Below are 230686 nucleotides of genomic sequence, written 5' to 3'. Positions count from 1 at the left end.
TAATGAGGCTTACTTTGATTCTGGAAGTCGATTTGAAAAAAGATATAGTATTAACGCTCCATTGGCTAATAATATATACACTACCGAAAGAAGGTCAATTATTATAAACGATCTTTTGGAGAATATGAGTGATTATGTTAAGCCAGATGATTATCTGTTAGCTTATGATAAAATTCCAATGATACATTTTTTGTCTCAAACAAGGCCTTATATGAATACACCTTGGGTTTGGGTTTACAGTGGAGAAATGTTTGAGGAAAAGCTCAAAAAGGCTGAAAAGGAAATCGATGTACTACCAATAGTTGTTCAACAAAAATTTGAAACTATTGTAGCGTTTTCAGAACCACTTGATGATTATATGTCAAAAAGTGGGATTGATAATAACTTGCATAGCAATGCACGTTCTAAGGCAATGAACGATTTTTTGAGTAGAAATGATTATCAAATAGTGTGGAGTAATGATTATTTTGTAATCTATAAACCAAACTAGAAGGGATAAATTGTATTTGTAAGGAGTCTTTTATAATAGGTAGAAATAAATCATATATCTTAGCTAAATGCAACAATTTGATATTAAATTATATCAATCAAAATCGAAAAAAAACTGGAATACCTTTCTCTCGGATAGCAACCAGCAAACATTTCTATTCCTCAGAGATTTTATGGACTATCACAGCGATAGATTTCAGGATTTTTCATTGATGATTTATGAAGAAGATGAGTTAATGGCATTATTGCCAGCAAACAGGGTTGGTGATGCTGTGTATTCTCATCAAGGATTGACTTATGGTGGATTGATATATAAATCGAGATTAAAGAGTCAAGAGGTGATCAACATTTTAAAAACAGTTTTAGAATTTCTGGATGAAAATGGAATTAAAACACTCTTGATAAAAGAATTACCTTTCGTTTTCTTGGGTAACCAGACTAATAATCTACTAGCTTATTTGTGTTTTAAACTTAAGGCACAATTGCAGCGTATGGATATGCATTCTACATTAGAACTAAAATTCAAAAGTTATAATAGAAGTAGAAAAAACGGTTATAAAAGAGGCTTAAAAAACAATCTTACAGTCAGAGAAACAGACGATTTTGAAAGTTTTTGGAATGAAATTTTGATACCAAATCTAGATGATAGGCACGATGTAAAACCAGTTCATAGCTTAGAAGAAATTCAACTTTTAAAATCTAGATTTCCAAATAAAATCAGGCAGTTTAACGTTTATCTTAAAGATAAAATAGTAGCAGGTACAACAATTTTTGAAACAAAACATGTGGCACACAGCCAATATATTTCTGGTAATGCAGATAAGAACACATTGGGAAGTTTAGATTTTTTGCATCATTACCTTTTAGAAGATGTTTTTACGGATAAGATGTATTTTAATTTTGGGATTTCTAATGAAGATAACGGACAACATATTAATGAAGGTTTACAGTATTGGAAAGAAGGCTTTGGCGCACGTTCTATCACTCAAGGATTTTACATGATCAACACAGCAAACCATAAACTCCTAGAGAACCTATACGTATGATTCCTTTTTTAGACTTACATAAAATCAACAATAGATTTAGAGAAGAGCTAAAAGCTTCATTTGAGAAATCTTTAGATACTTCGTATTACATTCTTGGTCCTAACGTTAAGAAATTTGAAACTGAATTTGCTCACTATTGCGAAACAGATTATTGTATAGGAACAGCCAATGGTTTAGACGCTTTAACACTTATTTTAAAAGGATACATAGAAACGGGAAAACTTAAAAAAGGCGACAAGGTCATGGTGCCTGCTAATACATTTATTGCTACAATTTTGGCTGTGATTCATGCTGATTTAGAACCTGTGTTAGTAGAACCTAATCCTAAAACCTATAACATTTCAATAAACGAGGTTGAAAGTGCTTTTACAGAAGATATAAAAGCAATAATAATGGTTCATCTTTATGGGCAACTCGCAGATTATGAAAGTTTAAAAACTATTTCAAAGCAACATAATTTATTACTAATTGAGGATGCAGCACAAGCGCATGGTGCCATTTCTAATTCTGAAAATATTAAAGCTGGAAATTTAGCAAATGCAGCAGCGTTTAGTTTTTATCCAAGTAAAAATCTTGGTGCCTTAGGAGATGGTGGTGCTGTAACAACCAATGATGAGGAATTGTTTGAGGCAATTTCTTTATTAAGAAACTATGGAAGCAAAGTAAAATATAAAAATGAGGTTATTGGCTATAATAGCAGATTAGACGATTTACAAGCTGCCTTTTTAAGTGTGAAACTTAAAACTTTAGATTCTGATAATGCAAGAAGACAGTATATAGCGCAGCATTACCTCAAGGAAATTAAAAATCCTAAATTGAGTTTACCCTTATATGACGAGTCAAAAAATCATGTTTTTTATGCGTTCGTAGTTGAGGTAGAAAATAAAGATGATTTTATTAATCATTTAAATAAGAATGATGTAGAGTGGCTTATTCATTATCCAATTCCACCACACAAACAAATGGCATTACAAAGATTTTCACATTTAAAATTGCCTATAACTGAACAAATTCATAAAAGAATTATAAGTTTGCCAATAAGTCCGGTATTAACTGATCAAGAGGTAAATACTGTGATTAAGGTTATAAATACTTATTAATTGAAAAAGTTTTTTCACTACATAAATAATGAAGTTTTAGTAAAAGCTGCGAGTCTTAATACAGCCAATATTAGTCTTAAGATTCTTGCGGGTATTCTTATATCAAAGTTTATAGCTTTGTTTATTGGACCTGAAGGTATGGCGCTTATAGGAAATTTAAGAAATTTTTTAAGTACCATACAGTCTATATCCATTGCAGGTCTTTATAACGGTTTTGTTAAACTTATAGCAAAGTATAAAAACCATATAACTGAGTTAACACATACACTATCAACAGTATTTTATTTTGGTTTTTTCTTATCTCTGATATTAGCTTTTCTATGTTACTATAATGCAGAGTTTGTTAATGAGTTGATTTTCTTTAATAATAACTATGTCTATGTTATAGAGACTATGGCGATAGTGCTTCCGTTTTATGCACTAAATATGTTTGTATTTGCCATAATGAATGGCTTCTCTAAGTATAAGATTTTATTGGTTATAAATATAACAGGTCAAATTTTAGGATTACTTGTCACTTTACTTCTAATAAAGCAAGAAAATATCGATGGAGCATTAATTGCAGTTGTAATTACACCAGCACTTAACCTTCTTATAACAATTGTAGGAGTTGCATTCAGAAAAAATTTAATGTCCTTTATAAATATAACAGATATTCAATTTTCTGTACTTAGGAATTTGAGCCCTAACATGATTATGGCATTGGTGTCATCTATAGCATTGCCAATAGTTTACATAATAATTAGAAATTATATTATTTCAGAAATAGGAATTAAAGAAGCAGGATACTGGACAGCGGTAACAAGAGTTTCGGATTACTATCTCATGTTTATCAATTCTTTAATGGCATTATATATTTTACCTCGATTTGCAGAGTTGAAATCTCGAAGTGAATTTAGAAAAGAGGTTTTCAGTTTTTATAAAACTGTACTGCCAATTTTTGCTATTATATTAGGCATAATTTATCTCAGTAGAACTCTGTTGATAAATCTATTATTTACTGAGGAGTTTAGACCCGTAGAAGATTTAATGGGCTATCAAATTTTAGGAGATTTTATGCGTGTTATGTCTATGGTTATTGCATATAAATTCTTAGCAAAAAAGATGTTTACGCATTTTATAATCATAGAAATCTTTTTATTCGTCATTATGTATTTTTCAAGCATATATCTTATTGATGCTTTTGGTCTAAAGGGTGCTGTGATGGGTCATTTCTTGAGTTATTTAATGCATTTTGGTATTGTTCTGCTCATTTTTGGTAGTTCTTTATTTGGAGTTATAAACGATGAGGTGGTAGACGATTTTTAAAAGCATTAAGCATGAAACTTCCTAGATTTATTAGAGATAATATTGTGCTTAAGATTACGTCGCTTAATGCGGTTGTCATTACGGTTAGATTAATAGTTTCCGTTTTTGTACAGAGGTTTTTGGCTATTGTACTTGGGGAGTCTGGGATAGCTAGTATTGGTCAGATTCGTAATGTTATGGGTATGCTTACCAGTTTTTCTACATTGGGTACCTTTAATGGAGTTGTAAAATATGTAGCTGAGTTTAGGCAAAATAAACCAGAGCTTGTAAAGGTCTTTTCTACAGCTTCAATTTTTCTTCTTTTAGGATCATTAGTTTCTGCAGTTGTGTTGTTTTTTGGTGCACGTTATCTTTCAGAGTATTTGTTTGCTTCCGCTTCGTTTAGTTATGTTTTTAAGTTATTGGCATTTGTGGTGCCTTTTTTAGCTATTAATAGAATGATAGGTGGTGTTGTAAATGGAGTTTCAGACTATAAAAGTTATGCTAAAATAGAACTCATAAGTTATCTGTTAGCATCCCTCGCACTTTTAATGGGTTTATATACCTATAGTCTCAGAGGTGTAATTATTGCAATAGCAATAGCTCCAATTATTCAGTTGTCGGTATTGATACTTGTTTTTGGTAAAGTTCTAAAAACCATTATTCCATTTCAACTTCTAAAAATTAATTTTTCATACAAAAACAAGCTCTTAGCATTTACGCTAATGTCTTTTGTGTCTACATTATTACTAAACTATGTAGAGTTAGATATAAGAACATTTATTGCTGACGATTTGGGAGTCGATGAAGCAGGCTATTGGACTGCCGTAACCTTTATTTCCAAAAACTATATAGTTTTTGCCTCAGGGTTATTTACGCTTTATGTTTTGCCTAAGTTTGCTGGTATAACCAATAAGGTAGATTTTAAGAAAGAAGTTATAAAAATTTACAAAACAATTTTACCAATATTTGGTCTGGGAATGCTATTGGTCTATGTTCTTAGAAACTTTATTATACAAATTGTTTACCCAGATTTTACGGGAATGGAGCCGCTCTTTAAATGGCAACTTTTAGGAGATTTTATAAGATTAGGATCTTTAGTTTTGGCACATCAGTTTTTGGCAAAGCGAATGGTGAAAAGTTTTATAATTACAGAATTGATATCTATGGGATTATTTTTGTTTTTATCTAAGATATTTGTTCAGTATTATGGTATAGAAGGTGTAGTGTTGGCTCACTTCGTTAGGCATATAATATATTTTGTAATGGTTGTAATTGTTATTAAAATGTATTTTAATAAACAAAAAGAAAACACAATCAATGATTAAGACTTGCAGTTTATATATAGATGGAGAACCTTTTGAGTTTAATGTAGAAGGTGATTTTTTTTGGGGAAATAATGAGCTACTTTATAAGGAAAACGGTAGTGTTATATCCAAGATGCCATGGCAAAACAGAGGCTTTAATGTTGTTAGAGCTTTTGAAGGAGATGAGTTTGCAAATCTAAAAGAATCTATTAGAACGATTATTTTAGAAGCTTTAAAAACAAACGAGGTTGAGGTTAAGGAGACTGAGTTTGAGTTAAAGGATTATCACAAATATGTTTCTACCAATGAATTGCACAACAAGGTTATTTCCATTACCCGAAATTTAGAAACAAAAGATTTTGATTTTGATATAGATCTTTTAGCAAAAAGATTTGGAAATATATTGGGTTATAAATTAACGTCTTGGGTAGAAGAACTTCAAAAATCCCATATTCAGATTAGAATAAGCAGACCAAATACGTTGGATATAAATCCACCACATAGAGACGGTTACCTGAGTTACTGGGAAGACATTATAAATGTTTGGTTACCCATAGAAGGATGTAACGAAAAATCTTCATTACCAGTTTTGCCAGGCAGTCATTTGCTACCAGAAAATGAAATATTAAGAACTGAAAGTAAAGGAGCAAAAATAAATGGTAATGTGTATTATGTACCATGTATTCTTGAAACAAAGTCGGGATCATTAAAAATGATAAGACCTAACCCTAAAGATGGAGAAGCTTTGCTTTTTACGCCATTTTTAATACACGGTTCTGCGGTAAATCAAAACACAGATATCACAAGAATTTCATTAGAGCTTAGATTTCCTAAAGTAAAAGGTTAAGACCACTTTTCTATGTATGCTTTTGCGCAATCAACATAATTGTGATGTTCTTCTACAAATTGTCTGGCATTTTTAGAAATTTCAACAATCAGTTCAGGATTTTCTATGAGCCACTCTAGTTTGCTTGCAATATGTTTTGGGTCAGGAAGTGCATTAATAGCAATGGAGTCTTCCTTAACATCGTAATATTCTAGCCATTCTTGCTCTGCTCCAGTAAACACAACTTTCCCTTTTGCCATAGCTTCTAGAGCATTAAAACCTTGGTCGTATGCATAGACCTGATCTAATAATATATGAGCTCTATCAAAACTCTCTATGTACGCTTTATACGGAAGATTTTTTACTACAATAATGTCTACCTTATCCTTATGTTTTCTAGAAATAATTTCTAAAGCAGCCTCAAAAAGATCATTACCTTTTTTGTAGTAGTTGTTCATGTTAATGCCATGAAAAATAATGATTTTGTCTTCAATTATTGGCTTTTTGTATTGTAAGGAATCAATATCGATTGCATGAGGTATCATGCCTAAATATTTTGGGTGCCCTAGTAATGGTATGTGATAATCTAAATCTTTAGAAATTATACCAGAAATTTTAGAGATAATATACTCGTGTAATGGTTTATGCGATTGAGATAAATAATTAAGCGTAGGCCTAAAATCTTTATCAGATATTTTACCTTCAAAGTAAGGTGTTAGTATAGAATATCTGAATTTTTTGTCATAAGCATAAGAAACACTTATATAATCTGTGCCAGTAGAGAGTAAAAAAGTTTTTTTATTCCAAGAATTTAGTAGCTTAAAAATAGCTAGTTCACCTTTGCGATCTATTAAAAACGGGCTTTCGTTAATATACTGTACAATATCGTAGTTAGAAAGTAAGTGCTTTTTGGACTTTATTTTATGTTTTGTATAATGATAAAGTAGATCTGTTTTGAAGAATTTGTAAAAAAAGACTCTGGTTTTTTTGAGTAAAAAAGAATTAAAAGGGTTGTTGATTTCAATATCTACATCAACCTTTTTAAAACCGTCTCTTGTGCCAATTACAAGAGCTTCATGACCGAGTTCGTTTAAACCTTTTTTTAAATTGTAATGTGTTCTGTTGTATTCACCAACAAGCAAAATCTTCATTTATATCATTACATTTGTTCCTCAAATATAGTTGTAAATGAACAAAACGAGCACAAAAAAAGTATGTATTATAGTTTACGCACTTGGTGGTGGTGGAGCTGAGCGTTCATCTGCAACATTATCTCAAATACTTTACGACTTAGGTTACGATGTGCATATCGTTACTGTTCTAGATATAGTAGATTATCCCTATAAAGGACAACTATTAAACTTAGGAAAGTTAAAGGCTAATGACGACTCTTTTTTAGGAAGGATTAAACGCCTTTTTGTTTTTAAAAATTATCTAAAAGAAAAAGATATTGAAATTGTTATAGATAGTAGACCGAGAGTGCAAGCTTACAGAGAATTTATAATAACTAAGTTTGTGTATAAGATACCTGTTATTTATGTTTTGCATAATTTTAATTATAAAAAAGCATTTACCCCTTATAAAAGATTAAATAAGTTTTTGTACAAGAATGAAAAAATGGTAGCTGTTTCTAAAGCAGCAGAAAACCAGTATAAAAAGGCCTATGCACTTAATGATGTTGAAACAATATATAATGGCTTTGATTTTGAAGGTATTTGCAAAAGTGCTGAACAAGAGGTAAATAACGGTTTAACTACTTATATTACTTATTTTGGTAGGTTAGATGATGAGCACAAAAATTTAAAACTACTTTTTGATGCTTACAAATTATCAAAAATAGCAGACCGTAACATAAAACTTTTAGTATTAGGAAGTGGGCCAGATGAAGCGAGTTTAATAGAATATGTAAATGAGATAGGTGTTAGGGATTTTATTGTCTTTCATGGTTTCGAAAAGAATCCTTATCCATTAGTGAAAAATAGTTTGTTTACAGTATTAACAAGTAGATACGAAGGGTTTCCGATGGTGATACCAGAGGCATTGGCTCTTGGAGTTCCTGTGGTTTCTGTAGATTGTAAATCTGGACCCAATGAAGTAATTGTTAATGAGCAAAACGGATTATTGGTAGAAAATCATAATGTTGAAGCCTTTGCAAAAGCAATGAATAGAATGATAGAGGATAAAGATTTATATTTACGATGCAAAGCAAATGCAAAATCTAGTGTGGAGCATTTGTCTAAAGAAAATATAGGCAAACAATGGAAAGCCATTCTTCAATAAGAAAAGATAAACTAATGCAAAATATTTCATTAATAAATATTCCTAAGGTACACGATCATCGTGGTAGTCTTGCAGTGGTAGAGAATAATACCATTCCGTTTGGTATAAAAAGAATTTACTACCTGTACGATGTGCCAAGCGATAGTTACAGAGGTGGACATGCACACAAAGAACAAGAGTCTGTAATTATTGCCTTAAGCGGAAGTTTTGAAGTAATTACCAATGATGGCATTAATGAAAAGCGAACATTATTGAACAAACCAAACATGGGTTTATATATTTCTACTAACGTTTGGAGAGAAATTGAAAATTTTTCTTCTGGTGCTGTTTGCTTAGTTCTGGCTTCAACAGAGTTTAACGAAGCCGAATATATAAGAGATTACGAAGAATTTAAATTATTTGTTGGCAGATAGGTAAATCTTATGTCTAATCAAAAAAGCATGAAGATTTTTAAGGTAAAGAAGAAGCGTTCTGGGCAAATAAAGTGTTATTAGCTGCTTTAGATTGAGGTTTTCTTTTTTAATGTCTGCTTTTAGCTGTTTTACTTTAGAGTTATCGCTACCTAGCAATTTATAACGTATGGCAAGAGCATGTCTATTAATATCCATATAAAATTTTAGCGAAGGGTTTTTTTGCTCTTCGTTTTTATAACTATTGATAAACTCATAACGCGAATCATTATAATCTCTGTTGGATAGGCTAGAGGTATCAAAAAAATTATAGACCATAGTAACTTTAGGGTTAAAGGCTACTCTGCCAAACAATGCAAATTGCACCCAAAGATCTATATCCTGACCTGTTTTTAATTCTTCTTTATAGCCATCAATTTTAAAATAATCCTCTTTTTTGAAAGACGAAGACGAAGAGCTCGGAATATAATTAATAACGTTGGCTCTAAAAAAATCTTCGATAATTAAAGGTTCGCTTTTATACTTAAAATTAAAAACGGCTGGTGTTGTAAAGTCTTTACTTCTTTTAATATTATAATTGGTGCAATACAATACAGCATAAGGAAAGCAGTCTATAGTTTCTTTTAGCGCACTCAAATGATTGGGTTTCCATACATCATCAGCGTCTAATAGAGCTATATACTTACCATTGGCAGTTTTAATCCCATTAGCTCGTGCTACTGAAGCACCTTTGTTGGGCTGTTGTATGAGCTTAATTCTTGGGTCAGTAAAGGTTTCAACAACCTTTACACTTTCATCTTTAGATCCATCATCAACGATGATAACTTCATAATCGGTAAAAGTTTGGTCTAAAACACTTTTTAGTGTTGAGGCAATATAGTTTGCCTTATTGTAAAGCGGTATTACAACTGAAAAAAAAGCCATTATTCTTTAAGATTAATGTGGCAAAAATACGTTAATCTAAACAAGTCAAAAACTATGAGCGAAGGATGCTTAGATTTAAGATTTACTGCAAAAAAAGACTTGCTAAACCTGTAAGTAAAAGCTAAAGGATAGTTTAGTCCAAATTGTTTTAGTTTCAAAAATACATTTAAAAACGTTATAAAATCTGGTGCGATTAATTTAGACTTATATATGTAGTTAAGGTTGTTTAAGGCTTTTTTGGTCTTTTCTATATAGACTATATTTAAATCTACATCTCCATGCAAAATAGGATTGTCTATGTGCTTTACCTTAGCTTTTATGTTGCTTAGTTGGTAGGCAAACAAAGTGTCTTCATGGCCATATTTAATCAAGGATTTTTCAAAACCTATTTTTTTAAAGGTGTGTAATTTTATCAAGGTGTTGTTAAAAAGGACACTTTTATAAATGGATTTGTCTCGTTGTTTAACTGTACGGTCTTCTCTAAATTTTCCGTATTTCCACCGCAATTTTCTGTCGTTCTCAACACTTTCAGGATGTACTCTACCACCATAAACAACATCAAAATCTTCTGATATAGATTTTAAATAATCTGACAAAAAAGTTGGTTTTATAACCACGGAATCACCATCTATAAAAAGGAGATTTTCGTATTTAGATTTTTCAACCAAATCATTTCTATTGTTGCTTAAACCAGCATTATTTTCATTTTCAAAAAAAGAACAATGTTCAAGATCGTTTATTTTTTGGTTTTCTAGGTTTAATGCTGATTTTGAACCATCATCATTAGATAAGATTTCAAAAATAATATTGGCTTCTATAGCTTGCGCGTGCAAACTTTTAACTAAAGGATATACATTGTAATTGTATGTGGGAATAAGAATTGAGAGCATAAATTAACTCTTTCGTTGCACCACTTCAAAAACTTTGTTTTCATCACACTTTAAGGTTTTACTTGGGTATTTTAAAAGCAAAGCATAATCGTGTGTAGCCATAAGAATGGTATTGCCATTTTTATTAATGTCTTGGAGTACTTCCATAACTTCAATACTGGTCTGTGGATCTAGATTACCTGTTGGCTCATCGGCTAAAATTAATTCCGGATCGTTAAGCAAGGCTCTTGCAATTGCAATACGCTGTTGCTCACCACCAGAAAGCTCGTGTGGGAATTTAAAGCCTTTGGTTTTCATGGCTACTTTGTCCAAAACCTTCTCTATACGTTCTTTTATTTTGTCTTTGTCTTTCCAACCAGTAGCTTTTAAAACAAATTCAAGATTGCCGTTTATAGTTCTATCTGGTAACAACTTAAAATCCTGAAAAACAATTCCTAGTTTTCTGCGTAAATACGGAATGTCTTTTTCCTTCATGGTTCTTAAGTTAAAGTCTACAATGGTGCCTTCACCTTCTGTTAACTCTAAATCACCATAAAGGGTTTTCATAAAACTACTTTTTCCGCTTCCTGTTTTACCAATAAGGTACACAAAATCACCTTTTTGCATTTCAAAGTTAACATCGGCTAATACCATGTTGCCACCTTGATATATTGTTGCATCTTTAAGTTGTAAAACAGTTTCGGACATATTTTTTCTATAAATTTAGTATCTGTAAATGTATGGCGTAAAATTTCAATTCCCAAATGCTATTTATAGCTTGGCATAGTAATTGAAAACTCAAACTTATGAGAAAATCAGTTAGCTTCATATTTCTATTTTTTGTGGCATTTTGCTTTGCGCAAAAGGAGTTTCATGTTTTTCCAATAGATGATAGTCAAATTAAAGGTTCCCCAAATGGAGATGGAAGCCTCAATAACCCATGGGATTTGCAAACTGCATTATCTCAATCTTCAGAACGTGTTAATGGAGGCGATATTATTTGGCTGCATAAAGGAATTTACAACGGACGCTATAAGAGTAAATTAAAATCTACAAACAAAAAGTATATATCTGTTTCGGGATTTGGAAACGATTTGGTAATTCTCAATGGTAATATACAGAGTAGTGTTAAGCAAGTCCTTGAAATTAAGGGTGATAAGGTGATTTTTAAAAATTTTGAAGTTACTTTTTTAGGTGATTATTCTAGAAATGAAAGTGATCGTAATTTTAAATCTTGTACTGGGATTTATCATCTTTCTGGAGTTGCAAAATTTCAAAATTTGAGAATATATAACAATCCAGGTTCCGGAATTGGTTCTTGGAAGCTAACAGGCGAAAGTATAATTGAAGATTGTACTATTTATAATAATGGCTATCAAGGTAAGAGAGGTCATGGAGTTGGTATTTATGTACAGAATGAGGATGAAAAATTTCGAATAATTAGGAATAACATAATTTTTAACAATTATTACAAAGGTATTGAGGTATGGTCAGCCACTTCTGTAACAAATAAAGAGTTTGTGAAGAATGTGTCTTTTGTGAATAATATTGTTTTTAATAATGGCTCACCTTCTGGAAGGCCATGGGACAACTTAATAATAGCATCTGGTGATGCTAAAGGAATTAACGTTGCTAAAAATGTCAAGGTTAACAATAATGTGTTTTATCATAATACAGACTTTAATGATTTTAAAAATTTTGGACATGGTAGTTCAATTACGCTTGGATATATTTCAAAAGCACTTGTGGAAAATATTTCGATATTAGACAACATCATTATTGGAAGAAATAATGCATTAAATCTTTTACATATTAAATCAGCGGAGTTAAGGAACAATATTGTGTATTCTGGTTATGTTCATTTTAAAAAGTCTAGTTTTAAAGCTTTGGAAGCCAAAAAAATTAACTTAAACCATAATGTATATTATACAAGAAAAAATTCTGGATTCAGAATATTAAAACATAAAGATTATACTTTATCAGAATGGCAAAATACCTTTGATGTCGATAAAGAAAGTGAATGGAAACTTCTAAAAGATTTTGAAATTAAACCAGTTTTAAAGATTCAAAAACTAAGCTCAAAACCTAATGAATTCAATGTTGCTTTGTTAGAAAAAAATGGCAATGATGTAACTGTTGACTTTAGCAATCATGATATTGAAAAAGGTTCCTCTTTTAAAATCTATGATGTAGAGAATAGAAATAAAGTTGTTAAATCAGGAGCAATTTCTAAGGATAAAAAAATTACTTTTCCTATGGGTTTAAAAGCTTTTGAAAAGCCTTTGCATAATACAATTGCCATAAAATCGGTAGATAATTTTGGGGTTTATAGAATTGTATTTGAGGAAAAAAAACAGAAAAGAAATGTATTCAAACAGCTCTTCGGATGGTTATTTTAACATTTCATAAGCTGGTTTATAATTATACAGGTTTTCTATCGTTATAAATTTTGTATTCAATTATATTTGAATAGTGATAATTTATCATCAATAAATATTAATCAAAAAACGACTCTAATGCTACTTTTTAAAAGACAATTACTTATCGTTTTCCTTACATTTTCAATGCTGGGATTTGCTCAAAAATCTGCGGTTTATACAAGTGAGTTAAAAGATTACCAAAAGGCATTAACCTTATACAATAACAAACAATACAAAGCGGCACAATCCCTGTTTGACGATATTAAATACAACACAGACGATGCTGTTTTACAGTCAGACTGTTCGTATTACATTGCCAATTGTGCTGTACGATTAAATCAACGAAATGCAGATGATCTTATAACAGATTTTGTTGAAGAATACCCAACAAGCACAAAGCGAAACACAGCGTTTTTGGATGTAGCAGATTACTATTTTGAAAATGGTAAATACGCCTATGCTCGCAAATGGTATCAAAAAGTGGATGAGTCTAGCATAGCACGTACTGAGCGCGAGCGTTTCAATTTTAATTACGGTTACACCTTATATTCTACAAATAGCAAAAAAGAAGCAACAAAGTACCTTAACCGTGTTGCAGATTCTAAGGAATATGGCTCGCAAGCCAAGTATTACATTGGTTACATGGCTTATGAAGGCGATGATTACGATACGGCAAATGAGTATTTCGATCAGGTGAGTGATAATGAAAAGTACAAAGAAAAGCTGTCGTATTATCAAGCCGATTTAAACTTTAAATTAGGAAAGTTTGAAAAAGCCATAGAACTTGCTTTAGAACAATTACCAAGCAGTAGAGGTGAAGAAGAATCTGAGCTCAATAAAATTATAGGTGAAAGTTATTTTAATCTAGAAAAATACGAAGAAGCCATTCCTTATCTTCAAGCTTATAAAGGCAAAAAAGGAAAGTGGAGCAACACAGATTATTACCAAATAGGTTATGCTTACTACAAGCAAAATGATTTTGAAAAAGCCATTTCAGAATTCAATAAAATTATAGATGGTAACAACTCTGTTGCACAAAATGCTTATTATCATTTGGGTGAAAGTTACATTAACCTAGAGAAAAAACAAGAAGCATTAAACGCTTTTAGAAATGCATCTGAAATGGATTATGATTTAAAAATTCAGGAAGATGCTTGGTTAAACTATGCTAAGATTAGTTACGAAATTGGTAACCCTTACCAATCTGTACCGCAAGTATTAGCAGGTTATTTAGATAAATATCCAGATACAAGCTACAGAGAAGAAATAGAAACTTTACTGATTGATTCATACATCACATCAAAAAATTACAAGGAAGCCTTAGAGTTATTAAAAGGTAAAAACAGTTTTGAAAACAAAGTGGCTTATCAAAAAGTAGCTTTTTTAAGAGGAATTGAATTGTATAATGAAACCAAGTATAGCGAGGCTTTGGAGTTATTTAATAACTCTTTAAAAGAACCTAGAGATCCTGTTTTTGTGGCTAAAGCTACCTTTTGGAAAGCTGAAACTGAATATAATTTAACAAATTATAACGATGCTTTAATTGGATTTAAACAATTTGCAGGCATGTCTGAAGCTTCAGGACTATCTGAGAATGAAAACTTAGACTACAATTTGGCCTACACGTATTTCAAATTGAAAGACTATACAAGCGCATCAACCTATTTTCAAAAATTTATTGATAAAAATTCTAGCGATAGACCACGACGAAACGATGCTTATTTAAGATTGGCAGATGGCTATTTTGTGTCTAGTAAATACCAAAATGCTATCAATGCTTACGATAAAGCCATTCAGATTAATGAAATTGAAACCGACTATGCAGCGTTTCAAAAAGCGATGAGTAATGGCTATTTAGGCAAAGGATCTACAAAAATTTCTGAGCTAAATTCATTTATTGAAGCATATCCTAAATCAGCATTGCGAGACGATGCTATGTACGAGTTAGCAAATTCTTATGTGAAGTCTAACGAGACCGATAAAGCGATGCAGATGTACGACCGATTAAATTCGGAATACAAACGTGGTGCTTTCACTTCAAAAGCTTTATTACGTCAAGGTTTGGTGTATTACAATGCCAATGATAATGAGCGTGCATTAACTAAGTTTAAAAAAGTAGCATCCGATTTTCCAAATTCTGGTGAAGCTGTTCAAGCAGTATCTACAGCACGTTTAATCTATATAGATTTGGGTCGTGTAGATGAGTATGCAGCTTGGGTTAAATCTTTAGATTATGTTGAGGTGTCTGATGTAGAGTTGGATAATACTATGTATTTGGCAGCCGAAAAGCCATACTTAGAAAACGATACTGAGAATGCCATTCGTCAGTTTAATAAATATTTAAATCAGTTTCCTAATGGTATTCATGCGTTAAAATCGCATTTCTACATTGCACAATTATATTACAAAAAGGGTTTATTTGAAACCGCTCAACCACATTACAAGTATGTTGTTGATGCATCAAGAAGTGAATATACAGAGCAGGCAACAGTGAAACTTTGTGAAATTTACTTGAATGATTCTAACTGGTCTCAGGCGATTCCAGTTTTAAAAACTTTAGAAGCTGAAGCAGACTATCCTCAGAATGTGTTGTATGCGCAGTCTAACTTAATGAATGCGTACTACCAAACTGAAGATTATACATCTGCTGAAAATTATGCCGAAAAGGTATTGGCAAATTCTAACTTAGATACAAAAGTGAAGAGTGATGCTAAGATCATTATTGCACGTTCTGCTATAAAAACAGGAAACGAGGATAAGGCAAAAACAGCTTATGCAGATGTAGAAAAAATCGCAACAGGAAGCGTTGCAGCAGAAGCTCTATACTACAATGCGTATTTTAAAAATAAGGAAGGTAAGTATGAAGCATCAAACACAACCATTCAAAAATTAGCTAAGGATTATAGCAGTTACAAATATTATAGTGCTAAAGGTTTGGTAGTTATGGCGAAGAATTTCTATGCGTTGGGTGATGCGTTTCAGGCGAATTATATTTTAGAAAGTGTGATTTCTAATTTCCCAGAGTTTGATGATGTGGTACAAGAAGCACAACAAGAACTTAACAAGATTAAAACCGAAGAAGCTAAAACAAATTCATCAATCGAAACTGATGATAACTAAATTCCTGCGTAGGCAGGAATCTCAAAATCGGCTTTCCAAAACCAATATTTTAGCTATGAAAAGCTTTAAGAATTACATATCACTTTTAATGCTATTAACAGCAATGTTTTCTTTCATGTCTTGTGAAGACAATAATAATGAAGAAGAAGAGCAAGTATTTGATTGCTGTGGAAATACCTCACTAGATAATTTAGACGTTAATAACTTAGATGAATCTTTAGGTGAAATTGTACCTCATGAAGTAATTACAGTAAATGGTGATGCTATTAATGATAGGTTTTTTCCCACTAATATTCAATTCTACCCTAATAATCAGGTAACAATATTTAATTCGAATGATGAAATTGTATTTTCTGAAACAGGTTATGGGCAAAATGGTGTGATTTTTCCAGATAATCCAAATTCAACAAGTCTTCCAGAGGGAACATATCGTTATATTATTGTCGTTGAAAATGAACAAACCTACGTTAATAATGGTTTTTTCTGTTTAATAAAGCCTTATAATATTGATGACCTTCCAGAATATGAAGGACAGTTTACAACTTGTGTGGCAGCAAGTGAATTTGATCCTTTTTTATTATAATATTCAATCAAAACATTAAATATGAAAATCAAGTTTTTAATTTTTATAATCACCATATCAAGCAGTTTATCAATAGTAGCTCAAGAACGAGCAAAGGACACTATTGATGATCAGGTAGTAAATGTAGTAACACCTTACAAACCTACAATTTCAGATGCCTTTAAAATTAAGGATACTCCAAAATTACAAGACTCTAATTTGGTAAAGAAAAAAGAGGTGAAGTACAATATTTTTTCTATTCCTGTGGCTTCAACTTTCACGCCTGCAAAAGGTAAAGCAGCAACGGTTGATAAAGCAAAAGACGTTAAGTTATACGATAATTATGCATCGCTTGGAGTGGGTACTTATACTTCAATTTTAGGGGAAGTATATCTTAATCATGAGCTAAGTAATTCTGAAAATGTTGGAGGTTATTTCAGTCATCATTCTTCTCAAGGTGGAATTGAAGATTTATTGTTAGATGACGATTTTTCTACCACGCATTTAAATGCGCATTATTCTCAAAAGTTAAGAGATTTTTCGTGGAAAGTAGATGGAGGTTTCGACTTAATGACTTACAACTGGTATGGTTTGCCACAGAATTTCTTTGGACAAACGGAAGCTGATATGATAGATTCTAGTCACACGTTTAATAGTTTTTATTTAGGTGGAAAAATTAATTTTGAGGATGCTATTATCAACGATGGTAGTGTGCGTTTTAGACGATTTGGCGATAATCAAGATTCTGGTGAAAACCGATTTGTAGCCAAGGCAGGTTTTGATATTCCTGTGCAAGGTGAAACGATTAATACCGAGCTTTATATAGATTATATAGGTGGAAGTTTTGATATGGATTATTATGATTTAGGCAAAATAAACTATGGAAATGTAACTGTTGGTTTATCACCATCCTATCAGTTAACTCAAGATGATTTAACGGTAAATTTAGGAGTAAGGTTAGTCTACCTTAATGATACTGAGTTTAGCGATAACAAGTTTTTTATCTATCCAAATATTGATGCGTCGTATCGCTTGGTTGACGAAATTTTAATTGCCTATGGTGGAATTACAGGCCAATTACAACAAAACTCTTATTATGATTTTGCTACTGAGAATCCGTTTGTGTCTCCTACATTATTTGTGGCTCCAACTGATCAGCTTTATAAAGGCTTTTTAGGTTTAAAAGGAAAATTGTCTAATAATGTGAGTTATAATGTGAAAGGAAATTACTATGCTGAGAAAAACAAAGCACTTTTTAAAGCGAATGATGCCAGAGGAGATGCTTCAAAAGATTACCAATATGGTAATTCATTTGGTGTAGTGTATGATGATGTTACTACCTTTTCTGTTGCTGGTGAATTAAACATTGATGTAGATAGAAACTTTACGCTTGGCTTTAAAGGAGAGTATTTTAATTACAATATGGATAACGAAGCCGAACCATGGAATCTGCCAAATGTAACAGGTTCTATTTTTATGGATTTACAAATATCTGAACAATGGTACGCAGGTGCAAGTGCCATTTATGTTGGAGAACGAAAAGATCAACAAGATTTGGTAGCTACATTATTGCCACAAGATCCTAGTCCTGTTATAACTTTAGATAGTTATTTTGATGCTAATGCACATGTAGGTTATAAGATTAACGACCAGTTATCTGTATTTGCAAAAGCAAATAACATCCTTAATCAAGATTACCAGCGTTACTTAAACTTCCCTGTTCAAGGCATTCAGTTTTTAGCAGGAGCTACGTATCAATTTGATTTTTAATCTTAAACAATTAATATGAAAGTCAATAACCTAAGACTTGATAAATCCTGTAAAGAGAATTGGGATAAAATGTTGCCCAATAACAATGGAAGGTTTTGCAAAATATGTTCAAAAACAGTTATTGACTTTACTAAGCTCACACGGGATGAAATTCAGCAAAAGTTGAAAGAAGCTAATGGCAATTTGTGTGTAAAAGTTACTAAGACTCAGTTGTCATCACCTATTTTGTTAAATAGTGAAAAGTCGAAAGAGTTTAAACTACCATATTCAAAAGTTGCAGCAAGTGTCATGTTGGTTGCTTCTTTAAATAGTATACAAGCTTGCAAAGAATACTCTGAAGAACAAAAAATAGAATTAACAACCGTAAATCCATCTAACAGTTCTAATAATCTTCACAGTAAAGAGGATTCAAGACCAATAAAAAAAAATACAACAACTTTTCAAGGTAAGGTATTTTCTAAAGATAAATTGCCCTTGCAAAACACAAAAATCACTTTTTTTACATTAAATAAGATTTATATAGCATTCACTGATCATCACGGACTTTTTAAATTGGAAATCCCTAATGACATTTTAGATAATAAAAATGTTATTAGATTGTCGTTTGATGAAATTATTTTATCAAAAAGGGATGAAAACAAAAACATTGGACTAATTGAGTATTATGAAAATGATGATTTGATTTTGTCGAAACAAGAAATGTCAAAAGACTTTGTCTTTTATGCAGAACCAGACGATTTGTATTTAGGAGGGATAGGATTATATGCATATGAAGAAGAAAATAACCCTTTAGTTATTATGGATGGTGTTGAAGTACCCTTTAAAGAATTTCAAAATTCTCGATTTGGTAAAAAAAGCACTTGTAATTTAGAAGACAAGGAGTATTATCATTTTGATTCCGATGCTGCAAAAGCGCTATGTGGAGATAAAGCAAAATACGGATTATATTTATTTTACTCTAAGGATTTGTAATCCTCGCTAAATAATCAAAATGCTCGCCATCCAAAACTTTTTCGCATTTAAGACCCACGGTTTGGCAAGCTGTGTTTAGTGTTTCGAAATCAAGGTAGAGCCATTTCATTGGCGCTTCTTCTTCGCCTTTATAGCTAAAGAAATAATCAAGTTCTCCAATATAACCACTGTTTAAATCTAACCAAGTACCACCATCTTCATCTTCGTACATATATGAAATATCAGATGAATCGATTAAAATTTGTCCGTTTGGTTTCAATAAAGATTTTAGATGGCTTAAATATTTAGCAACCTGTATTATTTCTTGAAAAATACCAGTACCATTCATTAAAAGCAGAATGGTGTCAAACGTATCTGTTTCTTCTAATAACGCAATGTGTTCGGCATTTTTTAGACCTCGTAGGTTACAAACTTCAATAGCACCTTTAGAGCTGTCAATTGCTTTTATATTAAATCCTTTTTCTTGTAGCCATAGCGTGTGGTTACCAGCACCACACCCAACATCGAGGATTTTACCTTTGCTTAGCTGCAAAGCTTTTTGCTCTAGTTTAGGCATTTCAGAATAATTTCTAAATAAATACGGAAGAGGTAATTCATCCTTATCAGATATGTTGGTCCATGTGACAATATCTTCAGAATAATTGCCATTCTGATAGTCTAATAGTGCTTTTCCAAAGATGTCTTTCGTCATAGTTTTTTTGTTATGCTGAACTTGATTCAGCATCTCATTCTGTTTATATTTACAATATGCAAAACCAAATCAATAATCTGCCAAAGCTCGCCAAAGATAAGCATAAGGAAAACAAAACCTTCTTTGCAAAACTTAGAAAAAAGCCACCAAAACAATTAGACTACATTATGCAAGAGTTGCATGAAGAAGAGTTTGAGCGTACGGATTGCTTGCAATGTGCTAACTGTTGTAAAACCACTGGACCTTTATTTACGGATAAGGATATTCAGCGCATATCTAAATCTTTTAAAATGAAGGAACAGCAATTTATAGATCAATATTTACGTGTTGATGAGGATAATGATTATGTATTGCAGTCTGTACCTTGTACATTTCTAGATGCGGATAACTATTGTATGATTTATGACGTAAGACCAAAAGCCTGCAGAGAATTTCCGCATACAGACCGTAAAAAGTTTCAGCAAATTTCTAATTTAACTTTAAAGAATGTAGCTATTTGTCCTGCAGCTTATAATATTGTTGAAGAAATGAAAAAAAAGATTTCGTTTTAACCTATGGAAGATAAAGATTACAAAGTTTGGTTGTCAAATGCAAGAAAGAATGATAGAGTAATTATCGTAACGGATTCAGATATCTACAAAGGGAATCCGAGAGAAGATACAAGTATCTACAGGTCTAATATCAATGAAGAAAAATTAAGAAACTTATTTTCCATTCCATATACATATATCAAAAGTGTTGAAAATCAAGAAAATGTAAATTATATCAAAATTTATTATGGTAATGACTTAGAGGAAGAATTGAATATTACAGACAAAGATGTAAAGAACGAAGTTTTTGATTATATTAAAACAAAGTTGCCGCAATTCAAATATTCTAAAAAGCTTCCAGCTGAGTTTAAATATGTTAAAGGACCAGCTTTTGCAATGATATCCGTATTGGTTTTATTTGTTTGGACTATGTATTATACAGTACAATTGAGTAATGGAGTAGAGTATGAATTATCTGGAGGAAGACCTGGTTTGGCAAGCATTGTTTTTTCTATAGCTAATTTGGGTTATTTTAAGGTTATAATAATCTATCTTGTACTATTCTTTTTAGCATTTTTTTCTTTGATAAAGCGAATAAGTACAAGAACTGAAACAGAGTATTTGGTTAGATAAATTTTAAAATAAAAAAATCGGTTTTATTAGGAATGATTTTTGATACAATTTTTTGAAAAAACGTAACATGAAAAACGCTCTACTTAAATTATTGCTTGTTGTTTTGATGACAAACACAGCTTCTGCACAAGAATGGATGAAAAATCTTGAAGTAGCACAAGCGCTGGCGAAAGTTCAGAATAAAATGGTATTAATGGTATGGGAGGAAACCACAAGCTATCAATATCCTGTAATCGTAAAAGATGATAAAGGAAGAACCATAATAATAAATAATTTATTTGAAGATGAAGATGTAAGTCCGTTGATTTGGCAGCATTTTGTTCCGGTAATAGTATCAGAAGATAGGTATGCAGATTTGTACGAAAAAATAAAAGATAAGCGCAGTCAAAAATATATAGACAAGTTTAATGACGATAGTATAAAGATTATGGATATTAATGGTAATATTCTTAATGTAGATTACTTAACAGAAGACCTTCAGGATATCACCACTATAATTCAGCGTTATGCTTTAAACACAACATTTATTGCACAAGAGCTTCAGGATTATAAACAAGATAAAAATTTTTATTCGGCTTACTTTTTAGCTTCTAAGTATTTAGATTTAGGGATGTATGTAAATAAAGATGTTAGGGCAAATATTGTTGAGTTATCTAACATTTATCTAGAGGAAGCTAAGCGTTTGGTTGCACAGGAAGATCAAAGTGAACAGAAAGGATTGTTACAGCGCTGTGATTTGTTAGAGCTTCAAGAAGAATTGTTATTAAAGCGACCAAAAAAAGTCATTAGACAATTAAAAAAACTAAAAGAAGAAGAGCTTGTAGAAAGCAATAAGCCATTCATTGCTTTTTTGTATTACACGGCTTACATGAGTAATGATAAACCAGAAGATGCGGAGCAATGGAAATCTCAAATTTCTTCAGTAAATTTGAAAAAAGCGCAGCTGATTATAAATCTAAACAAATAACCCTTGGAAACCATTATTAACTACTTTGATACGATTCCATCTTCGCACCGAAGTATCATTCTTATAGGCGGATTAACACTTTTTTGGTTGCTGGAAAGTGGTTTGCCTTTATTCAAATTTAAATATAACAAATGGCAGCATGCCTTGCCTAATTTGTTTTTTACGCTTACAACGGTTATCATCAATTTTGCTTTGGCTTCTTTATTGTTTTGGTCTTCAAAATGGGTTGCTGAACATAATTTCGGAGTTATCAACTGGCTTTTACCAGATGAACAACCGTTATGGCTTTACGTTTTACTAGGTATCTTGTTATTAGACTTTTTTGGTGCGTATTTATCGCATTTTGTTGAGCATAAAGTAAAACCACTTTGGATGGTGCATTTAGTACATCATACAGACCATAAAGTAGATACAACAACTGCCAATAGGCATCATCCTATTGAGAGTGTTATTCGTTTTGCTTTTACATTGTTTGGTGTTTTTGCTGTAGGTACACCATTTGCTTTAGTAATGTTATATCAAGCTATGTCTTTAATTTTTACACAGTTTACACACGCTAATATCAAACTGCCTAAAGGTTTGGATAAAGCCTTGAGCTACTTTATCATCTCGCCAGATATGCACAAGATTCATCATCATTACAGATTACCTTATACAGATTCTAACTATGGAAATATTTTCAGTATTTGGGATCGTTTACTTGGTACTTACATGTATATGGATAGAGAAAATCTGGTTTACGGAGTAGATGTTTTTCCAGATGAGGTAAAAAATGGTCAGATAAAAGAACTATTGAAACAACCTTTTCAGAAATATGAAAAACCGACACTTTCTGCAGATGTTGAGGAGTAGCATTATACTTATCTTAGTTATATCTCTAATGAGCTGCAATTCCGAAAAACAATTAGATATACAAGGTCACAGAGGCTGTAGAGGATTGTATCCAGAGAACTCCATACCAGCTTTTGAAAAGGCCATTGTGTTAGGAGTTACTACCTTAGAGTTAGATATAGCCATTACAAAAGACAAGGAAGTTGTAGTGTCTCATGAGCCTTTTATGAGCAGAACAATTTGTTTTAATTCTGAAGGTGAAGAGATTTCTGAAGACATGGATATGAAGCATAATCTTTATGAGATGACCCACAATGAGATTAAGCAATTTGATTGTGGTACAAAACTTCATCCGACATATCCAGACCAAAAGAAACTAAAAACCTACAAACCACTTTTATCTGAAGTTTTTGAACTTGCAAAGACTAAAAATCCTGATATTAAGTTCAATATTGAAATTAAATCTAAGCCAGAATATTATGGTATTTATACACCACAGCCAGATGAGTATGTAAAGATTGTTTTAGATGAAATTGAAGAAAGTGGACTTTTCTCAAATGTAAATTTGCAGTCATTTGATTTGGTGATTTTAGAAGAAATAAAGAAACAATCTCCAAACATGCCAGTTGCGCTTTTGGTAGATGAAGATGAAACTATTCAAACAAAGCTTGAAAAACTATCTTACAAACCAGAAATAATAAGTCCATATTTTAGATTATTAACTTCAGAAATTATTAATGAATACCACTCTAAAGATTTCCTAATCATCCCTTGGACAGTCAATGAAGAACAGGATATGTTTAAGATGCTAAGATGGAATGTGGATGGCATTATCACAGACTATCCTGACAGACTTTTAGAAATTCGTTCCAATAAACGTTATTAACATATTGTCAACAAAAAATAGTAATTCCTCTAATTTCTGTGTAGTTGGTGGATATTTTATCCTTTCATTCAATTATCCGATTATGTTTGCGATGGATTAATTAATTAATTAAATACTGTTGAGCTAAATAAACGTAGTCTAACGTAAAGCTTTGCTGTAGTGAAAAATTTAATCCGAATTCTCCTCATTGTTGTCCTTGTTTTTTTATTGAGTTTTACGCTAAATGCTCAAGAACAATACGCTAAATTAGAACCCAACAGAAATATTCAAGCAAAGGGATTAATTCATAAGTTGAATGAAACCAAGGATACTTTAATTCTGCAAAGCGATAAAAAGATAAATTACCTTTATTCTATTAACAAAGACTACGGAAGAGATTTTGATGTCTATGTAGACACTACATTTTATAAATTTCCATTAAACAAATTGCCAAAAGGGAAACATGTGTTTGTGGCTGTACAGTCGCCAAAACGCATAGTATTTGTGGTTAAAATTCTTAAACAAATCCCTAAAGAAGATCCGTTAGAATTACCCTCTGAAGCAATAGTCGCTACCGAATCTAAAAAAGTGGTGTTAACTGAAAATAATTAATCGTAAATTAAATATTTCGCTCTAATTGCTTTAAAAGCCTCTAAATCATCTTTCCAAGTTGCCCTAATGGCTTCTTCGCTCATTCCAGACTCTATTTGTTCTTGTAGTTTTTCCGTGCCAGCATGTTTCGTAAAGTTAGCAGTATTAAACACTTTACTTTTGTCTGTAGCATTATTGTAAGCTTCAATGACATACTTTAATGTAAAACGTCTTTCAGCTTTTATCTTAGATAAATCTTCGCCATAACACAGTACATCTTTGTGTTTAGGATATTTTGAGCCAAAGTTAGGTTGTGGAGTATATGTAAAGGTATAATGTGACGCATCTAAAAAAGGTGCGCCATAAAGCTGAAACTGAAACTCAGTACCACGACCAGCATTGATGTTTGTGCCTTCAAACAAACCTAAACTAGGATATAAAGTTATCGATTGGTCATTAGGTAAATTTGGAGAAGGTCTTATTGGTAAACTATAGGTGTTTTTATGGTTATAGTTTTCCATATCCACTACAGTAATATCACATTTAGCATTGTTTTTTAACCAGCCTTCACCATTAATCATTTTTGCATATTCGCCAATCGTCATTCCATGAACCAAAGGAATGGTATGCATACCCAAAAAGCTACTATGCTCTTTTTCTAACGTCGGACCATCAACATAATTTCCATTAGGATTTGGACGATCTAATATGAGAAGTTTTACATTGTTTTCAGCACAAGCTTCCATCACATAATGCAACGTAGAGATATATGTGTAAAAACGTACGCCAACATCTTGAATATCAAAAATCATAATGTCTAAATTCTCAAGTTGCTCGGCTGTTGGTTTTTTGTGTTTCCCATGAAGTGAAAAAATTGGTAATTGTGTTTTTACATCTATGCCATCTTTTACACTTTCACCAGCATCAGCTGTACCTCTAAAACCATGTTCTGGAGAAAATACCTTTTTAATATTTATACCTCTTTCATGCAAAGAGTCAACAATGTGGACATAATTTAACACTGTAAACTTTCTTATTTTTTGTCTGAAGATAACACTTGTCTGATTGGCCACAATGCCAACACGTTTCCCTTTTAATAATGGTAAATAAATATCTGTTCGGTTAGCACCAACTATAAATTTTTTAACATCATTCTTTTCTGTCACACTGAGTGCAGTCGAAGTGTCTTCTGTCTTCTCACTTCCATCTTCCAATTTCTTACTTCCTCCTTTTCCTGCGCAAGAAATCGCTACCACAACAAATAATAAAACTGTATTTTTGAAAACCTTAAAACGCATAAAAAGAAAATTTGAATTTCGAACTGTTTATAGCTAAACGCATTATTGGCAATAAAGCGTATAAAAGTAGTGTTTCGGCACCAATAATTAAAATTGGCATTGCTGCAATTGCTATTGGTATTATAGTAATGCTTATTGCTATAGCAACAGGTTTGGGGCTCCAACAAAAAATAAGAGATAAGGTTGTGGCATTCAATGGTCACATAGAAATCACGAATTACGATACTAATGCGTCGGACGAATCTCAGGTGCCTATTTCTATAAATCAGGAATTTTATCCAAAGTTTAATGCTGTTGAAGGGATAACACATATACAAGGTGTTGCTACAAAATTTGCGGTTATAAGAACCGAAACTGATTTTGAAGGTGTTGTTGTAAAAGGAGTAGGGTCGGATTACAAATGGGACTACTTTAAAGAGTTTTTGGTAGAAGGTAGAGTGCCAGATTTTTCAGGAAAACGCAACGAAGAAATTATAATTTCATCATATCTGGCTAATCGTTTAGGTTTTAAAGTAGGTGATAAATTTCAAACTTTATTTGGAGAGGATCTTAATAAAATACCTCGCATTATCAATTATGAAATTGTAGGTATCTATAATTCGGGTTTTCAGGAATTGGATGAAAAATTCTGTATTGCTGATTTGCGACACATTCAACGTTTAAATAAATGGGAAGCAGATCAAATAGGGAGTTTTGAGGTGTTTATAGAAGATTTTTCGGAAATCGAAGAAAAGTACGAGGAAGTTTTCAAGGAAATCCCATCATTATTAAACGCAACTCCAGTCAACCAAAAATACTATACCGTTTTTGAGTGGATAAAAATATTTGAGTCCAATATCAACATTATCATTGCTATAATGATTATTGTAGCAGGTATTAATATGATTACAACATTGTTGGTGCTTATTTTAGAGCGTACCAACATGATTGGTATTCTCAAGGCCTTAGGAAGTTCTAACTGGTCAGTAAGAAAAATATTTCTCTATAATGCTTCTTATTTAATTGGTTTAGGATTACTATGGGGAAATCTTATAGGTTTAGGGTTGTTGTTTGCTCAAAAACATTTCAAGTTATTTCCGCTCAATCCAGACACTTACTATGTTAGTGAGGCACCAGTGTATTTAAATTGGGATTATATTTTGATTTTAAACGTTGGTACTTTTGTTGCGTGTCTGTTAATGCTTTTAATACCGTCGGTGATAATTTCTAAGATTTCGCCAGTAAAAGCTATTCGTTTCGATTAAAAAACATAACCAACTTTTAACGTTCTACTTATTACTTTATACTTAAATTTGCACCGCAAAATGAAACTATGGATTACGCAGAAAATATATTAGAAACCATTGGTAATACACCTTTGGTAAAGATGAACAAGTTGGTGGAAGAATTACCGTGTTTAGTACTTGCTAAATATGAAACCTTTAACCCAGGGAATTCGGTTAAAGACCGTATGGCTTTAAAAATGATTGAAGACGCAGAAGCTGACGGACGTTTAAAGCCAGGCGGAACTATTATTGAAGGGACGTCTGGGAATACTGGAATGGGACTAGCCCTTGCTGCAGCAATTAAGGGGTACAAATGTATTTTTGTGATGGCAGATAAACAGTCTAAAGAAAAAGTAGATATTCTAAAAGCTGTTGGTGCTGAGGTTATTGTTTGTCCTACAGTAGTTGAGCCAGAAGATCCACGTAGTTACTATTCGGTATCTAAACGATTGGGTGAAGAAATACCAAATTCTTGGTATGTAAATCAATATGATAATCCAAGTAATACCAAAGCGCATTATGAGTCTACAGGTCCTGAAATTTGGAAACAAACCGATGGTAAAGTAACGCATTTTGTAGTTGGTGTTGGTACAGGAGGAACGATTTCTGGTGTAGGTAAATATTTAAAAGAACAAAACCCAAACGTTAAAGTTTGGGGAGTAGATACTTATGGTTCGGTATTTAAAAAATATCATGAAACAGGTGAATTTGATGAAAACGAAATCTATCCTTACGTGACAGAAGGTATTGGAGAGGACATCTTACCTGCCAATGTAGATTTTAGCATTATAGATGGTTTTACAAAAGTAACAGACAAAGATTCTTGTGTCTACACACAACGATTAGCTAAAGAAGAAGGCATGTTTTTAGGTAATTCCGCAGGTGCTGCTATAAAAGGTGTACTTCAATTAAAAGAACATTTTAAACCAGAGGATGTTGTTGTCGTGTTGTTTCATGACCACGGAAGTCGTTATGTAGGTAAAATGTTTAATGACGATTGGATGAGAGAGAAAGGCTACATAGAATAAAATAATTCCTATAAAGGTAAGAACCTCAATCAATTTATAAGAAAATCCTGAGTTTTGCTCAGGATTTTTTATTTTCGGTAAATGCAAGAAGACTTTCTTCATTACGTCTGGAAACATAAAGCCTTTTCAACAGTATCTCTTATGACTACGAGAGGTGAATCTATTTCTGTCTTAAAATTAGGAGAGCACAATCATAATTCGGGGCCAGATTTCTTTAATGCACAATTGAGCATCGATGGTCAATTATGGGCTGGTAATGTTGAAATTCATATAAAGTCGTCAGATTGGTATGTGCATGGGCACGAAAAAGATAAAGCCTATGACAATGTTATTTTGCATGTGGTTTGGGAACACGATACAGATATTTTTAGAAATGATAATTCCGTTATTCCAACCTTAGAATTAAAGAATTTTGTAGATGCTCATCTAATTAATAACTACAAAGAATTGCTACAATCCAAATCTTGGATTAATTGTGAAACACATTATCCTGAGGTTGATGAGTTTGTTTTAAACAACTGGTTAGAGCGCTTGTATATTGAACGTTTAGAACGAAAATCTGATGAAATTTTGAAGTTTCTCAAAGACTCTCAAAACGATTGGGAAGCAGTTTTGTTCAAAATGCTTTTAAAAAACTTTGGGCTTAAAGTCAATGGAGAAGCGTTTTTAAGTCTTGCAAATTCTTTAGATTATTCGGTTGTTAGAAAACTTCAGCATAATATATTAGATTTAGAAGCCTTACTGTTTGGCCAGGCAGGATTGTTAGAAGATGATATTCAAGAGCGATACTTTATAGATTTAAAAAAGCGTTATCAATTTTTAAAACAAAAATTTAAGCTTAATAATCAAGGAGTGTTGCCTTTGCAGTTTTTTAGATTGCGACCACCAAATTTTCCAACCATTCGTTTATCACAATTTGTAAATCTTTATGTTTTAGAACAACAATTGTTTTCAAAAATAGTAAACGCCAATACAGTTGATGAGCTATACATATTGTTTGGTAAAGGTGTTACCGAATTTTGGAGGACACATTATACTTTTAAAACAGTTTCTAAAAAATCTAAAAAAAATATTTCAAAGTCATTTATAGACTTATTAATTATCAATACCATAATTCCTTTAAAATTTAGCTATGCAAAAGCCAAGGGAGAAAATATTGAGGAAGAATTGTTCGATTTAATAAAAAATTTAAAGATTGAAAAAAATAGTATAGTCGATAAATATTTACAATTAAGAACCATCGAAAAAAATGCATTAAGCTCGCAAGCATTACTTCAATTAAAAACCTTTTACTGCGATAAAAATAATTGTTTGCAATGTGCAATTGGTAATAGCCTAATCATTAAAAATTAAGTAAATTGCGTTTATGAATTTATTCTACAAATTACTACACTATTTTCAAAAACGAGGTTATTATGTTTGCCAGCGTATTGCAGACCGTTTGGGTATAAGAGCAAAGATTGTAAGAACATCGTTTATGTATCTTACGTTTGTAACGGTGGGTTTTGGTTTTGCGTTGTATTTGTTTTTAGCGTTTTGGATGCGAATTAAGGATATAGTTTATACAAAGCGTTCTTCAGTTTTCGATTTATAATATATGAATAATCCACTAATACGACTATTTAGATCTAAGATATACACGGCATTCGTTTTGCTTTTTGTATTGATTTGTATTGGTATTATTGGGTATAGAACCATTTCTGGATTAAGCTGGATTAATGCGGTTTACATGACCGTCATAACCATAACAACAGTTGGGTTTGGTGAAGTACAGCCATTGGGTGTTCCGGCAAAAATTTTTACTATATTTCTAATTCTTGCAAGTGTGGTTATTGTTGGTTATGCCATATCAATAATAACAGAATATATTTTAAGTAGAAATAATTTCGAAGACATAAAACAACGAAAAATGCAAAAGCAAATTGAAGCCATGTCTGGTCACATTATAATTTGTGGTTTTGGGCGTAACGGAAAGCAGGCAGCTAAGAAATTACAAGACTATGGAAAACCTTACGTAATTATAGAGCGCGATAAAGATATCATAGAAAAATTACAAGAAGATGGAGTGCCTTATGTCTTTGGCAATGCTAATGAAGATGAGACTTTAATTCAGGCAGGTATAGAGCGCGCAAGTACGTTAATAACGGCTTTACCTAGCGATGCAGATAATTTGTTTGTTGTGCTTTCTGCAAGACAAATAAATAAGGATTTATGTATCATAAGTAGAGCTTCTCAAGAAACATCATATAACAAATTAAAGTTAGCAGGTGCTAATAATGTTATATTACCTGATAAAATAGGAGGAGATCATATGGCATCATTGGTTGTGATTCCAGATTTGGTGGAGTTTATAGATAATTTAGGGATTGTTGGAGAGCGTAATATTAATATTGAAGAAATTAAAGTAGAATTACTTTATGATAGTACTTATATTAAAACTATAAAAGAGCTTGATTTGAGAAATAAAACCGGTTGTACGGTAATAGGTTTCAAAGATGATAAAGGTGAGTATATTGTTAACCCAGAAGCAGAAACAAAGCTTGTTTCTGGTTCTAAAATCATAGTTTTAGGTCGCCCAGAACAAATTGAACGACTAAATTCTAAGTACAACATAGAGCAAGAAGGATAACCATTTTAACGTCCCTAGCTTTAAAAACTCGATTTTTTTTAGCATATTGTCAGCCTTTAATAACAAAAACTAACTAATACTAAACTCATGAAGAAATATCTTCTGTCTCTTTTTGCACTAATTTTACCTTTATTAAACTTTGCTCAAGAAGCCACCACATCAGAAAAAATTGATGCTGTTTTTAAAAAATATACAGGATGGTTTGTAGAGGGTATTTTTTATGAAATCCCGTTTTCAGAAGATTATAAAATACCATGGGTACTTATTGTACTTATAGGAGGTGCCTTGTTCTTTACCTTTTATTTTAAATTTATAAATATCACCGGTTTTAAAACGGCTATAAAAGTTGTTCAAGGAAAATATGAAGATATTGAAAAACATGGTGCAGATACTCTTTATGGTGATAGTACACCAAACGAAGGAGGAGATATCATTGAGACTATTAGGGATGAAGGAGCAGATGGTGAAGTATCGCATTTCCAAGCATTAACAGCTGCATTATCAGCGACTGTTGGTTTAGGAAATATTGCAGGAGTAGCTGTAGCCTTATCAATAGGTGGTCCAGGGGCAACCTTCTGGATGATTATTGCTGGTCTTTTAGGAATGGCTTCAAAGTTTGCTGAATGTACTCTAGGTGTAAAATATAGAGATGTTGGTGATGACGGAACAGTTTATGGTGGGCCAATGTACTATCTATCAAAAGGCTTAAGGTCTAAAGGTATGGGAGGTTTTGGTAAAGTTTTAGCTGTCATCTTTGCAGTCTTCGTTATTGGTGGCTCATTTGGTGGTGGAAACATGTTTCAGGCTAACCAGGCAGCAGCTCAGTTTACAAAGCTTTTTAATTTTGAAAGTGATAATGCTGGGATGTATTTTGGCTTAGTCATGGCTGCTTTAGTAGCTGTTGTTATTATTGGTGGTATTAAACGTATTGCTTCGGTAACAGAAAAAATTGTACCGTTCATGGCAGGAATTTATGTGCTTGCTGCTTTAATAATATTAGGTGCTAACTTTACACTTATTGATGATGCTTTCGCTTTAATATTTGAAGGCGCATTTTCTGGCCTAGGTATAGCAGGTGGACTTGTTGGTGTAATGATTCAAGGTATTAGAAGAGGTGCGTTTTCTAATGAAGCAGGTGTGGGTTCTGCAGCCATTGCACATTCTGCAGTTAGAACTAAATATCCAGCTAGTGAAGGTATTGTAGCCTTGTTAGAACCTTTTGTAGATACAGTTGTGATTTGTACAATGACAGCTTTAGTTATTGTTATTACAAACTTTGACGGTTCTTTTATGGAGTATGGTGTTGAGATTAAAGAAGGTGTTGAGATTACTGCGACAGCTTTTGATAGTGTTATTCCACATTTCTCAATCGTACTTACAATTGCTGTTATCTTATTTGCGTTTAGTACAATGATTTCATGGTCTTACTATGGTATGCAAGGTTGGGTTTATTTATTTGGAAAAGGAAAAGCTTCAGATTTAGCGTATAAAGTATTGTTCTTAGTATTTGTGGTTATTGGTGCTTCAATTAGCTTAGGTGCAGTTATAGATTTCTCAGATGCTATGATTTTTGCCATGGTAGTTCCAAATATTATTGGTGTAGTGTTATTGTCACCAATCATTAGAAATGAATTAAAAAAATATTATAAAGCTATTAATGTCAAGGAGGAAGCTATAGAAGAAGGAGCAGATGACTTGAACGAGGTTTTGTAAAAAAGAACTTATAAATATATGAAATCCCATTTCCAGTTTACTAATCAACAACGGAATGGGATTTTTTTATTGCTCATAATTATCATTGCAATGCAGTGTATCTATGCTTTCGTAGATTTTTCTGATGATGCCTCTTCTGTAGAAACTAATGAAATAGATACATTTAGAAAGGAGTTAGATTCACTTCGCTTAATAGAAATTGAAAATAGCAAACCAAAGATTTATCCTTTCAATCCAAATTACATCACAGATTACAAAGGTTATACTCTAGGTATGACTAACGAAGAAATTGACAGACTTCATCAATTTAGAGAAACTAATCAATGGGTTAATTCTGCAAAGCAATTTCAAGAGGTTACAAAAGTGTCAGATTCATTGCTGAATAAAATTTCACCTTACTTTAAATTTCCAGAATGGGTCACTAATCCTAAACCTAAGACAAGTAATTATAATAATTCGTTTACCAATAATAATGAGCCAAAAACTTTTAATCAAAAAATAGATTTAAATATAGCTACAGCTAGTCAACTTCAAAAAGTATATGGTGTTGGTGAAAAACTTTCAGAACGCATCATAAAGTATAGAACTAAAAATGGTGGTTTTGTAGCAGATGTAGAACTAACAGAGGTTTATGGCCTTATGCCAGAAGTGGTTGATAGAATTAAAAACGGCTTTACCGTAAAAACTCCAAGGACAATTAAAACTTATAATCTCAATACAGCAACCAGAGATGAACTCGTGCTTATTAAGTACATAGATTATGAGGTTGCTAAAAATATAATTGAAGAACGAACGCTGCGCGAAGGATTTGAATCTTTTGAGGAATTAACAAAAATTGAAGATTTTCCTATCAAAAAATTAGAGATAATTAAATTATATTTGCGATTATAAAGAAAAATATAATTTATGTCAAACATATACTTCACTGAAGAGCACAATTTGTTTAGAGAGAGCCTAAGAGATTTTTTACAAAAAGAGGTTGTGCCTCATATTGAAAAATGGGAGGAAACAGGTACTATTGAACGCTTTATCTGGAAAAAGTTTGGAGATATGGGTTACTTTGGTTTAGCCTACCCAGAACAATATGGTGGATTGGATTTAGATTTGTTTTACACAGTAATCCTTTTAGAAGAACTACAACGAATCAACTCAGGTGGCTTTGCTGCAGCAATGTGGGCTCATGCATATTTGGCAATGACCCATCTTAACAAAGAAGGGGATGATGCTATAAAGTTAAAATACCTAGCAGATAGTATTTCTGGTGATAAAATAGGTTGCCTGTGTGTTACAGAGCCATTTGGTGGTAGCGATGTGGCAGGTATGAGAACTACAGCTGTTAAAGAAGGGGATTATTATATCTTAAATGGATCTAAAACTTTCATTACTAATGGTGTTTACAGTGATTACATGGTTGTTGCTGCTAAAACTAATCCAGAGTTAGGTAATAAGGGTATTAGTATGTTTGTTGTAGATAGTGATGCAAAAGGTGTTTCGGCAACTAAATTAGATAAGTTAGGTTGGAGAGCATCAGATACTGGTGAAATAGCCTTTGATAATGTAAAAGTGCTAGCCAGTCAATTAATGGGAGAAGAAGGTAAAGGGTTTGCATACATAATGCAACATTTTGCTTTAGAAAGACTCATTATGGGAATAAATGCTCATGCCAGAGCAGAGTATGCTTTAGAGTACACATTACAATATATGTCTGAAAGAACAACCTTCGGTAAGTCGCTAGATAAATATCAGGCTTTACGTCATAGATATGTAGATATGCATGCAGATATGCAATTATGTAAACACTACAATTATATGGTTGCAGATCGCTTAGATAAGGGAGAGTATGTTGTAGAAGAGGCAACAATCTCTAAGTTAAAATCTACCAAGATGGCAGATGAGGTGGCTTATAACTGTCTGCAATTTTTAGGAGGTTATGGTTATATGGAAGAATATCCATTAGCAAGAATTTATAGAGACAGCCGTTTGGGACCTATTGGAGGAGGTACATCAGAAATTCTAAAGGAAATTCTTTCTAAAATTATTATTGATAAAAAGTCATATAAACCAGCAACATAATGAGTTGTTTTGGTGTTTTAAATCCTGCCTTGAGCAGGATTTTTTATTTCTAGGTGGTTGTTTCAATCAAAAAAAGGTAATTTTAGTTATCTAAAAAGAGGTATGAGCTTAAAAGCATTTTCAGAATATTTAGCATTAGAGAAGAATTATTCTAAACATACGGTATTAGCATACGTTAGAGACTTGGAAATGTTTCAGGAGTTTTTAAATGAAAATCACGATTCAGAACCAATTGAAAATGTTGATTATTCAGAGATCAGGCAATGGATTGTTGAGTTGGTCAATAGTGGTGTCTCAAATAGGACTATAAACAGAAAAGTATCTTCACTTAATTCGTACTATAAGTTTTTGCAGAAAGCTCAACAAATAGAGACTAATCCGTTAAGAAAACACAAAGCCTTAAAAGTGGGAAAAAAGGTGCAGTTACCTTTTTCTGAAGATGAACTAAAACGGGTTTTGGAGGATTCTATAGAAGTAATAGATTTTGAAAGCGCAAGAGATAAACTGATTATAGAGTTGTTTTATGCTACAGGCATAAGAAGAATTGAGTTAGTGAATATGAAACTATCTGATGTAGATTTAAGTAAAAAGCAAATAAAGGTGCTTGGTAAAAGGAATAAAGAACGTTATATGCCATTGCTTAGTTCTATGGTAAAATCCTTAAACACCTATTTAGGCTTTAGAAATAGTTTACCCGAAATTACAGATAAAGAGTATTTATTTTTAACAAAAAAGGGTGTTAAGATTTACGAAATGCTTGTTTATAGAATAATAAATAAGTATTTTAGTGTAGCATCCTCAAAAGCTAAATGTAGTCCACACGTATTAAGGCACTCATTTGCAACACATTTATTAAATGAAGGAGCAGATTTAAATGCAGTAAAAGAACTTCTTGGACATACCAGTTTAGCAGCAACACAAGTATATACACACAATAGTATATCCGAATTAAAAAAAGTGTATGCTAAAACGCACCCAAGAAATAAACGTTAAGAAATAAACTTAATATTATAGTAAGTATTGAAAACTATAGAATTCAATACAAATGTTAAACTTAAAAAGTAGTGTATGAAAGTAAACACCCAATCCGTTAATTTCACAGCTGACAGAAAGTTGATTGATTTCATCCAGAAGAGAATGGATAAACTAGATTTATTTTATGACAAAATAATTCAGTCCGATGTTTATTTGAAGGTCGAGAATACTAGCGATAAAGAAAACAAAGTTTTTGAAGCCAAAGTGAGTGTTCCTGGAGATAGTTTTGTTGTTAAAAAACAATGCAAAACCTTTGAAGAAGGTGCGGATATAGCCATAGCATCATTAGAGAGACAAATTAAAAAACGAAAAGAAAAATTAAGAGCTCGAATAAAAGCATAAAATTTTTCAGAAAATGTTTTGAATAAAAAAATAAAATACTACATTTGCAGTCCGTTAGAAATAGCGGGCTTTTTTACAGCAAGAAATTGTTGGTAAAAAGTACTTAAAAAGCCGATGTAGCTCAGCTGGCTAGAGCAGCTGATTTGTAATCAGCAGGTCGTGGGTTCGAGTCCCTCCATCGGCTCTAAAAACACTAAATTAAGAGGTGTTTTTTAAATTGAAATATTGAAATGAATTAGGGGAGATTCCAGAGCGGCCAAATGGGACGGACTGTAACTCCGTTGTCTTTCGACTTCGCAGGTTCGAATCCTGCTCTCCCCACTTTTTCTAAACCAAAAAATAATTTGGTTGTTTTTGAAATATTGAAACCATTAATTAAGGAAGCTTAATTATAAAAGCGGGAGTAGCTCAGTTGGTAGAGCGTCAGCCTTCCAAGCTGAATGTCGCCGGTTCGAACCCGGTCTCCCGCTCAAAAAAAACCTGCGAAGGCAGGTGTCTCTTAGTTGAGATGTTAAACACTTTACGCCGGTGTAGCTCAGGGGTAGAGCGTTTCCTTGGTAAGGAAGAGGTCACGAGTTCAAATCTCGTCATTGGCTCTTTTTTCTAAGAGAAACTTAGAATAGCAATTGAACACTAATATTAAATAAGATTAAATAAATTAAACATGGCAAAGGCAACTTTCGATCGTTCAAAACCACACTTAAATATAGGTACTATTGGACACGTAGATCACGGTAAAACAACTTTAACTGCTGCTATTACTAAAGTATTAGCTGATGCAGGTTTATCTGAAGCAAGAGCATTCGATCAAATCGATAATGCACCAGAAGAAAAAGAAAGAGGTATTACAATTAATACATCTCACGTAGAATATCAAACAGCTAATCGTCACTATGCTCACGTTGACTGTCCAGGTCACGCGGATTACGTAAAGAACATGGTTACTGGTGCTGCTCAAATGGATGGTGCTATATTAGTTGTTGCTGCAACAGATGGTCCTATGCCACAAACTCGTGAGCATATCTTACTTGGTCGTCAGGTAGGTATTCCTCGTATCGTTGTATTCATGAACAAAGTGGATATGGTTGATGATGAAGAGTTATTAGAATTAGTAGAGATGGAAATCAGAGATTTATTATCTTTCTATGAGTACGATGGTGATAATGGTCCTGTAATCGCTGGTTCTGCATTAGGTGCGTTAAACGGTGAGCAAAAGTGGGTTGATACTGTAATGGAATTAATGGAAGCTTGTGATAACTGGATCGAAGAGCCAGTACGTGATATGGATAAGCCTTTCTTAATGCCAATCGAAGATGTATTCTCAATTACAGGTCGTGGTACTGTTGCAACTGGTCGTATTGAAACTGGTGTAGCTAACACAGGTGATCCTGTTGAGATTATCGGTATGGGTGCTGAGAAATTAACTTCTACTATTACTGGTATCGAAATGTTCCGTCAAATCTTAGATAGAGGTGAAGCTGGTGATAACGCTGGTATCTTATTAAGAGGTATTGAGAAAACTCAAATCTCTAGAGGTATGGTAATCGTTAAGCCTGGTTCTGTAACTCCTCACCAAAAATTCAAAGCTGAGGTTTATATCCTTAAGAAAGAAGAAGGTGGACGTCACACTCCATTCCACAATAACTACCGTCCTCAGTTCTACGTACGTACAACTGACGTAACTGGAAACATTTCTCTTCCAGATGGTGTTGAGATGGTAATGCCTGGTGATAACTTAACTATTACTGTTGAGTTAATCCAACCAATTGCAATGAACGTAGGTTTACGTTTCGCTATCCGTGAAGGTGGTAGAACAGTTGGTGCTGGTCAGGTAACTGAGATTTTAGACTAAATAAAATAGTTAAATAAATTAGTTAAGGTGTCCTGATATTTCAGGATGCCTTGATTATTGTTTACGGGTTTAGCTCAGTTGGTAGAGCACTGGTCTCCAAAACCAGGTGTCGGGAGTTCGAGTCTCTCAACCCGTGCGAAATTAGATAACAGGTTAAAATAACCTTTAAATAATAAACAAATGGCAGGATTAATAACATATATAAAGGAATCATTCGAAGAGTTAAAAAACAATGTGTCTTGGACACCTTGGCCAGAGGCTCAAAGATTGACTGTGATTGTAGCAGTATTTTCAATTATTTTTTCTTTAGCTATTTGGGGTGTGGATACTGTTTTTAGTAAAGCGGTAAGAGCATATTTCGATTTATTAAACTAACAAAATACAACAAGGGAGATGTCAGATAAAAAGTGGTATGTTGTTAGAGCTGTAAGTGGTCAGGAAAACAAAATTAAAGCCTACATAGAGAACGAAATCGCAAGATTAGGTTTAGAAGACTATGTAGACCAAGTTTTAGTTCCTACTGAAAAAGTTATTCAAATCCGTAATGGTAAGAAAATAAACAAAGAGAAAGTTTATTTCCCTGGATATATAATGATACAGGCCAACTTAAGTGGTGAGATTCCTCATATTATAAAATCAATTACTAATGTTATTGGTTTTTTAGGTGAAACAAAAGGAGGTGATCCTGTGCCATTGAGACAATCTGAAGTTAACAGAATGTTAGGTAAGGTAGATGAGTTGTCAATAGAAGCGGATGCTAATATTGCAATTCCATTTACAAAAGGTGAAACTGTAAAAGTTATCGATGGACCATTCAATGGTTTTGATGGTACTATCGAAAAAATATTTGAAGAAAAGCGTAAACTTGAAGTAATGGTGAAAATTTTCGGAAGAAAGACACCATTAGAGTTAAGTTATATGCAAGTTGAAAAGTTATAATAATTGTTACAATAAAGATAGCGTTAGTCTAAGCTTCCAACATAGACAAGCGCACTAAATTTTAAAAAATGGCAAAAGAACTAGACAAAGTAGTTAAGTTACAAGTTCGGGGAGGTGCTGCGAATCCATCGCCACCGGTTGGACCCGCTTTAGGTGCCGCTGGAGTTAATATCATGGAGTTCTGTAAGCAGTTTAATGCTAGAACCCAAGATAAACAAGGTAAGGTATTACCAGTAGTAATATCAGTTTACAAAGACAAATCTTTTGAATTTGTAATTAAAACACCACCAGCTGCAGTACAATTATTAGAAGCGGCCAAAGTAAAGAAAGGATCTGGAGAACCTAACCGACGTAAAGTAGCAAAAGTAACTTGGGATCAAGTTAAAGCAATTGCAGAAGATAAAATGCAAGATTTAAATGCATTCGAAATCGGATCAGCTATGAAAATGGTAGCTGGTACTGCAAGATCGATGGGTATCACTGTTAAAGGAGGTGAAGCTCCAAACTAAATTTTTACAAATGGCAAGATTAACAAGAAAGCAAAAAGAAGCAAGAGCTAAAGTTGATAAAAATAAACTTTACTCTTTAGAAGAAGCTTCAGCTTTACTAAAAGAAATCACATACACTAAGTTTGATGCTTCAGTAGATTTAGCAGTAAGATTAGGTGTAGATCCACGTAAAGCCAATCAAATGGTTCGTGGTGTAGTTTCTTTACCACATGGTACAGGTAAAGATATGAAGGTTCTTGCATTAGTTACTCCAGATAAAGAAGCAGAAGCTAAAGAAGCTGGTGCTGATTATGTTGGATTAGACGAATACTTACAAAAAATTAAAGACGGTTGGACAGACGTTGACGTTATCGTTACTATGCCAAGCGTTATGGGTAAGTTAGGACCATTAGGTAGAGTATTAGGACCAAGAGGTCTTATGCCAAACCCTAAGACAGGAACAGTAACTATGGATATAGGAAAAGCTGTTAGCGAAGTAAAAGCTGGTAAAATTGACTTTAAAGTAGATAAAACAGGTATTGTACATGCTCCAATAGGAAAAGCGTCTTTTAGCGCTGATAAATTAGTTGGTAACGCAAACGAATTGTTAACTACTTTAATGAAGTTAAAACCAACTGCAGCTAAAGGTACATACATGAAGAGTATATACATGTCAAGTACTATGAGTCCAAGTATCTCAATAGACACAAAAATAGGATAGTAGTTAAACTTAGAATATTATGACAAGAGAAGAAAAATCGGTAGTAATTGAAGAGTTGACTGCTCAATTAGCAGATAATACTAATATCTATTTAACAGATATCTCAGGATTAGACGCAGCAACAACTTCAAATTTAAGAAGAGCTTGTTTCAAATCTAACATTAAGTTAGCTGTTGTAAAGAATACACTTTTAGAGAAAGCTATGGAAGCATCGGAAAAAGATTTCGGTGATTTACCAACGACTTTAAAAGGAAACACTTCTGTAATGTATTCTGAAACAGGAAATGCTCCTGCAAAGGTTATAAAAGAATTTCGTAAGAAATCAGAGAAACCTTTATTAAAAGGTGCTTTCATTGAAGAAGCAATTTACATTGGCGATGATTTATTAGACACATTAGTTGAAATTAAGTCTAGAGAAGAATTACTTGGCGAGATTGTTACATTGTTACAATCGCCTGCTAAGAATGTTATCTCTGCACTTAAATCGAGTGGAGGTACAATCGCTGGTTTAGTTAAAACATTATCTGAAAGAGAAGGATAATTAACAAGAACACACTTAGAAATTAAAATAAAAAAACACACATTAAAACAATAGAAAAATGGCAGATTTAAAAGATTTCGCAGAACAATTAGTTAACTTAACAGTAAAAGAAGTTAACGAATTAGCTACTATATTAAAAGACGAGTACGGTATTGAGCCTGCTGCTGCTGCAGTTGCAGTTGCTGCTGGTGCTGGTGCTGCAGGTGGTGGAGACGCTGCTGAAGAAAAATCAGAATTTGATGTAGTATTAAAGTCAGCAGGTGCTTCTAAATTAGCAGTTGTAAAATTAGTTAAGGAATTAACTGGTTTAGGCTTAAAAGAAGCTAAAGGTTTAGTAGATGAGGCACCAAGTACAATTAAAGAAGGTGTTTCTAAAGATGAAGCTGAAGGCTTAAAATCTTCTTTAGAAGAAGCTGGAGCTGAGGTTGAGCTTAAGTAAGCTCAGCTTAACCTACAATATATGGTTTAGGTCTGGAGAGTCCCTCTAAGACCTAAACCCTTTTGTGTATATAAACGCTATATACATATTTTAGTTTTTATTTAATAAAAATCTCGTTCATCAATGTTAGCAAAAAAGGCTGAAAGAATTAATTTCTCTTCTATTGTAAATAGAACAGATTACCCAGACTTTTTGGATATTCAAATTAAATCCTTCCAGGATTTTTTCCAATTAGAAACAAAGTCAGAAGCAAGAGAAAATGAAGGGTTATACAACACCTTCATGGAAAACTTCCCTATTACAGATACTCGTAATCAATTTGTATTAGAATTTTTAGATTACTTTATCGATCCTCCTCGCTACACCATAGAAGAGTGTATAGAAAGAGGATTAACATACAGTGTTCCCTTAAAAGCTAGATTAAAGTTATACTGTACAGATCCTGAACACGAAGATTTTGAAACGATTGTTCAAGATGTTTATTTAGGTACAATTCCATACATGACGCCTAGTGGTACTTTTTGTATCAATGGTGCTGAGCGTGTAGTTGTATCTCAGTTACACCGTTCACCTGGTGTATTCTTTAGCCAGTCATTCCATGCTAATGGTACTAAGTTATATTCTGCAAGAGTAATTCCTTTTAAAGGGTCTTGGATAGAATTTGCTACAGATATCAATAGTGTGATGTACGCTTACATTGATAGAAAGAAAAAATTACCAGTTACAACGCTTTTCCGTGCTATCGGTTTTGAGCGTGATAAAGATATTTTAGAAATCTTTGATCTTGCAGAAGAAGTGAAAGTTTCTAAATCTGGTTTAAAGAAAGTTATCGGTCGTAAACTTGCTGCACGTGTACTTAACACTTGGCACGAAGATTTCGTAGACGAGGATACAGGTGAAGTTGTATCTATTGAGCGTAACGAAATTGTATTAGATCGTGACACAATCGTAGACAAAGACAATATTGAAGAAATCCTTGAAGCAGGTGTAAAAACAATTCTTTTACACAAAGAAAGTGCACAACAAGGAGATTACGCAATTATTCACAATACATTACAAAAAGATCCAACAAACTCTGAAAAAGAAGCTGTTGAACATATCTACCGTCAATTACGTAATGCAGAGCCGCCAGATGAGGAAACTGCACGTGGTATAATTGATAAATTATTCTTCTCAGACCAACGTTACTCTTTAGGTGAAGTAGGTCGTTATAGAATGAACAAGAAATTAGGTTTAGATATTGGAATGGATAAGCAAGTTCTTACCAAAGAAGATATCATAACCATCATAAAATATTTAATTGAGCTTATTAATTCTAAAGCAGAGATTGATGATATCGATCACTTATCTAACCGTCGTGTACGTACAGTAGGTGAGCAGTTATCTTCTCAGTTTGGTGTTGGTTTAGCTCGTATGGCACGTACTATTCGCGAGCGTATGAACGTTCGTGATAACGAAGTGTTTACTCCAATAGATTTGATTAATGCTAAGACATTATCGTCTGTAATTAATTCTTTCTTTGGTACAAACCAGTTATCTCAGTTTATGGATCAAACCAATCCATTAGCAGAGATTACTCACAAGCGTCGTTTATCAGCATTAGGACCAGGTGGTCTTTCAAGAGAAAGAGCTGGTTTCGAGGTACGTGACGTTCACTATACGCATTACGGACGTCTATGTCCTATTGAAACACCTGAAGGTCCAAACATTGGTTTGATATCTTCATTAGGTGTATATGCGAAGGTAAACTCAATGGGATTCATTGAAACTCCGTATAGAAAAGTAGAAAATGGTGTAGTTGATATTAAAAACGCACCAACATATTTAAGTGCAGAGGAAGAGGAAGAAATGATGATTGCTCAAGCAACGGTAGAAGTTGATGACAAAGGTAAAATTCAGCATGATAAAGTAATTGCACGTCAAGAGGGTGATTTCCCTGTGATTGAGCCAACAAGTGTAAATTACACGGATGTTGCACCAAACCAAATTGCTTCTATTTCGGCATCTTTAATTCCATTCTTAGAGCATGATGATGCAAACCGTGCATTAATGGGATCTAACATGATGCGTCAGGCAGTTCCATTATTAAGACCTGAAGCACCAATCGTTGGTACTGGTTTAGAGCGTCAAGTAGCATCAGATTCTAGAGTATTAATAAATGCTGAAGGAGAAGGTGTTGTTGAGTATGTAGATGCTCAAAAAATCGTAATCAAGTACGAGCGTACAGAAGAAGAAGCTATGGTAAGCTTTGATAGCGATGTTAAAGAATACCCATTAGTAAAATTCAGAAAAACAAACCAAGGTACTTCTATTAACTTAAAACCAATTGTTAGAAAAGGAGATAAAGTTTCTAAAGGTCAGGTTTTATGTGAAGGTTATGCAACTCAAAATGGTGAATTAGCACTTGGTAGAAATATGAAAGTAGCCTTTATGCCTTGGAAAGGGTATAACTTTGAGGATGCGATTGTAATTTCTGAAAAAGTTGTTCGTGATGATATCTTTACATCTATCCATATCGATGAGTACTCTCTAGAAGTTAGAGATACAAAATTAGGTAACGAAGAGTTAACTAATGATATACCAAATGTTTCAGAAGAGGCTACTAAAGACTTAGATGAAAACGGTATGATTCGTGTTGGTGCTGAGATTAAGCCAGGTGATATCTTAATTGGTAAGATTACACCAAAAGGTGAGTCTGATCCAACACCAGAAGAAAAATTACTTCGTGCGATTTTCGGTGATAAAGCAGGTGATGTAAAAGATGCATCTTTAAAAGCATCTCCATCATTAAATGGTGTAGTAATCGACAAGAAGTTATTTGCTAGAGCCGTAAAAGATAAGCGTAAGAGAGCTCAAGATAAAGAAGATATCGAGAAGTTAGAAGATGCTTATGATAACCGTTTTGATGACTTAAAAGCAATTTTAGTCGAAAAACTTTTTAATATCGTTAACGGTAAAACTGCACAAGGAATCTATAATGATTTAGGTGAAGAAATTATACCAAAAGGTAAAAAGTATACCTTAAAAATGTTAAATGCTGTAGATGATTATACGCACTTAACATCTGGTAAATGGACAACTGATGATCATACAAATGAACTTGTTGCAGATTTAATCCACAACTATAAGATTAAAGAAAATGATCTTCAAGGATCATTAAGACGTGAGAAGTTTACAATCTCTGTAGGTGATGAATTACCAGCAGGTATCATAAAGCTTGCTAAAGTTTACATCGCTAAGAAACGTAAACTAAAAGTAGGTGATAAGATGGCAGGTCGTCACGGTAACAAAGGTATTGTTGCGCGTATTGTTCGTCAAGAAGATATGCCATTCTTAGAAGATGGAACACCTGTAGATATCGTATTAAATCCACTTGGTGTACCTTCTCGTATGAACATTGGTCAGATTTATGAAACCGTATTAGGTTGGGCAGGTCAGAAGTTAAACAGAACTTATGCAACTCCAATTTTTGATGGTGCAACATTAGATCAGATTAATGGCTTTACAGATGAAGCTGGTGTACCAAGATTTGGTCATACCTATTTATATGATGGTGGTACAGGAGATCGTTTTGACCAACCTGCAACAGTAGGTGTAATCTATATGATTAAGTTAGGTCACATGATTGACGATAAGATGCACGCACGTTCTATAGGTCCTTACTCATTAATTACACAGCAACCATTAGGTGGTAAAGCACAATTTGGTGGTCAGCGTTTTGGTGAGATGGAGGTATGGGCACTTGAAGCTTATGGTGCATCAAGTACTTTACGTGAGATCTTAACTGTAAAATCAGATGACGTAATTGGTAGAGCTAAAACTTACGAAGCTATCGTTAAGGGTGAGCCAATGCCAGAACCTGGACTTCCAGAATCATTCAACGTACTTATGCACGAATTGAAAGGTTTAGGATTGGATATTAGATTAGAAGAATAAAAAAATAGTAGGCAGTCGTCAGTATACAGTTAAAGATGTATACTGAAGACTGAAGACTGAATACTATAAAATAACATGGCAAGAAAACAAGATAAGAATACAGTACAGAAATTTAATAAAATTTCTATTGGTTTAGCATCTCCAGAATCTGTTTTGGCAGCTTCTCGCGGTGAAGTATTAAAGCCAGAGACTATCAATTATCGAACTCACAAACCTGAACGTGATGGTTTGTTCTGTGAGCGTATTTTTGGTCCTGTAAAGGATTTTGAGTGTGCTTGTGGTAAATATAAAAGAATACGTTACAAGGGTATTGTTTGTGACCGTTGTGGTGTAGAAGTAACAGAAAAGAAAGTACGTAGAGACAGAGTAGGACATATTAACTTAGTTGTTCCTGTGGCTCATATCTGGTACTTCCGTTCATTACCAAACAAAATAGGTTACCTTCTTGGATTACCATCTAAGAAATTAGATATGATCATTTATTACGAACGTTACGTGGTTATTCAACCAGGTAATGCAATGAATGCAGAAGGTGAGCCAGTACAGAAAATGGATTTCTTAACAGAAGAAGAATATCTTAATATTTTAGAATCTCTTCCACAAGAAAACCAATATTTAGAAGACACAGACCCTAATAAGTTCATCGCTAAAATGGGTGCTGAGTGTCTTATCGATTTATTAGCTAGAATTGACTTAGATCAGTTGTCTTACGAATTAAGACACAAAGCTAATAACGAAACGTCTAAGCAACGTAAAACAGAAGCTTTAAAGCGTCTTCAAGTTGTTGAAGCTTTTAGAGAGTCTAACGAAAATAGAGAGAACAGACCAGAGTGGATGATTATGAAGGCTGTTCCTGTAATTCCACCAGAATTAAGACCGTTAGTGCCATTAGATGGTGGACGTTTTGCAACTTCAGATTTAAATGATCTTTACCGTCGTGTAATTATCCGTAACAATCGTCTTAAGAGATTAGTTGAGATAAAAGCACCAGAAGTGATTTTACGTAATGAAAAGCGTATGTTACAAGAATCAGTAGATTCATTATTTGATAACACACGTAAGTCATCTGCTGTAAAAACAGATTCTAACAGACCATTAAAATCTTTATCAGATTCATTAAAAGGTAAGCAAGGACGTTTCCGTCAAAACTTACTTGGTAAACGTGTTGATTACTCTGCACGTTCTGTAATTGTTGTAGGACCAGAATTAAAATTATTCGAGTGTGGATTGCCAAAAAATATGGCAGCAGAGCTTTACAAGCCTTTCATCATTAGAAAATTAATTGAAAGAGGTATTGTAAAAACTGTAAAATCTGCAAAGAAAATTATAGATAGAAAAGAGCCTGTTGTTTGGGATATCTTAGAGAATGTACTTAAAGGACATCCAGTATTACTAAACCGTGCTCCTACGCTTCACAGACTTGGTATCCAAGCATTCCAGCCAAAACTTATCGAAGGTAAAGCGATTCAGTTACACCCATTAGTGTGTACGGCATTTAACGCGGATTTCGATGGTGACCAAATGGCGGTGCATTTACCATTAGGACCAGAAGCAATCTTAGAAGCGCAACTTTTAATGTTGGCTTCTCACAACATATTAAACCCTGCAAACGGTTCTCCTGTAACAGTACCTTCTCAGGATATGGTACTTGGTCTTTATTATATGACTAAGTTACGTAAGACTGATGATACTTATACTGTTAAAGGTGAAGGGTTAACATTCTACTCTCCAGAAGAAGTAACAATTGCTTACAATGAGAAGAAAGTTGATCTTAACGCAGGTATTAAAGTAAGAACTAAGGACTTTAATGAAGAAGGAGAGTTAACTACTCAAATCATTGAGACGACTGTTGGTCGTGTGCTTTTCAACGAAAAAGTGCCAGAAGCAGCAGGTTATATTAATGAGGTATTAACTAAGAAATCTTTAAGAGATATTATTGGTAATATCTTAAAAGTAACTTCTGTACCTGAGACGGCTGAGTTCTTAGATGAAATCAAGACTTTAGGATATAAGTTTGCATTCCAAGGTGGATTATCTTTCAGTTTAGGTGATATTATTATACCTAAAGAAAAGCACGCTATGATTGATGCAGCCAACAAGCAAGTTGATGGTATTATGGGTAACTATAACATGGGACTTATTACCAACAACGAACGTTATAACCAAGTTATCGATATCTGGACATCGACAAACGCTGAATTAACTGAATTGTCTATGAAGCGTATCCGTGAAGATCAACAAGGATTTAACTCAGTATTTATGATGTTAGATTCTGGAGCTCGTGGATCTAAAGAACAGATTCGTCAGTTAACTGGTATGCGTGGTTTGATGGCTAAGCCTAAGAAATCTAATGCAGGTGGAGGTGAAATTATTGAAAACCCTATTCTTTCTAACTTTAAAGAAGGTCTTTCAATTTTAGAATACTTTATCTCTACTCACGGTGCTCGTAAAGGTCTTGCGGATACGGCTCTTAAAACTGCCGATGCAGGTTACTTAACACGTCGTTTGGTTGATGTTTCACAAGATGTTATCGTTTACGAAGAAGATTGTGGTACATTAAGAGGTATCGAAGTTTCTGCATTGAAGAAGAATGAAGAAGTTGTAGAAAAATTAGAAGCTAGAATTGTTGGTAGAACATCATTAAATGATGTTTACGATCCATTAACAGAGGAGTTAATTGTTGAAGCAGGAGGTCACATAAATGATGCAATCGCTAAGCAAATAGGTGATTCTGCAATCGAATCTATAGAAGTACGCTCACCATTATCTTGTGAGGCTAAAAAAGGTATTTGTGTTAAATGTTATGGTCGTAACCTTGCTACTGGTAAAATGGTACAACGAGGTGAGGCAGTTGGTGTAGTTGCTGCTCAATCTATTGGCGAGCCTGGTACACAGCTTACATTACGTACATTCCACGTAGGTGGTATTGCTGGTAACATTTCTGAAGAGAATAAATTAACTGTGAAGTTTGATGGTATCGCTGAAATCGATGACCTTAAAACTGTTAAGACAAAAGATAATGAAGGAAACGAAGTAGATGTTGTTATCTCTAGAACTTCAGAATTAAAATTAACTGATGCTAAAACAGGTATTGTTTTAAGTACAAATAATATTCCTTACGGTTCTCATATCTTCGTTAAGCCAGGTGCTAAAGTGAAGAAAGGTGATGTAATATGTCAATGGGATCCATATAACGGTGTAATTATTTCAGAATTTGCTGGTAAAGTGAAGTATGAAAACATCGAGCAAGGTGTAACATACCAAGTAGAAATTGATGAACAAACAGGTTTCCAAGAGAAAGTAATTTCAGAATCTAGAAACAAGAAGTTGATTCCAACATTATTGATTGAAGATTCTAAAGGTGAAACTATCCGTTCTTACAACTTACCAGTAGGTGCACACATAATGATTGATGATGGTGATAAAATTGAAGTAGGTAAGATTTTAGTTAAGATACCTCGTAAATCTGCTAAAGCTGGTGACATTACAGGTGGTCTTCCTCGTGTAACTGAGTTATTCGAAGCACGTAACCCATCTAACCCAGCTGTTGTAAGTGAGATTGATGGTGTGGTATCATTTGGTAAAATTAAGCGTGGTAACCGTGAAATCATCATTGAGTCTAAGTTAGGTGAGGTTAAAAAATACTTAGTGAAATTATCTAATCAGATTCTTGTACAAGAAAATGATTACGTAAAAGCAGGTATGCCATTATCTGATGGTTCTGTAACACCAAATGACATTCTTAACATTAAAGGCCCATCGGCTGTACAGCAATACTTAGTAAACGAGGTACAAGAAGTATACCGTTTACAAGGTGTAAAGATTAACGATAAGCACTTCGAAGTTGTTGTAAGACAAATGATGCGTAAAGTTAGAATTATGGATTCTGGTGATACTATTTTCTTAGAGAACCAATTAGTTCATAAATCAGATTTCATTGAAGAAAATGATAAGATTTTTGGAATGAAAGTAGTTGAAGATGCTGGTGATTCTGAGAACTTAAAATCAGGTCAAATCGTAACTGTACGTCAGTTAAGAGATGAAAATTCTAGCTTAAGAAGAGAAGACAAAAACCTAGTATCGGCTAGAGATGCACAACCTGCAACTGCAACGCCAATATTACAAGGTATTACAAGAGCTTCGCTTCAAACTAAGTCATTTATTTCTGCGGCATCGTTCCAGGAAACTACAAAAGTTCTTAACGAAGCGGCTGTAAATGGTAAGATTGATACTTTAGAAGGGCTTAAAGAAAATGTTATTGTTGGACACAGAATACCAGCTGGTACAGGTGTTAGAGAATACGATAACATTATTGTAGGTTCTAAAGAAGAGTTTGATCAGATGATGAAAGCTAAAGAAGAAATGAACTTCAACTAGGAGTTTGTTATTCCTGCGAAGGTAGGAACGTAAATAATAAAAGCCTTCATTCTATTATAGTTTGAAGGCTTTTTAATTTTAAATTAAATAATATGTCAGAAGAAAAAAAGAATCCAAAAAAAGGACAAATAAATATAGAGTTAGACGAAAAGGTTGCCGAAGGTACATATTCTAACTTAGCAATTATTAATCATTCTGTTTCAGAATTTGTTGTGGACTTTGTTAGTATTATGCCAGGTACTCCAAAAAGTAAAGTTAAGTCTAGGATAATTTTAACACCACAACATGCTAAACGTTTACTTAAAGCTTTAGGTGATAATGTAGCTCGATTTGAAAAAGCACATGGTGAAATCAAAGATTACGAGCAACCACCAATTCCATTAAATTTTGGACCAACAGGTCAGGCTTAAATATAGAATTTGTGGTTAGAGAAATGTTTCCATTTGTCAACCACCAATTCCATTAAATTTTGGGCCAACTGGTCAAGTATAATTACGTATTAAAATTATCTATTTAAGATATTTTTTATATTGATAAAATTAATTGAAAACTAATGAATTTTATGCTCTTAAATGTCCTTTAAAATAATTTTTATAGTGTCTGTAAGTAATATTGTTTTAGAAGGCTTAAATCGCTTAAAATTCGTTATTTGCTGTTTTATGCGTAATAATCGTGGAAAAATAAAAAATCCTTGCAGTGTTTTACTACAAGGATTTTTTATTACTTAAAAGTAAGCTTTCTAGGCTACATCTTTTTGATTAAGATGATACTTTAATGCACCAGATGGACATTTTTTAATCTGATTTACAATCACATCTGTTTGCGCACCATCTAAATCAATCCATGGAATTACCGAATTTCTAAATACTTCAGAAAGTTGTTTAGCGCAAATGCCAGCATTTACGCAACAACGTGGTTCGTAGGTTACAGTAATTTCTTTATTACTGAAAACGTTTGCATTTACATCCATAATAGATAGATTAGTTTGGGGTTAATCTTATTATCAGATAAAATTATTGACACTCAATAGTAATTAAATCATCGATAAAAATCAAATAATATCGACAAAAAGCAATTTAATTTAACTAAAAAGAAAAACTTTCTTACATTTTTATTCAAACTCAGAAGTCATGTGAAAAGTAATACTTGGGTATTTTTGTTGTGTCATTTGTAGCGTAAACATTGAGTCTGCTAAAAATACTAATTGATTTTGTTTGTCTCTGGCCAAATAGCGCTGTTTTACTCTTAAAAAGTCTTTAAACTCATCACTCTTTTCATTATCTGTTTGTACCCAACAGGCCTTGTGCACATTAAGATTTTCATAAGTACATTTAGCACCATACTCATGTTCTAACCTATATTGAATAACTTCATATTGTAATGCACCAACAGTACCTATGACTTTACGTCCATTATAATCTAATGTAAATAACTGAGCAACACCTTCATCCATTAATTGGTCAATACCTTTATAAAGCTGCTTAGCTTTCATTGGGTCCGCATTATTAATGTATCTAAAATGCTCTGGTGAAAAACTTGGAATACCTTTATAATTAAGTACTTCACCTTCTGTTAAAGTATCACCAATTTTAAAGTTACCTGAGTCTTGTAGCCCAACAATGTCACCAGGATAAGAGATATCTACAATCTCTTTTTTTTCTGCAAAAAAAGCATTTGGGCTAGAGAATTTTAGCTTTTTATCGTGTCTTACATGTAGGTAAGGTGTGTTTCGTTTAAACTCTCCAGATACAATTTTAACAAAGGCCAATCGGTTTCTATGATTAGGATCCATATTAGCATGGATCTTAAATACAAAACCAGAGAACTGTTTTTCGTCAGGTTGTACAAGGCGTTCTTCACTTTGTTTAGCCCTTGGCTTTGGTGCAATTTCTATGAAACAATCAAGCAGTTCGCGTACACCAAAATTATTTAAAGCAGAACCAAAAAATACAGGTTGCAAATTACCGCTTAGATAAGCTTCTTTATCAAACTCAGGATAGATACCTTCAACTAGTTCTATTTCATCTCTTAGTGTTTGAGCAGCTTTATTACCAACGAGTTTATCCAATTCTTCAGAGTTTAAATCTGAAATTTCAACTGTGTCATTAATATGTTGTTTGCTATCTCCTTTAAAAAGATTAACGTTCTTTTCCCATATGTTATAAATACCTTTAAACTCGTAACCCATACCTATTGGGAAACTTAAGGGAGTAACTTTTAGTCCAAGTTTTTGCTCAACTTCATCCAGTAAATCAAAAGCGTCCTTACCCTCACGATCTAACTTGTTGATGAATACAATCATTGGAATATTGCGCATTCTACAAACTTCAACCAATTTTTCAGTTTGCTCCTCAACACCCTTGGCAACATCAATAACTACTATAACACTATCTACAGCCGTTAATGTTCTAAAAGTATCTTCAGCGAAATCCTTATGACCAGGTGTATCTAGAATATTAATTTTAATACCATCATATTCAAAAGCTAAGACAGAGGTAGCAACAGAGATACCACGTTGACGCTCTATTTCCATAAAGTCACTAGTAGCTCCCTTCTTTATTTTGTTGCTTTTTACAGCCCCAGCTTCTTGTATTGCACCACCAAAAAGAAGTAGTTTTTCTGTTAGTGTAGTTTTACCTGCATCTGGATGAGATATAATACCAAATGTTCTTCTTCTGTTTATTTCTTCTTTAAAACTCATATATTAAATAAAGTTGCAAAATTAAAATAAACAATAACATTATATTTTATAAATGTAAATAATCTTGATTTTATGCAGTTCTATTGTTATAAAAGGGAAAATTTGTCAATTCATCGATTTTTTAATTCCAATAATTTTTCTCTAACTAACTTTCAGACAATTATGAATTAGTAATCTTTAATTAGTATTACTATAGAATGTGTCCCAAATCAATAGTTTACTTGTAACAAATGAAGTCGGTTAATAGCAATTCCTTCTTTTTTTATATAGTTAAGTACTAACATTAAGTTTGTTGGGTTACTTTTTATAGTTTGATATGACGTGCCTTTGTATAGATTAAAATACGGAGGTATAAAGGTTCTAAATTATAAAATTTGATTTTTAGGTGTCCAAATATGAACACCTAAAAATCAAATGTTAAAATTGAATTGTACACAAACTATAATAATGATATGAAAATCTCTACTCGATTCTCGTTTTGTTTCAAAATTGAAAAAAGCATTTTTATACTTGCTTTTTTATCATTTTTCTCAGTATCTACCTTAAATGCTCAGTGTCCTGATACTTCACCGACGGGTGATTGCGACGGTGATTTAGTTCTCAATGGTATTGACGTTGATAACGACAATGACGGTGTGTTGGATGTTTTAGAAGATGCAAATTTAGATCTAGATAATGATCCTTCAACTAATCCTACAGACACAGATGGTGATGGTATTCAAGACTATTTAGATTTAGATTCTGATAATGATGGGATTTACGATGTAATTGAAGCAGGAAATGGAGCATTAGATACAAATGGAGATGGTACGATTGATTCTAATGATACTGGATTTAATGATGGAGACGGAAATGGCGCAGATGATATAGCAGAAGCAACTACTCCTATAGATACATTAAGTGACGGAAGCTACGATTTTCAAAACACAGATAGTGATGGTGATGGATGTCCAGATGCCAATGAAGCTTACGGTAGTAATACAGCAGCAGGATCAGATAATGGACAATTTGGTGAACCAGATCCAGCCTCTGTAGATGGTGATGGACTTGTTACAGAAATAGGTGTAGATTATTCATTAGGAACAAATACAGCGGTTACAGACAATTCAATTATTGCAGGCTGTTTTACAATTACTGCCAATGATGACGATTTTTCTGCAACTCCAATTAATAGCTCAATACCTGGTTCAACAACACCTAGTGTTTTTGCTGATAATGGAAGTGGTACAGATTTAGCAAACGGTGTTGCAGCTACAAACGGAAATATCTCAAACAATATTAGTATAAGTAATGATGGTGGTATGACAGGTGTTGCCATTAATAATAATGGTACTATAGTTGTACCTCCTAGTACACCTGATAATACCTATTTTGTAGAATATACAATATGTTTACAAGCAGATGACACAATATGTGATACAGCAATTGCCACAATTGTTGTAACGAATATAGATCCTTGTGATGCATTAGTTTCGGGTAATTTAGATACCGATGGTGATGGTATTAGCGACTATTGTGATCAAGATGATGATAATGATGGAATTTTAGATACTTATGATGTTAATTGTTCTTCTGGACCGTTAACATTGGGTCAGACTTTTTCTGATAATACTGGATCCAATTTTAACGCTGAATTTATTCCAAATATTTATGCTTATGGAGGTGCAAGTGTAACATTTGGTTATGAACCTTATGGTGGATCCGCTTGGAACCTAAGTGGTGTTTCAAATCAAAATAATCCTGCCATATTACCTGATGGTGAGTACATCAATACGATAGCAGACGGTACAACCTATCCAGAAAATGAAGTTGTTAGATATTATTTTACATTTACAGAACCTGCATATAATGTCAATTTTAAATTAGGTGGTCTCGATGATTTTGATAGAGCTGATTTTTTTGCAACCAATGGTTCTGATAATGTTCCTGTTAATCTTTCTGATATAAATATAGGAGCAAACCTTATAATAAATGGACAAAGTGCTGTTACTGGTGCATCATCAAATGCAAATGCGCCTGCTAATAGCATAGCTATTCAAGTGGCTGGGCCTGTTACAGAAATAGTAATTACCGTTGGTAAACAAAATGGAGATGAAGCAGCTAATGTAGAATTACAATTCTATGAAATGCAATATTGTTTGGCTATAGATACTGATGGAGATGGTATTAATGATATTGTAGATTTAGATTCAGATAATGATGGTATTTATGATGTAGATGAAGTAGGTGGTGTAGATGCAAATAATGATGGTATGGCAGACGGAGTTGTTGATTCTACAACAGGTATACCGTCAACTGCAGGAACTGGAATAACACCAATAGATACTTTAAACGATGGTAGCTTTGATTATCAAAATACAGACAGTGATGGTGATGGTTGTCCAGATGCTAATGAAGCCTATGGTAATGTTACAGCTGCAGGTATCGATGGTGGGCAATTTGGATTTCCAGATCCCGCAAATGTAGATGCCTCTGGACTGGTAGATTTAGGTAGAATAGTAAATTATGATATAGGTACCAACCCATCGGTAACTGATCCAACTATAAATACTGTTTGCGACCCTTGTAATGCAATTTCTTCAGGAAATACAGATACTGATGGTGATGGAATTTCTGATATATGTGATGAAGATAATGACAATGATGGTATACTAAATATTTATGAGCAAGATTGTTCTCCTGGTCCAATTGCTTTAGGTCAAACTTTTGCAGATAATACAGGATCAAATTTTAATCCAGAGTATATCCCGAACGTTTATGCCTATGGAGGTGCAAGTGTAACTTTCGGATATGAACCATTTGGAGGTTCCGCCTGGAACCTTACCGGAGTTTCAAATCAAAATAACCCAAGTATTTTGCCAGACGGAGAATATATCAATATAGTTGCAGATGGAACAAACTATCCAGTAGGTGAAACAGTTAGATTTTATTTCACATTCAGTCAACCCGTATACAATGTTAATTTTAAATTAGGCGGATTAGGGGATTTTGAAAGAGCTGATTTTACAGCAACAAATGGATCGGATAATGTACCTGTTAATTTGTCTGATATAAATATTGGTGGAGGTTTAACAATTGCCAATCAAAGTGCTTTTACAGGTGCTTCTGCAGATACCGCTGCTCCATCGAACAGTATAAATATATCAGTTCTTGGGCCTGTTACGGAAATCATCGTGACAGTTGGTCAACAAGATGGAGACGAATTAGAAAATGTAGATTTGCAATTCTATGAAATGCAATATTGTCTCATGCTAGATACAGATGGTGATGGTGTTAATGATGTTGTCGATTTAGATTCTGACAACGATGGTATTTACGATGTAGATGAATCAGGAAATGGAGCTTTAGATACAAATGGTGATGGAATTTTAGATTCAAATGATACAGGTTTTAATGATGGAGATGGAAATGGCGCAGATGATACAGCTGAAGCAACAACACCAGTAGACACACTAACAGACGGAAGTTTCGATTTTCAAAACACGGATAGTGATGGCGATGGATGTCCAGATGCAAATGAAGCTTATGATAATCCATTTGTTTCAGGTTCTGATGGTGGACAATTTGGTGAACCAGATCCTGCCTCAGTAGATACAAATAACGGTTTAGTTACAGAAGCAGGTGTAGACTATTCTTTAGGAATTAATGCAGCTGTCACTGATCCTGGTATAGCAACAAGTTGTGTTATTAATCCTAGCATTACAACTGTTAAAACATTTGCAGATATAGACGGAAATGCTTTAACAACAGAATATAGTACTGTTGGTGAAGTAATTAATTATACAATAACATTAACTAATAGTGGAAACGTTGATGTTTACAGTCCAACAATGGTTGATGCCACAGCAGATGCTGCACCTGTTAGAGGAGCAGATGCTCCAGGTAACGATGATGGAGTTTTAGATGTAGGCGAAACATGGACATATACAGTTTCTCATACAGTAACACAAGCAGATTTAGATAATGGTTCTTACACCAATACAGCTGAAGCTGATGGTTCTGCTGATACAACAAATGATGGTTCAGGAGATACTCCTGTTGATAATGATGAGAGTGAAACTGTAAACGGAATAGAATCCCCAAGTATAGAAGCCGTTAAGGTTGTAGCGATCAGCAATGATGTGTTACCAGCCGGGGCAAGCTTAGGAGACGAGCTGACCTATACAATCACTATAGCGAACACGGGTAACGTCACCTTAACGAACGTAGCCTTAACAGATACCTTCGTGGATGGCAACGGCAACCCACTCACGCTAACGGGTCCAACGTTTGTAAGTTCAGATTTAGGCAGTTTAGAAGGGACCTTACAGGTGGGTGAAACGGCAACGTATACGGCGACCTACGAGATCACACAGAGTGATGTAGATGCCGGAGGTGTAAGCAACAGTGTAGTAGCGGACGGAGACAGTCCAGCCGGCACCACAGTTAGCGATACGAGTGATGATGGAGATGATCTGGACGGCAACACGAGTGACGATCCAACAGAAACGACGATAGCAGAATCCCCAAGTATAGAAGCCGTTAAGGTTGTAGCGATCAGCAATGATGTGCTACCAGCCGGGGCAAGCTTAGGAGACGAGCTGACCTATACAATCACTATAGCGAACACGGGTAACGTCACCTTAACGAACGTAGCCTTAACAGATACCTTCGTGGATGGCAACGGCAACCCACTCACGCTAACGGGTCCAACATTTGTAAGTTCAGATTTAGGCAGTTTAGAAGGGACCTTACAGGTGGGTGAAACGGCAACGTATACGGCGACCTACGAGATCACACAGAGTGATGTAGATGCCGGAGGTGTAAGCAACAGTGTAGTAGCGGACGGAGACAGTCCAGCCGGCACCACAGTTAGCGATACGAGTGATGATGGAGATGATCTGGACGGCAACACGAGTGACGATCCAACAGAAACGACGATAGCAGAATCCCCAAGTATAGAAGCCGTTAAGGTTGTAGCGATCAGCAATGATGTGTTACCAGCCGGAGCAAGCTTAGGTGACGAGTTGACCTATACAATCACTATAGCGAACACGGGTAACGTCACCTTAACGAACGTAGCCTTAACAGATACCTTCGTGGATGGCAACGGCAACCCACTCACGCTAACGGGTCCAACGTTTGTAAGTTCAGATTTAGGCAGTTTAGAAGGGACCTTACAAGTCGGAGAAACGGCGACGTATACGGCGACCTACGAGATCACACAGAGTGATGTAGATGCCGGAGGTGTAAGCAACAGTGTAGTAGCGGACGGAGACAGTCCAGCCGGCACCACAGTTAGCGATACGAGTGATGATGGAGATGATCTGGACGGCAACACGAGTGACGATCCAACAGAAACGACGATAGCAGAATCCCCAAGTATAGAAGCCGTTAAGGTTGTAGCGATCAGCAATGATGTGTTACCAGCCGGAGCAAGCTTAGGTGACGAGTTGACCTATACAATCACTATAGCGAACACGGGTAACGTCACCTTAACGAACGTAGCCTTAACAGATACCTTCGTGGATGGCAACGGCAACCCACTCACGCTAACGGGTCCAACGTTTGTAAGTTCAGATTTAGGCAGTTTAGAAGGGACCTTACAGGTGGGTGAAACGGCAACGTATACGGCGACCTACGAGATCACACAGAGTGATGTAGATGCCGGAGGTGTAAGCAACAGTGTAGTAGCGGACGGAGACAGTCCAGCCGGCACCACAGTTAGCGATACGAGTGATGATGGAGATGATCTGGACGGCAACACGAGTGACGATCCAACAGAAACGACGATAGCAGAATCCCCAAGTATAGAAGCCGTTAAGGTTGTAGCGATCAGCAATGATGTGCTACCAGCCGGGGCAAGCTTAGGAGACGAGCTGACCTATACAATCACTATAGCGAACACGGGTAACGTCACCTTAACGAACGTAGCCTTAACAGATACCTTCGTGGATGGCAACGGCAACCCACTCACGCTAACGGGTCCAACATTTGTAAGTTCAGATTTAGGCAGTTTAGAAGGGACCTTACAAGTCGGAGAAACGGCGACGTATACGGCGACCTACGAGATCACGCAGAGTGATGTAGATGCCGGAGGTGTAAGCAACAGTGTAGTAGCGGACGGAGACAGTCCAGCAGGCACCACAGTTAGCGATACGAGTGATGATGGAGATGATCTGGACGGCAACACGAGTGACGATCCAACAGAAACGACGATAGCAGAATCCCCAAGTATAGAAGCCGTTAAGGTTGTAGCGATCAGCAATGATGTGCTACCAGCCGGGGCAAGCTTAGGAGACGAGCTGACCTATACAATCACTATAGCGAACACGGGTAACGTCACCTTAACGAACGTAGCCTTAACAGATACCTTCGTGGATGGCAACGGCAACCCACTCACGCTAACGGGTCCAACGTTTGTAAGTTCAGATTTAGGCAGTTTAGAAGGGACCTTACAGGTGGGTGAAACGGCAACGTATACGGCGACCTACGAGATCACACAGAGTGATGTAGATGCCGGAGGTGTAAGCAACAGTGTAGTAGCGGACGGAGACAGTCCAGCCGGCACCACAGTTAGCGATACGAGTGATGATGGAGATGATCTGGACGGCAACACGAGTGACGATCCAACAGAAACGACGATAGCAGAATCCCCAAGTATAGAAGCCGTTAAGGTTGTAGCGATCAGCAATGATGTGCTACCAGCCGGGGCAAGCTTAGGAGACGAGCTGACCTATACAATCACTATAGCGAACACGGGTAACGTCACCTTAACGAACGTAGCCTTAACAGATACCTTCGTGGATGGCAACGGCAACCCACTCACGCTAACGGGTCCAACATTTGTAAGTTCAGATTTAGGCAGTTTAGAAGGGACCTTACAAGTCGGAGAAACGGCGACGTATACGGCGACCTACGAGATCACACAGAGTGATGTAGATGCCGGAGGTGTAAGCAACAGTGTAGTAGCGGACGGAGACAGTCCAGCCGGCACCACAGTTAGCGATACGAGTGATGATGGAGATGATCTGGACGGCAACACGAGTGACGATCCAACAGAAACGACGATAGCAGAATCCCCAAGTATAGAAGCCGTTAAGGTTGTAGCGATCAGCAATGATGTGCTACCAGCCGGGGCAAGCTTAGGTGACGAGCTGACCTATACAATCACTATAGCGAACACGGGTAACGTCACCTTAACGAACGTAGCCTTAACAGATACCTTCGTGGATGGCAACGGCAACCCACTCACGCTAACGGGTCCAACGTTTGTAAGTTCAGATTTAGGCAGTTTAGAAGGGACCTTACAGGTGGGTGAAACGGCAACGTATACGGCGACCTACGAGATCACACAGAGTGATGTAGATGCCGGAGGTGTAAGCAACAGTGTAGTAGCGGACGGAGACAGTCCAGCCGGCACCACAGTTAGCGATACGAGTGATGATGGAGATGATCTGGACGGCAACACGAGTGACGATCCAACAGAAACGACGATAGCAGAATCCCCAAGTATAGAAGCCGTTAAGGTTGTAGCGATCAGCAATGATGTGCTACCAGCCGGGGCAAGCTTAGGAGACGAGCTGACCTATACAATCACTATAGCGAACACGGGTAACGTCACCTTAACGAACGTAGCCTTAACAGATACCTTCGTGGATGGCAACGGCAACCCACTCACGCTAACGGGTCCAACATTTGTAAGTTCAGATTTAGGCAGTTTAGAAGGGACCTTACAGGTGGGTGAAACGGCAACGTATACGGCGACCTACGAGATCACACAGAGTGATGTAGATGCCGGAGGTGTAAGCAACAGTGTAGTAGCGGACGGAGACAGTCCAGCCGGCACCACAGTTAGCGATACGAGTGATGATGGAGATGATCTGGACGGCAACACGAGTGACGATCCAACAGAAACGACGATAGCAGAATCCCCAAGTATAGAAGCCGTTAAGGTTGTAGCGATCAGCAATGATGTGTTACCAGCTGGGGCAAGCTTAGGAGACGAGTTGACCTATACAATCACTATAGCGAACACGGGTAACGTCACCTTAACGAACGTAGCCTTAACAGATACCTTCGTGGATGGCAACGGCAACCCACTCACGCTAACGGGTCCAACGTTTGTAAGTTCAGATTTAGGCAGTTTAGAAGGGACCTTACAGGTGGGTGAAACGGCAACGTATACGGCGACCTACGAGATCACACAGAGTGATGTAGATGCCGGAGGTGTAAGCAACAGTGTAGTAGCGGACGGAGACAGTCCAGCAGGCACCACAGTTAGCGATACGAGTGATGATGGAGATGATCTGGACGGCAACACGAGTGACGATCCAACAGAAACGACGATAGCAGAATCCCCAAGTATAGAAGCCGTTAAGGTTGTAGCGATCAGCAATGATGTGCTACCAGCCGGGGCAAGCTTAGGAGACGAGCTGACCTATACAATCACTATAGCGAACACGGGTAACGTCACCTTAACGAACGTAGCCTTAACAGATACCTTCGTGGATGGCAACGGCAACCCACTCACGCTAACGGGTCCAACGTTTGTAAGTTCAGATTTAGGCAGTTTAGAAGGGACCTTACAGGTGGGTGAAACGGCAACGTATACGGCGACCTACGAGATCACGCAGAGTGATGTAGATGCCGGAGGTGTAAGCAACAGTGTAGTAGCGGACGGAGACAGTCCAGCAGGCACCACAGTTAGCGATACGAGTGATGATGGAGATGATCTGGACGGCAACACGAGTGACGATCCAACAGAAACGACGATAGCAGAATCCCCAAGTATAGAAGCCGTTAAGGTTGTAGCGATCAGCAATGATGTGCTACCAGCCGGGGCAAGCTTAGGAGACGAGCTGACCTATACAATCACTATAGCGAACACGGGTAACGTCACCTTAACGAACGTAGCCTTAACAGATACCTTCGTGGATGGCAACGGCAACCCACTCACGCTAACGGGTCCAACATTTGTAAGTTCAGATTTAGGCAGTTTAGAAGGGACCTTACAAGTCGGAGAAACGGCGACGTATACGGCGACCTACGAGATCACACAGAGTGATGTAGATGCCGGAGGTGTAAGCAACAGTGTAGTAGCGGACGGAGACAGTCCAGCCGGCACCACAGTTAGCGATACGAGTGATGATGGAGATGATCTGGACGGCAACACGAGTGACGATCCAACAGAAACGACGATAGCAGAATCCCCAAGTATAGAAGCCGTTAAGGTTGTAGCGATCAGCAATGATGTGCTACCAGCCGGGGCAAGCTTAGGAGACGAGCTGACCTATACAATCACTATAGCGAACACGGGTAACGTCACCTTAACGAACGTAGCCTTAACAGATACCTTCGTGGATGGCAACGGCAACCCACTCACGCTAACGGGTCCAACATTTGTAAGTTCAGATTTAGGCAGTTTAGAAGGGACCTTACAGGTGGGTGAAACGGCAACGTATACGGCGACCTACGAGATCACACAGAGTGATGTAGATGCCGGAGGTGTAAGCAACAGTGTAGTAGCGGACGGAGACAGTCCAGCCGGCACCACAGTTAGCGATACGAGTGATGATGGAGATGATCTGGACGGCAACACGAGTGACGATCCAACAGAAACGACGATAGCAGAATCCCCAAGTATAGAAGCCGTTAAGGTTGTAGCGATCAGCAATGATGTGCTACCAGCCGGGGCAAGCTTAGGAGACGAGCTGACCTATACAATCACTATAGCGAACACGGGTAACGTCACCTTAACGAACGTAGCCTTAACAGATACCTTCGTGGATGGCAACGGCAACCCACTCACGCTAACGGGTCCAACATTTGTAAGTTCAGATTTAGGCAGTTTAGAAGGGACCTTACAAGTCGGAGAAACGGCGACGTATACGGCGACCTACGAGATCACACAGAGTGATGTAGATGCCGGAGGTGTAAGCAACAGTGTAGTAGCGGACGGAGACAGTCCAGCCGGCACCACAGTTAGCGATACGAGTGATGATGGAGATGATCTGGACGGCAACACGAGTGACGATCCAACAGAAACGACGATAGCAGAATCCCCAAGTATAGAAGCCGTTAAGGTTGTAGCGATCAGCAATGATGTGCTACCAGCCGGGGCAAGCTTAGGTGACGAGCTGACCTATACAATCACTATAGCGAACACGGGTAACGTCACCTTAACGAACGTAGCCTTAACAGATACCTTCGTGGATGGCAACGGCAACCCACTCACGCTAACGGGTCCAACGTTTGTAAGTTCAGATTTAGGCAGTTTAGAAGGGACCTTACAGGTGGGTGAAACGGCAACGTATACGGCGACCTACGAGATCACACAGAGTGATGTAGATGCCGGAGGTGTAAGCAACAGTGTAGTAGCGGACGGAGACAGTCCAGCCGGCACCACAGTTAGCGATACGAGTGATGATGGAGATGATCTGGACGGCAACACGAGTGACGATCCAACAGAAACGACGATAGCAGAATCCCCAAGTATAGAAGCCGTTAAGGTTGTAGCGATCAGCAATGATGTGCTACCAGCCGGGGCAAGCTTAGGAGACGAGCTGACCTATACAATCACTATAGCGAACACGGGTAACGTCACCTTAACGAACGTAGCCTTAACAGATACCTTCGTGGATGGCAACGGCAACCCACTCACGCTAACGGGTCCAACATTTGTAAGTTCAGATTTAGGCAGTTTAGAAGGGACCTTACAGGTGGGTGAAACGGCAACGTATACGGCGACCTACGAGATCACACAGAGTGATGTAGATGCCGGAGGTGTAAGCAACAGTGTAGTAGCGGACGGAGACAGTCCAGCCGGCACCACAGTTAGCGATACGAGTGATGATGGAGATGATCTGGACGGCAACACGAGTGACGATCCAACAGAAACGACGATAGCAGAATCCCCAAGTATAGAAGCCGTTAAGGTTGTAGCGATCAGCAATGATGTGCTACCAGCCGGGGCAAGCTTAGGTGACGAGCTGACCTATACAATCACTATAGCGAACACGGGTAACGTCACCTTAACGAACGTAGCCTTAACAGATACCTTCGTGGATGGCAACGGCAACCCACTCACGCTAACGGGTCCAACATTTGTAAGTTCAGATTTAGGCAGTTTAGAAGGGACCTTACAGGTGGGTGAAACGGCAACGTATACGGCGACCTACGAGATCACACAGAGTGATGTAGATGCCGGAGGTGTAAGCAACAGTGTAGTAGCGGACGGAGACAGTCCAGCAGGCACCACAGTTAGCGATACGAGTGATGATGGAGATGATCTGGACGGCAACACGAGTGACGATCCAACAGAAACGACGATAGCAGAATCCCCAAGTATAGAAGCCGTTAAGGTTGTAGCGATCAGCAATGATGTGCTACCAGCCGGGGCAAGCTTAGGAGACGAGCTGACCTATACAATCACTATAGCGAACACGGGTAACGTCACCTTAACGAACGTAGCCTTAACAGATACCTTCGTGGATGGCAACGGCAACCCACTCACGCTAACGGGTCCAACATTTGTAAGTTCAGATTTAGGCAGTTTAGAAGGGACCTTACAGGTGGGTGAAACGGCAACGTATACGGCGACCTACGAGATCACACAGAGTGATGTAGATGCCGGAGGTGTAAGCAACAGTGTAGTAGCGGACGGAGACAGTCCAGCCGGCACCACAGTTAGCGATACGAGTGATGATGGAGATGATCTGGACGGCAACACGAGTGACGATCCAACAGAAACGACGATAGCAGAATCCCCAAGTATAGAAGCCGTTAAGGTTGTAGCGATCAGCAATGATGTGCTACCAGCCGGGGCAAGCTTAGGAGACGAGCTGACCTATACAATCACTATAGCGAACACGGGTAACGTCACCTTAACGAACGTAGCCTTAACAGATACCTTCGTGGATGGCAACGGCAACCCACTCACGCTAACGGGTCCAACATTTGTAAGTTCAGATTTAGGCAGTTTAGAAGGGACCTTACAGGTGGGTGAAACGGCAACGTATACGGCGACCTACGAGATCACACAGAGTGATGTAGATGCCGGAGGTGTAAGCAACAGTGTAGTAGCGGACGGAGACAGTCCAGCCGGCACCACAGTTAGCGATACGAGTGATGATGGAGATGATCTGGACGGCAACACGAGTGACGATCCAACAGAAACGACGATAGCAGAATCCCCAAGTATAGAAGCCGTTAAGGTTGTAGCGATCAGCAATGATGTGCTACCAGCCGGGGCAAGCTTAGGAGACGAGCTGACCTATACAATCACTATAGCGAACACGGGTAACGTCACCTTAACGAACGTAGCCTTAACAGATACCTTCGTGGATGGCAACGGCAACCCACTCACGCTAACGGGTCCAACGTTTGTAAGTTCAGATTTAGGCAGTTTAGAAGGGACCTTACAGGTGGGTGAAACGGCAACGTATACGGCGACCTACGAGATCACACAGAGTGATGTAGATGCCGGAGGTGTAAGCAACAGTGTAGTAGCGGACGGAGACAGTCCAGCCGGCACCACAGTTAGCGATACGAGTGATGATGGAGATGATCTGGACGGCAACACGAGTGACGATCCAACAGAAACGACGATAGCAGAATCCCCAAGTATAGAAGCCGTTAAGGTTGTAGCGATCAGCAATGATGTGCTACCAGCCGGGGCAAGCTTAGGAGACGAGCTGACCTATACAATCACTATAGCGAACACGGGTAACGTCACCTTAACGAACGTAGCCTTAACAGATACCTTCGTGGATGGCAACGGCAACCCACTCACGCTAACGGGTCCAACGTTTGTAAGTTCAGATTTAGGCAGTTTAGAAGGGACCTTACAGGTGGGTGAAACGGCGACGTATACGGCGACCTACGAGATCACACAGAGTGATGTAGATGCCGGAGGTGTAAGCAACAGTGTAGTAGCGGACGGAGACAGTCCAGCCGGCACCACAGTCAATGACACGAGTGATGATGGAGATGATCTGGACGGCAACACGAGTGACGATCCAACAGAAACGACGATTTCACAGGATCCAATGTTAGCAATTGAAAAAACGAGTAGCTTGGACTTAGGTGCTGATGGTATAGCAACAGTTGGTGATATTATAACATATACATACATAGTTACTAACACCGGTAATGTAACATTATTTGATATAAATGTTACAGAGGACACTGCAGACTTCACAGGAACAGGAGTATTGCCAACACCAACTTATGTAAGTGGTGGTAGTGATGAAGATGGTGAAGCCGATTTAGAAGATATGATTGTAGGTTCAGGGACGATAGTTTACACAGCAACTTATGCATTAACTCAAGCAGATATTGATGCAGGTATAGTTACAAATCAAGCTATTGCTAGTGGAACAGGTCCTTTAGGAGATGGAGTTACTGATGATAGCGATGATCCAACGGATCCAACAAGTAATGATGACCCAACAGATACTGTAATTCCACAATTACCAATATTATCTATCGATAAAACGAGTAGTTTGGACTTAGGTGCTGATGGTATAGCAACTGTTGGTGATATCATAACATATACATACACAGTTACTAACACGGGTAATGTTACAATTTTTGATGTTAGTGTTACAGAGGATGCTGCAAACTTCACAGGAACAGGAATATTACCAACACCAACTTATGTAAGTGGTGGTAGTGATGAAGATGGTGAGGCTGATTTAGAAGATATGATTGTAGGTTCAGGAACAATAGTTTATACAGCAACATATGCATTAACTCAAGCTGATATTGATGCAGGTATAGTTACTAACCAAGCTATAGCTGTAGGTACTGACCCATTAGATGGAGGTGTTAGTGATGATAGTGATGATCCAACGGATCCAACAAGTAATGATGACCCAACAGATACTGCAGTACCACAATTACCAAGTATGGATATTGAGAAGATAAGCAGTTTAGATACTGGAGCAGATGGTGTTGCTGATGTAGGTGATATTATCACATATACATATACAGTTACTAACACGGGTAATGTAACATTATTTGATATAAATGTTACAGAAGACGCTGCAGATTTCACAGGAACAGGATTATTGCCAACACCAACGTATGTAAGTGGTGGTAGTGATGAAGATGGTGAAGCAGATCTAGAAGATATGATTGTAGGTTCAGGAACAATAGTTTACACAGCAACATATGCATTAACTCAAGCTGATATTGATGCTGGTATAGTTACAAATCAAGCTGTTGCTAGTGGAACAGATCCTTTAGGAGGTAGTGTGTCTGATGATAGTGATGATGGAGATGATACAGATGGTAATACAGAAGATGATGTAACTAATACTGAAATTATTCAAGTACCAATGATAAGTCTTATTAAGACAACATTACCTCTTGAAGATACAAACGGTGATGGTATTGAAGGTAGTTTAGACGATATTATTTCATATGTATTTATTGTTGAAAACACTGGTAATGTAACATTAACTAATATTGAAGTAGAGGATTTATTACCAGGACTAAACTTAGTTGGTGGACCAATTGCGCAGTTACTCCCAGGTGAAGTTGATAGTACAACATTTACAGCTACATATCAAATTACACAAATTGATTTAGATACAGGTTTTGTAACAAATTCTGCAACTGTAAGTGCAGAAGGTCCTAGTGGTGATTTAGGAGATCCAACAGATGATGTTACAGATACGAGTGATGATCCTAATGACACTAATGACACCGATAACAATGGTGATGGTGATCCAGATGATCCAACTGTAACACCAGTAAACTCTCTGTTTGATTTAGAAGTAACCAAATCTGTTGGAACATTAGTTAATGGTCAATTTGTACCACTTAGTGTACAACCTACTGTAGGAGATGAAGTGGTATTCTTGATAGAGGTAGCTAATATTGGAAATGTCACTGCAACTAATATTGTTATTAGTGAAGAAATTCCAAGCGGATATATTATTGCGTTAGATCCAGTGACACAGCAGCCTTTAATAGATGAAACAGAAGGAACTTATTCAGAATTTGATGGAGAATGGACCATAGCACAACTTGATCCTGACCAGGTAGAAATGCTTCAGATTACGGTGGAAGTTCTAGGTATTGGTGATTATTTGAATTCAGCATTTGTATCAAGTGCCGATGGAGGTGATGATGTTAACCCTAGTAATGACGAAGATTCGGCAGCTGTAGATCCAATATGTTTAACAATTTACAACGAATTCTCACCGAATGGTGATGGTGTCAATGAGACCTTTATTATTGATTGTTTAGAGCGATTCCCTAATAATAAGTTAGAGGTATACAATAGATGGGGTAATGTAGTTTATTCTAAGAGAGGATATCTTAACGATTGGAGTGGTACTACTAATGGAAGAGCAGTGATGGGACAATCTGATGAGTTACCTGTAGGAACATACTATTATGTACTTGACTTAGGTGATGGATCAGAACCAAGAGTAGGATGGTTATATATAAATAGATAAGTAAACAACTATAGAAAAAAGACAGAAAGATGATACGTATATTATCAAAAGCAAGTTTAATTTTAATGGTGTTTACTACACTATTAGCAACTGATTTAAATGCGCAGCAAGACCCGCAGTACACGCATTACATGTATAATACATTGAGTGTAAATCCAGCTTATGCTGGTCAGAGGGAAACGCTGAGTGTTGTAGGTTTGCACAGATCGCAATGGGTTGGTATTGATGGCGCACCACAAACACAATCTTTAGGTATTCATTCGCCATTACGTAATGAGCGGATAGGTTTAGGACTAAATATTGTAAGTGATGCTCTAGGTCCAGTGAGAGAAACTTATTTAGATGCAAATTTTTCTTACACTATACCATTAAATGCAAATGATTTAAAATTATCATTTGGAGTAAAAGGAGGTTTTCATAACCTGCAATCTGATTGGTCTTTAGGTGTTATTCGGGAAGTTGGTGATCCTACATTTGCAAATAATTTAAGCACATGGTCTCCAACTATAGGAGCAGGTTTATACATGCATACTAGAAAATGGTATTTAGGACTTTCAGTTCCTAACTTTTTAGAGACAGACCATTATGATGATGTTCAAGTGTCATTAGCTAATGAGCAGATGCATTTTTATGCTATAGGTGGTTATGTATTCAACCTAAGTGAAACGTTAGAATTGAAACCTGCTTTCTTGGTAAAAGCGGTCTCAGGGGCACCTATTATTGCAGATGTTTCAGCAAACTTTTGGTACAAAAAGAATTTAACAGCTGGTCTAGCTTATAGATGGGATAATTCTGTTAGTGCACTTGTAGGTTTTCAAGCCACACCAGGAATGTTCATTGGTTACGGCTATGATTTAACTACAACAGGATTAAATAACTATAACAGCGGAACTCACGAAATAACTTTAAGATTTGAAGTTAAGCGATTAGGTAGAATTTTATCACCACGTTTCTTCTAAAAATAAGACTATGAGAACAATTTCAAGATATATAAGTTTAGTTTGTGCAGGTATGTTTGCTTTATCTGCCTTTGCTCAAAACGGTAAAATAAAAAGTGTAGAGGATGACTATAAAGATTTTGCCTATGTGAAAACTAGTGAAGTCCTTCTCGAAGTAGCGAATAAAGGCTATAAGTCTGCAGAGCTTTTTCAGAAGTTAGCAAATTCATATTACTTTAGAAATGATATGGAAAACGCTGCTAAATGGTATGGTGAATTATTTACTATGAACGATGTGATTGACCCAGAATATTATTTTAGATATGCTATGGCTCTTAAGGGAATAGAAGACTACAAAGAATCAGATAAGTGGATGAAAAAATTCAATGAGCTCAAACCAGATGATATGAGAGGAAGGGCTTTTCTTTCTAAAGTGGATTATAAATCTAACATTGAAGAGTTGAGTAGAGATGATATTGAGCCTCATAATTTGGAGATTAATACAGAGCTTTCAGATTTTGGTACTACAGAATATGAAAACGGAATCGTGTTTGCTTCAGCTAGAGGTGGTGGTCGTAAATATCGTTGGAACGAAGAGCCATATTTAGATTTGTATTCGGCTGAGAAAACAGAAAGTGGTTTTGGAGAAGTTAAAGAAATCGAAGGAAAAGTAAATACAAAATATCACGAGTCTAGTGCAGTATTTTCACCAAACGGAAAATATATGTTCTTTACAAGAAATAACTTCTATAGATTAAAGTATAAAGAAGATGGCACAGGAGTTAACAGACTACAATTGTATAGAGCTACTTTGAGTGAAGATGGTACTTGGGACGAAATTCATAAAGTACATTTTAACAGTGAAGATTACAGTGTTGCTCACCCAACATTAAATTTAACAGGAACACGTTTATATTTTGCTTCAGACATGCCAGGTACATTTGGACAGTCTGATATTTTTGTAGTAGATGTAAATGATGATGGTACACTAGGTAAACCAGAAAACTTAGGTCCGTCAATAAATACTGAAGGACAAGAATCATTTCCATTTATGGATACAAGTGGTAATTTGTTCTTTTCTTCAACAGGTTTTCCGGGATTAGGTGGCTTAGATGTCTTTAAATCTGAAGAATTAGACCAAAAAGTTGAAGGTGGTTCTAATAGAAATTTTCCAATTGAAAATGTAGGAAAACCAGTAAATAGTTCTGCAGATGATTTTGGTTATTATGAGAATTTAGTTACTAAGCGCGTTTATTTTAGTTCAAACAGAGAAGGGGGTAAAGGTAGCGATGATATCTATACGTTTGAAGTACCAGAATGTGAGCAACTAGTATTTGGTACTGTTCAAGATAGTAAGACAGACGAACTTATTCCTGATGCTACAGTTATTTTATTTGATAGTGAAGGAAAAGAAATAGAGCGTAAAACTGTTGACGAAGATGCAGCTTTTGAGTTTGAGTTAGATTGTGAAATGGAATATCTTATTAGAGGTGAAAAAGAGACTTACATCTCTGATGAAAAACGTTTCACTACACCTAAGAAAAAACAAGAATTACAATTGCAATTACTCTTAGAAAAAGATGTTCAAGAAATCAATCCTTGCGATGATTTAGCTAAGATTTTAGATATTCCAATTATTTACTTTGATTTCGATAAGTCTAATATTAGATATGATGCCGAAATAGAGTTGCAAAAAGTATTAACTGTACTGAACAAATATCCAACAATGAATATAGATATTCGTTCACACACAGATTGTAGAGGACCTGCAGACTATAACGAAAAATTATCTGATAGAAGGGCAAAATCTACGCGTCAGTACCTAATTGATAACGGTATTGCTGCAGAGCGTTTAACAGCTAAGGGTTATGGAGAATCGCAACTTGTTAATGATTGTGGTTGCGAGCCTACAAACGAATCTAGCTGTTCTGAAGAAGAACACCAACTTAACAGACGTAGTGAGTTTATTATTACAAGTATAAATGGTAAATCTTGTGACGATAAAGAATAAGACTTTAAGGAGATAGAAAATAAGAAAATAGCCGTTTAAGTAATTAAACGGCTATTTTTTATGAAATCCTTTACCTTTTTTAGACCTTTAGGAGTTAATTTTGCTTTATGATAGAAGAACAAGTCATCCTTGTAGATGAAAACGATAATCAAATTGGCTTAATGCCAAAAATAGAAGCACATGAAAAAGCATTACTTCATAGAGCTTTTTCAGTATTTGTTTTTAATGATAATAACGAATTAATGCTTCAGCAACGCGCATTACATAAGTACCATTCACCAGGTTTATGGACCAACACTTGCTGTAGTCATCAACGAGAAGGAGAATCTAATTTAGAAGCAGGAAAAAGACGATTACAAGAGGAAATGGGCTTTGTAACAGAATTGGAAGAAACAACTTCATTTATATACAAAGCACCTTTTGATAATGGATTAACAGAGCACGAGTATGATCATATTATGATTGGATATTATAATGACGAGCCAAATATTAACGAAGATGAAGTTGCAGCTTGGAAATGGATGAATTTAGAAGACGTTAAGGTTGATATGTCACTACACCCTGAGAAATATACGGCTTGGTTTAAAATTATTTTCGATAAGTTTTATGAATTTATAAACGTAAAAAAATCATGAAAGTAACAGTACACAGAAAAGCACATTTTAATGCCGCTCACAGACTTTATAGAAAAGATTGGAGTTTTGAGAAAAACGATGCTGTTTTTGGTCTGTGTAACAATCCTAACTTTCATGGTCATAATTACGAGCTTATAGCGAGTGTAACAGGCGAAATAGATACTGAAACAGGTTATGTTATAGATGTAAAGTTTTTAAAAGACATCATTAAATCTGAAGTAGAAGATGCTTTTGATCATAAGAATCTTAATGTTGAAGTACCAGAATTTCAAGACTTAAATCCAACTGCCGAAAATATTGCTGTAGTTATTTATAATAAAGTAAAAGCCAAATTAGACCCTAAATTTCACTTAGAAATTACACTGTACGAAACACCACGTAATTTCGTAACCTATTCAGGAGAATAATTAATGAAGAAGCTTTATCCTTTAAAATTTAAACCCATATTAAAAGATAAAATATGGGGAGGTACCAAACTCACAGAACAGTTTAATAAACCATCTAATTCGAATCAATTAGGAGAAAGTTGGGAAATTAGTACTGTGCCAGGAGATGTTTCTGAAGTTGTAAATGGCGAGTTTAAATCTCAAAATCTTCAGGATTTACTAGAATTATACAAAGGCGATTTAATAGGAGATAAGAATTACGAGAGATTTGGAAACAACTTTCCTTTACTCATTAAGTTTATTGATGCCAAACAAGATTTAAGCATTCAATTACATCCAGATGATAATCTTGCAAAGGCGCGTCATAATTCTTTTGGTAAAACCGAAATGTGGTATGTTATGCAAGCTGATGAGAATGCGAACCTCATTGTAGGATTTAACCAAGAGATAGATGGTAAAACCTACTTAAGGCATCTTGAAGAAAAAACGCTAACCGAAATTTTAAATTTTGATAAAGTAAAAGCAGGCGACACTTATTTTATAGAAGCTGGTCGTGTACATGCTATTGGAGCAGGTGTCTTGTTAGCAGAAATACAACAGACAAGTGATGTGACTTATCGTGTTTATGACTGGGATCGTGTAGATGAAGAAGGTAACGAGCGCGAATTACATAATGATATAGCAATAGATGCTTTTAAATTTGACTTAAAAGACGATTTTAGGGTTGATTACAGTAAAGAAAAGAACGCGTCAAACAAAATGGTAAACTGTCCTTTTTTTACAACAAACTTTATCGAGTTAGATTCTAGTATTGAAAAAGAAAATATCCACGACTCATTTCTAATATACATGTGTGTAGATGGAGAAGTGGAAGTTGCTACTGAAGATACAAAAGAAATAATTTCAAAAGGAGAAACAGTTCTTTTACCAGCTACAGTAAAAGATTTTAAATTAAAGTCTAAAAACGCAAAACTGCTCGAAGTTTACGTTTAAAAAAATTAATAAAGTAAAGTAAGGATTCCGTACATTTGTACCCAAATTAACATAAATTATTATGGCAAATAAGAGAGATTTAAAAAAAGACATCAATTACGTTTTTGGTGATATTATTGAAGCGGTTTATTACTGGGAATTAGAAAATTCAGAAAAGCCGACTAAGGAGAGTGAGGCTATTATTGATGATGCAATTGCGTCTTTTGACGAATTAATTGCTCGTGTAAATGATAGAAGCGTAGAAGGTAAAAAAGCTCATTTTAAGGCAATTAATAGCGACCTAGAATCTAAAGGTAGAGCGTTAATTGAAAGAATTAATAAATTAAAATAAAAGTACTTGCAAAATTGAATTTTAGGTTTAATTTTGCGACCGCTTTGCCGATGTAGCTCAGCTGGCTAGAGCAGCTGATTTGTAATCAGCAGGTCGTGGGTTCGAGTCCCTCCATCGGCTCTTAAGTTTAAATTCCAATTGTATTTTATAATTGGAATTTTTTTGTGCCATTAAAAAAACAAGCTCTAATTACTATTTATAATTAGAGCTTGTTTTTTTTTGAATATATTGCTTGTTTACTTAGTCGTTTGAATTTCTATTGGATATAACTTCGCCAAGCTTTTTACCGTAAAAAGAATTTTTAATATTTTCAGTTAAATTATTATAGACAGAATCTACATAAACTGGGTTTGCAGACGGGATTTCATACAAAGCTAAATATGGTGCTATAATATTATCCTTATTATTTAAAGCAAACTGAATAGTATATAAATACTTGCGCTTAAACAAGGTTTGAGAAGCTCTGCTCAATGAATCAGAAGCTATGCTGTCTTGATCTCTTTGCGCTAACAAATTAGCCTCTATAAGATCTAAATTCTGATCATTGAATTTAGACATTACTTTGGTATATTCATTCAATAAATCTTGTTGCTTAGAGCCTTTAATTACCGCATCATAATTAAAATTATTTAATGTGGTTTTTATTTCGGTTATACCTTTATCTGCAAAGAACGGAATGTAATGCTCTTCTCCATCATTCTTAAACAATTTAAGATAAAGTAGTATAGGCTCTTCTAAATTTGTTTTCAATGTAAATTCTGGTTGGCCCGAAATAGACATAGAATCAAGGTTTACAATGGTTGAGTCACCTTCTTTTTGGAGATAAACAACACCTTTTTTTAATCCTTTAATAGTTCCTTTTAAAGTAAAGTTAGTGTCATTATCACTTCCACAAGAAACAATAAGTAATAGTAATGCAAAAAGGCTTAACGTTTTATATAAATTAGTCATGTTTAGATTTAATTTTTAGGTGCGCAAATATCATATTTTGAAATTAAATATACTAGCCACCAGCTGCAATTTTCATAAGTTCAGCACAGAGAATAGCACCATAAGTTCCCACAACATATCCAAATACAGCTAATAAAGCACCAACAGTTGCTAGTGAAGGGTGAAATGCTGCGGCAACAACCGGAGCAGAAGCAGCTCCACCTACATTTGCTTGGCTTCCGACAGCTAAAAAGAAGTATGGCGCTTTTATTAGTTTTGCTACTAAAATTAAAAGTCCGGCATGAATAGCCATCCAAACCAAACCTATTAATATTAAGCCAGGATTTTCCAGTATTTTACCTAAATCCATTTTCATACCAATAGTAGCTACAAGAATGTATATAAAAACACTGCCAACCTTACTCGCACCAGCACCTTCATAATTTTTTGCTTTTGTAAAAGATAAAAGAACACCAATTAATGTAGCTATAGAAATTAACCAAAAGAATCCACTTCCAAATGATGATAAAGCACTTTTTGGATCACTAACAGCTTTGAAATTATCTTTAAGAAATACAGAAATATGATCTGCTCCAAAGTGCGCAATACCAACAGCACCAAAAGCTATGGCTAAAATGATAATTAAATCTGTAGTTGTGGGTACACGAGTAATTTTATCACTGAATGCTTGTACTTTATTTTGTAACTCGTCTATGGCTGTATTATCAGCTTTTAGCCAATTATCAATCTTTTTACGTTTACCAATGCCTAATAATATCACAGCCATCCATAGGTTTGCCACAACTATATCTACGAGTACCATTCCTCCATAAAGCTCTTGATTAAACTCGTATATTTCTAACATTGCAGCTTGGTTTGCGCCACCACCAATCCAGCTTCCGGCTAATGTAGCTAATCCTCTCCAAGTGGCATCAAATCCAACGCCTCCAACAGTTTCTGGTGAGAAGGTTGATATTAGTAATATAGCAATAGGTCCGCCAATAACAATACCTGCAGTTCCTGTGAAAAACATTACGAGTGCTTTCCATCCTAGATTAAAAATGGCTTTTAAATCAATACTTAATGTAAGTAACACCAATGAGGCAGGTAATAAATATCTACTAGCTATAAAATAAGTCTCGGATAATTTGTCTGAAATTAAACCTAAAGAGTTAAATATAGCAGGAATAAGATAGCACATTAGTAATGCAGGAACAATACGATAAAACTTATGCCAAAACCCTGTTTTTTTAGATTCGGTAAAAAACACAAAACCTAATGCTATCAATAGTAACCCAAAGACTATTGCGTCGTTTTTAAATAGTACCCATTGATTAGCAGTTGCTTTCTCAATTTTCTTTTTTTTGAGCTGAATAGGACTTTTATCTAAAAGAAATTCGGTTTTTGTTACCTTAAAAAGTTCTTTGTTTTTAAAACGGTTAGAAGTTTTCATTTTTAGATCAAATAATGATCCCTTCTTTTCAAATTTTATTTCAGAAACACCAATGTAATCTATGGTATGTACTTCATTATTTTTGTTATATGAAAAAGTACCCTCAGTAAGTTTTTTATTTGGAATGAATTGAACTACTTCAGATAAACCATCAGTAATAGTAAATTCAATTTTAAAAGATTTGAAACTTAAAGAATCAATCTTCACTGGAATTGTAAACTCTTCCGAGTGACTACTATTTGGTTTTTCAAAAGTTAAGGTTTGGGAAAATGAAGATTTAATACTTAACAAAAAGAAAGAAAGTATTAAAAATAATCTTATCGAGAATTTCATAGGTGCAGTATTTAGTCGCAAAATACCAAAATAAAGGGCAATAAAAAAGTGACTGTTTCCAATCACTTTTCTTCATCTGGTTTATCTTTCTTTTTGGGTTGTCTGTTATGTTCTTTTAGATGCTGCATTAGCATCCATTCTATTTGTCCGTTGGTACTACGAAACTCATCTGCTGCCCATTTTTCAATGGCTTTTAGCATATCTTCATTTATTCGTAATGCAAAGGCTTTTTTCTTAGACATCAGTATTTAATTTTGTTTTGTAAGCTTCTAATACTCGTATGGCTTCTTCTTTTTTCTGAGTGCCAATTAATAACTTTTTACCGTTTTTTAGTTGGAGTTGTATGCCAATATCTCCAGATACATTGATGGCTCTTCCCTTAGATTTATTCCATAGTGCACCACCTTTTAGTCCCCAACCACCAAACTCTGTAATAGCATCGTAAGTTCTAACATTGGCAGTTTTTATTTCATTCCATGGTAATAATTTAAATTTTAATTGAAACGGAAAAAATTTATAACGAATACCATCTTCATCAATCCGAGTATGCAATTTAAAAACGAAAATAAAACAAGAAGCAACAAGAATAATAGCTAGACTACCTATAAATTCTAAAGTTGAAAAAGACTCTGGATTGTCTAGATATTCTTTTGTAATAACAAACAAAGGAACTATTGCACTCACAGCAATGAGTACAATAATCCATGTTTGGTTAAATCGTTGTTCTTCTTTAAAAATTCGCATTATCTATTCTTGTCACGTTCAAAAACTATAAACGATATCATATGTTGGTTTGGTGTGATCTCTGCCAATCGCCAACCTTCTTTTGCATACTTGTTTAGAATTTCTTCTAAACGATCCGTATGGTTTTTCCAACCAAGTTTTGGTTTTATAACTTTATATTCTTTCATTCTTAATGACTTAAAGTTCCGGTATTAACTACAGGAGCAGCCTCTTTGTCTCCACAAAGTACGACCATAAGATTACTTACCATTGCAGCTTTACGTTCTTCATCTAGCTCAACAATTTCATTTTTGTTTAGTTCTTCAATTGCCATTTCTACCATACTTACAGCACCTTGTACAATCTTATGTCTGGCAGCCACAATTGCGGTTGCTTGCTGACGCTTTAGCATGGCATTTGCAATTTCTTGCGCATAAGCCAGGTAGCCAATTCGTGCTTCTAAAACTTCAATTCCGGCAATAGATAAGCGCTCATCAATTTCTTTTTCTAAGGCTTCACTAACTTCGTTTACACTAGAGCGAAGGGTAATGTCTTCATCATGTCCTTCGTCGGCAAAGTTATCGTAAGGGTACATACTTGCTAACTTACGTACTGCAGCATCCGTTTGTACTCGCACAAAGTTTTCGTAGTTGTCTACATCAAAAGCCGCTTTGTAAGTGTCTTGTACGCGCCATACCAGAATAGTACTAATCATTACAGGATTTCCAAGTTTGTCATTTACTTTAAGACGTTCACTATCAAAGTTGCTTGCTCTTAGAGAGATTTTCTTTTTGGTATAAAAAGGGTTTACCCAATAGAAACCATTCTTTTTAATAGTACCAACGTACTTACCAAATAATAGTAATACTCTAGATCCATTTGGCTGTACCATGACAAAACCAAATGCCATAACCAACGATAATACAATAGTAATAATTGGCCAAGGTGTTTTTAAAGTAATCATAGTAGCTATGCTTCCAAAAAATACTAATAAAAACAGAAATAGCATAAAGTAGCCATTTGCAGGGACGATGATTTTTTCTTCTTTCATGTTAAAAAATTTAATTGGTTAATCATTAAAATCAATATGATATTAAAATGATATCATAAAGATATATAAGATTAGTGTCTGCTTCCAAATAATTGTTACAATATTTATGAAAAAAAATAAAAAATAGAGTTTGGCACGCGGTTTGTTATATACTAGGTGTAATGGTTACAGCGATAGTTACAATCGTAACAACACTACAAAATCGTGACATTACATTTTGGTTGGTTAGTTAGTAAAAAAGCATCTCATTTTTGAGATGCTTTTTTTGATTTTACAGTATTTAGAGTAGATTTTAAGCGTTTATAAAAGCAACAATAGCATCAACAAGTTCTGTAGAAATTGGTCTAAAAGCTTCATTGTAAGATTTAGAATTTTCTAAATCGTCTCCTTTAATTTCGAAGAAGACATGATTCATGTTTTCAATAATTTTTAATTCGGCACCTTCATTAGCATCTTTTAATAATTGTGCTTCTTCCTCTGATACTTGAAGATCTTTTGTGCCATTGACGATTAGTACCGGAATTTTTAATTCGCTAATAATTTCGGTAGGGTTGTACTGCATCCAGTTAATCATAAATGGTTGAATGTCTATACTAAAAACCGAAGCTAGTGCTTGTGGATACTCTGTGGTGGTTTCTCCTTTTTTTAGTTTGTCCACAACTTTTTGGGCTTCTTCACCAAGTTTAGGAGCCATGTTGGTAACCTGATCTACAATAACATCCCCAATGTTTTGACCTGCACCAGCCAATGAAATAAAGCCATCTACATTTTCTTTTGCTGCAAGCATACCAACCAAACTTCCTTGGCTATGGCCTATAACATATATTTTTGAGTAGGCTTTTTTCTCTTTAAAGTACTTGATAACATCTTCGGCATCACTTACAAAATCATCGAACATTAAGTCCTTATCTACATTGCCTTTTCTTATTTGTTTTACTATGCGTTTGTCGTATCTAAAGCTTGAAATACCTTTATTAGATATGCTTTCGGCGAGTTTCTTTAAAGAATTATTTTTAAGAAAATTTTGGTTTCCATTACGGTCTGTAGGACCAGAGCCAGCAATAATTATTGCTAAACTAGGTTTATCCACGTCTATTGGAGTTAATAAAGTACCATCAATCCATTTTGTTATAGTTAGTTCTTCTATTTTAAATCTAGGTTCTTGACTAAAAGATAACGAAGCCCATAAAAAGCTAAGGACTAATAAATAATATTTCATATCTGTTTATTTATTCAGTAAAGTTAATTGATAATACTTTCTATGTATAGTTTTCCAACTTTTTTAGAATGATTTTATTGTGTGATCAAGTACAATTTTACTTTTTAATAGCGTGCATTTTATCGACGAAATGCATATTTTTATCTTTAAATGTTAAAATTATATGTATTTCATCGATTAATAGTGTTTTTAAGCGATGAAATTAAAACCTAATTATATATTTGAAGTGTACTAAAATTTAGTTTTTAGTTCAATGGATTAATTAATTAATATTTGCATTATGTTATGTTGACTTAGAGACCCTAAATCTACTATCATAATAAAAAAGCAAATTAGAAAAACCGGGTTTGAGGGAACCCGGTTTTTTGTTTTTATACATTTACAAGTCTTCTAAAAGTTAAGTTTATTCTTGGCTCAACTTTCTTTTTTGTCTTAGCAATTTGATGTAGCCAATAATGCTGCATTTCGCCTTTCATTAGGAGTAAACTTCCGTGCTCTAGATTAAGTTTGTGTCGCTCGTTTTTTAATCTTCGGTGTTTAAAGTGAAAGGGTCGTACCTCTCCAAAACTTACTGAGGCAATCACTGGATTTTTTCCTAGTTCTTTTTCATTATCTGCATGCCAACCATTGCTGTCATTGCCATCTCTGTAGAGATTAATTAACAGTGTGTTGAATTTTTCATCTGAGAATTTTTCAACTTTAGATTTAATATCCAAAAGGTTTGAAGTAAAAGCTTCAGGATGCATTGTTATGTTAGAGTAACTGTAAGTTTGTTTTGTATCACCGTATAAAGCAGTTAATCTTGGCTGCTTGTATGTTTTACCAAACACTGTAATATCATCTTGTTGCCAGTTGGTTTGGTCTTTTATAATTTTAAAATAGTTATCAGATTCAGGATAATTGAAAAAATTAGGCACATAGATGAGTTCAGCATTAGGTAAAATAAAATGTTGTTTCTCTGCAGAAAACAAGTCCATAGGATAATTTTTCTCTAAATTAGTGCATCGTCATGAAAAATAAAATTCTCATATCAATAATTGCTTTGGGTCTTTTGTGCTTTGGTTTTTACCAGAAACAAAATTTGCCAGAAGGATTTGTGTACGTTAAGTCTGTAATACCAGATTTAGATGTAGAACTTAGGTATTTTACAACTCATAATTTTGTTGGTGATACGATTGATGGTTATAAGTCTAACCATTTAATCTTAACCAGAGCTGCTGCTGAAAAGCTAAAGTTAGTACAAGATGAGTTGCAAGAACAGAATTTGTGCTTATTAGTTCATGATGGTTACAGACCGCAGCGTGCTGTTAATCATTTTGTGCGTTGGGCAAGAGTATTAAATGACACAGTGAATAAATCTGTTTTTTATCCCAATGTAAAAAAGCGGAATTTATTTAAAGCTGGTTACATAGCTTCTAAATCTGGCCATAGCAGAGGAAGCACAGTTGATCTTACGGTTATAGATGGCAATACTGGTAAACCACTGGATATGGGTAGTCCATTTGATTTTTTTGGTAAACAGTCTTGGGTAGATTATGATAGTATAACTGAAAGCCAAAAAAAGAATCGTCAATTGCTGCAACGTGTAATGCTAAAACATAATTTTAGAAATTACCCAAAAGAGTGGTGGCATTTTACATTGCGTTGGGAACCTTTTCCAAAAACTTATTTTGATTTTGAGGTGGATTAGTTACTTTTTTACCTTAAGATCTACATAAACATCTTGAGTACCATGATATTTTTTTCCAAAAGAAATATTTATGTCATATTTAATTCCGTAAAGTTTTAAAACTTCATCAACATCATCTTTTCTTTCTTTTGCAAGCTTAAGATCATTTTTGTAGGTATTGAGAGGACCAGTAGCTAAAGGTATAACAAATAACAATCCTACTAGAGAAATTATAAAAGGAGCAGCTCCAATTACTCTAAACTTTAATAAATATTGGGCTAAAAAATAGCCTGTTAAAATCACTGCTATACCAATTATTAAAAACACAATGAAATTGGTATAAACTAGCCACTTAGATTGCAATACACGTTGATACTCTACATTTGTGGTTTCGATTTTATTTTCAAGTTTAGAATCTAATTTAGCATTAACACATTTATTTACAAACTCTGGCTTTCTGTCTGTTATACCACAAATTGTTCCTGTTTTAAAATCTACTTTTTGATGATTGCAAAGTTGGCAGTGTTTTGTTATTTCCATAATTATCTCAAATAAACCCAAGCCCAATACATCAAGAAAAATTGAAACGGAATTCTTAAAATTAATATCCATTTTGGGATGCCGGCAGAAGCTTTTTCACCAGACAGCATGTAAAAATGCACTAGGAGAAAAATAACTAGCATTGCTATAATACCATAAATGGCAAAGGCTTTGGTTTCTGAGAATAACAAAGCTGATCCCAAAACAATTTCGGTAACACCACTAAGTAGCACAAGAAATTTGTGATTTGGTAAATACCTTGGCATAATACGCATATACATTTTGGGTTTAACAAAGTGCATAAGGCCTGCCAAAATATACATGCCAGCCATAATGTATAGTCCAATAGGGTTATTCATCTTTAAATGTTTTATAGGTTATGCCAATGCCGTAATTAAAAAGATTTTTGTCGAGTAAGCTAGATTTAAAACCATTGCCTTTATCAAACTTTACCCAATTGTTACCACTTATAAATATGCGTTTTATGTAGGTGTTTTTACTCTCAATTTCATCAGTAAATGGTAAAAGTGGTCTAAAATTAGTTGGAATTTTTACAACACCGTTTTTAGTTTTTATTTCCTTATATTTTTTGTTAGGTAGAAGCTTACCTTCCTTATTGGTGTAGCCCATTACTTGAATAGATACAAAAAATCCATTTTTAGGAATGTAAATATCGTAGTCTTCAACACTCAGTTCATAGGCATCTCCATTTTTTTCTGTAGCTCTAAAAACAATGGTTTCATACGTAAGTACCTTACCAGGTTTACCATTGTCATTGGCATAAAATTGTACCTTAAATAAAGTTGAAAACTTCTTTTTATCGCTATTGGCTCGTTTTCGTTTGTTCCAATCTTTAGATTCTAATGCGATAGGAAACGTAACACTGGTTAGCTTTTGATCTTGTTCTGAAAATTTAGAGAAATATACAGCAATCTCAGACTCTATAGTAGGTAACCAGCAGTTGTAATAATCATCATCGAGATATGGTTTTAAAGTTTCTTCTTTAAATTTTCGATTGAGATTAGTGCTAAGAACCACTTCATCTAAAGCATCTGCTTGAGGCTGTAATAATAATTGGTTGGGTAAATTTTCTGCAGCAATGTTGAGGTTTTTAAAACCAATGGCCGAAATATGTAGCGAGTCTACATCTGGATATAGTTTTTTTGTAAAATAAAACACACCATCATCATCTGCAAAAATACCTTGGCCATTACCAAACGATATGGTGGCATAACTTACAGGTGATTTTGAAATGCTATCTAAAACTTTGATTTGAGAAAAGCCTAAATGCCATCCTAAAACGATAGAAAATACAGTTATATATAATTTGGAACTCATAGATTATAAAGATGCTGAAATAAATTCAGCATGACAAATAATAAAATGAATTGTATAAAAAAACGCTTCTTCCATATAATTAGGAAGAAGCGTTGATTGTCTGATTGATTGATGAGTGTTATTCTGAGTCTAAAGCTTTTTTGGTTTGGGTGTAGCCAACATAAAGTCCTAGTCCTGCCATTAAGAAAATCATTGCAGGATAAACAGTACCATCGTTTAAGCTTGTGTAAGTTTCTAAGATATGCGCAATAAATACGCCTAATCCTATGCCCATTAGTAAAAACGCTAAGTTTAAAACGATAACCTTCCAAGATGAGCCTGCGCGTTTACCAATATTAAAGATACTGGCATCTGCTCCTTTTTCTATAAGCGCAAGACGCTCTTTGTTTCTAGTAGAAAAGTATAAGTATACCATTCCAAAAATTGCTGCAAAAAGACTGATTGGTATTAATATTTCTGCGTCCATAATGTTTGTTTTTTTAATTGATTAATTTTAATTGATTCTTAGCTTATGACGACAAGCTAAACTTTTAGGTTACACTTTTTGTAAAAAATATTTTTTTCAATCTAAATTGTAACCTAAAGGAACAAACTGTCGTCTTAACTATAAAAATGACCACCAACGACGAAAACATATTAATTGCAGCTATTAAAAATGGCGATACTAGGGCTTATGCGCAATTAGTAGATCGTTATAAGGACTTGGTGTATACATTAGCATTGCGCATGTTAAAGCATAGAGAAGAGGCGGAGGAAGTGGCGCAAGATACGTTCATAAAGGTGTTTAAATCTTTAGATAAGTTTAAAGGAGATTCAAAATTCTCTACATGGATTTACAGAGTAGCTTATAATACATGTTTAGATACTATTAAAAAGAATAAAAAACACTTAAACAATGTTGCTATAGATGAGTTTACATTTAATAAATTAGATACTATCGATAATGCTTTGGATAATATTATTAAAGAGGAAAAAAGTGATTTGATAAAGAAATGTATCAACAAATTACCCGAAGATAGCAGTGCCTTATTAACGTTATTTTATTTTGAAGAATTATCTTTAGAGGAAATAGCAAAAATTATAAATATTGAAGCCAATACGGTTAAAGTGAAGCTTTTTAGAGCCCGAAAAAAATTAGCCGTAATTTTAGAACAGTATTTTCAACCTAAAACAGCTTGAAAGATGGAAAATGAAGATAAAAGAATAGAAGAATTAGTCGATAAGTTAATGGCTAATGATAGTTTAGAAAAAGCACCAGTAAATTTTACCAATGATGTAATGTCTAAAATTGAAGCACTTTCAGAAACTAAAACTATTATATATAAGCCATTAATTCCTAAATACGTTTGGTGGTTGTTAGGTTTGGGTTTTGTGGCTCTAATTGTAAACGTTATTTTAAATAAGCCTAGCGATTCCTCAAGCCTTTCGGAGCGTTATAATTTACCAGAAGTATCGTTTGATGTATTCAATAACTTATCCGTAGATTTTTCAAGCACCTTAATGTATGCTACGGTGTTGTTAGCTATAATGGTTGCTATTCAGGTACCTTTGTTAAAGCAGTATTTTAATCAAAAACTATCGTATTAATCTGGGTAGTACCAAAACGGAATATTTGCATCTAATACAGATGTCGTATCCGATTTTCTTATTCGTTTTCTAATAACTTTCAGCTGATGTTTGCCTTCAGATAGGTTTTTAATACCTATATAGGTTTCAAATCCTTTTTGGTTTTTAATGGTTTTTCCGAGAACAAATTCAGATTTAAATACTGTAGAATCAACCTTTACTGAATAAATAGAATTGAAAGTTTTTAAATACTCCTGTTGCAAAGTTTTATTATCAGAGAGCTTATTGCCATTAATGATGATAAATTTCGACTTTATGCCTCTATCATCAGACTCTGGTTTTAGTTTTGGGTTAAACTTGTAAAGTTCATCTTCTATATAATCATCAAAAACAATAAAGACTTTTACGAAGGGCTCAGAAATTACTTTACTATTTATAGCGATATCTTCAATAAAGTCTGATTCGTCAACAAGTTCATTTTCGTAATTGTAAGAATTAGCGACAAAGCTGTTGGAGTTCTCATCAAACTCAAAATAGTTAGAATGATTATAATTCAAAGTTGTAATCATCAACAAGGCAAAATAGACAGGAACTAAAAGAAAACTCAATCTTTTACCGAATTTGTTATCCAAGAAGTTATAGACTAAAGGTCTGTACAAAAAGGCAAGCGTTATAAAGCTAAACACCCAGTAAAATGGGAAATACAGTTTACTAATCCAATTTTTCTTTTTTAACAAACCGAGCGATAAAAAATCAAAAAAGGTCAGGAACATCCCTATGACCATAAATACTAGAAGCGGAATTCCAATCCAAAGAAGTACAGAACTTGAATCATTTCCATCAATCATAAAGCTTATTATTAAGCCTATAATTGTAAACGTCAAAGCAAATGCAAGAACGTAAAAGATTAACATAAATGATATCGCAAAAATAACACTACAGTAGTTTTCTAATCGGGCAATGTAACGGTCAAACGAACCGACTTTCTTTTCTAAGTATCCTGAAAACTTTTTACCGTAATTTAATTTCTCATAATCAATATCTCCAGAAACATATCGTAAGCCCAAGGCACCAATCCACAAACCACGTAAAAGCACATGGAGCAAAAGATTAAAAATTAAGATAGAACAGGCTGCTAATGCTACAAACAAGAAAACAGTGAGCTGAACATTGTTATCATTTTGAGCAGCTTTTGAAGCCACTTGCAGCGTTGGATATGCCGAAAACAATCCAAATATGGCAAAACCAGAAATAAGCAACTCTAGTTGCCAGCTTTCTTCCTGTAATTTTTGAAGCAATTTTTTAAACGCAGGATTGTTATAATCTTGACTCATGGCTCTTTAGTTGGTGTTATTTAAGTCTAAAGTTAATTATATTCAATTAAATTTTACTTTTTTGTTCAAAATTTGAAACCCTTATCACTTTTCTTCGTTTTTATATACAAAGACGCTGACCAAACTAAATGCAAAAGCAAACAGAATCCTTAATTAAAGCCAGTAAAAGAGGCAATCAAGTGGCACAGATGCAACTATACGATAAGTATTGCAATGCCATGTTTACAGTAGCTTGCAGGTATTTAAATAATAAAGAAGATGCGAAAGATGTAATGCAAGAGGGATTTTTAAAGGCATTTGTAAACCTTGATAAATACAAACCAGAAGCAACATTTGGAGCGTGGTTAAAACGAATTGTAATCAATCAATGCTTAGATGTTCTAAAGAAAAGACAAATAGAGTTTTTTGAAGTTGAAGTTTCAGAGTTACAAACAATAAATGAAGACGAGTGGAATTTTGATAGTTCTCTAACCAAAAAAGACATTCTAGGAGCCATTGATCAACTCAATGATAAACATAAAATAGTCATAAAACTTTATCTCATTGAAGGATATGACCATACCGAAATTTCTGAGATATTAAATATACCAGCAAAAACCTCTAGAACACACTTAAGACGAGGTAAACTAAAACTGCAAGAACTCTTAAAACAGAAGTATAATGAAGCAAGATATTAGAGATTTATTTAAGGAAGACGAGGACTTAAAAACACCACCAAAAAATCATAGAAGTGAGTTTTTAGATAAGTTGAAAACACAAAACAAGTCTAAAAAAAGAGGGTACACATGGTTGAAAATAGTGGCTGTGGTAATTGTAGCATTAACAGTCGGATTCTCGATATTCTATGAAAAACCAATAGAGAATGTCTCGCCAATGTTAGCACAGGTAGAAGCAGTTGAGGCAGAATATTTAAAAGAGATTAATGCAGAGTGGAAAAACTTTATTGCTATAGCAGATGATGAGATGTTGGTAGATCGTTTCAAGAAAAAATTAGATGAGTTAGACAATGATTATAAAATAATATCAAAGCAATTCAAGAGTGATGCTAATAACATACAGGTTGTAGAAGCATTGGTAGAAAACTTGCAAACAAGACTTCAGATTTTAAAAGATATACAAGAACACATCAATATATTAAATCAAAAAAACGAACAGAATGAAAAATCAATTTAAACTTTTATTGCTGATACTAATCACATCAGCTATAGGAAACACACAGGTTAAGGAAGTTTTTAATAAGAGTTACGATACTAAAGACTTAAAATCTCTTAATCTTCAATTTAACGGAACCTATGTTGAATTGTCACTATCTGAAGATGATAAAGTACATTTCGATTACACATTAGAGTTTGAAAACTATTCAAAAAAAGAGATAGAAAGTAAGTTGAATGAAATTGAAACAGAAGCCCAAATTGTAAATGGAATTTTAGAATTTAAAACCAGTGGAAGTGAGGCTAAAAATGATGTGTCTTATAGTCTTGAAACACTATATGGTATTGAGTTTGAAGGTGATTTTATAAATTTCAAAGAAAAATCGAATCGCGAGTTTAGAAAGTCTAAGCAGTATTTTTTAGCTATAAATAATAGCTCTCGAGGAAAAAGTCTTAAGGAGTACTTAAAGAATTTAAGAGAAGTAGACAAGAATGGAAACAAGAAAAAAATCAATACTAAAAACGTAAAGATTTTAAGAACAAAGTTTTCTATAAAACTACCTCCTGAAATTATGATTCGTGTAATGGCTGAAAATTCTAATTTGGTCTTTAAAAATGATATAAATAACCAATTGGTTGTTAATGCTAGAACCACACAGTTAAAATTTCAAAGTATTCAAAATCCATTCAATGTTTTAGATGTTGTAAGCGGCAATTTTAGAGCTAATTTTTTAGAAGGAGGAACTTATAAGTTTACCCATGTTGATGAGGTACAAGTGGCACAGTTAAAAAAAGTAGATGTTGATACCGAGTTTAGCAATGTTAAAGTTGGTGAAATAGCAGAAAAGGTTAGGATTGTAGATTTTAATAGTAAGTTTTGGTTTCATAATTTCTCTCAAGATTTTAAGGAATTTAAGATGGAGTCCGACTATTCAGAGATTAATTTATTTTTCCCAGAAAAGTCAGAATATTTTATTGAGACGTTTGGTTATAATACCGTGCATTATTGGGGAGATATTATAACAGAAATCCCTCCTAGTAGAAAAAAGGAACGTTCTAAAATGATGTTAATAGGAGAGGAGTTAAATCCTAATAAAATAAAGATTAACATCACTAACGGTATTATTAGGTTTGGTGAGGATTTTATTGATGTTAAAAAGTAGATCTTAAAGTATCTGTCAATCTGAATTTATTTCAGAATCTGAAACAAGTTCAGATTGACAGTTCTTTTTTATTTAATAATCAATACCAGCGTTTCTTTTTTTTCTTAGAAGCTTCACTTTTACGACCTTTTTTGTACTTACTGCCTTTCTTTTTGTGGACAATAGGTTTTGCATTTGGGTCTAAAGGATAAGGATGTTCTTTTTCTACAGGAATCTGAACATTGATATAGTTTTCAATAGTCTTTACATAACTTTTTTCATCTGCGGAACACAATGAATATGCGGAACCTATATTACCAGCACGACCAGTTCTGCCTATTCTATGAACATAAGTTTCGGCAACGTTTGGCATGTCAAAATTAAGCACGTTATCTAGATCATTAATGTCTATACCACGAGCAGCCACATCTGTAGCAATTAAAATTTTAGCATAGCCATTTTTGAATTTGTTTAAGGCTGTTTGACGGTCATTCTGATTTTTGTCACCATGAATACTATCGACGCGATAGCCTTTTTCTGCCAAACGTTCTTCTAACTTTTTTACACCAAATTTGGTACGTCTAAAGATGATGACGTTACCTTTTACCGTATTTCGAAGCAAATGCAAACACAATTCTATTTTTCGACGTTTTGGCACGTAGTACAATACCTGACTTACATCTTGGGCTACAGATTGCGTTGGAGTAACATCAATTCTTTCAGGATCTTTTAAAATTGAATTAGCAAGCTCTTCTATTTTGTATGGTATTGTTGCAGAAAATAATAAGGTCTGTTTTTCCTCAGGACAAAGGCGTTCTATTTTTTTTACGTCATCAATAAAGCCCATAGCTAACATTAAATCAGCTTCGTCTAAGACAAAAGTTTCAACCTTATCTAAATTGATGAAATCTTGTTTATGTAAGTCTAAAAGACGACCAGGAGTTGCAATAAGAATATCAATACCTTTTTTAAGAACATCAACCTGAGGTTCAATAGCAACACCACCAAAAATAACTAGAGACCTAAGATTAGAAAACTGTGCATAGTTTTTAAAATTCTGCTGAATCTGTAGGGCCAGTTCTCGTGTAGGACTAATAATTAAAGCCTTTATTTTTTTACCACGTTTAGGCGCGTCTTGTTTATCAAACAACTGCTGTAAAATTGGTAGTGCAAAAGCTGCTGTTTTCCCTGTTCCGGTTTGGGCAGAAACAATAACATCTTTACCTTCTAAAATTGCAGGAATAGTACGTTCTTGCACTAAAGTAGGTTCCGTGTAACCTGAAGCGTCAATAGCTTTTAGAAGCGGTTTAATGAGTTTTAGATCCTTAAATGACATTTGTTTGAATTAGGTTTAAAGTGGTTTTGTCACTCTGCATTTGATGCAGCATGACAATGATAAAACAAAGGTAGAATAAAATTTTACCAACGGTTTTTTGCCCACTGTTTTTGTTCTTGTTCCGTCAAAAATGACCAAGCTATAAAACGGCTTCTTTTTTGACCTTGTCCCATTTCTATAGTTTTTATACTAGTTGCCTCAACATTTTCAAGGATTTTATGAGTGGGCTTTAAAGTAGCTTCTTTAGACACTAATGTTGTAAACCAAAGACATTGTTTACTAAAGTTTCTACTTTCAAAAATCATATCTTTTATAAAACGAGCTTCACCACCTTTGGTCCACAATTCGTTATGTTGTCCACCAAAATTCAATTTGGTTTTACCTTTAGTTTTTCCTTTAAGGTTTTTAAGCTTTCTTAAGTTAGCTTTTTCAGCCTCTTCTTTTGAGGCATGAAAAGGAGGATTACAAATACTAAAGTCTATTTTTTCATCTTCAGAAAGTATACCATTAAAAAACGCTTTACGTTGTTTCTGAAGTCTAAGTTCTATGTGAGAAGAAAGATTTGAATTTTGATCAACAATTTGTTCAGCAGACTTTATAGCATTTTCACTAACGTCAGAAGCAATAAAGGACCAGCCATATTCTTGATGTCCTATGATTGGGTAAATGCAATTAGCACCAACACCAATATCTAAACCTTTTATTTTAGAGCCTTCTGGGATTTTTGCATATGTCTCTCCAAGTAAATCGGCAATGTAGTGTAAATAATCAGCTCTTCCGGGAATAGGTGGACATAGATAATGTTTCGGAATTTCCCAGAAATCAATCTCATAATGGTGTTTTAACAACGCTTTGTTCAGTGTTAAAACAGCATCAGGATTAAAAAAATCAACAGAGTCATCACCATATTTATTTTTAGAAACGTATTGAGATAGCTCAGGTAAACTCTTAATGAGTTTAGAAAAATCATAACGTGCGTTATGCTTGTTTCTGGGATGCAGTTGTGTTTTTATATTTGAAAGTTTGTTCTCTGGTTTCAATTTTATATCTATTGTAAAGCAAAGATAGATGAAACAATGTATAATCTTTAGGTTATGGATTCTATAAAAAAAGCGCAAGTCTATTAAACTTGCGCTTTTTGGCTATTAATCCTTAGGATCACTTAAAAATGTGTGTTAGGGACGGTAAAAGTATGGTTAATAAAGCAATAAAAAATTGATGTATGTTAAGAAATGGATAATTGTCATATTTCTTTCCTAATTCTACTAAGACTTTCTGTGGTAATGCCAAGAAATGAAGCAATATGGTAGTTTTTTAGGTGTTTTTCTATGTCTGGATAAGTGGCTAAAAAGTCGATATAACGTTCTTTGGCAGATTTTGAAATACCTCCCAATATTCGCTTTTGAAAAGCAGCAAAAGCACGTTCTAATTTTTTTCTAATAAAGCGATCTATTTTTGGTATTTGATGGTATAAATACTCTTTGTCTTTTCTGTTTATGCCATAAATAATAGAATCTTCAATGGCTTCTACTGTTAATATCGCTTTTTCGCCAGAAAAGAATGCTGTAAAGTCACTCATCCACCAATCTTTTATCCCAAACTGAATAGTGTATTCTTTGCCTTGTTTGTCGGTATGAAAAGCCCTTAAGCAACCATCTAGAATGTAGTACTGCGAATCAACATTATCACCTGGATGAATAAGAATCTCACCTTTTTTAATAATAACTTTATGAAAAACAGATTCTATGAGCTTTATTTCTTTGTCATTGAAAACAAGCCCTTTAAAAATAGTTTTAATAATATAATTATCAGATTTCACCCTAAGTTTGGTTAATAGCTGGCTGAAAATAAATAAAACTAAAGCTAAAAGACGTAAAATTCGATATTGGTAGATAAAAGAGGTTAAAGCGTGTCTTTCTATAAGAAAAAAACCACTTAGAATTTTCTAAGTGGTTTTAAGTTTATATGAGATTCTGAAACAAGTTCAGCATCACAATAGGTAAAGTTTACTTAATCATTTCGTAGCTACGTTTAATGAAGTTTGTTAACTCTTCACCTTTAAGCAAACCTTGCGATAAACGAGCCAAGTCTAAACTTTGATTAATTAAGCGCTCTTGTTTCTTCTTGGTTTTAGTATTCAGTATTTCTCCAACCAATTCATGGTTTGTGTTCACCACTAAATTGTACATTTCTGGCATATTTCCCATACCAAACATGCCACCTCCAGTTTGTTGCATCTCTTTCATACGACGCATAAACTCTGGTTGTGTAATCATAAATGGTGATGCATTGCTATCCATAGCCTCTAATTGTACCATAAATTTTTCTGAAGGCACAACTTCTTTTAGTAATTCGTCTAATTGTGTTTTTTCTTCGTCAGACAATTTAGAAATTACCGTATCATCTTTCTTAATTAAGTTATCAATATGATCGGCATCAACTCTAGCAAACGAAATGTTTTCTTTTGTTGTTTCTAACTTCTGCATTAAATGACTTACAATCGGTGAGTCTAATAATAACACTTCATAATCCTTAGCTTTTGCAGATTCAATATAAGCATGTTGCTCATCTTTATTAGACGCATAAAGAATCACCATTTTACCATCCTTATCGGTTTGCTTCGCTTTAATAGCGTTGGTTAATTCTTCAAACGTGTAGTATTTGCCATCTACAGTTGGGTATAATGCGAAAGCATCTGCTTTTTCAAAGAATTTTTCTTCAGAAAGCATTCCGTATTCAATAACAATTTTAATGTCGTCCCATTTCTTTTCGAAATCTTCACGGTTATTGTTGAACAAAGATTTTAATTTATCTGCAACCTTACGTGTGATGTAAGATGAAATCTTTTTCACTGCACCATCAGCTTGTAAGTAACTACGAGAAACGTTTAACGGAATGTCTGGTGAATCGATAACACCTCTTAACATGGTTAAGAATTCAGGTACAATACCTTCAACATTATCAGTTACAAAAACTTGGTTTTGGTACAATTGAATCTTATCCTTTTGCATGTTAAGATCATTTGTCATCTTAGGGAAATACAAGATTCCTGTTAAGTTAAAAGGATAATCTACATTAAGGTGAATGTGGAAAAGCGGCTCTTCAAACTGCATTGGGTACAGTTCTCTGTAGAAGTTTTTGTAATCTTGGTCCTCTAAGTCTGCAGGTTGTTTTGTCCACGCAGGATTTGGGTTGTTGATAATGTCGTCTACAGTAATTTGTTTGTGAGGCTCAGTAGTTTCTTTACCGTCTTCGTCTTTAGTTGTTTTTGGTGTAAAATCTGGATCGTTTACTTCCTTAGTTCCAAATTTAATAGGAATAGGCATAAACTTGTTGTACTTGGTCAACAGCTCACGGATTCTTCCTTCTTCTAAGAATTCCTCTTCACCTTCAGAAATATGTAAAATAATTTCTGTTCCTCTGTCGGTTTTATCAGATGCTTCTAGTGTAAATTCAGGTGAACCATCACAAGTCCAGTGAGCAGCTGGTGCATCAGTGTGAGATTTGGTAATGATTTCTACCTTATCTGCCACCATAAAAGCAGAATAGAAGCCTAAACCAAAATGACCAATAATACCAGAATCTTTAGCAGAATCCTTGTACTTATCTAAAAATTCTTCAGCACCAGAAAAAGCCACTTGGTTAATGTACTTCTCAACCTCTTCGGCTGTCATACCCAAACCTTGATCTATAATATGAAGTTTTTTACCTTCTTTGTCTATCTTAACTTCAATTTTTGGCTCACCATATTCAGATTTAGATTCGCCAATACTTGCTAAATGCTTAAGCTTTAAAGTTGCATCAGTTGCATTACTAATCAGCTCACGTAAAAAGATTTCGTGATCAGAGTATAAGAACTTTTTAATTAACGGAAAGATATTTTCTACCGATACATTAATACTTCCTTTTGCCATTTTATTATGTTGTTTTTGTCATTCCTGAGCATACAGGAATTTTATTAATTATTTGTTTTTATCTGTAACGGTTTATTTCAAATAAAATACCAATTAAAAATATGTGACAAGATGACATAGTTTTAAGTATTATGCATGCATAACGAATCTGAAAAATATTGCAAACGAAATTGTATCTTAAAGGTTAAATTGCGATACTTAAAAATTTACTATGTATAATTCAAAAATAATAGGTTTAGGAACATATGTTCCAGATAATGTAGTTACTAATAATGATTTGTCTAAAATGATGGACACCAGTGACGAGTGGATACAAGAGCGTACCGGAATTAAAGAACGTCGTTGGGTAAAGGATGGTGATGGAGACACTACAGCAACAATGGGTGTAAAAGCTGCTAAAGTGGCTATAGAACGTGCAGGAATAGACAAAGACGATATCGATTTTATCATCTTTGCCACCTTGAGTCCAGATATGTATTTTCCTGGTCCTGGTGTGCAAGTGCAACATGCTTTAGATATAAAAACGGTTGGAGCTTTAGATGTGCGTAACCAATGCTCTGGTTTTGTATATGCCATTTCTGTTGCCGATAATTTTATAAAAACTGGCATGTATAAGAATGTGCTTGTTATTGGTAGCGAATTGCATTCTCATGGATTAGACAAAACCACTCGTGGTAGAGGTGTGTCTGTTATTTTTGGCGATGGAGCAGGAGCAGCAGTTTTAACGCGAGAGGAAGATACGAGAAAAGGCATTTTATCTACGCATTTGCATAGCCAAGGTGAGCATGCTGAAGAATTGGTGGTAAAAGCACCAGGAATGGGAACACGTTGGGTTACCGATATTATTGAAGATAATAATAAGGATGACGAAAGTTATTTTCCATATATGAATGGGCAGTTTGTATTTAAAAATGCAGTAGTACGTTTTAGCGAAGTGATTATGGAAGGCTTAATGAAAAACGGTTTAAAGCCTGAAGATATTGATATGCTTATTCCACACCAAGCGAATTTGAGAATAGCACAGTTTATTCAGAAGAAATTTAAGTTGAGTGACGACCAGGTTTTTAATAACATACAAAAGTATGGCAATACAACAGCAGCTTCAATTCCAATAGCTTTAACAGAAGCTTGGGAAGAAGGCAAAATAAAAGAAGGCGATACCGTTGTTTTAGCTGCCTTTGGTAGTGGCTTTACTTGGGGAAGTGTTATAATGAAATGGTAAAACAAATTAATCCTGCGAAAGTAGGATTTTTTTTTGGAATTCTATGGACAAACTAAAAATACTACTAATCATACTTCCATTTGTATTATTCTCTTGTAAAAAAGAATATGATTATGGGAATTCAGAATTGTTTGAAAAGATTGACTTAACTGACATTAATATCCTAAAGGGATATAGAACAAAGTTTGACAATGATACTTTAAGGGTAAAAGGTAAGGTTACAATATCGTTTGAGAACATTTCGATTGGAAATGGGGATTCTTGGATTTGGGTTGACTCATTTGAACCAGCTGTTGAATTTGATACTGTGTATAATAATCTAAACTATCGTGAAGTCGAATTAATAGGATTATTTGACTCCAAAAATACTGGACATTTAGGACAATATAATGGTGGATTTGAAAAAATTTATGCAATAAAAACAGAATAAATCCTATGTGCAATAGTGGCTATAATTCCGTGTAGTTCATATTCTGTTTTTGAAAATATGTAAATTTATCTACACCAAAATCATAGTCAAATGTTGTAATGTATTTTGAAAAAACCAATGAGAAGAATATTATTTTTAATAGCAATAGTTCTGATTTCAAGTTGTAAAACAGAAAACAAAAATGAAGAAAATCAGACAACTAAACCTCAAGAGCCTGTTTCAGAGATTCCAAAAGTTAAAGGCCAATTTCAGATGTTTCTTGACCAATTTCCAACTAAAAGACTTCCAGTTAAAATTTATGGTTGCTCAGATGAAATACTTGGCTTACCAAAATTGGATATTAAATTAAGTGCTAAATATTCTAAAGAGGCCGAATATGAACACATTTACGGAATAATCCCTTCTAACGGAAATTATATTTCAACAATCACGCTTGGAGAAGCTGAATGTTTTGTCCCAACTCTAAATACGTATAAATTAAACGGTGAAAAAATTGATTCTAAACCAATATTTATTGGATATTGTGGGTCTGACCCTTGCTACGAATGTGTTGAAAGTATGACAATTAATTCAGATTATCGATTTTATGTTGCGGATACAATAAAAACATCTGACTGTGATGGTAATTTTAAAGCAATCGCTGGAACTGAAAAAATCAAAGTTGTTTATAAAGAAGGGAAACTGACTGAAAAAGGAATTATAGAATTGACAGAAGAAATTGAGAAAGAAGTAGAAAATGTTATTACTGAAAATAAGCAAAATTGCGATTTAAGAACACTTGTTGAGATTAATTCTTTTCTCGAAAACGGAATTGAATTGAATGACCAAAACTTCGCTGTATTCTTTGCAAATATGAAACCCAGCTGTTTGAATAATGTTGAATATTCCGAATTTAATAATGATCTTATTTTTAAAACTTTGAAATCAAATCCAAAAAAGTTTGTTGCATTTTTGAGTAGAGTATCAAAGAAAAAAGAAATTTTGGATTTTGTACTTACTCAACTGAGGAATCCAATCCATGATGGAATTAAATTAGACTCAATTTCTTTGCAATTAGACCAAACAGAAACAGAAGACTCTCAAATGAAAGAATTGGTTTCTGAATCGATAAAACAAGCGATTGAAAAAAGTAAATTACACATGCCAACACCTTAAATAACTCATCGTGCCATAATCTCTTATTAGAATTCATTACAATTTGTAAACGGTTCGTTTTTGGTGTATATTTACATCAAATGTAAGATTATGTCAAGACAAAGTATATCATTTACAAAACCAAACGATGAGTGGTTAAAAGCCCAAGTAGACAGCAAAGAATATTCAAGCAAAAGTGAATTAGTTAATGACTTGATTAGACAAGCAAGGAAGCAGCAAGTTCAAATTGATTGGATTAGGGCTAAACTAGAAAAAGCTGAAAATAGCGGATTTACAAACGACAGTAAAGAAAGTATCTTAGCGCAATCTAAGTCTTTGCTAAATGGCTAAATACAAGTTAACGAACGAAGCAAAAAATGATATTATTCGGATTCATCACTTCGGAGTTGAAAAGTATGGAATGACCCAAGCAGACCAATATTTTAAGTCGTTTTTTGAATATTTCGACATCATTGCTGAGCGTCCTTTTTCATTTGAGTCGGTAGATTACATAAAAAAAGGATATAGACGCTGTGTATGCGGAGTTGATAGTATATATTACAAAATCAATGAAAACATTGTTGAAATAATAGCAATTGTAGGAAGACAGGATTTGAACGAAAAATTGTAATTTGGGTAATGACAAAAAAAAGTGAACTATATCAAATTAAGGAAAAGGAAATTCGAGATTCTCGAATAAAAGAAACTCAAAATTTTATACGCTCAAAATCCTATAGTAGTTTGATGAATAATCATAAATGGTTTCGAATTTTTGAACTGATTGAAGAACATCAAGCTGAGTTTGAATTAAAAACTCTTCTGTCTGCTAAAATTAGAAAAGTGAAGTCTATTATTGAGCTTGAAAAAAGTTCGATTTTGATAGACAATTCTGGAGAATTCATCGAATTTTTGGAGCTAGAACAAATTACTCTTAAAAACACATCGGAATTAAAATATAGACTAGACGAACTGAACGTGGACTTTTATGAGGAATTAGATACTATAAGAATTCAAGGTTACCGGAAATAAAACTACTTACCACAAAGGCGATAACTCATAATGCTAGAATCATTATAGAAACCACTAAAAAAAAGCCCAAACAACCTAAAGTTGTCTGGGCTTTTCAGCTATTAACCAATTTAACTAACACTATTATAAAATTTAAAAAATCTTATAAAAACTATTACTTAAAACTTATCTCACTTACTTAGACGTAAAACGTTTCATTTTATTTCAACGATTAACATATTTAACGTGCATTTAACAAAAACCCTGACCAGTTTTGCAACCGTCAGGGTTTTCTATCTAATAGTTAAACATTAACACTAACCATCAACTATTTATGTAAACTATTAAATTTGTTTTTAAGTCTTTCTATTATAAAGACTATTTTATTTGTGCATTGTGACACTTTTGGGTGTTAAAAAATACCACCACCTTGTTTAACATCGTTATCTCTTTGTTTACGAGATTTTGCTCTGTACTTGCCACCACCAAAACGGTAAGATAATCTACCAGAAATCTGTTGGCTTTCCCAGTTAAATTGTCCTTTTTGAAGGAATGGTCGTTGACCATCAAACTGAGCGTACATAGTGTCAAAAATATCATTGTAGCTTAAGCTAAAGTTAGCTCTGCCTTCCATAAAAGTATAGCGCATACCTAAGTTTACCATAAGCATATCGCTCATTTCAAATTGAATGTTTTTATTCTTAGCTCTATACATTCCGAAAGCCGAGAAACTTAAGCTGTTACTTACTTTAAAGTTGTTGAACGCTCTTAAATTCCAAGCCACGTTATCTACTTTAACAGTGTTTAATACAATGTTTTGGTTGTCATCAAAAGACTCAGCTATACTTTTTTGGGTTTGAGAAAACAAATCAAAACTAGCATTAAAGCTCCACCATTTTGTAGGTCTGTAATTAGATGATACTTCGATACCATAAGATGATGAATTGTCAAAATTAAGGTTGGTTAAGATCAATCTATTGGTGTCTGTTCTGTCTATTAAAATGGCTTGTTGTATTTCGTCTTCTATAATTCTGTAGAACACTCCAGCTGTAATGCTTCCTTTTTCGAGCTGTCTAGTGTAGTTTGTTTCAATAGAATTGGTAAACTGTGGACGTAATTCCTGATTTCCAAATTGAGAAATCAAAGGTGTATTCCACTCAGGTAAAGGGTTTACTTGCCCTATTCCTGGTCTATCAATTCTTCGGCTATAACTTAATTGATACGAGTTTTTATCTGAAGGAGAATAAGTGAAAAACGCAGAAGGATACAGTTCAAAATAGTCGTTTTCAAAAGGAATAGTTAATTCGTCATTGCTAGATAAATCGATTTTATAAGCTTCTGAATCTACAATTACAGATTCCGCTCTCAGTCCAATTTGGTAGCTCCATTTTTCTAACTTTTTACCGTAAGTAGCATAAGCTGAATAAATGTCTCTTGAATAGTCAAAATTTGTTGTAGTCGGAATATAGTCGCCAAACTCGTTTTGCTCGCGAGCATTAGATTCGTAAAAAATACCAGTGTCAAATAAACGTGCTTGTAGCCCTAGTTCTAACTTTGTGGTTTCAGATAACGGATTTACATAATCTAAGTTAATAGTCGTGTTATCGCGTTCTGTGTCTGTAGCTTCAATAAAGTTAGGACGTTGCGTACTGTAAAATAAATTGTTAGTATCTCCAGAGCCTTCATAAGTATTGTAATCTACTTCAAGCTCAATATTGTGACCTTCGTCATTAAAATTGTGCTTATAGTTAAAATTGTATTGTTGGTTATCATTCTCATTATCCGTTCTTGTGTATTGCGATTGGTTTAAAGAGGTGTCGAATAAGTATGCAATTCTAGAATCTACATCTCCGCGACCATCGTAAATGTTCTGGTTAGTAAAAACAGAAAATGTATTCTTATCATCGAGATAAAAGTCTAAACCAACTTTGAATAAGTTAGATTTGTTATTGTTAAGAACATTGAAGTTTTGTTGAATGTCTTGCTCAATTCTGTTTATTTGACCATAATGATAGTTTTTAACAACACCATTACTGTATGAGCCAAACAGGTTAAACTTTCCGTTACGGTAATTGGCATCTATAGAGCTGTTGAATTTTGGTTCTTTATCATGAGCCAAGCTAACGTTAATGTTACCATTAAAACCAATTTGAGTGTTTTTGTGCAATATGATGTTTATAATACCACTCATGCCTTCAGGATTGTATTTAGCTGATGGATTTGTAATAAGCTCAATACTTTTTATAGACGTAGACGGAATTTGTTTTAATAACTGGTCTGCTGGAATGTTAGATAATTTGCCATCTACCATTACACGCACATTTTGATTACCACGTAAACTTATGGCTCCACTTTGCTGGTCTACACTTACTGAAGGTAAATTGTTCATAATCTCACTAGCAGTTGCACCAGCTGTTTGTAAATCTTTACCAATGGTAATAACTTTTCTGTCTACCTTTTGCTGTATTGTTGAGGTCTCAGCAACAACGGTAACTTCATCTAGACTTTCAGAATCTTCTGCTAAGAGAATGTCTCCCATCTTAATGTTATAGTTGCCTTTTCCGATAGTCTCTTTTTTTGAGATGGTCTTGTAACCAATAAATGTTATTTCTACCTGAATATTACCTTCTGGGATTTTTTCTAAAGTGAAATTTCCGTCATTGTCGGTAATACCACCTGTAATTACTTTACTGGTTGCATCTTTTACAACGATATTTACATAAGGTAAAGGTTCATTGAGGCTTGCATCTAACACTCTACCAGAGATAGAACCATTTTTAATGTCTTTGTTTGAATTGGGTTGGGCGCTTAAAATGGTTGATGAAACCATGATAAGCACTAATAAGAACTGCTTCATTTTTTGATTGAAATTTGATTGATTGATAGTTTCTTTATCTCTAGACGACTATTTTTACATCATGTTACTTTAATTAACACTACTTAACATTCTTTTAACATATGAGTAAAAAAACATTGGTTCTTGGGGTATCTTTAAAAACAGATCGTTATTCTAATATTGCTGTTAATAGGTTAAAACAAAACAATCATGAGGTTGTTGCTTTTGGATTAAAGCAAGGCGAAGTAAATAATGTCTTGATAGATACGGAGTTGTTAGATTATGAAGATGTAGACACAGTAACATTATATCTTAATCCAAAACATCAAGAAGCGTATTACGATTATATTTTAGATTTAAAACCTAAGCGTGTTATTTTTAATCCAGGTACAGAGAACCCTGAGTTGTACAAAATTCTTAAAGACAACAACATTGATTTTGAAGTGGCATGTACACTAGTTTTATTAGCTACAGATCAGTATTAAATTTTCTTTTAAGAACTAATAACCCAAAGAACATTAAAAGACCATTTATGATTAAGATTTCAAAACCAATTTCATAGCCATTGAATAGGTCTTTAGAATAAAGGTTTAATATGTAAGACAATACAGGAGCTACGATAGCAACAATCCAAACAAACTTATCTTTTATTTGATGCTTGGTAAACAGCCCAAAAGCAAAAAGTCCTAAAAGAGGTCCGTAAGTGTAACCAGCGGCTTTAAAAAGTTCCCATATTACAGAGACATCTTTAAAGATTAAATCAAAAAGGATGATTACAATAACCAGCACAATACTAAAGCCAATGTGAGTTCTTTTGCGTATGCCTTTTTTTGAGGCTTCTGGTTTGTTTTCAATATCCAAAATATCAAAACAAAAAGATGTGGTTAACGATGTTAATGCAGAATCTGCACTAGAATAAGCAGCTGCAATTAATCCCAATAAAAAGAAAGCAGAAGTAACGACACCTATTTCTGGTAGCATGGCAATAGTTGGGAATAAATCATCTTTGGTTGCAGTAATTCCGTTTTGGGTGGCATAATCTGTAAGCATTAAGCCTAAAACGAGAAATAAAATATTCACAAATATGAGTACCACACTAAAAGAAAGCATGTTTTTTTGAGCATCTTTCAAATTTCTACAGGTTAGGTTTTTTTGCATCATGTCCTGATCCAGACCTGTCATGGTAATGGTAATGAAAATACCAGATAGAAAGCTTTTCCAAAAGAATTGAGGATTGTTACTGTCGTTAAAAAAGAAAACCTTACTTAGGCTACTTTCTTTGGTATAATCAACAATTTCTCCAATACTATTTAAATCTAAAGCAGAAGCTAAAAATATGATGGTAACAACTACAGAAACCAGCATAAATAAAGTTTGTAAAGTATCTGTAAAGATGATGGTTTTAATACCTCCTCTAAATGTATAGAGCCAGATTAAAGCTATGGTAATAATGACGGTAACAACAAACGGAATATCAAAAAGATCAAAAACCAAAAGTTGAAGAACTTTAGCAACTAAAAACAATCTAAAAGCAGCTCCAACAGTTCTAGAAATAAGAAAAGCTACAGAACCAGTTTTATAGCTTGTTTTACCAAAACGATCTCTGAGATAAGTGTAAATTGAAGTTAAATTCAATCTGTAATAAAGCGGAAGCAAAATATATGCTATCACCAAATACCCGAAAAAATAGCCAAAAACCACCTGAAGATACCCAAACTGCTTAGTTTCTACAGCACCAGGAACAGAGATAAAAGTAACGCCAGATAATGAAGCACCAATCATACCAAAAGCTACAAGATACCATGGAGCAGATTTGTTAGCCTTAAAAAATGCAGCGTTAGAATCTTCTTTTCCTGTGAAATAAGATATCAATACTAAAATCGCAAAATAACTGGCTATTAAAATTAAAATTGAAGTAGGACTCATAAATGAATTTCTGTGCTAAAAATTTATGAAAAATAGTACATTTGAAAAAAATAGCTATTTAAATTCAATTTTTTATGAAAAATACATTTCTACTTGTAGCATTAAGCTTGTTTGGTTTAAGTGCTTATGGTCAGGATTATCGAGAATTAATTAGAGAGGGAAATCACACCATTCAGCATATTTCTGAAGTTGCAGAGCAACATTTTGATTCTGTAGGACGAGGACGAGGAACGGGTTTTAAGAATTTTAAGAGATGGCAATATTTCGCTGAACGTGCTATGGATGAAACAGGGAAATTAAAATCACCTGAGTTTTACTATGAAGAATTAGAAAATTATAATGCAAGTATTAACAGTGAAGGCCTCGCAGCCAGAACTACTGTAGGTACTTGGGAAGAAATGGGACCAACCTATTGGGACGCTACTTCTGGGTGGAATCCTGGTGTTGGTAGAATCACTTCTTTGGCTGTAGACGAATCTAATCTAAATCATATTCTCGCAGGAAGCGAAACTGGTGGAGTATGGAAAAGTACAGATGGTGGAATGTCATGGACCGTGCTTTCAGATAATCTTGCCAACATAGATGTATATGCTCTTGCTATAGATCCTTCAGATAGTAATACCTATTATTGGGGCTCAACAAGTGGTGCAATTTTTAAGTCTACTGATGGAGGTTCAACATGGTCGTCTCTGGGAGGATTAGCTTATGGTGTCGTCAATAAAATATTGGTAGACCCAACAAATGCTATGAAGGTATATGCTAGTGTACAAGGTAATGGCTTGTATAAATCAACAGATGGTGGTGCTACTTGGAGCTCCATTTATTTCGTTGCAACAGGCACTGGTTATGATTTTGAGTTCAAACCAAATGATCCTAGTGTAGTATATGCTTCAGGAAATGCATTTTATGTTTCAACTAATGGAGGTGCCAGTTTTACGCAGATATCAGGTTCTGGAGTTGATCAGTTTTCTAATGGTCCAAAAATGATAGGGGTTTCTGCTGATAATCCTAATATAGTTTATGTTTTAGAAGCTGACGGTGGTTTGTTTGGAGCGCTGTATACTTCTAGTGATAGTGGTAGTAGTTTTACTAAGCTAACTCATACCCAAAACTTTTTTGGATATGACTCTAACGGAAACGATGCACTTGGTCAAGCACCAAGAGATATGGATATTACAGTTAATCCAAATGATGTTGATGATGTTCATATAGCTGGTATTAATACATGGCGTTCTATAGATGGTGGAGCTAGTTTTAGTATTACCTCACAATGGGTGCCAAGTGTTGCTAGCGGTTCTGGGATTGGGTATTGTCATGCAGATGTAGATATTATGCATTTTGCAGGTACAGGAACAGATGCCAAATTATATGTTGGTACCGATGGTGGTATATATAGAGCTGATAATCCTACGATTGTAAGTTCTGGTTATTATACCGATTTAACTCCAGGTTTAGGTATTAGACAATTTTATAAGATTGGTGTCAGTCAAACAGATCCTGTTGTTGTTACTGGTGGTTCGCAAGATAATGGTACATCTACTTTGAGGGAAGATGGACTTTGGTCAGATTGGTTAGGTGCAGATGGTATGGAAGGATTTGTTGATAAAGACAATGCGGCTATAATGTACGGAACTACACAGTTTGGATCTCTGTACAGAACAGAATATAATGTGTTTGGTAGCAACGTAGCTAGTCTTTCTCAGCCAGATGGTAAAGGTGGAGATTATAACTGGAATTGGGTAGTGCCTTTTGAGCAAGATCCAATAGTTCAAAATACCATATACGTAACTTTTGATGAAGTCTATAAATCGGTAGATAGTGGTACGAACTGGGTTTCTATTTCTCCGAATTTCGGAGATAGCATAGATCATTTTAAAATTGCACCAAGTAATAACCAGATTATGTATTGTGCAATTAATGGTGTGCTAAGATTTTCAGTTGATGGAGGCGCATCTTGGACAGTTTCTCCTTTAAGTATAGGTAGTGCAATTATTAATGAAATTGCAGTACATCCTTCAAACCCTAATAAAGTTGCTATAGCTACTACCAATAGTCAAAAAGTTTATGTAAGCTCAGATGGTGGTTTAACATGGACGTCTAAACTAATGAATTTGCCAGGTTTCGTGGCTCAGGCTTTAGCGTGGCAAGATAACGGAGATGATGGCTTGTATGTTGGGATGAATTATGGTGTGTTTTATACCGATAATACGTTAACAGAATGGGAGCCGTTTAACAATGGCTTGCCAAATGTTAGAATTAATGAGTTGGAGATTAATACAGCTGATAATAAAATCTATGCCGCAACCTATGGTAGAGGTCTTTGGAGGTCTAGTCTTTATGATTCATCTTTAAGTGTGAATGACTTTGTGTTTAGTGATCTATCATTATATCCTAATCCTGCTAAAAGTGAGGTAAATCTAAAGTGGAACAAGCCAGAAGATGTAAGCATAAGAATTTTTGATGCTCAAGGTAAAATTATGTTCTTTGGCAAGAAAGTCAATTTATTTAACGGATTTAAAGTTGATGTTTCCTCTTTCAATAGCGGAATTTACTTTGTTAAGCTAAATAGCAATAATGGTGAAATTACTAAAAAGCTGATTCTTAACTAACAATCAGATAACTTATAATTGCCCAATTGTTATACCAATCAATTGGGCTTTTTTTAGCTCTAAAATCTGTACCTTAGCACCCATGGAATTCTCTTCTAAACTTTTGGAAAATGCAGTAAACGAAATGTCGCAATTACCAGGTGTTGGTAAACGCACAGCGTTACGTTTGGTTTTGCATTTACTGAGACAACCAGAACATCAGACTTTTCAATTGGCAGAAGCACTTTCAAAAGTCAGGGCTGAAATCAATTTTTGTAAATCGTGTCATAATATCAGTGATAAAGCGCTTTGTGAAATATGCGAAAATCCTAACCGTAACGAAGAATTAATTTGCGTTGTTGAAGACATTAGAGATGTTATGGCTATCGAAAATACAAGTTCTTTTAAAGGATTGTATCATGTTTTAGGAGGAAAAATATCACCAATGGATGGTATTGGGCCTCAAGATTTAAATATCACCTCGCTTGTTGAAAAGGTGAAATTGGGTAAAGTAAAAGAACTCATCTTTGCTATGAGCCCAACAATGGAAGGAGATACCACCAATTTTTATATCTTCAAGCAAATACAAGATTACAATGTTAAGACTTCGACTATCGCAAGAGGTGTTGCGGCAGGTAATGAATTAGAATATACAGACGAAATTACTTTGGGTAGAAGCATTGTAGATCGTATTCCGTTTGAAGCTTCCTTAAAATCATAGTCTCATTTTGAAGCTTTCCGTAGTCATACTCAACTATAACGTGCGTTACTTTTTAGAGCTTTGCCTAAGAAGTGTAGAGCAGGCTGTAAAAACTATTGATGCAGAGATTATCGTGGTAGACAACAATTCGCCAGATGATAGCTGTGCTATGGTAAAACAATTGTTTCCTAATGTAAAACTGATAGAAAACAAGGAAAATCACGGCTTTTCTAAAGGAAACAATATAGGTGTTGCTCAAGCAAAAGGTGAATATTTGTGTATTCTTAATCCAGATACAGTTGTTGCTGAAGATACGTTTTCAAAAGTTTTAGATTTTGCTAAATCTCATGCTAACCTCGGAATTGTAGGATGCCAACTTGTGGATGGAAGAGGAAAGTTTCTTCCTGAAAGTAAAAGGCATATTCCAACACCAAAAGTGGCACTTCAAAAATTAATAGGAAACTCAAAAAACTATTATACCACTAGTTTAAAGCCAGATGATATTGGTAAAACAGAGATATTAGTAGGAGCTTTTATGTTACTAAAACGAGACATTTATAATGAAGTGAATGGCCTAGATGAAGACTATTTTATGTATGGTGAAGATGTAGATTTATCTTATAAAGTTTTGAAAGCAGGTTACGATAATTATTATTTTGGTGAAACCTCTGTAATACATTATAAAGGAGAGAGCACGTTACGAGACAAAGTTTATGCGCAGCGATTTTATGGTGCCATGGAAATCTTTTACAAAAAACATTTTAAGAAAAATGTGCTGATCTCTGCTCTGGTAAAAATTGTATTGAGTTTGGCATCAAAGCGGAATCCTGTGAATGAGTCAGGTGTATTAATTAAGAAAGAAACTATAGTAATTTCAGATTCTAATGATGAGGAATTAAAAAATAGAATTAATAGTCCAGTGGCTTTTACTTCAAATATAAAGGATGTGCAAACTCAAGCACAAGTTATTTTAGATACTGAATTCTTAAGCTATAAGGCTATCATAGCGTTTATAAAAACTAATAACACTACAAAACAAAACACCTATAGAATATGGGTAAAAAGTAGTAATTTTATGCTCGGAAGTGACAGTAGTGTTGGTAGAGGTGAAGTAGTAAACTTCTAATTTTTATTGAATAAAAATCAGTAAAACAGACCGTTTTTTATTAATTTTGCATTCGATTTTAAAATAAAGACCTTCAAATTATAGATATGGCAAAGTTTGAACTTAAGTTACCTAAAATGGGAGAGAGTGTTGCAGAAGCAACTATAACGTCTTGGTTAAAAGACGTTGGCGACACTATTGAAGCTGATGAAGCTGTTTTAGAAATAGCAACAGATAAGGTAGATAGTGAAGTACCAAGTGAGGTTGATGGTGTGTTGGTAGAAAAGCTTTTTGATGTTGATGATGTCGTACAAGTAGGTCAAACCATTGCAGTAATAGAAACCGAAGGAGGTGATACGGTTGAGGTAAAAGCACCAGCAACTGAATCTAAAAAAGAGGAAGCTCCTAAAGCTGTAGCAGAAGTAGCGCAAACCGTTGTGGCAGCAAAAGCAGCAGCTGAGCCTGTAGTTTCTTCTGGTGATCGTTTTTATTCTCCTTTAGTTAAAAACATTGCTAAACAAGAAGGAATTTCTCAAGCAGAATTAGATGCTATAGCAGGAACAGGAAAAGATGGTCGTGTTACTAAAAACGATATTAAATCTTACTTGCAGTCACGCAGTTCAGCACCAGTTGAGGAAGTAAAATCTCAGCCAGTTGTGGAGCAAAAAGTAGAAACTAAGGCAGTTGCATCAAATCAACCAAAAGAAAAACCAGCTTCTACACCAGTAGTTGCTTCAGGTGAAGATGAGATTATAGAAATGACCAGAATGGGTAAACTCATTTCTAAGCACATGGTTGAGTCTGTGCAGACTTCTGCTCATGTACAGTCATTTATTGAGGCAGATGTAACCGAAATCTGGAACTGGAGAAACAAGCATAAAAACAGTTTCAAAAATCGTGAAGGAGAAAATCTAACCTTTACTCCTATATTTATGGAGGCGGTTGCAAAAGCTTTGCGCGATTTTCCAATGATGAATATCTCAGTACAGGGAGATAGTATTATAAAGAAGAAACACATCAACTTAGGTATGGCAGCAGCTTTACCAGATGGTAACTTAATTGTACCTGTTATAAAAGATGCAGACCAGCTTAATTTATTAGGTATGGCTAAAAAGGTTAATGATTTAGCCAATAGAGCAAGAGAAAATAAATTGAGTCCAGACGACATACAAGGTGGTACTTATACTGTAACTAATGTTGGTACATTTGGTAGCATTATGGGTACGCCAATCATCAATCAACCACAAGTGGGTATTTTAGCATTGGGTGCTATAAGAAAAGTGCCAGCAGTTATAGAAACTCCTCAAGGTGACTTTATAGGTATTAGATACAAAATGTTTATGTCTCACTCATATGACCATAGAGTGGTCAATGGAGCTTTAGGTGGACAGTTTGTAAAAGCTGTAAAAGATTATCTTGAAGCTTGGGATTCTAATAGGGAAATTTAATTAATGCCTTGTCATGCTGAACTGTCACACTGAGCGTGTCGAAGTGTTGATTCAGCATCTCACATATATAAAAAAAGCACAGTTTTAGGACTGTGCTTTTTTGTTTTTTTGAAGTTCGTTTAACGGTCTAGTGTATGAAACGTAGCGTGTAAAAAGACACTAACTTTTCGGATTAACACAGAGCCGAATTTTTATATTTTGTTTTTAATTTTTCTCTTTTTAAAAGCCAAATTAAAAATTTGGCGGTCTTCGTAAACAAGCACAAACCTTTCGGTTAAACACTTATTAGCTATGTTTTATACACCGTGTTATGTGCTTTATTAATTCAAGTCAAAATTCTGAAAATTTAATTCTTCACTTATATCAGAATGATTATCAGTCCATTGCTGACATTCTTTAAAGATGTTTTCAAATTTTACCAAAAATTCTCTTAAAGTACAGTCGTTATTTGAAGAAACCACCCAAGTATTCCCATTATTTGCAATTAATTCTTTTTTTGCTTTTGAGGTGAAGTATACGAAAACAATTATTTTTCTTGCTCTTAATTCTTTATTGTTATGACCTCCAGATAATTTTAAAAAACTACTTTTTTGAACTATGCTTTTAGGCATTATTGGGTTATTTAAAAGCTTTCGAACTTTTTTAAACGCTTCATCAAAATCTTGGCTATTGATATTTATTGGTGCATCTAAATATGATTGATTTCTTTCGTTCTGCATATGCTTAAACATCTTAGACGCTTTTTCTAACATATTAATTCCAAAGTAAAAAGGAGGATTTGTGATAAAATTTCCACTTTCAAAAATATTCGTTCCAAAACCTTCCTGAGCTTTTAATTCAGCTATTAATTCTAAAACTAGTTCGGTTCTTTTCTCTGTCAGTTTTTTATTAATACCAAATTTATCAAATAGACTAATTGCAATAATTAATGAAATAGTTGAAAACTCAAAAATGGCTAGTTCTTTTGTGTATTTAATAATTTTCTCAAAATCACATTCATTATGAAAAACAATCCACGGGATGAGAATTAGGTTTATGATGATAAATCCAAATATCAAATACTTTTTTTTCTTTTTCATTTTAAAATTTGGTCGTTTTATACCTATTGCACATAACAATTGAATATAGATATTATCTATATCTTTACTATAACGACTAAGATAACAAATCTTTTCAATGTTTTTTTAAGTGTTAAACGAGGTTAGCTTTTTCAATACAAACAATGCTATTCAGCTAATTCTATTTATCTTTGGTTTTCAAAATTTTAATATGCAACTCAACCTAAACAAGCCTATCTGTTTTTTCGATTTAGAAACTACAGGAATCAATATCTCAAATGACAGAATTGTAGAAATTTCAATATTAAAAGTTCATCCTAACGGAAAGGAGGAAACCTATACAAAATTGGTAAATCCAACAATTCCTATTCCGGCAGAAGTGACTAAAGTTCATGGAATTTCAGATGCAGATGTTGCAGACGCACCAACCTTTAAAGAAATTTCTAAAGAAGTACATAACTTTATAAAAGATTCAGATTTAGGTGGATTTAATTCTAACCGATTTGATATTCCGCTTTTAGCAGAAGAAATGTTACGTGCTGAGGTAGACTTTGATATGAAAAACCGTTTGGCAGTAGATGTTCAGACTATTTTTCATAAAATGGAGCAACGTACGCTAAGCGCAGCTTATAAGTTTTATTGCGATAAAAGTTTAGACGATGCACATAGTGCTGAAGCTGATACTAAAGCAACTTACGAGGTTTTAAAAGCTCAATTAGAGCGCTACGAGGAGCTAGAAAATGACACTAAATTTTTAGCGGAATTTAGTTCGCGCAAAAAGTTTGCAGATTTTGCAGGGTTTTTAATTTTCAACAAAGAAGGGAAAGAATGTTTTTCTTTTGGTAAGCACAAAGGTAAGCGTGTTGTTGATGTTATGGAGCAAGAGCCAGGTTATTTTGGTTGGTTGTTAAATGCAGATTTTCCTTTGTATACTAAAAAAGTGTTAACCGCAATTAAGTTACGTCAGTTTAATAATAAATTGGGATAAATTCCTGCGAAGGCAGGAGTCTTTTTCCTAGTTCATATGAAAGTATTCTTTTTATTATTGCCATTTCTGGTATTCGCGCAACAACAAGTTGCAAAAGGCATGGTCCTAGATAAAGTAACTAACGAGCCAATTCCTTATGTCAATATTTCTATTCTAGAGTCTACAGTTGGCACATCTAGTGATGATGATGGGAGCTTTCGTTTGGAAATTAACGAAGATGATACAAATAAGGTGGTCAGTTTATCATCATTAGGTTATGAAAGTAGCAAAATACCAGTTTCTTTATTCCTTAAGTCTGAAAAGATTTTTTTGAAACCCAGAACAGAGGTTTTAGAAGAAGTAGTCATTAAGGATAAGTTTGAAGAGAAAACCAATGTTGTAAACAAAATTGAAGATTTAGATTTATGTTACGGATACGGTTCGTTAGCAGAAAACCCATGGATAATGGCTTTGTACTTTCCATATAACGAAGATTACAAAGAAACTGAATTTCTTAAGTCGGTTAAATTTCACTTTGGAAATTTTAAAAATAAAAAGGCGAAGTTTAGATTGCGTTTATTTACAATCGGGAAAGATAGCCTGCCAGATAAAGATCTCTTAAAAGAAAATGTTATTGTAGAACTTAAGAAGAAACAAAAGGAAGCTGTTGTTGATATTTCAGACTATGATATTCTCTTTCCAAGAGAAGGTTTTTACGTTGCTTTTGAATGGTTGTACATTCCTTATAATGCCGAAGAAGTAACTTTTTATTTTACTGATAAAAAAAAGAAGAAAGAAAAGCGTATCAAATATCAACCTACATTTTCAGCAACTTGTGAAGATGAAGGAAAATATATGGTAGCATCTTATATTTCTGGTGAATGGTGTTTTTATGCAGCTAAAGCTTATAAAAGTGAAAAGAAGGCAGTACCAGCAATATCCTTAACTTTGTCAAATTAATTAAAAAGATTCCTGCCGAAGCAGGAAAAATATATGAAACTCATTTGCATCGGTCGTAACTACACAGACCACATCAAAGAATTAGAAAACGAAAAACCTACAGATCCTGTTGTGTTTTTAAAACCAGATACTTCAATATTGCTTAAAAAACAACCGTTTTTTATTCCAGATTTTTCTGATGAAGTTCATCACGAAGTCGAAATTTTGGTAAAGATTAAAAAAGTAGGGAAGTACATCGATAAAAAATTTGCACATAAATATTATGATGAAATAGGGCTTGGTATAGACTTTACAGCGAGAGATCTACAAGCGCAATTAAAAGCTAAAGGTCTACCATGGGAAAAGGCAAAAGCCTTTGATGGTGCTGCTGTGATAGGGAAGTGGTTGCCAAAATCTAATTTCGAAAATGTAGATAATATCAATTTTAGTTTGAAAAAAAATGATGAACTCGTACAGTCTGGAAATACAGAACTTATGCTTTGGAAGATTGACGAGCTTATAGAATATGTGTCAAAATATTTTACTTTAAAAATTGGAGATATTATCTTTACTGGAACACCGTCTGGTGTTGGTAAGGTTTTTGCAAACGATGAATTAAAAGGGTATATTGAAAACCAAGAAATGTTTTCAATCAAAATAAAATAAATGGCAAAACATTATAAATTAGATCGCGTACGCGAAATGGCCGATAACGACGAAGACTTCGTTATGGCTTTGGCAGCAGCCTTTATAGAAGAAGTTCCTGAAGATGCTGAACGCTTAAGAAAAGCAGTGCCAGAAGGTGATTTTTACGAAACTTATCAGGCTGCACACAAAATGAAACCAACTGTGGATTTGTTTGAGCTAGGTATTTTAGATAAGCTTATAGAGGTACAAGATTGGGGAAAGTTTGAAAAATCTGATGAAAATATAGAAGCTCAACTTCAAATTGTATTGACTGCTGTAGAAAATGCAACTAACGAAATAAAAGCAGATTTCGGATTATAAATGCAAGCAGAAATTATAACAATTGGCGATGAAATTCTCATTGGTCAAATTGTAGATACAAATTCAGCATTTCTAGGTAAGGAATTCAATAAGATAGGTGTTTCTGTCTATCAGATTACTTCTGTTCAAGATGATAAAGCACATATTCTAAAAGCTCTAAAAGAAGCTGAAGAAAATGCTGATATCATTATTATTACGGGTGGTTTAGGTCCAACTAAAGACGATATTACAAAGCATACCATTTGCGAGTATTTTAATGATACTCTAATCGAAGATAAAGCTGTTCTTAATAATGTAGAGCAGATTTTTTCAAAATATAATGCACCACTTTTAGCGGTCAATAGGCATCAGGCTTTAGTGCCTTCTGGAGCTAAAGTACTTATGAATAAGTATGGTACAGCACCAGGCATGTGGTTAGAAAAAAATGGAAAAGTTTTTGTTTCACTTCCAGGTGTGCCATACGAAATGAAGGCCTTGATTAAAGATGAGGTTATTCCTTCATTACGATCTAAATTTCAGTTTCCTTACATAAAGCACAAAACATTATTAACTTATGGTATAGGTGAAAGTGCACTTGCAGACAGAATAGAAGCTTGGGAAGATAATTTGCCAAGTTTTATAAAATTAGCTTATCTGCCAAACTTAGGAAAAGTCCGTTTGCGCTTGTCTGCTAAAGCTATGGATAAGAATATTGTTGAAACCGAAATGGAACAGCAAATTCAATTGCTATTGCCTCAAATTGAAGATGTTTTTGTTGGTTTTGAAGACGATTTATCTCTAGAAGCTATTATTGGTAAGCAATTAACTGATTTAGGAAAAACAATTTCAATTGCTGAAAGTTGTACAGGTGGTCAAATTGCAAAAGCCATTACAGCAAATGCAGGAGCTTCTAAATATTTTAAAGGAAGTGTGGTGAGTTATGCCACAGAATCTAAGGTTGATATTTTAAAAATATCTGAAAAGGAAATTGAAAACCATTCAGTGGTGAGCAAGGAAGTTGCTGAAGCTATGGCCAAACAAGTAAGAGTACTGTTTAAAAGTGACTATGGGATTAGTACAACAGGAAATGCAGGGCCTTCAAAAGGAGACTCTGATGCAGAGGTTGGTACAGTATGGATTGCAATTACTTCTGATGAAGGAGTTAGAGCCGAAGTTTTTAACTTTGGAAACCATAGAGAAAAGGTAATTATGAGGGCTACAAACAAGGCCTTTGAAATGCTTCAAAAAGAAATTTTAAAAAAGTAGAGTTTTATGTTTGTTGAAACGTAAAGTTTTATTAAATTTGCACCCTGTTTTAAAATAACATACCTAAAGAAAGAAAACAATGTCAAGAGTTTGTGAACTTACTGGGAAAAAAGCGATGGTTGGAAACAATGTTTCTCACGCGATGAATAAAACAAAACGCAAGTTTAATGCAAACTTGATTAAAAAGCGTTTTTATATCCCTGAAGAAGATAAGTGGGTAACATTAAAAGTTTCTACATCTGCATTAAAGACTATCAATAAAATTGGTATTACTGCTGCATTAAAAGAAGCTAGAGCAAAAGGATTTTACAAATAAAAGCATACGCTAAAGTCAAGATAAAATGGCAAAGAAAGGAAATAGAATACAAGTTATCTTAGAGTGCACAGAGCACAAAGCTTCTGGTATGCCAGGAACTTCTAGATACATTACAACAAAGAATAAGAAAAATACGCCAGACCGTATGGAGATTAAAAAATTTAATCCTATCCTTAAGCGTATGACAGTTCATAAAGAGATAAAATAATAAATCATGGCAAAGAAATCAGTAGCGTCTTTACAGACAGGATCAAAAAGATTGACAAAAGCTATTAAGATGGTGAAATCACCTAAAACTGGAGCATACATGTTTGTAGAATCAGTAATGGCACCAGAATTTGTCAATGAATTTTTAGATAAGAAATAATCTTTATTTATATAGAGATTTATAGAACTGCTTTCATATTTGAAAGCAGTTTTTTTATGTCTATATTTGACCGATTATGACAACTTAGCAGAAACGTATTAAAGGCAAGGTTGTTGCTATTAGCTAAGCAAATAGAAATTAAATGAGTTTTTTTAAAAAAATATTTTCTTCAGAAAAGAAGGAAACGTTAGATAAAGGTTTAGAAAAATCTAAATCCTCTTTTTTTACCAAACTAAATAAAGCTGTTGCAGGAAAGTCTAAAGTAGATGATGACGTTCTGGATAATCTTGAAGAAGTACTTGTAACCAGTGATGTTGGTGTTAATACAACCCTTAAAGTCATTGAGCGTATAGAAGAGCGTGTGGCTAAGGATAAATATTTAGGAACATCTGAACTTAATAAAATCCTAAGAGAAGAAATTGCAGGCCTACTATCAGAAACCAACTCTGGAGAAGAAACCGATTATACAATTCCTAACCTACCAGCTCAAGACAATGGTAAAAAAACGCCTTATGTTTTAATGGTAGTCGGTGTTAATGGTGTTGGTAAAACAACAACTATTGGTAAGTTGGCCTATCAGTTTAAGAAGAAAGGCTTAAAAGTGGTTCTTGGTGCTGCCGATACATTTAGAGCTGCGGCAATAGACCAATTACAGGTTTGGGCAGATCGTGTAGATGTACCAATGATAAGACAAGAAATGGGAAGTGATCCTGCTTCTGTAGCTTTTGATGCTTTACAATCTGGTGTTAATCAAGATGCGGATGTTATTATTATTGATACAGCTGGACGTTTACATAACAAAGTAAACTTAATGAACGAGCTCTCTAAAGTAAAGCGTGTGATGCAAAAAGTAGTTGGTGAAGCGCCACACGATGTCTTATTAGTTTTAGATGGCTCTACAGGACAAAATGCTTTTGAACAAGCCAAACAGTTTACTGCAGCAACAGAGGTAACGTCTTTAGCAGTTACTAAACTAGATGGAACTGCAAAAGGTGGTGTGGTTATTGGTATCAGTGATCAATTTAAAATTCCTGTAAAGTATATTGGTGTTGGTGAAGGTATTGAGGACTTGCAAGTCTTTAATAAATATGAGTTTGTGGATTCGTTTTTTAAATAATAAATGAAGTTTGTCATGCTGAACTGGTTTCAGCATCTCATTAATAAAGATATTAAAACCTCACAGGTATAAAAACCTGTGAGGTTTTTTTATGATCTGTTTTCGTATTTTTATAAAAAATACCAACCATGCGTTATATCCTCTTTCTTTTCGTTTTTCTCGTTGTTTTTTCATGTAAAGATCCAAAATCTAGAGAAGCACGTGAACCGATTTCAAAATCAGAAACCGTAGAAACTACCGCAGAAGAACGATCGGAGTTAGATGCAATTTCAACTAAGGACTTCACCGAATTTAAAGTTCTGGATTCTAAAAACTTAAGTAAAGCAGACATCTGGGCAGAAATCAATCCGCAAATGGAAGACTTCACTGAAGCTGATTACAATCGCCTAAAAAAATGGATTTTAGAGCGTGATATAACTGAACTACAAGTCCGAAGAACTGCCAGCAAATTTACATATGAAGAGTTAGTAAAGTTTTACTTATACCGAATAAGAAAATTTGATAGAGAAAACACATTGTCTTTAAATTCTGTAATAGCAATTAATCCCACTGTTATAGAGGCGGCTAAAGAGCTGGATATTGATTTTGAAAATGGCACTAGGCTGCATCCAATTATGGGCATGCCAATTTTATTAAAAGACAACATTAACGCTTCTGGAATGGCAACAACAGCAGGAGCAGTTGCTCTAAGAGATAATGTTACTGATGATGCATTTATTGTAAAGCAATTAAAATCTAAAGGTGCTTTAATTTTGGGTAAAGCTAATCTTAGCGAATGGGCTTATTTCTTTTGCGGTGAGTGTCCAAGTGGATATTCAGCCATAGGAGGTCAAACCCTTAATCCTTATGGAAGACGCATTATAGATACAGGTGGCTCAAGTTCAGGTAGTGGTGTATCGGCTTCTGCGAATTTTGCAGCAGCTACGATTGGTAGTGAAACTGCGGGTTCTATATTGTCGCCAGCAAGCCAAAATTCGGTAGTTGGCTTAAAACCTACCATTGGTTTGGTAAGTCGTAGTGGAATTGTGCCAATTTCTTCAACTTTAGATACTGCAGGTCCAATCACCAGAACAGTTACAGACAACGCCATAGTTTTAGATGCAATATATGGTGAAGACAAGTCTGATTCTAAATCAATCTATGCCTTATGGGAGTCTGGTTTTTATACTAAAGACTTAAAAAATGCGAGTCTAAAAGGCAAACGTTTCGGTGCTCCAAAACGTTTGTTAGAGGATACTCTGTATGTGAAGGCTCTGGATGTTTTAAAGCTACAAGGAGCTGAAATTGTTGAGATAGATGAAGAGCAATTAGGTTTGCCAAACTTTATTAATCTTCTTAATCTTGATATGAAAAAGGATTTACCAGCGTATATGGATGCTCATGCTAATAAAAATATTCCAATAAGAACAGTTGCAGATGTCATAGAATTCAATCTAAAAGATTCTATTAAAACCATGCCTTATGGACAAAGTTTATTTAAGGGTATTGTTGCTGATAAAGGTAATGCTGAATACTTAGAGCGAATAAAAGATACTTTAAGTCGAAATGGTAAACACTATTTTGATGTACCAATGCGTGAACATCATTTAGATGGATTTTTATCCATAAATAATTACCATGCTGCTTTTGCTGCTGTAGCAGAATATCCAGCTGTCACTGTGCCAATGGGTTATACTGATAAAGGTGTGCCGAAGGGTTTAACGTTTATAGCAAAACGACTTCAAGAAAAGCAATTGTTAGAATGGGCTTACGTTTATGAGCAAGCTTCTAAAGCACGAGTTTCGCCAAAAGATTATGACTAATTTATTAGTGCATTTATCTTTTCCCATAGTTCATTATCAAAGTTAGAGAGGGCAAAATTTTCAGCATCTGCAGCATCTCCCATTCTAATGATAACAAGCTTCTTACTTGGGACAACATAAATTTTTTGGTCATTTTTTCCAAGAGCAGCATACATGTCATTAGGTGCATTGGGTATGAGTTCACCTGGAAATTGAACTTGGGATTGTGGTAATCTAAAAGACGATTTTCCGTTTAACCACCACATATAGCCATAAGATTCATTAAGGTTTTGAGAAGTATTTATAGCGTCATTTAAGTAATTTTCTGGAATAATTTGTTGACTTTCCCATTTTCCACCAGCATATACTAACAATCCAAATCTTGCCATACTACGTGTTGTACTCCAATACACACTAAAATCTCCAGTTTGTATCCATGCGCCTGACATGCCGATTCTATCTTTCAATTTAGTGTTAAAATAGGTTGACCAATCTTGGTTACTAGCTGTTGCAATGACATCTTGAAGCTTTACATAAACATTGTGATAAGCCCAACGCGTACCAGCATCAGCTATATATTGAAGATTTGAAGGAGAAACATCATCTCCTAAGCTGTCATCCAAACCAGAAGACATTGATAGCAAATGCTTACAAGTAATCAGGTTTTCTTTTTCTACAGGAGTACTTGTCCATCCAGTACCCAAATAATCAGAGACCTTATCGTCGATATTCAATAAGCCTTCACTTTCAGCAATACCTGTCATGGCTGTCGTTAATGTTTTTCCTGCACTAGCCCAATACCATGGAGAGGTGTTGGTGTGACCATCAAAGTAAGTTTCAACGACTATTTTGCCTTCATGTAATATCATAAAACTTTTGCTGTTCTTGACTTCCAAATAGTCTAAAAGAGGTTGTAGTTCATTCTCATTCCAACCTAATTCTGAAATAGACTTTGTTTCCCAAGTATCAGAATTTAAAGGAGGAAAATAAATATCTTCATTTTGTGGGTCAGAATTGTTAGGTGAGTCATTGTCACTAGAACATGACAAAATCACTAAAAAACCAAATAATACGAGCGCTATTTTTGGTAATCTCATGGTTAAGTTTTTATATAAGACACATAAATATACAAAAGGTTTAAATTCCGTTGTATCTTTGCAAACTGATTTTTACGTAAACAGATGAGAACTAAAACACTGAAGAAGAATAGAATTAATGTTGTAACGCTTGGTTGTAGCAAAAATGTGTACGATAGTGAAGTGTTAATGGGACAACTAAAAGCCAGTGGTAAGGACGTTGTACATGAGCAAGAAGGAAATGTTGTTGTTATAAATACTTGTGGTTTTATAAATAATGCCAAGGAAGAAAGTGTGAATACGATTCTGGAATTCATGCAAAAAAAAGAGGCTGGTGAAGTTGATAAAGTGTTTGTAACAGGTTGTTTGAGTGAGCGCTACAAGCCAGATTTGCAAAAGGAAATTCCAAACGTAGATCAGTATTTTGGTACTACAGAATTACCAGGTTTGCTTAAAGCTTTAGGCGCAGATTATAAACATGAATTGATAGGCGAGCGTATAACGACGACACCAAAAAACTATGCCTATTTAAAAATTGCGGAAGGATGTGACAGACCTTGTAGTTTTTGTGCCATTCCTTTAATGCGAGGAAAACATAAAAGTACACCAATTGAAGATCTGGTGATTGAAGCTGAAAAACTAGCTGCTTCTGGTGTTAAGGAGTTGATTCTTATAGCTCAAGACTTAACCTATTATGGTCTTGATTTATATAAAAAGCGAAACCTTGCTGAATTACTTGAAAACCTAGTAAAAGTTGAAGGTATAGAATGGATTCGTTTGCATTATGCGTTCCCAACGGGATTCCCTATGGATGTGTTAGATATTATGAAACGTGAGCCTAAGATTTGTAATTATTTAGACATTCCTTTGCAACATATTTCCGATACTATTTTAAAAAGTATGCGTCGTGGTACTACACAGGCAAAAACCACAAAACTTTTGGAAGACTTTAGAGCTAAAGTTCCTGAAATGACTATTAGGACTACCTTAATTGTGGGTTATCCAGGTGAAACAGAAGAAGATTTTCAAACCTTGAAACAATGGGTAAAAGATATGCGTTTTGAGCGTTTGGGCTGTTTTACCTATTCTCATGAAGAAAACACACATGCCTACAATCTTGAAGATGATGTGCCAGAAGAAGTAAAAATGCAACGTGCTAATGAGATTATGGAAATTCAATCCCAAATTTCATGGGAACTTAACCAAGCTAAAATAGGACAGGATTTTAAAGTCGTTATTGACAGAAAAGAAGGTAATTACTTTGTTGGTCGTACAGAATTTGATTCGCCAGATGTTGATAATGAAGTGTTGATTGATGCTTCAAAAGTGTATTTAAAAACAGGAGAATTCACCACAATAAAAGTCACAGAAGCAGAAGATTTTGATCTTTATGGTGAGGTAATTAGCTAAATTGGCTTTCCATTTCAATTTTATAAAACGATAAATCACTTCTATATTTTATAAACGAATATGGATTGATACTTCACGAATATAGCTTAAAGTATATCGAAAATTTATTCTTACAGCTAAGTTTTATGTAATACCATTAATTTGATTATTTATGCGTACTATTAAATAATAAATTAGCATAAAACTACAAGCTACCACCTTTATGAAAAGGAAATTCGTTGTTATTTTAACCTTCTTTTTGTTGTTGCCATGTATTGGTTTATCTCAAAATACTGTAATAGATAGCTTAAAGAATGAGTTAAAAAGCTATCAAAAAAGGGATACTATTCGATTACAGATTCTCAACGATTTGGCCTTTTATAACTATTCAAATAATCCTAATGAGGCTTTAGATTATGCAGACAAAGCTGCTAGATTGGCGGATGAAATAAATTCAATCAAAGGTAAAGGCCAAAGCCATTATATGAAAGGAATTACATATTTGGACCTTGGGAATTACGAAGTTGCTATTGACAACTTTCAAGCAGCAATAGACCTATTTATATCTATAGATTATCTGAAAGGATTAGCAGGTTGTAATAATGCTTTAGGCGTACTTTTTCATTACCAAGGTGATTTGCAAAAAGCTATTGCGAATTTTAAAAAAGCAATGGCTATAGATAAAGAACTAGGATTAGAAGAGAACATTCCCCATTATCTTCATAATATAGCAAGCATATACTCAGATTTAGGAAACTATGAAGAAGCATTTATCAATTATGAAAAGGCACTTTCTATTTATAATGAAAAAAATAACCAATATGGTAAACTACATTGTTGGAATGCCATGGCGAGTGCTTATGTAGAACAAGGTAATTATCCACAGGCTATGTTATATTATAATAAGTCCTTAGAAACTGCGGAAATTACTAAAGACTCTTCAAGTATTTTTATGGCTCTACATAATATTGGCAACCTATATAAACAGCAACAAAATTATGACAAGGCTTTAGGTTTTTATAAAAAGGCTTTAGTTATGGAGGAAGCTAAACAAAGTCTAAGAAATGTAATGGCCATAAAAAGTAGTATGGGAGGACTTTACATACAAAAGCAAGACTATATTAACGCAACTAAACTTATTAAAGAATCTCTAGCACTTAGTAGAGAAGTTGGTGATAAAGATCAAACAGCTGTTTGCCTAATTAATCTAGGTCATATTTATTTAGCTAATGAAGACTATCCAAAAGCTTTAAATTCTTACAAGGCGGCTAATGATATAACGACTGTTAATCAAAAAATGCACGAGCTAATTCATTCGTATTTAGGATTGGCAAACGTCTATTTATTAACAAATAAGAAAGAACTTGCTTTAAGTAACGTAAATAAAGCAATTAAACTTGCTAACAAGCATCAGCATTTAGTACATAAAAAAAATGCATACCAAATACTTTCTGAAATTTATAAGAAGGATGGTAATTTTAAAAAAGCACTTGAGAGTTATGAAATGTATAAAACACTGAATGATAGTGTTTTTAATGAAGAAAATATTGAAAAAATCACTCAATTAGAGTACGAGTATAAGTATAAACAACAAATAGATTCTCTAAGTATTAATGAGTTAAAGCTCACTAAGACAATAAAAGCAACGTCTCAAGATCTAGAAAAATCGCAACGCAATTTGTTTTTGGGAGTTATTACATTTTTAGTTAGTATAATTGTTTTGGGTGGAATCATTTTCTCTTTAAAGTTAAGGCACCAAAAAGCCAAAACTCAAAATATTGCTATAGAACAAAAATTGTTACGTTCGCAAATGACACCGCATTTTATCTTTAATTCGCTTTCTGTATTGCAAGGCATGATATTAAATAAGGAAGAGAAAAAATCTATATTTTACTTGTCTAAGTTTTCAAAACTTTTGCGTATCACACTAGAAAATTCAAGAGATAAACTAGTACCACTTAACCAAGAAATGGAAGCTGTAAATAACTACTTAGAACTTCAAAATTTAGAAGCCAGTCAATCATATGACTATACAATTTTGGTAGATAAGAATATTGATGAAACTTTGTTTAAGATTCCGCCAATGCTCATTCAGCCCTTCATCGAAAATGCTATTGAGCATGCTTTTGAAGATCGAAAAGACAATAGAAAAATAGATATTCAGTTAAAATATATTAGTGAGGAATTAATATTTACAATAAAGGATAACGGAATTGGAATTGATGCCCAAAACGGACATAAACGAAAAGATAAAAAATCCTTAGCAACCACTATAACTTCAGAGCGACTAAAGATGCTATCTAAAGATTTTAATATTGAGGGATCTGTACATATTGAAGATAGAAAACAGTATAATGAACAAGGTACTATAGTTACTTTAGTCATTCCTTATAAAAAAGATGTAGCCTAATGCAAGCAATTATAGTAGAAGATAAAACCTATATAAGAAAAGGTCTGCTCAACCTTTTAGAACTTATTGATACAGATGTAAAAGTAGTAGGCGAATGCGAATCTGTTAAAGAGGCTGTTATTGTAGCTAAGGCTTGTAAACCAGAGCTTGTTTTTTTAGATATTAATTTAACCGATGGTAATGCTTTCGATTTTTTAGAACAAACAAAGCACCTTAATTTCAAAGTAATTTTTATTACGGCTTATGAAGAATTTGCTTTAAAAGCTCTGAAGATGGGAGCTATAGATTATCTGCTTAAGCCCGTTGATGTTGAAGAATTAAAGATAGCCTTAGATAAGGTAAAACAACTATCGGTAACAGAACAAAAAGAGCAAATCAATGTTGCCAAACAGGTATGGAATAATCAAGAAGATAAATTAATACTTTCGCTACAAGATAGTTTTCAGGTTGTTGACTTAAATGAACTTACGTATTGCGAATCTGATAAAGGTTATACCACGTTTTATTGCAATGATGGTAAAAAGCACTTGGTTTCAAAAACGTTGAAAGAATTTGAAGAACGGCTTACTAAGGCCAATTTTACCAGACCACATCAATCCTTTATGGTCAATTTAAAATTCATAGATAAATATGATAAGTCAGGTGTTATTCATTTAAAGAACGGAAAAAAGATTCCTGTCTCTTCCCGCAAAAAAGAACAGTTTGTAACAGCTTTTTTAAATAGAATATCTGATTAAAAGATTCATCTATAATTTAAATTGCTTCTTTGCTTTACGAATATTCTCTAAAGCATAACGCTTATTGATTAATAAGTATTAGAAATAGTTTCGGTATTTCTTTCTTCATAATTGGGGCATACATTTATTCTATTAAACCTAAAATAGAATGAAAAATTTTACCCCAAAATTAAAGCGCTTAAACCTACTCTTGGTTTTATTGTTACATGTAGCCTCTTGTAGCAATTCTATCGAAAACCAACCAGCAACGGCAGATGGTTTCCAGAATATTGAAAACGCACTAAAAGACCAATTTGGTAAAGATGCTTATTATACAGATCTCACAGTTACCTACAACAAATCCATTGGTAACATTGTAGGTGTTACTGTTACAGAAATCCCAGAGTCATTAAAAATGGGCCAATGGAATTTAACTCAAGGGAACTGGCAACAAAACTCAGACATTATCATTGAAGTACCAGTAGGTACAAAAGCATCGGACTATATGTTTCAGCTAGGTGATACCATAAGTTTGTCAAAATTAGGCGCGTTGGTAGAGCAATCTATACAAAAGCTAAAGGATGAAAAAGATATTAAAAACCCGATTCTAAGTATTGCTGGTTTAAACTTTCCTGATAACGGAGATATCTCAAAAGCACAGTATATGATTAATCTTCAGCCAGAAAGAGGTGGGACAACTTTTAGTTTCTACTATACACTTGAAGGGGACTTAACCAAGATGGACTTCTAAAACTATAAATCAAATTTACCATAACCTTAAACCAATTTTATTATGAAAAAACAAGTACTTTTTTTAATCGCTCTGAGTATATCTATATTAGTGTATTCACAATCTATTGGAGACCAGTTTATAGACAATTTTATAACCTATGAAATTACCTCTCTTTCACCTAACAATGTTGAAACTGTAGATTATGATACAAATGGAGGTACAGTAGTTACTGTTCCTGATACTGTCACTTATAATACCATTGTATTTGATGTAACAAGTGTAGGTTCGGCATGTTTTTTTGATAAGCAGTTAACTAGTATTACCATTGGGAATAATATTATTAGCTGTGGTCAATCAGCTTTTAGACAAAATCAATTAGTCAATGTTGTGATTCCCGATAATGTCTTAAATATTGGGAACTATTCATTTTTAAGTAATCAGTTAACTAATATAGACTTTGGAAGTGGTTTAACAAGTATTCCCGAACAATCTTTTCAAAATAATCAATTTACAAGTCTTACCATTCCAGATAATATTACAGCGATTGGTTGGAGAGCATTTGAAAGTAATAATCAGCTAACCTGTATAACAGTAGAAGCTACAGTGCCACCAACAATAATTACAGGTACAGGCGATTCTTTTAACACTCGTAGTAATATAGACTTAACCATACCAACAGGAACAGCAAATGATTATGCAGCTGCAACATGGACAGGTTTTAATAGTGTAGCGGAAGGAGTAACAGGAAATTTTACTGTAAACCATATTACATATGCAATAACTTCTTCAACAAATAATACTGTAAAAACTACCGATTATAATACTACAGGAGGTACTGTGGTTAATATACCTGCTACGGTTACTAGAGGTTGTGAAACCTATACCGTTACAGAAATAGGAAATTATGCTTTTGCTTCCAATAATATAAATGATCCCAATAATTTAACGAGTGTAACTTTACCAAATACAATTACTTATATCGGAGTAGGTGCATTCTCTATCAATAATATAACAACGCTTACAATTCCCGATAGTGTTATTAACATTGACGATGGTGCCTTTGCTAATAGCCAAAACTTGACGAATCTTGTGTTAGGAAATAATCTTACTACTATTGGAGACTTTTCTTTTCGTTTTTGTCCTCTAAATGACATAACTATACCTGCGAGTGTTACCAATATTGGTGTTGTTGCATTTGGTGGTTTTGGAGGGACTGATGCTATTACAAATATTTATTGTCAAGGCATGGTACCTCCAACAATTTCTACAAGTAGTGCGCCCAACTCAGATACTTTTAATCAGGCTCGTAGTACTATTCACTTACACATTCCAGCAGGCACAATGGGAGCGTATGTTACCGATCCTGGTGCTTTATGGACAGGTTTTAATCCAGTAACCGAAGACGCTTTGAGCATAGATGAATTTGATTTGGCAAATACTGTTAAAGTTGTTACCGCTACTGATGCTTTAAAAATTATTTCAAACCAAAGTTTGCAACTTCAAGATTATACAATGTATTCAATTTCAGGAATAGAAATAATGAGGGGAAAAGAAAGTACTATATCTACAAGCAGTTTTGCAAGTGGTATTTATATTCTAAGAATCAATTTTGATAGAGGAACCGTGGTTAAAAAATTTATTCTCAAATAATTGAAATTTATATTAAAACATAAGCTAGAATTGTTTCTAATAGTATTTTATTCGATTCTAGCTTTTTTAATTTTTGTTATTACTTAAAAATAAAAGGGTTTAGAATAAAAAATCTATCTTAAATTAGTAAAATGCTGAAATTCAATTCTAAATTAAGAAAGTGTCTTGTAACATTTAATAGATAGACTGCACTTATATTTTATGGTAAAAGACATTTTGTATCAAATTAAATTTTCGTTTTCAAAACTAAAATTTAATAGTAAAAAAGAAACAACTAATAAATTGAAAGCATCATTCGGAAAGCTAAAGGATGATGCTTTTGACTTTGATTACATTCAAAAATATTTCAGGAATAAGGACCATTCAGAAGCTTTTCAAGTTTTATCAGATAAAACCTGTAATGATTTAGACTTTGAGGACTTATTCATTTTACTAGATCGCACGCATTCCAAAGTAGGTCAGCAATATCTTTATAATCAACTTCGTACAATAGTAGTAAATGAAAATAAAACAAATTTAAATGAAGCGCTGATTAAAAAAATTACTGAGGATTCTGATTTTAGATTATCAGTTCAAAAAAAACTTGATAAATTAAATCGGAAAGAAGCTTATTATATAAGTACACTTTTTCAAGAAGAACATCTACATCCTCCAAAATGGTTTTTCATTATAAAATTATTGTCATTTACAAGTTTGATATCGTTGGTGTTAGCCTTTTTTAATCCCATGTTTTTCATGGTGTTATTGGCTGTGTTTTGCATTAATTTTATACTTCATTATTGGAATAAAAAGAATATTGTGGAGTATGTGGGTTCTATTCCAGAACTTTTAAAACTCAATAGTGTAGCTTCTCATTTATATGTTTATGACCAGTTTAAAAAGCTAAGTACAGATTTGCCAAAGTCTATGGCAATTATCAATGAGGTTAAAAGTAGGATGCGCTTTTTTCAGTTAGAAGCCAAACTACAAGGTGAAATGGAAATCATTCTATGGTTTGTGTTTGAGATTATTAAAACTATGTTTTTGTTAGAACCACTTTTGTTATTTGGTGTTCTCAAAAGATTAAACACTAAAAGAAATCACATAGATAATGTCTTTCAATTTGTAGGTCATATAGATATGTTGATTTCTATAGCTTCGTTAAGAGAAGGATTGAATACTTATTGTTTACCTAACATCAATACAGAAAACCAAATAGTAGCAAAAGAAATGAGTCATCCTCTGGTTTTTAATTGTGAAACTAATGATGTTAACTTGTCTGAAAAATCTGTTTTGCTAACAGGCTCTAATATGTCTGGTAAAACAACGTTTATAAGGGCATTGGGACTTAATATTATTACAGGATTAACGATTAACACCTGCTTTGCAAAATCAATGACATTTCCATTGCTTAAAATATTTTCGGCAATTAGAATTAGTGATGATTTGCTTAATGATAAGAGCTATTATTTTGAGGAAGTTTTGACCATTAAAGAGCTATTGAGCATAAGTCAAGATGGAAACAACTTATTTTTATTAGACGAAATTTTTAAGGGAACGAATACTGTAGAGCGTATTGCAGCAGGTAAGTCTGTACTGTCAGCTTTAGCAAGAAACGGTAATAAGGTATTGGTTTCAACTCACGATATTGAATTGACAGATATGCTTTTAAATCAATATGATTTATATCATTTTAGCGAAACTGTTAATGAAAATACGGTTGGATTTGATTACAAGTTAAAAGAAGGTAAACTAAAAAATAGAAATGCTATTAAAATTCTAGAGATAAATGATTACCCGAAAGAAGTTATAGAGGAAGCTATGGAAATTTCTAAGGAAATGGATAAGATCTACACTACAAATTAACGATCCCTAAATAAGGCCTAATAACTATTTTGAATAAAGTTTAATGATTTAAAGACAATTTAATGAGACAATTAATTATTGTTCTAGTAGTAAGTTTAATAATGTTATCAGCTTGCAAAAATTCCGAAAAGACAAATCAGAAAAACGGTAATGTCATCACAACAGATATTACTAACTTTTGGAATGCTTATGACCAAATCATCACAACCCAAGATTCTGTGTTGCAGTACAAGTACCTAGATAGTTTGTATTTAGATAAAGGAACAGCTGGTTTAGAAGGTATAATTAAGGCTAGAAGTTATACAGCAGAAGAATATATCAATGCTATTAACAATTATCCTGAATTTTGGAATTCAATAAGAGAAAATACATTACAAGCAAATAATGTCAGCTCGCAATTACAAGATGGCATTAAAAAACTCAAATCAATATACCCTGAACTAAAACCAGCAAAAATCTATTTCTCTATTGGAGCTTTTCGTACACCAGGTACAACTATGGATAGCTTGGTGCTTATTGGTTCTGAATTAGCCATGGCAGATGCTAATACCGTAACAAGCGAATTTCCTGAAAATCTAGCACATTTGAAAACCTATTTTTCTACAAATCCCAATGAAAACCTAGTGTTTTTAAAAATCCACGAGTTTGTGCATACACAACAAAAGCCTAGGGTTTATAATTTATTATCTTCAGTTATTTACGAAGGCGTTGCCGAATTTGTGTCTGCAAAAACATTACATCAGTTGTCACCTAATCCACAAATTGAATTCGGAAAGAATAATGCAAAACGAATTAGAGAAGTCTTTGAAAACGAAATGTTTTACGTCGCAAATTTTGGCAAATGGTTAAATAGTAATGATACTAATGAGTTTGGCATGCGAGATTTAGGCTACTATGTTGGCTATCAAATTTGTGAAAATTATTATAACCAGGCAGAAGATAAAAAAGTAGCTATCAAAACTATGATTGAATTGGATTATGAAAACGAATCAGAAATTGAGGAGTTTATCAAAAAATCTAATTATTTCTCAACGTCTTTAGAAGAGCTAGAACAAAATTTTGAAAGCAACCGTCCAAAAGTTACAGGCATTGAACAATTTGAGAATATGAGTGACAATGTATCACCTAATCTTAAGGAGATTACTATATTTTTTTCTGAAGCTCTGGACGGTTATCGTACAAGTGTAGATTTGGGTGAATTAGGACGCGATGCATTTCCAAAAGGAACATTAGATGGTAGAAAATGGGGTGAAGACAACAAATCTTGGACAATTCCCGTTAAATTAGAGCCTAACAAAACGTATCAAATATTTATTACTAATAATTTTAGAACAAGAGACAATAGACCTTTAAAGCCTTATTTAATAGAATTTAAGACAAAAAAACTATGAAACAATATTTGCTTTTAATGTTATTCGTATTGGTAACAAAGCTAAGTCTTGCGCAATGCCATACAGAATTAGAAAATTATACTACAGCATTTGATACCATACAGGCCAAATCATTTTCCTTTTTAGATGATGCAGTCAATGATATAAGAATTGTTGGCTATGGAGAAGATACTCATGGTACAGCTGAATTTACCATACTTGCCAAAGAGCTAATGCAATACCTTAAGGAAAAGCACGATTTTAAGATTCTAATTATAGAAACAGGTTTTGGTGAAGGACTTTATCTCAACGATTATATACAAGGAAAAAGAGATGATTTAAAGTTTGTTTTGAAAAACATCAATTCAACTTGGCGCTATAAAACAAAAGAGTTTGAAAGCTTAATGAATTGGTTAAGAGATTACAACCAAAATAATGAAGATAAAATTTATCTATACGGATGCGAGATGCAGTATGTGCGTTCTGAAATCGACCGAATCAAGGACTATTTAAAATCAGTTGAGTCCAGTTATAAAATCGAAGGGTTTGAAAAGTATGAGTTATGGAATAATTTTGATGAAAATGAAAAAACGGATCACTTCATTGCTTATGCGAAATTGAAAAAATACTTTATTGATAATTCTGAAGTGTTTAAAAGTAAAACTTCCGAAGAAGAATTTAATATAGCTTATCATTTAGTTGAAATTTTAGGGCAGTTTGTTACTACCATAAATCAAAATAATGGGCAGCGAAAAGCAGATTTTCGGGATATTTATATGGGAGAAAATATCCTTTGGATTATGAATTTTTATGAACACAACAAAAAAGCAATGTATTGGGCTCATAATGCGCACGTAGGTGATTGGGTAGATAATGGTATAGTGGATGTAACAGGGCATCAGTTAAGAAAGCTTTATGGCGAGTACTACTTTAATATTGCTACAGATTTTGGAACAGGAAATTTTATAGCATACCCTAATGATGCTAATAAAACAGGTAATTGGCGTTTTAAAACCTTTACAGTTGATAAAGTAGTTGAGAATACATTTACAGAATGTTTAAAAAACTATGGTAAACCAAATACATTTCTAAATTTTAGAGCAACAAGGACTAATGAAAAACTGGCTTACTATATCAATTCAGAACTAACATCAATGAGTGGCGCAGGAGCACGAGCAAGAAGCAGCGAGACAGAAACTAAAGTATTCGGAAGAGCTTTTGATGCGATAATTTATATTGATAAAACAAGTGAAATTACTTGGGCTGATTAATAATTAAATTTAAAGTCGTGAAAAATATAGTTGTAATTCTATGTCTTATAATAGTCGGTTGTAGCAATGTAGATAAAACTTCTAAGATAGAAAGTAATATAGACAAAACGGGTTGGAATAATCTAAAGAGAGAACAACATCTAAATAACCGAAATGATTCTACAACTTGGGATAACGAAATGCTTGATAACGATAAGCAATTAATTGGATTTGGTGAACTCGGTCCTTTTGAGCTTGGAGTTTTTCCAGTACCTAAATATGAGCTTTTAGGAAAAGAAAGTTTTAAAGGTTTAGGTAATAAAAATGAAGACTTTAAAGTAGGAGATAAAACTGTTGTAATGAATAGCTTCTTTGTTGAGAAAAACGAAATAAACAAAGAAAGACTAGGTGATAAAGATAATGAAGTATTTTTTCAACTTTTGGTGCTAACAGACACTTTAGACACGGAAAATTATAACTTAAATAAAAGTATAGCCATATCTAGAAACCACCCAGATTATGTTGGGCAAGGCTTTGTTAAGACGAAAAGCAATACTATAGATTACGTTGCTTTTGATACTGTCGAAGGTGAATCCTATGCTATTATAAATACAAGATTATTCAACCTCAATTTTGGGAAAACAATACTCATCGCACCTCAAAAAGATGGAACATTTAGATCTTTACAAGTTAAAAGCCCAGAATTAACTTCTAAAACTATAGAGGCTTATACAAAGGAACTTGTGAATGAAAATAAAGTGAAAATATTTTTTACTGATAAAAATAATATTTAATCTGCCAAATTATAAGCTTCTTGCATCCAACCGATCAACTCGTTGTCAACATCATCTACCGAAGTCAGTTGAACACGATGCGTACACATTGAACCAAAAGGTCCAGAGTCGCCAAGTCTGTCAGTTGTTGGTTTATTAGGAAGTTTTAAACCCAGATCAATGCGTGTTTTGGTAGCAGGTTTTATTAAAACAAATTGACGTTTTCTAATAATACTAACACTACCTTTCTTAGGTGTTACAGTAACGTCATTTCCAAAGCCTTTTACTATAGGTAGTAACTTTTCATAAATAGGAAACAAACTTTCTTTGCCTTTATATTGATTGGTTACTAGGTCTTCATCAGAAGAATTATTTTCTTCCTTAGAAAGTGTTACAATAGTATTGGCAAAACCGTGGGTAACACCGTGTTCTTTCTTCAAAAAGTTAACACCTTCCGAGTGTTTTGTAAATGCTTTTCCTTTTAGGATTTTTTTCCATTCTTCTAATGACTTACCAGTTTTCTCTGGCATGTTGTTAATCATTGTTTGTAATGCGTCGCTCATAATAGTGATAATTAAATATGTTGGTCTACCAAAATAGCATTACCATCAGGATCTAAAACTACAAAACTTGCAGGTCCTGTTGTAGATTCATCTGCTTCACTGGTAAAAGAAATTCTTTTAGATTTTAAATGTTTTTGAATAGCTCTAACATCATCATAATTTTCTAACGTATTGGCATCTTGATCCCATCCAGGATTAAAGGTTAAAATATTGTTTTCAAACATACCTTGAAACAAACCAATTAAAGTGGATTCGTTTTTCATGATGAGGTAGTTTCTATCTAAATCACCAGCAAACACTTTAAATCCTAAAGTCTCATAAAATGCTTTTGAGGCTTTAATATCTTTTACAGCTAGGCTAACTGAAAATGCTCCGAGTTTCATAGTTCTTTGATTTTTATTCTAAATTTTCATTTTGGTTTAATAACACAGGCTTTCCAAAACCTAAAGCTTCCAATTTATCTAATTGTGTTTCGGCATCTCCAACAATTAAATAAATCATTTGGTTAGGTTTAATGTAATGCGTTATCAAAGTTTTTACATCATCTACAGTTAACTCTTTTACAAGAGTTTCACGTTGTTTAGCGTAGTCATCAGATAATTCATAATTGCTAATATTGCTAAGCATATCTAACTTGGCTCCCAAAGTTTCAAAAGCTCTGGCAGTACTTTTAATGGTGTAGCCTTTGGTAACTTCTAGGTCTTCCTCATTATAGTTTTTTCCATAATCTTCTAAGATTTGTTTTATCAAGCTAGAAGCTTCATACGTTACATTGGTACGTATACCACTGCTTATGGTATATTCGCCAACATACTGAGAGCCAGAAAAACGAGATCTTATACCATAAGTATAGCCTTTGCCTTCTCTTAACTCTTGTGTTAATTGTGAAGCAAAACCACCTCCGCCTAAACGATAGTTCATTACATTGGCAAGATAAAAGTCCTTATGTGTTGCTTTTACAGATGGATATCCAAAGCGAATTACCGATTGCTTTGCACCAGGCACATCATAGAAATAAACTGTAGATTTTTCAGGATATAGTGGCATTGGTAATTCAGTAATAGCAACGTCTTTTGATTCCCAAGTTGTATCAATTTTGTCTAAAGCTTTTACAACATCTTGTTCTGATATAGCACCAACAACATGAAAATTGGTAAGCTGTGGTGATAAGTTTTTGTTGTAATAATTTTTTAGATCTATTAAGTCAATACTATTTACAGAGGCTTCGGTACCTCTATTGTTGTAAGCTAAAATATTATTTTCTCCATAAAGTAATTTCGAAAATTCATCAGAAGCAATACTATTAGGATTAGCCTTGCTACGTTGAATATTGCTGATGGTACTTTGTTTTAAAAGTTCAAATTCAGCTTCATCCCAACGTGGTTCTAATAAAACTTCGTTAACTAAATCCATTGTTTTATCAAAATGCTTTGAAAGTGTCGTGCCAGAGATAATAATACTTTCTTCTGTGGCATAACTATAAATACTTGCTCCAATACTTTCTATGGCATTTTCAAGTTCTTCTGTGGTTTTGTTTTTTGTGCCTTTTGTCATGAGATTTGCTAAAAGGTTAGACACACCAACTTGGTCCTTGTTTTCTAATAGTAAGCCTCCTGCAATTTGTATTTCAAACTGTACTAAAGGCACTTCGTTATTTTCTATACCATAAACTTTAACACCAGACTCTAATTCTTTTTTCCAAACGGTAGGGATATTTAGTTCAGGACTTGATCCATATGGCGGTTCTACGCTTCTGTCGAAACTACTTGGTGTTTTTTCATAAGTAGCAGCTATACTTGCATCAAAGGTTTCCTCAGCTCCTTCAACAATTTTTTCTTCTTTAATATCAGCTAATTGCGAATTATCCAATACCAAGCTCTTTTGTCCTTTTGGAACAAAGCTTGTTGCTATAAAGTTTTTGTCCTTTATGTAGGTGTTGTAAACTCGCATTACATCCTCTGGTGTTACAGCAAGAATGTTTTTTACATCTTGATTAATGAAGCCAGGATCTCCAGCAAATATTTCGTATTGTGCTAATTGAAATCCTTTGCCCAAAACACTAGATAAACCTCGGTAAAAATCGGTTTCTTGTCCGGCTTTAATACGATTCAGGTCTTTTTCAGAAATTCCATTAAGTTCAAAATCTTTTAATCCGTTTTTAATAGCTGAGGCAACAGTATTTAAATCGGTTTGATCAAATGCTGTAACGGTAAGCATTAATTGTCCGGCTAATTCTGAGTTATATTGATAAAAAGATACATTGTCTGTAAGCTTCTCGTCATCAATTAGTACTTTGTTTAAAGGTGCTTTTTTGCCATCAGATAAATAGCTTGTTAGTACATTTAAGGCATAAGAATCTTTGTGGTACTCAGGTACGGTTGGCCAGGCCATTGTTAATTGTGGAGCTCTTGCAAAGTTGTCTTCGTAGAATAAGCGTTTTGTTGACTTTAAGTTTACAGGTTGTTTTTCTAGATTAGGAATAGCTTCACCTCTTGGAATTTCATCAAAGTACTTTTTTACCCATGCTTTGGTTTGCTCTACATCAATATCTCCAGCAATGGTTAAGGTAGTGTTATTTGGTGTGTACCAACGTCTGTAAAATTCTTTAACGTCGGCTAATGTGGCATTCTGTAAATCTTCAAGAGAACCAATAACTTCCCAGTTATAAGGATGTCCTTCTGGATAAAGATTGCTGTTGATGACTGCTGATGTATGTCCATAAGGTCTGTTGTCTATGCTTTGACGTTTTTCGTTTTTAACGACTTGTTTTTCTTTTGCTAAAACAGGCTCGGTAACTGTATTGATAAAGAAACCGAGTTTATCGGCTTCTGCCCAAATCATTTTTTCCAAAGCGTCTTTAGGTACGGTTTGAAAGTAGTTAGTTCTATCTCTGTTTGTAGAACCATTAGCTCCAGAACCTCCGATACGCGCACTCATTTGGTCGAGTCCACCTTTGCCTAAGTTTTCCGATTCTAAAAATAATAAGTGTTCAAAAAGGTGAGCAAAACCAGTACGACCTTCCTTTTCTCTTGCAGAACCAACGTGAGCTGTTAATGCTACTGCAGCAACAGGATCTGATCGGTCTACATGTAGTATAACTTGTAAGCCATTATCTAAAGTGAATTTTTCAAAATCAACTTTAAATTCTGGTGTGGTTTCTTTGGTTTCGTTTTGTTTACAAGCTGATATAGCTATTAAAACAAATAGACTTAGAAATAAGGATTTAATTGGTTTCATAATGTATTTTGATTGATGATAATTATAATTCGTATGCATTATTATTCACAAAGAAAACGGAGTTCACCAAGAATAATTTTCCGTTTTCCCAAAAACTTCTAAATAAGGTATTGTCTACAAAATAGATGAAGCTACCGCTACCTTTACGTTCTTCACCAAAAACTAAAGTGTTACCTAAATTAGCCAGTGCATCTTTACCAGCAAAACCAGAATACACTTTAGTGTCAGCTAGATGCCCAACGTTATAGCCGCTATCCAATAAATCATAAGAGGAACTCCCTAGTTTTAAGGTAAAATAATCTTTGCTGTAACCAAAGGCCATTGGGTGTGTGTTGTCTATTTTAGTTTTAAAAATAGCACCAGTAATAAGGTTGTTGGTGTATTCACGCTCACGATCTGCATATGGTGTTAGATTGTCATTACTACTATAGTTGTCCGACGATTTATATTTTAAACTAAAACCATCTTTGCCAGCAAAACTTCTAAGAGCACCATCAATAGCAATAACTTTTCCACCAGCTTGTACCCAATCATTAATTTTTTGCAGATTATTTTCATTAAGTACGCTACCATAATAACCATTTGGAATGATAAGCACATTATATTTATTAAGATTAGTTCCGCTTAAATCGTCTGTGTTTATTGAAGTTAAAGGATAATGTAATTGTTGTTCAAAGAAGTGCCAGATTTCACCATAACTCAAAGAAGAAGTGCCTTCACCAGATAACACGGCAACCTTTTGCTTATTCACTAGCTTAATGTCTGGCGAACCAATATCTGGTGTAGTTTGAGAAAATCCTGAATTAATTTGAGTCAAATGTTGTTCATGTTTCTGCTTTATTTGATTTAATAAACCAAGAAAATCTTCAAGGTGTTTATTGTCTCCTTTGGTGATAATTAGTGAACCTCTATCAAAATTTTTTCCATTAGAAGCAAATGGTTTTTCAGTAAATCGCACTCTAAAATCATGCTTCAACAAATCTGCTAAAAACTGTGCATCTTTTAGCGAATTCCATTTACTAACATAGCCATAAGCTTCAGAAAGCACAGTTGGCATTTTACCTTCATAAGTTTTAGTACTACTCACTTTAGATGTGCTAGCAATAGCATCTAAACCATATGCATATGGCACAGACCAGGCCGTAATATCGTAAGTTAGTGAGTCGTTTAATTTAGCGTTAGGTTCAAACAAAACTTTAACCATTTTGCCTTTTGGTTGATTGGTGTGAATTACTAGAGAATTGGCATCAACCGACATAGTTCCTTGTTTGCCAGTAGCATAATCGTAACCTGAAACTTTCCCATTATTAGTGTTTTCGAATTTAATGTCATGTTTGCTTAATAAGCTCTTAAGGCTGTTCAGTTTGTCTTGGTTGCCTTTTACCACATAGCTTTTATATTTTAAATCACTATTGTCAAAGAATTTAGCAAATTCAGTATTCAGTTGTTTTGCTTTTTTTGAAGCGATTTCAACCGTTGAAAGTCCTGTAACTGTATGGTGCGTCAAACGCTCTACTAACGTTAGTACATGACCTTCATCGTTTAAAATACCTAAGCCAGACATACCATGACCACCTTGTTCGTAAGTCATACCAATAGCTCCCATGTATGTTGGGTAGGTATCACCATAACTTGGATAAAACAAATCGAAACGCTCTCTGGTAAAGAATAACCAACCTTCAGCATCAAAATATTTAGCGTGGTTTTGTCCTATTTGTGTCTGAAAATCACGTTGCCAATCGCTAATAATCTCATGGAATGGTTCAGCAGCTGGTGCAAAATAATAGGGCTCATTAGGACCTTGCTCATGAAAATCGACATGAATATGAGGCATCCATTTATTGTAAACTTTTAAACGCTCTTGCGTTTCAATTTGTGTTGCCCAAGCCCAATCTCTATTCAAATCAAATAAATAATGATTTGGTCGTCCGCCAGGCCAAGGCTCATTGTGCTCGCTAGCCTGTTGGTCTATGTCATAAGGTGTGCTTTTGGTTTCGTTATACCAATTAACATATCTGTCTCTACCATCTGGATTAATGCCTGGATCTATTATAACTACAGTATTTTCTAGTAAATCTTTTCGTTCAGTAAGTAACTTATAAAGCGTGAGCATGGCAGCTTCAGAACTCGATGCTTCATTACCATGTACGTTGTAACTTAGCCAAACAATGGCAATATTGGTATTGGTTGGTTCGCCTTCTAAAAGTCCTGTGTTTTTTAAGTTGTTTTCACGGATTGTTTCGAGGTTTTTTATGTTTTCTTCAGAAGAAATGTAAGCTAATACAAGCGCTCTACGCTCATTTGTAGTTCCGTACTGTTCAACTTTTACATTATTTGGAACAGCCTCAGAAACAGACTTAAAATAATCGATAACTTGATGATGACGACTAAATTGTGTGCCAATATCATAACCTAAAAATGCACTTGGTGATTGAAGATTTTGTGCCGTTGTTAAGGTAAAGCAGCCAAAAGCGACCAATACGACTAAAAGAAATTTTTGCATTAAATACGATGTTTTTTGTTTGAAAGCTAGTAAAGATAGTTCGTGAAATTGAATTAACTAAAAATTAGCAGTTAAAAAATAGAAGTACCTTATCTTTATGCCATAATAATTATTTGTATGCCAACTGACTGTATTCCGTTTAGAGCAACCGGATATTTCTCTGATTTTATTTGCGATTATTTAGATCAAAAGCCTGAGCTAAAACCTTTATACAATCGTTTTCCAACTATAGAAAATTTTAAAGCTCAGATAGAGGAAAAGTATCATTCTGAACATGTTTCAGAATCTAGTCGAAAGGTGCTTTCTGAAACTTTGGTAAATCAATATGCTAATATTGAAGCTTCAGAATTAACCCTAAACAATATTGAAAGCTTAAAATCAAAAAATACATTTACCATTACGACAGGTCATCAGTTAAACTTGTTTACAGGACCTTTGTATTTTCTGTATAAGATTATTTCAACGATAAATCTTACCGAAGAATTAAAATCAACATATCCAGATTATAATTTTGTGCCTGTGTATTGGATGGCTTCTGAAGATCATGATTTTGATGAAATCAATTACTTCAATTTTAAAGGCAAAAAGATTCAGTGGAATTCTAATCAAACAGGTGCCGTTGGTCATTTTAATACTAGTGGACTAGAGGATGTATATGAAGTGATTTCTGCTGAGTTTGGTTCAGGTAAATTCGCAGAGCAATTAAAAGAATGGTTTAAAAATGCCTATCTCAATAACGATAATTTAGCAGATGCAACACGATACCTGGCAAATGCATTGTTTGGTGAATATGGATTGGTAATTATTGATGCAGACAATAGAGAATTAAAGCGTTTGTTTATTCCACAGATGCAAAAGGAATTAGTTGACCTACCAGCTTTTAAAACGGTTTCAGAAACCAATAAGACTCTTGAAGACTTAGGGTTGAAAATTCAAGTAAATCCTAGGGAGATTAATTTATTTTATATTCATGAAGGTTTGCGAGAGCGTATTGTTGAGACAGATGGCATGTTTTCGGTTTTAGATTCTAAATTTCAGTGGACTAAAGATGAATTGATAGCACATCTCAATGAATTTCCTGAACGTTTTTCTCCAAATGTCATTATGCGTCCTTTATATCAGGAAGTGATTCTTCCAAATTTATGCTACATAGGTGGAGGTGGAGAAATGATTTACTGGTTGCAATTAAAATCTAATTTTGAAGCTCAAGGTGTTACGTTTCCTATGTTATCACTGAGAAATTCTGCTTTAGTAAAAACAAAAAAACAAGCAGAAAAATTAGAGAAACTCAATATTTCTGATGCTGACTTATTTTTAAATAGAAGTTCATTCATCAATAAAAAGGTTAGAAAAATTTCAAACATCGATATTGATTTTTCAGATCAGATAATATATTTAGAACAGCAGTTTGAGGATTTATTCAAATTAGCAGAACAAACTGACAAATCGTTTTTAGGAGCTGTAAAAGCCCAAGAGGTAAAGCAAATAAAGGGTCTAAAACATCTTGAAAAACGTTTGCTTAAAGCTCAAAAACGAAAATTAAAGGATCAAATTGAGCGTTGCACTGAATTGCAAGAGCAACTATTTCCTGGGCAAAGCCTACAAGAGCGTAATACTAATTTTTCAGAATTATACTTAGAGTTTGGTGATGAATTAATTCCTGAATTAATCAAAGCTTTGCAACCACTTCAAAATGAGTTTACCATAATTACTCTGTAGACTCATTCATAACTTAACTAAAAGAGAGATATCATATGTGTTTGATAAAACTTAGGCTGTATAAGTCTAGCTTTTATACTTACTAATTGAACGCATAATCGTAATTTTGCATGCGTAAAGAGATATGTTAATTTTTAAGACTTAATATTCATGCATAAGATAGATTTTGATCTTATTGAAATGACAATGGATGTGATGAAATATACCATTGACCGTATTTCGCATACCAAACAAAAAATAGGAAAACCGCAAAAAGCAGAAGTCCTAAAAAGCCTCGTTGGAGAAACGATAACAGAAAAAGGAATTGGAGGAGAAAAGGCTTTTCAATTATGGAAAGAGCATTTGGCTAAAGCAAATGTACCAGTAGATCACCCTCGGAATTTAGCTTTTGTTCCTGCAGCACCAACACGTGCCGCAATAATGTTCGACCTGGTGACATCGGTATCTAGTATCCATGGTGCTTATTGGATGGAAGGTGCTGGTGGTATTTTTTGCGAAAACGAAGCTATGTCATGGATTGTCTCTTTAACAGGATTGCCTAAAGGTGCTTTTGGTGTCTTTACAAGTGGAGGAACAGCCGCTAATTTATCAGCAATAGTTACAGCCAGAGAACATTGGAGAGAGGATGATACTTATAAACGTGAAAAAGGACTGATTATCACCTCAGAAGGAGCACATTCTTCTATAAAAGCTATGGCTAAAGTGGCAGATGTAGATATCCTTTTGGTGGAGTCTGAAGAACGATTAACTGGAGAAAACCTTAGAGAAACAATAGACAACCTTACCTTTCATCAACGTAAAAGATTGTTTGCTGTTGTGGCTACAGGAGGAACTACCAATGCTGGGATTATCGATGATCTAGCAGGCATTGCTAGTGTTTGTGATGAGGAGCGTATTTGGTTTCATGTAGATGCCGCTTATGGAGGTGGAGCTTTAGTAGCAGATTCTGTTAAGCACCTTCTAAAAGGTATCGAACGAGCCGATAGCATTACCATAGATCCTCATAAATGGATGTTTTCACCATACGATTGCGGTGCTGTTATTTATAGACGTCCAGAGTTTGCCAAAAAGGCGCACTCGCAACAAGGTTCCTATTTGGAGATTTTTAAGGATGAAGGAGCTCATGGATTTAATCCAACCGATTATCAAATTCAGTTAACACGAAGAGTGAGAGGTTTGCCTTTATGGTTTTCATTAGCCACACATGGTACAAACCGTTATAAGGAAGCAGTAGAACGAGGTGTAGAGTTGGCTCAAATAGCTGGTAAAATGATTGAAGAGAATCCTTGTGTAGAATTAGTTAGGGAACCTAGCTTATCTTGTGTGCTCTTTAGAAGAATAGGTTGGAGTCCTGAAGACTACACTAATTGGACTTATGACAACCACAACAAAGGTTTTGCACTAGTAACGCCAACTAAATGGAAAAGTGGAGATAGCTATGAAACGGTTTCAAGATTTTGTTTTATTAATCCAGATACAACCGAAGAAGATATTAAAATGATACTAGACACTATGGCTTAAGCATTTAAGTTTGGTTTAAAAACAGGTATAAAAAATTACAATTTTCTTGATTGTTAAAATTGGTAAATAATTACTTTTGCACATGCAACACAACAAAGTCCTTATTTTAGATTTCGGGTCGCAATACACACAGCTTATTGCACGCCGAGTTAGAGAGTTGAATATCTATTGCGAAATTCATCCATTCAATAAAATTCCTTCAGATTCAGATAGCTTTAAAGCTGTAATTTTATCAGGAAGCCCAAATTCAGTTAGGGGAAAAGATGTACTTCACCCTGACCTTTCAAATATTAGAGGTAAAAAGCCAATGCTTGCAGTGTGCTATGGTGCGCAGTATTTGGCACATTTTTCTGGTGGTGAAGTGGCAGAATCTAACACTAGAGAATATGGTAGAGCAAATCTGGCTTTTATAAAAAGTGATGAAGACTTTTTTGAAAATATTCATGAAGGTAGTCAAGTTTGGATGAGCCATAGTGATACAATTAAGAAATTACCAGAAAGTGGTGTTTTGCTTGCTAGTACAGGAGATGTAGAAAATGCAGCTTACAGAATTGAAGGTGAAGATACCTATGCTATTCAATTCCATCCAGAAGTGTATCACTCAACAGATGGTCATCAGTTACTTCAAAATTTCTTGGTGAAGATTGCAAAGGTTAATCAAGATTGGACACCAAATGCATTTGTAGAAGAAACTGTAGAAGAACTTAAAGAAAAGCTTGGTAATGATAAAGTCGTATTAGGTTTGTCAGGTGGAGTAGATTCCTCAGTCGCTGCAATGTTATTACATAAAGCTATAGGCGAAAACCTTTACTGTATCTTCGTTAACAATGGTTTACTTCGAAAAAATGAGTTCGAAGATGTATTACATCAATACGAAGGTATGGGATTAAACGTTAAAGGTGTAGATGCTTCGGCACGCTTTTTGGATGCCTTAGCAGGAAAGAGCGACCCAGAGGAAAAACGAAAAACCATTGGTCGTGTGTTCATTGAGGTTTTTGATGATGAAGCACATCTTATACAAGATGTAAAATGGCTGGCACAAGGCACCATTTATCCAGATGTTATAGAAAGTGTTTCTGCAACAGGAGGGCCAAGTGCAACAATTAAGAGTCATCATAATGTTGGTGGTTTACCAGACTTTATGAAGTTAAAGGTTGTTGAGCCTTTAAAAGCCTTGTTTAAAGATGAGGTAAGGCGTGTAGGTGCTTCTATGAATATGGATTCGCATTTATTAGGTCGTCACCCATTTCCAGGTCCAGGATTAGCAATTCGTATTCTTGGAGATCTAACTCGTGAGAAAGTTCGTATATTACAAGAGGTAGATGCTATCTTTATTAATAACCTGCGTTCTTGGAATTTATACGATAAGGTTTGGCAGGCTGGAGCAATGTTATTACCAGTTAATAGTGTTGGTGTAATGGGAGATGAGCGTACTTATGAAAAGTGTGTGGCATTAAGAGCTGTAGAGAGTACAGATGGAATGACGGCAGATTGGGTAAATTTACCGTATGAGTTTTTACAAAAGACCTCAAATGAAATTATAAATAAAGTAAAAGGCGTTAACAGAGTTGTATATGATATCAGTTCTAAGCCGCCTGCAACAATAGAATGGGAATAAAATAGTGACGTTATAGTTGATTTTGTTTCTAAAATTAGGATAAGCTAAACAAGAATACATGAAGAAATTATTAACCGTCATATTAATTGCCTTAGGTTTAAATCTTAGTGCTCAAAACTATATTGAGCATAAGATAGAAGAAGGTGAAACTATTGAAAGTATAGCAAAAAAATATCTGGTAACACCTTTTGATATTTATGCGTTGAATCCTGATGCGAAAACTAAATTTCAGCCCAATACGGTTTTAATTATCCCTAATTCAAAAATTAAAAATAAACCTATTGATGAGGAATCAAAAGAACTCATAGGCTATAAAACCCATAAAGTAAAGCGTAAAGAAACACTTTATGGCTTATCAAAAAAATATGGAGTTTCCGAAGAAGAAATAAAAAAAGCCAATCGTTTTCTGTATTCCGAAAATCTTAAGAAAGGAGATAAAATCAAGATTCCCAGATACAAAACCTTTGTGTCTAAAGTAAGCCTTAAGAATACAGTTAAAAAGTATAAAGTTCAGCCTAAGGAAGGAAAATGGCGTGTTGCTTATAAGTTCGGAATTACTGTTGCAGAACTCGAAGCTTTGAACCCAAACATGAAACCAATTCTTCAACCAGGAGACGAGCTCAATGTGCCAAATATTGAAGACCAAGATGAAAAGGTCATAGAATCTGAATATGATTATTATGAAGTTTTGCCAAAAGAAGGGTTTTACAGATTAAAAATAAAAACAGGCCTTACTCAAGAAGAGTTAGAAGCTATAAACCCAGAGCTAAAAGAAAGTGGATTAAAAGCTGGTATGGTGCTAAAAATACCAGCTTCAGCTGATGCCACTTCAGGTCTTTTAGATGTGGAAACAACTAATCTAGAATCAAAAATCAAAAATTTTAAGGTTAAAAAATTAGCTTTAATGTTGCCTTATCGTTTGCATAGAATAGATGTGGATTCTGTAGAAGAAGCTAAAGATATGATTAAGAAAGATAAGCTTCTGCCTATTGTTTTAGACTTTCATGTTGGAGTAAGAATGGCATTAGATTCTGCAAAGCAATTAGGTATTTCTACAAATTTAAAAGTATTTGATACAGAATATCAACCGTCAACCATAAGCAAAATACTTTCGGATAACGATTTCTCAGATTACGATGCCGTAATTGGTCCTATGGAAGAAAAAAGTTTCGATAGAGTTGCAGATGGTTTAAGGAGCGACAGAGTTCCTGTAATTGCAGCTTTAAATAATCCTAAGGAGATTTATGCTAATGTTTTTAAAACCATTCCAGAAGATAAATTATTGCAAAAAGCAATGATCGATTTTGTAAAGGCAGATAGTTTAAAAACTAAAGTTGTTGTTATTGCAGATCAATCTCACAAAGCCACTAGTGAAATGCTGAAAAAGGAATTTCCTACAGCAACCCAGATTTACTCTCAAAAAGATAAGAAAACAGGTAAAGACGCACACTTTATATATCCTGTGCAATTAGAAAATGTTTTTAGACCAGGAAAAACCATTGTATTTTTAGAAACTAATAATGGAGCGTTTGCTTCTAGCGTTATAAGCATGCTAAATGCCCATACAGTGGATAAAACAGAAATTGTATTGGTAACACTAGATAAAAATAAAGCCTTTGAAGGCAAGGATGTGGATAACAACAACTTATCTAATCTTCAATTCCATTACCCTTCGGCACATAGAAATTTTGATGAGCATAAATCAAATGGTTTTGTAAAAGCCTATAAAAAGGAATTTGGTGTGTCACCAAGCAAATATGTTGCTCGTGGTTTTGATATTACATTAGATATTCTCTTAAGATTAGCGACCGAAGATAATCTATACGAAGCTTCTAATGAGGTTGTTGAAACCGAATACGTAGAAAACAAGTTTAGATACAACAAATCACTATATGGTGGCTATGTTAACGAAGCTGTATATATAGTGAAGTACGATAATTTAAGAATCGTTGAAGCCAATTAAACCATGACTTCTAAAGTAACTTACTTAGGCAATCTCAGAGCAGAAAGTGTGCATGTAAAATCTGGTAACAGTTATATTACAGATGCACCAACAGACAATAATGGCAAAGGAGAAGCGTTTTCTCCTACAGATACTGTTGCTACAGGATTAGCGAGTTGTATGCTAACGGTTATGGGAATTAAAGCCAGAGAAATGAATGTTGATATGTCTGGTACAACCGCTGAGGTTACAAAGACTATGGCTAGTAATCCGAGACGAATTTCAAAAATTGAAGTCGTACTTAATTTTCCGTTTGAAGCTGATAATAAGACTAAAAAAGTTTTAGAGCATATAGCAAATACTTGTCCTGTAAACCAAAGTTTACATCCAGATATCGAGAGAGATATCACGTTTAATTGGCAATAAATGCAAATAAATCATCTCATAATTTCAGTTTTGTTTTTGTTTGTTGGAATGACTTTCAATGACGAAACAATACCATGGAATGACACTCGAAAACTCGTGTGGGAAGATTTTAAAGGCAATCCAAATCCCGATTCAGATGCTGTAGCTTTAACAGCCTCAGGAATTACTTTTGGGTATTCTGTAAAAACATCTGGAAAACGCATTATTGATTACTCAACAACGGTAGAAGCACATTTTTATCCAAATAAGTCTTGGTATTTATCTGAAAAAGCAGACAATCATATTCTTGCTCATGAGCAATTACATTTTGATATTACTGAGCTTTATGTTAGAAAGTTTAGGCAACAGCTAGAGCGTTTGGTCGTCAATCAGAATATAAAAATTCAGATGAATCAAATTCACGTAGCCATAAACGAAGCTTTAGATAAAACTCAGAAGACTTATGATGAGCAGACCAACCATTCTATAAATGTTGAAGCTCAAAACTACTGGGAAAATTACATTGAAGAAGAGCTTAAAAAATTAGAAAAATACAAGTCGCAATAAGTTGAAAGGAAATAAAAGAAGTTTTTACATCCTTCCTGCGCACGCAGGAATTTATTTTTTTAGACAGTTATGGAATTAGATAAGAACATGCTAATAGAACTTGCGCACTATAAAATGCCTTTTGGTAAATACAAAGGTGATTATTTGGTAGATATTCCAGAATATTATTACACATGGTTTAAGCAAAAAGGATTTCCCGAAGGAAAACTAGGAAGAATGATGATTCAAATGCACGATATCAAAATCAATGGTTTAGAAGAAATAATTCATAATATAAGGAGGGAATTTAAACCTTAATATGTGTCTTTTAAATAACATTTCAACAAAGCATAAACAATAGGTGGAAAAGTCATTAAATTTCGTAAATTTGCCTGCGTTTAACAACGTAACATGACCACAAATCCTAAGTATATTTTTGTAACAGGCGGAGTGTCTTCCTCACTAGGAAAAGGCATTATCGCTGCATCTCTCGCTAAATTATTACAAGCCCAAGGTTACAGAACTACCATCCAAAAATTAGATCCATATATCAATATAGATCCAGGAACTTTAAACCCTTATGAGCATGGCGAATGCTATGTAACTGATGATGGTGCAGAAACCGATTTAGATTTAGGACATTATGAGCGCTTTCTTAATGTTCCAACATCTCAAGCTAATAACGTAACTACAGGTAGAATTTACCAAAGTGTTATAGACAAAGAGCGTCGAGGCGAGTTCTTAGGAAAAACGGTTCAGGTTATTCCACATATCACAGATGAGATTAAGCATAGAATACAAATTCTTGGTAATTCTGGAGACTATGATATTGTAATTACAGAAATTGGAGGAACAGTAGGTGACATTGAGTCTTTACCTTATGTTGAAGCTGTACGTCAGTTACAGTGGGACTTAGGTGAGCATAATGCTTTAGTAATTCACCTTACTTTAGTACCTTATTTATCAGCAGCAGGAGAGCTTAAGACAAAGCCAACACAGCACAGTGTTAAGACTTTAATGGAAAGTGGAGTGCATGCAGATATTTTAGTTTGTAGAACAGAGCACGAGCTTAACGAAGGTCTCAAGGAAAAGTTAGCGCGTTTTTGCAATGTTAAGAAAGAAGCAGTAATTCAGTCTATTGACGCGTCAACAATTTATGATGTGCCAAATTTAATGCTTGACGAAGGTTTGGATAAGGTTGTTTTGCAAAAGTTAGATCTTAAAAGCGATACTCCTAATTTAGACCAATGGAATGAGTTTTTAAAGCGTCATAAAAATCCAAAAAGTGAAGTCACTATTGGATTGATTGGTAAATACGTAGAACTTCAAGATTCATACAAATCTATACTCGAGGCTTTTATTCATGCAGGTGCTGAAAACGAAGTGAAAGTTAACGTAGAGCCAATTCATTCAGAATTTTTGAATGAAGATAATATAGATTTCAAGCTTGGTCATTTAGATGGTGTTTTGGTAGCGCCAGGTTTTGGTGAGCGTGGTATAGAAGGTAAAATCGATGCGGTAAGGTTTGTAAGAGAACACAATATCCCATTTTTAGGTATTTGTTTAGGAATGCAAATGGCAGTCATAGAATATGCCAGAAATATACTCAACTTAGAAGGTGCTAATTCATTAGAAATGGATGAGAATACACCGCATCCTGTCATCAATCTTATGGAATCTCAAAAAGATGTGGTTGATAAAGGTGGTACAATGCGTTTAGGTGCTTGGGATTGCGATATAGCCGAAGGAAGTATAGCTCATAAAGTTTATGGTAAAACAAGTATAAAAGAACGCCACAGACATCGTTTTGAATTTAATGACGCTTATAAAAAGCAGATTGAAGCTGCAGGTATGAAAGCTACAGGATTAAACCCAGAAACTGGACTTGTAGAAATTGTTGAAATACCAGAACACAACTGGTTTGTTGGTGTACAATATCACCCAGAATATAAAAGTACAGTTGCTAATCCACATCCTTTATTTGTGGCATTTGTAAAAGCTGCATTAAAATACAAGAATAAAAAATAATGTGCCACTTTGGCGTAAAACGAATTTTGGATTGCTTTTTGGGATAGCCAAAGCATTAATCAATCAATCGTAGTGTACGAACTAAATTATGGAAGAAAAGAAACTCGATATTAATTCAATCATAGGATTCATCCTTATATTCGGGATTTTGGTGTTTATGATGTATCAAAATGCACCAACAGAAGAAGAGATTGAAGCTCAAAAACAAGCTGAGCAAGAGCAAGTAGAAGCAGAGAAAAAGAATAGTAAACAAAATGAAGCAGTTGTTACAACTTCAGATGATTACAGCAATACAAAAGACTTAGACTCTACGCAATTAGCAGCACTTAAAAGCAAAGAAGGATCTTTAGCTTATGCTTTAACTTTACCAGGTGAAGACTTTACTACTGTTGAGACAGATGTGTTTCAATTAAAATTCAGTAGAATGGGAGGTCATTTGACGGAAGTAAAGCTTAAAAAGTTTGTAACCTTTGACTCTTTACCTATCTACATGGTAAAAGACCAAAACAGTGCTTTCAATATTACATTCGGTACTTCTGATAATCGTACACGCAATACTCTAGATTATCCTTTTCAGCCTAGTGTAAGTAAGAGTGGTGAGAATACTATTGTATCAATGAAACTTAAATTTTCTGAAACAGAATTTTTAGAGTATAGATACGAGTTGAAACCAGATGATTATATGATTGATTTTTCAATCAAGTCTCAAGGTTTAAGTGGCGAGTTTAATACTTCTCAACCAATTACTTTAGATTGGAAACAAAAAGGAATTAGACACGCAAAAAGTATTAGTTACGAAAACCGTTATACCAGATTAACCTATATGCACGACGACGATCGTGTAGAAAAGTTATCACAAATGGGTAATGATGAAGAAACGGTTGAAGATGTAGAGTGGTTATCCTATAGACAACACTTCTTTAGTTCTATATTAGTAGCTAAAGATAATCCGTTTTCAAAAGCAGAATTGACTTCTCAGAATTTAGTTGAAGACGAAGAAGTAGATTCTTTATATACAAAATTATACACTTCAAAAATACCGTTAGCTTATAATGGTGGCGAGGTAAACAAAAATTTAGGTTTATACTACGGACCTACAGATGCTAAGGTTTTAAAAGCTTACGACAAGAATTTACAAGAAAGTATCCCTTTTGGTTGGGGAATTTTTGGATGGATAAACAAAGCTTTGTTTATTCCGTTGTTTGGTTGGTTAAGTAGTATGTTGCCTTATGGTATTGCTATTATTGTTATGACGGTTTTGGTAAAATTAATGTTGTCTTTTGTGCAGTACAAGCAGTTTTTATCTCAGGCTAAAATGAAAATTTTAAAACCAGAGTTAGAAGCCATTAGAGAAAAATACAAAGACAATAAGTTAAAGGCACAACAAGAAACTATGGCATTGCAGAACAAAGCTGGTGCAAGTCCACTTAGTGGTTGTTTACCAGGTTTAATGCAGATTCCTGTGTTTTATGCCTTGTTTATGTTTTTCCCAACAGCATTCGATTTAAGACAGAAAAGTTTCCTTTGGGCAGACGATTTAAGTTCTTATGACTCTATTGCAGATTTACCATTCAATATTCCATTTTATGGTGATCATGTTGCATTATTTCCAATTTTGGCAGCTATTGCTATTTTCTTCTATATGAAGATGACAACAGGTCAACAAACCGCTATGCAACCAGCACCACAAGAAGGTATGCCAGATATGAGTAAAATGATGAAGTATATGATTTACTTCTCGCCTTTGTTAATGTTAATCTTCTTTAACAACTATGCCTCTGGTTTAAGTTTGTATTACTTTATTTCTAACTTAATTAGTATTGGTATTATGTTAGTGATTAAAAACTACATTATCGATGAGGATAAAGTGTTGGCTAAAATAGAAGTAAGTAAGAGTAAGCCTAAAAAACAAAATAAGTTTCAGAGAAAAATGGCTGAAATGATGGAGCAAGCTGAACAGCAAAAACAAGCACAGCAAAGACGTAAAAAGTAAACGTATTATCATTCTGAATTTAATTCAGAAACTCACATAGCTTTATAAATTAAAAACCCAGACAATCGTCTGGGTTTTTTCTACTAACTAAATCAATCAATATAAAAATGAGGTAATCACCCTCGACTTTTCTAAATTATGGTAATGGGAATAAAATCACTTTATCAATTACATGCACAACACCATTTATTGCTTGTATATCTACTAAAGATGTCACTATGTTACTCACTCGACCATTAGCATCGGTTAAAGTAAAGTTGCTTGTATTTGCAGTAATGTCTCCTCCTAATGTCGTAACGGTTCCAGTAGCCAGTTGGTCAGATTGCACATTAGCTCCTACAATATGATAAAGCAAAACGGTATCTGTGGTTGCTGCATTTAATTCACCTGTACCTTCACCAAAACCTGATAACCCTAATTCAGCTAATACACCATTAGTAGGATCTGTAAAAGCGTCATTAGTTGGAGCGAATACTGTAAATGGTCCTGCTTCAGAATCAGATACAGTATTGATGTATGGTACTGTAGGTGCGCCAGTATCTGCGTATTGTAAAGCAGCTACTAATGTAGATAATCCTGGGTTTGAAGTCGCAAATGTTGCAATGGTTGGTAAATCTATAACTGTATTTACAATATGAATGGTACCATTAGTAGCCGTTAAATCTGCATTGGTAACTGTTGATTGTCCATTAATTACAACACCATTAGTAGTGTTAAAATATAAGCTTAAATTTTCACCATTAGGTCCTGTTGCAGCCACGTTTGTATAACCCGATCCTGCATTTGCTAAATCTGTTGAAGATAAGTTTTGACCCATAATTACATGGTTTAGTAGAATGTTTCTTACTAGAGCTTCTTCAGAGGCAGAAAGATTATTTAAGTCTAATCCTGTTGCAGTTAATAAAGCATCAAATGCATCATTATCTGGAGCAAACACTGTGAAAGGTCCAGAGCCTTGTAATGTGGTTACTAAATCTGTGGCTTCAAGTGCAGCAGCTAGGGAAGTTAAACCATTTGCTAAAGCTACATCAACTACAGTTGTTGCTTGTACGCCAGGTCCATTGTTGTCATCATCGTCACTACATCCAGTTACACCTAAAACCAATAGAAATACTGTCAGTAATTTGAGAGTTTTTGAAATAATTTTCATTTTTTTGAGTTTTTAAATTGTTCAACATTACACAAACTTGGTTAGTTTGTTTAACGAATTTACAAAATGATTAAACAAAAAGTTTATTTCAGTTTTATTTTTACAATAATTTTAACAATCGCTCATGCTCAAAAGTCAGTAAATCAATTTGATAAAAGCGGGAAACGTCACGGTATATGGACAAAAAACTACCATAAGACCGATCAAAAACGTTACGAAGGTCAATTTGTTCATGGAAAAGAAGTAGACACGTTTAAATACTATACGCTTTCTAAAGGCAAAAGCGTGCTTAGTGCTACAAAGGTCTTTAATATTAAGGATAGTTTGTCTGATGTGAAATTCTTCACCTCTAAAGGAAAAGTCATAAGTGAAGGTAAGATGAATGGTAAACGCTATATTGGTCAATGGGTATTTTATCATAAGGACTCTTCAGCAAAAATGATTGTTGAACATTATAATGATGAAGGAGAGCTTGAAGGCTCTAGAACCGTATTTTATAAAAATGGTTTAGTAGCTGAAGAGACAAATTATAAGGATGGAAAACTAGATGGTGAATCTAAATGGTTTTCAGAAGGTAAATCACTACTGAGACAATCCATTTATAAAAATGGAGAATTGAATGGCAAAACTATAAACTATGATTCTGATGGCAATAAAACTTCCGAAGGCGATTATACCAACGATAAAAAATCAGGCATTTGGAAGTATTACGAAACTGGGAAACTCAAAAAAGAAATAGACCATACCAACAACAAGGTTATAAAAAAATACAAATAGTTTTAAACTATAAATAATATAGTTTTTAGGAATAGCAGTCTTCATTAGATTGCTATTTTTATTTGTAATTTTGCCGAAGTTTTTCAGACAAAGACATTACTCATAATTTTGTGTGTTTCGACTTCAAGGAAAGAATGCGTCCATAAAAAAGAGTAAAAAGGAAATCAGGTCAATTAATATGAAAAGAGTAATAGTAGGACTTTCAGGAGGTGTAGATTCTAGCGTTGCAGCATATCTTTTAAAAGAGCAAGGCTACGAAGTTATTGGCTTGTTTATGAAAAACTGGCACGATGATTCTGTAACCATTTCAGATGAATGCCCTTGGTTAGAGGATAGCAACGATGCCATGTTGGTAGCGGACAAATTAGGTATTCCTTTTCAAACAGTAGATTTAAGCGTGCAATATAAAGAGCGTATTGTAGACTATATGTTTAATGAATACGAAAAAGGTCGTACACCAAATCCTGATGTATTATGTAATCGCGAAATTAAGTTCGATGTCTTTATGGACATTGCTATGGATTTAGGTGCAGATTATGTGGCTACAGGACACTATTGTCGTAAATCTACAATCGAAAAAGACGGTAAAGAAATTCATCAGCTTTTAGCCGGAAAAGATAACAACAAAGATCAGTCTTACTTTTTATGTCAGTTGTCGCAAGATCAATTAACAAAAGCTTTATTCCCAATTGGTGAATTAACCAAGCCAGAGGTTAGAGAAATAGCTAAGGCTCAAGATTTAATAACCGCAGAGAAAAAGGATTCACAAGGCTTATGTTTTATTGGTAAAGTTAGACTTCCGGACTTTTTGCAGCAGCAGCTTAAACCAAAAGAAGGTGTTATTGTTGAGGTTGAGGATTCTCTCGAAGTTTATAACCGAACACATCCAGAGTTTACCTCAAAAGAAAGTGAGTTAGCATACTTAGCCAAAAAACCAGAATACGCCTTATCTGATGGAAAAGTAGTTGGCAAGCATCAAGGCGCACATTACTTTACTAAAGGACAACGTAAAGGTTTAGCAGTTGGTGGAACCAAAGAGCCTTTGTTCGTCATTGAAACTGACGTTGAAGAAAATGTGATTTATACAGGTCAAGGTAAAAATCATCCTGGGTTATTACGAAACGTACTCTTTGTGTCTAATGATGAATTGCACTGGATTCGTGAGGATTTAGCCTTAAACGAAGGTGAAACTATGGATGTGATGGCAAGAATACGTTACAGACAACCTTTAGAAAAAGCAACACTACATAAAGTCGCTTCAGGATTGTATGTAGAATTCGAAAACAAACAATCTGCTATTACCGAAGGTCAATTTGTGGCTTGGTACAACAACGATGAGTTGTTAGGTTCAGGCGTGATTTCATAATACTATTCCTGCGAAAGCAGGAATCTCACTTATATCGTAACACTTCGTCACTTCGAGTGTTTTTAATCGAATGAAATGAGATTAAAAATGTATCTAGAACCCTTTTTTGTCTTAGATTCTGAATCAAGTTCAGAAAGACAAGTATATATACGCTTTGTCAGTTCGGGTGTCCGGACAGCAATCTTCTAGATGCATCAAGAACACTCTAAAAATTCCCAACAAATCCTTAACTTGCAATAAAAGAAAAGCTATGAATAGAACATTACCATTGCTTTTATTGCTCCTCATCACAATAAACAGCTACGCACAAGAAGATGCTTGGGTTTACCTTACCGACAAGCCTAATGAAGCTGCTGCTTTAGCAAATCCAATTTCCATACTTACTCAAAAAGCGTTAGATAGAAAACAAAATCATGGCATTGCCATCGATACCAGAGATGTGCCAGTACATGAACCATATATTACAACGCTTAAAAGTCAAACAGGCATTACAGTTATGGCAAAATCTAAATGGTTTAATGCTGTACACGTCAGAGGTGCAGAAACCGATATTTCAGCATTACTAAATCTGAGTTTTGTAGATAGTATCGACTTTGCTGACAATGGATTGGATCTAGGTTCACGTTCATCAGCACTTCAGGATAAATTAAATATTGAAGACGAGAGCATTGTGTTTACCTATGGTGATACACAAAATCAGATAGAAATGATCAATGTAGACAATTTGCACCTTGATGATTTTACAGGAGAAGGTATTACCGTTGCGGTTTTAGATGCTGGTTTTCCAAATGTTAATACCATGTCTGCCTTTCAGCGCTTACGCGATAATGGAGATTTGCTAGACGGCTACGATTTTGTAAATCGAACAGAAGCGGTTTATGATAACATTGCCAGTTCTCATGGCACAAAAGTGTTGAGTACTATGGCAGCATTTGTTCAGGATGAGTTTGTGGGTACAGCACCAGATGCATCTTATTATTTGTTTATTACCGAAGATGCTACTGGTGAAAATCCAGTAGAAGAAAGTTATTGGGTAGAAGCTGCCGAACGTGCAGATAGCTTGGGTGTCGATTTAATAAATACCTCTTTGGGTTACACGGAATATGATAATCCGAATTACAATTATACACCTGCAGACATGAACGGTCAAACCGCTTTTATTACTAAAGGTGCCACTATTGCCTCAGAAAAAGGGATTTTGGTGGTTGTAAGTGCAGGTAACTCAGGTGCCACAACTTGGCAAACCGTTAGTGCACCAGCGGATTCTCCAGATGTGCTATCTGTTGGAGCTGTAGATGCCAATGGAGATTACGTGGCATTTAGTTCACAAGGTAGTGCTGCGCAAGTCGGTTATCAAAAACCAGATGTTGTTGCTCGTGGTGGAGCTGCTTATGTGGTTAGTGAAAATGATGTCATTACTCAAAATAATGGGACATCGTTGAGTGGTCCTATTTTATGTGGTGGTATTGCCTCGTTATGGCAAGCTGTACCTGAATTGTCACCAACCGAAGTGATGGATTACGTGAGGCAATCGGCTTCGCAATACACCATGCCAGATGATTTTTTAGGGTATGGTATTCCAGATTTGGCATTGGCAAGAACCCTAGGAGTAGAAGAGGAGGCTTTCAATAGTTTTAGTGTTTATCCGAATCCTGTGAAAGATGAATTAAAATTCAATATACCTATTGAAAGTAATCCTCTAAAAATTACCATTTACACTTCGTTAGGGCAGGAAGTGAAAACCGTGAAGTTAGGCCAGAATGTTTCCAATATTAACGTGGCGAATTTATCATCTGGAATTTATGTGATGAAGCTTTCTGCAGAACGTCAATCCAAAACGTTTAAGTTTATTAAAGAATAGAACCGAGCGTCACTTCGAGCAATACCCTCAAAATAGATCAATTTTATCAAAACAATTCATTGTCATGCTGAACTTGATTCAGCATCTTTTTGCATAACTTTACCCTTTAAATTTTAAAATTCATGGCAAACAGAATCACAGAACTTTTCAATATACAATATCCAATCGTACAAGCAGGCATGATCTGGAACAGCGGTTGGCGACTCGCCTCAGCAGCAAGTAATGCTGGCATTTTAGGCTTAATAGGCGCAGGCTCTATGTATCCAGATGTGTTGCGCGAGCACATCCAAAAATGTAAAGCTGCAACCGACAAACCTTTTGGCGTGAACGTGCCAATGCTATATCCAAACATTGAAGAAATTATGGATATCATTGTTGAAGAAGGAGTAAAGATTGTATTCACCTCTGCCGGAAATCCGAAAACATGGACCAGCTGGTTACAAGAGCGTGGCATTACTGTGGTACATGTGGTGAGTAGTGTAAAGTTTGCGCTCAAAGCCCAAGACGCAGGAGTAGATGCTGTGGTGGCAGAAGGTTTTGAAGCAGGAGGACATAATGGTAGAGACGAAACTACCACGCTCACTTTAATCCCAATGGTAAAAGAGCACTTAGAAATTCCATTAATTGCCGCAGGTGGTATTGCCACCGGAAAAGCCATGTTAGCTTGTATGGTTCTGGGAGCCGATGGAGTACAGGTTGGTAGCCGCTTTGTGGCGAGTGAAGAGTCTTCTGCACACCAAGATTTTAAACAAGTTGTGGTGGATGCTAAAGAGGGCGATACACAATTGACCTTAAAAGAACTTGCACCTGTAAGATTGGTGAAAAACAAATTCTTTAACGATCTACAAGAGTTGTATAAAACTGCACCAACACCAGAGCAGCTCAAAGAACTTTTAGGACGTGCCAGAGCCAAACGTGGTATGTTTGAAGGTGATTTAGACGATGGAGAGCTAGAAATTGGCCAAATCGCAGGATTAATCCACGACATTAAACCTGTTGCAGATATTGTAAACGACATGGTAACTGAGTTTGAGGAGGCGAAAAAGCAGGTGACTTTACTCTAAAAATACGTAACGTTACGTATTGACTTTTTGTTTAAAAAAACCGAACTTCGCTTACATGCGCTGAACTTGTTTCAGCATCGTTCGATAAATTCAATTAAAACTGAACTTATCTAAATGTTGTAGCCAATGCCACCTTATCCGCAATATGGTAAGAATTTACTTTGATAAACAAATCTTTAGTAACCTTTTTAAAAAGGATAAAACAAAGTATGTCAAACTATTAGATAAAATCAGAAATCAGCGTTCAAGTTTATTTGTTTTCTCGCACGCACATTTACTTGATTTAAAAAGCGATAAAACAGACATAAAATATTCTGAATTAGATTTTATCGAATCTATAGTTGGTGATAATTACTTGTCTTATCACGCTATTGAAAAAAGAACATCCTGCTACTTAGCAACTCCCAACATGGCATTTAAAGATGTAGAACATGAAGATGACAATATTGATTTTGCAAGCCTTTTAGAATTTGATACAACTGACTTAAATGATGAGGACAAACAAAAAGTAGAAAAAGCCAAAAAGCTCTTGACTGAGCCAATTTTAGATTTTAATTTCTCAGGATTGATAGACGCTGATTCTGAAGTCTTAGATACAGTTAGTAAAATACTGCCATTTGGTAAAGATCCTATGTCCATGATAGATTGGAGTGAACATATGATGTCCTTAGTTACAAAAATGAAAGATGACAATAAAGTTTGGAAAGGATTAAGAAACATTACGGACACACATTTCAATAATGGAAAATTTACAATCAATTATGACGAAATAGACTTTAATGATGAGCTGGAAAATTCCGAACTAAAAAAAACTTTTACACAATTCGTAAATGATAATTTGAATCCTAATGGAACCACAGAAGTAACCAAATATGATTTTTTTGTAAATGCTTATTGTACGTTAGACCTGCTAGGGATTAGTAAAGAACCATCTAAGAAGTTCAAATTCAATAACATGATGAATGATGCTCTACATAGTTATTATGGTGCCTATACTGATTGCGTCGTTTCAGAAGATTTAGCTTTTTTAAAGAAGACTAGAGCACTATATAGACTGCTAGGTATAGAGACAAAAGTTCTTCATATAGATGAGTTCATTAATTCTTTTGACTTTATAGTTGAAAAAGAGGCGTCTGATGTATCAACTTTTATTCAATTATTAAAAAACGATTTAAACAATAGCTTAATAATCAATTCACATCAATCACTTGACAGAGATAGAAAAACAGAAACGATTAAACCCGTTCATACTTATCTAGGTTTTTTTAACCGTATTGACAAAATAATAGAGGATGGTAAGCAATATTTATACTTCTACAGAGTAACTTATAATTATTCATATTTTAAATTTTACCGAGAATATGAATTGGTTATCAATAATGCCTTTAGGATATTTGGAGATGACATTAACTTCAAAGGAAAATTTGATTGGGAAAAGGAATTAGAATTGATGAGATCAGACAAATGGATTGGTAGGGAATGGAATTTTGAGGATGTAAATTTTAAAATTGAGAACAATCAAGGATCAAAAGAATTTAGTTTGTTAATCTCATTTGATTAGTAGCATAGGTTACAACAACATGTATAATGCATGTCAGTATGCATACACAATTTAGTTTAATAAATTTTCGTGTAACTAATCTGTAACCGAGCAGGCACATACTATACACGAACACGTTAAGCGCAATAGCTAAGACCCGTATTAAAATTTATTAGCCAAAGCAAAATCGAAGCCCTACATTTGCGGCATGGTTTTAAGCAACTACACTAAAGAATTTCAATACAACCTAAAACTGGCATCACCAGTAATGTTAGGTATGCTTGGGCATACCTTTGTGAGCTTTGTAGATAATGTGATGGTTGGGCAATTGGGCTCGGCAGAGTTGGCTGCTGTGTCTTTGGGTAATAGCTTTATTTTTATTGCCATGTCTTTGGGTATTGGCTTTTCTACAGCCATTACACCTTTGGTTGCTGAGGCAGATACAGAGCAAAACTTCGTTAAAGGGAAATCGGCTTTTAAGCATGGGTTTTTCTTATGTACGGTTTTAGGTATCCTTCTGTTTTTATTAGAGTTGCTTGCCAAACCACTTATGTATGTTATGGATCAGCCAGAAGAAGTGGTAGAGCTCGCTATTCCGTATTTAGATTTGGTCGCCTTTTCTTTGGTACCGCTTATCGTGTTTCAGGCGTTTAAACAGTTTAGCGATGGTATGTCCTTAACCAAATACCCAATGTATGCCACGTTGGTAGCTAACATTCTAAACGTAGCCATTAACTATGTACTTATTTTTGGGAAATTTGGGTTTCCTCAAATGGGTATTGTTGGAGCTGCCGTTGGGACTTTGGTGTCGCGCTTTGCCATGTTGTTCTTCTTATGGTGGCTGTTGGCAAAACGTCATAGGTCTAGAGCCTATGTGACCAATATAAAATTCTTTAAACTCAGTAAACAACCTCTAAAAAAGCTCACCAACTTAGGGTTGCCAAGTGCCATGCAGATGTTTTTTGAGGTGGCTATTTTTACAGCAGCAATTTGGCTTAGTGGATTGTTGGGTAAAAATGCACAGGCTGCCAATCAGATTGCACTCAACTTATCATCCATGACTTTTATGGTGGCTATGGGATTGAGTGTTGCGGCTATGGTGCGTGTTGGTAATCAAAAAGGGTTAAAGGATTATAAAAACCTAAAACGTATTGCAGAATCTATCTTTTTTGTTGGGTTTATATTCGCAGTCATTTTTGCGTTGCTGTTTGTGATTTTTCATAAAGCACTACCAGATTTGTATGTGGATTTAGACGATCCTGCTAATGCCATGGACACCGCTGAGGTGGTAAAAATCGCAGCGACTTTGTTACTGGCTTCGGCAGTGTTTCAAATTAGTGATAGTTTGCAAGTTATTGCGCTTGGTGCACTTCGTGGTTTGCAAGATGTTAAGATTCCGACCATCATCACCTTTATTTCGTATTGGGTGATTGGTTTTCCGATTAGTTACTATTTAGGCAAAGAAGACGCTTATGGTAGCTTGGGTATTTGGATGGGCTTATTGGCTGGCTTAAGTGCTGCGGCTTTATTGCTATTTATTCGTTTTCGTTATTTGACGAAGAAGTTGATTACTCAACAAGCTGAATAACTCGTCAACGTCACTTCGAGTGATTCTGAAGGTTAAAAGGATTGTATCGAGAAGTTGAGTTACCGAAATAGTTCTCGATACTAATTTTATTCATTTCAATCATAAAATTCACTCGAACTGACGATTGAGGTTTGATTGTTATACTTTGCGTCACTTCGAGTGATTCTGAGGCACGAAGAATTGTATCGAGAAGTCATAAGCTTAAATCACTAGAATTGACAAAGCAAAAAAAAGTATGATGAACTCATTACTAAATTTGTATTTTTGTCTTTCAAACTTCAAACTAAACTAATGGAACTACCAAAATTCATCTTAGGCGATAACACAGATTATCCAGATGCTATATTCGTTATTCATACTGAATTTCCGAGATTTATCATCAATCTTGAAAATGATGAGGTAGAGTGGTTTGAGGAATTTGACCAACACGACCAAAAAGAACTCGAAACCGAAGCCGAAAATTATATTAGAGAGGCTACAGAGTTTTACGATAGAGAAGTGGCACGTTACGACGAAGATTAATGCTAGACAAACTTTTAGACTTAGATACCGAACTTTTTGTATACCTCAATGGTCTTGGCTCACCAACTTGGGATGGTATGTGGTTGGCCATTACGCATGAGTTTACCTTTGCTCCACTATATGCGATATTACTTTTTTTAATTTATAGAAAATTAGGGTGGAAGGCCTTGTTGTTTATCATTGTGACCATTGCCTTAATGATTTTATTTACAGACCAAACTACTAATTTGGTAAAGCGTTCGGTATTGCGTTTTAGACCTTGTGCTTGCGATGAGATAAAGGACAGCATTCGTTTTATAGCAGAACGTTGTAGTAGCAATCGTAGTTTTTTCTCTGGCCATGCATCTAACTCTATGGCTGCAGCTGTTTTTGGTGGTTTAGTCTTGCGACCTTACTTTAAAAACCTCATATTTATTCTGTTATTTTGGGCGTTTTTAGTGGCTTACAGTCGTATTTACGTTGGTGTGCACTTTCCGATAGATATTTTAGCAGGAATGACTTTTGGTGCTTTAGCTGGCTTTGGTTTTTATAAGCTTAACAAGTATATCTTAAAGCGATTTATTTCAGAGTAAGTTTGTATAACTGATTGACCAGTCGCTTGTTATAGGCTCTCGAATCCTTGGAGGCACGATTAAGGTCGTAAGTATTTATAAATTCTATTTTATACAATTTTGAAAGTACCTCAATCGTATCTGGTTGCTTGGTTCTGGTCAGTAGATGAAATGTTTTTTCAATAGGAATATGGTAGCCTTCGTCTGCTTTAATACTCGGTATTTTATCACCATAATTATAAATCATTTCAGGCGCTATATAATCTAAATGGTACAGATCAATTTTTATGTTCTGTAATTCTGAAATAGGTTTGTAATCGTCTTGAACATTCAAGTTTGCTAACGGTAAAGCGAAAAAACCTAAACTAAGCATCAAGGCAATACATAAATAGAAAACGGTTTTGATGTTCTTTTTCTTCAAATATTGAAAGATGAAAACACCAATACTAATCAGTACAATGGAAGTTATGACATATCTAACGGCATAATCACTAAAAATGAAAGAGCCTATAAAGAATTCAGATATCCAAAACAGTATACCAATCATTCCTATTAAACCAAAGTGAAAATACACAGGGAATGTTTCGCGTTTGTCTTTTAAGTTTTTGAATTCTCTGATTAAATATTCGATATAAAAACCAATATTAAAAGCTAACGGAATTAGCACTGGCATAAGGTAGCGCGATTTTTTTTCAGGAATTACAGATAATAATATTACAGCAATTATCGTCCAGAAGAAACTAAAACGATAGGCTTTTAGATTAGATACGCGCGACTTTAAATAAGGATATAACAGACTTATAAACGCAGGAATGGTCCACAATCCACTTTGCACAAAAAAGCTCCAGTAATAATAAAATGGTCTTACATTATAGCTGCTCCAGTTCGATGTTTCTTTAGCAGCAATGGCAGCAAAAGTTTCAGCATCTGCAATACGTACATGCATGTACCACCAACCACCAAGCACAATTCCGAATATCAATAAGCTAATAAGTTTTAAGAAGTGCAACAGATTGCCTTTTGGTTTTAGTGCAATAGCGTAAGCAATAACGAAGGATAGGAACAGCACATACAATGATACAGGACCTTTAGATAATATTGAACCTGCAATAAACAGCACAAATAAAAGACTGTTGAGTATGCTTGTTTTTTGTTGCTTCAACATAATAAACAGCTGAAATAAAGCCATAATCATAAAGCCGTGTGTGTAAATATCCCAAGGTGCTTCAATAGTAATGCCAATAACATAGAATGAACTCAATACTATAAACCCGTTGATAAGGCTATGCGATTTCGTCAGTTCTAATTTTTTCGAAATTAAATATGTTGAAATGCCAATACTTGCTAAAAATAAAAGGGCAGGCCATCGCAGCGCTAACACAGATTTTATCCCGAAAAGCATACCGAAAAAAGCAGTAATCCAGGTTGGTAAAGGTGGTTTTTCGTAGCGTGCTTCACCATTCATGGTAGTTAAAATCCAGTTGTCATCCATAAGCATTTCTCTTGCCGAAATAAAATTCCGAGCTTCCATAATACTCACAGGAATCGCATCTATGGTAAAACCAAGCATTACCAATACAAAAAGTAAAAGGCTTGCAATAGGATATTTTTCTATCAGCTTAATCATTGGTTTTTCTTATAAGATAAGCGTTTCTGGCATATATCATCATACCGAAAAGATGACCAACAAACAACACAGGATCTTTTCTAATAATAGCATAGGTTAAGATTAATGATGCGCCAATTAAACTCAATACCCAAAAACCCATTGGCAAAGAAGATTCTTTATGTCGTTCTGAATGAATCCATTGGTACACAAAACGCAAAGTGAAAATCACCTGAGCTACAATGCCTAAAACAAGCAGCCACGTTGGTATGGCTTCGTTTTTAAATAGCAGCTCTATATCAATCTTATTGTTGTTGTAATAAAAAATCACAATAAGAACAGGAACAATAAATAGCAATATTTGAACCAGCTTAGGGAACTTTTGCCATTGCCCTTGCAATTGTAAATTTCGGATATAGATAAAATACGTTAAACTCTGGCCAAGCATAATGGCAAAATCTAAACGTAAATACCCATAAATAAATAACAAGAATGATGCAACTAAGCTAAGGGTCCAAAACGTTGTTGGTGTAATAACTTTACGTTGTTTTTCGGATGTAACCCATTGAATGAGCAATCTGGACGAGAACAGTATCTGCGCAAAAAAACCTATGCTATAAATAATCCAGTCTTTCATTTGCTGGTTTTAGCAACATCGTAGTTAATGTACTTTTTCTTCATCCATAAATAAGCAAAACAATCCATTAATGGCCCAAGAAGACGATTCCAAAGTCCAAATTTTGCGTTTCCAGCTATCCTAGGAAAATGACGCACAGGTATTTGAGTCACTCTACCATTTTGCAGCATAATCATGGCTGGTAAAAAACGATGCAAACCTCTAAACATTGGGATGCGTTTGGCATAATCTGTTTTAATAATTTTAAGAGGGCAACCTGTATCATCCATGCCATCTTTGGTAAACGCACGTCTAATGCCATTAGCAATTTTAGAAGACATATTTTTAACGAAAGAATCTTTACGGTCTGCACGCACACCAGTTACAAGCTCATTGTTGTTAATATGTTCTAGTAGAATATTAAAATCCTCAGGCGAGGTTTGTAAGTCAGAATCTATATAGCCAACAAGCGCTGTATCAGCATAATCAAAGCCAGCTTTTATAGCAGCACTTAAACCACGATTTTCTTGAAAAAGTACATAGTCAAAAGCATCATTACGATTGCAAATAGCCTCAATCATAGTTTGACTTTTGTCTTTAGAACCATCATTTACAAATAATACACATGTTGGCACTGAAGCAATCTTTAAATAATTTGAAAGCTCTGTTTCTACACGCTCAAGATTATCCTCTTCATTATAAACAGGCACTATGATGGTTAATTTGTAATTCATTTATTGATAGAATTTCTGACACAAAAGTATGCTTTTTTAGCATTACGGAGAAACCTTGATGTTTAAAGGTGAATTAAACTAACTTGATGAAAGATTAAGTAAATACTCAGCTGCAGCAAAAGGTGTCGTTTTTCCTTCTTCTACCAATTTGATTTGAGTTGAAAGCTCTTTTTTTATTTTTTCAGATTTATAGAAGTCAGATTTAAGACGTTCTTCAATAGTTTGAAGTAACCAGAACTTATTTTGGTTGTTTCTATTGTGTTCAAAATAATGATTGTTAGACGTAGTTTTCAAGTACTCTTGAATCAAATCCCAAACTTCAGAAATACCTTCTTGTTTTAGGGCACTGCAAAGCGATACTTTTGGTGACCAACCTGAATCTTTTTCAGGATACAAATGTAAGGCTCTGTTAAATTCTACTTTAGCAGATTTGGCAGCCTTTAGGTTATCTCCATCTGCTTTATTAATCACAATAGCATCAGCCATTTCTATGATGCCTCGTTTTATGCCTTGTAGTTCATCGCCAGCACCAGCAAGTTTTAATAGTAAAAAGAAATCGACCATACTGTGTACAGCGGTTTCACTTTGTCCTACACCAACAGTTTCTATTATAATAGTATCAAAGCCAGCAGCTTCACATAGGATAATGGTTTCACGGGTTTTTCTTGCGACACCACCAAGTGAGTCTCCAGAAGGAGAAGGTCTAATAAAAGCGTTTTTATCCTTTACCAAATCCTCCATTCGTGTTTTATCACCAAGAATACTGCCTTTACTCAAGCTGCTACTTGGGTCAACAGCAAGAACAGCAACCTTTCTGCCAATACTAGTAAGATAGGTGCCAAAAGCTTCAATAAATGTACTTTTACCAACACCAGGAACTCCTGTAATACCAATCCTTACAGAGTTGTTGGCATACGGCAAACAAGCTGTAATAATCTCGTGTGCTTTTTGAGTGTGCGTTTGGTTTGTGCTTTCTACTAAGGTAATAGCTCTACTGAGGTCAGTAATGTTTCCAGCAGTAATACCCTTTACCAAATCCTCAACAGAGGGTTGTTTTTTGCGTTTAGCTTTTATAAATTTTGCAGAATGCGTACTAAGAATTTCAGGTGGTTCAATTCCATCTTGTTCGTGTAAGGCAGATTTATATGTGTCACCTTTTTTTGCCACTGTGTTTTATGCTTAGTGTTTGTGTGGATAGATGTGCAAAGGGATTTCAATTAAGGTTTGATCCCATGCCATAGTAAGTTTTAGGTTACCTGTTTTATTGTCAAACGCAATAGTAAATTTCTCTACGATTTCATCAAGATCTTGTTTTTTAACTTCAATTTCTATGGCATCGTAGTTTGGATCCCACATAGGTTCCATTTTCTCATTAACTCCCCATTCATACTGCTTTGTATTAAACATCACTTTCCACGAATTTTCCATTGGCACGGTCCATAATGTGTATTTTCCCTCTTTTAGAAGTATACCATCAATCATCAAATCTTGGTTGGTTTCAAAGGTTGTAGCTTCGTTAGCACCTGTTCGCCAAACTTTATTATATGGAACAAGTGCACCAAAGATATCGCGCTCTCGTTTGGATGGTCTATTATATTCCACCTTTAAGTTTAAATCATTGAGGGTAATTTTTGCAGTATCCTTTGGACTTAGTCTAGGGGCAAAAATATTTTCAACAAAAACAGAATACAATAACAGACCTAAAGCTATTATTGATAGTACAATAAGAATGCGTTTTAGCATAGTGAAATTTTCTTAAGCAGTTTTTAGCTAATTTATATATGCCGAATATGATTCAGCGAGTTTCAAAAAATAAAGATAATTCAATTCCCTAAATTTATAGAACAGAACGCATAATTTTAAGCAAATCTTATAAAATCAATTTTTTTTGAAATTTTTTGCAACACTTAAAAATATGTGTCGTCTTTAGAGTGAGTTAGTTTGAAATTAGTAATTGATTTCAACTAATTAATATCGATTATCGAGCGAACCAATCAAAAAAACTAATTAGTCATTAATACGTTCCAGATTCATATTGTTGAAAAATGCAAACAGAATGACAGGCAAGCGCAAATACAATTGTACAGACAATATTGCGATGGCATGCTTATCGTTGCACTTCGATTTGTAAAAGATACGATGGAAGCTGAAGATATTGTGCAAGAAGCCTTTATCAAAGCATTTTCAAGATTAGATCAGTACAGAGCCGAAGTAAGTTTTGGCGCGTGGTTAAAACGTATTGTGGTGAATAGATGTATTGATGTTTTAAAATCGAAAAAACAACGATTGATTGAATTGGAAGAGCATCATCTTAATGTGATTGATGCTAAAGATGAAAATGAGTGGTTGGTTGATGATGACATAACCATTGAAGATGTAAAAACAGCAATTGAAGAATTGCCCGAAAAATACAGGTATGTCGTCATGCTCTATTTAATTGAAGGTTACGACCACAGCGAAATCTCAGAAATACTAAATATCTCTGAAGTGGCATCTAGAACACAATTATCTAGAGGAAAACAAAAGTTACAAACCGTTTTAAAAAGAGAAAAAAATGGCACAAGATCTTAGAAATTTATTTGAAGAAGATAAGTTGGCACAGCGCGCAAAAATGTCTCAAGATCATGAAGCACGCTTTTTAGAGAAGTTGAATAAGGAACTGCCAGTTGAGAAGAAATCTAGTGGATTTAGTTTCTTAAACATCGCAGCAAGTGTGGTCGTGTTATTAGGGTTGAGTTATGGAGCTTACACGTATTTTAATACTCCATTTGTAGAGCCTGTTAAAGTTGTAGATACAGACTTAAAAACCTTGGGAGATGTATCACCAGACTTAAAAAAGGTAGAGGATTATTATTTGGCAAGCATCAATTTAGAATTGTCTAAAGTAGAGTTAACACCACAAAACAAAGAATTGTTTGATGGTTACGTGCTCAGACTTCAAGAGTTAAATAAAGAATACGATAAACTATTGGAAGAACTTAATGAAAGCGGACCAAACTCAGTAACTCTAGATGCACTTATAGAAAACTTAAAGTTGAGATTAAATCTTGTAATGCGTCTTAAGGACAAGTTGGAAGAGTTTAATGACGATGCTTTTGAACAAGAAATAACATAATCAAATTTCATAAATCAAAAAACGAACAGTTAAATCAAAAAAAATCATGAACACAATTAGAATTTTAGTGTTGTGCTTGTTAACCACGTTTGGTTACGCACAAAAAAAGTTGAGCAAAATATCGCAGTCTATTAAGGTAGATAAAGATGTGGTGGTAGACTTAAATACAAGCTATGCAGAAATTGAAATCGATACTTGGAATAGAGATATCGTAGAGATTGAAGCCTATTTAGAAAGTGATAAACTCTCTCAAGAAGAATTAGAGAAAGCTTTAGAAGCATGGAACTTAAAAGTAGACGGCTCTAATAATAAAGTAATGATCTCTTCGCATGGCGGACGTGCATTAGGTTTATATGGAGATGGAGACTACTCTGATATATTAAAAGACTTAGAATTTGAGTTAGCAGATTTACCAGAAATTCCTGAAGTTATAGTATTGCCAAAAATGCCTGAAATGGCAACCTTACCTAAGATGCCAAAACTACCAAAAATGCCTGAGTTTCCAGAGCTTCCTGAATTGCCAGAAGGTATAAAAACAATTAAGTTTGATTATGATAAATACCAAAAAGAAGGGGAGAAGTATCTAAGTGAATGGAGTAAACGCTACGAAAAAGAAGGTGGTGAAGAACTTCAAAAGCGTATGGAAGAATGGGCAAAGAAATTTGCAGAATCTGGTTACCAAGAAAAAATGGCTAAATGGGGCGAGGAATATGGTAAGCGTTTTGACGGAAAATGGGCCAAAGAAATGGAAAAATGGGGAGAGCAATTTGGTGAGAAGTATGCTGTAGAAATGGAGAAATGGGGAGAAGAGTTTGGTGAAAAATTTGGAAAGGAATGGGCCGAGAAAATGGAAGTTTGGGGAGAGCGCTTAGAGCGTCAGATGGAAAGACAAGCCGAGTTGATGGAAAGACAAGTAGAGCGTACAGAACGATTAAAAGAGCGCCATGCAAAACGTTCTGAAGAGCAGGAAGCGCGTAGAGCTGAACTAGCTGAGCGCAGAAATGAAATGCGAAACAAAAGAGAAGCCGAGTTTGTGAGACGCGTAGAGTTTGGTAATAATAGCAACGTACGCAAGGTGATTAAAATAAAAATCCCTAAAAAAGCAAAATTAAAAACCAATATACGACATGGTGAGTTAAAAATCTCTTCGGTTATTTATAATCTACAAGGAGATATCTCTCACGCCTTTTTGGTAGCAGATAACATTGATGGAGGGGAGACCTCCATCAATGTATCTTACTCGCCAGTAGTAATAAATTCATGGAATTTAGGTACTTTGAATTTGAATTACGTGGATAAAGCACAGATTAAAAATGTAAATAATTTGGTGCTGAATGCTAAGTCTTCAAACATTAATATTGAAACCTTAACGGAAACAGGTATTATAGACGGAAGCTTTGGTGACCTTACGATTTCTAATCTTGCTGAGACGTTTAAGAACCTTAATTTAGTCTTAGAGAATAGTGATGCTTTTGTCAACTTACCTCAAAATGTGGATTATAGCATGTATTTTAAAGGTAATCGTTCTAAATTCAATAATAAAGCAACATCGCAAAAGACCATCAGAAATTATCCAGAAGGTCAAAGCTCTGACAGAAGCATTGTTGTCAATGCTAAGTTCAGCAATGTTATTATGAATTAGCCCTTTAGTTAAAACATTTTCTAAAGGGTATATTCAATTTTTCTTCCTGTTTTCCATTAAAATAGATTCTTATTTTTGTGGAAATTTTGTTTTTTATGGACCTATCTTCTTTTGAAGAATTTCTAAAATCGCTTCAAGCACACCCTTTAATTCATACTGAGGTTTCTAGGAATACTTATATACCACTGGATTTATCTATTCATAATAAAGAATTAGATAATGTTGATGTATCATCGTCTAAAGCCTTAGAAATTTACATTTGGAATCATTTAAAAACCAATAACGCTAAAGTGGCTTTTGGAGGTTATTTAGAGCATCGAGGTATTTATAATAGAAGTGATTATTTTAATACTGCCAAACCAGAAGAAGAACGCAATATTCATTTGGGATTAGATCTTTGGGTAGAAGCTGGTACAGCTGTCTATGCACCTTTAGATGGTAAAGTTCACAGTTTTAAGAATAACATTAATTATGGTGATTATGGGCCAACCATAATTTTAGAGCATAGTATAGAAAATAAAACATTTTTCACTTTATATGGTCATTTAAGCTTAGAATCTATCAATAATTTAGAGATTGGAATAGATGTAAAGCAAGGGCAACAAATAGCAACTCTAGGTACTGCTGACGTAAATGGAGATTATGCACCACATTTGCATTTTCAGATTATAAAGGATATTCAGAATTACAAAGGCGATTATCCAGGTGTGAGCAATCAACTCGATTTAGGCTTTTATAAAACCAATTGCCCAGACCCTAACTTGCTTTTAACGATTTAGCTTTTTCTGTCATTTTAAAATCTATTTAACAACAAAGCAAAGTATATTTTTTCACTAGATATTAAAACCCAATAAGATCAGATTTGTAATGCTGATGAATATGGATTACCATTATAGTTAATAAATACCTTCAAACCAAGAACGGCAAAAATACCGACTCAATCCATATCTCTAATACCCAAGGCTTTTTTTAAATTTTATTTGTCAGATATTTTAGTAATAAAAGGTTTGATAGGGTAGGGATTGTCCTTGGCGTAATGCGTAACATTAAAGTAATCTAAAACCGTTCCCATATCTTTTTTTTGTATTTCAGATAAATTCTTTTCCCAATGAGTTATTCTTTTTTCTTTAGACTTAGGACTATCATCTTTTGTAGTCTTACTGTTTTTAAAAAAATCTAGTTGAGATATATCATAATCATTATGCCATTGATCTAGAATGATGTTCATTATTTCATAAGGATTTAAAATTAAATCTTCATAATTTATAGTAATCCAGTCGCAATTATTACGTTTATTATTTAAAGTTCTTAAATTAGAAATACACCACATAGCAACCATAACTTGCTCAATAGATTTTAGAGATTTTAGAAACTCAGAATGTTCTATATAGTATTGGTTGTAAGGTGTTTCAGGGATGTTGAATTGCGTAAATTTATGTTGACTCCATCCTCCATGTCTTAATTGAGAAGAGACGACAGCAAAAGGATGTCTTATTAAATGTATAGGTTTATAATTAAAGTCATGATTTTTGGTTAACCAAGGAATCAATCCGCTACCTCTACATATCTTGAATAATAAGCTACTTGATGTTAGGCATTGTTTAAAAGTTGAATGATATAAAACACCATCATTAAGAACCTTACCTTTAAAAAGAAGATTAAAACTATTTTTTGCACTTTCCCAAGTTTCATCCTCAGGTATATATTGTCGCCAATCAAAATTTAAAGCTTTAAAAGGACTAGATTTACGATTTAAATGTAAAGGTTCCCAAATAATAGGCTCATTAGTTATTTTTTGCACCATTTCTGTTAACCAAGTACTGCCTCCTCTGGGATCGGCAAATAAATAATGGTTATTTAAGGGAGAGTAGTTTTTGTTGTTGATTACTGATTTAGCAATATTGTTTTTTAACTTTTTTACTCTCCAGTGCTCTGTCAATGGTTTCATTGTTATGACTTTTAAAATTCTTAGATTATAAATCGTATTATTTCGATACCTGTTATTTTGGTGTAAAATAAGATTAATATTTAATCTTTTATAAATTCATCGAAATCATAAATAGCAAAAACTTTGTAGAACTTTTCTAATGTGGCATCAATGTCTTCCATGTTGTTTTGGTTAGAGAAAAACCAAATAATTTAGAACTGCAAAAGAAAAGTGTAACAATAAAATTTATTAAGTTTTTTGTGGATTTAAGATGATCTAAATAGCAGTGCTTTTTTATTAAAGCTAAGAACAAATCGTTTATCTGGCTTTCATTTTCTTTGGCGAAAGCATAAACTGCATACCTATTTTAAGCAATAAAAAAGGTAGAATTATTAATACCGAAGTCCATAAATTATCAGGAGAAAAGGTCTCAGGAAAGGGTTTTACAATAAAAAACATAATGATACCTCCCAGTATTATCGAAATGTGCAACACCAGCATGTTAGATGTAAATTGTCCAAAACTAGCTATTGTTTTGTCTTCGTTGAGATTAATGTAGACATGTTCAAATAGCACAAACAGTAAATTAATATTGAAAAACCAATTCTTAAAAAATAGAATTTCCATGTTGGTTAGTGTAATATCAGAGTTGTCCCAGTTGGCTATCATTCCGAAGAATACTATGATAAATACCAAATAAATGAACATAATAAACAAAGAGCCAAACATAAATTTAGAGCCTAATTGGTTGTCGCTATTACTTTTATTGTGTCTGTAAAAAAGACTTCTAACAACTATTCTAATAAACTCATTCCACCAAAAAAAGTAAATGACATAAAATACTGTTGTTTGTCCATAACCAATAGATAAAGCAGTTAGTAATGTAAAAATTAAAAAATCCCATTCTCTGAGATGCTTTTTGGGTTGTGCTACAATGCTGGCTAGTATAGACATGTCTCTTTTGTAAGTTGAAAAGTAAAACTACAGACACTGTTTCTATTTTAAAATACGTATTTCTGCGTATTTTATTAATTAGGCATATAGTAATTACCATCGTAGCTACCAGAAATAACCTTTCCATCGTTTCTGGTAAATGTAAACGTAAAGACGATATTAAATTCAGTAAAGTTAGTTACGGTTACTGTACCAGACTGTGCATACACATCTGATTGCGAATCATCATCAGAAAGTAAAACAGTGCCAGCTGTAAACTCACTATTTGTAATACTGCTGTTTATGGAAACATCATAGCTGTCAATCTCATTATAAGTGGTGTTCTGAATGGTGGCATCAACAATTTTAAAGTTAACATAGTTAACATCGCTCAAATCGTTGTTGCTTGTAATTTCAGAACTGGTTTTGTTAAAAAGACTAATACTGATGTCACTTGGGTCATTATTAGCAGTATTTTCATCAACAATGATTACCGACATTAAATCATAAGTGTTTCCATTAAAAGTAAACTCGTTATTGGTTTCATCAGGAATTGAGCTCGTATCGTCCGAAGAACACGATACAAATGCTATACTTAGCACAAACGCTAGTATGCGAAATAGATTTGGGTTCATAATAAATTAATTATAAGTAGGTTGTAATGTAAATATAGAATAAAAAAATTAATGATATCCTGGAAGTTCTATTTAATGACTTCCTGATAGTTCCAATTAACGCAGTCGAAGTGACAACTTGCTTTACTATGAAAACAAAAATCCTGATGGTTTAACATCAGGATTATAGATTTAATTTTTGAATAAAGGTTTGAAAAAGTTTCTTTTAAATTAAATAGATTCGTCTATTCATTAATGTTTTTTCTAATCTTAATCTTAAACTCACCATTAATAAGTTCCTTAAATTCGGTTGGATCATTAAAACCATATAATTTACAATTAAAGGTCCCTTCAACAGAATATATGCCATCTTCAATTTCTGTCGCAGATATTATATCAAAAGAAGCATTATTATTATCACCAAAGCGTGATGAATAATAATTTTCATTACTATCAAATTCTACGGGAAAAAAATCAAGAGCTACATTATTTAAAACAATGTTTTCAGGAAAACGAGCATAAGTGTATGTGTCAAGATTGAAAAAATTTTCCATAGAAATAGTCTCGTTTTCTGAATTACATAGCGATAATGGAATTTTAGAAAAATACATTTTTGCTTCATCTAGTTGCTCAGGATTTTCTTGAAAATCATAAAATGCAAAACCACAAGCAAATCTAGTTTGACAAGTACCTGTCTCTGGAGTATCAGGGTTTTCTTCATAATAAATTTGACTACCACCATAGTCAATACTATGCTCATAAGGGTTGTTGAGCTCAGGTGACTCGTATATGTTTTTTTCTAATAATAATTCTTCCCCATCTAACAGACCTTTGATATAATATTGTTCAATAGGTTGTTGACTTACTTCGCCGGAATCATCATTATTATCACTTGAATTACAACTATTAAGAATTGTTAGAGTTAGTATAGAAATAAAGATTACTCTACTAAGGTGTTTATAAATCATATATTATTAAGATTTTTTGGTGCAAATTTCAATATAATGAAATTTTACCTCAGGTAATATTTATTTTTTAATCATTAACCAAAACCCATTCTCCCTTATCAATTAAAGGAATGGCTTGTTTGTATTTTACTTCTTTGCTTTCACCACTCATCACATGTTTAATGGTTACTTTGTCGTTACGGCCAATTTTTGGTTGCTCTCTAACAATAGTTTCTACCACTTGTTGCTGTTGGCGAGACGCTCCTTGTCCTGCAGCTCTGCTTTGCGCTGCACGCTCATCCATGTTTGGAATTTCTTCTTTCTGAGTTTCGAGCTTCTCTTGCTTACGTTGTTTTGCTTCTTGAATGGTGTTGGCAGTTTCCTGAGGAATTTCACCTTTAAATAAGAATGAAATAACATCTTTATTCACCTGATCTATCATAGTTTTAAATAGCTCAAAAGCTTCAAACTTATAAATCAATAACGGATCTTTTTGCTCGTGTACTGCTAACTGTACAGACTGCTTTAGCTCATCCATTTTACGTAAATGTGTTTTCCAAGCGTCATCTACAATGGCAAGTGTAATGTTCTTTTCAAAATCATTAATTAACTGCTTACCTTTTGTTTCGTAAGCTTTTTCTAAGTCTGTTACAACCTGTAAATTCTTAACACCATCTGTAAATGGCACAACGATACGCTTAAATCTGTCGCGTTGCGTGTTGTACACATTTTCAATTACAGGATAGGCTAAGTCAGCCGCACGTTGCATTTTTTCGCGATAGTGCTTAAAGGCTTCTTTGTAGATAACACCAGCTATTTCTTGCTCACCCATTTTAGCAAATTCTGCTTCAGTAATTGGAGATGCCATTGAGAAATAACGGATTAACTCAAACTCAAAGTTTTTGAAGTCGTTAGCAGCTTTGTTGCTTATTGCAATACCTTCCGACGTATCAAAAATCATGTTCGCTAAATCTACACGAAGACGCTCACCATGTAAAGCATGACGACGACGTTTGTAAACCACTTCACGCTGAGCGTTCATAACATCATCATACTCTAACAAACGCTTACGAACACCAAAGTTGTTTTCTTCAACTTTTTTCTGAGCGCGCTCAATAGACTTAGAAATCATAGAATGCTGAATCACTTCACCTTCCTTAAGTCCCATTCTATCCATCATTTTAGCGATACGCTCAGAACCAAATAGACGCATTAAGTTATCTTCTAGAGACACATAGAATTGCGAACTTCCTGGATCTCCCTGACGACCAGCTCTACCACGTAACTGTCGGTCTACACGACGTGAATCGTGACGCTCTGTACCAACAATGGCTAAACCACCAGCTTCTTTAACATCATTACTCAACTTAATATCTGTACCACGACCAGCCATGTTAGTAGCAATTGTTACCTGACCAGCATTACCAGCTTCGGCAACAATCTCTGCTTCACGTTTGTGCTGCTTCGCGTTAAGTACGTTATGTGGAATCTTACGAATGCTCAACATTTTACCTAAAAGCTCAGAAATTTCTACGTTGGTTGTACCAATTAGCACAGGTCTTCCTGCGTTAGATAATTCTACAACTTCATCGATTACAGCATTGTATTTTTCGCGTTTTGTCTTGTAAACTAAATCTTCTCTGTCGTCTCTGGCAATTGGTCTGTTAGTTGGTATTTCAACCACATCTAATTTGTAGATTTCCCAGAACTCGCCAGCTTCAGTAACCGCAGTACCTGTCATACCAGATAGTTTACGGTACATTCTAAAGTAATTTTGAAGCGTAACCGTTGCAAACGTTTGTGTAGCAGCTTCAATCTTTACATTTTCCTTAGCTTCAATCGCTTGGTGTAATCCGTCAGAATAACGACGACCATCCATAATACGACCAGTCTGCTCATCTACGATCATTACCTTGTTGTCCATTACTACGTACTGTACGTCTTTTTCAAAAAGCGCATACGCTTTTAGTAATTGGTTAAGGGTGTGAATACGTTCAGATTTAATACCGAAGTCTCTGAATAATTCTTCTTTAAGAACCGCCTCTTCTTCAGATGAAAGCCCTTTGTTTTCAATCTTTGCGATTTCGGTTCCCATTTCTGGCATCACGAAGAAATTAGGATCGTCCTTGCCAGAAAGGTATTCAACACCTTTATCTGTTAATTCAACTTGATTGTTCTTCTCGTCGATAACATAATAAAGTTCTGCATCAATTTTGTGCATTTCTCTATTGTTATCTTGCATGTAGAAGTTTTCAGTTTTTTGAAGTAATTGTTTTACACCTTCTTCACTCAAAAACTTAATTAAGGCTTTATTTTTTGGAATACCTCTATACACGCGTAATAGTTGGAAACCACCTTCTTTAGTGTCTCCAGACGCAATTAGTTTTTTAGCTTCTGCTAAGACTCCTACTAAGTATTTGCGTTGTACTTCTTCAATTTGTTGCACTTTTGGTTTAAGTACATCAAACTCATGTTCTTCTCCTTTTGGGATAGGACCAGAAATAATCAACGGTGTACGAGCATCATCAATTAATACGGAATCGACCTCATCGACAATAGCGTAGTGATGTGGACGTTGTACTAAATCTTCTGGCGAATGTGCCATGTTATCACGTAAGTAATCGAAACCAAATTCGTTATTAGTACCATAAGTGATATCTGCATTATACGCTTTGCGACGTGCATCTGAGTTTGGTGTGTGGTAATCTATACAATCTACACTTAAGCCATGGAACTCAAAAATTGGAGCCATCCAAGCGCTATCACGTTTTGCTAGGTAATCGTTAACTGTAACAAGGTGAACACCTTTACCAGCTAAGGCATTTAAGTATACAGGAAGTGTAGCTACTAAGGTTTTGCCTTCACCAGTTTGCATCTCTGCAATTTTTCCTTGATGCATTGCAATACCACCAATTAACTGCACATCATAGTGAATCATATCCCAAGTGATAGGCTTACCAGCCGCATCCCAAGAGTTTGCCCAAATAGCTTGGTCACCATCTAAAGTAACGTAATCTTTGTCACCAGAAACTTCTCTGTCAAAAGCATTTGCAGTTACCGGAATTTCAGTATTGTGAACAAAACGCTTAGCAGTTTCCTTAACTACGGCAAAGGCTTCAGGTAAAATGTCGTTAAGAACATCTTCGGTAACTTCGTAGATATCGTCTTCTATTTTATCTGCCTCTTGGTAGATGTCTTCGCGCTCGTCTATGTCTTCTGTTTGTTCAGCTTTAGCTAAAAGTTCGTTTTGTCTTTCTAGAAGTGGTTTACGTGCTTCAGCTATTTTTTCTTTGAACTCAGCTGTTTTTGCCCTTAACTCGTCATGAGATAAGGCTTCAAGTGCTTGTTCAAATGTTTTTATTTTGTCTACGATTGGTTTAATGGCACTAACGTCTTGTTTAGATTTGTCTCCTACAAATACCTTTAGTACTTTATCTAATATGCCCATTTTGAATGTTTTGCTTCAGATTGATTGATACTCAATCTGTGTATTAATTTCAGTAAAATTTAATGGCTAAACAGCCACTACGGTCTTCTCGTTTAAGAGAATCCGAAAATAAAAAAAGTCTCTCAGTTAAGATAACGCAAGAGACTTTTTTTGAGATTTTATTATATGTTAATATTCATCCTCGTTCCAGAGGTAATCTTCATCTGTTGGATAGTCTGGCCAAATTTCTTCGATAGAATCGTAAGAATCTCCTTCGTCTTCTATTGCTTGTAAATTTTCTACAACTTCTAGAGGTGCTCCTGTTCTAATCGCGTAGTCTATAAGCTCATCTTTTGTTGCTGGCCAAGGTGCATCACTTAAATACGATGCTAATTCTAATGTCCAATACATTTGCGTTGTGGGTTTTAATTTTTTGCAAAAATAATTTTTTAGCTGAATTATTCAAGAAAAAAGTAAATTAATTATTCATTATTAAAAAGAACGTGTTGTTTTTAACTATTTCAGACTATTAATTTGCTGTTATAATCCTATTCTGAATAGATTGCCACGCTTTGCTCACAATGACATAAAATTTCTACGATTCTTTTTGAGGAATCCATTTTATTTCTTCAGCGTGTAAGTCATGAGACAACTTCCGTGCCAACACAAAAAGGTAGTCAGAAAGGCGGTTAATGTACATGAGCGTTTCTGGTTGAAAAGGCTCTAAATCATTAAGGTGAGAGGCTATTCGCTCAGCTCTGCGGCACACTGTACGTGCTATGTGACAGAATGACACGGTTTGGTGGCCACCAGGTAGCACAAAATGTGTCATTGGTGGTAAACTTGCTTCCATGGCGTCCATTTCTTTTTCCAAACGTTCTATATCCTCGTTTGATATTTTTGGAATTTTTAAGCGTTGCTCACCATTTTTTAGGGTGGCTTTTTCGGGATCGGTTGCTAAAATTGCACCAACAGTGAATAAACGATCCTGAATATGCATTAGGGTATTTTTATATAGTTGGTCAATGTCTTGATCTCTGATGAGACCTATATGCGAGTTAAGTTCGTCAATAGTACCGTAACTTTCTATGCGAATATGATGTTTAGGAACACGTGTGCCACCAAATAGTGCAGTAGTGCCTTTATCTCCTGTTTTTGTGTATACTTTCATAAAAACAAAGTTACGAGTTAAAAATTACAACTAGAAAGTTGATTTGAGAATAGTATATTAATGAGTTTTAATTATAAGTATCGCTCTCAATCATACCATCACGTAAACGGATAACGCGTTTGGCATGTGCGGCAATATCTTCCTCGTGCGTTACCATAATTACCGTGTTGCCAGAAGCATGGATTTGATCAAACAATTCCATGATCTCCAAAGAAGTTTTGGAATCTAAATTACCTGTAGGCTCATCAGCCAAAATAATGGAAGGTTTGTTTACCAAAGCTCTACCAACAGCAACACGTTGTCTTTGTCCACCAGATAGCTGATTAGGTTTGTGATCCATGCGGTCAGCCAGACCAACATCGGTTAAGACTTCAGAAGCTCTATCAATTCGTTCTTTTTTGGTAGCACCTGCATAGACCATTGGTAATGCAACATTATCTAAAGCTGTGGTTCTTGGTAATAGATTAAAGGTTTGAAAAACGAAACCAATTTCGGTATTTCTAATGTCTGCCAACTCATCATCTGTCATTTGGCTCACGTCTTTACCATTAAGGTTGTAAGAGCCGGCTGTTGGTGTATCTAAGCATCCTAAAAGATTCATAAGCGTAGATTTACCAGAACCCGAAGGTCCCATAATGGCGACATATTCGCCACGTTTAATATCTAAATCAATGCCTTTTAGAACGTGAACGGTTTCTTGTCCTAATTTAAAATCTCTTATAATACCTCTAATCTCAATGACGTTGTCGCTCATAAAAATAGCTGTTGGTTCCTTAAATCCTTTGCAAGATAAAGAATTTAAAAATCTGTTTGCCAATAAGACGTTAAAGTTGTGGGCTTGTTACAATCTAATTTTAAAATGTTCTTTGGCTTGTTCTTTTCTGAAGAATACAAAGCCCAAATGAAAACAATCTACAGTAACAGTAACAGTATTATGAGACTTAATATATTCCCAAGCTTCGGTCATTTCTTTGGACCAATAGATATCGTCAAAAATGAAAATGGAGTCGTTATGTGCTTTAGATAAAAGTGCTTCAAAATATTGAATTGTTGCTTCCTTATTGTGGTGACCATCAAAGTAGACGCAGTCAAAATGCGTTTGGTCTAATTTTTTAATTTTTGAAGCAAATGCACCAATGTTAAAGTTGGTGTTGTTGACGTTTAAATTTTCAAACTGGGATTTTGTAAAGTTTGAAGTGTTTTTACAGCCTTCAATAGTTGTGATTTTTGAAGTTGGATTAGCTAAAGCATAAGCATAAGTTCCCATTCCGAGAGAAGTGCCTAGTTCTAATACAGAACTTAATTTAAAATATTTAGCAACTCGATATAATAGTCTGGCTTCTTTTTTTGTACTACTAGACGTTGAGACCATTTGACTCACTTTTCTTTCTTCATTACCTAAAGTTTTTGAGCCTTCGCCTAAGTCGGTTATTTGTAGAGTTACTTTTGAAGCTTGGAGTAATTTTCTATAATTCTGAAGGTCTTTGTAAGCGTTGTACTTCTTCTTATCATATAAACATTTAGTTACAAAATTATATACAAATGGAGAGTGTACACCGTGTTGATTGGTGGCTTTGAAAAGGAATTTTATGTATTGTTTTATTTGATACATATTAAGAGATTGCTATGGTAGACAAAAAGTGTCTTCTTCGCAATGACATTAATTTTCTAATTTTTCGGCCAATTCAAACCAACGCAATTCTTTTTCTTCAATAGTATCTATAATAACTTGCAATTTTGCTGAAAGTTTATTGATGTCATCTTGAGATAAATCTGGATTGTTAAACTTAGCTTCCATGGCCTTTTTGTCTAATTCCAACGAACGAATTTTAGATTCTAAATTCTTGTATTCTTTCTGTTCGTTATAGGATAGTTTAGTGGCTTCGTTTTGTTTAACAGCTTCAGCATTGTCTACCTTCTCTGTGTTTTCCACTTGCTTTGATTGGCTACTGTCGTAAGCCCTAAAATCTGAATAATTTCCTGGGAAATCTTCAATAACGCCTTCGCCTCTAAAAACAAAAAGATGGTCTACAATTTTATCCATAAAGTAACGGTCGTGAGACACCACTAAAAGCACACCAGGAAAATCCATCAAGAAATCTTCAAGTACGTTGAGTGTTACTATATCTAAATCATTGGTTGGCTCATCGAGAATTAAAACATTAGGATTCTGAATTAAAACTGTACACAAATACAATCGCTTTTGTTCACCACCGCTTAATTTTTCAACAAAATCATATTGTTTTTTACGGTCAAAAAGAAAGCGTTCTAAAAGCTGTTGAGCACTTATTTGTCTGCCTTTTGCCAATGGAATATAATCACCATATTGACGGATAACATCAATAACTTTTTGTTCTGGTTTTACTGTGATGCCTCCTTGGGTGTAGTAACCGATTTTTACGGTTTCTCCAATAACGATTTTACCACCATCAGCATTTAGACTACCTGTTAATAGATTTAAAAAGGTCGACTTTCCGGTTCCGTTCTTTCCAATGATACCAATACGTTCGCCTTTTTTAAAGGTATAATCAAAACCATCTAAAATTTTCTTGTCTTTAAAAGCCTTGGATACATTATGAAACTCAATGATTTTACTACCAAGGCGTTCCATATTAATTTCAAGCTGAACTTGATGGTCTTTTCTACGTTGGTGGGCTTTCTTTTTTATTTCAAAAAAGTCGTCAATTCTGCTTTTAGATTTTGTGGTGCGCGCTTTTGGTTGTCGACGCATCCAGTCGAGTTCTTTCTTGTATAGTTGTTTGGCCTTGCCAACTTCTGTAGCTTCACTTTCTATACGAGCTTCTTTCTTTTCTAAGTAATAGGAATAGTTGCCTTTGTAAGTGTATAATTGCCCTTGGTCTAATTCTATAATCTCGTTACAAACACGCTCTAAAAAGTAACGATCGTGAGTAACCATAAAAAGGGTTTGCTGGGTTTTTGCAAAGTAATCTTCTAACCATTCTATCATTTCTAAATCGAGATGGTTGGTAGGCTCATCTAAAATTAAGATATCTGGTTTGCTCAATAAAGCTTGTGCCAGTGCAAGACGTTTACGTTGGCCACCAGAAAGAATGCTCACTTTGAGACTCAAATCATCTAGCTTTAACTGAGACAAGATTTGCTGGTATTGGGTTTCAAATTCCCAAGCATTGTTTCTGTCCATAGCCTCAAAAGCCAATTGATAAGCTTCGGTGTCTTCGGGATTTTTAAGCGCTTTTTCGTAAGCTTCAATAACTTTTAAAATAGGTATATCTGAAGCAAAGATGGTTTCTTCAATTGTAAGTTTATTGTCTAAATCAGGTTCCTGATCTAAAAAAGCGAGACGAAGTCCTTTTCTAACGACAACCTGTCCTTCATCTGGTGTATCTTTTCCAGATAAGATATTGAGAATGGACGTTTTTCCGCTTCCATTTTTAGCAACAAAAGCTATCTTTTGGTCTTTGTGGATACTGAATGATAAATCTTGAAAGAGCACGAGTTCTCCATAAGACTTTGAAATATTTTCTACGTTGAGGTAATTCAAACTTTATAAAATTTTATGCAAAGAACGTAAATAAACCAAAAAGAAACCTAATAGTTTTGTTATTGGTGGTGATACATTATATTTGTCAGTAAACATCATATAATATCTATGAGAAGCATCAAGCTTTTGATTATTGCTCTTAGTTGCATTTTTATCTCGTCGTGTATTCCACATAAAGACACAATTTATCTTCAGAATAAAGGGAATGCAGTAAATGACACAATACCTTATAATTTGTCTGAAGTTCAGAAGCCATACCGTATTCAAATTGATGATATTCTGAATATTAGAATTAAAGTTTTGGATCAAAACAATACCCAGATTTTTAACCCAATTGGTGAGGCTAATTTAAATGCAGATAGTGCTGAGCGTGCCTATTTTGATGGTTTTACTGTAGATATTCATGGTAATATTAGGATTCCTAATCTTGGTATTTTAAATGTTTTAGGTTACACTGCAGAAGAGATTGAAAAAATGATAGAGCAAAAATTGCTCGATGAACAGTTTAAAGAAACTGCTAATATTTTTGTTACGGTTAAATTAGCTGGATTACGATATACCGCCACAGGTGAAATAGGTAATCCAGGCACTATAACACTTTTTAAAGAACGAGTTAACATATTTGAAGCAATAGCTAATGCTGGAGAAATACCATTAACAGGTAATAGAAAAGAGGTGATGATTATAAGGCAATATCCGCAAGGGCAAAAGATTCATAGTTTAGATTTAACAGATGTTAATGTTATGAAATCTCCATATTATTATATTCAGCCTAATGATATGATTTATGTTAAACCATTAAAACAAAAGTCAATAGGTACAGGAGAAACAGCTGTTTCTAGTATTTCTACAATAGCAACAATTGTATCGTTGGCAGCAACTACGGTTTTAATTTTTACTAGACTATAATATATGGATTATAAGGATTTTGAGGATATTGAATCATTAGAATCTCAGAGAGCAGGGTTTGATTTTAAAGGGTTTTTATTTAAAGCATTAAATCTATGGAAATTAGTTTTGCTCTGTATTGGTGTGGCTTTGATTGTTGCTTACTTCATCAATGTTAGAAAGCAAAACATCTACAGATTAGATTCCTTAATCACTGTAGAGAATGATCAAAACCCTTTTTTTACAGCCAATACTAGTATATCATTTAATTGGGGAGGTGTATCAGGTAAAGTGGGAAGTATTATCACGGCTATAAAAACCAGGACACACAATGAATTAGTGATTGACTCTTTAGAGTTTTATAAAGAGTATTTAAGGCAAGGTAAATACCATTTAATAGATATTTACAAAGAATGCCCTTTTGAGGTCGTTACAAGTAAATCAGCTCCACAAGTAATAAATAAAGCTTTAAAGATAAAAATTCTTGATAAAGAGAATTTTGAATTGTCTTATGAGTTTGAAAAGGAGAGTAGTGAAGTGCAGATATACAATACTAAAGAGAAAAAGTCCATAGACATAGAGCCTGGTTTGTTTAAAGAGGTATTTCAATTTGGTAAGCCAGTTCAATTACCTTTCTTTAATGGGGTTATATATTTAAAGGACGATTCAGCTTTAAATCCAGAGATAAATTATTATGTAAGATACTTAAATTTTGACAGCGTTGTAAATATTTACAGGAGTACAATTAACATAGAACCATCTTCTAAAGAAGCATCATCTGTTCTAAGACTATCATTGGTAGGAAAGAATAAATCAAAAATTGTAGATTTTTTGAATGCAACAACAGCTATTTTAAGTAAAACTGAATTGGAGCGTAAGAATCTTTATGCAACAAATACAATTAAATTTATTGATAGTAGTTTAGGAAATGTTGATGCAAAATTAAAGATTGTAACTGACGAAATGAATGATTTTCGTAAGAAAAATAAAGTTTTTGATGTTGAAGAAGAAATACTCCAAGTCTCAGATCAACTTAGAACATACGAGCAAGAACAATTACAAGAACAGTCTAAGCTCAATTATTTGAATACACTAGAAAACTATCTAAGAACAAGAACTGACTACACCCAAATAGCCGCCCCATCAACTGTAGGTATAACAGAATCAAATATTTTATCCAGCGCTAGTCGTATTATAGGGTTGTCTGTGGAAAGACGCAACTTAGAGTATAGCACTAAAGAAGGTTCAATTTTATTCGACGATTTAGATCGAAAAATAGATACTGAAAAGAATGTATTATTAGAGGCCATAAACTCTACAAGGAATACCATAAGTGTTCAGCTTAATACATTATCTAGAAAGATTGCAGGTTTAGAAGGAAAACTTATTGATCTTCCTGAAAATCAACAAGAATATTTAAAGATTCAGAGAAGTCTTGACATAAGCAGAGAGGCTTATGATGTTTATCAAGCAAAAAGAAGTGAGGCTGCAATTGTTAAGGCAGCAAATGTATCTGATATAACGGTGATAGATGAGGCTAAAGATATAGGGAATCCACCGATAGGGCCAAAGAAATCTCTTAACTATATGCTAGCATTAATGATAGGTTTCTTTGCGCCTATGTTTATGATATTTGTCATTTATCTTTTAGATAGTACAGTTCATGGATCTGATGAAATAGAAAAGATGTCTAAGATTCCAATTCTCGGGCTTGTTGGAAAATACCGTTATAAAAACAATTTAATTGCTTATGAAAAGCCGAAATCTGCGGTAGCTGAATCTTTTAGGGCTATAAGATCTAGTCTGCAATTTATATTTAAGAATAATCCCTCAAATACCAGAGCAAATACATTAATGATTACCTCTTCCGTAAGTGGTGAGGGTAAAACATTTACATCTATAAACATAGCTACAGTTTATGCGCTATCTGGTAAAAAAACTATTTTACTTGGGTTAGACTTACGTAAACCCAAAATCTTTGATGATTTTAATATTACAAATGAAAAAGGGATTGTTAATTATTTAATAGAGGATAGTGATTTAAATGAAATTGTAACCAATACACATATTGAAAATTTAGATTTAATTACCTCAGGTCCAATTCCTCCAAACCCTTCAGAATTGTTAATGGGAGATAGACTAAAAAAGATGATTAGTGATTTAAAAGATGATTATGACATAATTATTTTAGATACCCCTCCTCTTGGTTTGGTGACTGATGCTTTGGAACTAACACAATATGCAGACGCTACTATTTTTATGGTAAGGCTAGACTATACCAAAAAAGGTATGCTTCAATTAGTTAATTCTAAATATAGAACAGGGGAATTAAAAAATATAAGTTTTGTTCTCAATTTCTATAAACATAAGAGTAATCATAATTACGGTTATGGCTATGGTTATGGCTATGGTTACGGCTACGGTTATGGTGCTTATGGCAATGCTTATCATGAAAAGGATAATCAATCTTTTTTCAAGAAGGCTAAAAACTTCTTAAGACGATTATAACTCCTTTATATTTCTTAGATTTTGATTACAAAAAAACAACTCAGAACAAAACGAATATTTGATGTTCTCTTAGTTTTGTTGTTGTTACCTTTTTTAATTATTCCAATTATTGTCCTAGTATTCATAGCTTCTTTAGATACTAGAAAGTATGGTGTCTTTACACAAAAAAGAGTAGGTCAATACGGTAAGTTGTTTAATATTTACAAGATTAGAACTCTCAAAGAGGGTGTGCATCAACTAGGTCATTTAGATAAAAGCGCCACATCATTTGGTAAAGTTTTAAGACGAACTAAATTAGATGAACTACCTCAATTATTTAATGTTATTAAAGGAGATATGAGTTTTGTTGGACCTAGACCAGATGTTCAGGGTTTTGCAGATAAATTAGAAGGGGATGACAGAATAGTGTTATTGGTTAAACCGGGTGTTACAGGTGAAGCTACATTAAAATACAAGGATGAAGAAAAGGTGTTAGAACGACAAAAAGATCCAGATCACTACAATAGAACGATTATTTGGGTAGATAAAGTGAAAATCAACAAAAACTACGTAATGAATTATAGTTTTTATTTAGATTTGAAACTCATTTTAAAATCTATTTTTAACAGATGACACATTCTGAAGATAAAATTGCAATCATAGGATTAGGTTATGTTGGTTTACCATTAGCTGTAGAATTTGCAAAACAATTTTTTGTTGTTGGTTTTGATATCAATAAGCAAAGAATCAATGAGTTAAATTCTGGTGTAGACAAAACATTAGAAGTTGATAATGATAACCTTAAATCTGTTTTAACTTCAGATCTAAGTGCTGATAAAGGCTTGTATATAACAGATAATTTAGAAGCCTTAGCGGTAGCTAATTACTATATTGTTACAGTGCCGACACCAACAGATGAGTTAAAGCGTCCGGTATTTACACCACTTATAAAAGCAAGTGAAACTGTAGGTAAGGTGTTAAAGAATGATGATATTGTTGTTTATGAATCTACGGTATATCCTGGTGCAACAGAAGATGTTTGTATTCCTGTTTTAGAAAAAGTATCAGGTCTTAAGTTTAATAAGGATTTTTATGCAGGATATTCTCCGGAACGTATTAATCCCGGAGACAAAAAGCATACGGTAACTAAGATATTAAAAGTAACCTCTGGTTCAACCCCTGAGATTGCTGAAAAAGTAGATCAACTTTATAAAAAAGTTATTACAGCAGGAACGCATTTAGCTCCTTCAATAAAAGTGGCTGAGGCTGCCAAAGTAATTGAAAATTCTCAACGTGATATTAATATTGCTTTTGTTAATGAACTATCAAAAATCTTCAGACTTTTAGATATAGATACCAAAGCGGTTTTAGAGGCTGCTGGTACAAAATGGAATTTCTTGAAGTTTTCACCTGGTTTAGTAGGTGGTCACTGTATTGGTGTAGATCCTTATTATTTAGCGCAAAAAGCTATAGAATCTGGTTATAATCCAGAAATTATTCTTGCAGGTCGTAAGATGAACGACAGTATGGGAAGCTATGTTGCCACCGAAACTGTTAAGATGATGATTAATAAAGGAGCAACTATTAAAGGCTCTAACGCATTGGTCTTAGGTATTACTTTTAAAGAAAATTGTCCAGATATTAGAAACTCTAGAGTTATTGATATTATTGAAGAATTGCAATCCTATCATGTTAATGTAGATGTTTATGATCCTTGGGCTTCAACAGAAGAAGTAAAGCACGAATACAATCTAGATTTAAAATCCTCTATGGATGATTTACAATCTAATTATGATGCTATTATTTTGGCAGTGTCTCATAATGAATTTTTAGAATTATCTATTGATAATCTTAAATCTGATAACAGTGTAGTATTTGATGTTAAATCGTTATTGCCAATCAATTCAGTAGATGCTCGTCTATAAATCTTAAACACCAACCTTATCATGTACTCAAATCAATATCATAACCAAGATTTATCACAATTAAGTTTTTTAGTTACAGGTGGAGCAGGCTTTATAGGCTCCAATATTGTAGAGTATTTGTTAAAGTATGGTGCTAAAAAAGTTAGAGTACTAGATGATTTTTCTAACGGTTATCGCGAAAATTTAACTGAGTTTATGGATAATCCTTCTTTTGAATTATTAGAAGGAGATATTAGAGATTTGGAAACTTGCAAAGAAGCAATGGAAAGTATAGATTATGTGACGCATCAGGCAGCTTTGGGTTCTGTGCCTCGTTCTATTAATGATCCTGCAACTTCAAATGAGGTAAATGTTTCAGGATTTTTAAATATGCTCATAGCTTTAAAAGAAAGTAAGACCGTAAAGCGTATGATGTATGCTGCATCAAGTTCGACGTATGGCGATAGTAAATCCTTGCCAAAAGTTGAAGATACTATCGGAAAGCCATTATCTCCTTATGCGGTAACAAAGTATGTAAACGAATTGTATGCAGATGTTTTTGGAAAAACTTATGGTACAGATGTTATAGGATTACGCTATTTTAATGTGTTTGGACCAAAGCAGAGCCCAAATGGCGCTTATGCTGCGGTAATTCCACTATTTATGCAAGCTTTGAAAGACAATAAGCCATCTAAAATAAATGGTGATGGTGAGCAAACCAGAGATTTTACATTTGTGGATAATGCTGTACAGGCTAATATTAGAGGATTCTTTGCACCAAAAGAAGCTGCAAATGAAGTATTTAATGTTGCGTGTGGAGAACGTATTACAGTAAATTACCTTTGGGACTCACTTAAAGTTGCGGCAGGTTCTGAGTTAGATGCTGTCTATGGCCCACCAAGGCAAGGAGATGTAAGAGATTCTTTGGCAGATATTTCTAAAGCAGAAAAGCTATTAGGCTACAAACCTCAATATACGGTTAGGGAAGGTTTAAAAATTACTTGGGATTATTTTAATTAAGAAATAACCTTCAAAATCTTTTTTTTTAGCTAAAAATTTATATTTTGGTCAATATTCAATTGACTTTTATATTCCCTAAGTATATGGTCTTTAATTATTTAGTTAATGACAAATATTTTAATAACGGGAGGAGCTGGGCAATTAGGAAGTTCTCTAGCAGCTAAATTGGCTTTAAGAAATGACGTAACGGTTGTTATAATAGACAATTTATCTACAGGAAAGAGGTCAAAAGTTTTGCAAAATGACAACATAAAGTTCATTAGAGCAGACGTAAATGACTACAATGATATCATTTCAATCTTTGCAACATATAAATTTGAATATGTTTTTCATTATGCGGCAGTGGTAGGTGTAGAGCGTACTTTAAAAAAACCAATTAATGTTCTAAACGATATTGAAGGCATAAAAAACATACTTTCTTTATCAAAAAACTCAGGTGTAAAACGCGTCTTTTATTCAAGTTCTTCTGAGGTTTATGGAGAGCCTTTTGAAATTCCTCAAAACGAAAAAACTACACCCTTAAATTCAAGATTACCTTACGCTATTGTTAAAAATGTTGGAGAAGCTTTTTTTAAAGCCTACAAAAAGGAGTACGATTTGGATTACACAATTTTCCGTTTTTTTAATACTTATGGACCTATGCAAAGCAATGATTTTGTAATTCCGAGATTTGTGCGTTTAGCTTTGAACAATCAACCAATTCCTATTTATGGAGACGGCAGTCAAACACGATCGTTTTGTTACATAGATGATAATGTAGATACCTGTATTAATGCATTGTATAATGATGTGTATGTTAACGATGTGCTAAATGTTGGTAACGAAAAGGAAATTAGTGTTTTAGAATTGGCTCAAAAAGTTATTAAGATTACAAATTCTTCATCAGAAATTATTTTTCTTCCTGCACTTAAAGAAGGAGATATGAACAGGAGATGCCCAGATATATCTAAGATGAAAAAGCTTCTGGGTCGAGATTTAATATCATTAGACGAAGGTATAGAAAAATTGAAATACTTTTATAATACCTATACAATAGAAAAAGCATGATATTATAACCAATTACCTGTATTTCATTTCTTATATTAGCGTGAAATAATACTTGAAGAAAATTTTGAAAACTGCCGAAGAAAGCTGGCTTTACACAATTTCATCTAAGAAGAAGTTAATTGATTTTAATTTCAAGGAGATATGGAGATATAGAGACTTATTGGTTTTGTTTGTAAAAAGAGATATTATAACAGTCTACAAGCAAACAGTTTTAGGGCCTCTTTGGTATCTTATCCAGCCATTATTTACTTCATTAATTTTTACTTTAATATTCAATAATCTTGCTAATATTCCTACAGGAAATGGAGTGCCAAATTTTTTGTTCAACTTAGCAGGTGTAACACTATGGAACTATTTTAAGGAATGTTTGGTAGGTACCAGTGATACTTTTAAAAAAAATGAAAACATATTTGGTAAGGTTTATTTTCCGCGTGTAATTATGCCTATGTCTGTGGTGTTTTCTAACTTACTAAAGTTTGGTATTCAACTGTTAATATTTATAGCCTTCTATATATATTATATGTGGTTTTCACATAAAGATTACTCACTCACATTACAGCCAAACATACTTATGTTTCCGGTATTAGTAATTTTTATGGCTTTGTTAGGACTTGGTTTCGGAATGATAATATCTTCTATGACAACAAAATACAGAGACTTGTCTTTTTTGGTTCAATTTGGTGTGCAGTTGTTAATGTATGGCTCAGCTGTAATGTATCCTATGTCATATTTCAAAATAAAACTACCAGACTATTATTGGTTGATAGAATGGAACCCAATTGCTGTTTTAGTTGAAGCTTTTAGGACAATAGTTTTGGGACTTGGTGATTTGGATTATAATAAATTGATTTATGCTGCTATAATAAGCATTGTTACCTTTTTGGTTGGATTGATTATTTTTAATAAAACAGAAAAAAGTTTTATAGATACTATCTAGGATGAGTTCAGAGATTATTTTAAGAGTAGAAAACGTTGGCAAGCAATACCGATTAGGGTTGGTTGGTACTGGTACTTTAAGTCATGATCTTAATAGATGGTGGAGTAAAATAAGAGGAAAGGAAGATCCTTATTTGAAAATAGGTGAAACCAATAAAAGATCTGAAAAAGGAGAAACGGATTATGTTTGGGCAATAAAAGACATAAATTTTGAAGTCAAACGAGGTGAAGTATTAGGCATAATAGGAAAAAATGGAGCAGGAAAATCCACATTGCTAAAAATACTTTCGAGAGTAACTTCACCTAGTACTGGAGAAATTAAAACCAAAGGAAGAATAGCTTCGTTATTAGAGGTGGGTACAGGGTTTCACCCAGAAATGACAGGTAGAGAAAATGTTTACCTTAATGGTGCTATTTTAGGGATGACCAAAAAAGAAATAAATTCTAAGATTGAAGAAATTATTGAGTTTTCGGGTTGTTTAAGATACATAGACACTCCTGTAAAACGTTACAGTAGTGGTATGAAAGTACGTTTAGCCTTTGCTGTAGCAGCTTTTTTGGAACCAGATATTTTGGTGGTAGATGAGGTTTTGGCTGTAGGTGATGCAGAATTCCAAAAAAAAGCCATAGGGAAAATGCAGGATATCTCTAATAGTGATGGTAGGACAGTGCTTTTTGTGAGCCATAATATGGAAGCAGTACAAAAATTATGTACCAGATGTATTGTATTAAAAGATGGAAATATATCATTTGTAGGTAATGTAGATCAGGCCGTTTATATGTATCTAAACCTTTTTTCTGAGGATAAATTAAAAAAGGGTGATTATCCAATAGTATTAAACGATATTAAGATTGAAAAATTTACTTTACTAAATGAAAATAATTTCGAGACTGAAAACCTAATCTCAGGTAATCACTATAGATTTATGCTTAGTGTTACTAATAGAAATGATTTTGAAATGCATTTAAATATAAGAATTCAAATTTTTGATGAAAATGAAGGCTTATTATCAACATTAAATACATTTCACACTAATAGTACATTGAGAGTAGGTGAAGATGAAGTCGCAGAGTTTAATTGTATAATAGATAGACTACAACTTACCGAAGGACAGTATTTTGTAGGTATACAGATTATTGATTTGAATTCTAGAAATGAAATATATCATAACGATAAAATATTAAATATATCTGTTGTAAATGGTGATTACTTTGGTAGTGGTAAATTACCTAATAAGAAGAATCTAGGTAAGTTTTTGAGTAATTTTAAATGGGAGAATAAGATTAATGATATCGCATAAACATAAATGTATATTTATACATATACCGAAATGTGCAGGTACAAGTATATTCAAGTTTTTTCATCCAGAAGCCAAGATCAATTGGAAGATACCAAATTATGATATACTATATGGATGGTGTCCCGACAGAAAAATTCATCTTCAACATGCTACATCAAAGCAATTATTAGAGACAAATTTGATAACAGAAGAACAATGGGAAGAATACTATAAGTTTACTGTTGTTAGGAATCCTTGGGACAGGTCTTATTCCGATTATTTGTGGATATGTAAAGAAAGAAAAATAAGCGATTCTTTTGAAAATTATATGAATAGAACGGGTGACTTTATAGAGGTTTTCAATAATTCTGAAGTACCTGAATATAGAGGTGACCATTTATTAAGCCAAATTGATTTTTTTGACTTACAAGGAAGTCTGAAGTTAGACAAAATATTAAGATTTGAATCCCTTAATGTTGAAATGAATGAGCTCCTATCTGAGATAGGAATAAATAAAAAATTCAATTCTTTTGAGAATGTTTCAGCAAAACGAAATTCTAAACATTATTCAAAGTTTTATGATAAAAAGAGTAGACTAATGGTAGATAAGACTTATAAAAAAGACATTGATTTGTTAGGTTATAGTTATTTAGATAAAAGAAATCTTCTAGATAAGATTTTTAATTCCTTGAGTTAATATTTCATAGAGATCCTGAACGAGATGGAGCATTTAATGAAACCTTTTAATATTTATACTGTTATTGTAACATACAATGGTATTAAATGGATAAAGGAATGTTTAGATTCTGTTGTAGAGCAAAGTAAAGTTGTTGTCGTAGACAATCTTTCTACAGATGCTACGGTTTCTTTTATAAAAGAGTATTACAAAGATGTGATTGTAATTGAGCAAAGTGTAAATCAAGGTTTTGGAAAAGGAAATAATATAGGTATTAAATATGCTCTTGATAACAATGCAGATTATATATTGTTGATTAATCAAGATGCAAAGCTCAAAGAAAATTCGTTAGAAAAATTAAAAAAACTGTCAGAACAAAATCCAGATTTTGGTGTTATAAGTCCAATTCATTGTGATTGGTCTGGTAAATTTTTGGAGAGTTCTTTTTCAAAGTATGTCAATTATAAATTTAATAAAGATTTTTATTCTGATTTTGTTTTACAAAAGCCTAAGCAAAGCCTTTATCAAGTCCCTTTTATAGCAGCAGCATGTTGGTTTTTGCCAATGTCAACATTTAAAAAAGTTGGTGGTTTTGATCCTATTTTTTTTCATCTTGGAGAAGATGTAAACTTTGCGCAAAGGGTAATTTTTCATGGGCTAAAAATTGGTGTCTCTGCAGATTTGTTTGTTTCTCATGATACTAAGGATAGAGTTTATGAGCATATTGAAAGGTTTTCAGATGCATATTTTTATAGATTAAACTATCGAGAAAAAATTCTTTTTGCCGATATTAATTTTAAAAATTGGAAACGTAAATTAAAGCATAAAAAAAGCCAGGTTTTTAAAGACGCTTTATTCTTATTAATGCAGTTAAAGTTGAAAAAATTCTTTGGAGCTGCTAAAGAATATCGTTTTTATAAAAATTTAGAGATTGAATGCTCTAAAAGTAGGGTTTTAAATAAGACTATAGGTTCTCACTATCTAAACTAATGATTTAATTGAAGCTTAAAGTTATACATATACTTGATATTTTTCCTTCAAAATCTGAGACTTTTGTTATCAACCTTATATTAGAGTCCATAGAGAAAGGCTATTCTGCACAGATTTTAGCTAATAGAATTTTAAATTCTAAAGATTCTTCTCAAGAAAGTTTGCTATTGGAAAGTGGATTGTATAAAAACGCAGAAACATTCAATCCAAATATTCCGCAGAATAAATTAAAAAGAATCCTTTTGGCCATTAAAGTGTTATTATATAATATAAGATACATGCCAGTTTTTTTTAAGACCCTAAACACAAAACGTTATGGACTGAAGGCAAAGACTTTAAAAATGTGGTTTCAAGCTTCAATATTTCTAAAATATAGAGAAGCAGACATTTTTCATGCTCATTTCGGTAAAAATGGAAAATTATTATCTGAGATGAAAGATATTGGGGCGATAAAAGGGGATATAATCACTAGTTTTTATGGCTACGATACATTTTCAACAGATAATGATAGAACTTATTTTAAAAATTATTATAAGTCAACATTTGTAACATCCAATAATATAGTAACAAGTTCGAGGTATTTGTTTAATAACCTTATCTGTTTGGGTGTTCCCGAGCACAAAGTTTTAATCAATCCGGTTGGTGTTAATATAGATTTATTTAGGTATAGAAACAGGGTGTACAGTAATAGGTTACATATTATAACCATTGGGAGGCTTATTAGACTTAAAGGACAACATTTAGGTATTGATGTTATTAAAATTTTAAAGGACAGAGGCTATAATGTTCAATATACAATTATGGGAGATGGAGATGAGTACCATGCATTAATTGATAAAATAGAAAAGCTAGAACTAAAAGAAGAAATAACAATTCTTAAAGGTGGATCTCAAGAAAAGGTACTAGAAGAGTTATATAAAAATCATCTTTTTTTAATGACTTCAATAAAAGACGATTTAGGAAGAGAAGAGGGACAAGGACTGGTTGTTGCTGAGGCACAGTCTACGGGAATCCCTATCGTATGTTTTAATTCTGGAGGTGTGCCAGAAACAGTTTTAAAAAACAAAACTGGTTTTGTTATCGAAGAAGGTAATATTAATGAAATGGCTAATGCTGTCGAGAAATTTATTTTAACTCCAGATTTAATAGTATCAATGGGGAAAGACGCAAGGTGTTTTGTAGAAGAAAATTTCAATAACAAAATCCAAAGTCAGAATATTTTAAGGTTATATAAATAAGTGGAAAAACATTTAGTCTCAATAATAATTCCAGCTTATAATAGGGCCTCATTAATAGGTGAGACCTTAGATAGTGTTTTAAAACAAACTTATAGTAATTGGGAATGCATTATTGTAGATGATGGCAGTACAGATAATACTGTCGAAGTTGTTAGAACATATGTTGCTAAGGATGAAAGATTTAAGTTGTATTTAAGACCTGTGTGCAGACCAAAAGGAGCAAATGCATGTAGGAATTATGGTTTCGAAAAATCTAAGGGAGAATACATTAATTGGTTTGATTGTGATGATATTCTTAAATCTGATTTTTTAGAAAAAAAAGTAGAGTTGTTTAGAAAGAGGAAAGAGATTGATGCAGTGTTTTCTTATGGAGCATATTTTAATGCTAACAATAACATTATAGATAGTTCTAAACCTAAAAAAAAATATAGTGATATTTTTGATTATGTGTCTAATCAATTTCACTTATCAACTCCAGGGCCATTATGGCATCGAAATTTTTTGAGTAATAAAACCTTATTTGATGAAGAGAGACAAAAGATTCAAGATGTGGAGTTTCATTTTAGAATGTTTTTGCATCAATTCAGATTTGATTCTTATGAGCAGGATTATCTATTCCTCATAAGAAGAGGCTTTGATCGAATTTCTTCTAAAAAGACTTTGTCAACTAAAAAAATAGAAGATGTATTTACATATAATTATTTTACTTATGCTAGTAGTGATATAGTAAATACAGAGTATTTGGAGAAATACAAAAAAATAACGGCTTTAAATACTCTAAAAGCGTTTTATGAAATAATGGTTTATCAGAAATCAATAAGAAATAGATATAAAATATTCAAAAAATATAAGTCAGAAATTAAAAAAGTAACATCAGAAATGAAAAATGGATTTTCGGATTTTGTCAAAATAAATTTATTTTTAATTCTCAGTGTCACCATAAAAAAAGGTTTCTCATTACTTAATAAATGAAAGTAAACGTATTAATATCATATATTGGTTTGCCAAGTGATAAGATTGGTAGTTGGAACCTTATGTTTACCAGGTTACTAGTAGCTAAACCAAATCTTTTTACTCATATTATTTGCCCTAAATCGAGTAATTATGAAGATGATGAAAAGTATTATTATGTCAAACCACCAAAAATAAATTCGTATAAGTTCCAAAAAATTTTCAAGCATTACAGATATAGAAATTATTATAAACAACTAAAAAAAATCCTTAGTAGAGAAAGTGAAATTACAATCAATATTGTTGATAATATAAATATGCTTTTTACAATTCACCAATTATTGATAAAGGATAAGAATAGAGATAAGGTGAGGATTATTTATCATTTGCACGGTTTTGATATTGATATTAATAATAAGGTGGATTTCTATAATGCTGTAGATAGCTTATTAGTACTAACAAATACAAGCGCTATAATTCATAAAGAAAGATTAAGTGATTTTAATTTCTGCCAGATAAACCAGATATATAATGGTATAGATTCAGAAAAGTTTAAACCAGTACCACCTTCTGTTCAAAAAGAAATAAAAAAGCGGTTAAATTTGGATGAAAACAGTATCTATTATTTATGGCTCTCACAAGACAGAGAAAAAAAGGGTCTGCATGTAATTATAAACGCATGGCGAGATTTTTCTAAAGATAAACCTAATATTAGATTATTGGTTATAGGTACCGATAAAGACAAGTACCAAGAAAGTCAGGTGTCTTTTTTAGGGAAAATTCCAAATAATGAGCTTCCAAAATACTATCAGATTGCTTCATTTTTTTTATTTTCGACACTATGTAATGAAGGTCATCCATTGGCGCTTACAGAGGCGCTGATTTCAGGTTGTTATTGCTTGTCATCAAATATAGAGCCACTTCCAGAAATCTTGGATTATGGTAATTATGGGGTGTTAGTTGATAATCCTCAAAGTTCCATTTCTTGGATTAATCATTTAGAAAAAACATATCAGGATTATATAAACAATGGTCACAGATTCAAAATCCCGATATCAAAGTATAGTTTAAAGTCTTGGTTGAGTAATATGGAAAAGCTATTGCTAGAATAATAAAAAGATATCCTTTGGAAAAGACAATTGCAATAATCCCAGCAAGAGGTGGATCTAAAAGACTACCAAATAAGAATGTAAAAGTTCTTGGTAATTTACCACTATTAGCGCATTCTATAAACTATGCTAAAAATAACGCTCATATCATTGACGATATTTATGTATCCACTAACAATGAAGAAATAAAAAAAATAGCATTAAAATTTAAAGCCAAGGTTATTGATAGACCAGAAGAAATTAGTGGAGACCATGAACCAACTGTTTCCGTATTGATACACGCATTACAGCAATTGAAAGATGTAGATACTGTTATACTGTTACAACCCACTAACCCATTTAGACCTAAAAAACTTTTAAGCGAAGCATTTCATAAGTATAAAAAAAGTAATGCTGAAAGTTTATTTACCGTGAGTAGAGATCATAAAAAGCTGGGTAAAATAAATGAAGAAAAATTTGAGCCTTTTAATTATAAAATAGGACAGAGGAGTCAAGATTTAGAGCCTTTGTATTATGAAAATGGTTTACTTTATATTACAAAAGCTTCATTAATAAGAAATAATGTAATTTTTAATGAACAATCCTACCCTTATATTGTAAATCATAGATTCGCCAATGTTGATATAGATACTGAAGAGGATTTTGATTACGCTCAATATTTATTCAAAAAATATAATAAAAATGATAATTACTAATCAGATAGCAAAAGACACGTATAAAAAGTTTTCTAAGGCATTAGGCGCAGATTATATAGCAAGTGAATTTGCCTTAATTACTATTTTACGTATAATAGATACTTTTAAAATTAATCAAATTTTAGAAATAGGTTTGGGCATAGGAAGTATTTCTGACACAGTGCTTAATTATGCTAGGGAAACAAATAAAAATATTAATTATACAGGAACAGAAGCCAATGAATTTTGTTTAAATCAATTGCCTTTAAATTTAAAAGATAATTATGGTAAGATTAAGCTATTAAACAATGTTTCTCAGATTGATAAAGAAACTAAATTTGATTTAATAATTGTAGACGGTTCAGATAATAGTTTAGAAAAATTAAAGTATAATGTTAAACAAAATAGCATAATATATATAGAAGGTCTTAGAACTCAACAAGTAAAAGCATTAAAAAAGCTTTTTCCTAATTCAAAACATGTTGAGATTATAAGTAATTATAAATCACCAAGCTATGGAGTCTCTTCTCCAAGCAAATGGTCTGGTGGTGGTCAATTAATTTTTATAAATCCTACAGTAAGACAGTATGTGTTTTGGATAAAAAATAAAATAAGAACGTCGTTTATTTATAAAGTAGGCAGAAAATTAAAAAAGTAATGCACCCATTTATAGAAATATCAGGTAGAAAAATAGGGAGAGATTACCCACCACTGGTTATAGCTGAGATAGGTATCAATCATGAAGGCTCCCTTAAAGTCGCAAAGGAAATGGTAGATGCCGCACATAGAGCAGGAGTGGAAATGGTAAAGCATCAAACACATGTAGTAGAAGATGAAATGAGTAAAGCAGCCAAGTCTGTCATTCCAGGAAATGCAGATGTTTCAATATATGAAATTATGGAGCGTTGTGCTCTAAATGAACAAGATGAATTGGAACTTAAGAATTATGTTGAATCTAAAGGCATGATCTTTCTGTCTACACCTTTTTCTAGAGCTGCAGCAGAACGTTTAAACAAGTTTGATGTGCCAGCTTTCAAAATAGGTTCTGGTGAATGCAATAATTATCCACTATTAGAGCATATAGCTAAGTTCGGAAAACCTGTTATTTTAAGCACTGGGATGAATACCATAGAAAGTGTTACAAAAGCAATTAAGGTATTTAAAAAGTATAATACACCTGTAGCAATTTTACATACAACTAATTTGTATCCAACACCTTTTCATTTGGTACGTTATGGTGCTATGTTAGAGTTGCATGAGGCTTTTCCAGAACTTGTGTTTGGTTTAAGCGATCATACTCTGAATAATAATGCATGCCTTGGAGCAGTGGCATTAGGAGCTTCAATTTTAGAACGTCATTTCACAGATTACATGCAAAGAACAGGGCCTGATATTGTTTGTAGTATGGATGAGCAGGAATGTGTCAACCTAATTAAAGGAAGTGAAGAAATTTGGTCTATGCGTGGTGGAACAAAAGCACCTGCTAAAGAAGAAAAAGTAACAATAGACTTTGCCTTCGCAACAGTTTGTACTATAAGAAATATAAAAAAAGGAGAAATACTCTCAGAAGAAAACATTTGGGTAAAACGACCTGGGACAGGAAAAATTTTAGCAGAAAAATTTAATGATGTCCTAGGCAAAAGGGCAGTTAGAAATATTGAAGAAGGGGAACATATAGATTACAAGGATTTTAATTAAATGACTGTTTTAGAAAAAATAAAAATTATAGTAAAGACGCTTAAAGCAAGAGCTACAAATAAAATAGAAGCTCCAATATTCATTATAGGTACTGGTCGATGCGGAAGTGATTTAATGGTTGATGTCTTGGAGACAAATCCAGGAATTCAAATAGATAAAAACGAGCAGTATGATTGGTTTCTTCCAGCTCTATTTGGTGGTAAGGAAAGAAGTCCTATGCTAAGTGACTTAATTAATTATAGACTTACAGCTAAGGAGTCTTTAAAACAATGGACGGCTTATTATCGTTTCAAGCTAAAATTGATTATCGAAAATAAGATCAATGCGAACAATAAGGTTTTTATTTTAAAAAGTCCTGCAATCACTTTTTTGTTAGATGAAATTGATAAGATGTTTCCAGATGCAAAATACATCCATTTATATAGAAATGGATTCTCAGTTTCTAAATCTTGGTGTACAAAAGAATATCCTAGAGTAAAAGCTTATCAAGATGCATTTTCTGAAGAAGATTTTCTTTTTAAATGTGCAGAATATTATAACGATTCTATTATTGAAATTTCTAATTTCTTAACCAAAATTGGAAAAGACAGACAACATTCAATAAGCTATGAAGATTTTTGTGAGAATCCAAAAGGAGAGTTGAGTAAAATACTTCAATTTGTCAATGTAAATCAACAGTGTACTTTTGATTTGTCTAAAATTGTTAGCACAAACCACAAAGTAAATAATTTAAATCCTGATATTAAATTAAAACTGAATGGTATAATGAGCAAAAGTTTAACTGTTTTGGGTTATAAGTTATAAATGCGAAAAATTGTATTTCTTACTGGTACAAGAGCGGATTTTGGTAAAATAAAATCATTAATTCAGAGTGTAGAGCATCACTCTGGGTTTGAGCCGTTCATATTTGTAACTGGTATGCATTTGCTAAAGGAATACGGTTATACACTCATAGAGGTGGAGCGATGTGGATTTGAAAATATATCAACTTTTCATAATCATACAGATGAAGCTACGATGGATTTGACATTAGCAAAAACAATAAATGGTTTTTCAGCCTATATTAAAGAGGTAAATCCAGATTTAATCGTTGTACATGGTGACAGAGTTGAGGCTTTAGCAGGTGCTATTGTAGGGAGTCTTAATAACATTTTGGTAGCTCACATAGAAGGAGGGGAGCTATCGGGAACTATTGATGAGTTGATTAGACATTCTGTATCTAAATTAAGCCATATTCACTATACCTCTAATGATGAGGCAAAACAGCGTTTAATACAAATGGGAGAGCTGGAGGAATCTATTTTTACAATTGGTTCTCCAGATGTAGATATTATGTTTTCTAATAACTTACCTAATATAGAAGAAGTAAAGTGTTATTACGAAATCGATTTTGAAAACTTCTCAGTAGTTATGCATCATCCTGTAACCACAGAAGTTGAAAAAACAGAAGAAGAGACCAATCAATTAGTCGATGCACTAATTGAAAGCGATAAAAACTATGTGGTTATTTACCCAAATAATGATTTAGGTAGTAAGTTAATTTTAAAAGCTTATGAACGATTGATTGGTAATAGAAAATTTAAAATTTTTCCATCAATTCGTTTTGAGTACTTTTTAACTCTTCTTAAAAATTCAGAATTTATAATCGGAAACAGCAGCGCAGGTGTAAGAGAAGCACCATATTATGGTATTCCTACAATTAATATAGGCAATAGACAGTTAAATAGAGCATCATCCTCAAAAATTATTAATGTTTCATGTCATAAAAGAGACATATTAGAAGCTTTAGCAGAATTGCCGATTAAAACAAAAGAATTTACTAATAGTTTCGGTCAAGGTAATAGTTCTACTTTGTTTTTAAAGAGTTTAGAATCTGATGGTTTTTGGACAATAAATCATCAAAAACAATTTAAAGATGCTCTTTAATTCTTTAGATTTTCTATTTTTTATTCCTGTTGTTTTTTTTCTGTATTGGTTCGTGTTTAATAGAAATGTAAGACTACAGAACTTTTTTTTAGTCATTATAAGTTATATTTTTTATGGCTGGTGGGATTGGAGGTTTCTAGGTCTTATTGTATTAAGCTCGCTGGTAGATTTTTACATAGGCAGAAAGCTTTCTCGTTCTAGTAACCAAAAAAAAAGGAAGACCTATCTATACTTGAGTATTTTTATAAATCTAGGTATTCTAGGTTTTTTTAAATATTACAATTTTTTTATTGAAAATCTTACAGCCAGTTTAAATCTCATAGGTATTCATTTAAACTCCATAACTTTAAACATCATTCTTCCAGTTGGTATAAGCTTTTATACGTTTCAGACTTTAAGCTATACAATAGATATTTATAGGAACAAAATGGAGCCCTCAAAGGATATTATTTCTTTTTTTGCTTTTGTAAGCTTTTTTCCGCAATTGGTAGCAGGGCCAATAGAAAGAGCCACTAATCTATTACCTCAGTTTTATAAAGAAAGAGTTTTTGAATATAATAAAGCTGTTTCGGGAATGCGATTAATTCTTTGGGGTTTTTTTCAAAAAATCGTTATTGCAGATGGATGTGCTTTGTATGTTAATGATATATTTAGTAACTATAAAGATTACTCTAGTTTAACCTTGGTTTTTGGTTCTATTATGTTTGCTTTACAAATTTATGGTGATTTTGCAGGATATTCTAATATAGCCATTGGAGTGAGTCGTCTTTTTGGATTTGATTTAATGAAGAACTTTAACTATCCTTATTTTTCTAGAAATATAGCTGAGTTTTGGAGACGATGGCATATTTCACTTTCAACTTGGTTTAGAGATTATCTATATATCCCTCTAGGCGGTAGTAGGGGAAGTAGTTGGTCTAAAATTAGAAATGTAATAATAATATTTACTGTAAGCGGATTTTGGCATGGAGCCAACTGGACTTTTATTGTATGGGGAGTACTTAATGCGTTATTTTTTATACCTATAATGTTAAGAGATAAAAATAAAAAGTTTGTAGGTGAACTATCGCCAGACCAGTTTTTTCCCTCATTAAAAACGCTCTTTCAAATACTATCAACTTTTTTTTTAACAACCTTAGCTTGGATTTTTTTTAGAGCTCAAAACCTTAATCATGCTTTTGGTTATCTTAGGAGAATAATCGTAAATGAAGATTATTTAACATTATCTTCGGACCGTACCGTGAATGTTGATGTTAAACCTCTAATATTTTGTATTGCTTTTTTCTTTCTAGTAGAGTGGTATAATAGGAATAGAGAATCAATAATAGGTGGTGTTTTACAATCTAAAAAGTACTTAAGGTATTGTATGTATTTTTTTATTCTTCTTACTATAATTTTAAGCATTAAAAACGAGGCCAACGGTTTCATATATTTTCAATTTTAAAAATGAAGCAGTTTATAGTTAAATGTTGCAAAGTTGGTTTTCTGTTTTATCTTCTTTTATGGTTGATTCAGATAGTCATAGATATAGGTCTTAGACAAAGTGAAGACGATACATATTATAATTGGAATAAGCTATATAATGGAGAAATTAATGCCGATATACTATTCTTGGGGTCATCTCGTACATTAAAGCATTATGACCCTCAAATTTTTGATGAAAAGTTGAATGTGTATTCATACAATTTAGGGTCTAATGGTTCTGCTTTTGATATCCAAAAAATAAAAAGGAATGCTTATTTAAGAAATAATTCAAAACCAGAATTAATTGTACTAAATGTAGATATAGGTTCTCTAAGTAAAAGCTCAGAGATATATAATAAAAAGCAATTTTTACCATATTACTCTCTTAAAAATTATAAAGATATGAGCAATATAGATGCGAGTGTTTTTTATGAGTACCTGTTCCCAATGTCAAAGTATAGAGAGAATTTTGATTTAATAAGTCTTTCGTTAAAAAGTTTAATAGGTATTGAAGAAAAAAATCTTAATACTATAAAAGGTTTTAGTGGGAGTAATCAAAAATGGAATAATTCCTTTGAAAATAGGCTAAAAGAACTAAATGGTAAAAAGTTTGATTATTCAAAATTTAATTATAAGGAAAGGTTGAGTTTTTTTGAGACAGAAGTTTTGGATATTAACCAATCAAAAATACCTTTGCTATTAGTTTGGGCGCCAGAATATGTGGGTAGACAATACCTAGAAAGTGATATTTTAGATAAAACGATAAGAGATGTTAAAAATGTAGCTAATAAATATGATGGTGTAGAGTTTATAGACTTTACAAAAGATTCTATTTGTTATGATACATATTACTTTTATAATTCTTACCATTTAAATAAAATAGGTGCAACAAAATTTTCTAATATGGTATCAGATAGTATCAATAAATACTTTAAAAAAGTAAAAAAAAGTGACTGATAATTTTCAGAATAAGCATATCCTTTTTTTAGTTCCAGACGGAGTTGGAATAAAAAACTATCTATATTCAGGTATTATAAAGTATCTTAGAAGCAAGGCGAAAATAACAATATGGTCACCTTTACCTATCGAAGCTTTTGAAGATGTAAAGAAAATACATCAAATAGAGTTTGGATACAGACAGATTACATTTAAACCAGAAAGCAGTTTAACAAGACTTTACAGAGAAGCAACCACGTATGCACGATTAAAAAGAAATACAAAATTAAAGACAAATCCCACAATTTTAACTAATTGGAGAAAACCAGGTTATAGTATAAAGGCTAAATTACTTTATAAGTTTGCAGAATTATTGGGTAATTTTATTGGTGATGATTATTCTAAGATTTTGATGTATGAGGCTAAATCTCAAAAGCATATTTCTGCTGATATTATCAAGAAATATAAAAAGGATTTAGAAGAGTTAAAACCAACTTCTATCTTCATTACTCATCAGCGTGTGCCTGGTGTAATGCCAATTTGTATTGCAGCACACAAATTAGGCATTGAAACTACAACAGCAATTTTCTCATGGGACAATTTGCCAAAAGCAAGATTAGCCGTTAAAACAGATAATTACGTGGTATGGTCGCATTGGATGAAAGATGAGATGAAAGATTATTACCCAGAAATACCTACAGACAAGGTACTAAGGTTGGGAACTCCACAATTTGAATTTTATCTAGATAATGAAAGGATTTTATCTCGGGAGGACTTTGCAAAAAAATATAATTTAGATCCCAAAAGGCAGTGGATTTGTTTTAGTGGTGATGATATTATTACATCTCCATACGATCAACATTTTCTAAGAGATGTAGCAGAAACTTTAAATGCAGAAAAAGACACACTTCAAATTATTTTTAGAAGATGTCCAGTAGATTTTTCAGATAGGTATGATGAAGTTTTAAAAAAGTATAAAGATTTAATTGTAGCTATAGACCCATTATGGAATATTCAGTCAGAAACTGGATGGGTAGGGTACTTTCCTAAGTATGAGGATGTAAATATGCAAATTAATTTAGCATACCACTGTGAATTGGTAGTGAATTTAGGTTCTACTATGGCTTTAGACTTTGCAACATTTAATAAACCGTGTTTGTATCTTAATTACAACCCTTCTAATGATATGTCTTGGAGTACAGAAATAATTTATAATTTTCAACATTTTAGAAGTATGCAAGGATTAAATGCTGTAGGTTGGATAAAAAGTAAGAGTGAAATTAGACAACAGGTTTTAAATACCTTAGATTCACCAGTAAATATAGCTCCAGATATCCAAAAATGGAAAGAGAAATTAGTATTGCATCCGTTAGACGAAAGTTCAAAACATATAGCTAAAGCCTTATTATAATGCATATATGCTTCATTACAAATGAGTACCCAAAAGAGGGTTTCCCACACGGTGGTGTGGGAACTTTTGTTCATACAATTAGTCATAAGCTAATAGAGTATGGACATCAAGTGTCTATCATAGGAATAAATGTTTATACAAAGAAAAATGAGTATGAAAATGAAAATGATATAGAGATTTATCGACTTAAGCCCAAAAAAATTAAAGGGTTGACCTGGTTGTTTAATAATAAATCGATTAACTCAAAATTGTCGCAAGTAAATGCTCTCAGACCTATAGATATTATAGAAACTGCAGAATTGGGAATGGCATTTATAAAAAAAATTCCAACGGTAAAGTATGTTATTAGATTACATGGTGGGCACCATTTTTTTGCTGAATCTGAGAACAGAAAAGTATCTTGGTGGAAAAGTTTTCAAGAGAAAAGATCATTTAAAAGAGCAGATGGGTTTATAGCTGTTTCTAAATATGTTAAAACGCACACGGAAAAGTTTTTAAGTTATAATAACAAACCATTGGAAGTAATTAGATATCCTATTAATCTTAACCTTTTCATACCACGACCAGAAATTCAAATAAAAAAGAGTACGGTTTTATTTGCTGGAACTATTTGTGCCAAAAAAGGTATAGATCAACTAATAAGAGCAATTCCAAAAGTCATAGAATCTAATAAAGATATTCAGCTTAATATTTATGGAAGAGATTGGTTTTTTCCAAATGGAAAATCCTATATAGAATATATAAAAGAATCTATTTTTCCAGAAATAGGAAATGCTGTTAACAATATTCATTTTAAGGGAGCTGTCCCTTTAGATGTTTTGGCAAAAAACTATGCGGCTTCAGAAATTTGTGTGTTTCCATCTTTAATGGAGACTCAAGGATTGGTTGCGCCAGAAGCAATGGCAATGGAAAAATTGGTGGTTTTTTCAAACTGTGGTCCTGGACCAGAGACAATAGAGCATAAAAAAACAGGTCTTTTGTGTGATCCTTATAACCCGAATGATATAGCAGAAAAAATCATTTGGGCCTTGAAACACAAAAAAGAAACAAAAGAAATAGCTAAAGAAGGAAGAAAGTTTGTTGAAGAAATATTTAATATTGATACAATAACTAATACAAATATTAATTTTTATTATAAAATTAAAAATTAGATGAATATAATCCTTAATGGACCTGGGAGATCCGGAACAACATTGTTGAGTAAATTAATATGTTATCATAAGGATTTAGCATGGATTTCTGGTTGGGTAAATCGATATCCTCATATTTTGAAACTATCATGTTTTAATGACCTATACAGAAAAGAATTAATAAATATTGATTTTTCTAAAACTAGTAAGATGCCAAAGCCATCTGAAGCTTATGGGTTTTGGAATCATTATATAAAAAGATTTGATGAATCATATCGCCTATCAGAAACCGAAATAATAAATACCAAAAACGCTATTAAAAAAATAGTAGCATTACAAGGTAAGCAACATTTTATTACAAAAATCACTGGTGATTTAAGGACAAATATATTTAATGATTTATTTGATGATTATACTATTATTTGGATAGAAAGAGACCCTAGAGTTGTAGTAAGTTCTTACATTAAACAACGTTGGTTTTACAAAAACGATCCCGAAGCATATGATAATTTAACGATGAACGAAAAAATTAAGTTTTATTCTAATTACTATCTTAAAAACTACAGAGGATCTAAAGACGCTAATGTTAAAGTGGTTTTTTATGAGGATATGTGCCAAGATCCAGTAATTTTTTTTGAGGATTTATTGAACTATTTAGGACTTGAGTTTACAAAATGGCATAAAGAAAAGATAAGTAATGTAAAAATAAACAAAGTAAATTGGTCATTTTATAAAAGCAGATATAATGAGGAGGAGATAAGTTTATTGAACGCTATGCTTGAAGAGCCATTAACAGAATATAATTATAATAGAGATTAGAATTGAAAAGAAATAAAACGCTTGCTATATTCACTCTTGTAGAGCATAAGGAATTAAATGGTCAGTATTATGGTTACGCACCTTATATAAGCGAAATGAATATGTGGTCGAGTCATTTTGATAATGTTATAGTGGTTGGACCATATACTGATAGTAAATCTATAGATGATATGGAATTAAGTTATAGTCATCAAAATCTTAAACTTATTAAAGTTCCATCTTTTAATATAAAATCTATTTATGCTTCTTTAAAATTATTAACTCAGTTGCCCTTCATGTTTGTAAAAATGTTTAAAACGATGAATAGGGCAGATCATCTGCATTTTAGATGTCCAAGTAATGTTTCTGCTGTAGCTGCTCTAGTTCAGGTTTTTTTTCCAAATAAGCCGAAGAGTACAAAATATGCAGGTAATTGGAATCCAAAAGATAATCAACCCATAGGTTATCGATTTCAGAAATGGTTATTGGCAAATAGATTTTTAACAAAAAACATGAAGGTTTTGGTATATGGTGACTACCCAGATCAATCCAAGTCAGTGGTTCCATTTATGTCGGCAACATACAGAGATGATGAGAAAATTCCATTTGTAAAGCGTGATTTTTCAGTCAAGCTAAAATTTGTTTTTATTGGTGCTATGGTTGTAGGTAAAAGACCGAAACTTACCGTGAAAATTATAGAAGCTTTAAAGCATAAAGGCTGTGAGGTAGAATTGCACATGTTTGGTGACGGTGACTTAATTGATGACATAAAGTCTTATGTTAATAATCATCATTTAGAAAAGGATGTAATTATATACGGTAATAGAGACAAAAGTGAAGTTAAATCTTGTTTAAAAGACGCTCATTTTACTATTTTGCCTTCCAAAAGTGAAGGGTGGCCAAAAGCCATTGCTGAAGGTATGTTTTTTGGTGCAATACCTATTTCAACCAAAATTTCTTGCTTACCCTGGATTTTAGGCTACGGAAACCGAGGTATATTAATTTCAGAAGAGCTTGACGAAGCAGTTAGCCTAATATTAAATGAATTGGATAAGGGTGACGAATATCTCAATGATATGGCTAACAACGCTTTAATTTGGGCTCAAGAATATACCTTAGAAAGACTAAGTAAAGAAATAGAGACCATTGCTGTAAGTCAATGATTAATTCAATACAAATAATAGACTCGCTAGATGTTGGTGGCGCAGAAAGAGTGGCTGTTAATTACGCTAATGGATTACTAGGTTTTGTTAATAGTTCGCACATTTGTGTAACTCGTAAAGAAGGGCCTCTTAAACCAAGTATTGAAAAGCAGGTTGGATATGTTTTCTTAAATAAAAAATCTAGATTAGATATTAGTGCAATCTTAAAATTAAGAAAATATATCACATCAAAAAAAATCAATTTGATTCATGCACATTCATCATCTTTTTTTATTGCTTTTCTAATAAAATTAACTTTACCTAGAATAAAAATTGTTTGGCATGATCACTATGGCAAGAGCGAATTTTTATCTAGCAGACCCAAGTTTTCATTAAAGATAGCATCTATATTTTTTGATCAAATTTTCAGTGTCAATCAAAAATTAAAACAGTGGTCAATAGATAATCTCTTTTGTAACAAAGTGGACTATATCAAGAATTTTCCGGTTCTTAAAAACTCAAACTCTGATACAACAAAAATATACGGAAATGAAGGTAAGAGGATTGTTTGCTTGGCAAATTTAAGAGAACAAAAGAATCATTTACAACTTCTAAATGCTTTTAAAATTGTAGTTGAGCATTACCCAGACTGGACTTTACATTGCGTTGGAAAGAATTTTGGAGATGATTATTCTAAAATTTTCTTTAATAGAATTGATGCTTTAGAATTAAAAAACAATGTGTTTTTTTATGATAGTAAGAAGGATATTTTGAATATTTTAAACCAAATGGATATAGCTGTTTTAGTTTCCAAATCAGAAGGCTTACCTTTGGCACTACTAGAGTATGGTCTAAGTAATTTGCCTGTTATATGCACAAATGTTGGTGATTGTGGGAAATTGATACCAGATATAACCTATGGTGTATTACTGGATGATGATAATGCAACATTAATTGCTAAGGAAATAATTGGGCTTATAGAAAACAAAGATTTTAGGCAAAAAATCTCAATAGCTTTTAATAAAAAAATTATTGAAGAGTATTCTGAAGAAAAAATACTGGTCGATATTTTAAATAAATATAATTTAATATTAAAATCATAATTAATTTGTTTTTATAAGTGGATACGAGATATCTATTAAAAATTTTATTACACATAGGTATTGGGATAGTACTTTATTTTGGTGGTCCTTTTCCACGCATATTCTTTTTTTCAGTTATTTTATATTTTTTAGTACAAATTACTTTTTCAACAAAGAGTAAAAAGTTTTTGACTGTCCTTAAGGCATGTGCTTATTTTGTCGGCTCAGAGGTTATTTTTAGAATGACAGGAGGAGGAGTGTTTTATGAATCCTCAAAATATTTTGTCATTCTATTTATTCTTTTTGGTGTTTTTTACAATGGTATCTCAAGTAAAGCTTATCCATATTTTATTTTCTTAATATTATTAATTCCTTCAATCATTGTAGCTTCAGCTAATATTGGATTTGATTCTAACCTAAGAACAAATGTTGCTTTTGTTTTAAGTGGTCCTGTCTGTCTTGGAATTAGTGCCCTTTATTGTTATGATAAAAAAATAACCAAAGAGCAAATATTAGAAGTTTTACTTTATTTGGCTTTGCCTGTAGTAACTTTAACTACATATTTATTTTTATATACTCCTAGTATTAAGGATGTATTGAGTGGTACCCAATCAAATTTTGCTGCTTCTGGAGGTTTTGGGCCTAATCAGGTTTCTTCTACTCTAGGTTTGGGTATGTTTGTTTTCTGTGTGAATTTTTTTCTAAAATCAAGGTCATTATTTATAAAGATAGTTAACATAGTAGTATTTGGATTGATATCTTTTAGAGGAATAGTAACATTTAGTAGAGGAGGTGTATTAACAGCTATTTTAATGATTTTTGCGTTCTTATTATTTGTGTATTATAGGTCTGGCAAAAGACAGAAAGGAATAATTATAGGTTCACTTGTTTTATTGATTATAGCATCTTCAGTTATTTGGGTTGTTAGTTCCAATCAAACAGAAGGATTAATTGATAAACGTTACTCTAACCAAGATAAGTCAGGAAGAGAAAAAGATGATGTGTCAGCGGGTAGAGTAGATTTGTTTATGGGAGAATTAAGTGGTTTTATAAATAATCCTTTTCTTGGGGTTGGGGCTAGTGGAATGAAAGAGGAAAGACTAGAAACACTAGGAAAAGTAGTTGCTACACACAACGAGCTTAGTAGGCTTTTGTCAGAGCATGGTATATTGGGAATAATAATAATTGTTATATTGATTTTTAAGCCTTTAGATATGAGGGTTGCTAACAAAGGGAATTATTTTTTCTATGCCTTTTTAGTGTTTTGGTTTGCTACAATTAACCATTCTGCTATGAGAATTGCGGCACCGGGTTTTGTCTATGGTTTAGCACTTTTAAATTTAAAGAATGAAAAACGTCCTATACATAGGAAACGCTTTATCCAAAAAGGGTAAGACAACATCTACCATAGATACTTTAGGAGCGCATCTGGGTGCAAACTATTCAGTAAAAATGGCTTCGGATAAATCTAATAAAATACTGCGCATTTTAGACATGATTTGGTTGGTAATTACTAATTCAACCAAAACAGATGTCGTACTTATTGACACCTATAGTACGATTAATTTTTATTATGCTTTTATAGTAAGCCAATTGTGTAGAGTTTTTAAAATTAAATATATAAACATACTTCATGGAGGTAATTTAGAAGCAAGGTTAAAAAACAATCCAAAACTTAGTGCTTTGATTTTTAAAAATGCATATAAACTTACAGCACCATCAAATTTTTTAAAATCTGTATTTGAAAATTATGGATATAAAAACATTGAGTATATCCCTAATACTATTGAAATTGAAGATTATGATTTTAAAGAAAGAAGTATTGAAAGTATAAATTTACTTTGGGTAAGATCATTTTCTAAAATCTATAACCCTCAATTGGCGGTTTTAGTTTTGGAAGAGTTGTTGAAAAAAGGCTATGATGCTAAACTAACAATGATAGGTCCTGAGGTTGATGGTGTATTAAGTGAAACAAAAAAAATAGCAGCAAACAAAAAGCTAGCTGTAAATTTTACAGGAAAATTGTCAAAGCATGGGTGGATTAAATTATCTCAAAAATCTAATATTTTCATAAATACTACTAACTTTGATAATACACCTGTTAGTGTTATAGAAGCTATGGCTTTAGGATTACCTATTGTATCAACAAATGTAGGAGGAATCCCTTTTTTAATTAGCAATGGAGAAGATGGTCTTTTAGTTTCTCCAGATAGTATTGAAGAAATGGTTCATGCAATCCTAAAATTTAAAAACAATAATGATTTTAGATTAAAGACTATCAAAAAGGCCCGTAAAAAAGTAGAAAAATTCGATTGGAAAGAAGTAAGATTAAAATGGGAAAAGCTTTTATCTTAATAAGAAGATGAAAATTAATTGATGTTATTATATTTACAGTAGCTAAACTAACCATGACACATAAAAAAGGTATCCATTTCGAAGTCTCAGAACGAAAGATTCTTTTAAGAATCATGGATATAATCATGGTGTTTTTGGCTATTTATTTTTTAAATCTTTATCCAAAGTTTGAGTATATTCAATTTAATGAATCAAACTACGTAGCTCTTGCCTTATTAGCTGTTTATATTATAATTTTCGGAACTATTTTTGAACTCTATGATTTGCAGAAAGCCAGTAAGTTTGATTCTACTTTCAGAAATATTGTAATAACAACATCTACAGTTGTACTGTTCTACCTTTTAACGCCAGTATTATCTCCTTATTTGCCAGAGGAACGTATTCAGATTGTTTATTTTTATTTGGCGATAATTATATCTATTTTACTATGGAGGTTATTTTATATTAATCTTATAGAATCTCCAAGGTTTTACAAACGTGTACTTTTAGTGGCCGAAATATCTAATATTGATGGTTTGGTAAAAGCACTTAATACATCAGACCCTAACTATAAAATTGTTGGTTTTATAAATAGTGAAACTTCTACACCAGACTCGGTAAAATTCAAAGGTTTAAAAGAGTTTCAACCTAAAGATTTCTTGAGTGTCATTGAAAAGGAAAGAATATCAGAAGTTTTAGTAGCTAGTTTCAATTCTGAGGCCATTATAGCTGAAGTTTATCACGATCTTATGATGTTGCTAGAACGAGGCTTTAAGATTAGGGAGTATACACAGGTTTATGAAGAGTTATTACATAAAGTACCAATACAATTCGTTGGTAAAGATTTCTATAAATATTTCCCTTTTAGTAGAAGTAATGAGAATAAGCTTTATATATTTTTTCAAAGAACGTTCGATATTCTTTTAGCTATTATTGGCTTAACAGCAGGTGTTTTAATTTTACCGTTTATTTTAATAGGAAATATGTTAGGAAACAAAGGCCCATTATTATATACCCAAGAACGTATAGGAAGAAATGGAAAGCCATTTAAGATTATAAAACTGAGAACTATGATTGTTAATGCCGAAGAAGATGGTGTTAAGTGGGCAAAGAAGGATGATAAGCGAATTACCAAGTTTGGTAAGTTTTTGCGAAGATCTCGTTTAGATGAAATTCCTCAGTTTTTTAATGTTTTAAAAGGGGATATGAGTGTTATAGGACCAAGACCAGAACGACCATTTTTTGTTAACGAATTATCGCGAATAATTCCCTTTTATGAAACACGTCATATCATTAAACCTGGACTTACGGGTTGGGCTCAGGTTAAAACCAGGTATGGTTCTTCTGTTGATGATAGTCTTACCAAATTACAATACGATTTGTACTACATAAAACACAGGAGCGTGTTCTTAGATTTTAATATCACTATAAAGACTCTCAGTACAATTTTATATTACAGAGGCCAGTAACTTGCTTCTAGCTGTTGAAATATTTTACCAAATAAACATATCTTATTGCTAATGCGATAAGAAGAGGAATTAAAGCAATTGCAAAAACTTGCACACCAATAATCCAGTGCAAAGTCATAAGGCAGAGCATTATAATTAAAAACTTAAGGTAACTTTTAACCCAATTTTTAACTTTACTTTTTAGTAACTGGCCTATTACTAAAATATTGAGAGGACAAGCCCACAGTAAATTATAATTCTGCCAAGTCGCTGTATGATCTGTACCAAACCATAAGAATAATAAAAGAATACCTATTACTCCGGTTAAAGAAAAGAGCGTAATGTCTAACCATTTTGAACGCTTACTGTTTTTATAATCTTTATAAGTAATAAATAGAATAACAATAGAAAGTAATCCAAAAATCATCAGTGGACTTAAAAGAAAGTTAGATGACGAATTATTATCTTTCTTTGTGTAAAGTATGGTTGAAGACTTAACTAAATTGTCGTTTCCATTAATTTTAGAAACTTCAAAAAAGGAATGAATATATTTTGGTAAAAACATATACTCGATAGCAGAAGCTTCTCTATCTACAACAGAGCCAAGAGCGATGTCAATACCTAAACTTCCCCAAGAATTTTTGTCAACGTGTTCATAGATAAGCGCTCTAAACGTCTTTTGTTCAAAATTATCCGGTTTTTCAAAACTTATAGAGTTGTTTGTAACTGTAGAAAGTACATCTCTAATTTTTGTAGCGCAATTATCATAGAAAAAATCGTAAAGATATTTTCTGTTTTCAGGCTTATAATTATTTTCTAAATAACTGAAAAGCTTCTGTTTTTGCTCAATAGAAAGATTTAAAACCTGTTCTTTAATCGTTCTGTTCTCTCTGGAATAATAATTGAAAATATCAGAAAAAAAATGTCTGCTTATAAGATAGTTAAGTTTTCCTCTAGCAAATTTTAAGTAAAAGTTGGGTGCATCAAAATCATACTGACCGTAACCATAAACTATATCTATGCCTCTGGTCTCATCTTTTATTCTAAAGGCATTGTGCCCAAAAGAATCATTAAGAGATGTGCCTGGTCCGAAAGTTAAAACGGATGCTTCAGCATCATCAGATAGCTGAAATTGAAAAGCAAACGAAACAGTAACAAATAAGAAAGCTAAAAGCGATAGTTTTATTTTCATTGTGTTGGGTTAACTATCTAAAAATACTAAAATCTATTTTTAAAGAGAATACGTTAGAATATAGTGCAGCACTTTGGTCTCCAATATCTGTAAAAGCATAATCAATCTGAATGCCTTTGTATTTAAAACCAACTCCAAAATTCGGTTGAAACGTTAAATTCTCAGAGTTGTCAATCTGTCTTTCATTCTGAAAATTACCAACACCACCTCTTAAAAAAACCAAATCTGTATAGCCAAATTCAAATCCTAGTGCAGGATTGATACTTGCAAACGACGTAGAAAAGATATCATTGTTTTCTTCAAATCGTACATTAAGATTTGCTGCTGCTAATAAGGAATAATCGTAGTTGAAAATCCACTTTTTAGACATACCAATTTCTAACTTAGGTATAGTAATTTCGGTAGTTTCAGGCAGTTCTTGGTTTTGCCCTTCAACGGCTCCACTAATTTGTTCAAACTTTTCTTCGTCAATAGACCAAGTGTTATAGGTCGTTGTAATATCTCTTGCCATAACTCCGAATTTCCAACCAGAATCATTTTCAAACTGAATACCAGCATCTAAACCAAATCCCCAAGACGAGGCAAAGTCACCAATAATACGTCTTATAACTTTTGCATTAACCCCAAAGTTTAATCCATCTAAGGGTAATTTTCGTGCATATGAAAAGGTTAAGCCATAGTCAGCAGTAGAAAAGGTACTAATTCTATCGTAGTTAATATTGCCTTCATCATCAATTAACTGTGTGGTGTCTAAAATATCGTCTACACCAAACCTTATAAGCGAAACACCTACAGCACTGCGATCATCTAAAGGCATACCATAACCAATGTAGTTGTAGTTGGCAATATTGGCAAAATAGCTAGAATGCATTAAAGCGAGTTGGTTGTCTTCAAGATTTACTAAACCTGCAGGATTCCAATATCCAGAGTTAACGTCGGCTGTTTGCGATACTACAGCATTACTCATGCCAAGGCCAGCAGCATCTACACCAATATTCATAAATTCGTTAGAATACTTTCTGGTAGATTGTGCCGAAACTATAGCGGTTATAAGTGTTAAGAGAATTACGATGTAATTTTTCAACAGCAAAATTTTTTACAAAGATGCACAATTTTTCTATGTATTTAACTTTAAAAAGACCTTCTTATTGTTTTGTGAGAACCACAATTTGAAAAAAATAATAAGCTAAGCTCAAATACTTTTATATTTTTACAAAAATTATATTCATGAGTTTTAAGCGACACATTCCTAATATAGTTACACTACTCAATTTGTTTTCTGGTTGTATCGCTCTAATATTTGCAGTACACGGTAATTTTATTGTTGCTGCTTTTTTTGTGTTTTTAGGCATCTTTTTCGACTTTTTTGATGGGCTTTTAGCAAGAAAACTTAATGTGCAAAGCCCTTTAGGAATTCAGTTAGATTCTTTAGCCGATTTGGTAACGAGTGGTGTAGTGCCTGGTGTTATAATGTTTAAGCTAATATCTCTAACTATCAATAGTCCAGATTATGCTTCATATTCTGATAGTTGGAATTCTGTGTTTCATTGGCAAGGTTTTAAAATGTCTGTATTGCCTTTAATTGGTTTGTTTATCCCTTTGGCTTCAGCATACAGATTAGCCAAGTTTAATTTAGATGGAGACCAACAAACCTATTTTAAAGGCTTACCTGTACCTGCAAACACCTTACTTATTTTATCATTACCACTCATTTTAGAATATCAGAATAATGATATAATGAATACCATCATTATCAATAAATGGTTTTTAATTGTACTGACACTCGCAAGTTGCTATCTCCTAAATTCCAAAATAAAATTGTTTGCGTTAAAGTTTAAAGATTGGAGTTTTAAGAATAACGCAGTTCGATATATCTTTTTAATTATAAGTTTGGTGATGTTGGTAGTATTACACTTTGCCGCAATACCAATGATCATCATTCTCTATATTATTTTATCTTTAATCGATAGAAAGAATATAAACTAACAAACCAACAAACTAAAAAATGGCAGAAGTTATTTTTACCCTTTTAATGCTAGTAATGCTTCAGGCGGTACTAGGATTCGATAACCTATTGTATATCTCTTTAGAATCAAAAAAAGCACCTGTTAGCGAACAAAAACGAGTGCGAAAGGTTGGTATATTAATAGCCATTGTATTGAGAATTGTTTTGCTCTTTGTTTTGATTTCGGTTATAGAGTATTTTCAAGAACCGTTTTCATTTTTAACAGGGAGTGTTAAAGATGTTATAGATTTTGCCTTTAATGGTCATAGCTTAATAGTATTAGCAGGAGGTGGTTTTATCATATACACAGCCATTAAAGAGATTTGGCACATGATTTCCACTCAAGACCTTACTGTAGACCAAATGGCAGTAGATAAGGGTACTAAATCGGCTAATGCTGTTGTGGTGAGTATTGTAATAATGAATTTAGTGTTTTCTTTCGATTCTATATTGGCAGCTATTGGTTTAACCAGTGATATAGAAAACTCAACAACAGCTTTTATAGTAATGGCTGTAGCTATTGTAATAAGTGGACTTTTGATGTTGTTGCTTGCTGATAAGATCTCTACATTTTTATCAAAGAATAGGATGTATGAGGTATTGGGATTATTTATTTTATTTATTGTTGGTATCATGCTGGTTACCGAAGGTGGTCATTTAGCACATCTTAAAATTTTTGGAAACGAGATTGTACCAATGAGTAAAACAACATTCTATTTTGTAATTGCTGTACTGGTAATAGTAGATGTTGTACAAGGACGCTATCAGAAAAAATTAGTAAAACAAGAAATCACAAAAAAATGAAAAAACTAAAACTTAGACCGTTTCTCATCGTTTTTTTTGCACTAATGGTGATTCAATTTGTAATTGTCTTTATAGACGTTCAGTTCACAAAAAGTAAAAGTGATTTAACCTCTATTACTAACCCAATCATCGCAATTTTCAGTTTGCCTATAAGTGGTATTCACAGAAGTTTGCCATTTTACGTTCACGAAAGTCTGTACATTAGAGCAGTGTATTGGGTTGTGAATTTATTTATACAATCTGCAGTAGTGTATTTAGTAATCTTAGGCTTGCAAAGAGTTAGAAGAAAACTTAAGAAATTGAAGTGAATTAAAATTCTAACTTCTTTTTACGTAGCTCAAAGTTTTGTCCGAGATAAACTTTGCGTACCATTTCGTCACTAGCAAGTTCTTCGGGTTTACCTGCTTTAAGAATGCCTCCTTCAAACATTAAGTACGTTCTATCTGTAATAGCGAGTGTTTCTTGTACGTTATGGTCTGTAATAAGGATACCAATATTCTTTTTGGTAAGTTTAGCAACAATACGTTGAATATCTTCTACAGCAACAGGATCTACACCAGCAAAGGGTTCATCTAACAATATAAAGTTTGGGTCAGTTGCTAGGGCGCGTGCAATTTCAGTTCTACGACGCTCTCCACCCGAAAGTAAATCACCACGGTTGGTTCTAATATGGCCAAGACCAAACTCTTCTATCAAAGATTCCATTTTATCGTGCTGTTCCTTTTTACTCAATTTGGTAAGTTGTAACACGCTCAAAATATTGTCTTCAATACTCAACTTTCTAAACACTGAAGCTTCTTGTGCAAGGTAACCAATACCATTTTGTGCACGCTTGTACATTGGGTATTTAGTAATGTTGGTATTGTCTAGGTAGATATTTCCTCCATTGGGCTTAATAATGCCAACAATCATATAAAATGAAGTCGTTTTACCAGCACCATTAGGCCCAAGTAAACCTACAATCTCACCTTGGTTGACTTCAAGAGAAACGTCTTTTACAACTTTTCGTCCGCTGTAGGACTTCATTAAATTTTCTGCACGTAGTTTCATATACTTTCTAAGAACGCTAAAAATAATAAATTCATATAGAACCGATTATCTTAAGCCTATATTTATAAAAAGTTTAACCTTGGTTTTCTAGAGCTTCCCAATACTCATGGGCTCTTCTTAAATGCGGAATTACAATAGTACCACCAATTAGAGTAGCAATACCAAGGGCTTCGCTAACTTCGGCTTTTGTTAAGCCTTCATTATAAGAAGATTCTAAATGATACTTCACACAATCATCACAACGCAATACTGTAGAAGCTACAAGCCCAAGCAATTCTTTTGTTTTTTTATCCAGCACACCTTCAGCAAAAGCATTAGTATCTAAATTAAAAATACGCTTTACGATTTTATTGTTATCCGAAAGGATTTTATCGTTCATCTTAGAACGATAATCATTAAATTCTTTTACAATATCAGACATGTTTTCTTTTTCTTTTTTGGTTTCTAACTACAATAGCAGAAATATAAATACTTGCTTGATATAACAGTAAAATAGGAATTGCCACAATAACCTGACTTGCAATATCTGGTGGTGTAATTATGGCAGATAATATCAATACAAGTACTAAAGCATACTTTCTGTATGTTCTTAAAAATTGAGGTGTTACCAAACCTACTTTAGTTAAAAAGTAAATGATGATTGGCAACTCAAACACAAAGCCAGATGCTAGTGAAGAGGACCTAACAATAGCAATCACTGAGCTAATATCAAACTCATTAGAAATCTGCTCACTAATCTGATAGTTTGCTAAAAAGTTGATAGATAATGGTGTTATAATATAATAACCGAACAGTACACCAAGGAAAAATAAAAATGAAGCAATAATAATAAACCCTCTAGAGTTTTTACGTTCGTTAGATTTTAAACCAGGACTAATAAAGCTCCACAATTGGTATAAAACATAAGGAAAGGCAACTATAAAACCAGCATAAATCGATGTCCAGATATGTGCTGAAAACTGTCCAGCAACAGTTCTGTTTTGAATAATAAACGGAAATTTATCAGCACAAAACGTCGTGTCTTCTATACCTAAAAATTGAGACATCTTGCATAAACCTTCATATGTTGGGAAACTCATATGTGTTGGCCCAAAGATGATAACATCAAAAATGAATTTTTTAAAGATAAAAGCAAGCGTTGCGGCAATAACAATTCCTAAAGTTGCTCTTATTAAGTGCCATCTTAAATCTTCAAGATGGTCTAGAAAAGACATCTCGTCTACACTCTTCTTCGCCATTATATAATGCCTTCTTTTATTAAATCGTGTAAGTGAACAACACCAGCATACTTACCATCATGCTCAACCAATAATTGAGAAATACCAAATTCTTCCATAAGTTCCTTAGCATCTACAGCCATGGCATCCTCATTAATGCGTCTTGGGTTGGTACTCATAATATCTTTAGCGGTAAGACAAGTAATATCATCACTTTTACTAAGCATACGACGCAAATCTCCATCTGTGATGATACCAACAATTTTACCATCTTCAATAACCGCAGTTACTCCAAGCATCTTTTCAGTAATTTCAACAATGACCTCTTTTAAGCTGGCATCTAAACGTACTTCTGGTTTTTGGTTTTGAGATGATAAATCATTCACTCTTAAATATAGACGTTTACCTAATGCTCCACCAGGATGATATTTTGCAAAATCCTTGCTAGAAAAGCCTCGCAATTCCAATAAACAAACGGCTAGAGCGTCTCCCAATACAAGCTGAGCTGTAGTACTTGTTGTTGGCGCTAAGTTATTAGGGCAAGCTTCTTGCTCAACGTAAGCGTTCAAAACATAATCAGATTGTTGTCCTAAAAACGAATCGGCATTGCCAGTTATAGCAATCATTTTATTTTTTGCATTTTTTATAAGAGGTACCAACACTTTAATTTCTGGAGTATTACCACTCTTAGAAATACAAATCACCACATCGTCTTTTAGAATTAGCCCTAAATCACCATGTATGGCATCTGCAGCATGCATAAAAACCGCAGGAGTACCTGTAGAATTTAAAGTAGCAACAATCTTGTTGGCAATAATGGCACTTTTGCCAATGCCTGTAATAATAACTCTTCCTTTAGAATTATAAATCAGCTCTACAGCATTAGCGAAATCATCTGTAAGTAATTCCGACAAATTTCCAATAGCTTTACTTTCTAACGCTATGGTGCTTTTAGCAGTATTTAAAATGGACGACACAGTGTTCAAAACTAATTTTTTAATGTGTTTTTTAGATATAAAGATTTTACTATCTTTAAGGTTATGCAAAAGTACGTGAATTTTTTCATTCAAATATTCCCAAATCGCTTAGAAAAAATTACAGGTACTAAACAAAGTAATTATAGATACAAAGCTAAGTTCTACATGTTATATTTGTAATAGAGTTTAGTTTTATTATAGAAGAAATAAATACGAAAAGGGATTAATGAGTATTGCAGAAATTGACTTACACTCCTCACTAAAAAAATACTTTGGTTTTTCTGGGTTTAAGGGTCTACAAGAAGAAGTTATTAAAAATGTAGTAAAAGGTAATAACACCTTTGTTATTATGCCAACAGGTGGCGGAAAATCGCTCTGTTATCAACTACCAGCTTTAATAAAAGACGGAACAGCAATTGTGGTCTCTCCACTTATTGCATTAATGAAAAACCAGGTGGATGCTATACGCGCAGTATCCGATAATGAAGGAGTCGCACACGTTTTAAATTCGTCGTTAAACAAAACCGAAGTAAAGCGTGTAAAGGATGATATCATTAATGGCATTACAAAGCTATTATACGTAGCACCAGAATCGTTAACTAAGGAAGAATACGTAGATTTTTTGAAGACTCAGAAAATCTCATTCATGGCAGTAGACGAAGCGCATTGTATTAGTGAATGGGGACACGATTTTAGACCAGAATACCGAAACTTAAGACAAATTATAAAGCGCATAGGAAACGATATTCCTATCATTGGGCTTACAGCAACAGCAACTCCAAAGGTGCAAGAGGATATTCTTAAAAGTTTGGGTATGACAGATGCTGTAACCTTTAAAGCATCGTTTAACAGACCAAACTTATTTTACGAAGTACGCCCAAAAACAAAGAATGTAGATGCAGATATCATTCGTTTCATTAAGCAAAACGAAGGTAAATCTGGTATTGTTTATTGTTTAAGTAGAAAGCGTGTAGAAGAGTTAGCACAGGTGCTTCAGGTTAACGGCATTAAAGCTGTGCCATACCATGCAGGATTAGATGCTAAAACCAGAGTAAAACACCAGGATATGTTCTTAATGGAAGATACCGATGTGGTTGTAGCAACCATTGCCTTTGGTATGGGTATAGACAAACCAGATGTGCGTTTTGTAATTCATCACGATATTCCAAAGAGCATAGAAAGCTACTATCAAGAAACAGGTAGAGCAGGTCGAGATGGTGGTGAAGGCCATTGTTTAGCTTACTATGCCTACAAGGACATAGAAAAACTAGAGAAGTTTATGTCTGGCAAACCTGTGGCAGAACAAGAAATTGGCCATGCCTTGTTACAAGAAGTTGTAGCCTTTGCAGAAACATCCATGTCTAGACGAAAGTTCATCCTTCATTATTTTGGTGAAGAGTTTGACAATGAAACTGGCGAAGGTGGAGATATGGACGACAACGTTCGTAATCCTAAAAAACAGGTAGAAGCTCAAGACGAAGTAAAGATACTTTTAGATACCGTAGATAAAACCAACGAAAAGTACAAAGCAAAAGACCTTGTACAGGTTATTATAGGAAAATCTAATGCCTTAATCTCATCTCACAAAACAGATAGCCAACCATTTTTTGGTATAGGTAAAGGCAAGGAAGACCGTTTTTGGATGGCACTAATACGTCAGGTAATTGTAGCAGGACTTTTAAAGAAAGATATTGAGACCTATGGTGTGCTGCGATTAAGCAAAACAGGTAAGGACTTCTTAAAGAATCCGCAATCGTTTATGATGGCAGAAGACCATGTGTACGACGACGAGTCTAGCGACAACATTGTTACAAACGCTAAAGGTGGTGGAGCAGTAGCAGACGAGCAACTAATGACCATGCTCAAGGATTTGCGCAAGCGCAATGCCAAAAAGTTAGGAGTACCACCATTTGTTATTTTCCAAGACCCTTCTTTAGAGGATATGGCATTAAAATATCCAATAAATATAGAAGAGTTGTCTAATGTGCATGGAGTAGGAGAAAGCAAAGCCAAAAAGTACGGTAAAGATTTTGTAAACCTTATAGCAGACTATGTAGAAGAAAACGATATTACCAGACCAGACGATATGGTCGTAAAATCTACAGGCTCTAACTCTGCGCTCAAACTCTACATTATACAAAATGTAGATAGAAAACTGCCATTAGATGATATCGCTTCTGCAAAAGGTATGGAAATGCCAGAGTTTATAGGCGAAATGGAATCTATAGTCTACTCTGGTACCAAGCTGAATATAGATTATTGGATCGATGAAATCTTAGATGAAGACCAGCAAGAAGAAATCCACGACTACTTTATGGACTCTCAAAGCGATAAAATCTCTGATGCTATAGAAGAATTTGATGGCGACTATGACGATGAAGAGTTACGTCTCTACCGCATTAAGTTTATTAGCGAAGTAGCGAATTAAACATATCATTTTGTAAAAGAATATAATTCCTCTTATCCTTAAAATATTTGTGATAAGGGGAATTTTATAATAATATAGCTAGTAGTAGCACATTAAACCAAAAAATAACGTGAAAAGAATGAATACCTACATAATCTTTGGAATTTTAGCATTAATCGGAATATTCGCTTTGGTTAGTTGGAATTCAAAACGGAATTCAAACACACACGAAATCGCAGAAAATAAGTCTGAATTACTGAATCGTGAAATCCGACAAAAACAACGAGATTTAAAACTTACTGTCTCTTATGATTATGGAGAAATCACAAAAACTATATCTGAAAAAGCAACTGCGGAAATAATAAAAAGCACAATGGAATCAACAAATTGGAATGAATTTCACATTGTGGAACTGGAAGATGAAAATGGAAATGGATACAAAGCATTGCACGTAAGCGGAAGTTTAGGCGATGATGGATTAGCGTCTGGATTTGTAACAGACGATGACCATATTTTACTAGTTAAACCATTAGAAACAGTTGAACAAATGACTGAAATTCTTCTCGACTTTTTGAAAGGAGAAGAAATTTGGCGGAATAAATATGAATATAAATAACGTGCCACAACAACGTGTATAATTCATTACGGCGGATTCGACTACGTCCGAATCCACTCGGAATTGCTAACGTCAGTTCCAAACCGAAAATTAACGCATATTAACCCGTAACTTCGGTTATACAAACCGTTGTAGCACATTTGAGAACACATATGAAATTGAATAAAACGTTATTAATTATTGCAATTGTTTTTTTAATAATCAATCTATTCTTTTTTAAAAACTCTGAAACTCTGAACGCAGGAAGAGCAATGATTTACATAATTATTTTTCCTTTATTCTGGGTTGCGACTCTAATTACTGTTAGAATATTAGCATTTAAAAATCGTAAAGAATGGTTCAGTAAAGAAATGAAAATTTCGACTATCGCTTTTTTGATTTTATGTACACCTTTATCAATTTGGGGATTTTCTGCTTTAACAAGACCTGAAATGCAATTAATAGGAACTAGTTATAATCCGAGAAATGGAATTACGATAAAAACCGAAACGTGGAATTATAACTCTGGACAAACAGCAGTCACAAAATTTTGGAAAATTGATACTGAAAATTGGACAAGTACTACTGAAAATGATTTCAAGAAAGATTCTGTTTGGATTTATTTAGATAAAAAAGGAGATACTTTGAGAATTGAAAAATATAAAAATGACCAACTCGTTGAAAGGACAGAATATAAAAAATAATGTGCTACAGCAATGTATAACCGCAATTACGGCGGATTCGACTACGTCCGAATCCACTCGGAATTGCTAACGTCAGTGCTAAACCGAAAATTATTAACTTCAATCCCGTAACTGACGGTTATACGAGACCGTTAGCAAGCATTTGACCAAAAAATGAAAACAGGAATAATCTCAATAATTGTAGTATTAATTGGAATCTTATTTGTCATTTGGTTTAATCTCGAAATTGTAGAATTATTCGAGTCTGAAATTCTAAAAATGGAAAATCAAACTGAATTAAATCCAGCAGTTTTTACGACCAAAAAATTGAATAAAATAATAGCACTCGGAATAGCATTAATCGGAATTATTCTCGGAATAAAATCGTTGCGGAATAAAAATCGGATTGGAATAATTGGAATTATACTTTCGGTTGTTCTTATTATTCTGACTTTTTTACCTATTTGGACTTATATTCTATCGGATTCAAGACTAGACATAAATTTTAATAATTGAAAATGTTTGTTAACAACGTGTATAATTCATCACTACGGATTTTCACGCAACAAACCATAGACAAACCACCATACTCAATACAAAAGCACGCTCTTTATTTTTAACCTTACAAGAGAAATGCTTAATTTTGTACTCTAATTACATTTTATGTCTATTACATCTGTAATATCATATTCGGATATTGTAAAATAGATAGTCAATTTTCTTTGGCTATCACCATTCGCTACTTCAGGTAATGCCCTGAAGCATTTCCTACGTATTTACATTTTACAAAAAAACACATCAATTGTAAGCGCTATTATATTTAAATTCATGTAATGAATACCGCAAGTGTTTGCAATATTTTAAAACACACAGAATATGAAACTAGAACATTTCGGATATAACGACAACATAGAAATACTAAGAATTCAACATAATTTATTAAACTTTGAAATCGGAAGAGTTATTTCAGAGCATAAGGAACGATATATAGTTAAAACTGAAAAAGGGGAATTTGATGCAGAAATCACAGGAAACTTAAGATATACTGCAAATACTCGCGAAGATTTTCCTGCCATAGGAGATTGGGTTGCCATTTCTGAATATGGAGATGATAAAGTTCTCATACACTCTATTTTACCCAGAAAAACCATCATTAAAAGACAAGCGGTGGGAAAACACGGAGAAAAACAAATCATAGCAACCAATATAGACTTTGCGTTTATAGTACAAGCAATCGACAGAGATTTTAATATCAATCGTGTAGAACGGTATCTAACAATTTGCAATGCATCTCATGTAAAAACGATAATCATCCTAAATAAAATTGACTTAATAAATGATGAAGCTTTAACCAATTTAATATCACAAGTTCAAGAAAGAGTAAAGCAAGTACCAATAATTGCTATAAGCAATAAGTCCAAAAAAGGGATTGAAAAACTAAAAGAGCATATCGTAAAGGGCAAAACTTACTGTTTGTTGGGCTCGTCTGGAGTAGGAAAATCAAGCCTTCTAAACAATCTTTTAGGAAGGCAACTAATGAAAACAAATACCATTAGCACAAGTACCAATAAAGGACGGCACATTACAAGCCACCGAGAATTAATAGTTCTTGAAGATGGTGGAATTATAATAGACAACCCAGGAATAAGAGAAGTGGGTATTGCAGATGCCGTTGGAGGTTTGGAAAAAACATTCGATAAAATAGTTGAGCTATCTAAAAACTGCAAATTCAAGGATTGCACCCATACCATAGAAACGGGTTGTGCTGTTGTAGCTGCCGTAGAAAGCAAGAAAATAGATAAATTGTTCTATGAAAATTATCTAAAAATGAAACGAGAACAAGAACATTTTGAATCTACTGTTGCAGAAAAACGCCAAAAGGACAAGAACTTTGGAAAGATGGTTAAGCAATTTAAAAATATAAAAAAGTCAAATAGGTACTAAGCACTATAATTGCATAACGCATTGCTGCTGAATCTCAAGTCGCAATTCAGCAGCAATTTGTTATCTTTCGGTCATAGAGGAATAATGACTGTACCCTTTTTCCAAACAAATTATGATCTAACCGTTAACGCTTATTTAAACATAAAACATGAATAAATTAAATGTGGAAGTTTCTAAATTTCTTGACGGATTAAATCATCCATTGCGAGATGAAATAGAGAATTTGCGTCATATTATAACAAATGCCACAAATGGCTTAACAGAAAATATAAAGTGGAATGGACCAAATTATTGTTACAATGATAATGACCGAATAACAATGAAAATTCAGCCACCAAAGCAAATACAATTGATTTTTCACAGAGGGGCAAAAAAACAAGAACAGCCAGAAGACAGAATTATTCAATCAAAGTCAAAACTCTTACTATGGAAAGAGAATGACAGAGCAATTATAACCTTCAAAAACAGATTCGAAATTGAGAAGGCAAAAGCAGACTTATCATCAATTGTAAACGAGTGGATTTTAAGAGCAAAATAAAGAAAACGAATAGCCACCACGACTACAAATAACAACTAGTCATACACAAACCATCAACTAACACATGAAAAACACACTTACAATACTAATCATATTGGTTTCAACTCTAAGCTTTGGACAAAATATCGAAGAAGAAAAATTATGGAGAACCAAAGGGGTATACGATTCTTTAGGTAATTTTATAGAACGAGCAAAAATTCAAAGCTTTCTCTTTAGTTCAAAATCAAACCAGTTTTACAGATTAAGAACACAAGACAAACTAAATATGGAAACAGGAGAAACCAAGGTTTTTGTTTACAGAGATACTTTAAACCTAAAAGCTTCCAACAACAATACCTATCAATTAAGCGACAAAGAAACTCTTACGTTACATTCTAAAGATTCTTTAACCATACAATTTAATGGCTATACATTGCCATACGTCAAATTAGACCTACAATTCAATAAAATTGATCTAGAAAAGCTTAAATCCACACTGCAAGAAGAGCCATTAATAGAGTCTGTTGAAGACATTAAAGAATATCAGTTTACATATCAAAAAAACGGACTAGTAAAAGTAAAACCTCTAGAAAGAAATTCAGAATGGGAATCCGAATACAAAATAATAGACTTTAACGGTTTTATAATAATTCAAGGAATTGTATCGGCACCAAAGCTGATAACAAAGCTTGAAAAGGGAAAAATAAGTTTCATGAAAATCGATTATCGATTTGAAAACAAAAATGGTGAGTTAAATAAATCACATTAGCCAAAAACCAAGTTTTTTTAACTCAAACCTCTCTTCTCTTATAATTCTTATAGATATACCATGTAATAACTCCAGGAACTATTAAAGCCTGCAACAGAAAAAACAATAACTGTTCCCAGCCACTCAAATCAACACCTTTACCATCTGCAACATATAATGAATCTCCTAAAGGACCAGCAGAAAGAACAACAATGCTAATCACAATCCATCCAAAATGCAACCCTAAAGGCACTAATATAGACTTGGTTTTTGCAAAGGCATAAGCAAACATCCATCCAGAAGCACCAGTCAATATAAATACGTATGCCATAGGTACAAGACCACGTCCAAACATTTGGTAACTAAACCAATGGTAAATCCCAAAAGCAATAGCACTAATAATACAAGCCCAGTTAATACCTAAACGTTTAATGAGTAGATAGAGTAATGCACCTCTAAAAATAAGTTCTTCAAAAAAAGCAGCCTTAAAAGTCCACCAGATACCATTGAGGCTTTCCTTAAAGCCGTAGTCTACATTTCGTACGTAGTTAAATTCCTTAAAATAAGCCTGTCCTAGTAAATTAATTAAGCAAAACACAGCCATTATAACCATGCCAACAAAAAACGCTTTTAGGCGTTTGCCGTTAGGTAGTATACCCAAAACAGTTATATGCTCCCTTTCAATAAGCCAAAGAAGCAACCACGAGATAGCAAAAACAACAATAACACCTATCATAGTATACATTAAATAGTTGTCCTAATATACTGTTATTAATCTAATTAGAGGTTACTGTCTTTAATTTTCAATTTATATAACTACACAGTTATAAACAGAAAAACACTATCTTTAATCAACAGAGAAAAAATCAAAGTACACTTCCCCAAAAAGAACCTTAGCCAAAATCCTTTAGTTGTATCATGGCAAACCGTTAACCAAATGATAAAATTCTTTAGTAAAATCAGACAAGACTTACTCTCGGAAAGCAAAACCCGAAAATATTTAAAATACGCTTTTGGAGAAATAATTTTAGTAGTAATAGGAATTTTAATCGCATTAAGCATAAACAATTGGAATCAAAACCGCCTTAATAAGGATTTAGAAACCATTTACTGCAATCGGCTTTTAAATGACGTCAGAGAAGAAAAGCTAACTCTCGAATCCATTATCAATTATAGCAAACAAGTTAGTGCACATGCAAAAAAAGCTATAGCAGTTTTAGAAAATACCCCAAATGCTAGTGCCAACCCAGTAGAAAACATCGTAGACTTATATCAGGCCAGTCAATATGCAGACTCGTATTCTGCATCATCAACTTACAAGGAGTTAATTGCTTCTGGTCAAATTAATCTCATTCAAAATGACAATTTAAAAACAGCTTTAATTAGATATTATGATATCCAATGGGCCGAAACAGGCACCTTCACATTTCAAAACAAGTATAGAGAGAATCTAAGAGGCAAAATGCCAGACGACATACAAACGGAAATAAGATCAAAATGTGGTGATATATATATAAAATCTAGAAATAGTTACTTACTAACCTTGCCTAGTAATTGCACTGTTAATATTGACTCTAAAATAGCTGAGTCTGTCGTAGAAGAGCTACGTAAAGACGAGAGCCTAAAAAAAGATCTACGTTATCTTATAGGTAATGAGGCTGGTAAATTAAATGATTTGTCCGCCGTAAAATTGCAACTAGATAACCTCGAAATTCTATTAGAAAAGATAATTGATCAATAAGTAATCATAGCCCTTGCTAGCATCAGTATTGTAACAAAAAATGGTATCTTTAATCACTCGCTAGCGCTCGTTTGCAACGGGTGCACACAGTAGTAAGGATATAATAAGTGCACAATAAGCCTAATTAATGAATATCAGTTTGAGTGTATAAAAAATTAAAATAACTAATTACAAGTTTAAATATAGAACATAAAATGGACACAGTTTTTGGACTATTAATAATTGCTGTTTTTGTTGGAACATTAGTTATTGGATTAAAACAACTTTCAAATCCAAAACACGATTTTTCTGGTAATTTGGAAAAAGAGAAAGAATCTTATGAATTTTTTATTTTAAAATTTATAAATGACATTAAATCTATTTTTAAAAACCAATGAAAAACTACATCGACGGCTTTGTATTTCCCATACAACACATTCATATAGCCCAATACCAAAAAGTAGCACAGCAAGTCGCAGAAATCTGGAAAGAACACGGAGCCTTAGCCTACCAGGAGTTCGTTGGCGACGATATGCGCCTAGAAGGCACTAAATCCTTTACAGACGTCATCAATATCAAAGAAGACGAAGCTATTGTATTCGGTTGGGTAGTCTTTCCTTCAAAAGAAGCAAGAGATCTGGCAAACCAAAAAGTACCTCAAGACCCCAGAATGGCAGCATTGGTAGAACCTTTAATCAACCCAGAGAAATTAGTTTTCGATGCCAGCAGAATGGTATATGGAGGTTTTAAATCCCTTGTTTAGATGCAAACATTCGCTTCTAACCATATCGCACTTTCAGTGAAAGATGTCAATCAATCCGTAGCGTTTTATCAAAAAGTATTTCAATTAAAAGAGATACAAAACACAGCGTCAAACTCTAAAACCAGATGGCTTCAACTCACACAGAGCACCCAACTGCATTTAATACCAAGACCCAACGCAGAAATAAAGACCAATAAAGCCGTGCATTTTGCATTAGCAACAACAGATTTCAACGCATTTGTAAACCATTTAGAAACCTTAAATATCGAGTATTCCGATTGGAAAGACACACCAAACAAAGACTACATAAGAGCCGATGGAATAAAACAAATCTACTTCCAGGATCCCAATGGCTATTGGATTGAAGTCAATAACGATCTCTAATAAAAACTAAAGAAGATAAATCTACTTCTCAGAGTTATACTTTGTAAACAACAACTCCTTGTTCTTCACATTCAATACAATCTCAGATAAAGTAGCGTTTTGTAAAGACTTAACATCTTTTTCTTCAATCTGAAAATCAATATTAGTCACAAAACGTCCCTTTACTTCAGTATGGTGAGATTCAAACTCAAGCGAGTCAGAGTTCAAGGTCAATTCAAAATCCTGTCCTTTAAAAGTCAATCGAGCACCATTTTTACACTTCACTTTTAATGAACCAACAACTATAGTCTGAAAAAATAAATAACCACCCAATTCACTAAGACCAGAAAAAAGCACATTGCTATCCGATACACCATAAGCATCGTGCTCAACAGAAGCAATGATTGCATCAATAGTATCCTCAGAAGTTTCAGTTTTATTAAACAGTTTAGAAAGTGAAAAACCCATAAATTTAAATTTAGGCAAAACTATACTTATTATAGCAATTCCCAAATCTAAATTCGCAAAACAAAGATCAACCGCTCAACTCTAAGCAAACAAAATCCATCGTCACTTCGAGTGAATTTTTCGATTGAAATGAGAAAAATTTGTATCGAGAAGCAAAACTGTCTTATAAATCTATCTTTATATTTTCTGAAATTCCATGACAAAGTCAAGGCACCAACAAGATAAAATACAAACTAAATTAACATGTATACCGAGTATATGCCGACTTTATACCATATATAAATCATATTTATAGTGGTAATAATTAAGGTGAAGTAGTACAAATATAGCATTCAAACACACGTTTCTTAAGAGGTAACACTTCCGCAAACAAGCTTCAAACTTCCAACTTTACTTCGTATCTTTGCAGCCTTAAACAAAAGAAAATACAATGCAAGACGGATTATACGCAAAATTCAACACCTCAAAAGGTGAAATCTTAGTCAATTTAGAATTCGAAAAAACGCCTGGTACAGTAGGTAACTTTGTAGCCTTAGCAGAGGGTAACTTAGAAAACTCAGCAAAGCCACAAGGTACACCTTACTACGATGGTTTAAAATTTCATAGGGTAATTCCAGATTTTATGATTCAAGGAGGTTGTCCACTTGGCACAGGAACAGGAAATCCAGGTTATAAATTTGATGATGAAATTCACCCAGATTTAAAACACGATGCGCCAGGTAAACTATCTATGGCAAATGCAGGTCCTGGTACTAATGGTAGCCAGTTCTTCATAACTCACGTAGAAACCCCTTGGTTAGATGGTAAGCATACGGTGTTTGGTAATGTGGTAGAAGGACAAGATGTTGTTGATGCTGTAGCACAAGGAGATAAAATAGAAAGTATAGAGATTGTAAGAGTTGGTGATGCTGCCAAAAATTTTAATGCTATTGAAGCTTTTAGAACTTTTGAAGGTGCGCGCGAAAAACGTATTGCTGCAGAGCGTGAAGCGGCAAGAGCAGAGTTAGATAAATTAGCTGCAGGTTTTGAAGAAACGGCTTCAGGATTACGTTACAAGATCATTCAAAAAGGAAATGGTAAAAAAGCCGAAAAAGGTAACATGGTGTCTGTACATTACAAAGGGCAATTAGCAGATGGTACTGTTTTCGATTCTTCATACAAGAGAAATTCTCCTTTAGATTTTCAAGTTGGTGTTGGTCAGGTTATTCCTGGTTGGGACGAAGGTATCTGTTTACTTAATGTAGGAGACAAAGCTCGTTTAGTAATTCCTAGCGACTTAGGGTATGGTGCTGCAGGTGCAGGAGGTGTTATTCCACCAAATGCGACATTAGTTTTTGATGTAGAATTAATGGGAACAAAATAAACCCGATTCTAAACTTAAATAATTAAGAGTCTCACATAAATAGTGGGACTTTTTTTATAAATGCATTTCTATTTCAGCATTAATTTTTTTAATCCATTCATCGTTTTCTGCCACAAGTTGACCATGTTGAGTTTCTGAATCGTATTGCTTTTGTGTTTCTCTACATTTTGCCCATAGATTTTGATAAATGTCAAAATACGAATCAAAGTTTGCGTTTTTATTGGCAATTAGTTTTTTGAACTCTTTATTGATTTTTAAAGCATACAAACCTGCTATATCAAAATGCAACTGCTCATGTTTTAATAAATAATCACTTTCTCTATAGACCCAAGAGTGATTGGTGTAAAAATTTGCAACAACATGAAGACTTTCAAAATTCTGAATGTTATTATTGGCATCTACATTTACTTCAGTTGGGAAAATATCTATTTTATAAGATGTTTGCGCATAAGCAAGAATGTTAGTATTTGGGGAACCTTTAAAATCTACCCAATTTAATTTTACATCTTTAGTCCATGGAATTATGGTTTTTGTTGATAAACTGTCTTGAGCTAAGCTAAATTGCAATGTAAAAAGAATGAGAAAATATAGAGTTGACTTCATAAATTTTGATTAAAAAAGCACTTCAAGGTAATTAAACTTTGCAAACATAAGTTTAATTACCCTTATCTTCGCTAGAGTTTAATTTTATTAATGACAAACTACGATTATATCATTTTAGGTGCTGGAGCTTCAGGTCTTATGCTTGCGTATCGTATGGCTTCGGATCCTTTTTTTGATGATAAATCGATTTTAATCATTGATAAAGAGAAGGAAAAAGGTAATGATAGAACCTGGTGTTTTTGGGAAAATGGTAAAGGAGAATGGGATGATATACTTACCAAAACTTGGTCTAAAATTTACTTTGGAAGCGATACGCATAAAGAGGTAATAGATATTTCCCCATATCAATACAAAATGATACGAAGTGAAGATTTTTACAATTCACTTCAACAAAAGATTGAAAGTAAAACCAATATAACATTCCTCAATGAAGAGGTTGTTAGTTTTACTGAGCAGAAGTTTAATGTTCAGGTCATAACCAAGAACGGAAGTTATGTAGCTGCTAAACTATTTAATAGTATTCATAAAGCTGAGCTTTATCAATTTCAAAAGAAGTATCCTGTTTTACAACAGCATTTTGTCGGTTGGTTTGTAAAAGCGGAAGAGGCTGTTTTCGATGATTCTAAGGCAACCTTTATGGATTTTACCGTGCCTCAAAACGGAAACACACGTTTTATGTATGTCTTGCCAATAAATAAAAAAACGGCACTTTTTGAATACACCTTATTTTCTAAAGAGTTGCTTCAACTAAATGAATATGAGGATGCTATAGCTGTTTATCTAAAGCAAAAAGGGATTAGCGATTTTAAGATAATAGAAAAAGAAAAAGGGGCTATACCGATGACAGCTTTTAAGTTTTCTGAATTTAATTCAAAACACATACTCAATATTGGTACAGCAGGTGGCTGGACAAAAGCGAGTACAGGTTACACTTTTAGAAATACAACAAAAAAAACCAAAACACTAGTTGAGTTTTTAAAGACCGAAAATGATTTAAACAAGTATCATAAAAAATCAAAGTTTTGGTTTTATGATTTAATTTTTCTAGATGTTTTAGCAAACAATAATGAAGAAGGAGCAGTGCTATTTGCATCCATGTTCAAAAAAGCAGATGTTAAAACTATTTTTAAGTTTTTAGATGAAGAATCTACCTTGCTTGAAGATTTAAAAATAATCTTATCTGTACCGCCAAAACGATTTATTCAATCGTTTTTAAAGCGCCTGTTTTAATTTTCAGAATAGACTTGTCCTCTATGTGGTTTTAGAGCATCTCTCAAAGTTTTCATTTCTGGTTCATCAACCACTAAAAAAGCGATGCTATGCATGTCTCCAAAAGTTTCAACGCCAGTAATGCTAATGTCAAGTTTATTTATGGTAATATACTCTTTAAGGTGAATTAAATGGTGTTCGGCAGTTTTTTGGCTTGCAGGACCTCTAAAGTCCCAAATCAATTTTATTTTACGCATTAGAAACAGATATGCCTTTTTCGGCAAAGTTTTTAAAGTTAGTCATGTATTTTTTTGTCTGTTTCTTAAAGGCGCCAGGCATTAAAAACAACATGGCATTCATCATAAATGTTGTGGGTTGAAATTCGTTTTTGCTAACCCATTTGGTATGTCCTTCGGGAGTGCTTTCAAAATAATTTTGTTGAATATTCCTAACTCCTTTCGTAGTATATGTAGCATGAAACTCGTTTGGAAAGTCTTGCTTTGTTATAGTTTCAATTAACTCCATTTTACGTTTGCCAAAGTTGTATTTCAGTTTCATTTTAGCACCAAACTCACCTGGAATACCAGAAATGTGCTCTGCACTTAGTAGACCTTCTTGCCAATGTTTCATGTTCTCAGTGGAGTGCATTTTATTGACTACCTCTTGTAAAGGTTTTTCTATTATGATTTCGGTTGTATATTTCATCTAGAATTTCACAATAATTTTAAAGGTATACAAAAGCTGTAATACTAAGTTTAATTTATCGACGTTTCAACCTATTTACAAGTTGTAATCACCTTTTTGGATCTAGTTGGAATTAATAAATTAACATGATGCTATAACTTGTAGAATAAGTGATTTATGTTATTTTTGCTCAACCTCTAAATTGAGGTGTTTGCACAACATAAATGTGAAGATCTAACGAAGAAAACTTTATGAATATGAAACCTAGATTTAAAATTTTGCTTTTAGTTTTACTAGCATTAAATGTATCGTTTGCTCAAGAAAAAGATGAAGTGTTGCTAACGGTTGATGATGAGCCAATAATGACTTCAGAATTTCTAAGGGTTTACAATAAAAATCTAGATTTAGTAAAAGACGAAAGTCAAAAAGATTTTGATGGCTATTTAAAACTATTCACTGAGTATCAGTTAAAACTAAAAGAGGCTAAGCGCCTTAAGCTAGATGAGGACACCAAATACCAACGAGAGTTTTTAAGATACAAGAAACAGTTAACAAAAAATTACCTCTCTGAAAACAAGGTGACTGATGCATTAGTTAAAGAAGCATACGAGCGCAACAGCTTTGATGTAAATGCATCTCATGTATTAGTGCGTTTAGATGGCAATGCAAAGGATACGATAGAGGCTTACAATCAGGTTTTAAAGTTGAGGGAGCGTGTACTTAAAGAAGGGTTTGATACTGTAAAAGCAGATGTGCATAATGGGCAAACTATCTTTTTGGAAGACTTAGGATATTTTTCTGCATTTAAAATGGTGTACGATTTTGAAACGGCAGCTTACAACACACCAAAAGGCGAAATTTCTATGCCTTTTAGAACACAGTTTGGTTATCATGTGGTGAAGGTTAACGATAAGCGTCCATCTAGAGGAACCATTACTGCAGCTCATATTATGATAGCGTTACAGCAAAAAGATTCGCTTTTAAATCCAGAAGAACGCATCAATGATATTTATAAAAAATTGCAGCAAGGAGAGAAGTTTGAGTCTTTGGCAAAGCAATTTTCTGATGATAAGAGCTCGGCAAGAAATGGTGGAAAATTATCATCTTTTAAGAGCGGTCAGTTAAGTTCAACGATTTTTGAAGACCATGCATTTGCTTTGAAAAATGATGGTGATATTAGTCAGCCTTTTAAATCAGAATATGGTTGGCATATCGTAAAGCGCATAAGCCTTGAGCCAATACAGTCTTTTGAAGAATTAAAACCAACTATAGAATCTAAGGTAAAAAGAGATTCTAGATCTCAACTTATTAACGAAGCTATGGTTGATGAATTAAAAAAG

General features: G+C 33.8%; 208 protein-coding genes and 6 tRNA genes (2 of these 214 only partly in view). 154 read left to right on the top strand and 60 right to left on the bottom strand.

Annotated elements, in window-relative coordinates; translation table 11 throughout:
* From MST30_RS01370 to MST30_RS01345, 6 genes are all read left to right on the top strand, one after another.
* Positions 1–490, top strand: the 3' portion of a protein-coding gene (locus MST30_RS01370) for a hypothetical protein (protein WP_243472619.1). 1274 nt of this gene lie to the left of the window's left edge; 490 of the gene's 1764 nt are visible here — the last part of the coding sequence; its start codon lies off the left edge, out of view; it ends in the stop codon at positions 488–490.
* Positions 491–557: 67 nt separating this feature from the next.
* Positions 558–1535 (top strand): GNAT family N-acetyltransferase, encoded by a 978-nt coding sequence (locus MST30_RS01365; RefSeq protein WP_243472618.1) that lies wholly within the window; start codon positions 558–560, stop codon positions 1533–1535.
* A complete protein-coding gene (locus tag MST30_RS01360; protein ID WP_243472617.1) occupies positions 1532–2635 on the top strand; it encodes a DegT/DnrJ/EryC1/StrS family aminotransferase in 1104 nt (367 codons plus the stop codon). Before MST30_RS01365 ends, MST30_RS01360 begins: the two co-directional genes overlap by 4 nt.
* Positions 2636–3943, top strand: coding sequence for an O-antigen translocase (locus MST30_RS01355; protein WP_243472616.1), 1308 nt, complete (start codon positions 2636–2638; stop codon positions 3941–3943).
* 11 nt (positions 3944–3954) lie between these two features.
* A complete protein-coding gene (locus MST30_RS01350) occupies positions 3955–5250 on the top strand; it encodes an O-antigen translocase (protein WP_243472615.1) in 1296 nt (431 codons plus the stop codon).
* Positions 5243–6076: a phytanoyl-CoA dioxygenase family protein gene (locus MST30_RS01345; protein ID WP_243472614.1), complete on the top strand. Its 834-nt coding sequence runs from the start codon at positions 5243–5245 to the stop codon at positions 6074–6076. The genes MST30_RS01350 and MST30_RS01345 overlap by 8 nt, the downstream gene beginning before the upstream one ends.
* Here MST30_RS01345 and MST30_RS01340 read toward each other — a convergent pair.
* Positions 6073–7206, bottom strand: a complete 1134-nt coding sequence (locus MST30_RS01340) for a glycosyltransferase (RefSeq protein WP_243472613.1) — start codon at positions 7204–7206, stop codon at positions 6073–6075. The genes MST30_RS01345 and MST30_RS01340 overlap by 4 nt on opposite strands.
* Before the next feature lie 37 nt (positions 7207–7243).
* Here MST30_RS01340 and MST30_RS01335 point away from each other — a divergent pair, with 37 nt between their 5' ends.
* The gene (locus tag MST30_RS01335; protein ID WP_243472612.1) at positions 7244–8335 is read left to right on the top strand and encodes a glycosyltransferase; all 1092 of its coding nucleotides are present in this window, start codon (positions 7244–7246) and stop codon (positions 8333–8335) included.
* Positions 8336–8349: 14 nt separating this feature from the next.
* Positions 8350–8748, top strand: a complete 399-nt coding sequence (locus tag MST30_RS01330; RefSeq protein WP_243472611.1) for a sugar 3,4-ketoisomerase — start codon at positions 8350–8352, stop codon at positions 8746–8748.
* Here the strand turns inward: MST30_RS01330 and MST30_RS01325 are convergent.
* Genes MST30_RS01325 through MST30_RS01315 form a run of 3 tightly spaced genes read right to left on the bottom strand, consistent with a single transcriptional unit; the run spans position 8731 to position 11246 of the window.
* Complete coding sequence (locus MST30_RS01325; protein ID WP_243472610.1) at positions 8731–9669, bottom strand: glycosyltransferase family 2 protein; 939 nt, start codon at positions 9667–9669, stop codon at positions 8731–8733. The genes MST30_RS01330 and MST30_RS01325 overlap by 18 nt on opposite strands.
* Positions 9669–10559 (bottom strand): glycosyltransferase family 2 protein, encoded by an 891-nt coding sequence (locus tag MST30_RS01320; protein ID WP_243472609.1) that lies wholly within the window; start codon positions 10557–10559, stop codon positions 9669–9671. The genes MST30_RS01325 and MST30_RS01320 overlap by 1 nt, the downstream gene beginning before the upstream one ends.
* 3 nt (positions 10560–10562) lie before the next feature.
* The gene (locus tag MST30_RS01315) at positions 10563–11246 is read right to left on the bottom strand and encodes a cell division ATP-binding protein FtsE (RefSeq protein ID WP_243472608.1); all 684 of its coding nucleotides are present in this window, start codon (positions 11244–11246) and stop codon (positions 10563–10565) included.
* 98 nt (positions 11247–11344) lie between these two features.
* On the opposite strand from MST30_RS01315, the gene MST30_RS01310 reads away from it, so the two are divergent.
* From MST30_RS01310 to MST30_RS01290, 5 genes are all read left to right on the top strand, one after another.
* Entirely contained in the window at positions 11345–12937 is a 1593-nt protein-coding gene (locus tag MST30_RS01310; protein ID WP_243472607.1) for a right-handed parallel beta-helix repeat-containing protein, read from the top strand.
* A gap of 117 nt (positions 12938–13054) precedes the next feature.
* Positions 13055–16078 (top strand): tetratricopeptide repeat protein, encoded by a 3024-nt coding sequence (locus MST30_RS01305; RefSeq protein WP_243472606.1) that lies wholly within the window; start codon positions 13055–13057, stop codon positions 16076–16078.
* Between the two features lie 55 nt (positions 16079–16133).
* Positions 16134–16661 (top strand): T9SS type B sorting domain-containing protein, encoded by a 528-nt coding sequence (locus MST30_RS01300; RefSeq protein WP_243472605.1) that lies wholly within the window; start codon positions 16134–16136, stop codon positions 16659–16661.
* Positions 16662–16682: 21 nt separating this feature from the next.
* Entirely contained in the window at positions 16683–18410 is a 1728-nt protein-coding gene (locus tag MST30_RS01295) for a TonB-dependent receptor (RefSeq protein WP_243472604.1), read from the top strand.
* A gap of 15 nt (positions 18411–18425) precedes the next feature.
* Positions 18426–19382, top strand: coding sequence for a hypothetical protein (locus MST30_RS01290; protein ID WP_243472603.1), 957 nt, complete (start codon positions 18426–18428; stop codon positions 19380–19382).
* Here MST30_RS01290 and MST30_RS01285 read toward each other — a convergent pair.
* On the bottom strand, positions 19369–20073 hold the full coding sequence (locus tag MST30_RS01285) for a class I SAM-dependent methyltransferase (RefSeq protein WP_243472602.1): 705 nt from the start codon (positions 20071–20073) through the stop codon (positions 19369–19371). The two genes, MST30_RS01290 and MST30_RS01285, sit on opposite strands and share 14 nt — an antisense overlap.
* A 56-nt stretch (positions 20074–20129) precedes the next feature.
* On the opposite strand from MST30_RS01285, the gene MST30_RS01280 reads away from it, so the two are divergent.
* From MST30_RS01280 to MST30_RS01255, 6 genes are all read left to right on the top strand, one after another.
* Positions 20130–20624 (top strand): YkgJ family cysteine cluster protein, encoded by a 495-nt coding sequence (locus MST30_RS01280; RefSeq protein WP_243472601.1) that lies wholly within the window; start codon positions 20130–20132, stop codon positions 20622–20624.
* A 3-nt stretch (positions 20625–20627) separates the two neighbouring features.
* Positions 20628–21236 (top strand): hypothetical protein, encoded by a 609-nt coding sequence (locus MST30_RS01275; protein ID WP_243472600.1) that lies wholly within the window; start codon positions 20628–20630, stop codon positions 21234–21236.
* Positions 21237–21303: 67 nt separating this feature from the next.
* Positions 21304–22203, top strand: a complete 900-nt coding sequence (locus tag MST30_RS01270; protein ID WP_243472599.1) for a hypothetical protein — start codon at positions 21304–21306, stop codon at positions 22201–22203.
* Between the two features lie 3 nt (positions 22204–22206).
* Positions 22207–23055, top strand: a complete 849-nt coding sequence (locus MST30_RS01265) for a sterol desaturase family protein (protein WP_243472598.1) — start codon at positions 22207–22209, stop codon at positions 23053–23055.
* Between the two features lie 28 nt (positions 23056–23083).
* Entirely contained in the window at positions 23084–23920 is an 837-nt protein-coding gene (locus MST30_RS01260; protein WP_243472597.1) for a glycerophosphodiester phosphodiesterase family protein, read from the top strand.
* Positions 23921–24079: 159 nt separating this feature from the next.
* Positions 24080–24511: a hypothetical protein gene (locus MST30_RS01255; RefSeq protein WP_243472596.1), complete on the top strand. Its 432-nt coding sequence runs from the start codon at positions 24080–24082 to the stop codon at positions 24509–24511.
* Here the strand turns inward: MST30_RS01255 and MST30_RS01250 are convergent.
* Positions 24508–25788 (bottom strand): exo-beta-N-acetylmuramidase NamZ family protein, encoded by a 1281-nt coding sequence (locus tag MST30_RS01250; protein ID WP_243472595.1) that lies wholly within the window; start codon positions 25786–25788, stop codon positions 24508–24510. The genes MST30_RS01255 and MST30_RS01250 overlap by 4 nt on opposite strands.
* Before the next feature lie 11 nt (positions 25789–25799).
* Here MST30_RS01250 and MST30_RS01245 point away from each other — a divergent pair, with 11 nt between their 5' ends.
* From MST30_RS01245 to MST30_RS01125, 25 genes are all read left to right on the top strand, one after another.
* On the top strand, positions 25800–27032 hold the full coding sequence (locus tag MST30_RS01245; protein WP_243472594.1) for an ABC transporter permease: 1233 nt from the start codon (positions 25800–25802) through the stop codon (positions 27030–27032).
* A gap of 68 nt (positions 27033–27100) precedes the next feature.
* Complete coding sequence (locus MST30_RS01240) at positions 27101–28081, top strand: PLP-dependent cysteine synthase family protein (protein WP_243472593.1); 981 nt, start codon at positions 27101–27103, stop codon at positions 28079–28081.
* A gap of 81 nt (positions 28082–28162) precedes the next feature.
* Positions 28163–29434, top strand: coding sequence for a DUF2851 family protein (locus MST30_RS01235; RefSeq protein ID WP_243472592.1), 1272 nt, complete (start codon positions 28163–28165; stop codon positions 29432–29434).
* 13 nt (positions 29435–29447) lie between these two features.
* A complete protein-coding gene (locus MST30_RS01230; RefSeq protein WP_243472591.1) occupies positions 29448–29675 on the top strand; it encodes a PspC domain-containing protein in 228 nt (75 codons plus the stop codon).
* Between the two features lie 3 nt (positions 29676–29678).
* Positions 29679–30710: a potassium channel family protein gene (locus MST30_RS01225; RefSeq protein ID WP_243472590.1), complete on the top strand. Its 1032-nt coding sequence runs from the start codon at positions 29679–29681 to the stop codon at positions 30708–30710.
* An 87-nt stretch (positions 30711–30797) separates the two neighbouring features.
* Positions 30798–32423 carry an alanine/glycine:cation symporter family protein gene (locus MST30_RS01220; RefSeq protein WP_243472589.1) on the top strand — a complete coding sequence of 542 codons (1626 nt, stop codon included), beginning with the start codon at positions 30798–30800 and terminating at the stop codon, positions 32421–32423.
* Positions 32424–32441: 18 nt separating this feature from the next.
* A complete protein-coding gene (locus tag MST30_RS01215; RefSeq protein ID WP_243472588.1) occupies positions 32442–33314 on the top strand; it encodes a ComEA family DNA-binding protein in 873 nt (290 codons plus the stop codon).
* 15 nt (positions 33315–33329) lie between these two features.
* Positions 33330–34496, top strand: a complete 1167-nt coding sequence (locus MST30_RS01210; protein ID WP_243472587.1) for an acyl-CoA dehydrogenase family protein — start codon at positions 33330–33332, stop codon at positions 34494–34496.
* Positions 34497–34598: 102 nt separating this feature from the next.
* Positions 34599–35489, top strand: coding sequence for a tyrosine-type recombinase/integrase (locus MST30_RS01205; RefSeq protein ID WP_243472586.1), 891 nt, complete (start codon positions 34599–34601; stop codon positions 35487–35489).
* Between the two features lie 75 nt (positions 35490–35564).
* Complete coding sequence (gene hpf, locus MST30_RS01200; RefSeq protein WP_243472585.1) at positions 35565–35873, top strand: ribosome hibernation-promoting factor, HPF/YfiA family; 309 nt, start codon at positions 35565–35567, stop codon at positions 35871–35873.
* Between the two features lie 110 nt (positions 35874–35983).
* Positions 35984–36057 (top strand) — tRNA-Thr (locus MST30_RS01195).
* Between the two features lie 54 nt (positions 36058–36111).
* Positions 36112–36194, top strand: a tRNA-Tyr gene (locus tag MST30_RS01190).
* Between the two features lie 76 nt (positions 36195–36270).
* Positions 36271–36343, top strand: a tRNA-Gly gene (locus tag MST30_RS01185).
* A gap of 54 nt (positions 36344–36397) precedes the next feature.
* Positions 36398–36469: transfer RNA gene (locus tag MST30_RS01180), tRNA-Thr, on the top strand.
* A gap of 68 nt (positions 36470–36537) precedes the next feature.
* Positions 36538–37725: an elongation factor Tu gene (tuf, locus tag MST30_RS01175; RefSeq protein WP_243472584.1), complete on the top strand. Its 1188-nt coding sequence runs from the start codon at positions 36538–36540 to the stop codon at positions 37723–37725.
* Positions 37726–37788: 63 nt separating this feature from the next.
* A tRNA-Trp gene (locus tag MST30_RS01170) sits at positions 37789–37861 on the top strand.
* Between the two features lie 44 nt (positions 37862–37905).
* Positions 37906–38100, top strand: coding sequence for a preprotein translocase subunit SecE (gene secE / locus MST30_RS01165; protein WP_243472583.1), 195 nt, complete (start codon positions 37906–37908; stop codon positions 38098–38100).
* An 18-nt stretch (positions 38101–38118) separates the two neighbouring features.
* A complete protein-coding gene (nusG, locus tag MST30_RS01160; RefSeq protein WP_243472582.1) occupies positions 38119–38664 on the top strand; it encodes a transcription termination/antitermination protein NusG in 546 nt (181 codons plus the stop codon).
* Positions 38665–38732: 68 nt separating this feature from the next.
* Positions 38733–39173, top strand: coding sequence for a 50S ribosomal protein L11 (rplK, locus tag MST30_RS01155; protein WP_243472581.1), 441 nt, complete (start codon positions 38733–38735; stop codon positions 39171–39173).
* Positions 39174–39183: 10 nt separating this feature from the next.
* A complete protein-coding gene (rplA, locus tag MST30_RS01150; RefSeq protein ID WP_243472580.1) occupies positions 39184–39873 on the top strand; it encodes a 50S ribosomal protein L1 in 690 nt (229 codons plus the stop codon).
* Between the two features lie 19 nt (positions 39874–39892).
* Positions 39893–40414: a 50S ribosomal protein L10 gene (gene rplJ, locus MST30_RS01145; protein ID WP_243472579.1), complete on the top strand. Its 522-nt coding sequence runs from the start codon at positions 39893–39895 to the stop codon at positions 40412–40414.
* A gap of 58 nt (positions 40415–40472) precedes the next feature.
* Entirely contained in the window at positions 40473–40853 is a 381-nt protein-coding gene (gene rplL / locus MST30_RS01140) for a 50S ribosomal protein L7/L12 (RefSeq protein ID WP_243472578.1), read from the top strand.
* 123 nt (positions 40854–40976) lie between these two features.
* Complete coding sequence (gene rpoB / locus MST30_RS01135; RefSeq protein WP_243472577.1) at positions 40977–44789, top strand: DNA-directed RNA polymerase subunit beta; 3813 nt, start codon at positions 40977–40979, stop codon at positions 44787–44789.
* A gap of 75 nt (positions 44790–44864) precedes the next feature.
* The gene (gene rpoC, locus MST30_RS01130) at positions 44865–49166 is read left to right on the top strand and encodes a DNA-directed RNA polymerase subunit beta' (protein ID WP_243472576.1); all 4302 of its coding nucleotides are present in this window, start codon (positions 44865–44867) and stop codon (positions 49164–49166) included.
* Between the two features lie 92 nt (positions 49167–49258).
* Positions 49259–49576, top strand: a complete 318-nt coding sequence (locus tag MST30_RS01125; RefSeq protein ID WP_076617118.1) for a DUF3467 domain-containing protein — start codon at positions 49259–49261, stop codon at positions 49574–49576.
* Positions 49577–49905: 329 nt separating this feature from the next.
* On the opposite strand, the gene MST30_RS01120 is transcribed toward MST30_RS01125, so the two are convergent.
* Both MST30_RS01120 and MST30_RS01115 read right to left on the bottom strand, forming a co-directional pair.
* Positions 49906–50136, bottom strand: a complete 231-nt coding sequence (locus MST30_RS01120) for a (4Fe-4S)-binding protein (protein ID WP_243472575.1) — start codon at positions 50134–50136, stop codon at positions 49906–49908.
* A gap of 141 nt (positions 50137–50277) precedes the next feature.
* On the bottom strand, positions 50278–51867 hold the full coding sequence (locus tag MST30_RS01115) for a peptide chain release factor 3 (protein ID WP_243472574.1): 1590 nt from the start codon (positions 51865–51867) through the stop codon (positions 50278–50280).
* Positions 51868–52319: 452 nt separating this feature from the next.
* Here MST30_RS01115 and MST30_RS01110 point away from each other — a divergent pair, with 452 nt between their 5' ends.
* The 8 genes from MST30_RS01110 to MST30_RS01075 all read left to right on the top strand — a co-directional run bounded on the left by MST30_RS01110 (position 52320) and on the right by MST30_RS01075 (position 72730).
* Complete coding sequence (locus tag MST30_RS01110) at positions 52320–67316, top strand: CLIPPER-2 domain-containing protein (RefSeq protein WP_243472573.1); 14997 nt, start codon at positions 52320–52322, stop codon at positions 67314–67316.
* A 29-nt stretch (positions 67317–67345) separates the two neighbouring features.
* Positions 67346–68275 carry a PorP/SprF family type IX secretion system membrane protein gene (locus MST30_RS01105; protein WP_243472572.1) on the top strand — a complete coding sequence of 310 codons (930 nt, stop codon included), beginning with the start codon at positions 67346–67348 and terminating at the stop codon, positions 68273–68275.
* A 10-nt stretch (positions 68276–68285) separates the two neighbouring features.
* A complete protein-coding gene (locus MST30_RS01100; RefSeq protein WP_243472571.1) occupies positions 68286–70265 on the top strand; it encodes an OmpA family protein in 1980 nt (659 codons plus the stop codon).
* 107 nt (positions 70266–70372) lie between these two features.
* Positions 70373–70900, top strand: coding sequence for an isopentenyl-diphosphate Delta-isomerase (idi, locus tag MST30_RS01095; RefSeq protein ID WP_243472570.1), 528 nt, complete (start codon positions 70373–70375; stop codon positions 70898–70900).
* Positions 70897–71307: a 6-pyruvoyl trahydropterin synthase family protein gene (locus MST30_RS01090; RefSeq protein WP_243472569.1), complete on the top strand. Its 411-nt coding sequence runs from the start codon at positions 70897–70899 to the stop codon at positions 71305–71307. Before idi ends, MST30_RS01090 begins: the two co-directional genes overlap by 4 nt.
* 3 nt (positions 71308–71310) lie before the next feature.
* The gene (locus tag MST30_RS01085; RefSeq protein ID WP_243472568.1) at positions 71311–72279 is read left to right on the top strand and encodes a type I phosphomannose isomerase catalytic subunit; all 969 of its coding nucleotides are present in this window, start codon (positions 71311–71313) and stop codon (positions 72277–72279) included.
* 61 nt (positions 72280–72340) lie between these two features.
* Positions 72341–72610, top strand: coding sequence for a hypothetical protein (locus MST30_RS01080; RefSeq protein WP_243472567.1), 270 nt, complete (start codon positions 72341–72343; stop codon positions 72608–72610).
* A 46-nt stretch (positions 72611–72656) separates the two neighbouring features.
* Positions 72657–72730 (top strand) — tRNA-Thr (locus MST30_RS01075).
* Positions 72731–72850: 120 nt separating this feature from the next.
* On the opposite strand, the gene MST30_RS01070 is transcribed toward MST30_RS01075, so the two are convergent.
* The 8 genes from MST30_RS01070 to MST30_RS01035 all read right to left on the bottom strand — a co-directional run bounded on the left by MST30_RS01070 (position 72851) and on the right by MST30_RS01035 (position 79296).
* Entirely contained in the window at positions 72851–73561 is a 711-nt protein-coding gene (locus tag MST30_RS01070) for a DUF4369 domain-containing protein (RefSeq protein ID WP_243472566.1), read from the bottom strand.
* 52 nt (positions 73562–73613) lie between these two features.
* Positions 73614–74894 carry a DUF819 family protein gene (locus MST30_RS01065; RefSeq protein ID WP_243473840.1) on the bottom strand — a complete coding sequence of 427 codons (1281 nt, stop codon included), beginning with the start codon at positions 74892–74894 and terminating at the stop codon, positions 73614–73616.
* A gap of 494 nt (positions 74895–75388) precedes the next feature.
* Positions 75389–75568 (bottom strand): type II toxin-antitoxin system antitoxin, encoded by a 180-nt coding sequence (locus MST30_RS01060; protein WP_076617084.1) that lies wholly within the window; start codon positions 75566–75568, stop codon positions 75389–75391.
* Positions 75561–76070 carry a hypothetical protein gene (locus MST30_RS01055; protein WP_243472565.1) on the bottom strand — a complete coding sequence of 170 codons (510 nt, stop codon included), beginning with the start codon at positions 76068–76070 and terminating at the stop codon, positions 75561–75563. Before MST30_RS01055 ends, MST30_RS01060 begins: the two co-directional genes overlap by 8 nt.
* On the bottom strand, positions 76070–76237 hold the full coding sequence (locus tag MST30_RS01050) for a DUF4177 domain-containing protein (RefSeq protein WP_243472564.1): 168 nt from the start codon (positions 76235–76237) through the stop codon (positions 76070–76072). The genes MST30_RS01055 and MST30_RS01050 overlap by 1 nt, the downstream gene beginning before the upstream one ends.
* A gap of 2 nt (positions 76238–76239) precedes the next feature.
* Positions 76240–77100, bottom strand: coding sequence for an SPFH domain-containing protein (locus MST30_RS01045; protein ID WP_243472563.1), 861 nt, complete (start codon positions 77098–77100; stop codon positions 76240–76242).
* Between the two features lie 292 nt (positions 77101–77392).
* Positions 77393–78319, bottom strand: coding sequence for an alpha/beta hydrolase (locus MST30_RS01040; protein ID WP_243472562.1), 927 nt, complete (start codon positions 78317–78319; stop codon positions 77393–77395).
* Between the two features lie 371 nt (positions 78320–78690).
* The gene (locus tag MST30_RS01035) at positions 78691–79296 is read right to left on the bottom strand and encodes an alpha-ketoglutarate-dependent dioxygenase AlkB family protein (RefSeq protein WP_243472561.1); all 606 of its coding nucleotides are present in this window, start codon (positions 79294–79296) and stop codon (positions 78691–78693) included.
* A gap of 32 nt (positions 79297–79328) precedes the next feature.
* Here MST30_RS01035 and MST30_RS01030 point away from each other — a divergent pair, with 32 nt between their 5' ends.
* A complete protein-coding gene (locus tag MST30_RS01030; protein WP_243472560.1) occupies positions 79329–80009 on the top strand; it encodes a M15 family metallopeptidase in 681 nt (226 codons plus the stop codon).
* Here the strand turns inward: MST30_RS01030 and MST30_RS01025 are convergent, their stop codons facing one another.
* The 4 genes from MST30_RS01025 to MST30_RS01010 all read right to left on the bottom strand — a co-directional run bounded on the left by MST30_RS01025 (position 80010) and on the right by MST30_RS01010 (position 82332).
* Positions 80010–80528: a hypothetical protein gene (locus MST30_RS01025; protein WP_243472559.1), complete on the bottom strand. Its 519-nt coding sequence runs from the start codon at positions 80526–80528 to the stop codon at positions 80010–80012.
* Positions 80529–80530: 2 nt separating this feature from the next.
* Positions 80531–80887, bottom strand: a complete 357-nt coding sequence (locus MST30_RS01020) for a DoxX family protein (protein WP_243472558.1) — start codon at positions 80885–80887, stop codon at positions 80531–80533.
* Positions 80880–81866, bottom strand: a complete 987-nt coding sequence (locus tag MST30_RS01015) for a peptidase associated/transthyretin-like domain-containing protein (RefSeq protein ID WP_243472557.1) — start codon at positions 81864–81866, stop codon at positions 80880–80882. The genes MST30_RS01020 and MST30_RS01015 overlap by 8 nt, the downstream gene beginning before the upstream one ends.
* Before the next feature lie 118 nt (positions 81867–81984).
* A complete protein-coding gene (locus MST30_RS01010) occupies positions 81985–82332 on the bottom strand; it encodes a DUF6249 domain-containing protein (RefSeq protein ID WP_243472556.1) in 348 nt (115 codons plus the stop codon).
* A gap of 146 nt (positions 82333–82478) precedes the next feature.
* Between MST30_RS01010 and MST30_RS01005 the strand changes: the two genes are divergently transcribed.
* Both MST30_RS01005 and MST30_RS01000 read left to right on the top strand, forming a co-directional pair.
* Complete coding sequence (locus MST30_RS01005) at positions 82479–83045, top strand: RNA polymerase sigma factor (protein ID WP_243472555.1); 567 nt, start codon at positions 82479–82481, stop codon at positions 83043–83045.
* A gap of 3 nt (positions 83046–83048) precedes the next feature.
* Complete coding sequence (locus MST30_RS01000) at positions 83049–83453, top strand: hypothetical protein (RefSeq protein ID WP_243472554.1); 405 nt, start codon at positions 83049–83051, stop codon at positions 83451–83453.
* Here the strand turns inward: MST30_RS01000 and MST30_RS00995 are convergent.
* Entirely contained in the window at positions 83450–84766 is a 1317-nt protein-coding gene (locus MST30_RS00995; protein ID WP_243472553.1) for a voltage-gated chloride channel family protein, read from the bottom strand. The genes MST30_RS01000 and MST30_RS00995 overlap by 4 nt on opposite strands.
* A gap of 128 nt (positions 84767–84894) precedes the next feature.
* Here MST30_RS00995 and MST30_RS00990 point away from each other — a divergent pair, with 128 nt between their 5' ends.
* Genes MST30_RS00990 through MST30_RS00980 form a run of 3 tightly spaced genes read left to right on the top strand, consistent with a single transcriptional unit; the run spans position 84895 to position 87080 of the window.
* Entirely contained in the window at positions 84895–85443 is a 549-nt protein-coding gene (locus MST30_RS00990; RefSeq protein ID WP_243472552.1) for an RNA polymerase sigma factor, read from the top strand.
* On the top strand, positions 85427–85939 hold the full coding sequence (locus tag MST30_RS00985) for a hypothetical protein (protein ID WP_243472551.1): 513 nt from the start codon (positions 85427–85429) through the stop codon (positions 85937–85939). Before MST30_RS00990 ends, MST30_RS00985 begins: the two co-directional genes overlap by 17 nt.
* Complete coding sequence (locus MST30_RS00980; RefSeq protein ID WP_243472550.1) at positions 85923–87080, top strand: hypothetical protein; 1158 nt, start codon at positions 85923–85925, stop codon at positions 87078–87080. The genes MST30_RS00985 and MST30_RS00980 overlap by 17 nt, the downstream gene beginning before the upstream one ends.
* Before the next feature lie 79 nt (positions 87081–87159).
* On the opposite strand, the gene MST30_RS00975 is transcribed toward MST30_RS00980, so the two are convergent.
* The 4 genes from MST30_RS00975 to htpG form a co-directional block, all read right to left on the bottom strand.
* Complete coding sequence (locus MST30_RS00975; RefSeq protein ID WP_243472549.1) at positions 87160–88395, bottom strand: DEAD/DEAH box helicase; 1236 nt, start codon at positions 88393–88395, stop codon at positions 87160–87162.
* Between the two features lie 83 nt (positions 88396–88478).
* Positions 88479–89435 (bottom strand): 23S rRNA (adenine(1618)-N(6))-methyltransferase RlmF, encoded by a 957-nt coding sequence (rlmF, locus tag MST30_RS00970; protein WP_243472548.1) that lies wholly within the window; start codon positions 89433–89435, stop codon positions 88479–88481.
* A gap of 203 nt (positions 89436–89638) precedes the next feature.
* Positions 89639–90214 (bottom strand): Crp/Fnr family transcriptional regulator, encoded by a 576-nt coding sequence (locus MST30_RS00965; RefSeq protein ID WP_243472547.1) that lies wholly within the window; start codon positions 90212–90214, stop codon positions 89639–89641.
* A 187-nt stretch (positions 90215–90401) separates the two neighbouring features.
* The gene (htpG, locus tag MST30_RS00960; protein WP_243472546.1) at positions 90402–92309 is read right to left on the bottom strand and encodes a molecular chaperone HtpG; all 1908 of its coding nucleotides are present in this window, start codon (positions 92307–92309) and stop codon (positions 90402–90404) included.
* A 211-nt stretch (positions 92310–92520) separates the two neighbouring features.
* Here htpG and MST30_RS00955 point away from each other — a divergent pair, with 211 nt between their 5' ends.
* The 6 genes from MST30_RS00955 to MST30_RS00930 all read left to right on the top strand — a co-directional run bounded on the left by MST30_RS00955 (position 92521) and on the right by MST30_RS00930 (position 96124).
* Positions 92521–93531 (top strand): 3-oxoacyl-ACP synthase III family protein, encoded by a 1011-nt coding sequence (locus MST30_RS00955; protein WP_243472545.1) that lies wholly within the window; start codon positions 92521–92523, stop codon positions 93529–93531.
* Between the two features lie 43 nt (positions 93532–93574).
* The gene (locus MST30_RS00950) at positions 93575–93961 is read left to right on the top strand and encodes a hypothetical protein (protein WP_243472544.1); all 387 of its coding nucleotides are present in this window, start codon (positions 93575–93577) and stop codon (positions 93959–93961) included.
* Positions 93962–94078: 117 nt separating this feature from the next.
* On the top strand, positions 94079–95116 hold the full coding sequence (locus tag MST30_RS00945; RefSeq protein ID WP_243472543.1) for a hypothetical protein: 1038 nt from the start codon (positions 94079–94081) through the stop codon (positions 95114–95116).
* 90 nt (positions 95117–95206) lie between these two features.
* The gene (locus MST30_RS00940) at positions 95207–95446 is read left to right on the top strand and encodes a ribbon-helix-helix domain-containing protein (RefSeq protein ID WP_243472542.1); all 240 of its coding nucleotides are present in this window, start codon (positions 95207–95209) and stop codon (positions 95444–95446) included.
* Complete coding sequence (locus MST30_RS00935) at positions 95439–95726, top strand: type II toxin-antitoxin system RelE/ParE family toxin (RefSeq protein ID WP_243472541.1); 288 nt, start codon at positions 95439–95441, stop codon at positions 95724–95726. Before MST30_RS00940 ends, MST30_RS00935 begins: the two co-directional genes overlap by 8 nt.
* Positions 95727–95734: 8 nt before the next feature.
* Positions 95735–96124 (top strand): hypothetical protein, encoded by a 390-nt coding sequence (locus MST30_RS00930; protein WP_243472540.1) that lies wholly within the window; start codon positions 95735–95737, stop codon positions 96122–96124.
* Positions 96125–96515: 391 nt separating this feature from the next.
* Here MST30_RS00930 and MST30_RS00925 read toward each other — a convergent pair whose 3' ends face one another.
* Complete coding sequence (locus MST30_RS00925; protein WP_243472539.1) at positions 96516–98960, bottom strand: TonB-dependent receptor; 2445 nt, start codon at positions 98958–98960, stop codon at positions 96516–96518.
* A 101-nt stretch (positions 98961–99061) separates the two neighbouring features.
* Here MST30_RS00925 and MST30_RS00920 point away from each other — a divergent pair, with 101 nt between their 5' ends.
* Positions 99062–99424, top strand: coding sequence for a CoA-binding protein (locus MST30_RS00920; protein WP_243472538.1), 363 nt, complete (start codon positions 99062–99064; stop codon positions 99422–99424).
* Here the strand turns inward: MST30_RS00920 and MST30_RS00915 are convergent.
* Positions 99408–100865, bottom strand: a complete 1458-nt coding sequence (locus MST30_RS00915; protein ID WP_243472537.1) for a sodium:solute symporter — start codon at positions 100863–100865, stop codon at positions 99408–99410. The two genes, MST30_RS00920 and MST30_RS00915, sit on opposite strands and share 17 nt — an antisense overlap.
* 74 nt (positions 100866–100939) lie before the next feature.
* Here MST30_RS00915 and MST30_RS00910 point away from each other — a divergent pair, with 74 nt between their 5' ends.
* The 4 genes from MST30_RS00910 (at position 100940) to MST30_RS00895 (ending at position 106706) form a co-directional block, all read left to right on the top strand.
* Positions 100940–103474, top strand: a complete 2535-nt coding sequence (locus MST30_RS00910; RefSeq protein WP_243472536.1) for a T9SS type A sorting domain-containing protein — start codon at positions 100940–100942, stop codon at positions 103472–103474.
* An 82-nt stretch (positions 103475–103556) separates the two neighbouring features.
* On the top strand, positions 103557–104174 hold the full coding sequence (gene recR / locus MST30_RS00905) for a recombination mediator RecR (protein ID WP_243472535.1): 618 nt from the start codon (positions 103557–103559) through the stop codon (positions 104172–104174).
* 7 nt (positions 104175–104181) lie between these two features.
* Complete coding sequence (locus MST30_RS00900; protein ID WP_243472534.1) at positions 104182–105279, top strand: glycosyltransferase family 2 protein; 1098 nt, start codon at positions 104182–104184, stop codon at positions 105277–105279.
* 86 nt (positions 105280–105365) lie between these two features.
* Positions 105366–106706, top strand: coding sequence for a dihydrolipoamide acetyltransferase family protein (locus MST30_RS00895; RefSeq protein ID WP_243472533.1), 1341 nt, complete (start codon positions 105366–105368; stop codon positions 106704–106706).
* A gap of 320 nt (positions 106707–107026) precedes the next feature.
* Here MST30_RS00895 and MST30_RS00890 read toward each other — a convergent pair whose 3' ends face one another.
* Positions 107027–107785, bottom strand: coding sequence for a hypothetical protein (locus MST30_RS00890; RefSeq protein ID WP_243472532.1), 759 nt, complete (start codon positions 107783–107785; stop codon positions 107027–107029).
* Between the two features lie 190 nt (positions 107786–107975).
* Between MST30_RS00890 and MST30_RS00885 the strand changes: the two genes are divergently transcribed.
* The 10 genes from MST30_RS00885 to MST30_RS00840 all read left to right on the top strand — a co-directional run bounded on the left by MST30_RS00885 (position 107976) and on the right by MST30_RS00840 (position 115525).
* On the top strand, positions 107976–108752 hold the full coding sequence (locus tag MST30_RS00885) for a 3'-5' exonuclease (protein WP_243472531.1): 777 nt from the start codon (positions 107976–107978) through the stop codon (positions 108750–108752).
* 36 nt (positions 108753–108788) lie between these two features.
* On the top strand, positions 108789–109691 hold the full coding sequence (locus tag MST30_RS00880; RefSeq protein ID WP_243472530.1) for a carboxypeptidase-like regulatory domain-containing protein: 903 nt from the start codon (positions 108789–108791) through the stop codon (positions 109689–109691).
* Between the two features lie 33 nt (positions 109692–109724).
* Positions 109725–110336, top strand: a complete 612-nt coding sequence (locus MST30_RS00875; protein ID WP_243472529.1) for a fumarylacetoacetate hydrolase family protein — start codon at positions 109725–109727, stop codon at positions 110334–110336.
* Positions 110337–110678: an Hpt domain-containing protein gene (locus MST30_RS00870; protein ID WP_243472528.1), complete on the top strand. Its 342-nt coding sequence runs from the start codon at positions 110337–110339 to the stop codon at positions 110676–110678.
* On the top strand, positions 110679–111923 hold the full coding sequence (locus MST30_RS00865; protein WP_243472527.1) for a competence/damage-inducible protein A: 1245 nt from the start codon (positions 110679–110681) through the stop codon (positions 111921–111923).
* 79 nt (positions 111924–112002) lie between these two features.
* Complete coding sequence (rpmB, locus tag MST30_RS00860) at positions 112003–112239, top strand: 50S ribosomal protein L28 (RefSeq protein ID WP_138434594.1); 237 nt, start codon at positions 112003–112005, stop codon at positions 112237–112239.
* 25 nt (positions 112240–112264) lie between these two features.
* Positions 112265–112447 carry a 50S ribosomal protein L33 gene (gene rpmG / locus MST30_RS00855; RefSeq protein WP_076616981.1) on the top strand — a complete coding sequence of 61 codons (183 nt, stop codon included), beginning with the start codon at positions 112265–112267 and terminating at the stop codon, positions 112445–112447.
* Positions 112448–112453: 6 nt separating this feature from the next.
* Complete coding sequence (locus tag MST30_RS00850) at positions 112454–112606, top strand: DUF4295 domain-containing protein (protein WP_243472526.1); 153 nt, start codon at positions 112454–112456, stop codon at positions 112604–112606.
* A gap of 142 nt (positions 112607–112748) precedes the next feature.
* Complete coding sequence (gene ftsY / locus MST30_RS00845; RefSeq protein ID WP_243472525.1) at positions 112749–113723, top strand: signal recognition particle-docking protein FtsY; 975 nt, start codon at positions 112749–112751, stop codon at positions 113721–113723.
* Between the two features lie 128 nt (positions 113724–113851).
* Positions 113852–115525 carry an amidase family protein gene (locus tag MST30_RS00840; protein ID WP_243472524.1) on the top strand — a complete coding sequence of 558 codons (1674 nt, stop codon included), beginning with the start codon at positions 113852–113854 and terminating at the stop codon, positions 115523–115525.
* Here the strand turns inward: MST30_RS00840 and MST30_RS00835 are convergent.
* Positions 115522–116601: a serine hydrolase domain-containing protein gene (locus MST30_RS00835; RefSeq protein ID WP_243472523.1), complete on the bottom strand. Its 1080-nt coding sequence runs from the start codon at positions 116599–116601 to the stop codon at positions 115522–115524. The two genes, MST30_RS00840 and MST30_RS00835, sit on opposite strands and share 4 nt — an antisense overlap.
* Positions 116602–116685: 84 nt before the next feature.
* Here MST30_RS00835 and rimO point away from each other — a divergent pair, with 84 nt between their 5' ends.
* The 9 genes from rimO to MST30_RS00790 all read left to right on the top strand — a co-directional run bounded on the left by rimO (position 116686) and on the right by MST30_RS00790 (position 128737).
* On the top strand, positions 116686–117990 hold the full coding sequence (rimO, locus tag MST30_RS00830) for a 30S ribosomal protein S12 methylthiotransferase RimO (protein WP_243472522.1): 1305 nt from the start codon (positions 116686–116688) through the stop codon (positions 117988–117990).
* A gap of 202 nt (positions 117991–118192) precedes the next feature.
* On the top strand, positions 118193–120379 hold the full coding sequence (locus MST30_RS00825; RefSeq protein WP_243472521.1) for a tetratricopeptide repeat protein: 2187 nt from the start codon (positions 118193–118195) through the stop codon (positions 120377–120379).
* Positions 120379–121116: a LytR/AlgR family response regulator transcription factor gene (locus MST30_RS00820; RefSeq protein WP_243472520.1), complete on the top strand. Its 738-nt coding sequence runs from the start codon at positions 120379–120381 to the stop codon at positions 121114–121116. Before MST30_RS00825 ends, MST30_RS00820 begins: the two co-directional genes overlap by 1 nt.
* Before the next feature lie 148 nt (positions 121117–121264).
* Positions 121265–121846, top strand: coding sequence for a hypothetical protein (locus MST30_RS00815; RefSeq protein WP_243472519.1), 582 nt, complete (start codon positions 121265–121267; stop codon positions 121844–121846).
* 42 nt (positions 121847–121888) lie between these two features.
* Positions 121889–123478, top strand: a complete 1590-nt coding sequence (locus tag MST30_RS00810) for a leucine-rich repeat domain-containing protein (RefSeq protein ID WP_243472518.1) — start codon at positions 121889–121891, stop codon at positions 123476–123478.
* 282 nt (positions 123479–123760) lie between these two features.
* A complete protein-coding gene (locus tag MST30_RS00805; protein ID WP_243472517.1) occupies positions 123761–125323 on the top strand; it encodes a MutS-related protein in 1563 nt (520 codons plus the stop codon).
* A 62-nt stretch (positions 125324–125385) separates the two neighbouring features.
* Positions 125386–126714, top strand: coding sequence for a gliding motility protein GldB-related protein (locus MST30_RS00800; protein WP_243472516.1), 1329 nt, complete (start codon positions 125386–125388; stop codon positions 126712–126714).
* Complete coding sequence (locus tag MST30_RS00795) at positions 126711–127964, top strand: erythromycin esterase family protein (protein WP_243472515.1); 1254 nt, start codon at positions 126711–126713, stop codon at positions 127962–127964. Before MST30_RS00800 ends, MST30_RS00795 begins: the two co-directional genes overlap by 4 nt.
* Before the next feature lie 17 nt (positions 127965–127981).
* Positions 127982–128737 (top strand): hypothetical protein, encoded by a 756-nt coding sequence (locus MST30_RS00790; RefSeq protein WP_243472514.1) that lies wholly within the window; start codon positions 127982–127984, stop codon positions 128735–128737.
* Here MST30_RS00790 and MST30_RS00785 read toward each other — a convergent pair.
* From MST30_RS00785 to MST30_RS00770, 4 genes are read right to left on the bottom strand one after another with little or no spacing between them, the layout of a single operon-like run.
* A complete protein-coding gene (locus MST30_RS00785; protein ID WP_243472513.1) occupies positions 128734–129279 on the bottom strand; it encodes a DUF4287 domain-containing protein in 546 nt (181 codons plus the stop codon). The genes MST30_RS00790 and MST30_RS00785 overlap by 4 nt on opposite strands.
* 11 nt (positions 129280–129290) lie before the next feature.
* Positions 129291–129662, bottom strand: coding sequence for a VOC family protein (locus MST30_RS00780; protein WP_243472512.1), 372 nt, complete (start codon positions 129660–129662; stop codon positions 129291–129293).
* 13 nt (positions 129663–129675) lie between these two features.
* Entirely contained in the window at positions 129676–132516 is a 2841-nt protein-coding gene (locus tag MST30_RS00775) for a M16 family metallopeptidase (protein ID WP_243472511.1), read from the bottom strand.
* 22 nt (positions 132517–132538) lie between these two features.
* A complete protein-coding gene (locus MST30_RS00770) occupies positions 132539–135019 on the bottom strand; it encodes a M14 family metallopeptidase (protein WP_243472510.1) in 2481 nt (826 codons plus the stop codon).
* Between the two features lie 117 nt (positions 135020–135136).
* On the opposite strand from MST30_RS00770, the gene bshC reads away from it, so the two are divergent.
* The 9 genes from bshC (at position 135137) to yidC (ending at position 146791) form a co-directional block, all read left to right on the top strand.
* A complete protein-coding gene (bshC, locus tag MST30_RS00765; RefSeq protein ID WP_243472509.1) occupies positions 135137–136738 on the top strand; it encodes a bacillithiol biosynthesis cysteine-adding enzyme BshC in 1602 nt (533 codons plus the stop codon).
* A 150-nt stretch (positions 136739–136888) separates the two neighbouring features.
* On the top strand, positions 136889–138259 hold the full coding sequence (locus MST30_RS00760; protein WP_243472508.1) for a pyridoxal phosphate-dependent decarboxylase family protein: 1371 nt from the start codon (positions 136889–136891) through the stop codon (positions 138257–138259).
* Positions 138260–138341: 82 nt separating this feature from the next.
* The gene (guaA, locus tag MST30_RS00755; protein WP_243472507.1) at positions 138342–139877 is read left to right on the top strand and encodes a glutamine-hydrolyzing GMP synthase; all 1536 of its coding nucleotides are present in this window, start codon (positions 138342–138344) and stop codon (positions 139875–139877) included.
* A 58-nt stretch (positions 139878–139935) separates the two neighbouring features.
* Positions 139936–141840, top strand: a complete 1905-nt coding sequence (locus MST30_RS00750) for an amino acid ABC transporter substrate-binding protein (RefSeq protein ID WP_243472506.1) — start codon at positions 139936–139938, stop codon at positions 141838–141840.
* Positions 141841–141843: 3 nt separating this feature from the next.
* A complete protein-coding gene (locus MST30_RS00745) occupies positions 141844–142245 on the top strand; it encodes an OsmC family protein (protein ID WP_243472505.1) in 402 nt (133 codons plus the stop codon).
* Positions 142246–142791, top strand: coding sequence for a DUF922 domain-containing protein (locus MST30_RS00740; protein WP_243472504.1), 546 nt, complete (start codon positions 142246–142248; stop codon positions 142789–142791).
* Positions 142792–142860: 69 nt separating this feature from the next.
* On the top strand, positions 142861–143088 hold the full coding sequence (locus MST30_RS00735; protein ID WP_243472503.1) for a DUF3820 family protein: 228 nt from the start codon (positions 142861–142863) through the stop codon (positions 143086–143088).
* 93 nt (positions 143089–143181) lie between these two features.
* Complete coding sequence (locus tag MST30_RS00730) at positions 143182–144798, top strand: CTP synthase (protein ID WP_243472502.1); 1617 nt, start codon at positions 143182–143184, stop codon at positions 144796–144798.
* 88 nt (positions 144799–144886) lie between these two features.
* Complete coding sequence (gene yidC / locus MST30_RS00725; protein WP_243472501.1) at positions 144887–146791, top strand: membrane protein insertase YidC; 1905 nt, start codon at positions 144887–144889, stop codon at positions 146789–146791.
* 136 nt (positions 146792–146927) lie between these two features.
* On the opposite strand, the gene MST30_RS00720 is transcribed toward yidC, so the two are convergent.
* Entirely contained in the window at positions 146928–147941 is a 1014-nt protein-coding gene (locus MST30_RS00720; protein WP_243472500.1) for a fasciclin domain-containing protein, read from the bottom strand.
* A gap of 66 nt (positions 147942–148007) precedes the next feature.
* On the opposite strand from MST30_RS00720, the gene MST30_RS00715 reads away from it, so the two are divergent.
* From MST30_RS00715 to MST30_RS00680, 8 genes are all read left to right on the top strand, one after another.
* Positions 148008–148718 (top strand): toxin-antitoxin system YwqK family antitoxin, encoded by a 711-nt coding sequence (locus tag MST30_RS00715; protein WP_243472499.1) that lies wholly within the window; start codon positions 148008–148010, stop codon positions 148716–148718.
* 178 nt (positions 148719–148896) lie between these two features.
* Positions 148897–150084, top strand: coding sequence for a tRNA 2-thiouridine(34) synthase MnmA (mnmA, locus tag MST30_RS00710; protein WP_243472498.1), 1188 nt, complete (start codon positions 148897–148899; stop codon positions 150082–150084).
* Positions 150085–150334: 250 nt separating this feature from the next.
* Positions 150335–151945: a S8 family serine peptidase gene (locus MST30_RS00705; RefSeq protein WP_243472497.1), complete on the top strand. Its 1611-nt coding sequence runs from the start codon at positions 150335–150337 to the stop codon at positions 151943–151945.
* 122 nt (positions 151946–152067) lie between these two features.
* Entirely contained in the window at positions 152068–153009 is a 942-nt protein-coding gene (locus MST30_RS00700) for an NAD(P)H-dependent flavin oxidoreductase (RefSeq protein WP_243472496.1), read from the top strand.
* Positions 153010–153154: 145 nt separating this feature from the next.
* Positions 153155–154570, top strand: a complete 1416-nt coding sequence (locus MST30_RS00695; protein ID WP_243472495.1) for a hypothetical protein — start codon at positions 153155–153157, stop codon at positions 154568–154570.
* 187 nt (positions 154571–154757) lie between these two features.
* Positions 154758–156137: an MATE family efflux transporter gene (locus MST30_RS00690; protein ID WP_243472494.1), complete on the top strand. Its 1380-nt coding sequence runs from the start codon at positions 154758–154760 to the stop codon at positions 156135–156137.
* A gap of 291 nt (positions 156138–156428) precedes the next feature.
* The gene (locus tag MST30_RS00685) at positions 156429–156659 is read left to right on the top strand and encodes a DUF8828 family protein (RefSeq protein WP_243472493.1); all 231 of its coding nucleotides are present in this window, start codon (positions 156429–156431) and stop codon (positions 156657–156659) included.
* Positions 156659–157231, top strand: coding sequence for a phosphatase PAP2 family protein (locus MST30_RS00680; protein ID WP_243472492.1), 573 nt, complete (start codon positions 156659–156661; stop codon positions 157229–157231). Before MST30_RS00685 ends, MST30_RS00680 begins: the two co-directional genes overlap by 1 nt.
* Here the strand turns inward: MST30_RS00680 and MST30_RS00675 are convergent.
* From MST30_RS00675 to MST30_RS00655, 5 genes are all read right to left on the bottom strand, one after another.
* Positions 157218–158837 carry an ArnT family glycosyltransferase gene (locus tag MST30_RS00675; protein ID WP_243472491.1) on the bottom strand — a complete coding sequence of 540 codons (1620 nt, stop codon included), beginning with the start codon at positions 158835–158837 and terminating at the stop codon, positions 157218–157220. The genes MST30_RS00680 and MST30_RS00675 overlap by 14 nt on opposite strands.
* Positions 158830–159453: a lipid-A-disaccharide synthase N-terminal domain-containing protein gene (locus MST30_RS00670; protein ID WP_243472490.1), complete on the bottom strand. Its 624-nt coding sequence runs from the start codon at positions 159451–159453 to the stop codon at positions 158830–158832. Before MST30_RS00670 ends, MST30_RS00675 begins: the two co-directional genes overlap by 8 nt.
* Positions 159450–160166 carry a glycosyltransferase family 2 protein gene (locus tag MST30_RS00665; protein WP_243472489.1) on the bottom strand — a complete coding sequence of 239 codons (717 nt, stop codon included), beginning with the start codon at positions 160164–160166 and terminating at the stop codon, positions 159450–159452. The genes MST30_RS00670 and MST30_RS00665 overlap by 4 nt, the downstream gene beginning before the upstream one ends.
* Before the next feature lie 78 nt (positions 160167–160244).
* A complete protein-coding gene (meaB, locus tag MST30_RS00660; protein ID WP_243472488.1) occupies positions 160245–161333 on the bottom strand; it encodes a methylmalonyl Co-A mutase-associated GTPase MeaB in 1089 nt (362 codons plus the stop codon).
* A 12-nt stretch (positions 161334–161345) separates the two neighbouring features.
* Entirely contained in the window at positions 161346–161909 is a 564-nt protein-coding gene (locus tag MST30_RS00655; RefSeq protein WP_243472487.1) for a DUF2911 domain-containing protein, read from the bottom strand.
* Positions 161910–162179: 270 nt separating this feature from the next.
* Here MST30_RS00655 and MST30_RS00650 point away from each other — a divergent pair, with 270 nt between their 5' ends.
* From MST30_RS00650 to MST30_RS00635, 4 genes are all read left to right on the top strand, one after another.
* Positions 162180–162737: an RNA polymerase sigma factor gene (locus tag MST30_RS00650; RefSeq protein WP_262914442.1), complete on the top strand. Its 558-nt coding sequence runs from the start codon at positions 162180–162182 to the stop codon at positions 162735–162737.
* A complete protein-coding gene (locus MST30_RS00645) occupies positions 162721–163281 on the top strand; it encodes a hypothetical protein (protein WP_243472486.1) in 561 nt (186 codons plus the stop codon). Before MST30_RS00650 ends, MST30_RS00645 begins: the two co-directional genes overlap by 17 nt.
* Positions 163282–163327: 46 nt before the next feature.
* Positions 163328–164923, top strand: coding sequence for a hypothetical protein (locus MST30_RS00640; protein ID WP_243472485.1), 1596 nt, complete (start codon positions 163328–163330; stop codon positions 164921–164923).
* Positions 164924–165018: 95 nt separating this feature from the next.
* A complete protein-coding gene (locus MST30_RS00635) occupies positions 165019–165702 on the top strand; it encodes a peptidoglycan DD-metalloendopeptidase family protein (protein ID WP_243472484.1) in 684 nt (227 codons plus the stop codon).
* A 197-nt stretch (positions 165703–165899) separates the two neighbouring features.
* Here the strand turns inward: MST30_RS00635 and MST30_RS00630 are convergent, their stop codons facing one another.
* The 10 genes from MST30_RS00630 to MST30_RS00585 form a co-directional block, all read right to left on the bottom strand.
* The gene (locus MST30_RS00630; RefSeq protein ID WP_243472483.1) at positions 165900–166871 is read right to left on the bottom strand and encodes a sulfotransferase; all 972 of its coding nucleotides are present in this window, start codon (positions 166869–166871) and stop codon (positions 165900–165902) included.
* 297 nt (positions 166872–167168) lie between these two features.
* Positions 167169–167804, bottom strand: coding sequence for a hypothetical protein (locus MST30_RS00625; protein WP_243472482.1), 636 nt, complete (start codon positions 167802–167804; stop codon positions 167169–167171).
* Positions 167805–167878: 74 nt separating this feature from the next.
* Positions 167879–168418, bottom strand: a complete 540-nt coding sequence (locus tag MST30_RS00620; RefSeq protein ID WP_243472481.1) for a hypothetical protein — start codon at positions 168416–168418, stop codon at positions 167879–167881.
* Between the two features lie 224 nt (positions 168419–168642).
* On the bottom strand, positions 168643–169365 hold the full coding sequence (locus MST30_RS00615; RefSeq protein WP_243472480.1) for a hypothetical protein: 723 nt from the start codon (positions 169363–169365) through the stop codon (positions 168643–168645).
* Between the two features lie 67 nt (positions 169366–169432).
* Positions 169433–172792: a preprotein translocase subunit SecA gene (secA, locus tag MST30_RS00610; RefSeq protein WP_243472479.1), complete on the bottom strand. Its 3360-nt coding sequence runs from the start codon at positions 172790–172792 to the stop codon at positions 169433–169435.
* Positions 172793–172960: 168 nt separating this feature from the next.
* Positions 172961–173182 (bottom strand): DUF2795 domain-containing protein, encoded by a 222-nt coding sequence (locus MST30_RS00605; RefSeq protein ID WP_008272287.1) that lies wholly within the window; start codon positions 173180–173182, stop codon positions 172961–172963.
* Between the two features lie 184 nt (positions 173183–173366).
* Positions 173367–173942, bottom strand: coding sequence for a cob(I)yrinic acid a,c-diamide adenosyltransferase (locus MST30_RS00600; RefSeq protein WP_243472478.1), 576 nt, complete (start codon positions 173940–173942; stop codon positions 173367–173369).
* Between the two features lie 67 nt (positions 173943–174009).
* Positions 174010–174696, bottom strand: a complete 687-nt coding sequence (locus MST30_RS00595) for an ABC transporter ATP-binding protein (protein ID WP_243472477.1) — start codon at positions 174694–174696, stop codon at positions 174010–174012.
* Between the two features lie 87 nt (positions 174697–174783).
* Positions 174784–175554 (bottom strand): O-methyltransferase, encoded by a 771-nt coding sequence (locus MST30_RS00590; protein WP_243472476.1) that lies wholly within the window; start codon positions 175552–175554, stop codon positions 174784–174786.
* A gap of 48 nt (positions 175555–175602) precedes the next feature.
* A complete protein-coding gene (locus MST30_RS00585) occupies positions 175603–177465 on the bottom strand; it encodes an ABC-F family ATP-binding cassette domain-containing protein (RefSeq protein ID WP_243472475.1) in 1863 nt (620 codons plus the stop codon).
* Between the two features lie 108 nt (positions 177466–177573).
* On the opposite strand from MST30_RS00585, the gene MST30_RS00580 reads away from it, so the two are divergent.
* The 28 genes from MST30_RS00580 to MST30_RS00445 all read left to right on the top strand — a co-directional run bounded on the left by MST30_RS00580 (position 177574) and on the right by MST30_RS00445 (position 208055).
* Complete coding sequence (locus MST30_RS00580; RefSeq protein ID WP_243472474.1) at positions 177574–178374, top strand: polysaccharide biosynthesis/export family protein; 801 nt, start codon at positions 177574–177576, stop codon at positions 178372–178374.
* Between the two features lie 3 nt (positions 178375–178377).
* Entirely contained in the window at positions 178378–180861 is a 2484-nt protein-coding gene (locus tag MST30_RS00575) for a polysaccharide biosynthesis tyrosine autokinase (protein ID WP_243472473.1), read from the top strand.
* A gap of 21 nt (positions 180862–180882) precedes the next feature.
* Positions 180883–181473 carry a sugar transferase gene (locus MST30_RS00570; RefSeq protein ID WP_243472472.1) on the top strand — a complete coding sequence of 197 codons (591 nt, stop codon included), beginning with the start codon at positions 180883–180885 and terminating at the stop codon, positions 181471–181473.
* Entirely contained in the window at positions 181470–182765 is a 1296-nt protein-coding gene (locus MST30_RS00565; protein WP_243472471.1) for a nucleotide sugar dehydrogenase, read from the top strand. Before MST30_RS00570 ends, MST30_RS00565 begins: the two co-directional genes overlap by 4 nt.
* Before the next feature lie 21 nt (positions 182766–182786).
* Positions 182787–183764 (top strand): SDR family oxidoreductase, encoded by a 978-nt coding sequence (locus MST30_RS00560; protein ID WP_243472470.1) that lies wholly within the window; start codon positions 182787–182789, stop codon positions 183762–183764.
* Between the two features lie 105 nt (positions 183765–183869).
* Complete coding sequence (locus tag MST30_RS00555) at positions 183870–184811, top strand: NAD-dependent epimerase/dehydratase family protein (RefSeq protein WP_243472469.1); 942 nt, start codon at positions 183870–183872, stop codon at positions 184809–184811.
* A 61-nt stretch (positions 184812–184872) separates the two neighbouring features.
* Positions 184873–185748, top strand: coding sequence for an ABC transporter permease (locus MST30_RS00550; protein ID WP_441372796.1), 876 nt, complete (start codon positions 184873–184875; stop codon positions 185746–185748).
* A gap of 1 nt (position 185749) precedes the next feature.
* Complete coding sequence (locus MST30_RS00545) at positions 185750–187048, top strand: ABC transporter ATP-binding protein (RefSeq protein ID WP_243472467.1); 1299 nt, start codon at positions 185750–185752, stop codon at positions 187046–187048.
* Complete coding sequence (locus tag MST30_RS00540) at positions 187035–187724, top strand: sulfotransferase family 2 domain-containing protein (RefSeq protein WP_243472466.1); 690 nt, start codon at positions 187035–187037, stop codon at positions 187722–187724. Before MST30_RS00545 ends, MST30_RS00540 begins: the two co-directional genes overlap by 14 nt.
* A gap of 36 nt (positions 187725–187760) precedes the next feature.
* On the top strand, positions 187761–188693 hold the full coding sequence (locus tag MST30_RS00535) for a glycosyltransferase family 2 protein (protein WP_243472465.1): 933 nt from the start codon (positions 187761–187763) through the stop codon (positions 188691–188693).
* 8 nt (positions 188694–188701) lie between these two features.
* On the top strand, positions 188702–189931 hold the full coding sequence (locus MST30_RS00530) for a glycosyltransferase (RefSeq protein ID WP_243472464.1): 1230 nt from the start codon (positions 188702–188704) through the stop codon (positions 189929–189931).
* Positions 189932–190903 (top strand): glycosyltransferase family 2 protein, encoded by a 972-nt coding sequence (locus MST30_RS00525; protein WP_243472463.1) that lies wholly within the window; start codon positions 189932–189934, stop codon positions 190901–190903.
* Positions 190900–191994, top strand: a complete 1095-nt coding sequence (locus MST30_RS00520; RefSeq protein WP_243472462.1) for a glycosyltransferase family 4 protein — start codon at positions 190900–190902, stop codon at positions 191992–191994. Before MST30_RS00525 ends, MST30_RS00520 begins: the two co-directional genes overlap by 4 nt.
* A gap of 14 nt (positions 191995–192008) precedes the next feature.
* On the top strand, positions 192009–192686 hold the full coding sequence (locus MST30_RS00515) for an acylneuraminate cytidylyltransferase family protein (protein ID WP_243472461.1): 678 nt from the start codon (positions 192009–192011) through the stop codon (positions 192684–192686).
* Entirely contained in the window at positions 192673–193323 is a 651-nt protein-coding gene (locus tag MST30_RS00510; RefSeq protein ID WP_243472460.1) for a hypothetical protein, read from the top strand. The genes MST30_RS00515 and MST30_RS00510 overlap by 14 nt, the downstream gene beginning before the upstream one ends.
* Positions 193323–194363, top strand: a complete 1041-nt coding sequence (gene neuB / locus MST30_RS00505; RefSeq protein ID WP_243472459.1) for an N-acetylneuraminate synthase — start codon at positions 193323–193325, stop codon at positions 194361–194363. Before MST30_RS00510 ends, neuB begins: the two co-directional genes overlap by 1 nt.
* A complete protein-coding gene (locus MST30_RS00500; protein WP_243472458.1) occupies positions 194364–195167 on the top strand; it encodes a sulfotransferase family protein in 804 nt (267 codons plus the stop codon).
* Complete coding sequence (gene neuC, locus MST30_RS00495) at positions 195168–196289, top strand: UDP-N-acetylglucosamine 2-epimerase (RefSeq protein WP_243472457.1); 1122 nt, start codon at positions 195168–195170, stop codon at positions 196287–196289.
* A gap of 232 nt (positions 196290–196521) precedes the next feature.
* Positions 196522–197733 carry an MBOAT family O-acyltransferase gene (locus tag MST30_RS00490; protein WP_346346973.1) on the top strand — a complete coding sequence of 404 codons (1212 nt, stop codon included), beginning with the start codon at positions 196522–196524 and terminating at the stop codon, positions 197731–197733.
* A 2-nt stretch (positions 197734–197735) separates the two neighbouring features.
* The gene (locus tag MST30_RS00485; RefSeq protein ID WP_243472455.1) at positions 197736–198710 is read left to right on the top strand and encodes a DUF1574 family protein; all 975 of its coding nucleotides are present in this window, start codon (positions 197736–197738) and stop codon (positions 198708–198710) included.
* Positions 198703–200100, top strand: a complete 1398-nt coding sequence (locus tag MST30_RS00480) for a hypothetical protein (protein ID WP_243472454.1) — start codon at positions 198703–198705, stop codon at positions 200098–200100. The genes MST30_RS00485 and MST30_RS00480 overlap by 8 nt, the downstream gene beginning before the upstream one ends.
* Positions 200100–201251, top strand: coding sequence for a glycosyltransferase family 4 protein (locus MST30_RS00475; RefSeq protein ID WP_243472453.1), 1152 nt, complete (start codon positions 200100–200102; stop codon positions 201249–201251). The genes MST30_RS00480 and MST30_RS00475 overlap by 1 nt, the downstream gene beginning before the upstream one ends.
* Positions 201252–202049, top strand: a complete 798-nt coding sequence (locus tag MST30_RS00470) for a sulfotransferase (protein WP_243472452.1) — start codon at positions 201252–201254, stop codon at positions 202047–202049.
* 2 nt (positions 202050–202051) lie between these two features.
* On the top strand, positions 202052–203191 hold the full coding sequence (locus tag MST30_RS00465; RefSeq protein WP_243472451.1) for a glycosyltransferase family 4 protein: 1140 nt from the start codon (positions 202052–202054) through the stop codon (positions 203189–203191).
* Positions 203188–204273 carry a glycosyltransferase family 4 protein gene (locus MST30_RS00460; protein ID WP_243472450.1) on the top strand — a complete coding sequence of 362 codons (1086 nt, stop codon included), beginning with the start codon at positions 203188–203190 and terminating at the stop codon, positions 204271–204273. The genes MST30_RS00465 and MST30_RS00460 overlap by 4 nt, the downstream gene beginning before the upstream one ends.
* A 17-nt stretch (positions 204274–204290) precedes the next feature.
* Positions 204291–205646, top strand: coding sequence for an O-antigen ligase family protein (locus MST30_RS00455; protein ID WP_243472449.1), 1356 nt, complete (start codon positions 204291–204293; stop codon positions 205644–205646).
* Entirely contained in the window at positions 205600–206607 is a 1008-nt protein-coding gene (locus MST30_RS00450) for a glycosyltransferase family 4 protein (RefSeq protein WP_243472448.1), read from the top strand. The genes MST30_RS00455 and MST30_RS00450 overlap by 47 nt, the downstream gene beginning before the upstream one ends.
* A 53-nt stretch (positions 206608–206660) precedes the next feature.
* On the top strand, positions 206661–208055 hold the full coding sequence (locus MST30_RS00445) for a sugar transferase (RefSeq protein WP_243472447.1): 1395 nt from the start codon (positions 206661–206663) through the stop codon (positions 208053–208055).
* 7 nt (positions 208056–208062) lie between these two features.
* Here MST30_RS00445 and MST30_RS00440 read toward each other — a convergent pair whose 3' ends face one another.
* Positions 208063–209226 carry an Lnb N-terminal periplasmic domain-containing protein gene (locus tag MST30_RS00440; RefSeq protein ID WP_243472446.1) on the bottom strand — a complete coding sequence of 388 codons (1164 nt, stop codon included), beginning with the start codon at positions 209224–209226 and terminating at the stop codon, positions 208063–208065.
* 13 nt (positions 209227–209239) lie between these two features.
* Complete coding sequence (locus MST30_RS00435) at positions 209240–210310, bottom strand: putative type IX sorting system protein PorV2 (protein WP_243472445.1); 1071 nt, start codon at positions 210308–210310, stop codon at positions 209240–209242.
* A 143-nt stretch (positions 210311–210453) separates the two neighbouring features.
* Between MST30_RS00435 and MST30_RS00430 the strand changes: the two genes are divergently transcribed.
* The 3 genes from MST30_RS00430 to MST30_RS00420 are packed head-to-tail and all read left to right on the top strand — an operon-like array spanning position 210454 to position 212343.
* Entirely contained in the window at positions 210454–211212 is a 759-nt protein-coding gene (locus MST30_RS00430; protein ID WP_243472444.1) for a CDP-alcohol phosphatidyltransferase family protein, read from the top strand.
* Between the two features lie 19 nt (positions 211213–211231).
* Entirely contained in the window at positions 211232–212035 is an 804-nt protein-coding gene (locus MST30_RS00425; RefSeq protein WP_243472443.1) for a TerC family protein, read from the top strand.
* On the top strand, positions 212032–212343 hold the full coding sequence (locus MST30_RS00420) for a hypothetical protein (RefSeq protein WP_243472442.1): 312 nt from the start codon (positions 212032–212034) through the stop codon (positions 212341–212343). The genes MST30_RS00425 and MST30_RS00420 overlap by 4 nt, the downstream gene beginning before the upstream one ends.
* A 1-nt stretch (position 212344) precedes the next feature.
* Here MST30_RS00420 and lptB read toward each other — a convergent pair whose 3' ends face one another.
* From lptB to MST30_RS00400, 4 genes are all read right to left on the bottom strand, one after another.
* A complete protein-coding gene (lptB, locus tag MST30_RS00415; protein WP_243472441.1) occupies positions 212345–213085 on the bottom strand; it encodes an LPS export ABC transporter ATP-binding protein in 741 nt (246 codons plus the stop codon).
* A 73-nt stretch (positions 213086–213158) separates the two neighbouring features.
* Positions 213159–213506, bottom strand: coding sequence for a carboxymuconolactone decarboxylase family protein (locus MST30_RS00410; RefSeq protein ID WP_243472440.1), 348 nt, complete (start codon positions 213504–213506; stop codon positions 213159–213161).
* Positions 213499–214323 (bottom strand): twin-arginine translocase subunit TatC, encoded by an 825-nt coding sequence (gene tatC, locus MST30_RS00405; protein ID WP_243472439.1) that lies wholly within the window; start codon positions 214321–214323, stop codon positions 213499–213501. The genes MST30_RS00410 and tatC overlap by 8 nt, the downstream gene beginning before the upstream one ends.
* Positions 214323–215288, bottom strand: a complete 966-nt coding sequence (locus tag MST30_RS00400) for a KpsF/GutQ family sugar-phosphate isomerase (protein ID WP_243472438.1) — start codon at positions 215286–215288, stop codon at positions 214323–214325. Before MST30_RS00400 ends, tatC begins: the two co-directional genes overlap by 1 nt.
* Before the next feature lie 217 nt (positions 215289–215505).
* Here MST30_RS00400 and recQ point away from each other — a divergent pair, with 217 nt between their 5' ends.
* The 7 genes from recQ to MST30_RS00365 all read left to right on the top strand — a co-directional run bounded on the left by recQ (position 215506) and on the right by MST30_RS00365 (position 222194).
* Entirely contained in the window at positions 215506–217707 is a 2202-nt protein-coding gene (recQ, locus tag MST30_RS00395; protein WP_243472437.1) for a DNA helicase RecQ, read from the top strand.
* Between the two features lie 118 nt (positions 217708–217825).
* Positions 217826–218302: a hypothetical protein gene (locus MST30_RS00390; RefSeq protein WP_243472436.1), complete on the top strand. Its 477-nt coding sequence runs from the start codon at positions 217826–217828 to the stop codon at positions 218300–218302.
* A 158-nt stretch (positions 218303–218460) separates the two neighbouring features.
* Positions 218461–218985, top strand: a complete 525-nt coding sequence (locus MST30_RS00385; RefSeq protein ID WP_243472435.1) for a hypothetical protein — start codon at positions 218461–218463, stop codon at positions 218983–218985.
* Positions 218986–219138: 153 nt separating this feature from the next.
* The gene (locus MST30_RS00380) at positions 219139–219480 is read left to right on the top strand and encodes a hypothetical protein (protein ID WP_243472434.1); all 342 of its coding nucleotides are present in this window, start codon (positions 219139–219141) and stop codon (positions 219478–219480) included.
* Positions 219481–219840: 360 nt separating this feature from the next.
* The gene (gene rsgA / locus MST30_RS00375; protein WP_243472433.1) at positions 219841–220908 is read left to right on the top strand and encodes a ribosome small subunit-dependent GTPase A; all 1068 of its coding nucleotides are present in this window, start codon (positions 219841–219843) and stop codon (positions 220906–220908) included.
* A gap of 148 nt (positions 220909–221056) precedes the next feature.
* Positions 221057–221446: a DUF1801 domain-containing protein gene (locus tag MST30_RS00370; RefSeq protein ID WP_243472432.1), complete on the top strand. Its 390-nt coding sequence runs from the start codon at positions 221057–221059 to the stop codon at positions 221444–221446.
* A gap of 64 nt (positions 221447–221510) precedes the next feature.
* The gene (locus tag MST30_RS00365) at positions 221511–222194 is read left to right on the top strand and encodes a hypothetical protein (protein WP_243472431.1); all 684 of its coding nucleotides are present in this window, start codon (positions 221511–221513) and stop codon (positions 222192–222194) included.
* 22 nt (positions 222195–222216) lie between these two features.
* On the opposite strand, the gene MST30_RS00360 is transcribed toward MST30_RS00365, so the two are convergent.
* The gene (locus MST30_RS00360) at positions 222217–222918 is read right to left on the bottom strand and encodes a CPBP family intramembrane glutamic endopeptidase (protein ID WP_243472430.1); all 702 of its coding nucleotides are present in this window, start codon (positions 222916–222918) and stop codon (positions 222217–222219) included.
* A 192-nt stretch (positions 222919–223110) separates the two neighbouring features.
* Here MST30_RS00360 and MST30_RS00355 point away from each other — a divergent pair, with 192 nt between their 5' ends.
* From MST30_RS00355 to MST30_RS00340, 4 genes are all read left to right on the top strand, one after another.
* Positions 223111–223914: a DUF6090 family protein gene (locus MST30_RS00355; RefSeq protein ID WP_243472429.1), complete on the top strand. Its 804-nt coding sequence runs from the start codon at positions 223111–223113 to the stop codon at positions 223912–223914.
* Positions 223915–224108: 194 nt separating this feature from the next.
* Entirely contained in the window at positions 224109–224291 is a 183-nt protein-coding gene (locus tag MST30_RS00350; RefSeq protein ID WP_243472428.1) for a hypothetical protein, read from the top strand.
* On the top strand, positions 224288–224656 hold the full coding sequence (locus tag MST30_RS00345) for a DUF1428 domain-containing protein (protein WP_243472427.1): 369 nt from the start codon (positions 224288–224290) through the stop codon (positions 224654–224656). Before MST30_RS00350 ends, MST30_RS00345 begins: the two co-directional genes overlap by 4 nt.
* A complete protein-coding gene (locus MST30_RS00340; protein WP_243472426.1) occupies positions 224657–225040 on the top strand; it encodes a VOC family protein in 384 nt (127 codons plus the stop codon).
* Between the two features lie 21 nt (positions 225041–225061).
* Here the strand turns inward: MST30_RS00340 and MST30_RS00335 are convergent, their stop codons facing one another.
* Positions 225062–225487 carry a hypothetical protein gene (locus MST30_RS00335; protein ID WP_243472425.1) on the bottom strand — a complete coding sequence of 142 codons (426 nt, stop codon included), beginning with the start codon at positions 225485–225487 and terminating at the stop codon, positions 225062–225064.
* A gap of 430 nt (positions 225488–225917) precedes the next feature.
* On the opposite strand from MST30_RS00335, the gene MST30_RS00330 reads away from it, so the two are divergent.
* Positions 225918–226850 carry a peptidylprolyl isomerase gene (locus MST30_RS00330; protein WP_243472424.1) on the top strand — a complete coding sequence of 311 codons (933 nt, stop codon included), beginning with the start codon at positions 225918–225920 and terminating at the stop codon, positions 226848–226850.
* Between the two features lie 54 nt (positions 226851–226904).
* On the opposite strand, the gene MST30_RS00325 is transcribed toward MST30_RS00330, so the two are convergent.
* Positions 226905–227453: a DUF922 domain-containing protein gene (locus MST30_RS00325; RefSeq protein ID WP_243472423.1), complete on the bottom strand. Its 549-nt coding sequence runs from the start codon at positions 227451–227453 to the stop codon at positions 226905–226907.
* A gap of 90 nt (positions 227454–227543) precedes the next feature.
* On the opposite strand from MST30_RS00325, the gene MST30_RS00320 reads away from it, so the two are divergent.
* Positions 227544–228683: a lycopene cyclase family protein gene (locus tag MST30_RS00320; protein ID WP_243472422.1), complete on the top strand. Its 1140-nt coding sequence runs from the start codon at positions 227544–227546 to the stop codon at positions 228681–228683.
* Here MST30_RS00320 and MST30_RS00315 read toward each other — a convergent pair.
* Positions 228680–228919 (bottom strand): hypothetical protein, encoded by a 240-nt coding sequence (locus tag MST30_RS00315; RefSeq protein ID WP_243472421.1) that lies wholly within the window; start codon positions 228917–228919, stop codon positions 228680–228682. The genes MST30_RS00320 and MST30_RS00315 overlap by 4 nt on opposite strands.
* Positions 228912–229367: an SRPBCC family protein gene (locus MST30_RS00310; RefSeq protein WP_243472420.1), complete on the bottom strand. Its 456-nt coding sequence runs from the start codon at positions 229365–229367 to the stop codon at positions 228912–228914. Before MST30_RS00310 ends, MST30_RS00315 begins: the two co-directional genes overlap by 8 nt.
* A 236-nt stretch (positions 229368–229603) precedes the next feature.
* Between MST30_RS00310 and MST30_RS00305 the strand changes: the two genes are divergently transcribed.
* Positions 229604–230686: the 5' portion of a peptidylprolyl isomerase gene (locus MST30_RS00305; RefSeq protein WP_243472419.1), read on the top strand. 864 nt of this gene lie beyond the right edge of the window; only the first 1083 of its 1947 coding nucleotides appear in the window; it begins with the start codon at positions 229604–229606; its stop codon lies off the right edge, out of view.

Source organism: Winogradskyella sp. MH6, assembly GCF_022810765.1.
Classification (GTDB): Bacteria; Bacteroidota; Bacteroidia; order Flavobacteriales; family Flavobacteriaceae; genus Winogradskyella.
This window is presented reverse-complemented; position numbering and strand designations above follow the sequence as displayed.

Excerpts from the sequence above, each read along its gene's own strand:
- MST30_RS01365 (WP_243472618.1), top strand. The coding sequence starts at position 558 with ATGCAACAATTTGATATTAAATTATATCAATCAAAATCGAAAAAAAAC.
- MST30_RS01360 (WP_243472617.1), top strand. The coding sequence starts at position 1,532 with ATGATTCCTTTTTTAGACTTACATAAAATCAACAATAGATTTAGAGAA.
- MST30_RS01350 (WP_243472615.1), top strand. The coding sequence starts at position 3,955 with ATGAAACTTCCTAGATTTATTAGAGATAATATTGTGCTTAAGATTACG.
- MST30_RS01345 (WP_243472614.1), top strand. The coding sequence starts at position 5,243 with ATGATTAAGACTTGCAGTTTATATATAGATGGAGAACCTTTTGAGTTT.
- MST30_RS01340 (WP_243472613.1), bottom strand. The coding sequence starts at position 7,206 with ATGAAGATTTTGCTTGTTGGTGAATACAACAGAACACATTACAATTTA.
- MST30_RS01335 (WP_243472612.1), top strand. The coding sequence starts at position 7,244 with ATGAACAAAACGAGCACAAAAAAAGTATGTATTATAGTTTACGCACTT.
- MST30_RS01330 (WP_243472611.1), top strand. The coding sequence starts at position 8,350 with ATGCAAAATATTTCATTAATAAATATTCCTAAGGTACACGATCATCGT.
- MST30_RS01325 (WP_243472610.1), bottom strand. The coding sequence starts at position 9,669 with ATGGCTTTTTTTTCAGTTGTAATACCGCTTTACAATAAGGCAAACTAT.
- MST30_RS01320 (WP_243472609.1), bottom strand. The coding sequence starts at position 10,559 with ATGCTCTCAATTCTTATTCCCACATACAATTACAATGTATATCCTTTA.
- MST30_RS01315 (WP_243472608.1), bottom strand. The coding sequence starts at position 11,246 with ATGTCCGAAACTGTTTTACAACTTAAAGATGCAACAATATATCAAGGT.
- MST30_RS01310 (WP_243472607.1), top strand. The coding sequence starts at position 11,345 with ATGAGAAAATCAGTTAGCTTCATATTTCTATTTTTTGTGGCATTTTGC.
- MST30_RS01305 (WP_243472606.1), top strand. The coding sequence starts at position 13,055 with ATGCTACTTTTTAAAAGACAATTACTTATCGTTTTCCTTACATTTTCA.
- MST30_RS01300 (WP_243472605.1), top strand. The coding sequence starts at position 16,134 with ATGAAAAGCTTTAAGAATTACATATCACTTTTAATGCTATTAACAGCA.
- MST30_RS01295 (WP_243472604.1), top strand. The coding sequence starts at position 16,683 with ATGAAAATCAAGTTTTTAATTTTTATAATCACCATATCAAGCAGTTTA.
- MST30_RS01290 (WP_243472603.1), top strand. The coding sequence starts at position 18,426 with ATGAAAGTCAATAACCTAAGACTTGATAAATCCTGTAAAGAGAATTGG.
- MST30_RS01285 (WP_243472602.1), bottom strand. The coding sequence starts at position 20,073 with ATGACGAAAGACATCTTTGGAAAAGCACTATTAGACTATCAGAATGGC.
- MST30_RS01280 (WP_243472601.1), top strand. The coding sequence starts at position 20,130 with ATGCAAAACCAAATCAATAATCTGCCAAAGCTCGCCAAAGATAAGCAT.
- MST30_RS01275 (WP_243472600.1), top strand. The coding sequence starts at position 20,628 with ATGGAAGATAAAGATTACAAAGTTTGGTTGTCAAATGCAAGAAAGAAT.
- MST30_RS01270 (WP_243472599.1), top strand. The coding sequence starts at position 21,304 with ATGAAAAACGCTCTACTTAAATTATTGCTTGTTGTTTTGATGACAAAC.
- MST30_RS01260 (WP_243472597.1), top strand. The coding sequence starts at position 23,084 with ATGAGCTGCAATTCCGAAAAACAATTAGATATACAAGGTCACAGAGGC.
- MST30_RS01250 (WP_243472595.1), bottom strand. The coding sequence starts at position 25,788 with ATGCGTTTTAAGGTTTTCAAAAATACAGTTTTATTATTTGTTGTGGTA.
- MST30_RS01240 (WP_243472593.1), top strand. The coding sequence starts at position 27,101 with ATGGATTACGCAGAAAATATATTAGAAACCATTGGTAATACACCTTTG.
- MST30_RS01235 (WP_243472592.1), top strand. The coding sequence starts at position 28,163 with ATGCAAGAAGACTTTCTTCATTACGTCTGGAAACATAAAGCCTTTTCA.
- MST30_RS01230 (WP_243472591.1), top strand. The coding sequence starts at position 29,448 with ATGAATTTATTCTACAAATTACTACACTATTTTCAAAAACGAGGTTAT.
- MST30_RS01225 (WP_243472590.1), top strand. The coding sequence starts at position 29,679 with ATGAATAATCCACTAATACGACTATTTAGATCTAAGATATACACGGCA.
- MST30_RS01220 (WP_243472589.1), top strand. The coding sequence starts at position 30,798 with ATGAAGAAATATCTTCTGTCTCTTTTTGCACTAATTTTACCTTTATTA.
- MST30_RS01215 (WP_243472588.1), top strand. The coding sequence starts at position 32,442 with ATGAAATCCCATTTCCAGTTTACTAATCAACAACGGAATGGGATTTTT.
- MST30_RS01210 (WP_243472587.1), top strand. The coding sequence starts at position 33,330 with ATGTCAAACATATACTTCACTGAAGAGCACAATTTGTTTAGAGAGAGC.
- MST30_RS01205 (WP_243472586.1), top strand. The coding sequence starts at position 34,599 with ATGAGCTTAAAAGCATTTTCAGAATATTTAGCATTAGAGAAGAATTAT.
- hpf (WP_243472585.1), top strand. The coding sequence starts at position 35,565 with ATGAAAGTAAACACCCAATCCGTTAATTTCACAGCTGACAGAAAGTTG.
- tuf (WP_243472584.1), top strand. The coding sequence starts at position 36,538 with ATGGCAAAGGCAACTTTCGATCGTTCAAAACCACACTTAAATATAGGT.
- secE (WP_243472583.1), top strand. The coding sequence starts at position 37,906 with ATGGCAGGATTAATAACATATATAAAGGAATCATTCGAAGAGTTAAAA.
- nusG (WP_243472582.1), top strand. The coding sequence starts at position 38,119 with ATGTCAGATAAAAAGTGGTATGTTGTTAGAGCTGTAAGTGGTCAGGAA.
- rplK (WP_243472581.1), top strand. The coding sequence starts at position 38,733 with ATGGCAAAAGAACTAGACAAAGTAGTTAAGTTACAAGTTCGGGGAGGT.
- rplA (WP_243472580.1), top strand. The coding sequence starts at position 39,184 with ATGGCAAGATTAACAAGAAAGCAAAAAGAAGCAAGAGCTAAAGTTGAT.
- rplJ (WP_243472579.1), top strand. The coding sequence starts at position 39,893 with ATGACAAGAGAAGAAAAATCGGTAGTAATTGAAGAGTTGACTGCTCAA.
- rplL (WP_243472578.1), top strand. The coding sequence starts at position 40,473 with ATGGCAGATTTAAAAGATTTCGCAGAACAATTAGTTAACTTAACAGTA.
- rpoB (WP_243472577.1), top strand. The coding sequence starts at position 40,977 with ATGTTAGCAAAAAAGGCTGAAAGAATTAATTTCTCTTCTATTGTAAAT.
- rpoC (WP_243472576.1), top strand. The coding sequence starts at position 44,865 with ATGGCAAGAAAACAAGATAAGAATACAGTACAGAAATTTAATAAAATT.
- MST30_RS01125 (WP_076617118.1), top strand. The coding sequence starts at position 49,259 with ATGTCAGAAGAAAAAAAGAATCCAAAAAAAGGACAAATAAATATAGAG.
- MST30_RS01120 (WP_243472575.1), bottom strand. The coding sequence starts at position 50,136 with ATGGATGTAAATGCAAACGTTTTCAGTAATAAAGAAATTACTGTAACC.
- MST30_RS01115 (WP_243472574.1), bottom strand. The coding sequence starts at position 51,867 with ATGAGTTTTAAAGAAGAAATAAACAGAAGAAGAACATTTGGTATTATA.
- MST30_RS01110 (WP_243472573.1), top strand. The coding sequence starts at position 52,320 with ATGAAAATCTCTACTCGATTCTCGTTTTGTTTCAAAATTGAAAAAAGC.
- MST30_RS01105 (WP_243472572.1), top strand. The coding sequence starts at position 67,346 with ATGATACGTATATTATCAAAAGCAAGTTTAATTTTAATGGTGTTTACT.
- MST30_RS01100 (WP_243472571.1), top strand. The coding sequence starts at position 68,286 with ATGAGAACAATTTCAAGATATATAAGTTTAGTTTGTGCAGGTATGTTT.
- idi (WP_243472570.1), top strand. The coding sequence starts at position 70,373 with ATGATAGAAGAACAAGTCATCCTTGTAGATGAAAACGATAATCAAATT.
- MST30_RS01090 (WP_243472569.1), top strand. The coding sequence starts at position 70,897 with ATGAAAGTAACAGTACACAGAAAAGCACATTTTAATGCCGCTCACAGA.
- MST30_RS01085 (WP_243472568.1), top strand. The coding sequence starts at position 71,311 with ATGAAGAAGCTTTATCCTTTAAAATTTAAACCCATATTAAAAGATAAA.
- MST30_RS01080 (WP_243472567.1), top strand. The coding sequence starts at position 72,341 with ATGGCAAATAAGAGAGATTTAAAAAAAGACATCAATTACGTTTTTGGT.
- MST30_RS01070 (WP_243472566.1), bottom strand. The coding sequence starts at position 73,561 with ATGACTAATTTATATAAAACGTTAAGCCTTTTTGCATTACTATTACTT.
- MST30_RS01060 (WP_076617084.1), bottom strand. The coding sequence starts at position 75,568 with ATGTCTAAGAAAAAAGCCTTTGCATTACGAATAAATGAAGATATGCTA.
- MST30_RS01055 (WP_243472565.1), bottom strand. The coding sequence starts at position 76,070 with ATGCGAATTTTTAAAGAAGAACAACGATTTAACCAAACATGGATTATT.
- MST30_RS01050 (WP_243472564.1), bottom strand. The coding sequence starts at position 76,237 with ATGAAAGAATATAAAGTTATAAAACCAAAACTTGGTTGGAAAAACCAT.
- MST30_RS01045 (WP_243472563.1), bottom strand. The coding sequence starts at position 77,100 with ATGAAAGAAGAAAAAATCATCGTCCCTGCAAATGGCTACTTTATGCTA.
- MST30_RS01040 (WP_243472562.1), bottom strand. The coding sequence starts at position 78,319 with ATGAAATATTATTTATTAGTCCTTAGCTTTTTATGGGCTTCGTTATCT.
- MST30_RS01035 (WP_243472561.1), bottom strand. The coding sequence starts at position 79,296 with ATGGACTTGTTTTCTGCAGAGAAACAACATTTTATTTTACCTAATGCT.
- MST30_RS01030 (WP_243472560.1), top strand. The coding sequence starts at position 79,329 with ATGAAAAATAAAATTCTCATATCAATAATTGCTTTGGGTCTTTTGTGC.
- MST30_RS01025 (WP_243472559.1), bottom strand. The coding sequence starts at position 80,528 with ATGGAAATAACAAAACACTGCCAACTTTGCAATCATCAAAAAGTAGAT.
- MST30_RS01020 (WP_243472558.1), bottom strand. The coding sequence starts at position 80,887 with ATGAATAACCCTATTGGACTATACATTATGGCTGGCATGTATATTTTG.
- MST30_RS01015 (WP_243472557.1), bottom strand. The coding sequence starts at position 81,866 with ATGAGTTCCAAATTATATATAACTGTATTTTCTATCGTTTTAGGATGG.
- MST30_RS01010 (WP_243472556.1), bottom strand. The coding sequence starts at position 82,332 with ATGGACGCAGAAATATTAATACCAATCAGTCTTTTTGCAGCAATTTTT.
- MST30_RS01005 (WP_243472555.1), top strand. The coding sequence starts at position 82,479 with ATGACCACCAACGACGAAAACATATTAATTGCAGCTATTAAAAATGGC.
- MST30_RS01000 (WP_243472554.1), top strand. The coding sequence starts at position 83,049 with ATGGAAAATGAAGATAAAAGAATAGAAGAATTAGTCGATAAGTTAATG.
- MST30_RS00995 (WP_243472553.1), bottom strand. The coding sequence starts at position 84,766 with ATGAGTCAAGATTATAACAATCCTGCGTTTAAAAAATTGCTTCAAAAA.
- MST30_RS00990 (WP_243472552.1), top strand. The coding sequence starts at position 84,895 with ATGCAAAAGCAAACAGAATCCTTAATTAAAGCCAGTAAAAGAGGCAAT.
- MST30_RS00985 (WP_243472551.1), top strand. The coding sequence starts at position 85,427 with ATGAAGCAAGATATTAGAGATTTATTTAAGGAAGACGAGGACTTAAAA.
- MST30_RS00980 (WP_243472550.1), top strand. The coding sequence starts at position 85,923 with ATGAAAAATCAATTTAAACTTTTATTGCTGATACTAATCACATCAGCT.
- MST30_RS00975 (WP_243472549.1), bottom strand. The coding sequence starts at position 88,395 with ATGTCATTTAAGGATCTAAAACTCATTAAACCGCTTCTAAAAGCTATT.
- htpG (WP_243472546.1), bottom strand. The coding sequence starts at position 92,309 with ATGGCAAAAGGAAGTATTAATGTATCGGTAGAAAATATCTTTCCGTTA.
- MST30_RS00955 (WP_243472545.1), top strand. The coding sequence starts at position 92,521 with ATGTATAATTCAAAAATAATAGGTTTAGGAACATATGTTCCAGATAAT.
- MST30_RS00950 (WP_243472544.1), top strand. The coding sequence starts at position 93,575 with ATGGACAAACTAAAAATACTACTAATCATACTTCCATTTGTATTATTC.
- MST30_RS00945 (WP_243472543.1), top strand. The coding sequence starts at position 94,079 with ATGAGAAGAATATTATTTTTAATAGCAATAGTTCTGATTTCAAGTTGT.
- MST30_RS00940 (WP_243472542.1), top strand. The coding sequence starts at position 95,207 with ATGTCAAGACAAAGTATATCATTTACAAAACCAAACGATGAGTGGTTA.
- MST30_RS00935 (WP_243472541.1), top strand. The coding sequence starts at position 95,439 with ATGGCTAAATACAAGTTAACGAACGAAGCAAAAAATGATATTATTCGG.
- MST30_RS00930 (WP_243472540.1), top strand. The coding sequence starts at position 95,735 with ATGACAAAAAAAAGTGAACTATATCAAATTAAGGAAAAGGAAATTCGA.
- MST30_RS00925 (WP_243472539.1), bottom strand. The coding sequence starts at position 98,960 with ATGAAGCAGTTCTTATTAGTGCTTATCATGGTTTCATCAACCATTTTA.
- MST30_RS00920 (WP_243472538.1), top strand. The coding sequence starts at position 99,062 with ATGAGTAAAAAAACATTGGTTCTTGGGGTATCTTTAAAAACAGATCGT.
- MST30_RS00915 (WP_243472537.1), bottom strand. The coding sequence starts at position 100,865 with ATGAGTCCTACTTCAATTTTAATTTTAATAGCCAGTTATTTTGCGATT.
- MST30_RS00910 (WP_243472536.1), top strand. The coding sequence starts at position 100,940 with ATGAAAAATACATTTCTACTTGTAGCATTAAGCTTGTTTGGTTTAAGT.
- recR (WP_243472535.1), top strand. The coding sequence starts at position 103,557 with ATGGAATTCTCTTCTAAACTTTTGGAAAATGCAGTAAACGAAATGTCG.
- MST30_RS00895 (WP_243472533.1), top strand. The coding sequence starts at position 105,366 with ATGGCAAAGTTTGAACTTAAGTTACCTAAAATGGGAGAGAGTGTTGCA.
- MST30_RS00890 (WP_243472532.1), bottom strand. The coding sequence starts at position 107,785 with ATGAAAAAGAAAAAAAAGTATTTGATATTTGGATTTATCATCATAAAC.
- MST30_RS00885 (WP_243472531.1), top strand. The coding sequence starts at position 107,976 with ATGCAACTCAACCTAAACAAGCCTATCTGTTTTTTCGATTTAGAAACT.
- MST30_RS00880 (WP_243472530.1), top strand. The coding sequence starts at position 108,789 with ATGAAAGTATTCTTTTTATTATTGCCATTTCTGGTATTCGCGCAACAA.
- MST30_RS00875 (WP_243472529.1), top strand. The coding sequence starts at position 109,725 with ATGAAACTCATTTGCATCGGTCGTAACTACACAGACCACATCAAAGAA.
- MST30_RS00870 (WP_243472528.1), top strand. The coding sequence starts at position 110,337 with ATGGCAAAACATTATAAATTAGATCGCGTACGCGAAATGGCCGATAAC.
- MST30_RS00865 (WP_243472527.1), top strand. The coding sequence starts at position 110,679 with ATGCAAGCAGAAATTATAACAATTGGCGATGAAATTCTCATTGGTCAA.
- rpmB (WP_138434594.1), top strand. The coding sequence starts at position 112,003 with ATGTCAAGAGTTTGTGAACTTACTGGGAAAAAAGCGATGGTTGGAAAC.
- rpmG (WP_076616981.1), top strand. The coding sequence starts at position 112,265 with ATGGCAAAGAAAGGAAATAGAATACAAGTTATCTTAGAGTGCACAGAG.
- MST30_RS00850 (WP_243472526.1), top strand. The coding sequence starts at position 112,454 with ATGGCAAAGAAATCAGTAGCGTCTTTACAGACAGGATCAAAAAGATTG.
- ftsY (WP_243472525.1), top strand. The coding sequence starts at position 112,749 with ATGAGTTTTTTTAAAAAAATATTTTCTTCAGAAAAGAAGGAAACGTTA.
- MST30_RS00840 (WP_243472524.1), top strand. The coding sequence starts at position 113,852 with ATGCGTTATATCCTCTTTCTTTTCGTTTTTCTCGTTGTTTTTTCATGT.
- MST30_RS00835 (WP_243472523.1), bottom strand. The coding sequence starts at position 116,601 with ATGAGATTACCAAAAATAGCGCTCGTATTATTTGGTTTTTTAGTGATT.
- rimO (WP_243472522.1), top strand. The coding sequence starts at position 116,686 with ATGAGAACTAAAACACTGAAGAAGAATAGAATTAATGTTGTAACGCTT.
- MST30_RS00825 (WP_243472521.1), top strand. The coding sequence starts at position 118,193 with ATGAAAAGGAAATTCGTTGTTATTTTAACCTTCTTTTTGTTGTTGCCA.
- MST30_RS00820 (WP_243472520.1), top strand. The coding sequence starts at position 120,379 with ATGCAAGCAATTATAGTAGAAGATAAAACCTATATAAGAAAAGGTCTG.
- MST30_RS00815 (WP_243472519.1), top strand. The coding sequence starts at position 121,265 with ATGAAAAATTTTACCCCAAAATTAAAGCGCTTAAACCTACTCTTGGTT.
- MST30_RS00810 (WP_243472518.1), top strand. The coding sequence starts at position 121,889 with ATGAAAAAACAAGTACTTTTTTTAATCGCTCTGAGTATATCTATATTA.
- MST30_RS00800 (WP_243472516.1), top strand. The coding sequence starts at position 125,386 with ATGAGACAATTAATTATTGTTCTAGTAGTAAGTTTAATAATGTTATCA.
- MST30_RS00795 (WP_243472515.1), top strand. The coding sequence starts at position 126,711 with ATGAAACAATATTTGCTTTTAATGTTATTCGTATTGGTAACAAAGCTA.
- MST30_RS00785 (WP_243472513.1), bottom strand. The coding sequence starts at position 129,279 with ATGAGCGACGCATTACAAACAATGATTAACAACATGCCAGAGAAAACT.
- MST30_RS00780 (WP_243472512.1), bottom strand. The coding sequence starts at position 129,662 with ATGAAACTCGGAGCATTTTCAGTTAGCCTAGCTGTAAAAGATATTAAA.
- MST30_RS00775 (WP_243472511.1), bottom strand. The coding sequence starts at position 132,516 with ATGAAACCAATTAAATCCTTATTTCTAAGTCTATTTGTTTTAATAGCT.
- MST30_RS00770 (WP_243472510.1), bottom strand. The coding sequence starts at position 135,019 with ATGCAAAAATTTCTTTTAGTCGTATTGGTCGCTTTTGGCTGCTTTACC.
- bshC (WP_243472509.1), top strand. The coding sequence starts at position 135,137 with ATGCCAACTGACTGTATTCCGTTTAGAGCAACCGGATATTTCTCTGAT.
- MST30_RS00760 (WP_243472508.1), top strand. The coding sequence starts at position 136,889 with ATGCATAAGATAGATTTTGATCTTATTGAAATGACAATGGATGTGATG.
- guaA (WP_243472507.1), top strand. The coding sequence starts at position 138,342 with ATGCAACACAACAAAGTCCTTATTTTAGATTTCGGGTCGCAATACACA.
- MST30_RS00750 (WP_243472506.1), top strand. The coding sequence starts at position 139,936 with ATGAAGAAATTATTAACCGTCATATTAATTGCCTTAGGTTTAAATCTT.
- MST30_RS00745 (WP_243472505.1), top strand. The coding sequence starts at position 141,844 with ATGACTTCTAAAGTAACTTACTTAGGCAATCTCAGAGCAGAAAGTGTG.
- MST30_RS00740 (WP_243472504.1), top strand. The coding sequence starts at position 142,246 with ATGCAAATAAATCATCTCATAATTTCAGTTTTGTTTTTGTTTGTTGGA.
- MST30_RS00735 (WP_243472503.1), top strand. The coding sequence starts at position 142,861 with ATGGAATTAGATAAGAACATGCTAATAGAACTTGCGCACTATAAAATG.
- MST30_RS00730 (WP_243472502.1), top strand. The coding sequence starts at position 143,182 with ATGACCACAAATCCTAAGTATATTTTTGTAACAGGCGGAGTGTCTTCC.
- yidC (WP_243472501.1), top strand. The coding sequence starts at position 144,887 with ATGGAAGAAAAGAAACTCGATATTAATTCAATCATAGGATTCATCCTT.
- MST30_RS00720 (WP_243472500.1), bottom strand. The coding sequence starts at position 147,941 with ATGAAAATTATTTCAAAAACTCTCAAATTACTGACAGTATTTCTATTG.
- MST30_RS00715 (WP_243472499.1), top strand. The coding sequence starts at position 148,008 with ATGATTAAACAAAAAGTTTATTTCAGTTTTATTTTTACAATAATTTTA.
- mnmA (WP_243472498.1), top strand. The coding sequence starts at position 148,897 with ATGAAAAGAGTAATAGTAGGACTTTCAGGAGGTGTAGATTCTAGCGTT.
- MST30_RS00705 (WP_243472497.1), top strand. The coding sequence starts at position 150,335 with ATGAATAGAACATTACCATTGCTTTTATTGCTCCTCATCACAATAAAC.
- MST30_RS00700 (WP_243472496.1), top strand. The coding sequence starts at position 152,068 with ATGGCAAACAGAATCACAGAACTTTTCAATATACAATATCCAATCGTA.
- MST30_RS00695 (WP_243472495.1), top strand. The coding sequence starts at position 153,155 with ATGGTAAGAATTTACTTTGATAAACAAATCTTTAGTAACCTTTTTAAA.
- MST30_RS00690 (WP_243472494.1), top strand. The coding sequence starts at position 154,758 with ATGGTTTTAAGCAACTACACTAAAGAATTTCAATACAACCTAAAACTG.
- MST30_RS00685 (WP_243472493.1), top strand. The coding sequence starts at position 156,429 with ATGGAACTACCAAAATTCATCTTAGGCGATAACACAGATTATCCAGAT.
- MST30_RS00680 (WP_243472492.1), top strand. The coding sequence starts at position 156,659 with ATGCTAGACAAACTTTTAGACTTAGATACCGAACTTTTTGTATACCTC.
- MST30_RS00675 (WP_243472491.1), bottom strand. The coding sequence starts at position 158,837 with ATGATTAAGCTGATAGAAAAATATCCTATTGCAAGCCTTTTACTTTTT.
- MST30_RS00670 (WP_243472490.1), bottom strand. The coding sequence starts at position 159,453 with ATGAAAGACTGGATTATTTATAGCATAGGTTTTTTTGCGCAGATACTG.
- MST30_RS00665 (WP_243472489.1), bottom strand. The coding sequence starts at position 160,166 with ATGAATTACAAATTAACCATCATAGTGCCTGTTTATAATGAAGAGGAT.
- MST30_RS00655 (WP_243472487.1), bottom strand. The coding sequence starts at position 161,909 with ATGCTAAAACGCATTCTTATTGTACTATCAATAATAGCTTTAGGTCTG.
- MST30_RS00645 (WP_243472486.1), top strand. The coding sequence starts at position 162,721 with ATGGCACAAGATCTTAGAAATTTATTTGAAGAAGATAAGTTGGCACAG.
- MST30_RS00640 (WP_243472485.1), top strand. The coding sequence starts at position 163,328 with ATGAACACAATTAGAATTTTAGTGTTGTGCTTGTTAACCACGTTTGGT.
- MST30_RS00635 (WP_243472484.1), top strand. The coding sequence starts at position 165,019 with ATGGACCTATCTTCTTTTGAAGAATTTCTAAAATCGCTTCAAGCACAC.
- MST30_RS00630 (WP_243472483.1), bottom strand. The coding sequence starts at position 166,871 with ATGAAACCATTGACAGAGCACTGGAGAGTAAAAAAGTTAAAAAACAAT.
- MST30_RS00625 (WP_243472482.1), bottom strand. The coding sequence starts at position 167,804 with ATGTCTATACTAGCCAGCATTGTAGCACAACCCAAAAAGCATCTCAGA.
- MST30_RS00620 (WP_243472481.1), bottom strand. The coding sequence starts at position 168,418 with ATGAACCCAAATCTATTTCGCATACTAGCGTTTGTGCTAAGTATAGCA.
- MST30_RS00615 (WP_243472480.1), bottom strand. The coding sequence starts at position 169,365 with ATGATTTATAAACACCTTAGTAGAGTAATCTTTATTTCTATACTAACT.
- secA (WP_243472479.1), bottom strand. The coding sequence starts at position 172,792 with ATGGGCATATTAGATAAAGTACTAAAGGTATTTGTAGGAGACAAATCT.
- MST30_RS00605 (WP_008272287.1), bottom strand. The coding sequence starts at position 173,182 with ATGTATTGGACATTAGAATTAGCATCGTATTTAAGTGATGCACCTTGG.
- MST30_RS00600 (WP_243472478.1), bottom strand. The coding sequence starts at position 173,942 with ATGAAAGTATACACAAAAACAGGAGATAAAGGCACTACTGCACTATTT.
- MST30_RS00595 (WP_243472477.1), bottom strand. The coding sequence starts at position 174,696 with ATGAGCGACAACGTCATTGAGATTAGAGGTATTATAAGAGATTTTAAA.
- MST30_RS00590 (WP_243472476.1), bottom strand. The coding sequence starts at position 175,554 with ATGTATCAAATAAAACAATACATAAAATTCCTTTTCAAAGCCACCAAT.
- MST30_RS00580 (WP_243472474.1), top strand. The coding sequence starts at position 177,574 with ATGAGAAGCATCAAGCTTTTGATTATTGCTCTTAGTTGCATTTTTATC.
- MST30_RS00575 (WP_243472473.1), top strand. The coding sequence starts at position 178,378 with ATGGATTATAAGGATTTTGAGGATATTGAATCATTAGAATCTCAGAGA.
- MST30_RS00565 (WP_243472471.1), top strand. The coding sequence starts at position 181,470 with ATGACACATTCTGAAGATAAAATTGCAATCATAGGATTAGGTTATGTT.
- MST30_RS00560 (WP_243472470.1), top strand. The coding sequence starts at position 182,787 with ATGTACTCAAATCAATATCATAACCAAGATTTATCACAATTAAGTTTT.
- MST30_RS00555 (WP_243472469.1), top strand. The coding sequence starts at position 183,870 with ATGACAAATATTTTAATAACGGGAGGAGCTGGGCAATTAGGAAGTTCT.
- MST30_RS00545 (WP_243472467.1), top strand. The coding sequence starts at position 185,750 with ATGAGTTCAGAGATTATTTTAAGAGTAGAAAACGTTGGCAAGCAATAC.
- MST30_RS00540 (WP_243472466.1), top strand. The coding sequence starts at position 187,035 with ATGATATCGCATAAACATAAATGTATATTTATACATATACCGAAATGT.
- MST30_RS00535 (WP_243472465.1), top strand. The coding sequence starts at position 187,761 with ATGAAACCTTTTAATATTTATACTGTTATTGTAACATACAATGGTATT.
- MST30_RS00520 (WP_243472462.1), top strand. The coding sequence starts at position 190,900 with ATGAAAGTAAACGTATTAATATCATATATTGGTTTGCCAAGTGATAAG.
- MST30_RS00510 (WP_243472460.1), top strand. The coding sequence starts at position 192,673 with ATGATAATTACTAATCAGATAGCAAAAGACACGTATAAAAAGTTTTCT.
- neuB (WP_243472459.1), top strand. The coding sequence starts at position 193,323 with ATGCACCCATTTATAGAAATATCAGGTAGAAAAATAGGGAGAGATTAC.
- MST30_RS00500 (WP_243472458.1), top strand. The coding sequence starts at position 194,364 with ATGACTGTTTTAGAAAAAATAAAAATTATAGTAAAGACGCTTAAAGCA.
- neuC (WP_243472457.1), top strand. The coding sequence starts at position 195,168 with ATGCGAAAAATTGTATTTCTTACTGGTACAAGAGCGGATTTTGGTAAA.
- MST30_RS00485 (WP_243472455.1), top strand. The coding sequence starts at position 197,736 with ATGAAGCAGTTTATAGTTAAATGTTGCAAAGTTGGTTTTCTGTTTTAT.
- MST30_RS00475 (WP_243472453.1), top strand. The coding sequence starts at position 200,100 with ATGCATATATGCTTCATTACAAATGAGTACCCAAAAGAGGGTTTCCCA.
- MST30_RS00470 (WP_243472452.1), top strand. The coding sequence starts at position 201,252 with ATGAATATAATCCTTAATGGACCTGGGAGATCCGGAACAACATTGTTG.
- MST30_RS00460 (WP_243472450.1), top strand. The coding sequence starts at position 203,188 with ATGATTAATTCAATACAAATAATAGACTCGCTAGATGTTGGTGGCGCA.
- MST30_RS00450 (WP_243472448.1), top strand. The coding sequence starts at position 205,600 with ATGAAAAACGTCCTATACATAGGAAACGCTTTATCCAAAAAGGGTAAG.
- MST30_RS00445 (WP_243472447.1), top strand. The coding sequence starts at position 206,661 with ATGACACATAAAAAAGGTATCCATTTCGAAGTCTCAGAACGAAAGATT.
- MST30_RS00440 (WP_243472446.1), bottom strand. The coding sequence starts at position 209,226 with ATGAAAATAAAACTATCGCTTTTAGCTTTCTTATTTGTTACTGTTTCG.
- MST30_RS00430 (WP_243472444.1), top strand. The coding sequence starts at position 210,454 with ATGAGTTTTAAGCGACACATTCCTAATATAGTTACACTACTCAATTTG.
- MST30_RS00425 (WP_243472443.1), top strand. The coding sequence starts at position 211,232 with ATGGCAGAAGTTATTTTTACCCTTTTAATGCTAGTAATGCTTCAGGCG.
- MST30_RS00420 (WP_243472442.1), top strand. The coding sequence starts at position 212,032 with ATGAAAAAACTAAAACTTAGACCGTTTCTCATCGTTTTTTTTGCACTA.
- lptB (WP_243472441.1), bottom strand. The coding sequence starts at position 213,085 with ATGAAACTACGTGCAGAAAATTTAATGAAGTCCTACAGCGGACGAAAA.
- MST30_RS00410 (WP_243472440.1), bottom strand. The coding sequence starts at position 213,506 with ATGTCTGATATTGTAAAAGAATTTAATGATTATCGTTCTAAGATGAAC.
- tatC (WP_243472439.1), bottom strand. The coding sequence starts at position 214,323 with ATGGCGAAGAAGAGTGTAGACGAGATGTCTTTTCTAGACCATCTTGAA.
- recQ (WP_243472437.1), top strand. The coding sequence starts at position 215,506 with ATGAGTATTGCAGAAATTGACTTACACTCCTCACTAAAAAAATACTTT.
- MST30_RS00390 (WP_243472436.1), top strand. The coding sequence starts at position 217,826 with ATGAATACCTACATAATCTTTGGAATTTTAGCATTAATCGGAATATTC.
- MST30_RS00380 (WP_243472434.1), top strand. The coding sequence starts at position 219,139 with ATGAAAACAGGAATAATCTCAATAATTGTAGTATTAATTGGAATCTTA.
- rsgA (WP_243472433.1), top strand. The coding sequence starts at position 219,841 with ATGAAACTAGAACATTTCGGATATAACGACAACATAGAAATACTAAGA.
- MST30_RS00370 (WP_243472432.1), top strand. The coding sequence starts at position 221,057 with ATGAATAAATTAAATGTGGAAGTTTCTAAATTTCTTGACGGATTAAAT.
- MST30_RS00365 (WP_243472431.1), top strand. The coding sequence starts at position 221,511 with ATGAAAAACACACTTACAATACTAATCATATTGGTTTCAACTCTAAGC.
- MST30_RS00360 (WP_243472430.1), bottom strand. The coding sequence starts at position 222,918 with ATGTATACTATGATAGGTGTTATTGTTGTTTTTGCTATCTCGTGGTTG.
- MST30_RS00355 (WP_243472429.1), top strand. The coding sequence starts at position 223,111 with ATGATAAAATTCTTTAGTAAAATCAGACAAGACTTACTCTCGGAAAGC.
- MST30_RS00350 (WP_243472428.1), top strand. The coding sequence starts at position 224,109 with ATGGACACAGTTTTTGGACTATTAATAATTGCTGTTTTTGTTGGAACA.
- MST30_RS00345 (WP_243472427.1), top strand. The coding sequence starts at position 224,288 with ATGAAAAACTACATCGACGGCTTTGTATTTCCCATACAACACATTCAT.
- MST30_RS00340 (WP_243472426.1), top strand. The coding sequence starts at position 224,657 with ATGCAAACATTCGCTTCTAACCATATCGCACTTTCAGTGAAAGATGTC.
- MST30_RS00335 (WP_243472425.1), bottom strand. The coding sequence starts at position 225,487 with ATGGGTTTTTCACTTTCTAAACTGTTTAATAAAACTGAAACTTCTGAG.
- MST30_RS00330 (WP_243472424.1), top strand. The coding sequence starts at position 225,918 with ATGCAAGACGGATTATACGCAAAATTCAACACCTCAAAAGGTGAAATC.
- MST30_RS00325 (WP_243472423.1), bottom strand. The coding sequence starts at position 227,453 with ATGAAGTCAACTCTATATTTTCTCATTCTTTTTACATTGCAATTTAGC.
- MST30_RS00320 (WP_243472422.1), top strand. The coding sequence starts at position 227,544 with ATGACAAACTACGATTATATCATTTTAGGTGCTGGAGCTTCAGGTCTT.
- MST30_RS00315 (WP_243472421.1), bottom strand. The coding sequence starts at position 228,919 with ATGCGTAAAATAAAATTGATTTGGGACTTTAGAGGTCCTGCAAGCCAA.
- MST30_RS00310 (WP_243472420.1), bottom strand. The coding sequence starts at position 229,367 with ATGAAATATACAACCGAAATCATAATAGAAAAACCTTTACAAGAGGTA.